Consider the following 228215-nt stretch of genomic DNA (forward strand, 5'->3'; position numbering starts at 1 on the left):
TTCCCGGCGCACGGCGCGCGCGCCACCTGTGCCCGTATTGTCGCGCGCCCAGGCTTTGAGTTCGTGGGCCTCAGCCATTGAAACCTCCAAATGCGGCAACGGGGCAAAAGGCGCCCCAAACCAGTTATGCGCGGCGCCGGTGTCGGGCCGCGGGCAAATTCGTTGGCGCTTATACCCTCCGCATGCGGCTATGACAATGAGGGAATGGCCTGAAATCGGCGCTTGGGACGTCGGTTTCCTGTGTTTCTCAAGGCTGATCGCAAGGCTTAGCGGAAGTTGATATCGACCGGGGAGAGTTTTGGCGAGCCCCGATCGGCCGCTTCGGCCTTGTGAATCAGGCCCAATATCTTGGCATTCAGCGGCGCCGGGACGCCGTATTGCTTGGCAAGATCGACGATCTTCCCCTGAATATGGTCGATTTCCGTGGGGCGCCTTTCCTCCAGATCGTCCCACATGGAGGAGCGGGCGCGCGGATCGATGGAGGGGATGCTGCGCGCCAGGAGCATGAAAAGCCGGTCGGGCAGGGGAAGCACCTTGGCCAAGATGCGGGGGTGCACGCCCTCGAAACGCGCCGGTCGAATCGACGCAGCTTTCATGACCGCGAGGCCCTCTTCCATCTGCTGAGCGAGGAGCCGGCGCCAGCCCCGGTCTTCGAACTCGGTCTTCAAAGGAATGCCGGAGAGGGCATTCAGCCCGTTATTGAGATTGATCAGCAGCTTGGACCATTGCACGCCCATCATATTGTCATGGGCGCTGACGGGCGCGCCGGGAACGTCGAGATGTGAACGCAGATCCTCGTAACCCGCTGCAATCACGATCGTTCCGCTTGTGGCGCGACGGAACGATGGCGTTTTACCGGACGTTAGCTGGTGAACGATGTTGAATGGCACCATGCCGGGGATCACGGTGCGGTCCGGCCCCAGCCTTTCGCGCAGCACAGCCACGTTGTCGACGCCGTTTTGCAGGCTGACGACAATGGCGTCTTGCGGCGCGTGGCGGGCGATGAGGTCGCCCATTGCCGCAGTGGCACCGCTTTTCACCGTCACCAGAATGATGTTTGCTGTGCCGAGGGCTTCAGCGGGATCGTCGGTGAGGTCGAGAGCTGCGCTGTCCACCTGAGTCTCGGCGTCGTCGAGATCGGCGAGATGCATGCCGTGCTCGGCAAGGGCTTGGCTTAAAGCCGGACGCAGTAAAAAGCGCACATTGCGGCCGGCGAGAGCTAGCCTGCCGCCGAAATAGCAACCGACGCTGCCGGCGCCGGCAATGACGATGCGGGAGTTAGAAATGGCCATGAGGCAGGTCTCTTGGGCGTGTTTTGTCTTGTCTCTTAGGAGTGTCTTGGGGGCTCGAGGCTAGAGCAGGATTATCGGAAGCAGGACTTGCGGCTTGTCCTAGATAACCGGCGGCGGTGAAATCTACTCCGCTGCCAATGTCGATGGGTGAACAGTCAAGTGAACTACCTTTCCCCTGAAAATGAGGTGACCACGCAGGCAACGCCGCTCTCCGACGAGGAGAGGCAAGCGGCCGAAGCGCTGGATCTCTCCGATGCCGGTCATGGCGGTCTGCTGCGGCGCCAAGCGAAAGCGCGTCTGCCGCAAGGCATCTTCGATTTCGTCGAGGGCGGCTCCTACGACGAGATCACGTTAAGGGCCAATATCGACGATCTTGCGACGCTGCGCTTGCGTCAGCGGGTCATGGTGGACGCTTCGGTGCGCCGCCAGCGGACGACCATGCTGGGCCAGGCCGCGACCATGCCGGTGGCGCTCGGCCCGGCCGGCTTCGCCGGGCTGGTGCATCCGATGGGGGAGGTGCTGGCGGCCCGCGCGGCGGAAAGCTTCGGGGTGCCGTTCTGCCTCAGCTCGTTTTCGATCTGCTCGATCGAGGATGTCGCCTCCGCCAGCCGCGCGCCGTTCCTGTTCCAGCTCTATCTGTTCGACGATCGCGGGGTGAACGCCTCGCTGCTGCGCCGGGCGCGGGAGGCGGGCTGCGAGACGCTGGTTCTGACCATGGACGCGCATCTTCAAGGGCGGCGGAACCGCGATCTCGATAACGGTTTGACGGTGCCGCTGAAGGTGCGGCCGAAGCTCGCCTATCACATGACGAAGCGCCCGCTCTGGCTGTGGCGCTGGCTGACGGCGAAGCGGCGCACCATGGGCACTCTGGCGCCTTATGCCGGCGGCAGCACGGAGCTTGCCGATGTCTCCGATTGGGTGTCGCGGCATTACAAGGGCGCGTTCGATGCGGCCGATCTCGAATGGGTGCGTGCCAACTGGCCAGGCAAGCTGATGATCAAGGGCGTGCTCGATCCGGAGGACGCCAAAACCGCGCTGTCTCTCGGTGCCGATGCGATTCTGGTCTCCAATCACGGCGGCCGGCAGCTGGATAGCGCCTCCTCCACGGCGCGGGCGTTTCCGGCCGTGGCCGAGGCGGTGGGCGACCGGGCGGAGCTTTATTTCGACGGCGGTATCCGCACCGGGCTCGACGTGCTGAAAGTGCTGGGGCTCGGGGCGAAAGGCTGTTTTATCGGCCGCGCCTATCTTTACGGCCTGGCGGCGGATGGCGAGCGCGGTGTGCGCACCGCCTTGCAGCTGCTTGCGGACGAGCTCGATGTCGGCATGGCGCTGAGCGGCGTGAGCGATGTTAACGCACTTCCCGCCGGGCTGGTCTCTCGACATTCTTGAGAAGATTCAACACAATGATCCGCTCGAAGGCTCATCGGCCCTAGGGCCGGTTCGCGGGGAAGAGTTGGGGCGGAATTCCGCACTTTGCCGCTGGTGACGGAACTCCTGCCGAAGCGGCCGCGCCGTCGCGCCGGTCCGCTTGAAACGGTGAAACCGCGAGTGGGCGGATCGCCGGTTGTCTTATTCGTATCTCGCGGCGTGGCGGCGGAACGAGATGAGTCAGACGCTTAGACGCATTCTCTATATCGACGGCGACGACGCGGTGCGCGCGCTCGTGCAGCGCGAGCTGGCGCGCCAGGGCTGCGAGGTTCATGCCGAAGCCGATGGCGATGCAGCTCTGCTGACGCTTGCGAGCCGGGATTTCGATGCCGTGGCGCTCGATCATCTCGATCGCGGCATGGACGGATTGCAGGTGCTGGAGCGCATCCGCCAGACGGATAAGGCGCTGCCGGTGATCTTCGTCACCGCGGCAGCGGAGAGCCGGCTTGCCGTGGCGGTGCTGAAGGCCGGCGCGACCGACTATGTGGTGAAGGACGGCGAGGGGCATTTCATCGTGCTGATCAAGGCGGCGGTGGAAAATGCGCTGGCCGAGCAGGCAAAGGATTGCACCGGTCCGGGCGACGACGATCTGCGCGCGGCGCGCGACCGGTTCGAGGCGCTTGCCGCGGAGCGGGCCTTGCTGCTGCGGGAGGTCAATCACCGGGTCTCCAACAGCTTGCAGCTGATCGCCTCGATGCTGCAGATCCAGGCCAATGCGTCGGGGAGCGAGGAGACGCGCAAGGCGCTGTCCAACGCCATGTCGCGGGTTCTGGCCGTGGCCGAGGTGCATAAGCGGCTCTATACCTCCGACACTGTGGAGGCCGTGGCGCTCGATCAGTATCTCGATGCGCTGATCGACGACCTGCGCCGCTCCTCCGACGATATGGGGCTGGAGCAGCTTCAGCTCGCGGCCGATGCGGTGTCGCTGGATCCGGACCGGGCGGTGGCGCTGGGCGTGATCGTCAACGAGCTGGTGATCAATGCCTGGAAATACGCCTATCCCGGCGGCTCGGGGCCGATCCGTATCGGTCTTCGCCGCGACGGGGCTGGGCGGGTGCGGCTGGCCGTGGAGGATGACGGTGTCGGGATGACGCGCGAGGAGATGCAACGCTCCTCCGGGCTCGGCCAGAAGATTGTCGGCGCGATGATCCAGAAGCTGGAAGCCGATCTGCAATACGAGCCGAAAGCGCAAGGCACGCGGGCCGTCGTCTCCTTTTTCGAGCACGAAGCGGAAGCCGAGCAGCCCGCGGCTTGAGGGGGTGCGCCCCGGTCAGGTGCGCCAGGGATGCTCGGGCAGCTCCTCGCTCATACCCAAGGCTTTCACCGCGGCGAGGCTGACCTCGTGGTCGTTCTCCACCGTGCTGCCACTGGAGCCGACGGCGCCGACCAGCACGCCTTCCTCGTCGACGATGGGAATGCCCCCGGGAAAGGTGATCAGCCCGTTATTGGAGACCTCGATCTGGTAGAGCGGCTTGCCGGGCTGGGAGAGCTTGCCGAGTTCGCCGGTCGCCATGCCGAAGAAGCAGGAGGTCTTCGCCTTCTTGATCGAGATATCGATGCTGCCGACCCAGGCATCGTCCATGCGAGCGAAGGCCTTCAGATTGCCGCCGGAATCGACCACGGCGATGCAGCTCTGGATACCGAGCTGCTTGGCTTTTTTCTGGGCCGCTTCGATGGCTTTTTCAGCATGTTCGAGGGTGACATGCATAGAATGCTCCTCCTCCTTGATGATTGAAACTTCATTGAAAAATGAAGACACGCGGAGATAACCACCGCGCCTGGCATGAACGCGGACGAAGGAGCTTTGGGTCCGTCGGCGGCGAAGATGCCGCGGAACGTTTGGATGAGTGGAGAGGGAGGCTCCCGCCTAGTAGAACAGGCTGGAGACGGATTTCTCGTCCGCGGTGCGGGCGATGGCCTCGCCGAGCAGCGGGGCGATGGGGAGAATGCGGATGTTATGGGCATTCTCCACCGCCTCGGTGGGGCGGATGGAGTCGGTCAGCACCAGCTCTTTCAGCTGCGAGCCCAGGACCCGCGAGACGGCGCCGCCGGAGAGCACGCCGTGGGTGATATAGGCGATCACCGAATTGGCGCCTTTTTCGAGCAGCGCGTCGGCGGCATTCACCAGGGTGCCGCCGGAATCGACGATATCGTCGACCAGGACACAGTTGCGGCCACGCACGTCGCCGATGACGTTCATCACCTCGGACTCGCCGGGGTTCTCGCGGCGCTTATCGACGATGGCAAGCGGCGCATCGATGCGCTTGGCGAGGCCGCGGGCGCGGACCACGCCGCCGACATCGGGCGAGACCACCATGATGTTGTTGACGTCGAACACCTCGCGAATGTCCTGCACCATCACCGGCGCGGCGAAGAGGTTGTCGGTCGGAATATCGAAATAGCCCTGGATCTGGCCGGCATGGAGATCGAGGGTCAGCACCCGGTCGGCACCGGCGCGGGTGATCATATTGGCCACCAGCTTGGCCGAGATCGGGGTGCGCGGGCCGGGTTTGCGGTCCTGGCGGGCATAGCCGAAATAGGGAACCACGGCGGTGATACGGCGGGCCGAGGCGCGGCGGAGCGCATCGATGATGATGAGCAGCTCCATCAGATGGTCGTTGGCCGGCGCCGAGGTCGACTGAATGACGAACACGTCCTCACCGCGGACGTTTTCCTGCACCTCGACGAAGATCTCCATATCGGCGAAGCGTCGCACGATACATTTGGTGAGCGGCGTATTGAGGTAGGTGGAAATCGCCTCAGCGAGAGGGCGGTTGCTATTGCCCGCAACCAGTTTCATTTGTAACCGCTCCCACGGCCGGAATTTGAGCCCGAATGGCGCGCTTGTAGCAGGGGGCCGCGCGGGCTGTAAACTGGGCTTTGTGACCCTTTGGTGAATCAGCCGTAGCTAAGCCGATTTATTTGGGGAGAAGTTTGACGATGCCGTCGGTGGCCGCGCCTGCCGCCGCATCGGCGATGGCACCCCAGGGACCGGAGAGCGAGCCTTTGGGGATGGTGTTCTCCTGCGAGACGGTGCCGAGGCGCCGCCCGTTCGGATCGATGACCTTCCAGTCGAGGCGCACGGTCTCCTTGCCGCTGCCCGCATCCTTGACCCCGACCTGGCCCTGGACCGTGTAGACATTGGTTCCGCGCGAACTGGTGAGCTTCACGCCTTTGGCGGCGAGACGCTTCTTCAGCGCGGCCGGCAGCGCGCGGTTGCCGTCCCCCGGTGCGCCGGTGACCGGTGCGACGAGGGTCATGGGCGGGGCCGAGACGGCGGCGGTCTGGGTCGTGCTGCCGGTGGTTTCGGGGGAGCCGTTGCTGTCGCCGCCGCCGAAGGCGCGATTGAAGAAGCCGGCGACGCCGCCTGCCGCAGCGCCGGTTCCCGCGGCCGCGCCGGCACCGCTGCCGTTGCTGGCGCTGCTTGCTGCGCCGCTACTGGTGGAGGAGGTGGTGGCGGCCGGGGCCGAGGTCTCCGGCACTTTCTTGCCGGCGAGGCCCGCGGCGGTCTTATCGGCGATGATGCGCAGATCGTTGCTGCTAACGCCGCTCCAGGGGTCGGAACGCGGGCGCGAGACCTGTTGCTCGCCGCTGACCCGCTTGACGCGCTTACCGCTCGTGTCGGTGACGTCCCAGATATAGGAGATGGAGGCGCCGCGCGATTGCGGCGTGGCGACGAGATAGCCGCGCACCGAGAGCGGCGCGCCTTGTCCGTTGGGGACCAGGGTGAGGCCTTGCGCCTTGCCGCTCTCCACCAGGAGGCGGGTCAGCTCGTCGGAAACCTTGCTGGGTGCGCCGACGATCGGCTGCAGAGACATGGTCTTAGGGCCGAAAATGCCCCCGGCGCCGCCGAAGATGCTGCTGGTGGGGATGCTGCTTCCGCCCGTGCAGCCCGCCAGGACGAGCGCGACAAGCGCTGCCAGCACGAAACGGGCACTCAGAATCGCTGCCCGGGCCACGGGAACGGATACCGCGTCCAACACCAAATACTCCTTCTTGGCCGCTTTGGCGGCCCGGCCTTGCTGCGCAAAGCGGCGCGGGCGCCTTAACCCTCTTTACTAACAATAGATTAACCGTCAGGGGTGGGGTGCGTCCAGATCAAGCGCCAGCTTGTTCCCCCCGATTCGTCCGACATGGTGAACGCCGCTCAGGTTAAAACGATGGCGGAGATTTGGCGTCCGTAGTCGTTTTCGCCCCAATGCTGCGACCGACGGTAGCTGAAAAACCGGGCCTCGTCGCAATAGGTGCAATGGCTCATATCGGCGATGGTCTCGACGCCGGCCCGGTCCAGACGCTCCACCACATATGAGGCAAGATCGAAATGCGGCTCGCCGGTGCTCTCGTCGGTGACAAAGAACTCCTCGGCCTCCGGATCCTCTTTCAGGAAATTGTCCCGGTAGTCGGCGCCCACCTCATAGATGGTGCGGGAGATGCACGGGCCGATGGCGGCAATGATCTTTTCCGGATTGGCGCCGAGCTCGGCCATCTTGCCGACGGTTGCCTCGACGATGCCGGTGAGCGCCCCGCGCCAGCCGGCATGGGCGGCGGCGGCGATTCTAGCGTCGGGCTCGCAGAACAGCACCGGCGTGCAGTCTGCGGTGAGGATGCCGACGGCGAGGCCGGGCGTTGCGGTGACGATGGCGTCGGCCTCGGGCGCCTTGCCGTCCTTCCAAGGCTCTTCGACGATCACCGCGGTGGCGCTGTGGATCTGATAGGGGGTGATCAGGCGTTCCGGCGCGACGCCCAGAGCCTCGGCGACGAGGGCGCGGTTCTGTTTGACGCTTGCGGCCTCGTCCTTGGAGCCGGAACCGCAATTCAGCGATTCATAGATCCCTGCGGAGATCCCGCCCTGGCGGGTGAAAAATCCGTGGCGGACCGCCGGCTGCTGATTCAGCTCGGAGGCACAAAGCTTGGCCTGATCGGGTGTCATGTCCGGTATTCCTAGATCACGGCGATCTTTCTTCTGGGAAGGGAGGGGGCGCGGGCAGGCCGGGACTGAGAAGGGCGAGCGCCTTGAACAGGATCCCCATCTGCTGGGGATCGATGAGGCGGTTGGCGCCTGAGGCAAGCATTGCTCTTTGGTCCGGTGTCGCGCTCTGCATCAGCTGCTCCTGGCGGGCAGCCAGGCCGAGCTTCAGGAGAAGCTCACCTTGCGGCATCGGACCATAGGCAGACAAGCCTTTCTGTGCGGCTTGCCGCTTTAAGGCGTCGAAATCGACATGGGCGGTGAGGTCGGCCTTGCCCGGCTCTGCCAAGGGATCGGCATAGGCGTGGCGGCGGACAGCTTGCAGCGTGTCGTTCAAGGCGGGCGTATCGGCGCCGTAATCGACGAACAGGGCGGCGAGCGGCGCGGCGGCGGCGCGGGCGGCAAGGGTTTCGATCAGCGGGGCGATGGCCGGGCGGGTCTCGGCGACGGTGCCCTTGCTGGCAAGCTGCGCAAAGCGGCGGAGAGCTTCGTCCGCTTCGGCATCGTCTTGCGCCTCGGCGAAGGCGAAGCGGTCCCCGTCCAGGCCGACCATGCGCTCGCGCCAGGCCTCGCCCCGCCGCACGAATTGGCGGATAGGCAAAGCATCGAGGAATTCGTTGCCGATGAGGATCAGCGGGCCGCCGGGGAGGGCGTCGACGCTTTCCGCCCAGGCGAGCGGAATTGCCGGCTCCTCATTGGCGTAATCGGAGACGAGGGCGCTCTGCATCTGCCGCAAGGTCGGGCTGGTTTCGACCAGAACCACCGAGACGGCTTCGCGAAATGGCGGAAACTGCCGCCAGATGCGCAAGCAATCGGCCATCAGAGCGCCGCGGCCGGGGCCGATCTCGGCGACGGTGATCTGTTTCGGGGCGCCGAAGGATTGCCAGATTGCGATGGCCCAGACACCGATCAGCTCGCCGAAGATTTGGCTGATTTCCGGCGCGGTGATGAAATCGCCGTCCTCGCCGATGGGCTGACCTGAGGTGTAGTAGCCTGCCGCCGCATCGGCCAGGCAGGCCTCCATATAGGCCTCGACGGTGAGCGGACCTTCGCGCGCGATGCGGGCCTTCAGCCTTGCGGCGAGGTCGTCTTCTGCCTGTTCAGGCGGCATCCGGGGTTTCTTTGGGCTCGGCGGGAAGGGCGGCGGCTTTGCGCTGGGCGCGCCAGATCAGCCAGGCGCCGAGCAGGATCATGGGGATGGAATAGAGCATGCCCGGGGTGACGAAGCCGATATGTAAGGGGTGGCCGACATCGGGCTCGCGCACGAATTCCAGCGAGCTGCGGAAGATCGCATAGAAGACGAGAAACAGGCCGAAGGTGGTGCCGGGCTTGGTCAGCGCGTGGAACTTGTGGGTGGCGATGCGCAGGATGATGAACAGCACCACGCCTTCCAGCAGGCCTTCGTAGAGCTGGCTCGGATGGCGCGGCAGCTGGTCCGGGTCGGTGGGAAACACCATGGCCCAGGGCACGTCGGTGACCCGGCCATAGACCTCGCCATTGATGAAATTGGCGAGCCGGCCGAACAGCAGGCCGAACGGCGTCGAGGTGGCGGCGAGGTCGCCGAGGGAGAGCGGGTTGATGCCCTTCAGATAGGAGAAGACGGCGACGGCGATGATGACGCCGACCAGCCCGCCATGGAACGACATGCCGCCGCCCCAGACGGCGGGGATCTCCATGGGATTGGCCAGGAAGTAGCTCGGCTCATAGAACAAGACATAGCCGATGCGGCCGCCCACCACGATGCCGAGGGTGATCCAGAGCAGGAAATCGTCGACCTGGCCGACGGTGATGGTGGGCTTGCCGTTCCAAAGATCGGGGCGCGAGACCAGGCGGCGGGCGTAGAGCCAGCCGAGCAGGATGCCCGCCATATAAGCCAGCCCGTACCAATGCACCTCGACGGGGCCGAGATTGAACGCGATCGGATCGATAACGGGGTAGGGAATGGCGAGAAGGGGCATCGAGGATATGCATCCGCAAAAGGTTGGCGAAGCTTTGGCCGGACCCTTGACCTCGCGGCGTTAACTGTCAAGAAGACCATTGGCGCGGGCGGTGTTTTACGCCGCCTTGAACGTCTGGTTCCGCAGTTCCATAGTCTTTCTCAGACGAAATATTGGCTGGTGCCTAGCGCGCCGAAACGAAGGTTATACGATGACGCAGACAAGTGGCCGTTTCTTCGACGAATTGGGCAAGCTGATGACCGGGGCTGCGGGTGCCGCGCAAGGCATGCGCCGCGAGGTCGAGACGGTGATGCGCAGCCAGACCGAGAAGATGCTCTCGCAGCTGGATCTGGTGCAGCGGGAAGAGTTCGATGCGGTCAAGGCGATGGCCCAGAAGGCGCGGGACGAGAATGCGCGGCTGAGAGCTCGGATCGAGGTGCTGGAAGCGGTGCTGAGCAATGCGAACGAGCCGGAAACGCCGCGCCCCGTTAAGCGCCGGGTGGTGAAGCGGAGCTACTAGCTTCCCACGCTTCGGCCCCGGAGATGGTTTCCGGGGCCCGCCGGATACACTACCGAATCGGTTATCCCCAACCGTCCACAGCTATTTCTGCACAATTTCCACAGGAAATTCAGCCGTCCACACCTTTTACGGCATTACGGCGTGCAGTGCAGTTGGAGCACCCACAAGCTCCATTATATAACTGATTCGTAAGCTGATTCGCGGCGGGGGTATTTGAGTGCGCGCAACTCTGCTTAGGCCACAGAGGACCACGCATGGGATTTCTTTTACAAAACGACATAGCGGGAATCGCCAATCCGGTGGATTTGATGGAGCAGATCGCCATCACCCACGATTGGCCATTCGAGAGAAGCGCGACGGACGAGCTGACTTTGTCCGTCGCTGGGACATGGTGCGACTATCATGTCTCGTTGAGCTGGCGGGAGGATGTCGAAGCGCTGCATCTTGCATGTGCATTCGATTTTCGCGCCTCAAAGCAACGTTTGGGTGACACCTATCGCCTGATGGCGATGATCAACGAGCAGCTCTGGATCGGGCATTTCGACTTCTGGAAAGATGACGGGATGATGCTGTATCGCCACGGGCTGCTGCTGACCGGGGCAGAGACACAGCCTGCCCAATGCGAGGCGCTGCTGGATGCCGCGCTTCGGGCATGCGAGCGCTACTACCAGGCGTTCCAGTTCGTGCTCTGGGCAGGGAAGTCGCCGGAAGATGCGCTGGCGGTCACCATGCTCGAAGCGCAAGGCTGCGCGTGAGCATCGATCTCGCCGGTCCGCTGCTGCTGGTCGGCGCCGGCAAGATGGGCGGCGCCATGTTGCGCGGCTGGCTGGACGGCGGCTTAGATCCCAAATCGGTCCATGTGCTGGATCCGGCGCCTTCGCCGGAGATGGCGGCGCTGTTCCAGGCGCATGGGATCGAGGCGGGCGATAAGCCGGAGCCGGGTCTGGAGCCGGCGATTGTTGTGCTGGCGGTGAAGCCGCAGATCTTGGGCGCGGTGATGCCGGAGATCGAGAGCTTGGTGGGCCCGGACACGGTGGTGCTGTCGATCGCGGCGGGAAAGACGCTTGGCTTCCTGGAGGAGCATCTGCCGAAAGGCGCGGCGGCGGTGCGGGCGATGCCCAACACGCCGGCGGCGATCGGGCAGGGGGTGACGGCAGTTTGCGCCAACGCCCATGTCACGCCCGCCATGCGGACAGCGTGTGAGGCGCTGCTGCAGGCGGCGGGCAGCGTGCATTGGATCGAGAACGAAGATCTGATGGATGCGGTGACGGCGGTTTCCGGTTCCGGCCCCGCTTACGTTTTTTTGCTCACCGAATGCATGGCGGAGGCGGGCGTCGAGCTCGGGCTCGACCGCGAGCTTGCCGCAGCGCTCGCCCGCGAGACGGTGTCGGGCGCAGGCGCGCTGATGGCCGGGTCGAAGGAAGAGGCCGGCCAGCTCCGCCAGAACGTCACCTCGCCGCAAGGGGTGACGGCGGCAGCGCTCGAGGTGCTGATGGAGAAGGACGCCATGCCGGGGCTGTTGAAACGGGCCCTGGCTAAGGCCGCGGCGCGTTCCGGCGAACTTTCCTCCTAAACCTCTCTTCTGTTTCGCGCGCGGCGTTGATCCGCCGTGTTTCCGCCGCCGTCTTACACCAGACTTGGATACTCCCTATGTTAGAAGCCAAGGGAGGTTGCCATGCTGAACGACTTCACGAACCGGTCCCGCGCGATCCGCGCCGCGTTTGAGCTGGCGGAGACCAAGCCCTGGCACGACATCGCTCTTGCCGAGATCGCCGCCAAGGCGGGGCTGAGCTTGTCCGATCTCCGGGCCGAGTTCGACCGCAAGGCCGATCTGCTGACCGGGTTCCAGAAAGAGGTGGACCGGGCGGTGCTCGACCGCGCCACGAGCGGCGAGGATGTGAGCCCGAAGGACCGGCTGCTGGATGCGATGATGATCCGCTTCGAGGTGATGGCGCCGTATCGCGGCGCGCTGAAGCGCATCGTGAAAGACATTTCCTGCCGGCCCAGCGAGGCCGGGCAACTGCTCCCCACCGCGCTCGCCTCGCAATATTGGATGCTGGCGGCGGCGAAGATCCCGGTCTCCGGCCCGCAAGGCGCGATGAAGGTTGCCGGTCTCGCCGGGGTGCAGGGGCAGAGCTTTCGCTATTGGCTGGAGGACGATTCCCCAGGCTTCGAGCGCACCATGGCGTTCATCGACCGGCGGCTGGATAAGGGCGAGCGGCTGCTGCACAAGGCGGAAGACGCCTGCTGCCGGCTGAAGAGCCTCGCCTGTTGTTTCGTGCCGAAGCGGAAAGCCAAAGGCGAGACGCCGGCGCCGGATGCGCCTGCGCCCGAGCCGGAAGGCGCCTAGACCGGCACCCGGATCTCGACCTTGAGCCCGCCGAGCTTGGAATCGTCGAGCTTGATGTCGCCGCCATGGAGGCGGGCGATATCGCGGGCGATGGCGAGGCCCAGCCCCGTGCCGGTGGAGCCGCTATCCTGATTGCGGGCATCGTCCACCCGGTAGAAGGGGCGGAACACCTGCTCGCGCTCTTCTTCCGGAATGCCCGGCCCATCATCCTCGACCAGGATATAGAGCGAGCCGTCGCGCTTGCGGGCGGTGATCTGGATGGTTTCCGCATAGCGGGCCGCGTTGTTGACCAGATTGCCGACGGCACGTTTGAAGGCATTGCGCTTCAGCGGCACGGTCAGCTTCTTGGACGGCAGTTTGAGGTTTACGGTCTTGCCGGCGTTTTGCGGCGCGGCGAGGGCATTTTGACGGACCTCGGCAAGGAGATCGCCGACATTGGTGGTGCTGGTTTCCTCGCCGGAATCGCCTTTGGCGAAGGCGAGATAGTCTTCCAGCATCGCCTGCATCTCATCGACATCCTCGCGCATGGCGTTGACCTCGGGCGATTCCTTCAAGAGCGCCAGCTCCAGGCGGAAGCGGGTGAGGATGGTGCGCAAGTCGTGGCTGACGCCGGCGAGCATGGTGGTGCGCTGCTCGACATGGCGCTCGATACGGTCGCGCATCTCCAGGAAGGCGACGGCGGCCTGGCGCACTTCGCGGGCGCCGCGGGGGCGGAAATCGGGCGGCACCGGCCGTCCCTTGCCGAAGCTTTCGGCGGCTTCCGACAGGCGCACCACCGGCTTGATCTGATTGCGCAGGAAGAGGATCGCCACGGTCAGAAGCACCAGCGAGGTGCCGAGCATCCAGAACAGGAAGATCTGCGAGTTTGAGGCATAGGTCTGGCTGCGCCTTGCGAGCACATGCATCACCGCGCCGTCCTCGAGCTTGATGCGGATATCGACGAAGTTCGACTGGCCGACCGTGTCGATCCAGAAGGGCAGGCCGATGCGACGCCTCATTTCATCGGACAGGGTGCGGTCGAGCAGGTCGAAGAACGGCTTGGAGCGGGCGGCGGGCAGATCGCTATCGGGGACGATCTGGACGCGCATGCCGAGCGCTTCGTCGGCGATGCGGGTCAAGGTGTCGTAATTGGCGTCCTGGGGATAGGAATCGTAGACGTCGACCAGCGCGCTGATGCTCTGCACCGTGGCGGTGGAGAGGCGCTTGGTCACCAGCTCCCAATGGCGCTCCAGAAAGACGAAGGTCAGCACCGATTGCAGCAGCACCATCGGAGTGATGATGATGATCAGGGCGCGGGCATAGAGCCCCTTCGGCATCTGATTGCGCAAAAATGCGCGCAGCCTTGCGAGCAGAACGATGCGTCCGCGTTTCGAGACGGTCTGCTCGGGGAGAAGGGCCATCATTCAGGGTAGAGGATGTAGCCCTTGCCACGGACCGTCTGGAGATAGACCGGGTTGGCTGGATCGGTCTCCAGCTTGCGTCGCAGGCGGTTGATCTGAACATCCACGGCGCGTTCGCCGCCGCCGCCGGCATCCTTGGCAAGCTCGTGGCGGGAGACGGGCATGCCCGGGCGCTGGGCGAAATAGCGAAGCAGCTCGCGCTCGCGCTCGGTGAGGCGCACGGTCTCCTCGCCGCGGCGGAGCTCGCCGCGATTGATATGGAAGGTGAGCTCGCCGAGCTGCAATGCACCGGAGGAGCTCGCCTGCTCGCCGCGGCGGAGGATATTGCCGACGCGGAGCAGGAGCTCGCGCGGCTCGAACGGCTTGGTGAGGTAATCGTCGACGCCGGCTTCCAGCCCCTCGATGCGCTGGTCGGTCTCGGCGCGGGCGGTGAGCATCAGGATCGGCACACGCGAGCTGGTGCGCAAGTCCCGGGCGAAATCCAGCCCGCTCTCCTTCGGCATCATCACATCGAGGATCAGAAGGTCGAAGGAGAGACCGCGCATGGTGGCGCGGGCGGTCTCCGCATCCACCGCGGTGGAGACGCGATAGCCATTCTCCACCAGATAGCGCGCGAGGAGATCCCGGATGCGGCTGTCGTCGTCGATAACGAGGATATGGGCCGCATTATCGTCGGGGGATGGCGCAACCTGCGATGTGGCCGGACTCGGCATGATCTACGACCCGTCGGTTAGTCGATTTCGCCCTTGTCGCCCGCAAGCTCTAGCGAGGTTTCGCCGGATAAGGAAGCGGGCTTTTCGGCAAGTGTCCCGCCTCTTTGGGGCGGTTGTTCGGCATTGGTCATGGCAACGAGAAAGCGTTTCACGACGGCTTCCGCATCGGGACCTGCCGCCTCAAGCGCCTCGGCCAGACGTACCAGCTGCGGCGCGGCGAGCTGTTTGGCGAGGTTTTGGCCGGTCTCGGTGAGATAGAGCAGCCGCTCGCGGCGGTCGGTGCTGCCCGGCTCCTGGCGGACATAGCCGGTATCGATGAGCTGGCGCAGCACCCGGCCGAGGCTCTGCTTGGTGATCTTCAGGATCTCCAAGAGATCGGCGACGCGTAAGCCAGGCTGGCGGCTGACGAAATGCAGCACCCGGTGATGGGCGCGGCCGAAGCCGAGCTCCTGCAGGATCGCATCGGGATCGCCGGTGAAATCGCGATAGGCCAAGAAGAGCAGCTCGGAGAACTGCAGCAGCTTCTCCTCCGAGGCGCGCGAAAGCGTCTCCGTCTCCCCGGTGGTTTCGGGGCGGCGTGTGGGGCTCTTTGTCACCTGGTCAGTTATGTCAGCCATGTTGACTTATTTTCGCGCCATTGATACTCCTCAAGGCCTGTTCATGCAATGGACGGTGATTGCCCTTTGGCGCCCCTGGCGTGAGGGCCGGCTTGCCACTCTGCTTAGAAGGATTTGGCTTCGGAAAGCGCCTGGCTGCAAAACGCGCTAGGGTGTGGAAGCATCTGGCTTGAGACAATCAACGGCCGGCTTTCGGGAGGATGAGTTATGGCGGCGATCCCCTTTGACCAGCGGGATGGTTACATCTGGTTCGACGGCAGCCTTAAGCCGTGGCGCGATGCGCAGCTTCATCTCTTGACCCACGCTCTGCATTACGGAAGCGCGGTGTTCGAGGGCGAGCGTCTTTACGACGGCGAGATCTTCAAGCTGCACGAGCATAGCGAGCGGCTGCTGGAATCGGCACGCATTCTGGATTTCGAAATTCCCTATACTGCCGACGAGATCGATGCGGCCTGCCGCGAGGTGGTCAAGGCCAACGGTCTGGTGAACGGCTATATCCGGCCGATCGCCTGGCGCGGCTCGGAGCAGATGGGCGTCTCGGCCCAGAACAACTCCATCCATCTGGGCATTGCGGCCTGGGAATGGGGCTCTTATTTCGATCCGGCGTTGCGGCTGAAAGGCCTCAAGCTCCGCTTTGCCCATTACCGGCGGCCGGATCCGGCGACAGCGCCGTGCAAGAGCAAGGCGGCCGGTCTTTATATGATCTGCACCATCGAGAAGCACCGCGCCGAGCGCGAAGGCTATGCCGATGCGCTGATGCTGGATTGGCGCGGCTATGTCGCCGAGGCGACCGGCGCCAATGTCTTCTTCGTCAAGGATGGGGTGATCCACACACCCGATCCGGACGGTTTCCTCGACGGCATCACGCGGCGGACGGTGATCGATCTGGCCAAGCGGCGCGGGATCGAGGTGATCGAGCGCCATATCAAGCCGGAAGAGCTGGCCGATTTCACCGAGTGCTTCATCACCGGCACGGCGGCGGAAGTGACGGCCGTCGCGCAGATCGGCGATTATCACTTCACCCCCGGTGCCATCACCAAGATGCTGATGGACGATTACACCGCCGAAGTGCATCCGGTGAAGCAGGTCGCCGCGGCGAGTTAAGCTCCGCGGTCCTTTCCCTCTAGAGTTGTCTCTGCCTGGGCCTGGCTCTACCTTCCCGCATGGGATCGGTTGAGAGCCAAGCCCAGTGACGGGGTGCGATATGCAGCGAGACGAAGCCGGCAGCGTGGCGCCTTGCGCATTCGGTGCGCCGTTCCGGGAGCGGCTGCGCCAGCTTTTCGTTTGGCGGCGCGATGTGCGGCGCTTTCGCCGCGATGCGCTTCCCGAGGGCACGCTGGAACGGCTGATCGATCTGGCGGCGCTGGCTCCCTCGGTGGGCCTGAGCCAGCCTTCGCGTTTCGTGGTGGTGAAGGATGCGGCGCGGCGGGCGGCGATCCGGACCTGTTATTCCGACTGCAACAAAGAGGCGCTTGCCGCGCAAAGGCCGGAGAAGGCGGACCTCTATGCGCGGCTGAAGCTCGCCGGCCTGAACGAGGCGCCGGGGCATTTGGCGGTGTTCGCCGATCCTGAGACCCGCCAGGGCGATGGGCTCGGCCGGCGCACCATGCCGGAAACCATCGACTACTCCGTGGTGCTTGCGATCCATACCATGTGGCTGGCGGCACGGGCCGAAGGTCTCGGGCTCGGCTGGGTGTCGATCCTCGATCCGGCGCGGGTTTGCGAAATTCTTGAGGTGCCAGCGGGCTGGCACTTCATCGGCTATCTGTGCATCGGCTACCCGCAAGCGGAGGACAATACGCCGGAGCTGGAGCGCGAGGGCTGGGAACGGCGGCGCAGCGCCTCCAAGCTTCTATTCTACCGCTGAGATCTTGGGTTTTGCTTTCGGCTGGGCAGTCGGCTTGTCCCAGCGCGCTTTGGCGGCATCGTCGCTGTCGCGCGACGCGACCCAGCGCGGGCCTTGCTTGCCCTTCTCCTGCTTCCAGAACGGCGCGGAGGATTTCAGATAATCCATCAAGAACGAGGCGGCCTCGAAGGCGGCATGGCGATGGCTTGAGGCCGTCACCACCAGGACGATATTGTCGCCGGGCTTTAGGGTGCCGTAGCGGTGAACGATCAGGCTCGCTTGCAGCGGCCAGCGCTCATGGGCCTCCGCCTCGATGCGCGCCAGCTCTTTCTCGGTCATGCCCGGATAATGCTCCAGAGTCATGCTTTCGAGCGCATCCGGCCCATCGCCCTCACGCACCGTGCCGGTGAAGCTGACGATAGCGCCGATATCGCTGCGGCCTTTGCGGAGCGCCTCGATCTCGGCGCCGATGTCGAAATCTTCGCTCTGCACGCGGATCATGCTCAGCCTCCGGTGACCGGCGGGAAGAAGGCGATCTCGCTGGCGCCGGCGATCTCGGTCTCCGGCTTGGCGTGGGCCTGGTCGACGGCGGCGCGGATCACCTCGGCGCGCTCGAAAGCGCTGGCGAACTCTTGCCCACGCGTCTTCTGCCACGCCATCAGCTCGGCGACGGTGGTGACGTCCGCCGGGAGCTCGACCTCTTCCGAAGAGAGGCCCGCCTTCTCCCGAACCCAGGCAAAATACAAAAGTCGCATGACTAGTCCGCTTTCCCGGACATGGCGTGGCGGAGACCGGCGCGCAAGTAGTCGTAGCCGGTATAGAGGGTGAGGATGGCGGCGATCCAGAGCAGGATCAGCCCGGTCAGCGTGGTGTAGGCGAAGATCTTATCGCCGGCAGGGCCCGCCAGCAGGAAGCCGATGGCGACCATCTGCACCGTGGTCTTCCACTTGGCCAAAGTGCTGACCGGCACGCTGACGGCCAGCGAGCCGAGAAATTCGCGTAGGCCCGAGACCAGGATCTCGCGGGAGAGGATGATGATGCCGGCCCAGAGCGACCAGCCGGCGATGGTCTGGTCGGCGGCGAGCATCATCAGGCTGGCGGCGACGATCAGCTTGTCGGCAATGGGGTCGAGCATGCGGCCGAGCGCGCTTTGCTGCTCCCAGGCGCGGGCCAGATAGCCGTCGAGAAAATCGGTGACGCCGGCGGCGATGAAGATCCACATCGCCAGCCAATTGCCGATATCGCCGGGTAGGAAGAAGCAGGCCACCAGGGCAGGGACCGCCACGATGCGGCCATAGGTGAGCAGATTGGGCAGGCTGGCCAAACGGGCACGTGCCTTCTTCGCTGCGTCCTGAGGCCCTTGGTTTGGTTCGGCCTCGCTCACTTTCTGGTCCACCTCTAACTGCTCCGCTCGTGAAAATGGTCGTAAATGGCTTGCGCCATGGATGCGCTGATGCCGCCGACCGCCAGAAGATCCGGAAGACCTGCCCGGCTGACCGCCTTGGCCGAGCCGAAATGCTGCAGCAGCGCGCGCTTTCGGGCCGGTCCGATGCCGGGCACCTCGTCGAGCGGCGAGGCGCCGATGGCCTTCTTGCGGCGGGTGCGATGGGCGCCGATGGCAAAACGGTGGGCCTCATCGCGCAACGTCTGTATGCAGTAAAGCACAGGATCGCGCGGTTCCAGAAGTATGGGCTCTTTGCCGCGGCGGTAGATACGCTCGCGGCCGGCATGTCGGTCGGGTCCTTTGGAGACCGAAGCGAGCTGAATTTCGCTCAATCCCAGCTCGTCCAGCACCTCATGGGCAACCGCGAGCTGGCCCGGCCCGCCGTCGATCAGCACCAGATCCGGCGCCGACCAGCCGGACAGCTGGTCCTGGCGCTGCTTGATCAGCCGGGCGAAGCGGCGTTTCAGCATCTCGCGCATCATGGCGTAGTCGTCACCGGGGGTTAGCTCCTCGGAGTCCATGTTGAACTTGCGATATTGGCTTTTGATGAAGCCTTCCGGCCCCGCCACCACCATGCCGCCGACGGCATTGGTGCCGGAAATGTGGCTGTTGTCGTAGATCTCGACGCGGTTCGGCGGCTCTTCCAGCTCCAGCATCTCGGCCAGCTTGGCGAACACGGCAGCTTGCGAGGCGGTCTCGGCCAGGCGGCGGGCCAGGGCCTCGCGGGCATTGAGCTCGGCCTGGGCGAGGATCTCGCGCTTCTCGCCGCGCTGGGGAACGGAGACCTCCACCTTGCGCCCGGCCTTGAGGGACAGGGCCTCGGCCAGCAGCGCCCGCTCGGGGATGTCGTGGGAGAGCAGGATCTGCTTGGGCGGCGGCTTGTTGTCGTAAAACTGGGCGATGAAGCTTTCCAGCACCTCGCCTTCGCCCGCCGTCTTGTCGGCGCGGGGGTAGTAGGCGCGGTTGCCCCAGCTATTGCCGTTGCGGAAGAAGAAGACCTGGATGCAGGTCTGCCCCGCCTCCTGATGGGCGGCGAAGACATCGGCATCCTTCACCGTGTGCGGGTTCACGCCCTGATGCGACTGGATATGGGAGAGGGCGGTGAGCCGGTCGCGGAAGCTTGCCGCGCGCTCATATTCCTGGGCCTCGCTCGCCTCTTCCATCAGCACGCGCAGGCGGCGCTTGACCTCGTCGCTCTTGCCGGTGAGGAAGCGGTCCGCCTCCTTCACCAGGGCGGCATAGTCCTGTTTGGAGATCTCGCCGGTGCACGGGGCGCTGCAGCGCTTGATCTGATAGAGCAGGCAGGGGCGGGTGCGGGCCTCGAAATAAGAGTCCGAGCAGGAGCGCAAGAGAAAGGCGCGCTGCAGCGTGTTGATAGTGCGGGTGACGGCGCCGGCCGAGGCGAAGGGGCCGAAATAATCGCCCTTGCGGCTGCGGCCGCCGCGATGCTTCAGGATCTGCGGGAAGTCGTGATCGCGGGCGATGAGGATGAAGGGGAACGACTTGTCGTCCCGCATGACGACATTGTAACGGGGCTTCAGCCGCTTGATCAGATTGGCTTCGAGCAGCAGCGCTTCGGTTTCCGTGGCCGTGGAGGTGAACTCCATGGTCGCGGTGTTGGCGATCATGCGCAGGATGCGGTTGGTGTGGCCGGTGCCGCGGGTATAGCTCTGCACGCGCTTCTTCAGATGGCGCGCCTTGCCGACATAGAGCACCTCGCCGCCGGCGCCGAACATGCGATAGACGCCGGGGCCGGAGGGCGCCATCTTGGCATAGCGCGCGATGATCTCCATGCCGGTCTCGTCGCGGGGTTTGCGCGCAGCGGCATCGGCGAGGGCGCTGATGGTATCGGATGGCGTGTTCGTCGGCATGGTTTTCGAACTTGTGCAGGTTGGCCCTCAAGTATAACGGGCGAACCGGCGCAACGGTTATATGGCCTCGGTCGGCGGCGTTTTCGATCAGACCAGGTGCTGTCCGCTATCGACGGCGATCATCTGTCCCGTCACAGAAGGGTTTTCGACCAGAAAGCGGATGGCGGCGCAAATCTCCTCAGGCCGCACGCCCTGGCCGAGCAGCGTCTGGTGACATTCGGCCTCGAATTCGGCTTGGGTTTGGCGGTGACTGCGGAACACCGGACCGGGGCCGACTGCATTGACCCGGATGCGGGGGCTCAAGGCCTGGGCCATGATCTGGGTGGCGGTCCAGAGCGCCGACTTGGACACCGTGTAAGAGAAGCAATCGGGGTTCAGACGCCAGATTTTCTGATCTAACAGATTTATGACACTGCCTTGCCGGTCGGCGGGCAGTGCGGCGGCGAAGGCCTGGGCGAGAAACACCGGCGCGCGCAAATTGAGATCCAACTGTGCGTCCCAGCCGGCCAAATCCACGCTCTCCACGCTGTCCCATTCGAAGCTGGCGGCATTGTTGACCAGACAGGTGACCGGCCCGATCGCCGCGCTGCAGGCTTGCACCAGCGGAGCCAGCGCTTCGGCGTCGGTCAGATCGGCCTCTAAGGCCATGGCCTCGCCGCCCGCATCCCGGATCTCGCCGACCAGCGCCTCGGCCTCAGCCGCAGAGGTGTTGTAATGCGCGGCGACTCGCCAGCCGCGGGAGGCGAAGTCGCGCGCGATGGCGCGGCCGAGACGGCGGCCCGCGCCGGTGACCAGCACCGTGCCGGCCTGATTCGATTCGGTTGTCACTCCGGTCTCTTTCGGATTTTGCAGGCCTTGGGGGCCGTTTCCCGGCGCCGAGAGCGCCGCTTTCGCCGTTGGATGCGAATCTAGGCAGCCTCCGTAGCGGCGGCAAGACATTGCAGGCAGGTGCAGACGAACGATGAAAAATGCCGGCTAAGCCGCTGCTGCCAGGACAGCTTTCGATCTCCGCCCAATTTGTGAGCAATTGGCGCGGCTCTGAGCAGAAAAATCCGGGCAAAAGCCTATGCAGAATGGGTCTCAGCCCAAACCGTGATCATCCCCCGGCAAATCATGGCAATATAGTCACACTGCCGGAGTTCTTTCTAAAAACCAATGGTTTTGCGTTGCCGGGGTTGTGCTTCCCGTTATTGTACCAGGGACACATGACGTGCGCTGACTTTCCAAGACGGTTGGGCGCATGGGTCAGAAAAACGCAGGGACTAAGAAAGAAGACAGGAGACTGATGATGGCTCGGCGCAGCTATGCAGGGATTATCAAGTCAAGTTTCATTGCAGCAGGGGTGTTGGGTTTCGCCGCTTCTGCACACGCAGACGAATACACCACGGGCATGCAGCAGTTCACCGGTGGCCCGGGCACCGAGCTCGAGCTTTCGGCTAACGTGGCGCTGACCACCGACTACGTGTTCCGCGGCATCTCCCAGACGCTCCAGGATCCGGCCGTTTCGGGTGGTTTCGATGCGAGCTACGGTATCTTCTACCTGGGTACGTGGGCGTCCAACGTCGACTTCGGCGGCACGGACGATGTCGAGATCGACTACTACGGTGGTGTTGCCCCGACCTGGGCCGGCATCGACTTCGATTTCAGCATCTTGGCCTACACCTATCCGGGCGGCGACACCGACACGATCTGGGAAGGTATGTTCGCCATGAGCAAGTCGTTCATGGACGACAAGCTGTCTCTCGGTTGGGCGAACTACTTCGAACTCGAGAATGGCGACTACTGGGTGCCTGAGCTGTCGGCTGGCTATACCTTCGACAAGGTGTCGATCTTCACGCCGACCCTTAGCGGCGTTATCGGCTGGGTCGACTACGACACCGATGCCTCCAGCTACACTTACTGGAACGTCGGTATGAGCCTCGGCTTCTACAAGGACGACATGTTCACCCTCGACCTGCGCTACTGGGATAGCGATCTCTCGGCTGCGGGTTGCGGTGGCGACATCGACCTTTGCGACGAGCGCGTCGTCGGCACGCTGTCCGCCTCCTTCTAAGCGGATTGCAGAGCCAAACGTCTTAAGGGGCGCCCTTCGGGGCGCCCTTTTCGTTTGCCCGGGAGTCGGATACCGGGCTTGCCGCTTTGGGGCCTTCCGTGGTCCGGAATTTGGCGTCGATGCCGTGGCATACTCGGCCCACAATTTCAGCGCATCGTCTCAGGCGACATTGGGGCGTTAAGACCGGCCGGCGCGACAGCCGGCCGCCATCTATTTAAGGATCTACAGTTCCATGAGCCAGACGGCTGGATCGGGAACCGGCTACGAGCCGGATGCGGAGGCGGTCGCGAAGGGGACTGCGATCTATACGCCGCGCACTTTGCGGCTCTACGATTTCGTGGTGCATGGGCTGTCCAACCGGTTTGCCTGGGGCTGTCCGACGAATGCGCTGATCGGTCAGTACCGGGACCACATCAGCGACAATCATCTGGAGGCCGGGGTCGGCACCGGCTTCTTCCTCGACCGGTTGGGGGAGCGTTCGTTCCGGCGGCTGACGCTGCTCGATATCAATCCGAGCTGCCTTGCCTTGTCGGCGGAGCGCTTGAGGCGGTACTCGCCGGAGCTGGTCGAGGCCAGCCTGTTCGCGCCGCTTCCGAGCGATACGCCTTATGACAGTATCGGGCTCACCTATGTGCTGCATTGCCTTCCCGGTGCGATGCCGGAGAAGCTGCAGGTGATCGACAATCTCCGCCCCGTCATGCATGCGGGGACGGTGCTGTTCGGTGCCACCATTCTTGGCAGCGGCATCGCGCCCAATCCCGCGGCGAAGGCGCTGATGGGCGCCTATAACCGGCGCGGCGTGTTCGATAATCTGCAAGACGATATGGCAGCGCTGGCGGAAGGCTTGCGGGCGCGATTCGGCCAGGTCTCGGTGAGCCGGCGCGGCTGCGTCGCGCTATTCCAGGCAAGCGGCCCGGTCTCGCCGGACGCCGCCTGAGCGCGCAAATCCTCTCTCGGAGGCCTCAAGCGCGCGGCATTGTTCCGCCGCGGGATGGCCTTCAACCCGCCCTTAACCCTACCTGGTTTTGCCCCCCTTCGTGCTTAACGTTCCGTAAGGGACCATGGTTACGCTGAGCTTGAGACAAGGCCGGCAAGACGGGTGGTATCGGCACCTAAGCCGAGGGCCGGCCTCCATAGAGGGGAGTTTTTTGTTATGTCTATGGGAAGAAACGCGGCTGCCGGCTTGGCGGCCATTTTTGCCGTGGCGATGTTCGCCGTCGGACCTGCGCAGGCTCAATATTATAGCGATCCGGCGCCGCTTTACGATCCGGGCCCGTCCTATGGCGGCGGTGGCGGCATGTTCGAAGGCTGGTATCTCGGCGGCACGCTGGGCGGGGCCACGCTGAACAACAATTTCAGCGGCCGCAGCGACGATATTTCCGGCGGCGGCGTGCTCGGCGGTATCCAAGGCGGCAATAACTGGCAGATGGGCCGCATCGTGGTCGGTGTGGAAGGTGACATCATCTTCCAGAGCACCGAAGGCAGCGGCAATTTCAACAATGGCCGGTTCAAAGCCAAGAGCAGCGTCGGCACGCAAGGCGATCTGCGCGCCCGTCTCGGCGTCAAGCTGATCCCGCAAGTTCTGGTGTTCGGCACCTTCGGCGGCGCGATCGCCGATTCCGACCTCAAGATCAAAGGGCCGGTCTCCGGGAGCAGCGACGGGACCTTGTTCGGCTGGAGTATCGGCGGTGGCGCCGAGGTGGCGCTCAACTCCGACTGGAGCGCCCGGTTCGATTACCAGTTCACCGATTTCGGATCGGAGACGGTGTCCTACGGTAACCGCAAGGACAAGTTCGACATCAACACCAACACGTTCCGCGGCTCGCTCAGCTATCACTTCTAGAGCTGCCGCGACCAACGCGATGTGACGGAGAGGCCGGGGCTTTACCCCGGCCTTTTCTTTTGCCGTCCGCTTGACTGCGCCGTCCGGCTAGTTGCTGGCGGGAATGCCGATCGCGGGGAGGGGGCAGAGCCGCTTTTGCTGCTCGTTCGGCCCGCACGCCCGCGGCTCCAGATCCTTGGTGAAGCAGAAACGCACATCCAGCAGATTGCGCTTCTCGCAGGAGATGGAGATCATCTCCGGGCCCAGCCAGTCATTGGCGGCGAGGAAGGCCTTCTCGATATCCCCGGGGGCGGCGGTGCGTCCCTGATCGGGCGAGACGAAGCCGGGCGGGATGGCGATCTTTTTGAACAGCGCGCGCGAGGTATCGAAATAGCCGGCGGGCGAAAGCCCCGAGCAGGTGCCGTGGGCGCGGTATTCGTGAATGATCAGCCCCTTGCTCGGCATGATGTCGAAAACGTCGTCGATCACCGATTGGGGCACCCAGGTCTTTTCTCCCTCGTTGCAGTCGACGGGATAGCCCTTCTCGTATTGCGGCCAGAGCCCATGCAGCACGAAGCCGTGATCGGCATCGCATTGGCCGTCATTGCGCTGGCGTCCTTCCAGCATGCAATAGGTGGGGGACCAACTGAGCACCAGCGCATAATAGTCGAACTTGCCGGGCGCCACGGGCAGGTCTCCGGCGGCGGATTTGGCGGGCTCCGGTTTTGCCGGTGCGGAGGAAGCGTCCGCGGGGGGTTCGGCCGCGGGCGGCGGCTCGGCAGGTCTCTCGGTGCGGCTCCTGTCGCGCGAGACGATGAACACGGCGACGACGATAACGATGAGAAGAATAATCGAATTCCAGCGCCGCATCAGGCCTCGCTTTTTCCCGGCTGCAGCTTGCTCAGCGCGGCCAGGATACGCGCCCAACTGCGCGCGCCTCTGACAAAGCTGGTCAGATTGTATTTCTCGTTGGGCGCGTGGATGCGGTCGTCGGGTAGGGCGAAGCCGATCAGAAGCGCATCCATGTCCAGCGCGCTGCGGAAGGATTCCACGATCGGGATGGAGGCGCCGCAGCCGAGGCTGATCGGCGTGGTGCCCCATTCCTCGGCCAGCGCGCCGGCAGCGGCCTGGAAGGATGCGCTCGTCGTATCGAAACCGACGGCGGGCGAGCCTTCGCCGCCCGCGAAGCTGACCTTGCAGTCGGCGGGAAGGCGCTTTTCCACGAAGCGATGGAAGCCTTCGATGACCTTCGCCGGATCCTGGCCCGGCACCAGGCGGAAGGAGATCTTGGCGCTGGCCTGGCTCGGAATCACGGTCTTGGTGCCGGGGCCGGTATAGCCGCCATAGATGCCGTTGATCTCGGCGGTGGGCCGGGCCCAGTTCTGCTCCAGAACGCTGTAGCCGGTCTCGCCGGCAGGCTCGTTCAAGCCGATACTCTCCAGGAACGCCTGACCGTCGAAATCGAGGCTTTCCCATTGCTCGCGCTGTTCGGCGCTCGGCTCGGCGACGCCGTCGTAGAAGCCGGGAATGGCGACCTCGCCGTCGAGGCCGTGCAGTTCGCCGAGGATCGCGGTCAGCACGTGGATGGGATTTCGCACCGGGCCGCCGTAAAGGCCGGAATGAAGGTCGCGGGACGGCCCGGTGACGGTGACCTCGCAGAAGGCGAGACCGCGCAGGAAGGCGGTGATGGCCGGGGTCTTTGCATCCCACTGATTGGTGTCGCAGACCAGTGCCACATCGGCCTTCAGCTCTTCGCCGTAAGCCTGCAGGAACGGGCCGAGCGAAGGGCTGCCGGATTCCTCCTCGCCTTCCAGCAGAACCGTGACCGGCACGGGCAGAGACCCAGTGGCCTCGATCCAGGCGCGGCAGGCCTCCAGAAAGGTCATCACCTGCCCCTTATCGTCGGAGGCGCCGCGGGCGACGATGACCTTGCCGTAATCGGCATCGTCGGCGATGCGCGGCTCGAAGGGGGGCACGTCCCACTCCTCCAGCGGATCGGGCGGCTGCACGTCGTAATGGCCGTAGAACAGAACGTGCGGGCCGGAAATCTCCCCGACGCCGTAATGGGCCAGCACCATGGGCTTGCCTTCAGTGGCGTGAACCGTGGCGGAGAATCCGAGCGCGCGAAGCTGGCCGGCGGACCATTCGGCCGCGTCCAGGCAAGCCTGATGATAGGCTGGATCGGTGGAGATGCTGGGAATTGCGAGAAAGTCGAACAGGCGGTCGAGAGCGTCCTGCTCGTGGGCGCTCAGCGCCTGAAGCACGGCGTCTGTTTCAGCGCCGGTGCTGGGAGATGTGGGCTCGGTCACAGGACCTCCAATAGGAGCGTGCCGCGCCGGCGGAGGCCGGGCGTTCGGTCGAGCCATTGCTATCCAAGCGGCCGAGAGACCGCAAGGCTAAGCCCTAAAGATCGGGAGGATTACTCGCCGAGCTGGACGTTGACGGCCTGTGGCCCCTTACCGCGCCGGTCCGGCTCGGTCTCGAAGGTCACACGTGCCCCTTCATCCAAGGCCGGCAGGCCGGAACGCTGCAGCGCAGAGATGTGAAGGAAGACGTCCTTACCCCCATCGTCCGGCGTGATGAAGCCGAAGCCGCGAGAGTGATTGAAGAATTTTACGGTCCCGTTTTGGCGCATCGGGAAGCTCCTTTCCCCTTCCATACCCGCCAGGCATACGCACCTCGCGGACGCATTAGGTCAGTCTAGGAACAGGAAAAGATCCAAATACGGCGGCTCTCAAAATGCATCCGAAGAGCCTCTCAAGAACCCGTGCCGCCAGTCTCTATCCGGGTCCGCAGTCTGCCCGCAAAGCGCGAACATTCTACGTGTTACCCCTTAAAGCGCAAGACCGATTCGGCCGATTTGGGAGGGCTCGGCGAGACTTTTGTGCCGGTAGAGCGTGTTGCCGAACAACCTATGGGCGATATTTCTCGACCGAAAAAAAAACGCCGGGCGAGGGGCCCGGCGTTTGCCGCCGCCTCTGAGAGGCGGCGCGTTTCTTGTAGAACTAGGCGTTCTCTGACGTCAGTCGCGCGCGATGCGCTGTTCCTTCGTCTTCTTGCCGAAGAACTTGCCCCCGGAAGAGAAGATGCCGCTATAGCGCTTCTTATCTCCGCTCTGAGCGGCGGCGGTGCGGCTGCGCGAATGCGTAGCGCGAACCGCCGTCTTGGTCTTCGAGGCGGACTTGGAGACGTTCGCCATCTTGCCGCGAACCGAGCTCTCGGAAGACTTGCTGGTCCGGGTGCCGGATCCAACCGTGCTGATACGGACCTGTGCGGTACCGGAAGAGATCATGCCGAGATTGGAGGCGGCGGCTTTGGAGACATCGATAATCCGACCGCCGACAAACGGGCCGCGGTCATTGATACGGACCACGACCTTGCGGCCGTTATTCAGATTTTCGACGAGAACTTTGGTGCCAAAAGGCAGGCTACGGTGAGCAGCCGTCATGGCGCTCGGGTTCATCATCTCGCCACTCGCCGTACGAGAATGGAGAGCGTACCAGGATGCGTGTCCGACCTGATCGGCGCTGGCAAGGCTAATCGGCAGAACGGCCATGACGCCTGCAAGCCCGAGCGAAAAAATCGCTGCGCGCATTTTTGACATGCGTTTAGCTCCTTAATGGATTTCGGGAGTCGCCGGCAGAATCCCCCGCCGGCATATTTCGCTTACATGCGATCCCGTAACCTACGGTCAAACAAGGCGGAAACCGGGCTTGGCCTAGGAGATTGGGAGGCCATTTATAGGCGCCGTCTTGTAACCCGGAATCCCAGCCCCTATGGGCGCCGAGACCGGTTTACGGCTGCCTCCAGAAGAGCCATAAAAATCATATGGTTAGCGGAATATGACCGGGGCGATGGAGGGGCGCAGACGATGCGGCGCCACGCCGCGGAAGCACAGCCGGACGGCTGCAAAAAAAGTCAAAATGAGGCCGATTCGCGCCCAAATCGACCCCGCTTGCCCAAATTCTTAATCAGAACCGGTAGTTGTCCGGGCTATATGCGCCGCATGCGCCTTTAAGGCGGTTGTCATTGCCGTAAAGCTGGCAAAGCCGCACTTTGGTCAGCGGATTATTGTGCACCTCGGCGTCGGTCACCTTCTCCCCATAGCTTCTGGCGACGCGGGCGATTTCTTGCTCGGCGCAGTAGGGGGTGGCGATGGGACCGTTCTTATTCTGCTGAAAGATCCCGTTGCACTTGATACGCGCCTCGGCCGGCCCGGCGGAGAGCGCCAATCCGAGCCCCAGCGCAGCCGGCACCAGAGCACCGAGAAGAATCGGTGTCACACGCTGTGTCACATTGCGAATCTGCATGAGCTGTCGCTTTCATTTTGCCGCAATGGAAATAGGCAGGGATAAAATAGATCAAATAATGTGCGGTTGCATTTTTTTGTTGGACAAAACCGCCCAATCCTTGCCCATATCTAAATATAGCTGTCTTATGACATGGACTGTCATCGAGATTGGTGAAGTGACAGAATGGCGAAAAAGAAGATGAAAACCGAGGAAACAAGCCCGGCACGGGCAACGCCGTCTCCGAGCCTTAAGGATCTTGGGGCGGATAATCGCGGCCCCTGTTCTGCGGGCAAGCAAGCGTATGAATACGACCGGTTGCGGGCGCGCAAGCGGAGCGAGCCCGGCGCATCGGAAGACCGGATCTGGTTCGACGATCTCCCGCCGCATACCGATTAGTCACGTCCCGCTGGAGCGGCGCTCGGCCATGCCGGACTTCCCGGCATGCGCGAGCGGTCATGCCAAAGCGGGGCGATGACTTTCCCGCCACAGCCCGCTACAATTTCTCACATCGTCGCTTGCCGCGAAGGATGCGCTCTTGACTGCGCACGGTGCCCTGGCACAGTTGCGCGCATGCGCGCTTTCACCATTACAGATTTCCGTTCGCCGGGACCCTCGACCGCTGGCGCCAAGCTGGCGCGGGCGATCGCCGTCCTTTCCGTCATCGCCTTCGGCTTGGCTGCCGGCCCCGTCTCGGCTGCAACCTGCCGGACGCCGAATCCGGCTGGATTTCCGGCCTGGCTGCAGAGCTTCAAGCAGAAAGCGGTGGCCGAAGGCGTCTCGCCGCAGACGGTGAATAGCGCGCTTGCCGGCGTGCGTTACGACCGCTCGGTGATCAACAAGGACCGGGCGCAGCATGTCTTCGCCCAGGACTTCCTGCAGTTTTCCGGCCGTATGGTCGCCAGCTACCGGCTGCAGCACGGGGCGGCGAATATCAAGAAATACGGCAACACCTTTTCGCGCATCCAACAGCAATTCGGCGTCCCGGCCCCGGTGATCACCGCGTTCTGGGGGCTGGAGACGGATTTCGGCGCCAATACCGGCAATGGGCCGACGCTGCAATCGCTGGCGACGCTGGCTTTCGATTGCCGCCGCTCCGAAGAATTCAACGAGCAGCTGATGGCGGCGCTGCGCATTATCGACCGGGGCGATCTCACGCCGGGGCAGATGCGCGGGCCTTGGGCCGGCGAGCTCGGCCAGACCCAGTTCCTGCCGACGGTGTATTATGAATACGGCGTCGATTACGACGGGGACGGGCATGTCAATCTGATCCGCTCGACGCCGGATGCGCTGGCCTCGACCGCGAATTACTTGAAACATCTGGGATGGCGGGCCGGCGAGCCTTGGCTGGAAGAGGTGCGGGTGCCGGCGAGCATGCCTTGGGAGCTGGCCGATCTCACCATCAAGAAGCCGCGGGCGCTGTGGTCGCGCTTCGGGGTGACCCGGGCCGACGGCAGCCCGCTGCCGGAGGATAATCTTCCCGCCGCGCTGATCCTGCCCATGGGGCGGAACGGGCCGGCCTTCCTCGCCTATCCGAATTTCGACGTCTATATCGAGTGGAATCAGTCGCTGGTCTACTCGCTCACGGCCGCCTATTTCGCCACCCGGCTTGCAGGCGCGCCGCCGCTCTCCAAGGGCCGGGCGCCGGTGGAGCCGTTCAGCATGGAAGAGACCAAGCAGCTGCAGACGCTGTTGCTGCAGCGCGGCTACGATGTCGGCAAGGTCGATGGGGTGATTGGCGAGAAAACGCGCGAAGCGGTGCGTGACGTACAGGTGAAGCTTGGCCTGCCGGCCGATTCCTATCCCGATCACCGCTTGCTGGCTGCGCTGCAGCGCGGATAGCGGATAAGGAAAAGGCGCCGCCTTCCGGCGACGCCCTTTCTCAGCTTGGTAAGCTCAGCCCTCTACCAGCTCGACGGGCCGATCATCGGGTTGCCTCCGAAGAAGGCGCTGTTCGGCGGCTCGAACTGCATGCCCGGATAGACCCGGTTGTTCAGGATGTAAGGCTCCTGGCGGATGTAGTACTTCGCTGCGCGGCGACCGCGCGGCACCACATAGACGACCTTCCCTTCCTGATCGCGCACGACCTTTTTCTTCTTCTTGAAGATGCCGGCCGAGGCGGGCGTGGCCGCGGCAAGCGCGAGCGAAACGCAAAGAGCGAGCGCGGTTCCGGTGACGATTTTGGTCATCGGACGTGTCATGGGAGAAGTCTCCTTAGGGTTGAGGGCCTGCGATTGTACTCTGGCCCGTGTCGTGATCTTGAGTTGTTCCAAGTGTAGCGACAATCGATGAAGGATGCGTTGTAAATTCCCGAAAAATGTCCGGGAATAATCGCCTGGCTGTGTTGCGACGGTTATTGGCATGGGCGCTCCTACCAGCCGACGGGGCCGAAGAACGGATCATAGGTGCCGTAGGGCGCCCAGATCGGACCGTAGCCCGGCCCCCAATAGGTGCCGACGCCGAAGCCGGGACCCCATCCAGGTCCCCAATAGGTGCTGTCGTCAAACGGGCCGATGCCCGGGCGCTCCCAGCGGTCGGGATCTTTGGCAGCTTGTTTGGCGAATTCCGCCTGGCGCTGCTGGCGGCGCTGGGCACGCAGTGTGCGCTTCTTGGCGCGTTGGGCTTTCTTGGCCTGGCGCAGCTCCTGCTTGCTGTAGACGGCCGTGCCGCTCTGAGCGGCGCTCGCGGGAAGGGCGGCGGCGAGGCCGCCGAGGGCGATTGCCGAAGACAGCAGAACGGCAGGAATCAAATTCAGTCTCATCAAGGCCTCCGGTCCGGACGCCAAGTCCTCACGGCAATCGGCGTCCGGCAGAATTATAGGCTCCCAATTGATATGAGGAGCGGAGCAAGACATTCCAAGTCGGCGGACCACGTCACCGTGCAGATGCTTCCGGCAATAGCCATTTCTCGACACGACCGGGCTGGCGGGAAGTCTACGGAACTTGGGTTAAGATTTTAGAATCTAACCGCTTTTCTTAGCGGCTCTTGCTAGCTGCTCTTCCTAGCTTCCCTTGCCTTTGAAGGCGCGGGTGCCGGGCTTGCCGGCGGAGGAGCGGCCGCGGCGCTTGGGCTTTGGCGCAAGCGGAATCTCGCGGTTGTGGGTGTGCTTGCTTCGAGGATTTCGCTTGGGTCGGCTTCGGAGCAGCGTTTTGCTTCGGGGCATTTTTGCTCGATACACACACCCTATTTCTCAGCAGGTGGTGGCTTTTGTTCCAAAAAAATTTCGGCGACTGTTTTGGTCTTGCTGGTGTTCACGTCTGAGTATTGGTCCCAGCGCAGGTATTGCCAGGCGACAAAGAGTTTCTCTGAGTCGCTCAGCCCTCTAAGAGATTTTTGTAGAATATTATTCTCGAGTATCGCTATGATCGGGCCTGTGTCGAATTTTTTCCAGTATACATCAAACAATGCCTTGAAATAATCGGAATTCTCTTCGTGTAAAGTTGTGGCAATTCTATACAAGCCATAAGCTAACACTAACGAAATAATAGATAAAATAATGTATATATAACATTCAATTGGTGAATATATAATTCCATTGAATAATAATTCATATAAGAAATATAATAATAATATTATTGATCCAATTATAAAAACAAACGATATGTATAATGCGCTGTCTGCGACGCTTCTTATTTCATCGCACCAGACTCGCGTGTCGTTGTCGAGTAAATACCAAATTCTATACCAAAAAAACACGCCATCCATACCATATTTTATGTCTGGGTATTGTTCAGCTTCTGCTAGAATGTTTCCAAGTTTAGTCGGTGCTTGAGCTTCTCGGGTTCGAAACTCCTCTGATAGAGGAAATCGTGCCAGCTTGATTTGCTTTTCGACGTCGGTTTTCGCCGTTTTGCGGAGTGCTATTAAGCGACGCTTTTGAAGTTTTATTCCACAGCGTTTGATAGACGGTGGCCAAAACTCCCTCCCTTCGTACAGCTTATAGATCGGGATATCGAGCAAGCTTATTAGCCAGCCAAGCAATGCCGGTGCCAGAATGAAATAGATCTCGGCTGAAACGGGTTGGGAAAGCGTCTTCTTGATAAGAAACGCTAGGGGGAACAGGAACAGAGAAAAGAAGAATCCAGGCAAAAAAATCCGAAAAACGAGTCTGATACCAAATACGAATGGTAGCTTCATTGTGATGACCTGATTTGGCTAAGCAGCCTCGCCACTGGAACCGGAGTCATCCGTCTCGGAGGTATCATTCTGGTCATTCTGTGTATCATCAGCAGGTCTGCTGGACGGCTGGAGGGGGTACTTTCTTGTCGGACCGCCGCCCCTTCCGCGCGGCCCTCCCGCCGCCCTCGGGTTGACGGATTCCTTTAAAGATTTTCCAGCGCGAAATTTAGGGACGCGTGAAGCAGGAATTTGTACTGTTTCGCCTGTCCGTGGGTTGCGTCCGGTGGAAGCCTTGCGGTCTGCTACTTGAAAATTGCCAAACCCGATAATGCGGACCGTATCACCGTTTTTTAGAGCGTTTTCGATCGCTTTGAACGTTGCGTCGACGACAATTTCGGCTTCGTCCAGGCTAAGCGCTGCTTCTTGCGCAACCTGCGCAACGAGGTCCGCCTTATTCATGATGAGATCCTGCCACTACCTAGGGTAGTAGGTTATAGTTAAATGCCGCCAAGTTCAATAAGTAGGAAGGCTCTTGCTAGCTGCTCTTGCCTTTGAAGGCGCGGGTGCCGGGCTTGCCGGCGGAGGAGCGGCCGCGGCGCTTGGGCTTTGGCGCAAGCGGAATCTCGCGGTTATGCGGACCCATCTCATCGAGGCTCGGCTTATGGGGCCGGCTGAGCGCCTGGGGCTCGCCGGCGGCGACGCTGCGCTCCAGCTGATCCTGGCGGGCCATCGGGTCGGCCGCGACGGTAAGCGACATCTGCTTCAGCCGTTTCAGCTCGTCGCGCAGCCGCGCGGCCTCCTCGAATTCCAGATCGGCGGCGGCGGCGTGCATGCGCTTTTCCATCTCGGCGACGGTCGCCTCCAGATTATGGCCGAGGGTCTCCTGCTCCGCCTCGCCCATGCCGAGGCCGGAATCGACCAGCACGTGGTCGCGCTCGTAGACGGAGGCGAGGATGTCGCCGATATGCTTCTTCACGCTTTCCGGGGTGATGCCGTTGGCCTCGTTATAGGCCATCTGCTTCTCGCGGCGGCGCGTGGTCTCGGCCATGGCGCGCTCCATGGATCCGGTGATGCCGTCGGCATAGAGGATCACCTTGCCCTCGACGTTACGGGCGGCGCGGCCGATGGTCTGTACCAGGGAGGTTTCCGAACGCAGGAAGCCTTCCTTATCGGCATCGAGAATGCCGACCAGGGCGCATTCTGGGATATCCAGTCCCTCGCGCAGCAGGTTGATGCCGATCAGCACGTCGAAGGCGCCGAGGCGCAGATCGCGGATGATCTCGATGCGCTCCAGAGTCTCCACGTCGGAATGCATGTAGCGGACCTTGATGCCCTGCTCGTGCATATACTCGGTGAGATCCTCGGCCATGCGCTTGGTCAGGGTGGTGACCAGCACGCGATGGCCGCCTGCGACGACCTTGCGGGTCTCGTCGACGAGGTCGTCCACCTGGGTGGTGGCGGGGCGGATCTCCACCGGCGGATCGATCAGGCCGGTCGGGCGGATCACCTGCTCGACGAAGACGCCGCCGGTCTTCTCCAGCTCCCATGAGCCGGGGGTGGCGGAGACATAGACGGTCTGCGGCCGCATGGCGTCCCACTCCTCGAAGCGCAAGGGACGGTTGTCCATGCAGGAGGGCAGGCGGAAGCCATATTCGGCGAGGGTGGATTTGCGCTTGTAGTCGCCGCGGAACATGGCGCCGATCTGGGGCACGGTGACGTGGCTCTCGTCGGCGAAGACCAGGGCGTTGTCGGGCAGATATTCGAACAGGGTCGGCGGCGGATCGCCCGGGCGGCGCCCGGTGAGATAGCGCGAATAATTCTCGATGCCGGCGCAGGCGCCCGTTGCCTCGATCATCTCCAGGTCGAAGGTGGTGCGCTGCTCCAGGCGCTGAGCCTCCAGCAGGCGGCCGGCCTTGTTCAGCTCGTCGAGCCGCGCCTTCAGCTCGGCCTTGATGCCTTTCACCGCCGACTTCAGGGTCGGCTTCGGCGTCACGTAGTGGGAGTTGGCGTAGATCTTGACCATCTGGAACTGGTCGGTCTTGGCGCCGGTCAGGGGATCGAACTCGGTGATGCTCTCGATCTCGTCGCCGAACAGCGAGATGCGCCAGGCGCTGTCGTCCAGATGCGCCGGCCAGAGCTCGATGGTGTCGCCGCGCACCCGGAAGGTGCCGCGCACGAAGTTGATATCCGAGCGGCGGTATTGCAGGGCGACCAGATCGGCCATCAGCTGGCGCTGCTCGACGCGGTCGCCGCGCTTCAGGCTCAAGGTCATGGCGGTGTAGGTCTCCACCGCGCCGATACCGTAGATGCAGGAGACCGAGGCGATCAGGATGACGTCGTCGCGCTCGAGCAGGGCGCGCGTTGCGGCATGGCGCATGCGGTCGATCTGCTCGTTGATCGAGGAATCCTTCTCGATATAGGTGTCGGTGCGCGGGACGTAGGCCTCCGGCTGGTAGTAGTCGTAAAAGGAGACGAAATACTCCACCGCGTTATCGGGGAAGAAGCTCTTGAACTCGCCATAGAGCTGGGCGGCCAGGGTCTTGTTAGGCGCCAGGATCAGGGCCGGGCGCTGGGTCTGCTCGATCACCTTGGCCATGGTAAAGGTCTTGCCCGAACCGGTGACGCCGAGCAGCACCTGGTCGCGCTCATGAGCCTCGATCGCGGCGGTCAGCTCGGCAATGGCGGTGGGTTGGTCGCCCTTGGGCTGCATCTCCGATTGCAGCACGAGCTCCACCCCGCCTTCGCTCTTCTCCGGGCGGGGCGGACGATGGGGGGTGAAATCCGGCGCGCCATAGCCGGCCACCAGCGGGTGGCCCTGCATCAAGGGCTGGGGCGCTTCGCCCATGCCGGGGGTGCGGCGTTCCTCGGAGGGCGGAAGGCCGGTCTCCTCGCCGGTGACGGCGCGCGGCTCGGCCCTGGAGCCGAAGGTTCTGGCGGTGCGGGGTGGCATGATCCCGAATATGACTACGAAACCCGCCCTTGCCTAGGGCTCTGCGACGTCTCGAGCCTCAAGGCCCGCCGCGCCGCGCCCGCTCCGCGCTTTCGCTCAGTTGGCGCCGTTGATCAGCGCCGCGGTTTCCCCAGCCTGCTTGGCTGCGGTATCCATATTGTCGGCGGCGATGCCGGCCTTGGCGCTCTCGGCGGCTTGCTTCAGCTGGATTTTCCGCTCCTGGTCGATGGCATCGGGAATGGCGCCATTGCCGAGATTGGTGCAAGGGTTCATCTCTGCGGCCGCGAAGCCCTCGCCCTTCGGCCCGACCAGGCAGTTCAGCACATGCTGCAAATGGGTTTGCACGTCATCGATATTGTCGGAGCCCGCGGCCAGGCCGGCATGGGTCCCGGCGGCGGCGATTTGGGCGTCGATATCGGCGGCGAACACGGCGCTGGGTAGGAGCGCGGCGGCGGCGGCGAGCGCGCCGAAGACGAGGCTGCGTTTCATTGGGGTTCCTCCGAAGCAGGTGGCGCGCGACCGAAGACCGGCGCGCGTTTGGAAATGTCATCGTGGTGGCATGGAGTGGCTAAACGCAGCCTTGGCGAATTGGTTCGGCCGAAATGCGGGCCGGCAAACCCCGTATGGCTTAAGCCGATCCGCCGTTGCAGATGACGATGATTGCCATGATGCCGATGGAGAGCGTCTGCAGGCCGAACAGGGAGCCGCGGATGCGGACGACGGGCTCGGTCTGGGGCAGGGCGAGATGGATGCTGCTCTGAGCGATGCGGCAGACGATGATCAGGATGGCGAGGCCGCTCAGCACCGGCCCTTCGATGCCCAGCACGGCGGCGGAAAGCGCCACGGCGGCATAAAGCGGCAGATTCTCCGCGCAGTTCAGATGCGCCCGCACAGCCCGCTGGTGAAAGGCCGGGCCCTCGGCGACGCCGCCGGGAAAATCGGAAAACGTCTCGCCCCGGCGCACCCGACGCAGTCGCGCCAGCCCAAGCCCGAAGACCATCACGGCGATAGTCCAAAGCACGTAGAGCAGGAGGACGAGGATCGGGATTGGCATGAGGTTAGCCTTCGGATGTGCGGACGGAGGCCATCCCTAAACCTCGTCCCTTACTTGCGCGTAGCTCAACACGGCGAAGAGGATGGTGCCGCCGGCCACGTTGCCGAGCAGGGTTGGGATGAAAAATCCGAACACCGCCTGGAGCATGCCGGTATGGCCGGTCATCACCATGTAGAAGGCCTCGACCGAGCCGGCGATGACATGGGTGAAGCCGCCGAGCGCGATGAGATAGGTGATCAGGGTGATGACGAAGATCTCGGTGCCTTCCGCTGAGGGCAGCATCCAGACCAGCGCCGCGATCAGCCAGCCGGAGACGATGCCTTTGACGAACATCTCCGTCGGCGTGTTGGCCATCAGGTGCTCGCCGATCCGCACCGTTGCGGCGGCGATCTCCGGCGTGAGCGCGTTGGAATAGGCCAGGAAGGCGGCCACCAGCAGACAGCCGACCAGATTGGCGGCGAGCACGATGCCCCACAGGCGGACAAGCACCCAGAACCAGCTCCAGCTGCGCCGCGAAATCACCGGCAACACGGCGGTGAGGGTGTTCTCGGTGAAGAGCTGCTGGCGGGACAGGATGACGATCAGGAAGCCGACCGAATAGCCGAGATCGGCGATGATGTTGGAGCCGGGCGAGTCTGAGAGAAAGGCCATCAGCATGGCCTGGGACAGAACCGAGAAGCCGATGGAGATGCCGGCGGCGACGCCGGACCACCACAGCGCGCTGAAGGCGCGGGCGAGCTCGCCTTCGCCCTCGGTGCGGATGATCTCGTAGACCACCGCGGCGCGAAGCCGGCGGCGGGTCTTGACCGATTTCACTTCCTCGCGGCTGAGGCCTTCCTGCTTTGTCGGTCCGTCTTCGTTCGTCTTCTTATTCATGCTTACCCGTCGGTCGCGTTGCGGTGTGACTAGCGGGGCCTAACCCGTCGGCGGCGAGATCGTTCACTTCGTATGCGCGATTGCATTCTGCGAAATCGAGATGAGCTTAACCGGATTCGGTACAGATGCGCGAAGGGCTGTTTTGGCGCGGGCATCAAACGCGGTAAACGCATGTTCACCGAAAGCATATCGGTGCAAAGATTTGTCGGGACATTGCCACTTTTACCTGTCACAACAAGCACGTCACAAGAACAAGACGTTTGATGTTTTGGGAGGATCAGCACGGACCATGATGCGTGTTCGAAGAAGCGCGTGAGCGCTGTCGCCGAGATGGCGATCAATCGATGGAGCACAAACCATGGCGACCAGAGCGAGTTCGAAACGTGGCGTAACGGCCAAGCGCAGCACGGCCAAATCGGCCAGCGCGGCGCGGCCAAAGACCAAGACGACAACACGCAAAGCCGCAACGACACGAGCGGCAAGCCGGACTACGGCCCGCAAGACGGCACCGGCCCGCAAAGCTGCGGCGCGGAGCACTACCGCACGGACCACTGCTGCACGGAAGACGGCAGCGGCCAAGAAGCCTGCTGCAAAAAAGACAGTGGCCAAAAAGCCTGCAGCGCGGGCGACGACGGCCCGCAAGCCCGCCGCCAAAACGGCAACGCGGCGCGTGGCTGCCAGCAAGACCAAGACGGCATCGCGGAGCGGCACGACGCGGCGGGCGGCAACGTCGCGCAGTAAGACCGCAACCCGCAGCGCAGCGCGGTCTCCGGCGAAGAAGACGGCAGCCCGCAAGACAACGGTGCGCAAGACTGCTGTGCGGAAGACGGCGGCGAAGACCACTACCGCAAAACGGACCGCCGCCAAGAAACCTGTCGTAAAGAAGACCGCCGCGAGAAAAACGGCCGCCAAGAAGCCGGCGGTGAAGCGGACGGCGGCTGCCAGCAAGACCACCGCCAGAAAGACGGCCGCGGCGAAGAAGCCCGCCGCCCGGAAAGCGGCAACGACGCGCAAGCCTGCGGCCCGCAAGACGGCAAGCCGTTCGGTGACCGCGCGCCGGACGACCGCGACGCGCAGCACCGCGAAGGCGGCAACGCGCAAGAGCCCGGCACGGGCGAGCACCGCGCGGACGGCCACCAAGGCCCGGACCGCAAAAGCCACCACCGCCAAAGCAAAGACGGTGAAACCGAAGACCGCGAAGGCGCGGAGCGCGGCTTCCAAGACGGCAAAGGCGTCAAAGCCGAAGAGCAGCAAGCCTAAGCCGGCGGGGAGCAAAGCTTCGAGCCGGAAGCCCGCTTCGCGCGCGGCGTCGAAACCGGCCCGTCCGGCGCAGCCGCCGGCCAATCCGCCGCTCGCCACGTTCGGCGCGGGGGGCGGTTATGGACGCTCGCCCTACGCGGCGACCACGCGGATGGTCTCTTCGCCCAATCCGGCACCGGGCTCGCTCTCGCCCTACCGGTCCGAGGGGGGAATAGAGAACGGTCAGGCCGGGGAGCCTATTCCGCCACGCGGGCTGTCCGTGCGGCGGGACGATTAGCAAGACGCGAAGTCTGAACACGGAGGGCCGGAGTTTCCGGCTCTCCGTTCATTTTGCCCCGTCAATCCTCGTCGAGACCGCCGAGCCCGAGCAGGCTCATGCCTTCCATCCAATAATCGGCGAGCTGGGGATGATCGAGGAGATAATTCTCGGTCGGCACCTCGCGCCGCTCCGCCGCCTCAGCGGTGAGCAGGTCCCAATCGTCGGGGCCGTAATCGTCGCGGCCAAGCCACATCAGCGCCACCAGCTCGGCCTGTTCCTCGGGGCTCAGCCCCTTCAACTCTTCCACCAGTTCTTCGCGGGTGAGGTTGCCTGCATCGTCCTGCAGCTCGTTCGGCGGCGTGGCGTCGTCGGTCGGGTTGGAGCCGACATCGGGCGTGTCGTTGGCCTCCACCGCCATGATGGCGCGTACTTTTAGAGCGAGGCTTCGGATGTAGTCTGGGCTGAGTGAGAGTTCGGCCATGATCTATTCCGTTTATCGTCGAATGGATGGTTGATATGGGCAGTTCAACGTGAGCGGCCGCGCGGCGTTCCGCATGGGCCGGTTTTCGGGGCGCCTTCGTCAGATGCCTTTGAACAGCACGCCGACGAGCAGCAGCAGATAGGCGATCAGCAAAGTCTCGAAGAGATGGGAATTGACGATCGGGATGCCGAAGCCGGCATAGCGCACCAGAAGCACGCAGACCGCCAGGACCAGCGAGACGATGAAGACGGCGGAAGATGGTGGCGTCAGCGACATGAGGGCCCCCTTATCTGACGTATCGAATCCGTGAGAGACTTTAACGGCGCGGCGGCGTGCGGGCGAGTGTGCTTTGTGTGGGGCAGGCCTTGGAAGTTAGAGGCAGTCGATCGCCGAATATTTGGATTGCTGCGGCCCCGGATGCGCAACGAGAGACGGGGCCGCGGCGAAATTTTCTAGACGCCCTTCATCACATTGCCGAGGAACAGAACCACATAGGCCGCGATGGCGACCCAGAAGGCGTTCGGCGTGATGAAGGGGATTGCGGTGAAGACGCCGAGCACGGCGAGAACCGCCAAAATCAGCGAAATAACGAAGACGACTGTCGTCGGTGCACTCAAACGCATGTCTAGCCCTCCCTTAGTTGACGGCGGGAGACTAATGGTTTTTTGTGAAGACTCGAAGGGATGATTTTCCCGTTTTAGTTGTTTTCCAGGCGTTGCTGCGTTTTACGGGAGGGGGCTGTGGGGCCGGTTTTACGCCTGATCTTGGGGCTTGTGGCGCTTGTCTGCATTCTGGCTGGCGTCGCCACCACGCTGCCCGACCACGTCATCGTGGTGCGATCCATCGTCATCAACGCACCGGAAGCGGCGGTTTTCCCCTATCTCAATCAGCCGAAACGGTATCCGAGCTGGCTGCCTTGGGCAGCGCGCGACCCCAATCTGCAGCTTACCTATTCCGGGCCGAAGGGCGGTCAGGGCGCTGCCGCGGCCTGGTCGAGCCAGGATCAGCGGGTCGGCGAAGGCCATCTGAAGATCGTCGAAAGCGAGCCGCCGAATAAGGTGGTGATGGCCGGCGACTATAATGGGGTGGAAGGCGATACGTCTTTTGAGATCGCGCCGTCCGGGGCGGGGGCTAAGGTGACCTGGAAGCTCCGCTACGATAGCGGCAGCAATATTTTCCGCCCCTGGTCCTATGTGTTCCGGCGCTGGAAAGGGTTGATGCTCGACCGTCTGGTCGGTGCGGAACACGACCGTGGGCTGGCACGGCTGAAAGCCGTGGTGGAAGCGGATGTGAAGCCGGAAGAATCGCTGACAGGCGAGGCGCTGCCGCCGGCGCGGACCGATATTCCGGAGAGTGCGGTTCCCGAGAATGCCACGCCGGGAAACGCCGTACCGATGCAGCCGCAGAATGCGGTGCCGGTGCAATAGGGCTTAGCCCAACGCCATCCGAAATCGGGTTAGAGCTTTTGCTCCGTGCGCGGGGCCTGATCGGCTTCGACCTTCACCGCCTCGATGACGAGACGCATGGCGCCGGCAACCAGGCTGTCGTAATTGCTGCAGCTCAAGGCGGCGGCGTTGCGGTCTTGCTTGGCGGCGAGAGCCGGCGTCTGGTCGGCGACTTCCCGGCCGGTGACCCGATAGCTGTGGGACAGGCCGTCGGCGGTGACCAAGGTCACGCGGTCGCCGATGGCGACATCGTCGGGAATGAGATGCGGATCCTGGCGCGGATCGTGAGTCAGAGCTGCCGTCTTATGTAGAGAAACAGCCTCCTTCGATGCACTGTCGTGCAACGCGGCGCCCGGAAGGCTTGCGAGCTTGCGCTCATCGGCCGGGGCCGGCCGAAGAACGGCGCTGAAGCCGAGCTTGCGCAACTTGGAGTTGTCGCCGGAAGCCGTCTCGAACGGCCAGGCGTCGTGGCTGGCCGGTTCGTCGAGCGCGCTGCGCCAGGCGCTTTCACCAAGACTCGAACCGAGATTGCCGAAGCCGACCAGGGCCGAGACCCCGACGAGACCGGCAGCAACGCCGGCAAGAGTCAGGAAAACAGGCAATTTGCGGCGGATTCGAAGTTGAGGCATGGGCATTCGCGTGCTGCTCCTCAAGTGAAATCGCAATCCTCGCCCTCGCCGGACGGATGCGCGCGGTGCTGGCTGCGCCATAGCAAGCGCGTCGCCACACCCAGGATGGTTAGCAGTAGCACGAGGATCGCGCACTGTCTCGTGTGTTTGAGGGGCGAATTGTCCTGTGCCGACATCGCCCGGCTATAGGATTTTTTTCGAATATTGATCGCGGCGCGGGTCTGCTTTGGGACGGGCTGCGAGCCGCGCAGTGGCAGCGGTAGGGTCGGCGGTACGCTTGAGGTGGCGGCTTCGGTAAGACCGCAGGCTATCGCCTCAGCAGGCGCCGCTACGATCGGCAGAAGCATGGCCGTGGCCACGGCCGCGCCGCTGAAAATGAAGGATTTGCGCAGAAGATTCCGCATCCCCGATGCTCTTTGCTCCCTGAAAACTGGACATTCGTTGTCTTGATTGTTCGCGTTCAGCGCGCAAAAGGGACCACGGCATTTGGGCGGCGCTTTAGCAAGAATAGGGCGCTCGTTGGGCCGGACATTACACCGGCAAACTGCGTTAAGGAGACCTTGCTTCAATACTAGAAAGTCGCCTTGCGGACCCGGCGCAAAGAGCAATCCTGCGACGGTGCGGCCATGGCTTTGCGAGGGAGGCTGGTCTATGTAAGTCTTTATCGGAAAGACCTTCGAACCTTCACATAAAGATAGGGGCCAGGGTTTCGTCGCTCTGACATCTGCACCTTGCAGATTGGGCGCGCGCAGCCCGAGGCTGGCTCCTTCAAGGATAGACTCATGGGACTGATTGCCCACTCTTTGGAACGCGTAAAACCCTCCCCGACCATGGCGATCACGGGGAAGGCGCGGGAGCTGAAAGCTGCCGGCGAGGATGTCATCGGACTTGGCGCGGGCGAGCCGGATTTCGACACGCCGGAGAACGTCAAGAAGGCGGCGATCGATGCGATCAACCGCGGCGAGACGAAATACACCGCCGTGGACGGCATCCCGGCGCTGAAGCAGGCAATCGCGGCGAAGTTCAAGCGCGACAACGAGCTGACCTACGAGCCGGCGGAGATCACTGTCGGCACGGGCGGCAAGCAGGTGCTCTATAATGCGCTTCTGGCGACGCTCAATCCGGGCGACGAGGTGATCGTGCCGGCGCCGTTCTGGGTGAGCTATCCCGATATGGTGCTGTTGGCCGGGGCCGAGCCGGTGATCGTGCCGGCGAGCCTGGAGACCGGGTTCAAGCTGACACCCGAGGCGCTGGAGAAGGCGATTACGCCGCGCACGCGCTGGGTGATCTTCAACTCGCCCTCGAACCCGACCGGCGCCGCTTATACGCGCGAGGAGATCAAGGCGCTCACGGACGTGCTGCTGAAATACGAGCAGGTCTGGGTTCTCTCCGACGATATCTACGAGCATCTGGTCTATGACGATTTCAAGTTCTTCACCCCGGCGCAGGTCGAGCCGAAGCTGAAGGACCGCACCTTGACGGTGAACGGCGTCTCCAAGGCCTATTCCATGACCGGCTGGCGCATCGGCTTTGCCGGCGGGCCGAAGCCGCTGATCAAGGCGATGGCGACGCTGCAGTCGCAATCGACCTCCAACCCGTCTTCGATCAGCCAGTGGGCGGCGGTGGAAGCGCTGAACGGTCCGCAGGATTTCCTGAAGGATTGGGTGAAGTCGTTCCAGGAACGGCGCGATCTCGTGGTCTCGATGTTGAACCAGGCCTCCGGGATCGAATGCCCGACGCCGGAAGGGGCGTTTTACGTCTATCCCTCCTGCGCCGGCTGCATCGGCAAGGCTACGCCTGCGGGCAAGACGATCGAGACCGACGAGGATTTCGCCACGTCTCTTCTGGAGACCGAAGGCGTCGCCGTTGTGCACGGGGCGGCGTTTGGACTGTCGCCGTTCTTCCGAATCTCCTACGCGACGGGTAAAGATGACCTGGAAGAGGCCTGCCGCCGGATCCAGCGGTTCTGCGCGAGCCTCAGCTAGGTGTTAGCTAGGTCAATTGCCGCCAGCCTGCGATGGCAGGCTTGGCGGTACCCTGTTTTTGCGTGCGGTCGATTGAGAGAGGCGAAACCATGAAGCTCACCACCCCCAATCAATTCGAAGGCAAGGTCATGGAGATCCGCAAAGGCGCGGTGACGGCCATTGTCTATGTGGAAATCGCCGGGGAGACCCTGGTGGAGACGAGCGTCACGGTGGCCTCGCTGGAAGCCTTGGGGCTCTACGAGGGCAAAGAGGTCAAGCTGATCATCAATCCGGGCGACATCATCATCGGCTGCGAGTAGCCGATCGCGGGGCAGGGCTGAGACGCGGGGCTGAACCGGCGATACGACGAAGTGGCGGCCCCGACCATGGACAGCAAAGCGCCTCCCGAGCCGAAGAGCCTCAATACCCTGACACTGCCCGATGGGCGCAAGATCGCCTATGCGGAATTCGGCGACCCCGGCGGAGCGCCGGTTTTCGCCTTTCACGGCACGCCGGGATCGCGGCTGACCTTCGAGATTACAGAGGGGTCGGCGCGGGCGCGGAACTTGCGCATCATCGCGCCGGATCGTCCCGGCTATGGCCGTTCCGACTTCAAAGCTTTCACGCAGCTCGGCGATTGGGTGGCCGATCTGGAGGCGCTGGCGGATGGGTTGGGGCTTAACCGTTTCGCGCTGATCGGCGTCTCGGGCGGCGGGCCTTATGCGGTGGCGGCGGCGTCAGCGCTTTCCCACCGTGTAGAATTCCTCGCGCTGGTGAGCCCAGTGGGGCCGGTCGCCGATCTTGGAGCGCGCATCACGCTGTCGCCGATGCACCGGCGCATCTTTCGCGAGCTGCCCAATCGGCCGCGCCTTGCCGCGGCGGTCTTCTGGGCGATGCGGCGCCTGCTATCCCTGGCGCCCGCGCTTGCCTATCGGGGGCTGGTGCAGCGCGCCGGGGCGGCGGACCGGGCGGTGCTGCTGAAACAGGCGGTGAAGCAGAGCCTGCTGGACGGGCATGAAGAGGGGCTTTCCGCCGGGGTGCACGGGGCGGTGCAGGATCTTCGCTTGTTCAGCGGCCCTTGGGGGATCGATTTCGATCAGGTGATCGTGCCGGCGGTTCTGTGGCAGGGGCTGGCCGACCGCAATGTGCCGCCGGCCGCTTCGAGGGCCCTAGCCGAGATGCTGCCCAATTGCCGGCTCGATCTCCTGCCGGAGGCCGGGCATTACTGGGTGTTCGATCATCTGGACGCGGTGCTCGACGCGGTGGAGGCCTCGCTGAAGGCCGGGCGCGGGCTTGCATGAGCGGGGCTTGCTAGCGACAGTTGGGGCATGAGCGTTTCCGGCTTCACCCATTGCGCGCTGCATGTGAGCGATCTGGAGGCTTCGATCGCCTTCTATCAAGACTATTGCGGCATGCGGCTCGCCAACGAACATGGCGCGGGACCGGAGCGCACGGTCTGGCTGGCGAGCCCGGGCTCGGAGCGGCGCTTCGTGCTGGTGTTGCTCGGCGGCGGGCCGGGACATACCCAAGATCAATCGGACATGACGCATTACGGCTTCGCCGTTTCGGCGCGGGAGGATATCGACGCGATCGCGGCGCGGGCGAAGCAGGAGGGGCGGCTGTTCTGGGAGCCGATGGCGTTTCCGCCGCCCACCGGCTATCTCTGCGCGGTGCGTGATCCGGACGGGTATGTGATCGAGTTCAGCTACGGGCAGCCGCTTTCGCCGGATGCGAGCTGATTGGGGTGATGAGCTCTGCTCACTTGCTCTGTCATTCCGGCTTAAGCCGGAATCCAGCGAAGATGTACGGGTGTGCCGCTGGATACCGGCTGTTGCCGGTATGACGCCGTGGTGGGCGAGGGGCAAAGGACTTCGGATAGGGGCATGTCCCCTCACCCCAACCCTCTCCCCACAGGGGAGAGGGAGCTCACCCGTCGATCCGTGCCGGCTACTCCGCCGCTTCGCTGACCTGCTCCAGCCCTTGGAGGTAGCGCTCCGCCTCCAGCGCCGCCATGCAGCCCATGCCGGCGGCCGTGATGGCCTGGCGATAGGTCTCGTCGGTGACGTCGCCGGCGGCATAGACGCCCGGCACATTGGTCGCCGTTGAATCGGGCGCGGTCTGGATATAGCCGGAGGGGCGCATATCCAGCTGGCCCTGGAATAGCTCGGTGGCCGGGGCATGGCCGATAGCGATGAAGACGCCGTCGACGGGGATCAGGATGGTCTCGCCGGTCAGAGTGCTTTTCAGCCGGGCGCCGGAGACGCCTTTCGGGTCGTCCTCGCCGAGCACCTCGTCGAGCTCGTGATTCCACATCACATCGACCTTCGGATGAGCGAAGAGCCGCTCCTGCAGGATCTTCTCGGCGCGGAGCTCGCCGCGGCGATGCACCAGGATCACCTGGCTGGCGAAGTTGGTGAGGAACAAAGCCTCCTCCACGGCGGTGTTGCCGCCGCCGACCACGATCACCGTCTTGTCGCGATAGAAGAAGCCGTCGCAGGTGGCGCAAGCCGAGACGCCGAAGCCTTTGAATTCGCTCTCGGTGGGCAGGCCGAGCCAGCGCGCCTGGGCGCCGGTGGCGATGATCAGGGAATCGGCGGTGTATTCCTGGCCGCCATCGCCAATCAGCTTGAACGGGCGCTGCTTGAGATCGACCGTTGAGATGTGGTCGTTGACGATCTCGGTGCCGACATGGCGGGCCTGGGCCTCCATCTGATCCATCAGCCAGGGGCCCTGGATGACGTCGGCGAAGCCCGGATAATTCTCCACATCGGTGGTGATGGTCATCTGGCCGCCGGGCTGGATGCCCTGGATCAGCAGGGGCTTCAGCATGGCGCGGGCGGCGTAGATCGCGGCGGTATAGCCGGCGGGGCCGGAGCCGATGATGATCACCTTGGCGTGGCGTGCAGTCATGATTGCCTCGTGAATTCAGCCGGGGGCGTGCGATGCGCCTCTAATCGGAGCCAACAGGTAAGCCCGGAGGGGCGTTTGCGCAACCCGCGCGAGGCGGGAGGGCGCATGGTCTAGAGCTTCAAAGCCTCCCGCACCGGCGCGGCGACCTTTTCGGTGTCGTTGACGGGCGGATACTCCCAAGTCTCGAAGCGACCCGTGAAGGGGCGGGTGATACCGGCCTCGCGCATCTTGGCGTGGAAGCGATTCAGCCGGGTAGATTTGCCGTGCAGGGGCTGGACGAAGACCGGCTTTCCGGTGCCGGCGGCCTCGGTGACCATGTTGACCGAATCGGCAGTGACGACGAGAGCGTCGGCCGCGGCGAGAAAGGCGAAATACGGATTCTCGCCGGCGCCGTCCCAGATCATGCCGGGGAGGTCTTTCAGCTTTTCCTTCAGCACGGCGAAGCTCTCCTTCGAGGTGCGGCGCGAGGGGGTGACCAGGAGCGAGCCGCCCGTCTCGCCGATCATCTGCCGGAGCCGATCGCCCATCAGAGCGGCGTCCTCGGGGGTGAAATCGAAAGCCCGGCTCTTGCCGCCCAGCAGCACGGAAATGCGCGGATGGGGCAGGGGATCGATGAGGGGCGCGAAATGCGCGGCGCCTTCGTCGAGGCGATCTTGCGTTACCGAATGGACCGCGCCGAAGGTCTGGACGACGTTTGGCCCCTCCAGTCCGTCATGTACCGGCGCGGCGACGAGATCGAACAGCTTGGCCGGGATTTTCGGATCCTGAATATGCAGGGCGAAGGTGGCGCCGCCCGATGCCCGCTTGATGGCCAGGGCGATGGGTGCACTGCGCCGGCCGATGGAAATGACGAGGCGGGGCCAGGGCGCTTTCAGCGGCGTCTCGGCGCGGGTCGAGGCAAGCAGCCAGCGGGGCGGCACGGCGACTTGCGCCGGGACGGGCAGCAGGTCGACCAGCCCGCCGACCTTCACCTTGCGCAAGGCGTAAGGCAGGCCGACAGCGCGGGCGACGGCGAGGCCTTGCTGCTCCATGCCGATGGCGCCGTCGGTGAGGATCCAGGTGCCGGCCTCTTCGGGGGCGCTACTCTCTCTCGCCATGGGGCCGCCTCCAGGCTCCGACCTGAAATTTATGGAATGCTGCATCGCCCGCGTCTTTTCGTTTATTATCGCTTTAAGAAAGGATATTACTCTTTGCTGGCTGCCGGGCGCGATGCGGTTTCATGCTGCGGTCTCTTGCCCGGCTTCTAGCCTTTTGCCCGGCCTATTTCCAGGGAGTTTGCGCCAGATATGCGATCTGCCCGCCTCGACGCGGTCGATTGGGAAATCCTGACGGCTTTGCAGAGCCATGGAAGGATGACCAATATCGATCTTGCCAAGCGCGTCGGCATCTCCGCGCCGCCTTGCCTGCGCCGGGTGCGGGCGCTGGAGGAGGCCGGCATCATCAAGCGCTATATGGCGGTGCTGGATGCGGGCAAGCTCGGCTTCGAGGTGACGGCCTTCGCCATGGTGAAGCTGCACAGCCAGGCGGAGCGGGATTTGGTGGCGTTCGAGACCATGGCCGGCGACTGGCCGGTGGTGCGGGAATGCTCGATGCTCTCCGGCGAGATCGATTTTCTGCTGCGCTGCGTGGCGCCGGATCTTTCCAGCTTCCAGCATTTCGTGATCCACGATCTGACCGCGGCGCCGAACGTGGCGAGCGTGAAGACCTCGCTGGTGATCCGCTCGGCGGAGGAGGCGACCGGTCTGCCGCTGGAGCTGATGGCCGAGGCGGCCGACTAGGCGCGCTTACCCAGCCGCGCTAAATCCCGGCCCTAAATCCCGACATTGGAATAGATCGCCAGATTGCGGAACGCCTCCGCGCCGGAGCTGGCAAGATCGGGGCCGATGGGCTTCGGCCCGTTCATGGCACGGATGGCGCCGTTCTTGGCGCCGGAGATCATATTGTCAGTGATCAGGGCATAGCCCGCTTCGCCATCGACGGAGACGGCGATGCCGATATGGGAGTCACGGACCAGGTTTCCGGTGGCGGTGATGTCGCGCAGATATTTGTACCAGCCGATGGAGATGCCGAAGCCGGCGACCTTCTCCACCACATTGCCGGTGACGGCGCAGTCGGCCTCCACGGCGATGCCGATGCCTTTGGAGTCGCCGTCCTTGCGGAAGAAGATGTTGCGCACCAGGTTGCCCTGAACCACGGCGAGGTGACCGCCATCGTTGAAGTTGGTTACCGAGATGCCGATGGCGGCGGTGTCGATGACGTTGTTGGCAACGACGGCGCCGTCGAAGGAGAACTCCACGAAGATCGCGGTCTCGCCGAGGCGGGAGCAGTTATTGCCGGTGATCTGGCAGTTGCGCCCGGTATTGTCGCGGATGGCGGAAAAGGCACAATCGGAGATGCGATTGTTGGCAACGATCACAGCGCCAGCGCGGAAGATATTGATACCGTTGCCGTTCTGACCGCTGCCACCGCTCTTGGCCTTTATGCGCTCGATACGGTTGCCGGTCACCAGCGTGCCGTCCTCGCCGGTTTGCGAGCGCCAGACCTGGATGCCGTTATCGCCGCAATCGCGCACGTGATTGGAGGCGATCTCCAGCCCCTTGGCGTCGTTGCTGAACAGGCCCGCCTTGGCGATCTCGCCGATCTCGCAATTGGCGATGCGGCCGGAGACGCCGCGGAGCACGACGCCATTCTCCGACGAATTCAGCACGCGGCAATCGGAGATATCGAGGCGGACGGCATTCATCGCTGAGAGCAGGGCGCCGTTCTCGCCGAGGGGCTTGGCGTCGCCGTCGAGAGTGAGGCCGGAAAGGGTGATGCTGTCGGTGCCTTCGGCGCGGAGTAACGCGTCTCCGGTCGCGAGGCGAAGGATGGTGCGGCCGGGCACGCCGCGCATGGTGAGGCCCGAGCGCAGCGTGAGCGGGCCGGTGCCGAAGATGCCGGGCGGGAGCGTCAGCGCTTCGCCGCTCTTGGCCGCGCGGTCGATGGCGTCCTGCAGGCTGGCGGTCTGGTCGACGGTGCCGCCGGCAGGGGTGAGCTCCAACACCGAGTTCGCCTCTTGCGCATCCGCCCGGCCGACGCCGGCGGCAAGGGCGAGCCCAGCACCAAGGCTTCCGAGCATGAGATCGCGGCGGCGCATGGTCATCGCTAGTCTCCAATCCTTCGGCGTTGGTCTTTCGGCCGGCCTTGCCAGCCTAGGCGGCAGCCTCGCAGGCCGTGGTCCGCTCCAGAACATGCGTCACGAGCGTCTCGGCGCCAGCGAGAATCCTGTCGTCGTCAAGATACCCGCCTTGGGAGCGGGCGGGCGGAATATGCACGAATAGGGATAACGCATTCGGTGTGCGGGCGGCCGCCCAATCGAGGGAGAGATAATAGAGATAGTTGCAGAGATAGCGCCCGGCGCTGAGGGAGGGGAGGGCGTGGACGCCGCTTGCCCTGAGGTGCCTGGCCAGTGCCGCGGCGGGGAGGCCGGTATCGAGCCGGTGCGCGGCGCCGGGACGGATATCGGGGGCGCTCGGTCCGCGGCCCGCGGCATCGGCTGATGATGCGGTGGCATTATAGGCGGAGCGCTCGATGCGGATGGCGCTGGCGCCGCGGCAGAGACCAAAATGGATGGCGATGTCCGGCCGGGTGCGCTCGAGCAAGGCAGGGGCCTCGCGGGCGACATGGTTCCACTCGGTGGCGAGGAGCGATTGGGTGAGATCGAGGCCCGGGCGGTGTTCGAGGCGCGCGGCAAGCTCGGCGACGAGGCGCGTGGTCGGGTTCTCCGGCACGCCGGGAAACGGGCCGAAGCCGGTGAGCAGAAGCTGCGTGTTTTGCGGAGCCGATTGCATGGCGGGAGTTTCGCGGAAGCTTCGCTGCGAGGGAAGTGAAATTCGGGAGAACGTTTTCGAGGGATAAACGTCGCGGGGCGTCTTTTGCTCCGTCATTCCGGCTCTAGCCGGAATCCAGCTTCGGTGCAGGGAGTTCGTGGTTGGATACCGGCTTTCGCCGGTATGACGCCGTGCCGTGTTGCGGATGCGTGCCGTCTAGTTTTGGGTGGCGGCAGTTTCGCCTAGCCTTCGCTTTGCCCAATCTTGGCGAGGCGGCCGAGCTCGGCGGCGGCAGAGACGGCGCTGATCTCGCCATCGCGCACCTTGTCCTCCATCTCGGCCCAGTGGCGGGCGGCTTTGCGGCCGCCTTTGAAAGCCGCAAGCAGGCGCTGCTCGAACAGCTCGCGCATCCAGACCACGGCCTGATCGCCACGGCGAGCGGCAAGCGCACCGGATTGCTTCAGCTTCTCCTGACGCTCCTTGATCTTCTCAAGCAGCGTATCGAGCCCTTTGTTCTGCATCGCCGAGACGGTGAGCACGGAGGGCTCCCAGCCGGGATTGCCGGCGGCCAGAATATGCAGTCCGGCGCGGTATTCGGAAGCGGCGCGCTCGGCCCGGTCGACATTGTCGCCATCGGCCTTGTTGACCGCGATGATGTCGGCGAGCTCCAGAAGCCCGCGCTTGATGCCCTGCAGCTCATCGCCCGCGCCGGGAATGGCGACGACGACGAAAACATCGACCATCTTGGAGACGGTGGTTTCCGACTGGCCGACGCCGACGGTTTCTACAAGCACGGCGTCGAAGCCGGCGGCCTCGACCAGGGCGATGGTCTCGCGGGTGGTCTTGGTGACGCCGCCGAGGCTGTCGCCGGCGGGGGAGGGGCGGATATAGGCGTCCGTTTCGGAGGCGAGGCGGCCCATACGGGTCTTGTCGCCGAGGATGGAGCCGCCGGAGCGCGAGGAGGTCGGGTCGACGGCGAGCACGGCGACCTTGTAGCCGGCTTCGATCAGGTTGAGGCCGAACTGGTCGATCAGGGTGGACTTGCCGGCGCCGGGGACGCCGGAGATGCCGATGCGGAGCGCCTTGCCGGTCTTGGGCAGGATCGCCTCGAGCAGATCCTGGGCGCGGAGCTGATCCTCCGGCTTCACGCTCTCGATCAAAGTGATGGCGCGGGCGAGCGCGATGCGGTCGCCGCTGATCAGCTTGGCGGCGAGATCCTCGACCGAGGGCGCTTTGGGTTTGGTCGTGGCAGTCAACGCGGCCCCGCTACTCGGCGGCCTGTTTCGGCTCGGCCTCGTCGCCGTTCAGCTTGCCGATCAGGTCGATGGCGGCATCGGCGATGGAGGTGCCGGGACCGAAGATCGCCTTGGCGCCGGCCTCGTAAAGCTCCGGATAATCCTGGGGCGGGATGACGCCGCCGACGACGATCATGATGTCGTCGCGACCGATCTCCTCCAGCGCCTGGCGCAAGGCCGGCACCAGGGTGAGATGGCCGGCGGTCATGGAGGAGACGCCGACGATATGGACGTCGTTCTCCGCCGCCTGGCGGGCGGCTTCTTCCGGGGTCTGGAATAGCGGGCCGATATCGACGTCGAAGCCGAGATCGGCAAAGGCGGATGCGATCACCTTCTGGCCGCGGTCGTGGCCGTCCTGCCCCATCTTGGCGACGAGGATACGCGGCCGGCGGCCATGCTCGGCCTCGAACTCTTCCATCATGTCCTGCAGCTTGCTGACACTGCCGCCCATGGCGCCAACCTCCGCCTTGTAGACGCCGGTGACCGCGGTGATCTCCGCACGGTGGCGTCCGTAAACCTTCTCCAGAGCGTAGGAAATCTCGCCGACCGTCGCCATGGCGCGGGCCGCCTCGACGGCGCCCTGAAGCAGATTGCCTTTGCCAGTTTCGGCGTATTCGGTCAGCGCGTCGAGAGCCTCAGTGACCTTCTCCTCGTCGCGCTCTTCGCGAAGTCGCCGCAGCTTCTCCAGCTGCTGCTCGCGCACCGAGCGATTGTCGATCTTGAGGAGGCGGATATCCTCCTCGCGGGCCGGCTTATATTTGTTCACGCCGACGATGGTCTGCTTGCGGGAATCGATGCGGCCCTGTGTTGCCGTGGCGGCCTGCTCGATATTGCGCTTCGGCACGCCGGCCTCGATGGCCTTGGCCATGCCGCCGAACTCCTCGATCTCCTGGATATGACCCCAGGCCTTCTTAGCGAGGTCGTAGGTGAGACGCTCGATATAGGCGCTGCCGCCCCAGGGGTCGATCTCCCGGGTGGTGCCGGATTCGGTCTGCAGCATCAGCTGCGTGTTGCGGGCGATGCGGGCGGAGAAATCCGTCGGCAGGGCCAGCGCCTCGTCGAGGCCGTTGGTGTGCAGCGACTGGGTATGGCCTTGGGTGGCGGCCATGGCCTCGATGCAGGTGCGGATGACGTTGTTATAGACGTCTTGCGCGGCAAGGCTCCAGCCGGAGGTCTGGCTGTGGGTGCGTAGCGCCAGGGATTTCGGGTTCTTCGGGTTGAACTGCTTCATCAGCTTGGCCCAGAGCAGGCGCGCGGCCCGCATCTTGGCGATCTCCATGAAGTAGTTCATGCCGATGGCCCAGAAGAAGGAAAGCCGCGGGGCGAAGGCGTCGACATCGAGGCCGGCCTCGATGCCGGTGCGGACATATTCGATGCCGTCGGCGAGGGTGTAGCCGAGCTCCAGATCCGCCGTCGCACCGGCCTCCTGCATGTGATAGCCGGAGATCGAGATGGAGTTGAACTTCGGCATGTGCTGGCTGGTGAAGGCGAAGATGTCAGCCACGATGCGCATGGAGGGGGTGGGCGGATAGATATAAGTGTTCCGCACCATGAACTCTTTCAGAATGTCGTTCTGAATGGTGCCGGAGAGCTTCTCATGCGGTACGCCCTGCTCTTCGCCGGCGACGATGAAGAGGGCAAGCACCGGCAGCACGGCGCCGTTCATGGTCATTGAGACGGAGACCTGATCGAGCGGGATGTGATCGAACAGCACGCGCATGTCGTAGATGGAATCGATGGCAACACCGGCCATGCCGACATCGCCGGGCACGCGCGGGTGATCGGAATCGTAGCCGCGATGGGTGGCGAGATCGAAGGCCACCGAGACGCCCTGCTGGCCGCCGGCCAGATTGCGCCGGTAGAAGGCGTTGGATTCTTCGGCCGTGGAGTAGCCGGCATATTGCCGGACGGTCCAGGGGCGCTGCACATACATGGTCGGGTAGGGACCGCGCAAATACGGCGCGATGCCGGGATAGGTGTGCAGGAAGTCGAGACCGTCGAGATCGGAATCGCCATAGACGGGCTTGACCGGAATGCCTTCCGGGGTCTGCCAGGGCTCGCCGGCGCCGGGCGCGGGGGCGGTCTTCGCCTCGGCGAATTCGATCTCGGTAAAGGACGGAATACGGCTCATCTCAATCAACTCTCGCCCATGATGTTAGCTTGCGCCTCTTGCAGCAATGCCAGGGTATCACAGCCCTGGAAAATAAACGCATCGACACCGGCTTGCTCCAGCGCCTCGCGGCCCTCTTTCGGCTTGCCCGCAAGGTAGATCTGCTTGGCGCCGGCGGCTTTCAGCGCCTTGGCGGCGGCTTCGGCCTCATCGGCGTAGACCTTGTCGGAGGAGCAGAGGCAGACCAGCGCCTCGCCGGACTTCTTATAGTCGGCGATCACCCGTTCCACATCGAAGGTGATCGGCTCGCCGGAGGCGGTGGTGGCCGGGGTCTCCGGCAGGATCGGCGCGATGCCGCCGGCAGAGAAGAAGGACCGGGCGAAGGTCACCCGCGCGGTGAAGTCCGCCGGGCGGCCGAGCGTGGCGAGGAAGATCGCCGGGCGCTTACCGGTCTTGGCGAAGGCAGCATCGGAGGCATCGCGCAAGGCTTCGAAGGGTTCGGCAAAGCGATAGGGGCGGAGCGGCATGACGTCGGTATTCGCCGGGGCTTCGAGCTTGCGCGGCGGATCGATCTCGATGGACTCCTCGTCGAGATCGGGGAAGTCGCTGGTGCCGATGATCGCCTCCTTGCGGCGGGCGATGTCCTTGTCGTGGGCGGCGCGGGTCTCGGCGACCTTGTCCTGGATCAGACCGGCGCTCAGGGCCTCGGCGACGCCGCCGGCCTTCTCGATCTCCTGGAAGATGCCCCAAGCGGAGCGGCAAAGGTCGTGGGTGATGGCTTCCAGCGCGCCGGAGCCGGTGGCCGGATCGGTGACCTGATGCAGGTTGGATTCCTCGATCAGGATCAGCTGGGTGTTGCGGGCGACGCGGCGGGCGTGATCGCGCGGGATGCCGAGAGCGGCGGTATAGGGCAGCACCGTGATCGCATTGGCGCCGCCAAGCGAAGCGGCAGCGCAGGCGATGGTGGTGCGCACCATGTTTCCGTAAGCATCGCGCTTGGTCATCATGCGCCAGGCGGTCTCGGCGGTGACGAAGGCGGGTTTCGGCGCAAGGCCGCAAGCCTCTTCGACCCGGGCCCAAAGCTCGCGGAGTGCGCGGAACTTGGCCAGGGTCAGAAACTGGTTCTGATCGGCGGCGAGGCGAAAATAGATGGCATCGCGCGCCGCTTCCAAAGACATGCCGGCCGCTTCCAGCGCGCGCATATAGGCGACGGCGGATGCGATGACGAAGCCGAGCTCTTGCGCCTCCGAGCCGCCGGCAGCATGGATCGGACGGCCATCGGCGGCAAGGAACGGCCCCTTGAAGCCGCGGGCAATGAGATCCTCGATATGGGCGGCAAGCTCGGATGAGAGCGGATCCCAGGGCTTCGGCAGCGTGCCGTTCTGGGCAAGATAGGAAAGCGGGTTGAAGCCAAAGCGCAAAGTAACGTCTGCCGGCTTGGCGTCGGAGGCCTCGATCAGCGCGGCGACGGTGTCGGCCGCCTCGCGGGTGGCGGGGCTGAAATCGAGGTCGATCTCGATGCCCTGGTCGAACAGCACGGTCTTCAGCGTCTCGGCGATGGCGGCCTTGTCGGAGGAGAGCGCGTAGCCGTAATCCCCGACGGCACCTTCGAAGACGAGCTGCAGGCCGGGCCCGCCATTCATCAGATCGTCGAGGGCCTGGGTGTTGGCGGTGGCCGGGTCGGCAATGTCGATGCGCTGCACAACCGTCCAGGGCGCGCGGGGCGCGCGGCCGGGAATCGCAGCTTGGCCGCGATCGGGCGCATAAAGCGGCTCGATGGTGTTGCCGTCATAGGTCTTGGTCTCGAGCACCGAGAAAGGCGCGCCTTTCAGGGCTTTTTCGACCAGAGCGAGCCATTCGGCTTCGGTAGCATCGGGGAAGTCACGCGCAAGCGTTAGTTCGGCCATTGTCATCAATCGGTTGTGGAACGTGTCGGCGTCCTCCTAGCATGAAGATTGCGCCACGAGAAAGCGCGACGAGGCCGCGCGGGCGCAAGAAAAGCACCATATCCTCGCGGCGATTGCTTGGCCTGGGTTCGCTGGCGCGGCTAATATCGCGCCGGAATTTGCAAGAGGGAGGCTTTCTTGGCCAAGAACAACGCGGCGGACGCGGCAGCCGATCAGACCCTGCCGGAGGGGACGGTCTATATCGGCCAGAGCGTGAAGCCGGAATTCATCTATCTGAAGCTTGCCAACCGGCATGGGCTGGTCACCGGCGCGACGGGTACCGGTAAGACGGTGACGCTGCAGGATCTGGCGGAAGGGTTTTCCTCCGCCGGGGTGCCGGTGTTCTGCGCCGATGTGAAGGGCGACCTTTCGGGCATCGCCGCGGCCGGAACGCCGAAAAAGGGGTTCGAGGCGCGGGCCAAGGAGATCGGCTTCGACCTCGACTACCAAGCCTTCCCGACCATCTTCTGGGATTTGTTCGGCGAGCAAGGCGTGCCGATCCGGGCCACGGTTTCGGAGCTTGGGCCGCTGCTGCTCTCCCGGCTGATGGATTTGAGTGAGGCGCAGGAGGGCGTGCTCAACATTGCCTTCCGCATCGCCGACGACGAGGGGCTTTTGCTTCTCGATTTGAAGGACTTGCGGGCGCTGCTGGAGAACCTTTCCAATCGCGGCAGCGAGATCAAGACCAGCTACGGCAATGTTTCGAAGGCCTCTATCGGCGCCATTCAGCGGTCCTTGCTGGTGCTGGAGAACCAAGGCGCGGAGCATCTGTTCGGCGAGCCGGCGCTGGATATCGAGGATCTGATGCACGTCGCTGACGACGGGCGGGGTTATGTCAGCGTGCTGGCCGCCGACAAGCTGATGCAAAGCCCGCGGCTCTACGCGACCTTTCTCTTGTTCCTGATGTCGGAACTATTCGAGGAGCTGCCCGAGGTGGGCGATCCGGAGAAGCCGAAGCTGGTGTTCTTCTTCGACGAGGCGCATCTGCTGTTTGACGATGCGCCGAAGGCGCTGCTGGACAAGGTGGAGCAGGTGGTGCGGCTGATCCGCTCCAAGGGTGTCGGCGTCTATTTCGTGACGCAGAACCCGCTCGATGTGCCCGATACGGTTTCCAGCCAGCTCGGCAACCGGGTGCAGCATGCGCTCCGCGCCTACACGCCGCGGGAGCAGAAGGCGGTGAAAGCGGCGGCCTCGACCTTCCGGCCCAATCCGGATTTCGACACCGAAGAAGCGATCACCCAGCTCGGCGTCGGCGAGGCGCTGGTCTCCACGCTGGATCAGAAGGGCCAGCCGAGCATCGTGCAGCGCACCTTGGTGCGGCCGCCGGAGTCCCGCGCCGGGCCCTTGACGCCGGCGGAGCGGAAAGCGGTGATCGCCGAGAGCCCGGTGACGGCGAAATACGAAAAATCGGTGGATCGCGAGTCGGCTTACGAGGTTCTGGCCGAGCGGGCGGAGAAGCGCGCGCCGTCGGTGGAGGCGGCGAAGACCAACACCAAAGGTAAAGGCGCGGCCGAGCCGGAGCAGCCGAAGAAGGAAGAGGATGACGGGCCGGGCATGCTGGATTGGATCTTCGGCACCAATCGCGGCAGTAAGCGGCTGACCAGCTGGCAGAAGGTGACGCGGGATTTTGCGCGCGACACGGTGGAGCAGGCCGGCGGCATTATCGGCAAGTCGATCGGCGGTGCGTCGGGCGGCAAGGTCGGGCGTTCGCTGGCGCGCGGCATGATGGGCAATCTGCTGCGGTAAGAGGCAGTTACTGGGAGCATCGGCGTGCTTCACCTCTCCCCGGCGGGGAGAGGTCGGATGCATAGCATTCGGGTGAGGGGGAAGAGGATCCAGCGCGCTTGGCACCCCCTCACCCCAACCCTCTCCCCACAGGGGAGAGGGAGCATGCCGTGCAAGGTCGACCGGACAAAACAAAAAGGGCGGCCCGTTGGGACCGCCCTTTTTTCGTGGCTTATGCGAAAAGGCTTAGGCCTTCTCGAGCATCTCCTCGACATGCTCCCAGTTGATCAGGCTGTCGAACCAGGCCTCCAGATATTTCGGCCGGGCGTTGCGGTAGTCGATGTAATAGGAGTGCTCCCACACATCGACGCCGAGCAGCGGCCAGCCGCCATGGACCAGCGGGTTCTCGCCATTGGGCGTCTTGGTCACTTCGAGCTTGCCGTCCTTGAGGGTCAGCCAGGCCCAGCCGGAGCCGAACTGGCCCGCGCCTGCGGCGAGGAAATCGGAGCGGAACTTATCGAAGCCGCCGAGATCGGAATCGATCATGGTCTGCAGCTTGCCCGGCACCTTGGTGCCGCCGCCATCCTTCTTCATCCACGGCCAGAAATGGGTGTGATTGAAGTGCTGGCCGGCATTGTTGAAGATCGCGGCATCCTTGCCGTAGCTCTCCTTGACGATGTCGATCAGGTCCTTGCCTTCGTAGGGCGAGCCGGGAAGCAGCTCGTTGAGCTTGGTGACGTAGGCCTGATGATGCTTGTCGTGATGGTATTCGAGGGTTTCAGCCGACATATAGGGCTGAAGGGCGTCGTAACCGTATGGAAGTGCAGGTAGTTCAAAAGACACGAGTGTTCTCCGTGTTGGCGGGGCGCGGCCCCGCGAAAAAATCAACCTTATAGGAGGGAAAAAGCGTCGTGAGGCTAAAGGTTCCAAGGCGCTTGCACAAGAGAGCGGGGCGGCACGATCGGCGTGTATCGGGCGCGTATAAATCTGCCGGAAACGGTGCATTCCCGGCCCGGGAAGCAAGGTGAGCGCCGTATGGGCCAAGCTGCGGAAACCGCACCACAAATACCCTTCAGCTACCGGGACGATTCGCGTGTGCCGGACTTCCCCGACGACCGGCCGATCCTGATCTTCGACGGGGAATGCGTGTTCTGTTCGGGCTTTGCGCGCTTCCTGCTGCGGCACGATCGCGACAAGCGCTTCCGGTTTCTCGCGGCGCAGACGCTGTTGGGCGAAGCGCTCTACGCCCATTACGGGATCAAGTCAGACGACTATGAGAGCAACATCCTGCTGGATGGGGGCCGGGCCTATTTCAAATCCGACGGGCTGATCCGCATGCTGGCCTATCTCGGCTCGCCTTGGAGCTTGGGAAAAGCGGGATGGATCGTGCCGCGGGGATTGCGGGATTTCTTCTACGACGTGATCGCGCGCAACCGCATCCGCTGGTTCGGGCGGCGGGAGAGCTGCTACCGGCCATCGCCCGAGGAGGCGGACCGTTTTCTTCAGTGAAGGAGAGGGGGGTGGGAACGGAGCCCCTGAGCTCCGCTCCCTGTGCCGAGGAAGGTTGCTAACTGCCAGTGCAGGGCTGACGGTCCAAGAGTGGCAAATCCAAGCTGAACCGCAGATGAACCGGCGATTTAGGACGCGTTCAGGAGGGAGGCCGTTCGTCTGTCGTCATTGCCGGGCTTGACCCGGCAATCCAGAACCGCGCGCTCTAAGTCCGAAGCTCTGGATGCCCGGGTCTTCGCCCGGGCATGACGTGGGAGTCTCCAAGGCGAAATGGCTATTTCACCAGGGCCTGGATCTCTTTGAACTCCGGCGTGCCGGCTTTGCCGAGCCACTCGAACAGCGCCATCTCGGTGTTCACCACGCCAACATTGTTTGCTGCAAGACGGTCGAGGGCGAGCTTGCGGCTCTCCTTGGCGCGGGAGCCGACAGCGTCTGCCGCGACGAAGGTCTCGAAGCCGTTCTCGGCGAGATCGATGGCGGTCTGCAGCACGCAGACATGGGATTCGATGCCGCCGAGGATGACTTGCGGCCGGCCCTTGCGGCGCAGCTCCTGGAAGCGGGCCTGTAAGGCGGCGTTGCGGTAGCAAGAGAACTCGACCTTCTCCATCACCTCGCCGCGATTGCCGAGGGTCTCGCGCAAGGTCTCGTTGGTCGGGCCGAGGCCTTTCGGGTACTGCTCCGAGACCGTGACGGGGATGTCCAGAATCTGCGCGGCGCGGATCAGCCGGTCGCAGGCGCTCAAGATATCGTCGCGGCCGGTCATGGCATCCAGGAGACGGTCCTGCATGTCGACGATGAGAAGCTGGGAGCGGGCGTGATCTAGAAGCATGAGGCTACCTCGGTACGGGCGGGGTGTCGGCTTTGCCGGCGATCATTAGCGCAAAGGCGTAAGACAGCGCCACCTCCTTCAGCCGGTCGAAGCGGCCCGACGCGCCGCCATGGCCGGCATCCATATTGGTGCGCAGGATGAGGAGGTGGTCGTCGGTCTTCACGTCGCGCAGCTTGGCGACCCATTTGGCCGGCTCCCAATAGGTGACGCGGGGGTCGGCGAGGCCGGCGAGCGCCAAGATGTGCGGATACTCCTTAGCGGTGACGTTGTCGTAAGGCGAATAGGCGGCGATGGCGCGATAGGCTTGCGGGTCCTCGATGGGATTTCCCCATTCCTGCCATTCCGGCGGGGTGAGCGGCAGGGTCGCATCGAGCATGGTGTTCAGCACATCGACGAAGGGCACCTCGGCGATGATGCCGAGGAACAGATCCGGCGCCATATTGGCGATTGCGCCCATGAGCATGCCGCCGGCCGAGCCGCCATGGGCGACGATGCGGCCGCGAGAGGTGACGTTCTGCTCGCAGAGATACTCACCGGCGGCGATGAAGTCGGTGAAACTGTTCACCTTTTTCTCGCGCTTGCCGTCCTTGTACCAGCGGTAGCCTTTCTCCTTGCCGCCGCGGATATGAGCGATGGCGTAGACGAAGCCGCGATCCACCAGGCTAAGGGCGGTGACAGAGAAGCCGGCCGGCATGGAGATGCCGTAAGCACCGTAGCCGTAGAGCAGCAGCGGGGCGGAGCCGTCGAGGGGCGTGTCCTTGTGATAGAGCAGCGAGATCGGAACCATCTCGCCGTCGGGCGCAGGGGCGAGCATGCGGCGGGTGACGTAGTTGGCCGGGTTATGCCCGCTCGGCACTTCCTGGGTTTTGCGCAAGGTGCGCTCGCGGGTCTCCATGTCGTAATCGAAGACCTGGCCCGGCGTGGTCATCGAGGAGTAGGTGAAGCGCAAGGTGCGGGTGTCGTATTCGTAGCCCGGCGCGATGCCCAGCGCGTAGACCTCCTCGGGGAATTGGATGGAGTGCTCCTCGCCGTCGGAGAAGCGGCGGATGACGATGCGGGGGAGGCCGTCCTCGCGCTCCAGCCGCACCAAGTGATCCTTGAAAGCGACGATATCGAGAATCAGCCGGCCGGGGCGGTGGGGCTCGATCTCTTTCCAATGCTCGGGCGTGGGGGCATCGATCGGCGCTTCGACGATGCGGTAATCCTCTGCGCCGTCCGAATTGGTGAGGATGATCAGCTTGTCGCCGTGATGCTCGACGGAATAATCGTGCTCGGGCGTGCGCGGGGCGATGAGGCGAAGCCCGGTATCGGGGTTCTCCAGATCGAGCAGATGGATTTCCGCCGTCTCGTGATCGTGGGTGCTGACGGTGATGAAGCGGCGGCTCTGGGTCTCGCCGACACCGAGGAAGAAGGCCGGATCGTTCTGCTCGAACAGCAAGCTATCCCCGGCCTCCTGGCCGACGATATGGCGGCGGATCTCGCGCGGGCGGTGCTCCTGATCGACCCAGACATAGAAGATCGATTGGCTGTCCGGCGCCCAGACCATAGTGCCGTTGGTATCGGTGATGTGGCGGTCGACGGTTTCGCCAGTCTCCGCATCGACGATCTCGACCTGGAAGAATTCGGAGCCTTTGAGGTCGGCGGCATAGGCGAGCAGCCGGTGGTCGGGGCTGTGGCTGACGGCGCCGATCTTGAAATAGGCGTGGGCCGCAGCCAGGGCATTGCCGTCGAGCAGGATGCGCTCATCGCCGCCTTGGGACGGGCGGCGGCAGAACAGCGGGTGCTGGCCGCCGGTGATGTAGCGGCTGTAATAGGCAAAGGGGCCGTCGGGGGCAGGGACGGAGGAATCGTCCTCCTTGATGCGGCCCTTCATCTCATCGAACAGGGTTTTCTGCAGCGCCTCTGTCTCGGCGAGGATCGCCTCGCCATAGGCGTTCTCGGCCTTGAGGTAGGCCTCGATCTCGGGATCCAGCACGCTCGGATCGCGCATCACCTGCTGCCAGTTGGGGGCACGCAGCCAAGCGTAATCGTCGTGCAATGTGAGGCCGTGATGTTCGGCGGTGGTGGGGCGTTGCGGAGCGTGCGGCGGCACGGGGCGCGCGGAATTGTCCATTGAAGTCACCTAAAGGTGCGCCTAGCCAGGCGGAGAGATTGATTGGGCGGCGGGATCAGGCGAATCAGGGGCGCGTTTGCCGCCGATTTCGCTCCGCCGTGAGGCGCGCGATGGTAGCGGGCTGTGCCGGTGTGGAAAAGGGGCAGAACGCGCGCTTCGTCGCAGCAAATGGCAAATGGCTCAATGAAAAGCTATAGGAATATTCGAACTCCGTTCTATATCCCCCTAAACGCAATGAAGTTCTCGGCAGAAGAGATTGTTGCACAGCGGTAAAGTTGTGTTACAGGAGAGGCGCACTCCGTGATACTGATGCCGGTCTGCAGGCTATAGTTGTGATTCTACATGATCTATCGCCACAAAAACGGCATAATCTAGAAGTTTAGAGTGGAAAATCGTAAAAAGAATTGAATTCTGTGCCCTATTGTACAGATACTGCCGCTGCGCGGTAGCAAGAGGAAGCTAGGAGCGTTTTAATGGAAGAGAATGTGGGGAATAACGAACTCGTTGAGTTGGCTGCGGAGATCGTTTCCGCCTATGTCAGCAACAATACGGTGGTTGCTTCCGATTTGCCCGCGGTCATCGGTAGTGTTTTCGATGCTTTGAATCGGGCCTCTTCCGCTTCGACTCAGCCGGCGCTCGAGGAGCTGAAGCCGGCGGTGCCGATCAAGAAGTCGATCACGCCCGACTACATCATCTGCCTCGAGGACGGGAAGAAGTTCAAGTCGCTGAAGCGGCATTTGCGGACCCATTACGACCTGTCGCCCGAGGAGTACCGGGAAAAATGGGGCCTGCCCCACGATTACCCGATGGTGGCGCCGAACTATGCGGCGGCCCGCTCCGACCTCGCCAAGCGCATGGGGCTCGGCCAGCGCCGGCGCTAAGCGCTAGAGGCGATTCTTCTCAAAAGGCGCGGACCGCAAGGCCCGCGCCTTTTGCATTTGCGGCAGGCCCGCTGCGGTGCTCCAAGATCGAGTGGCTTGGGTGCGCTTCTCCTACAAGCCCTTGTGACTCTTGAGAGAATCCGGAGCGCCCCCTTGCGCCCCGGCAGCGAGTTTCAGATAGTCGAAGAGATGCGGTGATTCGCGGGCGGAAGATGCCCGTTTAGGGGGCGGCCATGCTGCGGCAATGCAGCTTTCGGGCACAGCTGGTGCTGCCGGGACAGCGCCAGCTTTACGATTATTGGAAACGCGCGGCGGGCGAGCGGCAAATGCCGGCGAGAGCCGATTTCCAGCCCGGCCAGGTTCCCAAGCTGCTTCCCAATATCGCTTTGATCGATCTCGACCCTGGTTTGCGCGACGCCAAGTTCCGGCTTGCCGGGACCGCGCTGCGCGACGTCTATGGCGGTGAGGTCACGGGGCGGCGCCTGGATCAGGTGTTCGCCGGCGAGCCGGGCGAGTATTGGCATCGGGTGCATGGCTCGGTGCAGGAGCACGGCGCGGCGATGCACGGCGTGGTGCAGGGCCCGGCCGACGGGCGCGAGCATGTGGTGCTGTTCTGGCTGCGCCTGCCGCTTGCCGCCGACGAAGACCGTGCGCGGTTCATCCTTTGCTACGATTGTTTGGCGCCGATGCCCGACCTTTGGGGCGAGGCGTTTTCGCTGGCGTCGGGCCAGCAGGCTCCGTCGGTTCTGGCGAAGCTGGCTTAGGACGCACGGCTTCGGCGAGGCGGGCGAGATAGGCCTGCTCGGCTTTATAGGCGCTGAGCAGGGCGAGATGCCGATTGAGATCGTAACTCCAATGATTGGCGAGCGCCCGGCGCCGTTCGGTGCGCAACGCAGCGGCGAGCCGATTGGCGATCGTCTCGGTTCCCGCATAGCTGCGGTCCTCCAGCTCCTCCGGCCATAGCGGCAACAGCTTCGGCAGGTCGCGGGGGCGGCGATAGTCGTGCGCGCCGGCGCGTGTCACGACGCCGAAGATTCGCTTCGCCCGGCTCGTTTCCCGTTCTTGTTTCCTTGCTTGTTTCTTTGCCATGCGGCGCTGCTCCTTCCCGGTTTTTCAAGGACCGGGGGCGAGCATGCGCGGCTCTGGATGTGCGGGGATTTCATGGGCCGCGGTTCGGCAAAGCGTGGCGACGCAACGGCGATTTATCCCCGTAGGGCGTGTCCCCGATAAGTTGAGAAAAGGAATTTATACCTATTTCTGGCTGTGAATTGTCTGTCGGGCAATGGGGGAGACCTACAAATGTCGGTGCTGCGTATGATCGAAGGACATTCAGAGCGGGAGGCTCCGGAACCGGGGCCGAGCGCGCATGAGATCTTGGTCCGCCGGGCCGCGGAAGCGGCTGTGGCGCTGGTCTTCGAGGTGGATATGGATGCCTTGCGCGTTGCGACGCGCGGGCCGGCCGAGGCGGCGTTCGCCCGGCAGATCGCCATGTATCTGGCGCATGTGGTGTGCGGGCTAAGCCTCACTCAGGTCGGACGTGCCTTCGGCCGCGACCGCACCACGGTGGCGCATGCCTGCAGCCTGATCGAGGATCGCCGGGACGAGGCGGAGTTCGATTGCACGCTGACGCATTTGGAGAGCGCGGTGGCAGCGCTGCTGGATGCGACGACGCCGCGGCGGAGAGTGGCGTGAGCGGCGCGGGCAAGACGGACGAGGCGGGCGAAGCGGCAGCGCTACGCCTGCTGCATCGCCTGCGCGAGGCGGACGGGGTTCTGGTCCGGGAGGGCGATATGTTGCGCATCCAGCCGGGCGGCGCGGGCAAGCTTGCCGACAGGCGAGAGGTGACGCCGGGGCTGGCGCATTACTGTGTGGGCCGGGACTGGCTCGCCTTGCGGGGGCAGGTGCTGGTGCTGACCGAGGCGGGGCGGGCGCGACTCAGGCGGCAGCAGGCGGGCAATGACGATTTCCGCCAGCAGCATCAGATTCGCGGCTCGCGCGATGTGGAGATGGCGGGCACGCGGCGCCCGGTGGTGGTCAACGATGCGGAAAGTCCGCTCGGCTGGCTGCGCCGCCGCAAGGACCGCGACGGCAATCCGCTGATTAGCGCCGAACAATACGAGGCGGGGGAGCGCTTGCGCGACGATTATTGGTTCGCCCATCTCACCCCGCGGGTGACGGCGAGTTGGGGGGCGCTAGCGCCATCGGAAACGCGGCGCCGGGCTGCGCCGACCGATGCGGCGCAATTGCGGGACGACGTGCTGGCCGCCAAGCGGCGGGTGTTCAAGGCGCTGGAGGCGGCGGGGCCGGAGCTTGCCGGCGTGCTGGTGGATGTCTGCTGCGAGCTGCGGGGTTTGGAAGAGTCGGAGAAGGCGCAAGGCTGGCCGCAGCGCGCCGGCAAGGTGGTGCTGCAGATCGCGCTGACGCGGCTTGCCCGGCATTACGGGCTGCTCGCCGAGGACCGGCGCGGATATGGGCGGCTGAGCCATTGGGGCACGGAGGATTACCGCCCGACCATGGAGGCCTGGGCGGGGCCGAGCGATCCGTAGCAGATGCGGGCCGCCTAATGGACGGTGGGGGCGTCCTTCTGGACCCGGCCGGCATCCTCGCGGATGCGGCTCACCATGGCGAAGAGCCCGTTGGAGCGCTGCGGCGTGAGATGCTCGGTGAGCTTCAGCTCCGCCATCTTGGCTTGCGGATCGATCGTTAGGATCTCCTCGGGCGTCTTGCCGGAATAGAGCGCGAAAAGGATGGCGATTAGCCCGCGCACGATATGGGCGTCGCTATCGCCCTGGAAGAACAGGCGCGGCGCGCCGGAGCCGGCGTCGAGATGGGTGGCGAGCCAGACCTGGCTGACGCAGCCCTGCACCTTGTTGTCGGGATTGCGCTCGGCTTCGGGCAGCGGCGGCAGGGCGCGGCCGAGCTCGATCACGTAGCGGTAGCGGTCCTCCCAATCGTCGAGAAATTCGAAATCGGCGAGGATATCGTCGAACGAGGCGGTGTGCGCCTCGGTGGATGCTTCTGTGCTCATGGCCTCAATATAAGGGGATCGGCCGGTGCATGCGAGCCGGGACAAAAAGAAGGGGCGCACGCTGGGGACGAGGAGGGAAAGGGCTGACCTCCTCTGTTGCGTGCGCCCCGGGGCAGGCGGGGACTGCCGAAGTTTAAGCTTGCGGTCTTCGAAAGGCCGTCTTCGTGGACGGCCGGGGCGGGCGGTGCGTTCTGCGCCGCCCGGATGCGACGTCTCTTAGGTACCTTGTCTTAGGTTCCTTGTTTCAGGTCCCTTGCGGCTTGCGCCACTCCGGCAGCAGATCGGCCGGGGTCAGGGTGTTGTCCGAATTCGGATCGAACCCGGCCGGCTGACCTTTCGGTGCGACCAGAACGGTCGGCGCTTCGGCTTGCGCCGTCGGAGCGGTGGGATCGATCGTGGCGGTGCCCTGTCCAATGCTCTGGCCGTGCTCGTTGAAGAAGCTCATCACCATGTTGGCGCCGAACTCGGCCTTGGCCATGAAGATGTTGAAGGCATCCTTGCTTTTGATGCAGGCGTCCGGATTGCGCTGGCAGAAGCCGCTGACATCCTGGATGGCGGTCTGGGCCGTGCCCAGCACGTCGGTCTGCTGTTGCCGGTCGGTCGGCAGTAGCAGGATGATGATGACGATCCAGAAGGCGAATCGAATGAGAAACATGACTGTGCCCTTTATCCCTTACGGGGCCCTTCGGGTCCTTACGTATTCCCTCGGATAAGGTAGGTATACAGCCTCCGCGATAAGGCGGCGTCACTTTCGATCCTGCAATTTAAGCTGAGATTGAGCGGAATTTTCCTCAAATTTTATTTGTCTCGATTTTATGAGAACTTGAATAAAATTTTCGAGAGATTTGTCTAAAATTGAATCTATCTCGCCGAGCTAGCCGCGATAGACCTTGGCTTGCTGCCAAGGGGCAGATCCGGTGGATCGTGACGGCGATGTCATGCTTTCGAGGCGCCGAAACGGGTTTTGAGTCGTCGGCCGAAAATCCGCAACTGGGCCTTTGCCGCTTTATGCTTCTTTAAGTCAGCGGCTCCGATAATAGCCTAAATGAATCGGGGAGATAGCGGCGAACCGCTCCGGTATGCGTATAGTGAGTAATGAGAGTCTGCGTGGGTTTTCCGCCTATTTCGGTTCCCTCGTCAATGCATCGGTACGTGACGATCCGCTGTTAGCGGCACGCCATCAATCCTTCATCACCTCCCATATCCTGGGCGGCGTTCTGGCGCTGTGCGTGTTCCCCATCTATCTGGTGACGGTGGGCAAGCCCTCGCTGCTGGGCGCTTTCGTCTTTCTCTGGTTTTTGTCGCCGATCGCGATCGCCGTGTTCCTGTCGCGGACCGGTAAGTTCGCTGCCGCGCATCTGATCTCGGCGGGGAATTTCGTCGGGCTGATCGGGTTCTCGGCCTGGCTGACCGGCGGCATCACCTCGTTCCTGATTCCATGGATGGTGGTGGTGCCGGTGGAAGCGGCCATGGCGACGAACCGCAAGGTCGTGGCGTGGGCCGGCGCGTTCGCCTGCGCCGGACTTGCGGTGCTGGGGCTCGGCAGCGTTTTGGGTCTGGTGCCGGCGCCCTATGTGCTTCCCGTGCCCGCTTCGCTTCTGGCATTTGGCGGCGTGGTAACGGCGGTGCTCTACGCGGCCGGGATCGCGGTCTCGGTGCAGATGCTGCACAGCCGCTCGGAGGAAGTGGCTCGGCTCGGCGAGGAGCGTTACCGGCTGCTGGCCGAGAACGTGACCGACATGATCACCCGTCACGACGAGAAGGGGCGGGTGCTGTTCGCATCGCTCGCTTCCCAGCAATTGCTCGGTGTGTCTGGCGCCAATCTGATGGGCGGCGGTCTGTTCGACCGAGTACATGTGGCGGACCGGCCGGCCTTCCTGACCGCGCTGTCGCGGGCCTGTGCGCGCAACGAATCGATCGCCGTCGAATTCAGGCTGCGGCGCCAGCTCGCAGGCGCTGCGCCGGACTATATCTGGACCGAGATGCGCTGCCGTCCGATGCGGCTGGCGGATGGACGGCGCGACGCCAAAGGATCGATCATCGCGGTGACGCGCGATATCTCCGAGCGGAAACAGCAGGAGGCCGTGCTGCTGCAGGCGCGGGACCAGGCAGAGAGCGCCAGCCGGGCGAAGACCCAGTTCCTCGCCAATATGAGCCACGAGCTGCGCACGCCGCTGAACGCGGTGATCGGATTTTCGGAGATCCTCAATCGCGAGCTGTTCGGACGGCTGGGCGAGGATCGCTATCGCGACTATGCGCGGCTGATCCACGAGAGCGGCCAGCATCTGTTGCAGGTGCTGAACGACATTCTCGACATGTCGAAGATCGAGGCGGGCAAGTTCAACATCGTCAGAGAGCCGTTCGATGTGGCGTCGCTGCTGAAGTCTTGCGGCGAGCTGATGCGCACTCAGGCCGATCAGCGGGAAATCAATCTGGCGGTGGAGCTGCCGGAGGACATGCCGGAGCTTCTGGCCGATAAGCGCGCCTGCAAGCAGATGCTGCTCAACGTGATCTCCAATGCGATCAAGTTCACCGAAGCCGGCGGCACGGTGCAGGTGCGCGCCGAGGCGTGCCCCGATGCCATCGATCTCATCGTGAGCGACGACGGCATCGGCATTGCCGAGGAAGATGTCGTCAATCTGGGCAATCCGTTCGTCCAGGCCGACAATTCCTATAACCGCCGCCATGACGGGGCGGGGCTCGGACTTTCGGTGGTGAAGGGGCTGGTGCGGCTGCATGGCGGCCGGCTCGGGATCGAAAGCGCGCTGGGCCAGGGCACCACGGTGACGATCAGCCTGCCCAAGGACAAGGACGCCTCGCCCGAGGCGACCGAACGGCTGCCGAGACAGGCTTCCGCCGCGTAAAGCGCCAATTGGCGTTTTGTTTAACAACTCTTTAGCTTCGGCGATGACAATAGAGGCGGTAGCCGGATTGGCTGCTTCGTCTATGGGTCCTTACGTTCGCGTGTCTAAATGAGTTTTCTTTCGCGCCTGGTTTTCGTTGGCTTCATCGCCCTAACCGGCTTGATCACCTACAACGCGCTCTATCTGCAAGATGACCGTTCGGGTGCGAGCCGGATGGCGTCGCGGCTGCCGGAGGTGCAGCGGCAAGAGCTGCCGGTGCGCAAGCCAGCCCAGCCCGCGGCCGATACGACGACGACCGCCTCGACCCAGCCGCAAGTGCAGGAGGCCTCGACCGCTCTGGTGACCGCCATCGAGCGCGAGCTTTCGGTGCGCGGCTACGATACCGGCAATGGCGACGGCGTGGTGACCGATGCGCTGACCAATGCGATTCTCGCCTATCAGCGCGATAGTGGGCTGCCGGAGACGGGAACGCCGACCGACGGGCTCTTACGCAATATCGTGCTCGGGGTCAGCGTGGCCGACGCCGGCGGTTCCGGCACGGCGGGGGAGGCCAGCTCGTCGGAGGCGATCGTACGCGCCGTGCAAGAGACGCTTGGCGATCTCGGCTATGCGCCGGGCCCGATCGACGGCATGATGGGCGAGAATACGCGCAAAGCCATCATCGCGTTTCAGAAGGATCGCCGGATTGCGCAATCGGGTGAAATCACGCCGGCCCTGCTGGAAGAGATCGAGCTGGTCAGCGGGCGGCAATTCGCCGGCGGCGCGACCTATCGCTAGTTTCCGGATGCTTCGCTGATGCGGCTTCGCAGCGAAGTCTGGGTAAAGGCGTTTCTGCGCCGTCTGCAAGGCGAGGGCGTGCCGGCGGTGATCGTGCGCCGGGGCAATGCCGAAGCCGGGGCGATCTTCATCTGCATCAATTGCCTGGACGGAACGGCGCGGCTTTTCGGGCCGGCGCCGGCGGGACTTTCGGTGAGCGATACCGAGCGCCGCTTCACGCCGCTGCTCGGCGGGAGTCCGAAACCGGAACGGGATGTGAGCGAATATCTGATGCGCCAGGCGGAGTTCGATTCCGATATTTGGGTGGTCGAAGCGGAGGACCGGGCGGGGCGCAGCTTCCTGGAGGACTGGCTCGCGAGGGACGATTAGGGCGTGACACTGGTGCACCGGCTGCGGCAAAGACAAAGATTGGATTAAGGCGCCATTAACCATAGGCTCTGCGTAATGACCCTGGGACGCGCCGGTTTGCGCTTTGCAACCGGCATCAACGCAGGACCATGGAGAGCAGAAATGGGAAACATTCTGCAATTTCGCCTCCGCGAGGACGACAAGCCCGCAAGCGTGCGGGGCGCCGATGCGCCGCGCGGTGAAGTGGTGATTTTTCCCGGCGTCCGGATCGAACGGCACGAGACGTCCAAGCCGGCGGAGCAGCCCCGCCAGCGGGCACGCGAGAAATAATCCAGCTTAGCGCGGCGCTTGATAGGGATGGCAGGACGCCGCCTTGAGCGCCGTGTCGGCACGGGCGGCGTAGCTTGGGCCGGGAATAGGCGCGCGGATCAGAGCGATGCCTTCGGTTTCCGGCGAGCGCACAACGGCCACTTGCTCGGCGCCTTCCGGCGCATCGACGCCTTCTTCGATCACGTTCTGATCGGCCGTGGCGACGATCAGCTTGAGGTCGCGCCGCTTCAGATCGGCGCTGCCCACGGTGTAGAAATTCGCGCCGTCGGGCGAATAGAACGCGACCAGCCAGAGATCGCTGTCGGTCTTCGCGTTGAGCCGGACCGGCCCTTCGGCGAGGTCGAAGCGGCAGGCGGCATAGCGGATATCCGGTGCCATCATCGGCAGCACCGCTTCTTTCGGCGTGGCGGGGGGAAGCTGGATCAGCGTATTGGCGGGACCGAGCTTCTCGATCCGGTGCCACGCCGTCTTGGTGGCCAGAGCCGGCAGCGCCATCACCGCGAAGAGATGGATCAGCGCGGCGAGGAACAGGGCAAGCAGGCCAAAATAGAGAAGATGTCTCACCGGCATACCGTCCGTTCGATGGTGGGGAGACGCTCGGTGTCGATGGCGCCGATGCCGCGCTCGTCGGTCTCCGTCGGTTCGTAAATCCGCAGCAGCAAGGTGAGATCGCGGCCCGGGTCGGCGCCGGTGGGCAGCCAGTTCTCCGGCCGTGCGTTCTGCGCCAGGATCATCCGATAGCTGCCATCGGTGCGGCGCAGCACCTCCTCGCTATTGAAGCTATAGCGATCCGACGGGTTGGCGATCGGCCGCCCTTCGCCATCATAAAGCGCCAGCGACCACCAGCGCGCCTGGAGCGGCTGGCCGACGAGCAGATATTCGCAATCGGAGGTGAGGGGGCTGCCTTGATTGTCAGCGTCGGCGGAGAAGTAGCGCACCGTGGTGGAGGTGACCGGTAGGCGGCCGCTCTTGGCGAGATAGGCGCGGGTATAGAGATCGGCGTCCGGGTGGCCTTCCGACGGCCAGCTCATCCACGGGCCGGCATGCTCGGTGGCGTAGGGAACGCCGTGGCGGATGACGAGCAGAGCCGAGCCGATGCCGAGCGCGAGCGCCACCAGGAAGGCCGCAATTCCAAGAAGCAAGAAGCGCATTAAGGTCAGGCCGATTCGACGCTGGAAAGACAGGCGCAACCGGAAAGCGTGGCGCGCGGCTTGTCAAGCCTCGCGGGCGCTGCCGGGGATCGCGCCGGTTACGGGGAGGCCGTCCTGACTCGGTCGACCGCATCGTTCTCGGCGCGCTTATCGGGGGCGGGGCGTTGCGGCTCGTCGGGCGGCCAGGTTTCGGTGCGCTCGCTTTGCGGGCTGAGCGTCGGGGTTTCTTCCAGGAGCGTGCCGATGCGCTCCAGGATGGCGCGGGTGCCGGGCGGCATGTCTTTCAGATTGTCGTCGCTGGGGGCTGCGATGGGCTTGGTATCGATTGCGGAGGGCGCCATGGCGAGGCGTTGGCGCTCGGCCACCTGGCGCGGGTGCAGAGGCACGCCGGGGATCTGCGGGATGTTGTCCGTGTCGTGAGCCATGACCATGAAATTGTGCCAGGTCTCGGCCGGGAAGCTGCCACCGGTAACGCGGCCCATGGGGGTGAAGTCGTCATTGCCGAGCCAGACGCCGACAACGTATTGCCCGGTGAAGCCCATGAACCAGGCGTCGCGATAGTTGGAGCTCGTGCCGGTCTTGCCGACGCTGTTGGTGTAGTCGAGCTGGGCGCGGCGTCCGGTGCCGGCGACCACCACGGTCTGCAGCATGTTGTTGAGGGTGGCGACGGCCTGCGGATCGAAGATCTGCTTCAGCGGCGGCTCGTCCCGGTCGCGGGAATAGACCAGCTCGCCGGTCAGCGTCTTGATCTCCTCCACGCCATAGGGCTTCACGTCGAGGCCGCCGGAGGCGAACACCGCATAGCCGCCGGTATGCTGCAGCGGGGTCATGCCGGTATCGCCCAGCGCCATGGAGCAGGTCTTCTTCAGATGGGTGATGCCCATCTTCTTCATGTTGTCGAGAACGACGTCGCGGCCGACATCGAGGGACACCTTCACCGCGACGGTGTTGATGGAGCGGGCCAGGGCGGAGCGCAAGGTCATAGCGCCGCGATAGCCGCCGGAATAGTTCTTCGGCGACCAGCGCCCGCATTGCACATAGCCGTCGCGCACGATGGTGTCGGGCGTATAGCCGTGCTCCAGCCCGGCCAGATAGACATATGGCTTGAAGGAGGAGCCGGGCTGGCGATAGGCCTGGGTGGCGCGGTTGAACTGGCTTTCGCCGTAATCCTTGCCGCCCACCATGGCGCGGACCGCACCGTCGGATTCCATGGCGACCAGCGCGCCCTGGTCGAACCGCCGGGAGCGGCTGTAGCGCACCATGGTCTGGTGGATGGCCTGCTCGGCCATCTTCTGCAGCGGCACGTCGACGGTGGTGCGGGCGACGACGATATGCTGGGACTTGCCCTTGAGCAGCCGGCGCACCTCCTCGAAGGCGTAATCCAAGAACCAGTCGGGGGCGTAGAAATCGCTACGCTCGACGATCTTCGCCGGGTTCTGGCGGGCGCTATAGACTTGGCCCTCGGTCATATAGCCGGCCTCCACCATATTGCTCAGCACCTGATTGGTGCGGGCTCTCGAGGCGGCGAGATTGACATGGGGCGCATAGCGGGTCGGCGCCTTGAACATGCCGGCGAGCATGGCGCATTGGGCCAGGTTCAGATCGCGCACCGACTTGCCGAAATAATATTGCGCTGCCGCCTCGACACCATAGGAGCCGCCGCCGAGATAGGCGCGGTCGAAATAGAGCTTCATCAGCTCCTTCTTGGAGTAGTGGGCCTCCAGATAGAGCGCGATGAAGGCCTCCTTCACCTTGCGCGAGAGGGAGCGCTCCGGCGACAGGAACATATTCTTGGCGAGCTGCTGGGTGAGGGAGGAGCCGCCCTGCACCACGGAATCCTCGCGGGCATTGGCGACCATGGCGCGCAAAGTGCCGAAGATGTCGATGCCGAAATGCTCGAAGAAGCGCCGGTCCTCGGTGGCGAGCGTCGCCTTGATCAGGTTGTCGGGGATCTCCTCAAGCGGCACCGAATCGTCGCGCAAGAGGCCGCGATGGCCGATCTCATTGCCGTAGCGGTCGAGGAAGGTGACGCTGTACTCGTCGGAGAGGTTGATCTTGCCTTGGGCGATATCGAAGGCCGGGATGGCGAAGGCCGCCACGACCAGAAGGCCGGCAGTGCCCATGGTGAGGGATTCGCAGGCGAGCTCGTTCAGCACCTTCCAGGGGCCGCGCGCCTCGAAGCGTCCGAAAAACGTGGCGTAGGCGCTCATCCAATCGCGGATGCGCATCCAGGCGCCGTAAAGCCCCGAATCGATCCAGGCGTCGATGGCCAGCCAATCGATCAGCTTGCGCCGGCGCTTGCCGCCGAAAAAGTCCCGCATGTCTCAACCCAAGCCGAAGTTGTAAGCGAAAAAACCTATAGCGCGATTGCGGCGCTTTGTTGGGATTTTCTGAAAACTGCCAGAGGCTTCGAACCTGCTTCGAACCTGCCGGTGCGATACGCGGAGGCTCAGTTCTCGGCGTAGCCGGTCACCGTGCCGGCGGCGACATCGGCCGGATCGGCATCCGGGTTGAAGCCTTTATCTTGCATGCAGTTGCGGAAATCGCGCTCGGCGGAGCCGGGGCGCAGCCGCGAGAAGATCGACACCACGGATTTGATGCCGCGTTTGCGGGTTTCCGCCTCGCATTGGACCTTGGCGGCGGCGAGGGCTTCGGCCCGGGTCTTGGAGGTATCGCCGAGGATCTGGAACTCGTCGGTGGGGAGCTTGTCCTTGCTGCAGCCGGCGAGGCCGAGCCCGACGCCGGCCATGAGGGCGATACAGAGGCTCGCGCTCAGCGAAAAGCGGCGACGAGACGAGTGTTGAGGCTTCTGCGGCCCCATTTGTTTCAGACTGACTTTCGACAAGCGACTAGGTCCCCCAGCGCGCCCCTTTTTATAGAAGCATGCGCCTTTGCATGATGACAGCAGTTTCATGTTGGAGGCGGACTATTTCAGGGCAAATGCGCGGCGGGAAGAGGCATTGCGCCTCATTTAAGCGTTTTCGACGGGTTTTTGCCGGAGCGTTGCCGGTCTGCTGCAGACACCGAAACGTGAAGGGAGGAGGGCTGCGGCCGGATGTCGCGAAGGCCGCCGACAGGCTATGGTTGGCGGGGCGGGCAATGATGGAGGTGTCGCGATGAGAAATCGGGCGATGGCCGCGGCGACCCTCGCGGTGCTGCTGGCGGCGACGGGGTTCGGAGGCGCGGCGCGCGCGGCGGCGCTGTGCACCGATGGCGATGCGGAGACGAAGATCGCCTGCCTTTCGGACAAGGTGGCGGGCCTGGAGGCGAAGCTTGCCGAGGTGGAAAAGCAGCTGGCGGGCAAGGCCGAGGCGATGGACCCGGATATTCCGGGGCAGCGGCCGGATGACGATATCGTGCGCTTCAACTCGCCGGTCGCCTTGCGCAATCAGGATATGCGGATCTTTCCGCGCTGCCTGGACAATCCCGGGCCGGACAGCCCGAATCTCACCGCGGTGATGGCGACCTCATGCGCGCCGGCGGCGGGACAGACCTGGCATATTACGCGGCCTTCGCATTGAGGGGAGTTTGCGGTGGTAGTGGGCGGTTCCGCGGAAGTCAGGGAGGTGGTTAGTTGGGCATCCTCGTATCTTGATCAGGGCTAACGGTGGCATGATAGCTCCTTATGACGACGCCGATCACGACTCTGTTCGCTTTTACAATCGGATGGCACGGATAGTCGTAGCCTGGAGCCGGATTGAGCGCTCAGTCGATCTTATCCTTTATTCATCCCACCAGTTTTCGCCGAAGAATGGAAAGGCGATAGTCAGCTTTCGGGACAAGTGCCGTTGGCTAGTGAGGCTCTTTAGATCGTTGCCAGATCAAACTATCGGGGTAAATCGTGGTCGGCGATTAATTGCCGAACTGAAGCAATGTGCGGAGATACGCCACACACTAATTCACGGCTATTGTCACGGATTAGTACCCAATGAGCAGCCTCCTAGGATACATTTTCGCCGCGCGCGCTATAACCCAAGTGACGTTGAGCAGCACTCACTGCTCTGGACACACGACGAAATGTTCGAGTTCCTAGTGCGTGTCCAGAGATTGGACGGCGAAGCGTCACTAACACTGTTTGCGATAATTACGCACCAACGACGAAAAGCCGGATTGGCCCGTCCACCAGGTTACACTGATTAGGAAAAAAGTCCTAATTATGTCTTTGACTGCACAAATTGAGGCTGGCATATTAAGAGGGCGTGACAGGCCGGTTGGTAAGAGAGTGGTGGCGGGATAGTGGCGTCAAGTTGAACTTGACAAGGACATATGCGTTCGGTGCATGCTTTCTCACGCAAGTTTTGGTTGCGCTGGAGGTGGTCGGACTTGAACCGACGGGCCGGGACTGGGAAGAACCTACCCCGCAAACCTGCCACCCCCACACGACTTTGGAGCCCGGATCGGGACGCGAAACAAACCCGATCCTTCTCACCCGCTCCAGCTAGAGTTAGCGCACTGATTCCCTTTAGGCGGGCGAATCAGTGCGCTGCTCCCGCATCGACACAAGAACCTGTAATCGGTCCGACAACAAGCACTGCGGTTAGGTGGCCGCAGAAAACGTGGAAGACATCAACGAGATTCACAGGCCAGTGGAAAACTCTGTTAACGATTCCAAGAAAAGCTGTGAGGAAGAGAAGCCGAACGATGCCTTTTACAGGGTGATTCGGAACTTTCTAACTCGGGGAAAGGTTGCCGAATCCGCACCTAAGCCGGAGCGGTCCCAACCGCGTCGGTCGGAATAGAGGTAGTTATGGCCAAGCCACGTGAGAAAGCGCCGACGGTCAAGCTTCAGCCTAACGTGAGTAAGATCGTTGAAGCGATTTTGCACGTTGTGTCAGAGGCAGAAACGCGTCGAACATCGCTTACTCAATATGAGATCGTAAAAACGCTTTTTCTGGCCGATAAGGCTCACCTGAACAGGTACGGGCGGCCCATAACGTTTGACGATTACGTAGCGATGCGTGACGGGCCGGTCCCAAGCTTTGCGTATGATTTGCTGAAACGAAACCAATCAGCTGTGAAGCGAGCCGGGAACGATATTCCGTGGGAGCAATCAGAGCGCGTCGCTGGCGAGAGGGCACATCACTATCACTCGCCAGCACGGAAGCCAGACGAAAGCATCCTTTCACCAAGTGATTTGGTGGCACTCAGTGATGCCTTGGCTAGTGTAAAAGGTCTGTCATTCGGTCAAATCCGACGTCTCACCCACGAAGACCCGGCTTATTTGGATGCGTGGGAGGACGATGGAGAGCGTAAGCAATATCCTATGAGCTACGGCCTCCTCTTCGAAGTTCCAGACTTCGAGAAGGCAGAACGTATAGAGTTTTTATCCAAACATAATGTGCCGCATCGGTGACATCGTTAGGATTCACTGTCCTCAGACAGGATATCCCAAATACCATCTTTGCGTAAAAGAAGACTCTGCCGATTCAGCGGCGACCTTTCTCTTCATGAATTCGGAGGGTGGTTACGAGGATGACTATGAAGTCGCCTGCGAACGGGTTGACTGCCTCAAGCCATCCGGCTCCGGCACAACCGTGTTCGCGTGCAACTGTTTGGTTTATATAAGCAAGAGAAACCGTGAGACGTTCGGCGCGGAGGTGCTGGGCCAGATAGATTCCAAACTTGCCGAAGAGATTATTGTCCACGTTCACAAGGCTCTGTCTCTTACAAAGCCTGATCGTCAGTGCGTTATTTCCGGCCTGACCTCCTACTGCGAATCCTCTGGAGCTTCCGAGCCCTCTGCTTAGGCGTGCGCGGGTTGACGAGTCCCGCGATAGGTCAGGCGCTTGCCTTCGATACCCTTGACGGCGAGCAGGTGACGGGCCTTGTCGTCAATGCCTAGGCCTGAGCGGTTTGAATATCTGAAATCGAACTCAGCCAAATAGCGGAACAGATGGGCTTCTCCGCAATGCTGATAGACGCCACGCATACCGCGCTTGAAGACTGAGAAGACGTTCTCAATCGTGTTCGTATGGATCACGCCGCGCACATATTCCTTAGCCGAGTGGTTCACTGTGTCGTGGCCTTCGTACTCTTTGCCGGTCTCGGTGTAGAGACGGCTTTCGTCGGTGTAGATGACGCTCTTGCGGTCCACGTTGCGGACGAGGATTTCGCGAACGCTCTTTTTCGTGGCGTGCTGGACGTGGAAGCTGCGGACACGACCGCCACGCTCGACCAGAGCAACAACGGTGCGCTTCTGAGCGCCGCCAGACTTGCCCGACTTGGTGTAGGGCAGACCGCGACGGTGCGGAGAGACATAGGGCTTGTCGCGCTTACCGATATAGGTCTCGTCTGCTTCTACGGTTTTACCGTCGCCGCCCATCGGATCTGAACCGGAGTAATCGTCCCGCATACCTTCACGGATGCGGTGCGCCATGAACCAGGCGCTCTTGTACGTCACGCCCAGCATGCGGTGCAGCTGATGCGCCGAAATGCCCTTCTTGGAGGACGTGAGCAGGTGCGTGGCGAGCAGCCATTTATGTAGCGGGATATGCGAGCGCTCGTAGAGGGTGCCTGTGCGGACGGTGAACTTCTTGCGGCAGGCGTTGCAGTGATACCAACCCTTCTGCGGCTTGGGGTTGGGCGTCTTCTTGGTCGCCTTGGGCGTCATGCTTTCCGGCGGCACGACCTTGACCTTTTCGCCGCTTTTGCAGAACGGACAGGCAACGCCATCGGGCCAGCGCGTGGCCTCAAGCCACTGGCGGGCCTTGGTCTCGGAAGTGAAAATCGGGTTGGTCACGTCGCACATGGCTTATCTCCTTGATCTCAAATATAGGATCAGGGGAATGTGCAGTCAAGTATATAATTAGGAAAAAAGTCCTTGACAGCGTAACGGTGGTTGGGTAGGTTCTGGCTATGACCCGAGAGTTGCGCATGTGGCGCGGCGGCGGGGTGTCGGATGACTGAGTTCGGACGGCGGCGATCAGCGGGTGAGAATGCAGCGGCTTTCGGGCCGCTTTTTTGTTGCCCGGATTTCCGAGGCGATCTCGCGCGTTGAGCTTTGGTCCGGCTTTGGCCGGGCGTTCTACCAATCGTATTCGAGGACGATCTTCGGGGCTGTCGGCACGGCCTGGCAGGCGAGGATGAGGCCGCGCGCCTTATCGCGCCGCGACAGGGCGAGGGCGCCTTCCATGATCACGGTGCCTTCGACGAGCTGCACCATGCAAGTGCCGCAATGGCCTTCGCAGCAGGAGCAGGGCGCCGGCACGCCGGCATCGAGTGCCGCATCCAGCAGCGTGTCGCCGGCGGCGCAGGAGAAGCGATGCTCCTCGCCGTTCAGCCGCGCGGTGACTTCTGCTGCGACGGGCGCGGCGTCTTCTTTTGGCGTCTCGGTTTGTTCGGTCAAGTCGGCTAGTTGAGCACGGCGATGGAATCGCCTGGCTTCACGCTGCCTTCGACGAGGACAGCGGCGTAAAGCCCTGCCTTGCCGTTATGGCTTTGCGCGATATGGCGGAGGATTTTCGGGCGCGCTTCGCCGGTCTCTGGATCGAGGGTGATCATCTTGCAGCGCGGATCGATCTCCAGGATGGCGATGGTCGCCTTGTCGCCGATGCGAAGCGTCTTGCCGACCAGCTCGTTTTCGCTGAAGCCGGTGCCGGAGAGAAAATCGGCATAGAGATTGGCGCGGAACTGGCGGGCATCGACGGGGGCTTCGATCTCCTCGGCGAGCTGCTTCACGGTTTGCAGGGAGAACAGCGAAATGGGCCGGCAATCGGCGAAGGCGCTGTCGGAATAGAGCAGGGAGAGCTCTTCGTCGCCTTCGCCGAGGCGGGTTTTCAGATCTTCGATCAGGGCGGGATCGTCGATGGCGTAAGTGTCGCCGTCCGGCGTCGTCACCTCCACGGAGAAGGCGGTGCGGTCGGCGAAGACCGGCTTGATGCCGGGCGCGATGGCGTCCGCATCGTCGAGATTGACCGGCTTGGCGCTGGCGGCGCTGTGCACGAAGCGCGGCCGATAGAGGATCATCTCCTCCTGCTCGCGGCCGGTGTGATAGGGGAAGCCGGCCGGGGCGAGCGAGCTCTTCAGGGCGTAGATGCGGTCGCCGTAAAGCCCGGAGAAGGCGAGGAAGGCGCTCTCCAGCGTCTCGCCCTTCATGCTTTTGACGGGATAGCGCCAGAGGCTTTCGATTTTTCCGATCTCGCTCATGCGGTGCCCTTGTGCCGCCCTTGTTTGTGCTGCCCTTGCGCGGCGCCGGTGTCCGGGACGGCCGAAAGCCGGACAGCCGGCAGCGTGTTGCGACCTGAAGTGGAAACGCTAGCGCGTGGTGCGGCAAGCGCAACGCGACAAAACGTGTGTGCGCCGGTTGCACCCGCGCCAATTGAAGGGCTGGCCCGACATTCGCGACGAGACCGATCCCGACGCGCCCGACTGGGACGCGATCGAGCGCGCCTATGAAGGGAGCGCGGAGAAGCTGACCGATATCGCGGCGCGGTTCGGGATCAGCCGGCAGGCGATCCAGGGGCGGGCGCGCCGCAAAGCCTGGCGCCGGGCGCCGGGGATCGACCCGAAGAGCCTCGCCCGGGCGGAAGAGGCGAGCGGGGCGCAGCGGCGGCGGATCGTGGCGCGGCTGTTTCAAGCGCTGGATGAGAAGATGAGCGAAATAGAGACGCGGATCGCGCGGAGCAAAGCAGAGGCGGCGCCGCAAAGCGCGGCCGATAGCGAGCGCGATGCAAGGGCGCTTTCGGCGCTGGCTTCGCTCTATTCCAAGCTGGTGGAGCTGGACGAGGCGGCGAAGCCGAAAGGCAGGGGGGCAAGAGGCGGCGCGGCACAGGACGACGAGGCGGGACGCGATGCGGACGCACTCCGCGAAGATCTTGCGCGCCGGCTTCGGCGATTCCAGCAAGGCTGAGGAGACGGCGAAGTTCTTAGGTGGCTTAAGCGCCCGCGAGCTGCATTTTCTGCATTACGACTGGGAGCTCTGGGCGCGGGACGATCAGCTGCCGCCAGGGGCCGCAAGCGACGGGACGCCTTGGACCACGCCCTGGACGACCTGGCTGATGCTGGGCGGGCGCGGCGCGGGTAAGACAAGGGCCGGGGCCGAATGGGTGCGAAGCTTCGCCTGCGCCCCCCGGCCGCGCTGGCAGGCACCGCCGCGGATTGCGCTGGTCGGCGAGACATTCTCGGACGCCCGCGCGGTGATGGTGGAAGGAGTCTCTGGGCTGCTTTCGGTGCACCCGCCATCGGAGCGGCCGGTGTTCGAGGCCTCCAAAAGGCTGCTGACCTGGCCCAACGGGGCGAAGGCGCAGCTGTTCTCGGCAGAAGATCCGGAGGCGCTGCGCGGGCCGCAATTCGACGCGGCCTGGGCGGACGAGCTGGCCAAGTGGCGCAACCCGGAAGCCACCTGGGACATGCTGCAATTCGGATTGCGCCTTGGGGAGCGGCCGCGCCAGATCGTCACCACGACGCCGCGGCCGGTGCCGCTGATCAAGGCGCTGTTGGCCGACCCGAAATGTGCGGTGAGCCGGGTCGCCACGGCGGCGAATGCGGCCAATCTGGCGCCGCGCTTTCTGGATGCGATCGTCGGCAAGTATCGCGGCACGCGGCTGGGGCGCCAGGAGCTGGAGGCGGAGATCCTGGAAGATCGGGCGGACGCGCTGTGGCCCCGGGCCATGCTGGAAGGTTTGCGGGTGGCCGAGGCGCCGGATTTGCGGCGCGTGGTGGTGGCAGTCGATCCGCCGGTGACCAGCGGCGAGAGGGCCGATGCTTGTGGGATCGTGGCGGCGGGAACTTCCGCCTCGGGCGAGGGCTATGTGCTGGCCGACCGGTCGGCGCAAGGCTTGAGCCCTGCCGGCTGGGCGCGGGCGGCCATCGCCGCCTATCACGCGTTCGAGGCGGACTGCATCGTCGCCGAGGTGAACCAGGGCGGCGAGCTGGTGGCAAGCGTGTTGCGGCAGGTGGACGCCGACGTGCCCGTGCGGCCGGTGCGGGCGAGCCGGGGCAAGTGGCTGCGGGCCGAGCCTGTGGCGGCGCTCTACGAGCAGGGCCGCATCTTCCATGTCGGCAGCCTGCCGGCGCTGGAAGACGAGATGAGCGATTTCGGGCCGGAGGGGCTTTCCGGCGGGCGCAGCCCCGACCGGGTGGATGCGCTGGTCTGGGCGCTGACGGCGCTGATGCTGACCGGGCGGCCCGAGCCGCGGGTGCGGGGGCTTTAGGATTTTTGGGGTTGCGGTCCTGCACAGCATCGTCATGCCCGGGCGAAGACCCGGGCATCCAGGGGCGGCAATCGCCGAGCGAGCGGCTCTGGATTGCCGGGTCAAGCCCGGCAATGACGAAGGAGAGAGTGGCGGGTGACGGCTTCGTAAGCGGCCTTGACGGTTCTCACCTCTCCCCAATGGGGAGAGGTCGGCGCTGAAAGCGCCGGGTGAGGGGGGATGGATTCGGAGAGGTCGGCACCCCCTCACCCTTCCCGCCGGACGACTTGGCCTTCGGCCAAGATCGTGGCGGAAAGCCCTCTCCCCCGCGGGGAGAGGGAATGTCATCGCAACGCAAGAGGACTGGGAATGGCAGAGACGTTGGGGCAGAGGCTCATCGCGGCGTTCGGCTTTATGCGGGCCGCGCCGGAGGAGGCCAAGGCGAGCCGCACCGCAAAGCTGATCGCGCTGTCGTCCTTCGGCCAGCCGGTGTGGAGCCCGCGGGATCTGGCCAGCCTGGCGCGGGAGGGCTTCGCCAAGAACCCGGTGGTCTATCGCGCGGTGCGGATGATCGCGGAGGCGGCGGCCTCCGTGCCGCTCTATCTCTATGAAGGAAGCCGCGAGCTGGACACCCACCCGCTGCTCTCGCTGCTGCGCAAGCCCAACCCGGCGCAGGCCGCGCCCGATCTGTTCGAGGCGGTGTACGGCCATCTGCTGGTGGCGGGGAATGCCTATCTGGAAGCGGTGGCGGTGGGGGAGGCCCCGCGCGAGCTGCATGTGCTGCGCCCCGACCGGATGAAGATCGTGCCCGGCAGCGATGGCTGGCCGGCGGCTTACGATTACAGCGTCGGCGGGGAGACGGTGCGGTTCGACCAGGGGAGCGAGGGGGCTTTGCGCCCGATCCTGCACCTGTCGCTGTTCCACCCGCTGAACGACCATTACGGGCTCAGCCCGCTGGAGCCGGCGGCGGCCTCGGTCGATATCCATAATGGCGGCGCCGATTGGAGCAAGGCGCTGCTGGACAATGCGGCCTGTCCCTCCGGCGCGCTGGTTTATGGGCCGAGCGATACGCCGATGAGCGCGGAGCAATATGAGCGGCTGAAGACCGAGCTGGAGGAGAGTTTTTCCGGTGCGCGCAATGCCGGGCGGCCGCTGCTTCTGGAAGGTGGCCTCGACTGGAAAGGGATGGGGTTTTCGCCCAAGGACATGGACTTCATCGAGGCGAAGCATATGGCGGCGCGGGAGATCGCGCTTGCTTTTGGGGTGCCGCCGATGCTGCTCGGCATTCCCGGCGACAATACGTATGCGAACTATGCGGAGGCGAACCGCACCTTCTGGCGCCAGACGGTGCTGCCGCTGACCGCGCGGACGGCGAAGGCGATCTCCGGCTGGCTGGGGGCCTCCTTCGGCGAGGGGCTGGAGCTGCGGCCCGACTTGGACGCGGTGGAGGCGCTCTCCACCGAGCGCGAGGCGCTTTGGGAGCGGGTGCGGGCGGCGGATTTTCTGACCGTGAACGAGAAGCGCGCCGCTGTTGGCTACGGCCCGGTGGATGGCGGCGATGTGTTTTGAGGGAGGACTGTTGTGGCGGGGCTTTTACCTCTCCCCAGTGGGGAGAGGTCGGCGCATCGGCGCCGGGTGAGGGGGGATAGAATTCGGAGAGATCGGCACCCCCTCACCCTTCCCGCCATACGACTTGGCCTTGCGGCCAAGGTCGTGGCGGAAAGCCCTCTCCCCGCCGGGGAGAGGGCTTCGTGTGCGGCTGACGCGCGGTAACGGCATGGACCCCCGGCTCAAGTCCGGGGGTGACGAAGAAGAGAATGGCGAGCGATTGCTCTAAGCCACGGGCGTCGTCAAACTACGGGCGTCATGCCCGGCCTTGTGCCGGGCATCCATGACCACTGTGCCTGATCTCTTGCCGTGATGTTCATGGATCACCGGGACTCTATCGATGCGCTATCGCGCTTCGCGCTACTTGAGCGCGATCCCGGCAATGACGAAGGAGAGGGAGAAGGGCGTCGGCGCGTGGGCCGTCGCCCTTCGAGGCACGGCAGAGCCGTGCGCCTCAGGGTGACGGCTTGGGCTAGGCGCGAGCGCTGCAAAACGGGCGTCATCCTGAGGTGCGCGGAGCGCCTCGAAGGATGGGCGAGGGGATAGAGGCGGGTCGCCGGCGGCTGTGGAAAAAGGATAAGCGAGAACGGGAATCGGGTGCGCCATGCTAGCGTTTCGGCGGGCAATACCGCTGGAGGGCAAAATGGCTGTACGACTGACACCCCCGAAGAAGAACGTCTTCTGGTTTTCCGTCGCGCTGGGCGCGCTGGCGCTGATCCTCTATTTCGTCGGCATCTTCGGCTTCATCGACGGCGGCTTCACCGCGATCCATCATTACGTGTTCTGGATCATTGTGGTGGGCTGGGCGGCGCTGATCGCCGGTGTGGCGATGAAGGGAGTTTGAGGGACGCGCGTCAGTCACATGAGCAACGTCATGCCCGGCACTCGGGTCCAGCTTCGCTGGCCCGAGCACATGCCTTGTGCCGGGCATCCACGGATACGGTCTTCGACGTTGAGCGCAGTTTCGTGGATCACCGGGACAAGCCCGGTGATGACGACGAGATTTTAGGATCAGCCAAAATCCATGACCCAGGCTACCGCAGCGCGGTCGACGCGTGAGGGCGCGATTGCGTCCGCTCGTCTACGTGAGGTGCAGGCGGACGGTATCTTCTCCGGCTATGCCAGCCTGTTCGGGCGGGTGGATCTGGGGCGGGATGTGATCATGCCCGGCGCGTTTGCGAACTCGCTGAAGGCGAAGGGCGCGGGCGGGATCAAGCTGCTGTTCCAGCACAATCCGGATGAGCCGATCGGCGTCTGGCTCGGCATCGAAGAAGATGCACGCGGGTTGAAAGTGCATGGAAGGCTTTTGCCGGAGGTGCGGCGTTCGGCGGAGGTGCTGAGCCTGATGCGGGCCGGCGCGCTGGACGGGCTCTCCATCGGCTTTCGCACGGTGAAGGGCGCCACGGACCGGCGGACCGGTATCCGCCGCCTCGACCAGATCGATCTTTGGGAGATCTCCATCGTGACGTTTCCGATGCTGTCGGATGCGCGGGTCTCCTATGTGAAGCGGACCGGTTTGAGAGGGCCGGGGACGGGGCCGCCGGGAGACAGGGAGGCGGAATTTGGGAGTGAGAGCCAGCGGCTCGCGGCAGGAATGCGGCGGGCCGCTTCGTTTATCCGCGGGGGGAGAGGCCCCCGCACATCTTGCAGATGAGGCATATGACAATGCGAGAGAACGACACCTCCCAAACAACCGAACACGGCTTTGAACCCGGACTCGAAACCAAGGCCGGCTATGAGACCAAGGCCGGCGGCACCGGCAACGACGTGGCCTATGCGTTCGACGAGTTCATGCGCACCTTCGAGGCCTTCAAGGAGCAGAATGACGAGCGGCTGGACACACTCGAGAAGCGCATTCCGGTGGATGCGCTGACCGAGCAGAAGCTCGACCGCATCAACACCGCGCTGGACGAGCAGAAGCAGGTGGTCGATCAGCTGGCACTGAAGGCGAGCCGGCCGCAGCTCGGCGAGGGCGGCGAGGGCGCATCGAGCCCGGCGTTGCTGCAGCACAAGGCGGCGTTTCACAGCTATATGCGCAAGGGCGAGACGGGCAATCTGACCCGGCTGGAAGAGAAGGCGCTGAAGGTCAATCTCAGCGGCAGCGGCGCCGATGGCGGCTATCTGGTGCCGCCGGAGGTGGAGACGGCCGTGATCCGCGGGGTGAAGGAGATCTCGCCGATCCGCGCCATCTCCGGCAGCCGCACGGTGAGCGCCTCCGTCTACAAGAAGCCCTTCGCCATCACCGGGCCGGCGACGGGCTGGGTGGGGGAGACGGCCACGCGGCCGCAGACCAACTCGCCGACGCTGGACGAGCTGAGCTTCCCGACCATGGAGCTCTACGCCATGCCCTCGGCGACCCAGACTTTGCTGGACGACTCGGCGGTGAATATCGACGAGTGGCTGGCCGAGGAAATCCAGCTCGCCTTCGCCCAGCAGGAAGGGAAGGCGTTCGTCACCGGTGAGGGCGGCACGGAGCCGCGCGGCTTCCTCGACTATACGACGGTGGCCAACGGCTCCTGGGAATGGAACAAGATCGGCTATATCGCCACCGGCAATGACGGGACGTTCGATACGGACGATCCGAGCGACGATCTGATCGATCTGGTCTACAGCCTGAAGGCGGGCTATCGCGCCAACGCCAGCTGGGTGATGAACCGGGCGACGCAGGCGGCGATCCGCAAGTTCAAGGACGAGAACGGCAATTATATCTGGCAGCCCGGGGCGAGCGCGGGGCAGTGGCCGACGCTGATGAACTATCCCATCGCCGAGAGCGAAGACATGCCGGATATCGGCTCGGACGAATTCGCCATCGCCTTCGGCGATTTCAAGCGCGGCTATCTGGTGGTGGACCGGGCGGGCATCCGCGTGTTGCGCGATCCCTATTCGGTGAAGCCCTACGTGCTGTTCTACACTACCAAGCGCGTCGGCGGCGGGGTGCAGGATTTCGACGCTATCAAGCTTCTGAAGTTCGGCACGAGCTAGGCCGAGCGAACGGCATGGGGCCTGCACCCTTCGAGATGAGCCTTCGGCTCTCCTCAGGGTGAGGAGAAAGGTCGTTACATGCTTGCTCCTCATGGTGAGGGCATGCGCAACGCGCATGCGTCTCGAACCATGAGGCCCCGGCAACGACACCGCTTGCGAATAGAACACCGGAAAGGCCTGGCCAGGCCGGCGGTCGGATGCGCCCCCTCCCACGTATCCGGCCGCCAATTTTTACTTGCGCTACCGCGCTTCGCGCTACTTGAGCGCGGGTTTATCTCTTTCGTCATTGCCGGGCTTGACCCGGCAATCCAGGGCGGCTGACGCTTTCCCTTGTGGTCCTGGATCACCCGGTCAAGCCGGGTGATGACGCCGAGAGAGACAGCTTGCGCGGGCATGATCCGTGCCGGTGGCAATTCAGGGCGGCTGGCGCTTTCCCGTGCGGCTCTGGACCCCCGGGTCAAGCCCGGGGGTGACGACGAGGGAGTGATGAGCGCTCCAACATGGGGTCATACCGGCGAAAGCCGGTATCCAGCGGAAGGCGAGGGGGTGGGCTGGACCCCGGCTTATGCCGGGGTGACGCGGAGAGAAACGGCCAGCGCCGGAGTGATGCGGAGAGAGGTCGCTGCCCCTGGGCAACGACACGAAGGCTGTTGTTCGCAGCGGCGGTGACGGCGGACATTAACAACAGGATGGACCATGGCATCGGCTTTGACGGCGGCGCCGGGCACCGAGCCCATCAGCGTGGCCGAGGCGAAGGCGCATCTGCGTATCGACGCCGAGACGGAAGACACGCTGATCGGTTCGCTGATCACCTCCGCCCGGCTGTGGGTGGAGCGCTCTTACGGTCTGGCGCTGATCACCCAGGGCTGGTCGCTCTATCTCGACAAGGTGCCGGAGAGCCGTGCGGTGGCGCTGCCGCTCTGGCCGCTGCAGGCGGTGACGACCGTGACCCTGCACGGCCCGGATGACGGCACCATAGACGTCTCCGCCTATGCCGCGGATCTCTTGTCCCAGCCGGCGCGGCTGGTATTCCAAAGCGTGGCGGCGAGCAGTCTCTCTTTGCGGCCGCTGAACGGGCTGGAGATCGCCTATACCGCAGGCTTCGGCGATGCGGCGGACGATGTGCCGGCGCCGATCCGCCAGGCGCTGCTTCTGCTGGTCGCTCATTGGTATGAGCGGCGCGAGCCGGTGATGGCGGGCTACGAGCCGGCGGAGGTGCCGTCCATGGTGGCGGGGCTGCTGGCGCCTTACCGGCAGGTGCGGCTGTGAATGATCGGCGGACGGGTGCGCTGCGCCACCGCCTCAGCCTGCAGGCGCTGTCGCGGGTGAGCGATGGCGGTGGCGGCTTCACCGAGAGCTGGGAAGAGGTGACCCAGCTCTGGGCGGCGATCCGGCCGGTGAGCGGCGACGAGGCGCCGCGCGCCGGACGGCTGGAAGGCCGGCTCAGCCACGTGATCACCCTCCGCTATCGCGACGGGGTGAGCCCGGCGATGCGGTTTGCCCATGGGCTGCGTGTGTTCGAGATTTTGAGCGTGGTCGATGTGGAGGAACGCAAGACCTGGCTGCACTGCCTGTGCGAGGAGAAGGCGCTTTAGATGGCGGGCCGTTTCGGCGAGATCCGCGGGCTGGATGCGTTGCAGGCGCGGCTGACCCTTAGCGATGCGCCGGATGTGCTGCAAGAGACGGTGCGGGAGGAGGCGGAGGCCGTGGCGGAAGCGGGGCGTCAGCGCCTTCGCGCCGAGCATCCGCGCGGCACCGGTGCCCTGGCCGAGAGTGTCGCGGTGAGCGTCGAGGGAGAGGGGGATGCGGCGAAGGCCTATGTGGGAACCGCCAGCCCGGTCGGCCGTTACCTGGAATATGGCACGCGTCATTCGGCGGCGGCCCCGTGGCTGATCCCGAGCTTGCACGCGCGTTCATCAAATATTAAGCGATCCTTCGAGAGGATCGTGAAGCGGATTTCCGGCCGGTTTGGCCCGGTTTGATGCGGAAAAATCGATTTGCACGGGGCTTTTCCGGAATACGGCACGGCCCCATATGGTTAGCGTAGGGCAAAGCTCGTAGAGCAAACTTTGGAGGCGGCGATGACTGCCAGCCCGGCTTGGTCGTTACAGACGGCGATTTACGAGACGCTTTCCGGCTCGAGTGGGCTGACCGATATGCTCGGCGGCATCCGCATCTATGACGACCCGCCGCAAAGCGCTGCGTTTCCCTTCGTCACCATCGGCGAGAGCTCGGTGGTGGATTGGAGCACCGGCACCGAGGACGGCGCGGAGCATCTGGTGACCCTGCATGTCTGGTCGCGCGCCGGCGGCAAGAAGCAGGGGCATGAGATCGTCGAGGCGATCCGCGCGCTGCTGCACGACCGGGCGCTGATGCTGGACGGGCATGTGCTGGTGAATCTGCGCTATCAATTCTCCGAGACGCGGCAGGATCCGGACGGCGAGAGCTATCACGGCATCGTGCGCTATCGGGCGGTGACCGAGCCGGCGGCGGCGATCGCGGCTTAGATTTAGCTAAATTTTCGAACGTGACGAAGCGGCGGCCCTTTGGGCCGCTTTTTTTATGCGCTACCGGCCTCCGGCCTACTTGAGCGCTTGTTTGTTTGCGGCCGCGCCGTCCTTCGAGGCTCGATGCGTATCGCATCGAGCACCTCAGGATGACGCGGAGATGGGGCGGAGGTCGGCGCTCTGGACCTCTGGGCGCGGATCGCATCTGTGACCCGCTTAAGGGCGTGCGGGTGAAGCGAAAGGACGGGCTGAATGACAGCGCAGAAGGGCAAGGATCTGCTCCTCAAAGTCGATGCCGACGGGGCAGGGGATTTCACCACGGTGGCGGGACTGCGGGCGCGGAGCCTCGCCTTCAACGCCGCGACGGTGGACGTGACCGACCAGGACTCCTCGGCGCGCTGGCGCGAGCTGCTGGACGGCGCCGGGATCAAGACGGCGCGACTGACGGGGAGCGGCATCTTCAAGGATGCGGCCTCCGACGAGACGGTGCGGGCTTACTTTTTCGCCGGGACGATCCGCGACTGGCAGGTGATCGTTCCCGATTTCGGCACCGTGGAAGGGGCGTTTCAGATCACGGCGCTGGAATATAGCGGCCGCCATGACGGCGAGGTGAGCTTCGAGCTGGGGCTGGATTCGGCCGGCGCGCTGAGCTTCGCAGCAGCGTAAGGAGGGCGGCATGGCCAATCCCCATCGCGGCGAGATCGAGGCGATGCTTGACGGCAAGAGCCACCGGCTTTGCCTGACCCTGGGTGCGCTCGCCGAGCTGGAACAGGCTTTCGGCGAGGACGACATGCTGGCCATCGCCGAGCGGTTTCAGGCCGGGCGCATCCGGGCCAACGACGCGGTGCGGGTGATCGGGGCGGGGCTGCGCGGCGCCGGCTATGAGATCACTGACGCGGATGTCGCCGCGATGCAGGTGGAGAGCGGCGCGGCCGGCTTCGTCGATATCGTGGCGCGGCTTCTGGCGGCGACGTTCGCGCAGGCTATTTCCGAGCCGGAGGAACCGCGCCCTTTGGAGCGCGAGCCGAGAGTGGCGTGCCCCCCACCCCGACGCTCCTCCTTGCAGGGGGAGGGCGTGGCCAGCCCTTTCCATGGCGCCGGGCGATGGAGGCGGGGCTGGGGGTATTGCGGCTTGCGCCTTGCGATTTTTGGGCGATGACGCCGCGGGAGCTGGATGCGGCGTTGCGCGGCGCGTTCGGTGCGCCGGGGCCGGCGATGCGCTTGGGGCGCGATCAGTTGGAGGCGCTGATGGCGCGCTTTCCGGACAGGCAGAAGGAGTGAGCCATGGCGGAAGCCGATGACGGTCTCGTTGTCGTCATCAGCGGCGATATTGCGCCGCTGCGCAGCTCGCTCGCCGAGGCGAGCCGGCTGAGCCACAATTTTGCCGGCGACCTGACCCGCGCTTTCGACGATGCGGCAGTGAAGGGGCGGACGCTGAACGAGACGCTGCAGCGGCTGGTCGCTTCGCTGTCCTCGCACACGCTGGAAGCGGCGCTTTCGCCGCTGAGCAACGCATTCGGCGATGCGCTGACCGGGCTGCTCGGGACGGCCGGTGTCGGCTCTCTGCCGGTGCCGTTCGCCAAGGGCGGGGTGATTGCTTCGCCGATCGCCTTTCCCTTGAGCGGGTCGCAGGCCGGGATTGCCGGCGAGGCCGGGCCGGAAGCGATCATGCCGCTGTCGCGCGGGGCCGATGGGCGGCTCGGCGTGAAGGCGCAAGGCGGGGCCGCGCCGGTCAACATCACATTCAACGTGACGACGCCGGATGCGGAGAGTTTCAAGCGGAGCCAGGGCCAGATCGCGGCGATGCTGAGTCGGACCGTGGCGCGGGGTTCGCGGAATTTGTGAGGTATTGTCACTCTCGTCATGCCCGGCCTTGTGCCGGGCATCCACGAGCGCAGTGCACACGCGCCAACGGTGGTGTTCGTGGATCACCGGGACTCTTCGGGTGCGTTACCGCGCTTTGCGCTGCTTGAGCGCGAGGCCCGGTGATGACGCCTGAGATGGGCGCGGTGTTTGTGCCCTCGTCCACCAACAGCTCTTGAGAAAACTAAATGGCATTTCATGAGGTCCGGTTTCCGGCCGGGATTTCGCTCGGCTCGAGCGGCGGACGGAGATCGTCGTGCTGGGCTCCGGCGCCGAGGAGCGGAACAGCCGTTGGGCGGATTCCCGGCGCCGCTACGAGGCCGGGTTCGGGGTGAAGACGGTGGACGACCTGCATGGCGTCATCGCCTTCTTCGAGGAGCGGCGCGGGCGGCTGCACGGCTTCCGCTGGAAGGATTGGACCGACTACAAATCCTGCGTGCCGAAACAGGCGGTCTCGGCGGGCGATCAGTCGCTCGGCGCGGGCGACGGCGAGACCGACACGTTTCAGCTGGTGAAGGCTTACGGCTCTGCCTTCGCGCCGTGGACGCGGGAGATCGCCAAGCCTGTGGCTGGCACGGTGATGGTCGCAGTCGATGGGGTGGCGCAGACCGAGGATACGCATTTCACGCTCGATGCCGCGACGGGGCGGATCATCTTCACCGCGGGCAATATTCCCGAAGCGGGGCAGGCGGTGAGCGCGGGGTTCGAGTTCGACGTGCCGGTGCGCTTCGACACCGATCAGCTGGCCGTCAATCTCCGCCATATCGAGGCGGGCGATATTCCCAATATTCCGGTCGTGGAGATCCACCTGTGAGGGTGCTGCCGGCCGGGCTGCAGGCGCATCTGGACAGCGGGGCGACGACGCTTTGCACTTGCTGGCGACTGACCCGCAATGACGGGACGGTGCTCGGCTTCACCGATCACGATCACGATCTGAGCTTCGGCGGCGTGGCGTACGAGGCGGCGGCGGGGTTCAGCGCCAGCGAGGTGGAGAGCTCGGTGGGGCTTGGCGTCGACAATCTCGACGTGGAGAGCGTGCTGCAATCGGACCGGCTGAACGAGACGGATCTCGCCGCCGGGCTGTTCGACAATGCGCTGATCGATATCTACCGGGTGAACTGGCAGGACGTCGACCAGCGCGTGCTGCTGCGTTCGGGCAGCATCGGCGAGGTGAGCCGCGGGCAGCATGCCTTCTCGGCGGAGGTGCGCGGGCTGGCCCATGAGCTGCAGCAGGAAAAGGGGCGCCGCGGCCGGGTCTGTTTCATCTCTGGGATGAGGCGGCGGAGGACTGGGTGGAAGATGCGGCGGCGAAGCGCGATGCGCTGATCGCCGGCATCAAACGGGAAGCGGGGCGGCGCATCGAACAGGCGATGCCGCGCTGGATGATCGACCGCGAGGTCTCCGGCGGGGCGGCGATCCCGCAAGCGGCGAAGGACGAAGCCGCCGCGATCCGCGCGCGCTCGGATGCCATCGAGGCGATGGATCCGCTGCCGGAAGATTTCGCAGACGACGCCTGCTGGTCGTAGCCGGCCGCGCGCCGCGATGCGTCTTTCGCGGCGCCACCTCGAAAATCTCAAGCCAAATGAGGAGAGGATTGCAGCACCACCTGTTCGACATGGTCGACCGGGCCGCGGCGCATATCTCGACAGTGCAGGCGGCGATTTTGAGCGGCGCGGGCTCCGCAACCGCCATCGCCGCGGCGGTCAGCGTCGACCCGAATTGGGCAGAATGGTTAAAGGTCGCCACATTTGCCGTAGGTCTTTTGAGCGGTATCGGAGGTCTTCTACTCGTTGTGCTGAAAGCGATTCAGCAGCTTCGAGAAATGCGCGCCTGGGCCAAGAAGAACCCCTGGTAATGCCTAAAAACGCGTCACCCTGCCGCATTTTCATTCTGATTTTTGCCCAATCCGAAAGCTATCTCCCCGGTGCTCCCAACGAAATTCAAATCTTAACAACAGCATTAAGGAGTACGCATGCGAGTAGTTCTTCTCGCCATGAGCTTTATTCTGCTTGCCACGACGGCAAGCTTTGCCGATCAGCAGAAGCGCGGCGTTCACGGATTTATGCGCGGCGCTGGCACGCCGTGGCTGAAAGCTGCCATGAAAGATGTCGGCACGAACCCGACTGGCTGGTCGCATCAGTGGTGTGGCCGATACATGCGCGAAGTGATGCCGAACGCGATTTCGAGCAACCGCGCTATCGACTGGAAGCACTACGGCAAAGCCCTGAAGGGGCCGAAGGTCGGCGCGGTGGCGGTGATGCCGCATCACGTCGGTATCGTGACGTCTTATGACGGTTCCAGCGTTACGCTGGTGTCGGGCAATCACTCCGGCAGCAGCGGGAACCGTAAGGTCGGTGTTGGCCGCTATTCCCGCAGCCGCATCGTCGCGTATCGCTGGCCGTAAGCCGGCCGGCATCGGCTGCCCCGGCGCGGGCAGCCGCAAAACTCCAAATAACGCCGTCTCATTCGAGGCGGCGTTTTTTTGTGGCCGTTCCCTTGAGCCGTTTCGACCGGCGTCCGGGGAGCGGCCTTTTTCGTTTGAAGGAGCGAAGAGATGTCCGATCGGGCGCGCTGGTACGAACTGGCGATGGCGGAGCGGGGGGTGAAGGAGGCACCGGGGGCGGCGAACAATCCGGTGGTGCAGGCCTATTACCGCGACGCCGGTCATCCGGAGATCGCGCACGACTCCGTGCCGTGGTGTGCCGCTTTCGTCGGGGCCATGCTGAAGCGGGCCGGGGTGAAACCGTCCGGCTCGCTGGCAGCGCGCTCCTATCTCAAATGGGGCGGGCCATTCATACGCCGGTAGAGGGCTGCATCGCCGTGTTTTCGCGCGGCAGCTCCTCCTGGCAGGGCCATGTCGCCTTCTTCGTGAAGGATCTCGGCAATGGCCGCATCCAGATCCTCGGCGGCAATCAGTCCGACCGGGTGAGCCTCTCGACCTATCCGAAATCCCGGCTGCTCGGCTATCGCATGCCCGCTTGAGGGGTGCGCGAAATCGAGTCGGGGACGTCTTCCAAGCTTGTAGAATCAAAGGAGATTTTCATGATTGCTGTGTTTCGACTGCTGACCGCCGCGCCGCTCAAGGATTACCGCACGCAAGTGCTGGGTGCGGTGGTGTTCATCACCGCCTTGGCCAACTGGCTGGTCGGCGATATGAGCCTCACCGATTTCCTGCAGGCGCTGCCGGCGATGGCCGGCGGGCTCGGGCTGACGGCGCTTGGCGCCAAGGTCAACGGGGTGAAGGAGGTCAATGGAGTGGAGGAGAGCGCCGCGCCGAAGACCAGGGCCCGCAAGGCGAAGTAGTTTGGGGTCGCCACCCGTTCAGCCATGGTTCATGGTTGCTGGCTTATGCATGGCAAGAGGCAACACTCTAATTTAGAGCTCAACATGCGTCAGTTTCGGGCATTCATCATCGCTCCTCTTTTGGTTGGAGCGCTCACGGTTTTCTGGGCCGGTTCGGCGATCGCCGGATCGGACTGTCTGCCGTGGAATGCCGCGGGACCGGTGATCGCCAAGAACGGTCTGGTGCCGGCGAACAAGATCTATAACCAGGTTCAGGCGCGCAGCCGCGGCGAGATCATCAAGGCCAGGCTGTGCCGCCAGGGCAACCGCTTCATCTATAAATTCACCGTATTGGGGCCGCAGGGGGACGTGCAGACCATCACCGTCGATGCCCGCACCGGGCGCTAGTCGGCGGCAAGACGGAGGGACCAAGTTTTGCGGCTTCTTGTTGTGGAGGACGACCCCGATCTGAACCGGCAGCTGGTGAGTGCGCTTAGCGATGCGGGCTACGCGGTCGATACGGCGGCCGACGGCGAGGAAGGCCACTTCCTCGGCGATACCGAACCTTACGATGCGGTGGTGCTGGATCTCGGCCTGCCGAAGATGGACGGGATCAGCGTGCTGGAGCAGTGGCGGCGCGACTCGCGTAATATGCCGGTGCTGATCCTCACCGCGCGCGAGCGCTGGAGCGACAAGGTGGCGGGCATGGATGCCGGCGCCGACGATTACGTCGCCAAGCCGTTCCATATGGAGGAGGTGCTGGCGCGGCTGCGGGCCTTGCTGCGGCGCTCGGCCGGGCACGCATCCAACGAGCTGGAATGCGGACCCGTCGTGCTCGACACCAAGCAGGCGCGGGTGACGGCCGACGGTCAGGCGATCAAGCTCACCTCGCACGAATATCGCGTCTTCGTCTATCTGATGCTGCACCGGGACCGGGTGGTCTCGCGCACCGAGCTGGTGGAGCATCTTTACGATCAGGATTTCGACCGCGATTCCAATACGGTCGAGGTGTTTATCGGACGCTTGCGGAAGAAGCTTCCGGGAAATCTGATCAAGACTGTCCGGGGGCTCGGTTATCGCCTGTCGGACCGGCCCGATGAAGCCTAAATCTCTCGCCTTTCGGCTGTTCTTCTCGGCCGCGGCCTGGACGCTGGTGGTCGTGCTGGCCACCGCGATCCTGCTGATCTCGCTCTATCGCGGTGTGGTGGAGCGGAATTTCGACGCCCGCCTCAACGCCTATCTCACCAGCCTTGTCGCCTCGAGCACGGAGGATGGCGGCACCAAGCCGTCTCCGCCGGCCAAGCTCGGCGACCCGCTCTTCGGCATTCCCTTCTCCGGCTGGTATTGGCAAATCAAGATCTTCCAGAAGGGGACGCCGACTCTCTACGTCTCCGACTCGCTACTCGATCAGCGGCTGCGTCTGCCGAGCGTGCATGGCGCGAAGCCTGACGAGAACCTGATCATGCGCGCCTATCTCGATGGGCCGGAGGGGCAGCATCTGCGCATCGTGGAGCGGCAGATCCGTCTCGGCGGGCCGGATGCGCGGCCTTATTCCTATGCCGTGGCGGGGGATGCCGGGGAGATCGACAAGGACCTCGCCGATTTCACCACCATGCTGGTGGCGGCGCTGGCGCTGCTCGGCTTCGGACTGGTGGCGGCGACTTGGTTTCAGGTGCAATACGGGCTTCGTCCCTTGCGGGCGGTGCGCGATGGGCTGACGGCGATCCGCTCAGGCAAGGCGGAACGGCTGGAAGGCGAAGTTCCCGATGAAATCAGGCCGTTGCAGCGGGAGCTGAACGCGTTGATCGAATCCAATCGGGAGATCGTGGAACGGGCGCGCACCCATGTCGGCAATCTGGCACATGCGCTGAAGACCCCGCTCTCGGTGATCAGCAACGAAGCGCGGGGCAAGCGCGGGCCGCTGGCGAAGAAGGTGCTGGAGCAGGCCGACATGATGCGCACCCAGATCACCCACCATCTGGACCGGGCGCGCATGGTGGCGCGGATCGGTGCCATCGGCGACATCACCGACGTGGCGGAAGTCCTGGGCGGGCTGGAACGGGCGCTGATCCGGATCCACAGCCAGCGGGATTTGGATATCGAGATCGAGGTCGCCGAGGAGCTGAAATTTGCCGGCGAGCGGCAGGATTTCGAGGAGATGGCCGGCAACCTGATGGACAATGCCTGCAAATGGGCCAAGGGCCAGGTAAAGGTCCGCGCCGCGCCGGCGGGGCAGGGCCGGTTCAGCTTCACCGTCGAGGATGACGGGCCGGGGCTAAAGGCAGCGGAACGGGCGCGGGCGGTGAAGCGCGGTCAGCGGCTGGACGAATCCAAGCCCGGTTCCGGTCTCGGCCTCTCCATCGTGGCCGATCTCGCCTATCTCTATAAGGGGAGCTTCAAGCTCAATCCTTCGAAACTCGGCGGCTTGCGGGCGGAGCTGGAGCTTCCACAGGCATGAGGCCGGAACGCTCTGACGGCGCAATTCGGTCAAAGTTTTGGTGTCTAACAAACGCAATCGTTAACGACCGTTAAGTAAGACGGGCTCGCCCTTGTGAGCGATGGGGCGGAAGGGGGAAATTATGCGAGTCTCAGCGCTCCTTCTCATTGTTATTGCCGCAATTTCGCTTGCCGCTTGCGGACCGGGCAACAAGGCCGGGACAGGCACTGTGGCCGGCGCTTTGGCCGGCGGTCTGATCGGCAATCAGTTCGGCAAGGGTAGCGGCCGTGTCGCGGCGACGGCAGTCGGCGCGGTGGCCGGCGGCATGATCGGCAACGGGATCGGCGCCCAGATGGATGCGGAAGACCGGCGCCGGGCCGCCGAGGCGCAATATCAGGCACTGGAATATGGACGGCCCGTCTCCTGGAACAATCCGCAGAGCCAGTATAGCGGCCAGGTCGCGGTCGGAAATCCGTATCAGCAGAACGGCAATAACTGCCGTTCCTATACCAACACGATCTATATCGACGGCCGGCCCGAGGTCTCGCGCGGTGTTGCCTGCCGCCAGCCCGACGGCACTTGGCGGACGGTGAGCTAGGGCGTTTCGCCCCGGCTCCTCCGCCATCCCTCCTTGCCACGATCCCTCCAAATTCCGGGAAAGCATCGCGTGCGCGAATGCTTGCCCTCCCGGCCGGGTTTCCCTATGGCTAGCCCAGCAATTAAGAGCTGAGGTCTAAGCCTCTCATGTTGTGGATCATTTTTGCCTGTCTGACGGCGGCGGTGCTGCTGGCGATGCTGCGTCCCATGTTCGGGGCGGCGGCGCCTGAAGACGTGCAAGACGCCAAGGACGTGCAGGTCTACCGCGATCAACTGGATGAGATCGAGGCGGACGAGGCGCGTGGGCTGATCGGCAAGGACGAGGCGAAGGCGGCCCGGCTGGAGGTGCAGCGCCGGCTGCTTGCGGTGAGCGAGGCCGATGCGAAAGGCGCCGTGGCCGCGCAGACGCCGCGCTGGGCGATCTTCGCCATCGGGCTTTGCCTGCCGGCGATCGCGATCGGGCTCTATGCCTATTACGGCTCGCCCAAGCTTCCCGACCAGCCCTTGCAGGCGCGGCTGAACGAGCCGCTGGATCAGAACAATATTCCGGAGCTGATCGCGCGGGTCGAGGCGCTGCTGCGCCAGAAACCGAATGACGGGCGCGGCTGGGAAGTGATCGCACCGGTCTATATGGGCGTCGGCAATTTCGACGATGCGGCGGAGGCCTATCGCAAGTCGATCGAGCTTCTGGGCGGCACGGCTGCGCGCTATGCGGGGTTGGGCGAAGCCTTGATGCTCGGCAATGACGGCGTGGCGACCGGGCCGGCCCGTGCGGCGCTGAATAAGGCGATCGAGCTCGACCCGGCGCCTTTGAGACCCCATATCCTGCTGGCGCTCGCGGCGGAAGAGGATGGCGACTATTCGGATGCGGTGGCGCGCTGGAAGGCGATCAAGACGCGGGCCGATGCGAGCTCGCGCTGGGCTAAGCTGGCCGACCAGAAGATCGCCGAGGACGAAGCGCGGCTTGCGGGCAAGCCGGTGCCGCAGGCCCCGGCGATGGGTGGCGTTGCCGGACCGGGCCCAGATCAGGCCGATGTCGCCGCGGCGCAGACTATGGGCCCGGAAGCCCGGCAGTCGATGATCGAAGGCATGGTGGCGCGGCTTGCCTCCAAGCTCGAGGCGCAGGGCGACGATTTGGACGGCTGGCTGAAGCTGGTGCGCGCTTATGCTGTGCTGAATAAGCCGGCGGATGCGGAAAACGCGCTTGCCAAGGCAAGGTCGCAATTCGGCGATAATCCGGCAGCGCTGAGCCGGCTGGATGCTTTGGAGAATGAACTTGGGCTAAACTCCAAAGGTTGAGTTCGCGCACACGGTTGAGATTGGGAAGTTGAAAAGGCGTTTGCGATGACCCGGAAGCAGCGGAGGACAGTTCTGATCGGCACGGCCATGGCTGTGCTGTCGGTCGCGGTCGGGCTCGTCCTGTTCGCACTCAGCGATTCCATCGTGTTTTTCTACAGTCCGAGCGAGGTGATGGCGAAGGAGATGGCGCCGGGTCAGCGCTTCCGCCTCGGCGGGCTGGTGGAGGATGGCAGCGTTGAGCGCAGCCAGGGAACCACGGTGCATTTTGTGGTCACCGACATGTCGAAGGAGCTGCCCGTCAGTTATACCGGCGTGCTGCCGGACCTGTTCCGCGAAGGGCAGGGCGTAGTGGCGGAAGGCGCGCTCGGGCCGGACGGCGTGTTCCATGCCGATAATGTGCTGGCCAAGCATGACGAGAAATACATGCCGCCGGAAGTCGCGGCCAAGCTGAAGCAGCAGGGCGTTTGGGAAGGCGCGTCGGGCGAAACGGGCGCCGGCGCCGAGAGCAAGGTCAACTAGCCCGATGATTGCCGAGACTGGCCATTTTGCGCTTATCCTCGCCCTTGCCGTGGCGGTGCTGCAGACGGTGGTTCCGATCTTCGGCGCGCGGCGGGGCGATGCAAGGCTGATGGGCTTTGCGGTGCCGGCGGCGCAGGCGCAGTTCCTGCTGCTGGCGCTGGCCTTCATGGCGCTGATGACGGCTTACGTCACCTCCGACTTCTCGGTGCAGAACGTCTACCAGAATTCGAGCGTGGCGAAGCCGCTGCTCTATAAGATCTCCGCGGTCTGGGGCAATCACGAAGGCTCCATGGTGCTGTGGGTGCTGATCCTCGCCCTGTTCGGTGCGGCGGTCGCCACCTATGGCCGCAATCTGCCGCCGACGCTGCAGGCCAATGTGCTCGGCGTGCAGGGCGCCATCGGCGTCGCCTTCCTCCTATTCATCGTCACCACCTCGAACCCTTTCCTGCGCATCGATCCGGCCCCGTTCGAGGGGCTGGGCTTCAATCCGGTGCTGCAGGACCCGGCGCTCGCCTTCCATCCGCCCTTCCTCTATGCCGGCTATGTCGGCTTCTCCATGGCCTTCTCTTTCGCCATCGCCGCGCTGATCGACGGCAAGATCGATGCGGCCTGGGCGCGCTGGGTGCGGCCCTGGACGCTGGCGGCCTGGATGTGCCTGACGCTCGGCATCGCCATGGGCTCCTGGTGGGCCTATTACGAGCTCGGCTGGGGCGGGTTCTGGTTCTGGGATCCGGTGGAGAATGCCTCCTTCATGCCCTGGCTCTCCGGCACGGCGCTGTTGCATTCGGCGCTGGTGATGGAGAAGCGCGACGCGCTGAAGGTCTGGACCATCCTGCTCGCCATCGTCACCTTCTCGCTCAGTCTGGTCGGCACCTTCCTGGTACGCTCCGGCGTGCTGACTTCGGTGCATGCCTTTGCCGTCGATCCGGCGCGCGGCGTGTTCATCCTCGGCATCATGGCGGTGTTCATCGGCGGGGCGCTGGCGCTGTTCGCCTGGCGGGCGCCGCTTCTCAGGCAAGGCGGGCTGTTCGCGCCGATCAGCCGCGAAGGTGCGCTGGTGTTCAACAATCTGATCCTGACCACGGCCTGCGCGGCGGTGTTCGTCGGAACGCTCTATCCGCTGGCGCTGCAGTCGCTGACGCCGGAGAAGATCTCGGTCGGGCCGCCTTTCTTCAACTACACCTTCGTGCCGCTGATCGTGCCGCTGCTTGTGGCGGTGCCGTTCGGACCGTTCCTCGCCTGGAAGCGGGGCGATCTGGCGGCGGCGAGCCAGAGGCTTTTCGCGGCGGCCTGTGTCGCGGTGCTGGCGATGATCGTGGTCGCGGCGCTGCAGCAGCGCGGGCCGTGGCTGGCGCCGATCGGCATCGGGATCGGCATCTGGCTGATTGGCGGGGCGCTGTCGGAGGTCGCCTTCCGCATCAAGCTATTCGATGCCGGCCGCGCCGAAGTGATCCGCCGCGCCGTCAATCTTCCCCGCTCCGCTTATGGCACCATGCTGGCCCATGCAGGGCTCGGGCTGGTGGTGATCGGCGTCGTCGCCACCACCGCATGGCGGGTGGAGGACATCACCGCGCTGAAGCCGGGCGAGTCGACGGAAATCGCCGGCTATACGCTCCGCTTCGAAGGGGTGCGGGAATCGGAAGGTGCGAACTATGCCGAGCGGGTCGGCTTCTTCGACGTTTCACGCGGCGGCGAGGCGATCACCCGGCTGACGCCGTCGAAACGCCACTTCAACGTTGAGGGGAGCGCGACGACGGAATCGGCGATCCACGTTTCCTGGCGCGGTGACCTCTACGCGGTGCTCGGCGATCCGCTCGAGGGCGGCGCCTATACGGTGCGGGTCTATTTCAATCCGCTGGTGCGGCTGATCTGGCTCGGCGCGCTGGTGATGTTCTTCGGCGGCGGCGTCTCGCTGTTCGACCGGCGCTTGCGCGTCGGCGCGCCGGTCCGCGCCAAGGCCAAGGTGCCGCCGATGCGGCTGGCGGATGCCAAGTGATGGATCGGCTCGCGATCATCGCCCGCGTGCTGAGGAAGGCCGTCGCCATGGCCGGCCTTGCCGTCATGATCGCTGTTGCGCTCGGCGGTCCGGCGGCCCATGCGGTGGAACCGGACGAGGTGCTGCAGGATCCGGCGCTGGAAGCCCGGGCCCGGGCCATCTCGGCCAATTTGCGCTGCCTGGTCTGTCAGAACCAGTCGATCGACGATTCCCACGCGCCGCTTGCCCGGGACTTGCGCATCCTGGTGCGCGAGGAGCTGAAGCAGGGCAAGACCGACGACGAGATTCTGGATTACGTGGTGGCGCGCTATGGCGAGTTCGTGCTGCTCAAGCCGCGCTTCGTGCCGCATAATTACATCTTGTGGTTCGCGACGCCCATATTACTGGCGCTCGGCATCGTGCTGATCGTGGTCAGCTATCGCCGCAGCCGTGCCGTTGCGGAGCCAGAAGCGCCGCTGACGGCTGCGGAAAAGCGGCGTCTTTCCCGCCTGCTCGATCAGAGCTAAATCCCCCTTACTTCACGCCCCACCGAACGGCCTCGTTTTGCGCCAGAAACCCTCGCGTCCCAAGGCGTTGCGGGCGGTGCAACCTTACCGAAATTTAATCCCGCAGAAACGGCGCCGTAAGCCTCTGCTTCCTATATTTCGACGCGAGCAGCCTAATGCTTTCGCTTGGAGGCCAGGCTCCCAAAACCGAAAAATCCACGAGGTTTCTATGACGCCCCAAGATTCCAGCTCCAACCCGGCTCCGGCAAAGGGACGGTCGCGGTCGCGCCGATCGGTCTTTTTTGCTGCGGCTCTGATCGGCGCCGGCGCAGTTGGTTTTGCGCTCTCCGAGAGCGTCCCGTTCGCTTTCGCCGAAGTCGTTCCGTCCTCGCCCTCGCAGGTTCAGACTTTGCCCAGCTTCTCGGAGCTGGTGAAGAAGGTCAGCCCGGCGGTGGTCAGCATCAACGTCAAGGGCGAGACCGACGTTGCCGATAACGAGTTCGGCATTCCGGGCATGCCCGATATTCCCGAGGACAGCCCGTTCTACGAGTTCTTCAAGCGTTTCGGCCAGGGGCCGGGCAACAAGCCTCAGCATCATCCGATGCGGGCGCAGGGCTCCGGCTTCTTCATCTCGCCCGACGGTTATCTGGTGACCAACAACCATGTGGTGGAGAGCGCCGACGAAATCTCCGTCAGCATGGAAGACGGCGAAGAGTATGAGGCCGATCTGGTCGGCTCCGACCCGCGCACCGATGTGGCGCTGCTGAAGGTCAAGACCGATCACAAGCTGCCTTATGTGGAGTTCTCCGAGGAGGATCCGGAGGTTGGCGATTGGGTGCTGGCCGTCGGTAACCCGTTCGGTCTCGGCGGCACGGTGACCGCCGGTATCATCTCGGCCCATAACCGCGACATCGGCTCCGGGCCTTACGACTATCTGCAGATCGACGCTGCGGTGAACCGCGGTAACTCCGGCGGTCCGTCCTTCACCCTGGACGGCAAGGTGGTCGGCATGAACACTGCGATCTTCTCGCCGTCGGGCGGCAATGTCGGCATCGCCTTCGCCGTTCCGGCCGCGCTGATCAAAGAGGTCGTCGGCGAGCTGAAGCAGAACGGCACGGTCGACCGCGGCTGGCTCGGCGTGGTGATCCAGAACGTCAACGACGACATCGCCGACGGTATCGGTCTGGCCGACGCCAAGGGCGCTCTGGTGAGCAAGGTCTCCGAGGACGGTCCCGCCGCCGATGACGGTGTCGAGGCTGGCGACGTGATCACCGCCGTCGATGGCGAAGAGGTCAAGGACTCCCGCGATCTCGCCCGCAAGATTGCCGAGCTGCACCCGGACACCAAGGTGAAGCTGTCGGTCAATCGCTACGGCGACGAGAAGGAGATCACCGTCAAGCTCGGCAAGTTCCCGAGCGGCAAGAAGCTCGCCGAGCTTCAGGGCGCTCCGGAGAAGTCCGATGACGGCGCCGGCAAGAAGGTGAAGGATCTGGGGCTGTCCCTGGCGCCTGCCGCCGAAGTGCCCGGTGCCGGCGAGGAAGGTGTCGTGATCACGGATCTCGATCCGGATAGCGACGCCGCCCAGAAAGGTCTCAAGGTCGGCGATATCATCCTGCAGGTCGGCGGCAAGAACGTCACCAATGCCAAGGATGTCTCGAAAGGTATCGAGAAGGCCCTTGCCAAGCCCTCCAACCAGGGCAAGGAGAAGGTCAATATCGTCTTCCGGATCAAATCCGGCGATCGCGTAGCCTTTGTTGCGCTTGCTTTGAAGAAGGAAGCGTAGACTTCCGACGCCGGTGGCGGCGCGGTTTCCCCCCCAGCCGCGCCGCCCCCCTTTTCTTTTCCCCCCGCGCCGGTCCCGCCCTTCCGTGCGCGGGCTGATTATGTCAGGAGCTTTGCCTTATGCGTGTTCTGGTGATCGAGGATGATCAGGAGACGGCGAGCTTCCTCATGCGGGCGCTGAAGGAATCCGGCCATATCGCCGAGCATGCCGCCGACGGAGAGGCCGGTCTGGCGCTCGCCAGGCTCAATGCCTATGACGTCTTGATCGTCGACCGCATGCTGCCGAAGCTCGACGGGCTTAGCGTGATCGGCTTGCTGCGCGAGGAAGAGGTGCGCACCCCGGCGCTGATCCTCTCCGCGCTGGACGGGGTCGACGAGCGGGTGAAAGGCCTGCGCGCCGGCGGCGACGACTATCTCACCAAGCCCTATGCCTTCTCCGAGCTTCTGGCCCGGGTCGAGGCGCTGGCCCGGCGCACCTCGCCGGAAGAGGCGGCCACCCGGCTTTCGGTCGGCGATCTCACCCTCGACCGCCTGTCCCATAAGGTCAGCCGGGCGGGCGAGCAGATCCTGCTGCAGCCGCGGGAATTCCGCCTGCTGGAATATCTGATGAAGCATGCCGGTCAGGTGGTGACCCGCACCATGCTTTTAGAGAATGTCTGGGACTATCACTTCGATCCGCAGACCAATGTGATCGACGTGCATATCTCCCGGCTCCGGTCCAAGATCGACAAGAACTTCGACACGCCGCTTCTGCACACCGTGCGCGGCGCCGGCTATACGATCCGTGACAGCGCCCAGTAAACTTAAACTCTTCCGGACCACGGCGTTCCGCCTGTCGCTGATCTATTTGGCGCTGTTCGGAGCCGCGGCGCTGCTCGCCATCGGTTATATCTACTGGAACACCACGATCTTGCTGTCGCGGCAGCTCGACCAGACCATCCAGGCCGAGCTCGGCGGGCTGGCCGAGCAATACCGGGCCGGCGGCATGCGCCAGCTGGTGCGCACCGTGGCCGAGCGCAGCGAGACACCGGGCAACAGCCTCTATTATGTCGCCGATTCAGACGGTCGGCGCATTGCCGGCAATCTGGGGCAGATCTCGCCGCAGCTTCTGCAGGAGACCGGTTCGGTGGAATTCGCCTATGAGCGCCCGTCGACCAACGGCACGGAGCGGCGGCTCGCCTTCGCCAAGGTGTTCCAGCTTCCCGGCGATAACCGCCTCTTGGTCGGACGCGATATCGAGGACCGGCAGGTGCTGACACGGGTGACCCGCTCGGCGATCCTTTGGGGGCTCGGCTTTATGGCGCTTGTCGGCATTGGCGGGGCGCTCTGGGTCAGCCGCAAGCTGCTCGCCCGGATCGACGCGATCAGCGCTACCGCGGAGCGGATCATGCAGGGCGATCTCACAGAACGCTTGCCGCGGGACGGCTCGGGCGACGAGCTGGATCGTCTGGCCAAGAGCCTGAACCGCATGCTCGGCCGTATCGAGCAGCTGATGACCGGCTTACGCGAAGTCTCCGACAATATCGCCCACGATCTGAAGACGCCGCTCACCCGCTTACGCAATCGGGTGGAGGAGGCGCTGCATGGCAGCCGCGACGAGGCCGGCTATCGCGAGACGCTGCAAGCCACGATCGAGGAGGCGGACGGGCTGATCCAGACCTTCAACGCGCTGCTTTCCATTGCCCGGCTGGAGGCCGGCCAAGGGCGCGCGCGCTGGGAGAGTCTCGATGCTGCGGCACTTGTCGCCGACGTCGCCGAGCTTTACGAACCTGTGGCCGAGGAGCGCGGCCTCGTGCTAAGGGCGGAGGCGGACGCGCCGGTGACCTTGCGGGGCGACCGCCAACTTCTCGGCCAGGCCATTGCCAATCTGGTCGATAATGCCATCAAATATGGCGTTCCGAACGGAAAGGACGCCGGCGGTAACCATCCGCCCGATGTTTGCATCTCGGTGCGCCGTTCAAAGGGTATGACAGACAGAGCCGCGACGAACGGCGCGATAAATCGGGGAGGCGACAAAGCGAAGTCCGATATGGGCAAGACGGAAAGCGCCATACCCGACCTCGCCGCAAGCGACTTGGCAAAGACCGATATGGCCGAGATCATCGTCACAGACCGGGGAGAAGGCATTCCCGAAGCCGACCGGACGCGGGTGCTCGACCGCTTCGTGCGGCTGGAGGCAAGCCGCTCTGCCCCAGGCAGCGGGCTCGGCCTCAGCCTGGTTGCCGCGGTGGCGCGGCTGCATGGCGGCAGCCTCGTCTTGGAAGATCACGCGCCGGGGCTGAAAGCCATCCTCGCCGTGCCATTGGGGGATGGCGCCGGAAAAGCCGGCGCTGCGACTGACGCCTCGTGACGCCTTTTTCCCAGCGTATTGCCACATATCCGATCACGCTCGATGCGGAGCGCGCCGACGATGTTCTGACGTCGGTATGTGCCAGCCTGGCTAAGGACGAGGCGCTGCAGCCGGCGGCCGATCTGATCGAGCGCGACGAGAAGGTGCGCACGCTGTTGCGCGGCGCGCTGACCGGCTCGCATTATCTCGCTTCGCTGGCCCGGCGCGATCCGGCGGCGCTGGCCGATTGTCTGCTGCTCGACCCGGATTCGCTCTTCGCCCGGAACTCCACACGCTTCATCGCCGAGATGGAGGCGGCGGCCACGCAAAAGGATGCGATGCGGGCGCTTCGCCGGCACAAGCTGCGCACGGCGCTGCTGATCGCGCTGGCCGATCTCGGCGGGGTGTGGCCGACGCGGGAGGTCTTGCGCAAGCTCAGTGTCCTCGCCGACGAGACCGTGCAGCAGGCGGTGCGCTTCTTGTTCCGCAAGGCGGCGGAGAAGGGCGAAGTGAATGCGCCGTCTCTCGGCGCCGGTTATTTCGTCATCGGCATGGGCAAGCTCGGCTCGTTCGAGCTGAACTATTCCAGCGATATCGATCTCATCGTCTTCTACGAGGCGGAACGGGCGGGGCTCGGCGTCGATGTCGAGCCGCAGAAATTCTTCGTGCGCATCACCCGCGATCTGGTCAAGCTGCTGCAGGAGCCGACCGAGGACGGCTATGTGTTCCGCACCGATCTCCGGCTTCGCCCCGATCCCGGCGCCACCCATATCGCGCTCTCGGTGGAGGGCGGGCTCAACTATTATGAGAGCCTGGGCCAGAACTGGGAGCGGGCGGCGCTGATCAAGGCGCGCATCGTTGCCGGCGATATCGAGGCGGGTGCGCATTTCCTGCGCCAGCTCTCCCCCTTTATCTGGCGGCGCTATCTCGACTATGCTGCGATCGCCGATATCCGCGCCATGAAGCGGCGGGTGCACGAGTTCAAGGGCCATGGCTCGGTGGCGGTGCTTGGCCACAACGTCAAGCTCGGGCGCGGCGGCATCCGCGATATCGAATTCTTCGTGCAGACTCATCAGCTCATCGCCGGCGGGCGCAATCCGGATCTTCGCAGCCGCGGCACGGTCGACACGCTGAACCATCTTGCCGAGGGCGAATGGATCAAGCCGGAGGTCGCCGCCGATCTGATGGAGGCCTATTACTTCCTCCGCCGGGTGGAGAATGCGCTGCAGATCATCGGCGATCAGCAGACCCATGTGCTGCCGAGCGACGAGGAGGGGTTCCGCAAAGTGGCGGCGTTCTGCTCCTACGCCGATCCGGAGGATTTCGCCGGGGCGCTGATCGAGCGTTTCAAGCGCGTCGAATATCACTTCGAAACCCTGTTCGAGACCTTGCCCGATTCCGGCCGGCAGGGACCGACCTTCGTCTTCCGCGGTGATGAGGACGACCCGGAAACCCTTGGAATCTTGAGCGAATATGGGTTCAAGAATCCGCGCGAGGCGCTCGCCATCGTGCGCGCCTGGCAGTCGGGCCGCTATGTCTCGACCAGGAGCAAGCAGGCGCAGGAGCGGCTCGGCGAATTCCTGCCGCTGCTGCTGCGCACCCTGGGGCGGACGTCGGAGCCGGACCGGGCGCTGGCCACGTTCGACCAGGTGCTCTCCGATCTGCCGGCGGGCTTGCAGCTTTTCTCGGCAATCGCCAGCAACCCGTCCTTGCTGCGGCTGATGGCGGATATCATGGGCACGGCGCCGCGGCTCGCCTCGATCATCGCCAAGCGTCCGGCGCTGCTGGATGCGGTGCTCGATCCCGGCTTCTTCGGCGCCATGCCGACGCCCGCCATCTTCCGCGAGTTGGTGCAGAACGCGCTGGGACAGGCGAGCGACTATGCCGATCTGTTGGACCGGGCGCGCATCGTCGGGCGGGAGCAGGCCTTCCTGATCGGGGTGCGGGTTCTCTCCGGCACCATCACCGCCGAGCAGGCCGGCGAGATCTATGCCTCGCTCGCCGAGACCTTGGTGGCGGCGCTGATCGAGAAGGCCGATGCGGAGCTGCGCCGTCCCCATGGCGACGTGCCGGGCGGGCGTGCGGCGGTGATCGCCATGGGCAAGCTCGGCGGGCACGAGATGACCGCGTCCTCCGATCTCGACCTGATCGTGATCTACGATTTCGAAGGCGAGCTGGGTAACACCAGCGGCGAGAAGAGCCTTTCGGGCAGCCATTATTACACCCGTCTGACCCAGCGGCTGATCGCGGCGCTCTCGGCGCCGACGGCGGAAGGGGCGCTCTACGAGGTGGATATGCGGCTTCGCCCCTCCGGCAATCAGGGGCCGGTGGCGACGCGGATTTCCGGTTTCGTCGATTATCAGCAGAAATCCGCCTGGACCTGGGAACGGCTGGCGCTGACCCGGGCGCGGGTGATCGCCGGACCTCAGTCGTTACGCGATGAGATCGAGGCGGCGATCCGCGACGTGCTGGTGCGTCCCATAGAGCGGACTAGGGCCGCGCAAGACGTCCGCGACATGCGCGAAAAGATCGAAGCGCAGAAGGGCACCGACGATATCTGGGATCTGAAGCAGGTGCGCGGCGGGCTGGTCGATCTGGAGTTCATCGCCCAGTTCCTGCAGGTGGTGCATGCCGCCGAGCATCCGGAGGTGCTGGACCAGAACACCGAAGCGGCGCTGTCCAAGCTTGCCGCGGCGGGGGTGCTGTCGGCCTCGGATGCGGAGCTCTTGATCCCGGCGGCGCGGCTTTATCACAACCTCACCCAGGTGCTGCGGCTCTGTGTGACCGGACCGTTCCGCCCGCGCGAGGCGCCGCAAGCTTTGAAGGATCTTCTGGCGCGCGCGGTGGAGATGCCCGATTTTTACGAGCTGGAATCGGAGCTGGCGCAGGTGCTCGCCGCGGTGCACGAGGCCTTCGACCGTTTGATTGTCTGAAGCCGGGCGAGCTTAGACCTCTAACCGGACGCCTTCTTCATCTCGCCGGCCTCTTCGGGGGAGATGATCTGATTGGCTCTCAGCGGCAGGACGCAGGTCACGGTGGTGCCTTCCTCCTCGCGGCTGTCGATCTCCAGCTCGCCGCCGTGGAACTCCACCAGCGCCTTGGAGATGGCAAGGCCAAGTCCGCTGCCCTGATGGCTCTTGGAGAACTGGTTCTCCACCTGCTCGAAGGGCCGGCCGAGCTTGGCGATATCGGCTTGCGGAATGCCGATGCCGGTATCCTGGATGGCGATGCGGGCTTCGCCCCGGCCGCGGTTCAGCTGCACGTTCACTTCGCCGCCCTCGCGGCTGAACTTCACCGCATTGGACAGCAGGTTGATGAAGACCTGCTTCAGGGCGCGGCGGTCCGCTTCGATGAAGAAGCGGCTAGGACCCTGGCGGTTGAGATCGATCTTGCGCTCCTCTGCGGCGGGCGCGATCACCTTCATGCTCTCCTCGATCAGATCGGCGATATCGACCTTCTCGATCTCCAGCACCACGCGGCCGGCCTCGATCTTCGACATGTCGAGAATGTCGTTGATCACCTCGAGCAGGAAGTTGCCGCTATCGAAGATGTCGTTGGCGTATTCGACATATTTGTCGTGGCCGAGCGGGCCGAACAGCCCTTTCTGCATCACCTCGGAGAAGCCGATCACGGCGTTCAGCGGGGTGCGCAGCTCGTGGCTGATATTGGCGAGGAATTCAGACTTGGCGCGGTTGGCCGCCTCGGCGCGGTTCTTCTCCAGAGCGTATTTCTCGGCCAGATCGACCAGCTGCTGCTTCTGCTGCTCCAACTCGCGGCGGGAGGAATGCAGCTCGTTCACCGAGGCGCGGAGCTGCGCCTCGCTATCGGCCAGCAGCTTCTGGCTGCGCTTGATCTGGGTGATGTCGGTGCCGACGCTGACGAAGCCGCCGTCGCGGGTGCGGCCTTCGTTGATATGCAGCCAGCGGCCGTCTTCGAGCTGCGCTTCATAGGTGCGGCTGCCGTCCTGATGCTGGTCGACGGTGATGCGTTTGCGGATCACCGGCTCGTGGGCGGAGGAGATCACCTGCTGGTACGGCGCGCCCTGCATCAGCGCTTCGTCGGAGAGGCCGTGGAACTGCTGGTATTTGCTGTTGCACATCACCAGCCGGTTGCGGTCGTCCCATAGGACGAAGGCCTCCGAGATGCTCTCCACGGCATCGCGCAGGCGGGCATTGGCCTCCGCGGCGTGCTCGGCGGTGCTCTCCTCGGTGCGGGTGGCGATGGCGGTCAGATGCGGCTCGCGGGTCTCGGCATCGCGGAAGATATGGCCGCGCAGGCGCAAGCCGACCCAATGGCCGTCCTTGTGGCGGAGCCGGATTTCCTCATCGACCAAATCCTTCCCCTCGCGCAAATGCCGGTCGATCATGGCGATGAGATCCTCGCCCGGATGCAGCGCCTGACGGATCATGCGGAAGGGCATGGCCTGATCGATCGGCTCGATGCCGAGCATGCGATGCATGCCGCCGGACCAGGTGACATGGCCGCGGGCGAGATTCCAGCGCCATAGGCCGCAGCCGGGAAAGGCCTCGCTGAGATCGCGGGTGAGGCGCATGGCGTCGAGCGTCTGCGGCTCTTGTACCGGGTTCCACAGCGCCGCGCCGAGCAGCAGAAGCAGCAGGCCGCCGGTGGCCAGGATGGTGATCTCGATGGTGCTGTTACGCCACCAGGGCGACAGCACCGTGGCGGTCGGCTGCAAGAGCAGGAGCTGGCGCTGCGGTCCGGTGAGGTTGCGCACCGTGGCCAGCACGTCCTCGCCGCTGGTGAGGGTGAGGCGCAGCACGCCGGCGGAGGCGCCGAAGGTGGTGAGCGGCTGTTCGGGGCCGAGCAGCGCCAGCAAGGTGCCTTCGCTCTCGCCGCCAAGCGGCGCGCGGGCGCGGATCTTGCCCGACGTCTCGGCAAGCAGCATGCGGCGGCTCTTTAACGTGGCGCCTTTGGGCAGGGCCGCGGCAAGCGCCGCCTGCCAATTGCCGTCCGCTGCGCTTTGGTCAGCCGCCAGCCTTTCGGCGATCAGATCGGCCGAAAGCGTAAGCTGTTGCTCCGCCGAATCGAGCAGGCTCTGCTTGTTGGTGCTGATCTGGGTGATGGCGCCGATGGCGGCAACGACCAGAAATCCGAGGATCAGATAGGGGAGGGCGCGGCGTAGAGAATCGGGGGTGAGGAGATGCCGATGCAGAAGGTCCTGCGCGGCCTTTAGAATGGCCTCCGCAAGCGCATAAGTATCCTCACGCGCGGATCTTGCCCGCGACATCCGGTCCCCCCATCTTCTCTGATCACGTAAAAATCGGAGAAGTGCCGCATCTCCGAATCACCTGTTCATTGAAAGAACAGAAGCTGTCGCTGTCCAGAGAAAACTGTGGATAGACGCAGGAAATATCGTTGACAGGTTGTGTATTACTCGCCTTCGAGCGTTTTTGAGACGATCTCATACGAGTCGGTGGAAAGATCGGAGTCCTTCAGCCGCTTCAGCGCTGCCTTGGCGAGAGCCTGGCGTCCCGGCTCCAGCATGCGCCAGCTCTCGAACGCGCCGAGCAGCCGCGCCGCCATATGCGGGTTGAAGGCGTCGATCTTCAGGGCGCAATCGGCCAGGAAATCGTAGCCGGCGCCGTCCTTGCGGTTGAAAGCGGACGGATTGCCGTTGGCGAAGCTGCCGATCAGGGCGCGCACCCGGTTCGGGTTCTTCAGCGAGAATTTGGGGTGATCGAGCAACGCCTTCACCGCCTCGACGGTATCGGGCCTCGGTGCGCGGGCCTGCACAGCGAACCATTTGTCGAGCACCAGCGCATCGTCCTGCCACTTCTCGTAGAAATCGGCGAGGGCGGCCTCGCGGGCCGGGTTATCGAGGCGCGACAGCACGAGAAGCGCATAGATCGCATCGGTCATATTGCCGGCATCGCGATAATGCTTGGCGGCGCGGTGGATCTCCTCCTCCTCGCCGGTGCCGACCAGTAGGTCGAGGGCGGCGATGCGTAACGAGCGCTTGCCGGCGCTTTCGGCGTCGGGCGAATAGGTGCTTCCCGGATAGATCTCCTCATACATCTCGGCGAGGTTGCCGCGGATCTCGGTACCGATGGTCCGGATCAAGGTCTCGCGCGCCTGGCGGATGGCGTCGGTGTCGATATTGCGGGCGATCTCCCGGGCGATATCGGATTCGCTCGGCAGCTTCAGCATCTCGGCGCGATAGGCGACGGCGAGCTCTTCCTCCGCCATGGTGAGGCTCAGGGCTTGCGCCAGGCGCTTTGCCTCCTTGCCGGTCACCGGGCCGGGATTGAAGCCGTTCTCGGAGGCCGCGGTCAGCAAGGTGACGGCGTAGCTCTGGGCCGCCTGCCAACGGTTGAACGGATCGGAATCGTGCATCATCAGGAACTCGATCTGGGGCAGATCGAGGCTGAGGGTGAGGCGGACCGGCGCGGAGAATTCGCGCAGCAGCGAGGGCACCGGCGGGGCCGGGATATCGCGGAAGGTGAAGCGCTGCTCGCGCGCATCGACCTCCAAAAGGCCGTCCTTCAGCTCGGTGCCGTCCTCCAGGATCAGCGGGAGGTCGTCGCCATTGGGGCCGAGCAGACCGAGGCGTAGCGGGATCGGCACCGGCTCCTTGCAGGGCTGGCCCGGCGTTGCGGGCAGCACCTGATTGACCGACAGCGTCGCGGTCTTGGCGCCGGCGTCGTAATCCAGCGAGCAGGCGAGCTCCGGCGTGCCGGCCTGATTGTACCAGCGCATGAACTTGGTGAGGTCCTTGCCCGAGGCATCGGACAGCGCGCCGATGAAATCCTCCACCGTCACCGCCTGGCCGTCGAAGCGGTCGAAATAGAGATCGAGGCCTTTGCGGAAGGTGTCGCGGCCGAGATAGGTCTGCAGCATGCGGCAGATCTCGGCGCCCTTCTCGTAGACGGTCGCGGTGTAGAAGTTGTTGATCTCGATATAGGAGCCGGGGCGCACCGGATGGGCCAGGGGGCCGCTATCCTCCGGGAATTGATGGCTCTTCAGAACCCGCACATCGACGATGCGCTTGACCGGACCGGAGCGCAGATCGGCGGAGAACTCCTGATCGCGGAACACGGTCAGCCCTTCCTTCAGGCAGAGCTGGAACCAGTCGCGGCAGGTGATGCGGTTGCCGGACCAGTTATGGAAATACTCATGGGCGATGACGCCTTCGATGGCCGCGTAGTCGGCATCGGATGCCGTGTCGGGCCGGGCCAGCACCAGCTTGTCGTTGAAGATGTTGAGGCCCTTATTCTCCATCGCGCCCATATTGAAATCGCTGACGGCGACGATGTTGAAGATGTCGAGATCGTATTCGCGGCCGAAGCGCTGCTCGTCCCAGCGCATGGATTGCTTGAGCGACTCCATGGCCCAGTCGCAGCGGTCTTCCTTGCCGTGCTCGACATAGATGTTGAGCGCCACCTTGCGGCCCGACTTGGTGACGAATTCGTCCGACAGGCAGGCGAGGTCGCCGGCGACGGAGGCGAACAGGTAAGACGGCTTGGGGTGCGGGTCGTGCCAGACCGCATAGTGCCGGCCGGTGACCTCGTTCTCGCCTTGCTCGATGGGATTGCCGTTGGCGAGCAGCACGGGATAGGCCGCCTTGTCGGCTTCCAGCCGCACGGTATAGACGGCGAGCACGTCGGGCCGGTCCAGGAAGTAGGTGATGCGGCGGAAGCCTTCCGGCTCGCACTGGGTGCAGAAATTGCCGCTGGAGCGGTAGAGGCCGAGCAGGGCGGTGTTGGCTTCCGGATTGCAGAGGGTCTCGATCTGGAGCTCGAACGGCGCGTCCGGCACCTTGTCGATGGTCAGGCTTTTCTCGGTAAGGGAGTAATCGCCGGGCTCGAGCGTCTTGCCGTCGAGGCTGACGCTCTGCAGCTCGATGCTCTCGCCGTCCAGAACCAGCGGGGCGCCCTTGGCGGTGGCATCGGGGTTCGGCCGCAGCCTGAGCTTGGAGCGTACGGTGGTCCGCTCCGGCTCCAGATTGAAATCGAGGAAGACCTCGTCGATCCGGTAATCGGGCTCTTTATAGTCGCTTAGCCGTTTTGCCGTGCGCTCTGCATTCTTCATGGCGGTAGGCACCTCCCTAGACCCTCGCTCTTAGTCGCCCGGGGCGCGAATGCCAAGAGGGAAGCGAGAGGGAAGCAGGGAGCCCGGTGGGAAGTCGCGGCTTTCTAGCGAGGCGCGGGGCGCGCCGGCCTAGCTGGCGGCGCGGGTCTCGGTGCGCATGTGCTGGTCGCCGATATCCTCAAGCAGCGCGCGGGCCGTTGCGGCGAGATCGGCCATATCGGCGCTGAGATTTTCCGGCTGCTGCTCGGCTTGTTTGACGAAGAGCGTCAGCAGCTGCAGCAGCGCCGGGGTGCGGACGATCAGCTCGGCCTGCTTCTCGATACGGTAGGGATCGAGATCGTATTCGGCGCCGGGCACCCGCCAGCCGCCCCATTCGGCGTCGCCCGTGACGACCATCGGATGGGTGCCGGGGAAGGGATGATGGCTGCATTGCTCGGCGCTCTTCCAGCGGTTCTGGGCGCGGACGATGCGCCAGTTGCCGAGCTCGGCCGAGCCCCGCACCTGGGGACCGGCCGTCTCCGGCGCAAGTTCGTTGTCGGAGAACTCGCGTCCCAAGCCGCAATCGTACGTGACCTTGATCGGCTCGTCGCAGCCGCGGATCCATTTCGGGATCACCTTTTCGATCAGCGCCCAGGTGCCGACCGGATTCACAAACACCCGCTGTGCCTTGTGGAACTTCGCCTTCGCCATCTTGCCGCCTTACTGAGACCTATTTCCACGATAAGCTTAGAGGCGAGGGGTTAACATCGCCCTTGGATGGCGTTGCGCGTCGAAGCAGCACATTGACGCGTGGGGCGGAGGCTTCGCAAGCTTCGGTAGGTGTTCATTCAGGGTTCAGAGTCGATGTCGCAAAACAACGACGATCGGACGGTCGGATCTTTTTCACCGCGCTGATATCGAATGTTCGGGCCGGGTTCGCGGTCATGGGGCACATCCAAAAATCGTTTCGCCCGTTAATTAAGGCGCGGGCGGAGTGGGATAAGACTATTCGGCGTGGAGATCGGCAGGAACCGTCCTGGACGATCTCAGCGCTTCTTCGCTCGGGAGTGTGTGTATGAACCGCCGGGAATTTTCGGTGGCACTTGGTGCAGCCGCGCTGGGCGCGGCCGGCGCGGGGCAGAAAGGCCTGATCTCGACCGCCGCAGCGCAAGAGGCGCCTGCGAAGAATAACAATTCTCATTTCTCCCGCCGGACCGTCGTCGACCTGGCGAAGGATATGGCGAAGAAGCCGTTCCAGGCGCCGGCGCAGATCCCGGCGAGCTTCTCCAGCCTGTCTTACGACGACTACCGGAAGATCCGTTTCCGCAAGGACAAAGCCTTGTGGGCGGACAAGGATCTCGGCTTCACCGTGGAGCTGCTGCATACCGGCTTCGTGGTGCGCACGCCGGTACAGATTTACACGGTCGAGAACGGCATCGCCCAGCCGGTGATCTATTCCTCGGAGCTGTTCGATTTCGGCGATCTGGACGTGCGCGCGCCGGACGGGACGGCGCTGTTCTCCGGCATCCGCATCAACGCGCCGATCAACGTGCTGCACCAGTACGACGAGGTGATGGTGTTCCAGGGCGCGAGCTATTTCCGCGGCCTCGGCGCCAATCAGAATTACGGCATCTCGGCGCGGGGGCTGGCGATCGATACCGGCGAGCCGACCGGTGAGGAGTTTCCCTTCTTCCGCAGCTTCTGGATCGAGACGCCGCGCGCCGATTCCAAGACCATCACGGTGCATGCGCTGCTCGACAGCCCGAGCGTGACCGGCGCTTTCACCTTCGTAATCCGCCCCGGCGCCACCACGGTGTCCGACGTTACCGCCTCGCTGTTCGCCCGCACCGACATCACCCATTTGGGTCTCGCCCCGCTGACCAGCATGTATTTCTTCGATGCGCGCGAGCGGGGACGGTTCGACGATTTCCGCCCGGCGGTGCACGACTCAGATACGCTGGCGATTGCCCGGGGCAATGACGAGTGGATCATGCGACCGCTGGCCAACCCGAAGACTCTGCAGATCAGCGCCTTCGCCGAGGACGCGCCGATCGGTTTCGGCCTGCAGCAGCGGGAGACCGACTACGAGACCTACAAGGATCTGGAGTCGCGTTTCGAATTGCGGCCGAGCGCCTGGGTGCAGCCGAAATCGCCTTGGCGCAACGGACATGTTGAGCTTGTCGAAATTCCGACGAATTCGGAGACCAACGATAACATCGTCGCTTTCTGGCGCCCGCGGGCGACCCTGAAGGCGGGGGGAAATCTGACGTATTCCTATTGGCTCAGCTTCGGGCCGCCGGTCACCAATATCCGGCTGGCGCGGGTTCTGGAGACGCGGATCGGAATGGCATCGACGCGCAAGCGGCGCAAATTCGTGGTCGAGTTCGACGCGCCCCTGGAAGACGGGGTGCCGGTCTATCTCGGCTCCGATGTGGAGCCGCGGGTCAGCGCCTCGGCGGGACGTATCGATAATGTAGTCGGTCGTCATAATCCCATGACCGGCGGGTATCAGGTTAGCTTTGAAATGGATCCCGCCGATGTGGAACTTTCCGAACTGCGCCTTGTTCTAGCGCACAAGGGTCAGCCGATCAGCGAGACGTGGCTATATCGATGGACAGCATGAGCGAACCTCTGGAAACGCTGGGCGGCGGTGCCGCCGGGGCCTTTTACCATGGCCTGACGCCTCCGGAGAATCCGTTGGAAATGCCGGAGCAGAGCCTGAAGAGCTGGTATGGCGAGCCGCCCAAGACGGCGTCCGGCCCGGCGCTGAAGGAGCATACGCTGGCCTCGCGCCTATTCGTCTTCGGTATCGCCGCCGTGCTCACGGTCTATGGCGTCTGGGGCATGTGGAAGGTGGTGGGGCAGAACGACGCAACCGGCCTGCAATATATGCTGGTGGTGCTGTTCGCCTTCAGCTTCACCTGGATCGCGCTGGCCGCGGCCAATGCGATGCTCGGTTTCTTTGCCCTGATTGCCCGGCTGGACTGGCGGCGCGGCATCGCTTTGCGCGGCAAGCTGTCGACGCGGACCGCGGTGCTGATGCCGGTCTATAACGAAGACACCAGCAAGGTTTTCGAAAATCTCACCGAGATGGCCGAGGAGCTCGCCGCCTCGGGCAAGGCCTGGCATTTCGATTTCTTCGTCCTTAGCGACACCACCAATCTCGCCATTGCGCGGCAGGAGCGCGAGGCGGCGCTTCGTCTGCGCCAGACCATGCTCGGCCGGCTCAATGTCTATTTCCGCCGCCGTCCGGAGAATGTCGGGCGCAAGGCCGGAAACATCGCCGACTTCGTGCGCAGCTGGGGCGGCAATTACGACTTCATGCTGGTGCTCGACGCTGACAGCTACATGACCGCCGAGTCGATGATCGCGCTGGCCGAGGCGATGGAGGCGGACAGCAATGCCGGCCTGATCCAGACCGTGCCGCGGCTGGTCAACAAGAAGACGCTGTTCGCCCGCATGCAGCAATTCGCCACCGGCACATACGGTCCGGTGGTCTCCGCCGGGCTCGCCATGGTGCAGGGGCGAGAGGGCAATTACTGGGGCCATAACGCGATCATCCGAACCCGGGCCTTCGCCAGCTCTTGCGGCTTACCCGTGCTGGCGGGGCGCAAGCCCTTCGGCGGCCATATCCTGAGCCACGATTTCGTCGAGGCGGCGCTGCTGCGGCGCGCCGGCTGGGACGTCTATATGCGTCCCGACATCGTCGGCAGCTACGAGGAGACGCCGCCGACCCTGACCGATCACGCGGTGCGCGACCGGCGCTGGGCGCAAGGCAATCTGCAGCACTCCAAGGTGATCGGGGCGAGCGGCCTGCATTGGATGAGCCGGCATCACCTGCTGACCGGCATCATGAGCTATGTGGCTTCGCCGCTCTGGCTGATGTTCCTGGTGGTCGGGATCGCGCTGGCCTGGCAGGCCTCGGCCTATCAGCCCGACTATTTCCCCGACGCCCACGCGCTGTTCCCGACCTGGCCGCAATTCGATTCCCAGCGCGCCTGGACGCTGCTCGGCTTTTCCGCCGCGGTGCTATTGGCGCCGAAAGTGTTCGCCGTGCTCTACGCCATGACCAACAAGCGCATGCGCAAAGGGGCGGGCGGTCCGCTCGGCCTGGTGTTCAGCTTCCTGCTGGAGACTTTGCTCTCGGCGCTGCTGGCGCCGGTGTTGATGCTGCTGCAGACCGGTTTCATCGGCCAGATCCTGATTGCCCGGGATTCGGGCTGGAACCCGCAATGCCGCGACGACGGCACCGCCTCGCTGCTCGCCACGATCAAGGGCTACGGTTTCCATTCCGTCTTCGGCTTGGTGCTGGCGGGGATCACCGCCTACATCTCCTGGCAGCTCTTCTTCTGGCTGCTGCCGGTTTGGCTCGGCTTGGTGCTGGCGATTCCGCTGGTCTATCTCAGCTCGCTTCGCGCGGCCGGGCAGGGCGCGCGCGTCTTGCGCATCTTCCTCATTCCGGAAGAGCGCGAGGCAAGGCGGCGCCTGCGGCAGCCGGTCGCCGAGCCGGTGGCTGCCGCAAGCTGATCCGCTTTTCCCTCGATTGCCTTACCCGCGCGAACGCGCCTGCCTAGCGGAGCTTGAGGTTCCGCAGGCGCAGCGCGTTGCCGATCACCGAGACCGATGAGAAGCTCATCGCGGCGGCGGCGATGATCGGCGAGAGCAGGATGCCGAAGGCGGGATAGAGAATGCCCGCAGCGATGGGCACGCCGAGGCTGTTGTAGCCGAAGGCGAAGAGCAGATTCTGCTTGATGTTGCGCAAGGTCGCCCGGGCCAGCTTCACGCCGGCGACCACGCCTTGCAGATCGCCGCTCAGCAGGGTGAGACCTGCACTCTCCATCGCGATATCCGCGCCGGTGCCCATGGCGATGCCGACATCGGCCTCGGCCAAAGCCGGGGCGTCGTTGATGCCGTCGCCGGCCATGGCGACCTTGGCGCCTCCCTTGCGCAGGTCGAGGATCATCTGGCGCTTATCGCCGGGCGCAAGCCCTGCGCGCACCTCGTCGATACCGAGCTCGGCGGCGACGGCCTTGGCGGTGGTTTCCGTGTCGCCGGTGGCCATCACCAGACGAAGCCCGAGCTTATGCAGCGCGGCAATCGCATCGGCCGAAGACGGCTTGATCGGATCGGCGACCGCCAGGAAGCCGGCGAGCTCCTTGCCGGAGGCGAGGAACACCACGGTCTCGCCCTTGGCGCGGCGCGCCTCAGCCTTCTCGACCAGTGCCTTCGCCTTGTCGAGATCGATGCCGGTGGCTTGCAGCAGGGCGGTGTTGCCGAGGGCGAAGCTCTTGCGGCCGATCTTGCCGGTGACGCCTTGGCCGGTCACCGAATCGAAGCCCGTGACCTTGTCGAGCTTGAGCCCGCGCTCCTCGGCGGCGGTCAGGATTGCCGCGCCGAGCGGGTGCTCGCTGCCGGCCTCCAGCGAGGCGGCGGACTTCAGCAGCGTCTCCTCGGTGAAGCCCTCGGCCGGCTCCAGCCCGGTCAGGGCGGGCTTGCCTTCGGTCAGCGTGCCGGTCTTGTCGATCACCAGCACGTCGACATCGGCAAGACGCTCCAGGCTATTGGCGTCGCGCACCAGCACGCCGGATTGAGCGCCGCGCCCCGTCGCCACCATGATGGAGATCGGCGTGGCTAGCCCTAAGGCGCAGGGGCAGGCGATGATCAGCACGCTCACCGCCGCGACCAGGGCATAGGCCAGGGCCGGGCTCGGACCAAAGGTGAGCCAGGCGATGAAGGCGATCACCGCAACGGCGATCACCGCGGGCACGAAATAAGACGCGGCCTTGTCGGCCAGGCGCTGGATATCGGCGCGGGAGCGCTGCGCGGCGGCGACCATGGCGACCACCTGGGCCAAGGTCGTTGCCTCGCCGGTGCGCTCCACCTTCATGTCGAAGCTGCCGGATCCGTTCAGCGTGCCGCCGGTGACCTCGTCGCCTTGCGATTTCTCGACCGGCACCGGCTCGCCGGTCAGCATGGATTCGTCGACGCTGCTATGGCCTTCGATCAGCGCGCCGTCGATCGGCACCTTGTCGCCGGGGCGGACACGCAGGATATCGCCGGCCTTCACCTCGGCGAGCTGCACGGTGCGGGTCTTGCTGCCATCCTCCACGAGCAGGGCCGTCTTTGGGGCGAGATCGAGTAGGGCGCGGATGGCGCTGCCGGTGCGCTCGCGGGCGCGCAGCTCCAGCACCTGGCCGAGCAGCACTAGGGCGATGATCACCGCCGCGGCCTCGTAATAGACCGGCACGAAGCCGGTTTCGGCGCGCATGGCCGGCGGGAACAGGCCGGGCAGCAGGGTGGCGACCAGGCTGTAAAGGAAGGCCGCGCCGGTGCCGAGCGCAATCAGCGTGAACATGTTGAGATTGCCGGTGCGCAAGGAAGCGATGCCGCGGGCGAAGAAGGGCGCGCCGCACCACAGCACCACCGGCGTAGCCAAAGCCAGATGCAGCCATTGCTCGCCGCGCACCGAAACCATCGGCAGCAGATCGATGCCGAAAAGATGCTGGCTCATATCCAGAACCAGAAGGGCAAGGGCGAGCGGCGTTGCGACGATCAGCCGGCGGGTGAAATCCTTCAGCTCCGGATTTTCGGCATCCTCGTCGGGAATGCCCATGGGCTCCAGCGCCATGCCGCAGATAGGGCAGGTGCCGGGACCTTCTTGCACGATCTCGGGGTGCATGGGGCAGGTATAGAGCGTGCCTTTCGGCATTGGGCCGGCGGGCGCCTTGCTGGTGTGATGGTGGTGGCCGTGATGCTCATGACCGTGGTGATCGTGGCCGCAGCAGGCGTGCTCATCCTTTTTGGTCTCAGGCGCAGCGGCGGCATCGGAGCCGTGGCAGCAGGCGTGCTCCTCTTTTTCGGCGGTGTCGGTTGAATCCGGCTTATCCATCAGGGCCTCGTCTCGAAAAATGCGTCAAACGGCCAGCGCACAACACCCGCGCTGGTGCTCTCTCTTCGCCCCATGCTTCTCCTATATAGAGAGAGAAGCGGCCAGAGCCAAAAGACCGCGCCCCCGAGACGGCAAATTCCACTCTTGGAGTGGCGGCAGGTTTGGCTAGAATGGCCGGCAGCGATTCAACTGGCCCGTGCCCGATAGAAAATGTGGCGAGCGGGGACCAAAAGCAAAGGAAGAGTACGCATCATGGCGCAGAAGGACGGAGCGGCGGAGACGCTTTCGGGGTCGGCGAAGACGGGCATCTGGATCGGAGCCGGCATCGTCGCCAGCTTTCTGTTCAGCTGGGCCCTGGCCTGCATCACGCCGTTCGCAGCGCTTGCCGCCATCGCCGCGCTGACCTTGTCGCGGCGCAATGCCTTTTTGATGGTCGGCGTCGCTTTCCTGATCAATCAGGCGGTGGGCTTCCTGCTGCTCGGCTATCCCCATACGCTCGATACCTATGGCTGGGGCGTTGCCATCGGCGTCGCGGCGCTTGCCGCCACCTATGTGGCGAGCCTTGCACCGGAGAAAAGCGACAGCAAAGTCGCGGTGATCGTCATGGGCTTCCTCGGCGCCTTCGTGGCGTATGAGCTGGTGCTGATGGCCGCGACCGCGGTGCTGCCGTCCGAGGGCGGGTTCAGTTTCGCGGTGATCGGCAAGGTCTTCTGGATCAACGCGCTCGCCTATGCCGCGTTCCTGGCGCTGCGCTGGGGCGGCGAGGCGATCGGCTTCTTCGCCGGCACCGGGCGCGGGCTGATCGCGGCGCGTTAGAGGCCCCCTGTCGGACAGGCTAAGCATCTAAGACCATTGCGCTTTCCACCGAGTGGCTGCAGCGAATGTCGCGGTCTCTTGTGCGAGATTAAATCGCGCACGATATATCCTGGCAATGAAGGGCGGTATCCCGCCCCAAACTTGCAGGAGCATCGATATGCTGACACTTCGACGGGCCGAAGAGCGCGGCCGCGCTCAGTTCGGTTGGCTGGATAGCCGCCACAGCTTCTCTTTCGGACAGTATTACGATCCGGCGCATATGGGCTTCGGCCCGTTGCGGGTGATCAACGAGGACCGAGTGGCGCCTGGGGGTGGGTTTCCGACCCATCCCCATAGCGACATGGAGATCGTGACCTATGTGCTGTCCGGCGCGCTGGAGCATAAGGATAGTCTGGGCACGGGCTCGGTGATCCGCCCCGGCGACGTGCAGCGCATGTCGGCGGGGACCGGCATCCGCCATAGCGAGTTCAACGCCTCGGACGAGGAGCCGGTGCATTTCCTGCAGATCTGGATCCTGCCGGAGGCCCGCGGTCTTGAGCCCTCCTACGAGCAGAAGAGCTTCTCGGCGGAGGAGAGGCATGGCGGGTTCCGGCTGGTCGGATCGGCCGACGGGCGCGACGGCTCGGTGACCATCCACCGAGATGTGTCGCTCTATGCCGCCGTGCTCGATGACGGCGAGACCGCCGAGCTCAAGCTCGGAGAGAACCGTGCCGGCTGGCTGCAGCTTGCCCGCGGCAGCGCCGAGGTGAATGGGCAGCAGCTCTATCCGGGCGACGGGCTGTCCTTCGACGCGGCGGTCACCATCTCGGTGAAGGGAACTTCCGAAGCGGCGGAGGTGCTGTTCTTCGACATGGTGCCTTAGGCGCTGTCATGAGCATCTAAGACGAAGATCCCCCAATGCCGGCGGTCCCGGGATTGGGGGATTTCTTTTTGCCACGTAGCGGATTCACCTTTGGTCGCTGCGTGGTTGTGCAGCTTAAGCTTTATGCAATCTCAGGTTCCGATGATGCGAGCTCCCGCTGGGAGAGGAGTGAGGCATCATGTGCAAGTATTGTTCTGGAACGGCCGCGCCGGATCTCGACCGCCGCGGCGTGCTTTCGCTGGGGCTCGGTGCGGCGGCGGCGCTGCTCGCCGGCAACGCAAAGGCCAAGGCTGAAGATCAGCCGCCACGGCCGCAAAATGTGCTCGATCCCGATCAGGCGCTGGAGCGGCTGATGGTGGGCAATGAGCGCTATGTCAAAGGCACCGGCAAGACGCACGACTTCATCGCCGAACGACCGGCTCTGGTGCGCGGGCAGAATCCGTTTGCCGGCATTCTCTCCTGCGCCGACTCCCGCGTCGCGCCGGAGCTTGCCTTCGATACCGGACGCGGCGATCTCTTCGTGCTTCGGGTCGCCGGCAATTTCGTCAATCTCGATAATCTGGCGAGCTTCGAATATGCGGTGGCGGTGCTGAATGCGCCGCTTCTGATGGTGCTCGGCCACGAGGCTTGCGGCGCGGTCTCCTCCACCATCTCTTCCATTGAGGACGATACCACCTTGCCGGGACATCTGCCGGCGCTGGTGAAGGCGCTCACCCCGGCGGTGAAGCAAGCCTCGGCGCAATCCCATGACGATCTTCTGGCGCGCGCCACCGAGGACAATGTGCGGTTGAATGTGGAGAAGCTGAAAACCGCCAGCCCAATCCTCGATAAGGCGGTGAAGGCCGGCAAGCTCAAGGTGGTGGGCGGCATTTACCGGCTTGAGACCGGCAAGGTGGAGCTGCTCTGACGCCCCGGACGGAGCGTCTGGTCTTTATTGGCATCGTCAAAAGGGCGCGCTAGGGCGTGCCCTTTTCGTATTTTCACAGGCTAAAAATCCATTCCAATCAGTGAGTTAGTCTATCGTCCCGGAATTCGCCTTGTGATTGTTATGATATAACGTTAATGACGTTAATATATAACATATCAGTTCAAGCTGGGTTTTGGGGGACTTGATGGGGATGCTGCCGCTTGGCCGCGCGCTGGTTTTTGGCGCGGCCGCAATCGCGTTTTTCGGAATTTCATCGCGCCTCGCGGCGCAGGAGGTGACCGACGTCACCGACGATGCCGCCGTGGATAGCGAGGTGGTAGTGCTGCCGCCCATCGTGGTGACGATTCCGAGCCCGGTTACGCCTGCTCCTGCCCGCCGGCACAGCTCCGGGAGCGGCAGTGTCGCAGCGGCGGCATCGAGCAGCGGAGAAGGCACGCAGCGCACCGAGAGCGCGCCACCGTCCGTGTTGCCGAGCTTCGCGCCGGAGAGCTTCTCCTCGGTCACGGTGATCGGCGAGGGCGAGATCGAGCGCAGCGAGGCGACCAACTTCGGCGACGTGATGTTCACTAAGCCGGGCATCACCTCCACCACCTTCGCGCCCGGCGCGAGCCGGCCGATCATCCGGGGTCTCGATAATTTCCGGGTCCGCATCCAGGAAAACGGCATCGGCATTCACGACGTGTCGGCGCTCGGCAACGATCACGCCGTGCCGATCGATCCGATGTCGGCGGACCGGATCGAGGTGATCCGCGGGCCGGCCACTTTGCGCTGGGGCTCCCAGGCCATCGGCGGCGTGGTCGAGGCCAGCAATAACCGCATCCCGACCGACATTGCCGATGGCGAGCGGCATCTCAGCGTGCAAGGCGCCTACACCACGGTGGATGAGGGCTGGAACGGCGTAATGAAATACGACAATCGCTCCGGCAATGTTGCGGTGCATGTCGATGCGCTGGGCCGTAATGCGGAGGATTACGAGACGCCGCTCGGTACCGAAGAGAACAGCTTCGTGAAGACCGACAGCCAGGCTGCGGGCGCCACGCTGTTCTTCGACCGCGGCTTCTTCGGCACTTCGGTCAGCCGCTTTGCCAGCGATTACGGCATTCCCGGCGGCGAGGAGGCCGAGCTCGGCATCCATATCGACATGGAGCAATATCGCTGGAGCAATCACGGCGTCTATCGTCCGCTGACGGGACCGGTGGAGGAGGTGCGCTTCTGGCTCGGCTATTCCGACTATCATCATGACGAGATCGGTGCCGAACACGAGCACGAGCATGAGGATGAAGATCACGACGAGGAAGCCCATGAGGACGAGGATCACGAAGATCACGACCATGAGCACGAGCTGGCCGAGGGGCATGAGGAGGTCATCCACGGCACCTTCAAGCGGAAGGCCTGGGAAGCCCGCACCGAGTTCCAGCACGTTCCCGTCGCAACCCAATTTGGCGAGCTGACCGGCGCGCTCGGCCTGCAATGGTCGCATGACGATCTCGCCACCGAAGGCGAGGCGGAGGAGCTGCTGGCGCCGAACACCACCGTGCAGGTCGCCAGCTATCTGTTCGAAGAGCTGGCGCTCTCCGACCGGCTGCGCTTCCAGGCGGCAGGCCGCATCGAGAATGACGATGTGGACGGCTTCGCTCCGGACGTTCCTGCGAACCTTCTGCCGCCGCCGGACGAGATTCCGGTGACTGCGGCGAACCGCAACTTCACCCCGGTCAGCGGCAGCATCGGGCTGCTGCGCGATCTGCCCAATAACGTGGTGATGCGCGCCACTGCGCAATATGTGGAGCGCGCGCCGACGGCCTCGGAGCTGTTCTCGAAAGGCTCGCATCACGCCTCCGGCACCTTCGAGATCGGCGATCCCGATCTCGATATCGAGGCGGCGCAGAGCTTCGAGGTCGGCCTCGGCCGGTCGACTGGGCGCTTCCGCTTCGACGCCAGCGGCTATTACACAGAGTTCGACGGCTTCATCTATCAGGCTCTGACCGGCATCACCTGCGACGAGGAGTTCTCCACCTGCGGCATTGCCAATGGCGAGTTCGACCAGGTGCAGACGTCGCAGCGCGATGCGACCTTCTACGGCGCGGAGCTGGAAGGCCAGTACGATGTGACGCCCATCGCGGGCGGTACGTTCGGCATCGACGGGCAGTACGATTTCGTGCATGCGACCTTCGCCGACGGCTCCTATGTGCCGCGTATTCCGCCCCATCGCCTGGGCGGTGGGCTCTATTGGCAGGACGAGCATTGGCAGGGCCGGGTCAGCCTGCTGCACGCCTTTAGCCAAGACGAGGTTGCCGCGCATGAAAGCGATACGCCCGGCTATAACCTGTTGAATGCCTCGCTGAGCTGGAGCGACAATTTCTGGACCGGTGCCTATCAGAACCAGGTCACCATCGGGCTCGCAGCGGACAATCTGCTGGATGACGAGATCCGCAACGCGGCCTCGTTCAAGGCGGACGAGGTGCTGCTGCCGGGACGGAGCTTCAGGCTGTTTGCCAAGGCGACGTTCTAGGAACGTGTCGGGCGGCGGCTTCGGCCGCCGCGGCGCTTTGGCCTCGGCTCAGCCGGTACGCGCCGGCGAGGTCAGATGGTGGAGCTGCACCGGCTCTTTTTGATGCAAGGCGGTGCGGTTGCGGCCGTTCTGCTTGGCGGTGTAGAGCGCCGCATCGGCCATGGCGATGAGACGGTCGAGATCGGTTCCGTCTCTTGGCGCTGCGGCGAGACCGGCGCTCGCCGTCACCGAAATGGCGTGATCGCCATACTGGATCGGGGTGGCGGACAGCACTGCCCGGATACGGTCGGCGATAAGGGCGGCCTCCTCGCGGTTCATACGCGGAAGCAGCAGCGCGAATTCCTCGCCGCCGAGCCGGCCGAAGATGTCGCCGGGGCGCAGCTGGTCTCGGGCGCGGGCTGCGAACTCGGCGATCACCCGGTCGCCGGCGGGGTGGCCATACGCGTCGTTGATGCGCTTGAAGTGGTCGATATCGAAGACCACGACAGCGGCGCGGCTGGCCTTCTCGTGAGGGCCCAAGGCAGCAGTGCCTTTCTCGAAGAAGCCACGCCGGTTGAGCGCGTCGGAGAGGGGGTCGGTGGTGGCGAGCCGGTGCAGCCGCCGATGCGAGACCTCGCTGATCATCAAGATGCCGAACAGCACGATGGCGATCATGGCGATGCCAGTCTGGAACGGGGCGAAGGTCATCCAGCCGGTCAGCGGCCCGTCGCCGATCTCGTTCCGTAGCGTGAACAGGGCAACGGCCTGGGAATAACTGATCAGGGTCTCGATCAGGCAGACGATGCCGATACAGCTCCTGGCGCTGAACGGCCGTTTGGCGGTGCGCATGATGTCAGCGCCGATCAGCAAGGTTCCCGTGCCGATGGCGAGGTTGAAGACGAACGGCTTCAGCGCGTAGGTCGGCTCGACGAGGGTGAGGCCGATAAGCCAGATTGCCGGCGGCAACACGGCGAGAAACGGGAAGGGGCGTTGCTCGAAGGCACGTAGCCCGGCCCAAAGCGCGCCGACGCCGAACAGCGCGATCAGAGCGGGAAGGGGGACGGCCAGCGGACCGAGATAGGGTTTCAGTCGCCCCAGAACCACGCCCAATCCGAACAGGGTGAAGCCGGCAACCCACCAAGAGTAGGCGGGATTACGGTCGCGAAGGCGCAAGACGAGCATGATCAGCCCGCCGAGAAGGCAGGCCGCTGCAACGACAAGCCCGGTTGTAAAACGGTCGAACACGATATTTCCCCCGATCGGCAGCCCATATATGGGGCCGCGGGTGATAATTTGCAGAGAACGGATTCAATAAAATTTTCCTCGCCTTGAAGCCTGCCCCGCGTGGCGCGATGGCTCTGGCAAGAAGACGCTATCTAACCTTCGGCTGCTCGCGCCTTGTCGTCGAGGAGATCTGCCGGCTCCGCCCGGGCAGCGAGGGCAACGGCTTCGGCGAGGACCTTAGTGCCGGCCAGGATGTGCTGCGGTTCGACCCACTCGGCCGGATGATGGCTGATACCGCCGCAACAGGGGACGAAGATCATTCCCGTCGGGCAGACGTAGTGGAGCTGGCGGGCATCATGTCCGGCGGCGGAGAAGAGCCGCATGGAGGCAAGTCCGGCGCGCTCCGTGGCCTTCTCCAACAGCTGTTGCATCGGGGCCGGGAAGGAGAGCGAAGGCGCATGGGTAATCTGGTGCAGCGACACTTGGCAGCGATCGCGATCTCCTGATGCGGCGGCGCGGATCTTGGCGTCGAGGCGGTCCACCGCAGCATTGTCGGGGCAGCGAATATCGAGAGAAAAATAGACGCTTTCGGGTATCACCGAGGGGGCATTCGGCGTCACGTCGAACTGGCCCACGGTGAATTTCATGTCCTCAAGGCTGACCGCCTCGCGGTGTAGTTCCCCGATAAGGCCGGTGGCGGCGATCAGCGCGTCGCGACGATCGGCCATGGCGACGGTGCCGGCATGGCCGGCTTTGCCGTCGACGCGGATGCGATAGCGCCGCGTGCCCTGAATGCCGGTGACGATGCCGATTGGGATGTTGGCCCGCTCTAGCACGTCGTTCTGTTCGATATGCGGCTCGATATAGCAGTGGACCGGCCGGCCCAGCGGGTGCTCGGGGATGGACTCGTCGCCAGCGTGGATCTCGGCGATCGCCTCGGCCATGGAGATGCCGGCACGATCGCGTATGGCGAGGATGTCCGGCAAGGACTGAGGGTTGGTGAAGCCTGTCGATCCGCTCATCCCCGGGGCAAAACGCGAGCCTTCCTCATTGGTCCAGGCCACCAGCTCTACCGGCCGTTCCGGCCTCTCGCCGCGTTCGATAAATACGCGAAGCACCTCCAGCGCTGCGATCACGCCAAAAGTGCCATCGAAGCATCCGCCTGTCGGCTGTGAATCGATATGCGAGCCGATGAGAACGGGCGGAAGTTCGGGGCGTTGTCCCTCCAGGCGGAGAAACAGGTTTGCCGCCGCATCGGTATAGGCGGAAAGCCCGATCTCTCGTCCCCAGGCGACGATTTCGGCGCGGGCGCGTGCTTCCGCCTTGGAGAGGGCCGGGCGGTTGACCGCCCCGCCGGGACTGGCGCCGTGCTTGGCGAGGGCCTCGATATTCTGCCACAGGCGGTAACCGTCGACCGCGGTGCTGAGGCCTTGTCGTTGCTCGGCCACCGTCATTTGGTTCGCATGACCTGGTCGGGATCGGCGCGTGGATCGCGCTTGTCCCAGCGCCCGGCGATGGTGCTGAACAGGAAGTCCTCCAGCAGCCGGTTAAACAAGGCCGGCTCTTCCAGGTTCAGCGTGTGGCCGGATTTCGGCAGCACCGCCAGACCGCAGCGGGGCAAGGTCTGCTTGAGAAACAGGGCCGGCTGCAGACAGTGGTCGTCCTCGTCACCGGTCATCACCAGGACCGGCAGGTCCAGTGCCGCGAGACGCTCGCGCAAGTCATAGAGGGAGGGGCGCATCATCTGTATGCCGCGCATGGTATTTGCCGCGCCGGTGTCATCGTGCTGCGCCAGCCGCTCGGCAAAGACGCGCCAGCCATAGGGATCCTTCTCTTGGAATTGGACGCGGGAGGCACCCTCCGCATAGGTGGGGGCGAAGTCCTTTGTCCCCCGCTGCTCGAAATTGCGTGCGACGGCAGCGGAGACCTCGCGGAAATAGTCCTCAAAGCGTTTCTCGGCGCCATAGCCGGTGCCGGCTGCGGTTATGGAGAGAACCCGTTCGGTATGGCGCAAGCCGGCATGGAGGCAGGCGAAACCGCCCATGGAAAGGCCGGCAAGATGGGCCTGCTTGATGCCAAGACCGTCCATCACCGCGATGATGTCGTCGGCGGCGCGGTTCTGGGAATACTGTTCGGTCTGCTTCGGGATGTCTGAGGGAGGATAGCCTCGCGCCGCGAAGGTGACGCATTGGAAGCGGCGTGAGAAATGGCTGATCTGCGGTTCCCAGCTCCAATAACTGCCGCCGAATTCATGGACGAATATCAGCGGCGCGCCGTGGCCGTAGCTTTCGGTGTGAAGCGCGATGCCGTCTTCGGTGGTGATACTTGCCGTCGGCACGTCAGATCACCGAGCGGCGGGCGGAGATGCCGCCATCGATGGTGATGACGGTTCCGGTGATATAGGCGGCACGCTCGGAGGCGAGGAACAAGAACATGTCGACCACCTCGCGAAGATGGGCTGGCCGTTTCAGCGGATAGCGTTCTATGAGCTCGACATAGCGGGCTTCGTCGTCGAACAGCGTTACCGCGCGCTGGCGAAGCATGTTGTAGATGCGGCCGGTATCGACCGGTCCCGGATTGACGCCGACGACGCGGATATTGTCGTCCAGGCTACGGCCCCCAAGCGCCCGGGTGAATGCCATCAGCCCGGCATTGCCGGTCGCGCCGGCGATGTAATCGGGATCGCAGATTTCGCCGCCATTGCCGATATTGTTGAGGATCACGCCGCCGCCGCGCGCCTTCATCAGAGGATAGAAAGCGCGGGACATGTCGACATAGCCGAAGCCTTTCAGCTGCCAGCCTTCGCGCCAGGCCTTGGCGTCCACCTGCCAGAGATCGCCGCTGGGGATGGTGCCGGCGTTGTTGACCACAATATCGACCGCGCCGGCCTCGCTGACGACTTGCTCGACGGCCCCCTCCGCGGTGAGGTCGACGGCACTGTAGGTCACTGCAAGTCCGTTTATCTTCTGCGTTCTTTCTGCCAGCTGCTGAAGCCGGTCCTCAGACCGCGCCACCAGATGCAGCGGACAGTTTTCCTCCGCAAAAGCGATTGCCAGTGCTTCGCCTATGCCTTGCGATGCACCCGAAATCAGAACACGCTTCCCTCGAAGCCCCAGCTCCATCGTTTCGATCGTCCTTCTATTTGGTCCGTTCCGGCTTGGCCGGTTCCAGGTTGGGTTGGTTGTGGCCTGCGCTCAGAACAGCGCGAGCTCCTCGTTCTTTCCGCGCGCGGTTTCCAGCATCTCCGGCAGCAGCGCGACGAATGCTTCGACCCATTCGCGCGGCACGGTGAGGCTGACCTTGATGAAGCGACGGCCGAAGGCCTCGGTGTGATAGGCGCCTTGGCGGATCATGATGTCGTGGGGCTGATAGGCGGATGCCAAAGCTGCCGAGTCGATTCCGGTCTCATCGCATTCAACGACGAGGAAGTTGCCGTTGGAGGGGTAGACCGGCAGCGACAGCCCCGGAATCGCCTCGACAGCTTCGCGCACCAGCTCCTGGTTCAGCCGGAGGTCCTTCAGCACCTGCGGAAACCACTGCTCTTTGGACGCCAGACCGGCGATCGCCGCGCGTTGGGCGAGAATGCTGGAGCCGAGATTGTTGGGCGGAGCCACGGCGAGTCGCTCGATGAGGTCGGGCGAGCCGACCACGGCACCGATACGCAAGCCAGCCAAGCCCAGCCACTTGGAGAAGCTGTACGTGGTGAGCGTTCCCTCCGGATAGAATCTCGAGGCCAGGTGATGCTCGTAGGCAAAATGCCGATAGGTGGAATCGTGGATCAGATAGGCGCCGGCGTCTCTTGCGATCTCAGCGATCTGGGCGATCTCATCGCGCGTCGCGACGGTGCCGAGAGGATTGTTCGGATCGACGAAGTAGATCACCCGGGTCTTGTCGGTGATCGCTGCTGCGAGCCGCTCCGGAGCGAGGCGGTAGCCGTATTCGGCCCCGTAAATCGGGATTTTGGAGACCGTTGCCCCCGCCTGCTGGGCGAAGGACATGGGCCAGTTCCAGGTCGGGTCGGTCGTCAGCAGCTCGTCGCCCGGCGAGAGCAGCGTGTTGCAGATGTGACTGAGGGCCGAGACTGCGCCATCGGAAATCAGCACTGACTGCCCTTGCAGACCGAGATCGCCGATGATCCCGGCGCGTAGCTCCTCCAGGCCGGCGGGAGGGGCGTAGATGTGGAACTCCTCGTCGCGGATGGATTTCTGCATTGCCGCGATGACGCTCGGATGCGGCGTTGCGTGATTGGTGTTCTGGCCGAGCCATTTCATCCCCGGCGTATTCACCAGGTGGTCGAAATGGGCGTTGCGGATCTCGAAATTCTTCATGGCAAGGACTCCAGCGAAAGCTCGGAGACCATAGAGAGGAATTTCTAATTATGCAATATCAAAGAAATCTTATACAATGAGATATCGCCTTGTAGCCGGAGTTGCGGTCTATTGTGCGCGGCTTCTAGACCGTCCGGCGCCGGTGGTTGCCGGCCTGATAGAAGCGGGCGAGGGTCTGCTGATGCCGGCGGAGCACGGGCTGCAAGGCGCGCATACGCTCCCCTTGCGCCTTGCTCGCGGCGAAGATCTCGTCCTCGACGGCCTCGAAATCGACATTGACCAGGCGTCCTTCGGCGACGACCTGTTTGCCGGCGACAAAGAGATCGCGGACATAGCGGTTGCAGGCGCGGGTCAGAACCACATCGCTCGGGTCGATCATTCCTTCGATGACGTCGCGGCCCATTTTCGCGTAATCGAGCACCACCAAATCGGCGGGGCTGCCTGGCTCGATCCGGCCATAGCCGTCGCGGTTCATCACGATGCGGAAGCCGGTGTTGAGCGCTTCGTCGTAGAACCGGTCGAGGGTGAGGCGGGGATGGCGATGGGCGGGGCTGTGCAGCCAGTAGCTGAGCTTCAGCTCGCGGAACATGTCGTCATCGTCGTCCAGGGAAAAGGAATCCATGCCGAAGGCGAAGCCCACACCGTGGGCGAGATAGCGGTCGACGGGGGAGAGCCCTGAAAAGACGCGTAAATTCGAGCTGGTATTGATGGCGACGGTGGTGCCGGCCTCGGCCATCAGAGCGAGGTCGGTTTCGTCGAGCCAGATCCCGTGAGCGGTGGTCAGGCGCTCCGACAGCCAGCCGACCTCCTTCAGGTGCCGCACCAAGCCGTTGGGGTAATGGGCCTTGGCCCATTGATGCTGCGGTTCGCTTTCCAGAAAATGGGTGTGGATACGGCGCCCGTCCTTCGCGGAGCGCTCGCCGATGGCGCGGGTCAGCGCCGGATCGCAGGCGTGCGGGCTGTTGGGCCCGTACTGCACCGCGATCATGTCGTTCTCGATATGGGCGGCGACTTCGCCTACCAGCGAGACGTAATCCTCCACCGCCGGCCAATCGTTGAGCCAAGTGGAGCGGATGGTGTCCTGATCGCCTCTATCATGCATGGAGAGCGTGAGTTGGTCATCGCCCAGTGCCATAGTGCATTGATTGCGCAAAGGAACCACGAAGCCGACGCGAATCCCGACATCGCGCGCGGCGCGGGCGATGGCGACAGCATCTTCGATCAGCCGGTCGGTCTTGATGGAGGAGTAGACGCAAAGCGTCGTGCCGATCCCGGCAAGCGCCATGCGGCTGAAAGCGTAAAGCGCGTTGAGATAGGGATCGATGCGGGGTTGAGCGTAGAGAGCGCCGCGCCAAGTCTCGAACGGCTCGTCGCGCGCACCGAAGGCGAGATGATGTAGCCCGCGGGCGTGGTCATGGGCGTTTACCAGCGCCGGCATCGCGAACAGCCCCTTACCGCCTGATATCGCCTGGTCGGTCTCAACCTTGGAGATCGTGCCGTCGGCAAAGGTGATGCCGACAGCTTGGCTGCTGGCCTCGTGTCCGGGGCGGAGCCAGGCGAATTCGGCATTCAAAACAGGGGGGTTGGGCTGATCGGCCATTGGATACCTCGATTTCGTTTTGCCGCGTCCGTATCAGAGAAGAGGCTTGATGCATACATAATTTACGGTATTGTGTAAAAACTTACCTCGTCAAATATCATGGAACGGAGACTTCGGATGAGCTTCAGCCGGCGGAGCGCGCGGTTGCCGGATGATCGGATTCGTCTGCGCGGCCGCGTTATGGACCCGCAGCCTGGGGGCTGCCCCGTGCCCTGCGGCAGAGCCGTTCCGATTTCATGAGCCTGCTCCTTCGCAATATCGACGAGCTGCACCTGGCCGATGGGGAGGGGCGGGTCATCGCCGGCGCGCATGTCGCGATCGAGGATGGCAGGATCGCGGATATCTCCGCAGTGCCGATCCCGGAGGAGCGGTTCGACGAGGTCATCGACCTTACCGGGCATATCGTGACGCCGGGGCTGGTGAACACCCACCATCATTTCTTCCAGTCGCTGACCCGGGCGATCCCGGCGGTGCAGCGCGGTCATTTGCTAGATTGGCTGCTGAAGCTTTATCCGCTTTGGGCGGGGATGACGCCGGAGCATCTGGCGGCGGCTACCGAGGCGGCCTGCGCCGAGCTGCTGCTGTCAGGAACCACGGCTACCTCCGACCATCTGTATCTCGTCCCGCGGGCCGATCCGGCGTATGCGGAGGCGGAGATTGCGGCGGCTTCGGCGCTCGGCATTCGCCTCAACCTGGTGCGCGGCAGCATGACCGGGATGGAGGCCGATCTTGGCGCGCAGTTGGATGCGCTGCTGGGGGAGAGGGCCGGCGGGGTGCTGGACGATGAGGATGCGGTTCTTGCCGACATGGAAAGGCTGGCCCGCCGGCACCATGACGCGAGCCCCGATTCCAAGCTGACCGTCGCGTTCGGGCCAACGACGGTGACTTATCACAATCTCGATTTCATGCGCCGGGTGGCCGCGCTCGCCGGCGATTACGCTTGCGGGCTGCATACGCATTTTCATCCCAGGCCGGATGAACGGGAGACCTGCCGCGGGCTGGACGCAAGCCCGGTCGACGTGCTGGCGGAAATCGGCTGGCTGCGTCCGGGCACTTGGATCGCCCATGGCACGCGGCTCGACGCGTACGATATTGGGCGGCTCGTCGAGAACGGCGTAGCACTCGCCCATTGTCCGCGCATGATCTTGCGTCTCGGGGCCCGGGTGCCGCCGCTGCACGATTATATCGCGGCGGGGATGCGCGTTGGGATCGGCGTCGACGGCGCGGCGAGTAATGATTGCGGCTCGATGGTCAACGAGATCCGCATTGCCGCGCTGCTGCATCGGGTCGCCTCAGGTGGCGGCGAGGTGCCACCGGAGGGTTGGCTGCTACCGGCAGAGGTGCTTCGGCTCGCAACGGCGGACGGTGCGCAGGTGATCGGCCGGCCGGATCTCGGCCAGATCCGCGTGGGCGGACCCGCCGATATCGCCGCCTTCGATCTTCGCGGGGTTGGCTATGCAGGTGCACGCACTGATCTATTATCTGGCTTTATACTCGCTGGCAGCGAGACCCGCGCGGCTTATACAGTCGTTGGCGGACAGATTCGCGTTCGCGGTGGCGAGCTTGTGGATTATGACGAGCAGGCCATCAGGGAGCGGCTCGACCGCGCGACCGCGCAGCTGATCGGGCAACTGTCCGACAAGCTCGGATGGGATTATAGGAATTTCGAAGGTGGGAGATCCGATGTCGTCCTTGGCTAAGAGCACTGAAAGTTCGAAGGGACCCGATGCGCCGAGCCGTCGGAAGACGGCGCCCGAGCGCAAACAGAATGTGCTGGAGGCGGGCGCCGAGCGGGCGATGACCTCGGCGCAGCGTGTGCGGGCCGGGCTGGAAGAAGATATCCTGTTTGGCCGCATCAAGCCTGGCGAACGGATCGACGAAGTTTCGGTGAGCCATCAATACAATGTTTCGCGCACGCCTGTGCGTGAGGCCTTGAACAGCCTGGCCTCGGGCGGGCTGGTCGATGTCCGGCCGCGCCAAGGGGTGTTTGTCGCCGAGTTCACCATCGAAAAGCTCATCGAGATGTTCGAGGTTATGGCCGGGCTGGAGGGATTCTGCGTGCGGCTTGCGGCGCGGCGTGCGACGCCGGAGGAAATCGAGGCGATCATAAAGTGCAATGAAGAAGTCAACGCGCTGGCCCGCGAAGGCAATTCCATGGGCTTCTTCGAGAAGAACAACGAACTGCACGGCTTGTTCTACCGCGCATCCGGCAACGAAACTCTGATCGAGATGACGCTGGCGACCCAGCGCAAGGTGGCGCCGTACCGGCGCTATGCGACCTATCACAAAGAGCGGATGCAGAATTCCATCGGCGAGCATCAAGCGGTGATCGATGCGATCATGGCCCATGACGAAGATGCCGCCGACCGGCTGATGCGGGAGCATCTTTCGCTTCTCGCCGTCGGGTTTAGCGATCTCGTCGCGGCGCTCGCCAAGGATAAGGGCTGAGCCCTCCTGACGGCGAGGCGCTACCGCTTTGGCCACGAAGAAAGGGCGCCGGAAAGCCGCCGCCCCGCAATTTCTCCTCGCAGCGAAATTCGGTCTTTAGAGCTTGGCGGCGACCGCCTTCACCTCGGTGTAGTGCTCGATCGCTTCCTTACCCGAAGCGCGTCCCCAGCCCGACTGCTTGTAGCCGCCCATGGGCAGGGCGGGATCGAAGAAGTTGTGGGCGTTGATGCAGACATTGCCGGCCTTGATGCCGCGCGCCACCATATGGGCGGTGCGGAGGTTCTGGGTCCAAATGCTGGCATGGAGGCCGTAGATCGTGTCATTGGCGGCGCGCACCACCTGATCCACATCGTCGTCGCCGAAGCGCATGGCGCATAGCACGGGGCCGAAGATCTCTTCCTGATAGACCGACATATGCGGTTTGACGTCGGTCAGCACCGTCGGTTCGATGAAATAGCCTTGGCTGCCCGGTGCGCCCCCGCCGGAGATCACCGCCGCGCCGTCGCGGCGTCCTTCCTCCAGATAACGCGAGACCCGGTCGTGCTGCTCCTGGGAGACCAGCGGGCCGAGCTGGGTTTCGGGGTGAAGCCCGTGGCCGAGCTTGAGGCTCCTGCCGAATTCGCTCACCCCTTCGATCACCTTGTCGAAGATGCGTTCATGCACGAAGACGCGGGAGCCGGCCGTGCAGACCTGGCCGGCGGAGAAGAAAATGGCGCGGGCGACGCCGGGGATGGTGACGTCCAGATCGGCATCGTCGAACACCAGCATTGGCGATTTTCCGCCAAGCTCGAGGAACACCCGCTTCAGGTTGGAGGTGGCTGCTCGGACGATATTCTTGCCGGTCTCGGTCGATCCGGTGAAGGAGATGCCTTCGACGTCGGGATGTTCGGCCAACGCCGCCCCGACCGTCTCGCCATAGCCGGTGACGACATTGACGACGCCGGGAGGAAAGCCGATCTCCTCGAACAGCTCACCGAGGCGCAGGGTTGAGAGGGAGGTCTGCTCCGCAGGCTTCAGAATGACGGTGCAGCCGGCGGCGAGGGCCGGCGCCATGCGCCAGACGGCGAGCTCGAGCGGATAGTTCCAGGGAAGGATGATGGCGACGACGCCGAGGGGCTCGCGCATGGTATAGGCGTGATAGTCGGCCGGTCCGGGCAGCGACACCTCCATGGTTTCGCCGTTAATTTTGGTGGCGTAGCCGGCCATATAGCGCAGCATTGCACTGGATCCGGGTACATCCACCAATTTGCATTCATAGAGTGCACGGCCTGTATCCAAAGACTCCAATTCCGCGAAGTGATCGGTCAGTTCGTCCAGGCGTTCTGCTAGGGCCCAGATCAGGTTTGCCCGCTCCGGCCCGGTCATCCGGGACCACTCTCCTTCCTCGGAAGCCCGCTTCGCCGCAGCGACGGCGCGATCCACATCGGCCACATCGGCAGACGGGATATGGCTGACAGTATCCCCCGTCGCGGGATCGACGACCGCTATGGTCTGTCCGGAAACGGCGTCCTCCCAGGCTCCGCCGATCAATAGTTTATGATTTTTTTTCAGGAAGTTAGCGGATTCAGGCGAAAGCAGATTTGTGAGGTTGGTCGCTAGCATGAGCAAAATGTCCCTTTCTTCGCTTTACGGGGATGCCGCTGCAGGCGGATCCCAGCTTGCAGATCAGTCAGACGAATGGTGGGGCGCAATTTTTGCCCAATGTTTAGGCGTGATCGCGCGTTGACTAATTTGCAAACTATCCATAATCTCAATCGCATGCAATATCGTAAAAACTGTACAATGAACTTGCGGTAGAGATTGGTTTGCGAAGGGACGTCACGCTGATGCCAGAGGTTAAGACACTCAAGAGTAGGGCCGTTAAATTCAAGGGACCCAACCAACCTTTCGTGCTCGAAACCGTCGATGTGCGGGAGCCCGGGCCTGATGAAGTCCTCGTGCGGGTCAAGGCTTGCGGGATGTGTCATACGGAGCTGCATCTGCGCGACGGCGTGGTGGATTTCGGCGCACGGGACATCGCTGTCGGCCACGAGATTGCCGGGACCATCGAGCAGGTGGGGAAGAATGTGGACCCCTCCCGGCTGAACGAACGGGTGCTCGTCTATTATTATGAAGGGTGCGGGGCCTGCGAATATTGCGCCCGCGGGGATGAACATCTGTGTGCGACGCCCAAGGGGCAGCCTGGTTTTCGCAGCGATGGAGGCTATGCGGATTACGTCGTCACACGCGCCCGCAACTGCGTGCGGGTTCCCGACCACGTGCCGCTGTCTCACATCGCGCCGATGGGCTGTGCCGGCACCACGGCTGTGCATGCAAGCTCTCTTGCAGAGATCAAGCTGCGCGAATGGGTGGTGGTCTATGGTGCCGGCGGTGTCGGGCTGGCGCTGGTGCAGATCGCCCATGCCGCCGGAGCTCGGGTCATTGCCATCGACATGGAGCCGAAGGCCTTGGATCTGGCCGAGAAGTCCGGCGCCGATGCCATCATCAATGCCGGGGAGACGGAAGATTGCGTTGCCGCGGTGATGGAGCTGACCGGCGGGAAGGGGGCGGACGTCGCGTTCGATCTCGTCGGCACCGATGCGACCATGACCGCCGCCAGCCAGATGCTCGGGCGCCGCGGCCGCCTGGTCTTCATCGGCTATTCGGGCGACTCTTTCCGCATTCATCCAGTCGAGGCCATCGTGCGGGAGCTGAAGATCATGGGATCGGTCGGCTCCACGCTTTACGATCTGCAGCGCACCGTGGACCTGGTCGCTTCCGGCATTCTCAAGCCGGTGATCGATCGGGAGTTGCCGCTTGAAGATTTCGAGAAGGGGCTTGAGGCGATCGAACGCCACGAGCTGCTCGGACGGGCTGTGCTCATTCCGTAATCCTGCACCCAAGCCCGCATCGCCCATCCTCCAATCCAGACGCTCACGTGAAGGGGAATATCGTGTTTCTGATCAGAATAGTTTTTGCCGCCATGCTGTTGGTGGCCAGTACTGGCGCTGCCATGGCGGCCGACAAGGTGACCGTGCTTTTGGATTGGTTCGTCAATCCGAACCAGGCGCCGCTTTTCGTCGCCAAATATATCGGCGCCTACGAAAAATACGGGCTCGATGTGGAGCTGATACCGCCGGCCGACCCGAATTTGCCGCCGCGCTTGCTCGCCGCGGGGAAAGCGGATCTCGCCATCAGCTATCAGATCCAGCTCAGTATTCTGCGCGATCAGGGACTGCCGCTGAAGCGGGTGGCGACCTTGATCGACACACCGCTCAACTCGCTGACCACCATCTCTTCCACGGGCATCGAGTCACTGGCCGATTTCAAGGGCAAGAAGATCGGCGTCTCGATCAGCGGCGTGGAGAATGCGCTGGTCTCGGCGATGATCGGCACGGCGGGTCTTAGCCTCGACGATGTCGAACTGATCAATGTGAACTTCCAGAACGTGCCGGCGCTGATGGCCAAGCGGGTCGATGGGGCAATCGGCTCCTACCGCAATTTCGAAGTGACGGAGCTGAAATCCCGCGGTCTCACTCCGGTTGTGTTCTATCCGGAAGAGAATGGGGTGCCGATCTATGACGAGCTGATCGTGCTCGCCAATGACGACAATATCGACAATCCGAAGATCGTCCGCTTCGTCAAAGCCATGCAGGAGGCGACGATCTATCTGCTGAACCATCCCGACGAGATGTGGGAGGCATTTATCGCCGAATTTCCGGAGCTCGATAACGACCTGAACAAGACGGCCTGGCAGTTGACCCAGCCGCGCTATGCCAAGAATCCCTTTCTGCTCGATACGCAGCGCTATGACGAGATGCAGAAGTTCCTGGTCGAGAAGGGCGTCATCGATAAGCCGCAGAAGGTCGAAGAAATCGCGGTCGAGCTGCCGCACTGAGTGGCCCTGCAGAATGCGGTCCGCGTCGCTGCCAGAGCAGGGCGCGGGCCGCATCGGCCGATGCGACGTCAAGAGGGAGCCTGAAGTACCATGCTCAATACCATCTTCGCCTCGCGGCCTGAGGAGAGCAGCGTGAGGGAAAACCGCTGCGACGGTCCTATGTCCGATTGTCCCGCCATCTATATCCGAGACCTCAAGCTGGCCTATGGCGGGCACGTTATTTTCGAGGGGCTCGATCTCGATATCGAAGCGGGACGGTTCACCACGCTTCTGGGAACCAGCGGCGTCGGCAAGAGCAGCTTGCTGAAAATCGTCGCCGGGCTGCAGGCGCCGACCGGCGGCACGATCGCGGCATCCGACGGCAAGCCGATCTCGCATCGCATCGCCTATATGGGGCAGCAGGATTTGCTGTTCCCGTGGCTGAGCGTGGTCGAGAACGTGATGCTCGGCTCACGCCTGCGCGGCGATCGGCGCGACCCCGATCGCGCGATGCACATGCTGGAACAGGTGGGGTTGGCCGATCGGCGCGATGCATTGCCGAGCCAGCTCTCCGGCGGTATGCGGCAGCGAACGGCGATCGCCCGGACGCTCTATGAGAGCCGGCCGATCGTGCTGATGGACGAGCCGTTTTCCGCGCTCGACACCTTCACGCGTTCGAAGGTGCAGGAGCTTGCCGCCGAGACCCTGGCGGAGCGCACCGTGCTTTTGATCACCCACGATCCTCTGGAGGCCTGCCGACTGGGGCACAGGCTTTTCGTGCTCTCCGGCTCGCCGGCCAAGCTGAGCCCGCCGATCAGCGTGCCCGGCTGTCCGCCGCGCTCGCCGGAGGATCTTGGTTTGTTGGAAACCCAGGCAGAGCTGATGGGCACTTTGCTCGATGCACATACGGCGGCGGATTGATCGCGTATCGCCGTCGCAGCCGGAGGATAATTTCGCCATGCGCAATGCCACCCGACCCTTTGTAACCGCCGCGGTGATGATCGCGCTCTGGTGGGCGATCGCCCATCTCTCCGGCCTGCCGGACTACATGCTTCCGAAGCCCGAGGAGGTCGCTGCGATCCTGCAGAAGAAATACGCCTTCCTATTCGAGCATACGCTGGTGACGGTCTCGGAGATTCTGCTCGGCCTGTTATGTGGCACTGCGCTGGGCAGTCTCTGCGCCATATTGATGATGCTCTCGCCGGTGGTGCAAAGATGGCTGTCGCCGATCCTGGTGTTCAGCCAGGCCATGCCGGTCTTCGCCATCGCCCCGCTGCTCGTTCTGTGGTTCGGCTTCGGCATGTCGTCGAAGATCGTGATGGCGGTGCTGATTATCTTCTTTCCCGTAGCGGCTGCCTTCTATGACGGTTTGCGGCGCACCGAGCCGGGCTGGCTGGAGCTCGCCCAGACGATGAACACCTCGAAGCTCGGCATTCTGCTGCGCGTCCGGCTGCCCGCAGCCTTGCCGGCCTTCGGCTCGGGCTTGCGGGTTGCTGCGGCAGTCGCGCCGATCGGCGCTATCGTCGGTGAATGGGTCGGCTCCTCGGCCGGGCTCGGCTATGTGATGATGAATGCCAATGCCCAGGTGCGGACCGATGAGATGTTCGCCGCGCTCCTGATCCTATCCGCCGTCGCGCTGACCTTATGGGCGCTGGTGAATTTGATGCTGCGGCGCCTGTTGTTCTGGGCACCGGATTCTCATTAAGCCTGACGCGTGTCTTCAGCGTATGCGGCTTCACGCGTGCGGGCCCCGGCCAATTCGGCTAGAGATACCCCTGGACAAGGCGCCCGGTTGCGGCGTACCCCGCGAAGGCGCGGCCCGTGAAGGCTTTGCCCCGAGTGCACGATCCGATCTCTTCAGCAGATGGCCTTGAGCTTTGGAGCAGCAGAGTAAAACATTTTCCGTGGCGCCGATGATGGAGTGGACGGACCGGCATTGCCGGTACTTCCTACGCCTGATCTCTTCGCGCGCGCTGCTCTATACCGAGATGGTCACCGCCGATGCGGTGCTGCATGGCGACAAGCTGCGGCTGCTGGGGTTCGATCCGGATGAGCACCCGGTGGCGCTGCAGCTTGGCGGCAGCGAGCCGGAGAGATTAGCCCGTGCCGCTGCGATCGGCGAAGCCTTTGGCTATGACGAGATCAATCTGAATGTCGGCTGCCCGTCGGATCGGGTGCAGTCGGGCCGGTTCGGCGCCTGCCTGATGGCGGAGCCCGATCTCGTGGCCGATTGTGTCTTCGCCATGGCGGCGAAGGTCTCCGTGCCGGTCACGGTGAAGTGCCGCATCGGCATCGACGAGCAGGATGCCGAAGAAGATCTCAACCGCTTCATCGACCGGGTGGCCGAGACCGGCTGCAAGAGCTTCACGGTCCATGCCCGCAAGGCCTGGCTGCAGGGCCTCAGCCCGAAGGAGAACCGGGACGTGCCGCCGCTCGATTACGCCCGCGTCTACCGGCTGAAGGCGCGGCGGCCGGAGCTTGAGATCGCCATCAATGGCGGTATCGACACTATTGCCGCGGCGGAAGCCCATCTGACCCATGTCGATGGAGTGATGCTCGGCCGCGCCGCCTATCACAATCCCTATCTCCTCGCCGAGGTGGATCGCGTCTTCTATGGCGAGACCGCGCCGGCGCGCTCGCGCGTCGAGGTGCTGGAGGCTTTCATGGGGTACGCGGAAGCCGAGCTTGCTCGCGGTATCCGGCTGCAGCAGCTCACCCGGCATATCCTTGGGCTGTTTCACGGCCAGCCGAAAGCGCGGGCCTTCCGCCGGCTGATCGCCGAGCGCGCGCATCTGGACGGCGCCGGGCTCGAAGTGCTGGACGAGGCGATCTCGATGATGCGTGGCGTGGAGCAAACGCCGGCTGAGGTCATCGCGGCGGAGTAGTTCCGGTTTCTGTCGGGCAGGGTGTACCCCTTCTCACCGTCGTCATGCCCGGACTTGATCCGGGCATCCACGCCGTTCCCTCTCGGCGCAGTGTGGCGTTTGCTCTTCTGACTCCAGCGCAAACTGCTAGGTCACGGCATGGACCCCCGGGTCAAGCCCGGGGGTGACGAAGGAGGATGAGGCTTGTCCGGGCATGACAGGAGAGGATGAGGAGGGCCGTCTTCTCTCACGTTCGGCATGACGACGGAGAACGTCGTGCCGCCGGCTGCCTACCCCGCATCCCCCGCAGGCGCTTTCGGTTTCAGCCCGAGCAGCGCCTGGATGTCGAGAAAGCGGGAGGTCTTGGCGCAATAGGCGTCATAGGTCGCGCCGTAGAGCTTGCGCAGCCAAAGCTCCTCGGTCAGCGCCATCTGCACATAGGCGGCGCTCATCACCACGCAGAGCACGATGGTGAGATAGGAGTTGGCGAAGATCGCCAGGCCGATCAGCCCCAGGATCGAGAAGGTATATTGCGGGTTGCGGCTGATATTGTAGAGCCCGCCGGTCACCAGCCCGTCGGAGCCGCAATAGGTGTTGCCGAGGCCGAGATTGAAATAGCCGGCGATGCAGATGCCGAAGCCGGCGACGAAAAGCGGCACGCCGATGAAGAAACGGGTTTCGTTCAGCAGCGGCACCGCGTTCCAATCGAGAAGACCGGTGGCGAAGGTCAGCACCATGCCGCCGCGGAACAGCGTCCAGAAGGTACGGCTCTGCCAGGAGCCGGGCTCCGGCGCGGGCCAGAGCCGGAACTCCGGCACGAGCTGCGTGGCGAGCAGCAGCGCGTTGAGCGTTAGCCCGAAGATCAAGCCGATGGCAAAAATCAGTTCCGTCATCTTACCGGCGAACCAAGCAGACTCGGTTTACAGATTTGCGACGGCGCCGCGCCGCCCTCAGATCTTCTGATTATACGCACCAACCTCCGGTTGTTGCGAGAGCACATCGTCGATCTCCTTGAAGATCGCGCGCATATTCTCTTCCGAGGTCGGGCTCTCCACCACCACGACAAGCTCCGGCTTGTTGGAGGAGGCGCGCACCAATCCCCAGGTGCCGTCCTCCAGCACGATGCGGATGCCGTTGACGGTGATCAGCTCGGCGATCTTCTGCCCGGCGAGGGTGCCGCCCTCGGCCGCCAGATCCTGGAAGTGCTTCACGATACGATCGACGACGTCATACTTCTTCTCGTCGTCGCAATGGGGCGACATGGTCGGCGATTGCCAGGTCTGGGGCAGGTCTTGGCGGATCTCGGCGAGGGTCTTGTCGGCATTGCGATCCATCATGTCGAGGATGGCGATGGCCGAGACCAGCCCGTCGTCGAAGCCGCGCCCGATGGGCGGGTTGAAGAAGAAATGGCCGGATTTCTCGAAGCCGACCAGGGCGCCGGTCTCGTGGCTGTAGCGCTTGATGTAGGAGTGGCCGGTCTTCCAATAGGCGGTCTTGGCGCCGTGCTCCTTCAGCACCGGGTCGGTGAGGAACAGGCCGGTCGATTTCACGTCGACGACGAAATGAGCATCCTTGTGCAGGGCGGAGATATCGCGGGCGAGGATCACGCCGACCTTGTCGGCGAAGATCTCCTGGCCTTCATTGTCGACCACGCCGCAGCGATCGCCGTCGCCGTCGAAGGCAAGCCCCAGATCGGCGTTGTGCTCCAGCACGCAGTCGCGGGTCGCATGCAGCATGCCGAGATCTTCCGGGTTCGGGTTATGGGCCGGGAAGCTGTGGTCGAGATCGCAATTCAGCGGGATCACCTCGCAGCCGAGCTTCTCCAGCACTTGCGGGGCGAAGGCGCCGGCGGTGCCGTTGCCGCAGGAGACCACGACCTTCATCTTGCGGGTGAACGGCGCGCGGTCGGTGAGGTCCGCCATATAGCGCTCCGGGATGTCGGGCACGTAGGTGTAGGCGCCGCCGCCCGGGGTGGGCAGCTCGCCTTCCAGCACCAGCTGCTTCAGCTCGGCCATGTCGTCGGGGGCGAAGGTGAGGGGGCGCTCCAGCCCCATCTTGATGCCGGTCCAGCCATTGTCGTTATGGCTGGCGGTGACCATGGCGACGCCTTCCACCTCCAGCTCGAACTGGGCGAAATAGGCCATGGGCGAAAGCGCCAGGCCGATATCGTAGACATGGGCGCCGCCGGCCATCAGCCCGTCCATCAGCGCGGCCTTGATGGCCGAGGAATAGGAGCGGTAGTCGTGCCCCACCACGATGCGGGCCGGCACGCCGCGGCGCTTCATCAGCGCGGCAAGCCCCAAACCCACCGCCTGGATCCCCATCAGGTTGATCTCTTTTTCGAATAGCCAGCGGGCGTCATATTCGCGGAAGCCGGTGCGCTTCACGAAAGGAAGCCGTTCGAAGTCGAGCGTGTTGGCGACGAGGTCTTGGCGTGGCTTTGGAAACATTCTGCCCCCTTTGACGTGGCGGATGAGCGGTGCGCCGGGTCTCCGGCGCCCCACGAGGAATGATGCGGGCCCGGCTCGGGTTCCGGGCATGGCCTAGATGCGCAACTGTCATAGACCGCAGCTGGTATATAACAGAGCACATGGCGAGAGCGTGTCAGCAAATGACAGCTGCGCTGGCGATTTTAGGATTTTAAGGAGCCCGTTGCATGTTCAGCTACATGATGATCGGCAGCAACGACCTTGCGCGCTCGATTGCGTTCTATGATCCCGTGATGGAAGTGCTCGGACATCCGCGCATCTATCTGGAGGAAACCGACGGGGCGATGTGGGGGAAGCCCGATCCCGGACCGCATATCATGCTGGCAACGCCGTTCGACGAAAAGCCTGCGACGGTCGGCAACGGCATGATGATCTCCTTCCTGGCGGAGAGCCGGGCGATGGTGGACCGGTTCTACGAGGCGGCGCTGGCGAATGGCGGTTCGGACGAGGGGCCGCCGGGCCTGCGGCTCTATTACGGGCCGAGCTTCTACGCCGCCTATGTCCGGGACCCGGACGGCAACAAGCTCAATGCGGTTTGCTACGAGGCGGAAGAGGAGGAGTGAACAGATAAGGCGCGCGGCAGGTCAGCGGGTCAGCACCAGCTCGCCATTCTCGATCTGAAAGCGCTTGAGCTTGCCCAGGAAGCTCATACCGAGCAGGTTGGCGTGCAGCCGGCCGCGCTCGGCGACGGCGGCGGGCACGTCATAGAGGACGATGCCGCCCAGGGCGATCTTCTTCAGCTTCACCGGTGCCACGGCGGCGACGCCGTTGGCGGTCTGGGCCCGCCCGGAGAAGTCGAGGCTTTGCGGCGAGAGGCCGGCGCGGCGGGCATCCTCGTAAGTGAGCACCACCAGCGAGGCGCCGGTATCCACCATCACATCGATGAAGCGTCCGTTGATGGCGGCCTTGGTGGCGTAATGGCCGCTGCGGTCGCGCGGGATGCGGACCATATTGGAGAAGCCGCTAGAGGCCGGTTCGGGTGCTTTTGCCTCCTGCTGCCACAGATCGGTCAGCGTGGCGGAAGGCGAGACCAGGCGTCCCAGATCTTCGGCGAAGTAGATCGCTACGCCGACAGCGACAGCCGCGCCGGTCCAGGTGAGGCTCTGCAGGATCAGATGGCGGGTGCCGGTGCTCAATCGCGGTCTCCGGGCCTCGTCGGCCAAGGCATCTGCGGCGCAAAACTGCAGCTCAAGTTCAGCCGCGCAAGCTTAGCCGCGCAAGGTCAGGTAATCGCCGGAAAACTCATAAGAGCGAAGCCGGCTTAAGAAACTCATACCGAGTAGGCTCTCCGACAGCCCGCCGCCCTTGCGGGTGACGAGGGCTGAAACGTCGCTGCGGGTGAGCGGGCCGATCTTGATCTCGCCGATACGCACCCGTGCCGCCATGGTAGTGCCGTTGGCGGTCATCACCGGGATATTGTAGCGGAGCGATTTGGTATCGATGCCGATCGCCTTGGCGTCGCCCTGGGTCAGCACCACGGTGGTGGCGCCGGTATCGACGATCATGGTGATCGACTTGCCGTCGACATCGGCTTCGGCGGTGAAATGGCCGCCGAGACGCCGGGTGAGCTTCACCTCGGCCTCGCCGGAGGCGCTCTGCTCCACCACCATGCCGCGGCCCGGGATCAGCTCGCTGGCCACCCGGTCGGCGATCGGCATCAGCTCGCCGCGATAGGCGTAGAGCGTGACGAGGCCGAGGCCTATGGCCGCCCAGGTGACGATGTCGCGGAGCATCTGTCCGGCCCGGCCGCCATAGCTTCCGAGCAGACCGCCGCCGAGATAGACCAACAAGGCCGCGCCGAACACGACGAAGCCGAAGGTCTCGGCATCCAGGCTGGCGATGGTGCCGGAATCGTTGGCCACGAGGAGAATGCCGCCAAGCGCCAGGATGAAAAGTGCAAGCCAGGTGGACACGGGGGAGGGCTGCCTTTCTCAGATCTTCGGGGTCACGGCTTTTCCGCCGCTTTCATCGTCTTCAGCCGTTCCGGCAGGCGCGCCATGATCGCGCGGCGCTCGTCGTCGGTCAGCCGGATCCAGCTTGCGATCTCCGCAATGCTTCTGCCGCAGCCGCGGCACATCTCGGTCTCCTCGTCGATCTCGCAGACGCTGATACAGGGTGTTTCCACGAAGATCGCATCCAACCGTTGAGAGGAAAACCGGCCTCGCCCGCAGCCGAACGGTTTGCCGGCGGCGCGCGGAGGCTCGCCATTATTTAGGGGGTCGAAGCCGCAAGAACAATTGTGGGGCGTTCGGGGTGCCTCAGGCAGAGCGCTTGGTGGCCTGCTGCCACAGCCAGGGGCGGTTCTTCTGCTGGCTGGTTTGGGGCGTCTCTTCGGCCTCGCCGGTTTCGCCCGGCTCGGCAATGCGGGGCAGGGCTTCGGCGATGCGCTTGGGCGGGAAGGTGACGATCACCTCGGTGCCGTAGCGCAGCTTGCTCTTCAGGTCGAACTTGCCGTCATGCAGCTCGGCGAGGCCGCGCGTGATGGGCAGGCCGAGGCCGGTGCCGCCCTCGGCGGTCTCATGGGCCAGGGAGCCCTGGCCGAAGCTTTGCAGCACGCGGGGGATCTCGTGCTCGGGAATCCCCGGGCCGGTATCCTTCACCTTCAGCACTTGTCCGCCGTCTTCTGTCCTGTGCACGGCAAGGGTGACGGTGCCGCCGGAGGGGGTGAACTTGATGGCGTTGGAGATCAGGTTGAGGCAGATCTGGCGCATGGCGCGCTCGTCGGCCCACAGATTTTGCAGATCGGGTTCGAAATCCTCGACGATCTTCAGCCCCTTATTTTCCGCGCGCACATGCATCAGCCGGCGGCAATCGGCGGCGATATCGGCCAGCGCCACGGAGGATTCGTGCAGCTGGTAGCGGCCGGATTCGATGCGGCTGATATCCAGCACCTCGTTGATCAGGTTGAGCAGATGCTGGCCGCTGTGATGGATGTCGTTGGCGTATTCCTTGTAGGTCGGGTTGGAATGCGGACCCAAGATCTCGGCGCGCATGATCTCCGAGAAGCCGAGAATGGCGTTCAGCGGCGTGCGCAGCTCGTGGCTCATGGTGGCGAGGAAGCGCGACTTGGCGATATTCGCCTCCTCGGCGCGCGAGCGCGCATCGTCCGAGATGGATTTCGATTGCTCCAGCTCGGCGATCAGCGCGTCCTTCTCGGCGCGGAACTCCAGCATGGCGAGGACGGTGCCGTTCACGCCGTTCATCAGCCAGATGAAATAGATATGCACGCCGACGGCCATGGCGGCCATGGCCCAGTAGAACGGGTTGTCCAGCAGCGCGAAGCGGATCACCAGCGCCGCCGTCATCGGCAAGGTGCCGGCGTAGACGATGGACATATTGGTCGATGCGAACAGCATGCGCATCGAGATGACGACGAGCACCGAGGCGAAGATGAAGGTATGCGCCGATTCACTTTGGGTGTCGGCGTTGATGAAGACGACGCTGGCCCAGCAGACGCCGTAGAGGAATTCGGCGGCGGTGATCTTGGCGCGCCAGACATTGGGCTTGGCCTTCTCCTTGGGGATCTTGGAGAACTGCCGGCACAGGCTGAGCAGGATGCCCTTGGAGATGAACACCATCACCAGCCAGTAGATCAGCGGCTGGACCGGCGCCCAGAACATCATGCCCATGGCGACGATGATGGCGAGAAGCGGGGTGGTGAGCGCCGCCGCCAGCTCGTTCTTCACGAACATGAGCAGCAGGTCGTAATCGAATTCGGGCTTGAAGCCGTTCTTATAGGCGAGCTTCTCGCGCGCTTCCTGGACGCTGCGTGAGGAGCGGCGTCTGGCGCTCATGGCCGCGGGCCTCCTCGCCCTGGCCTCCGCTGACAGTTCGACCGTCATCGCTTTACGCTCGCCCCAGACTCAAAGACAGTGTTCCGCAAAACTGCACCCCAAAAGCCCGGTGCGGAGGCCTCGCCCGGGTTTTGCCGCTAACGTTCCGTGAACTATGTGGTGAAAATCCCTAATGCGGCGTTTACTTTCGCGCCGGTGTGAGACGGGCCTGAATGGCCGGAAAGACGGGGACTGGGAGACAAGCGATGCGTTTGACGATTGTCGGCTGTGGCGATGCGTTCGGGGCAGGAGGACGGCTCAATACCTGCTTTCATGTCGAGAGCGGGGAGCGGCGTTTCCTGATCGATTGCGGTGCGACCAGCCTGGTCGGGCTGAAGGCGCTCGGGATTCCCACCAACGAGATCGACACCATCTTCGTCACCCATCTGCATGGCGATCATTTCGGCGGGCTGCCCTGGATAATCATCGATGCCAAGCATCGCAGCATGCGCAAAGAGAAGCTGACCATCGTCGGGCCGGAAGGGATCGAGGAGCGCTTGCGCATTGCCGGCGAGGCGCTGTATCCGCATATCCTGTCGGGCGAATTGGATTTCGAGCTTTGCTTCGAGGAGCTGGAGGCGGAGACACCGCATCAGAGCGGCGATGTCCTGCTCACCGCTTTCGAAGTCGTGCACCCGTCCGGCGCGCCGCCCTATGCCTTCCGCTTCCTGATCGAGGGCAAGGTGCTCGCCTTCAGCGGCGATACCACTTGGACGGATTCGCTCATCGGTGCTGCGAAGGGCGCCGACCTCTTCATCTGCGAGTCCTATCAATACGATACGCCCAACCCGGTGCATCTCGACTTCAAGACCATCGACGACAATTTCGAGCGGCTCGGTGCAAAGCGCATCCTGCTCACCCATATGGGGGAGGAGATGCTGGCCCGTGCCGGCAATGTCGATCCGGACCGTTACGGCGCCGCCGAGGACGGGATGGTGATCGAGCTTTAGAGGCTGTGCCCGGAGGCGCGACGTGACGCCGAATTCCGCGAACCTGGAAAAGCTTCTCGCCGAGGTCAGAGCCTGCCGCTATTGCGTCAGCGAGGCGGTGGCGAACCCGCTGCCGCATGAACCGCGCCCCGTTCTGCAAGCGAGCCTCGGCGCCCGGCTCGCCGTATGCAGCCAGGCGCCCGGCACCAAGGTGCATGCGTCGGGCCGTCCCTTCACCGATCGTTCCGGCGACCGCTTGCGGGAATGGATGGGGGTGACGCCGGACGTGTTCTATGACGAGCGGCGCGTCACCATCATCCCGATGGGATTTTGTTTTCCGGGGCAGGATGCCAAGGGCGGCGACCTGCCGCCGCGGCGCGAATGCGCCTCGCTCTGGCATGCGAAGCTGTTCGACAGCCTGCCCAAGCTGGAGCTGATCTTGGCGATCGGTTCTTACGCCCAGCGCTGGCATCTGGGGCCGGCGGCGGGCAAGACCTTGCAGGAGACCATGCTCGCCTGGCGGACGCATCTGTCCCGTGAGGACGGGCCGCCCGTCCTGCCTCTGCCGCATCCCTCCTGGCGCAACAATGCCTGGCTGAAGAAAAATCCCTGGTTCGAAGCGGAGCTTTTGCCGGTTTTGCGGGCGAAGGTGCGCGCGCTGGTTTCGGACGGCCGAGCTTCGGCTTAGAAAGAAAAACTACATTTGACCGATTTTTGCCTTTCAATTTGCGCAATAGGGGTATAGTCGGCGGTCGAATAGAAATTTTCTTTCGGCTGGATGATATGATCGACAGGATGGACCGCAAGATCCTCGAAATCTTGCAGCGCGATGCGACCGTGCCGGTGGCGGAGATCGGCAAGCAGATCGGGCTTTCCACCACACCGTGCTGGCGGCGGATCCAGAAGCTGGAGGAGAGCGGCGTGATCCAGCGGCGGGTGGCGCTGCTGGAGCCGAAGAAGGTCAATGTCGGGGTGACGGTGTTCGTCTCCATCACCACCAGCCATCACGAGCAGGATTGGCTGGAGCGCTTCCACGAGGTGGTGAGCGAATTCCCCGAGATCGTCGAGTTCTACCGCATGAGCGGCGAGGTGGATTATCTGCTTCGCGTGGTGGTGCCGGATATCGAGCGCTACGACACGTTCTACAAGAAGCTGATCTCGCGCATCGATCTGACCGATGTCAGCTCGGCCTTCGCCATGGAGCAGATCAAGTTCACCACCGCCCTGCCGCTTAACTATGCGCTGCCGGAAGAGGCGGCTTAGGCGGAACCTCTCACAGTCCGAGCGCGCTCTTGCACGGTGTCATCGCTTTTGCACGGCGTCATCCTGAGGCGGCTGCCAAAGGCAGCCCTCGAAGGATGGGCTTGGTGAATGGCCTCGGTCATCCTTCGAGGCTTCCCCGGATAAATCCGGGAAAGCGCCTCAGGATGACGGCCCGTGGCGTTGTGCATGCGCTCGGTTGTCATGGCAAGGCGTCATACCGGCGAAAGCCGGTATCCGACGGGAAGTATCGGCCTGCGCAGGGTGCTCGCTGGATTCCGGCTTACGCCGGAATGACGGCCCGTCGTGTTGCTGCCGACGGGAATAATGGCCCGTCGCGTTTCTAGTCCTTGTCGCCGGTCAGGCGGGCGATCAGGCTGGAGGTGTCCCAGCGCTTGCCACCCATCTCCTGCACCTCGGCGTAGAACTGATCGACCAGGGCGGTGACGGGAAGCTGGGCGCCGTTGGCGCGGGCCTCTTCCAGACAGATGGCGAAATCCTTGCGCATCCAATCGACGGCGAAGCCGAAATCGAATTCGCCCTTGGCCATGGTCTCCCAGCGATTCTCCATCTGCCAGGACTGCGCCGCGCCTTTAGAGATGGTGGCGATCACCTTCTCGATATCCAGCTCGGCACGCTCGGCGAAGGCAATCGCCTCGGCCAGGCCCTGGACCAGGCCGCCGATGCAGATCTGATTGACCATCTTGGTGAGCTGGCCGGAGCCAGAGGGGCCGATCAGATTGACCGCCTTGGCATACGCCTCGATCACCGGCTTGGCGGCGTCGAAATCCGATTGGTCGCCGCCCACCATCACGGTCAGCGCGCCATTTTCTGCCCCCGACTGGCCGCCGGAGACCGGCGCATCGAGAGAACCGGCCTGCCGCTCCTTGGCCGCCGCATAAAGCTCGCGGGCGATTTTGGCCGAGGCGGTGGTGTTGTCGACGAAGACCGCGCCGGGCTTCAACGCGGCGAAGGCGCCGTCCGGCCCCAGCGTCACCTCGCGCAAATCGTCGTCATTGCCGACGCAAGCGAAGACGAAATCGGCGCCCTCGGCGGCCTGTTTCGGGGTGGGGGCGGACGCACCGCCATGCTGCGCCAACCAGCTTTGCGCTTTTTCCGGTGAGCGGTTGAACACGGTCACGTCGTGACCTTGGGATTTGATGTGGCCGGCCATGGGGAAGCCCATGACGCCGAGGCCGATCCAGGCAATCTTACTCATGGCGGCTACTTAGCCCGGCGCGGCCCCGCTTTCCAAGAGCACGTCTCGAAAAGCGGGGGCAGGCGGTAAAAAGAGATGGAGTGGCTTGATGCGCGCTTACGCGATCGGCGCTTCGGGGAAGGCCAGCTGCTCGCGGGCGCGCCACTCATTGGTGACGTAGTTGATGATCACCGACTGGCGCACGCCCTTGATCGGGCGCGATTCGAAGCCGTGATAGGTGTTGTCGCCGGGGATGAACACCAGCGCCAGGTTGGGCGCGAAAGGCGAGCGGCCGACATGCTGCTTGTCGGCGTCGTAAATGTCGGTGCCGAGCTCGTCATGGCCTTCCTCGTCGGAGAGGTAGAGCAGCATGGTGAAGGCCTTCACGCCGAGATCGGTATGGGGCTCGAGCCAGAAGCCATTGGTGTCCTGCGCATATTCCAGACGCAGATAGGTGCCGGCGAGATCGGTGCCGAACGCCTCTTCGATCTTCTTGGTCACGCGCGGATCCTGGAAGGCCTGGGCGAACGCCTCGCAGGCCTGATATTTGCCGCGGTTTTCCACATCGATATATTTGCGGGTCTTGTTGTGCAGCTCGCGCTTGCCGGAAACGCCTTCTAGCGAGGGCGCGGGGAAGGGCAGGCCGGCAAGCTCGGTCAGAATGTCGTCCGGCACGCACGCCTCGAGAATCCAGTGGCGATAGGGCTCGCCGTTCTGTTTTGCGGTGTCGATGCTGTGCAGTAGCGACTGAACGATATCCTCGGCAGAGGATACGGGCTCAGCATGCGAAAGAGCGGCGCTCTCGGACATCTGAATCACTCCCACGGATGTTATTGCTTGGCGGCACGTCGCCGCCAATCCCCTTCGGTTAATATGACTCTTATCATCGCAGGAAGACCCGCGCGAGGCTCTTTGTTGCGGTATTTCGACAATGCGCGCGACGCGCGTGGCGATAGCCAGGCTCTATCGCATCATGGCTTTGTTTTTGTGAGCTTTTTGCCACAGGCTGTGCCTCTTGCGCATCGCAAAAAAAGCTTCATTCTATATGTTGCGGTGCAACACCGTCTTTGTTCGGGGTTTAATGAAAACCACTTCTTGCAGGGAAGAGAGGTTCGAATGAAAGACCGCACAAGATGGATTGCCGGGGCCATATTCGGTCTGGCTCTCGCGATTGGGACGAGCGGGGCGGCTTCGGCGGCTGATGAGAGCGGTGCGAGGATGACGGCGAGCCAGGAGAAGGCGTTCGATATGATCGCCATGTCCGGCTTCGGCGGCGGTATCTGGGCGAATTACATTCCCGACGGCGTGACCGGCGAGTTCGACAGCTACGATCCGGTCGGGCTGATGGCGGGCGATCTGATCAAGGCCGATTGCTCGCTGAGCTGGCGCGGGCCGGAAGGCAAGACCTATTGCTTCTCGACGGCGCCGTCGCTGGTCTATTTCCAGGATTTTCCGGAGCGGAATATCCGCAAGGCCAAGAAGGCCTATGAGAGCCTGACCAGCGGCAAGCCTGGATCCTGAGGGATCGGCGGGGATTACGGTAAAAGCGTTCAACGACTGAAGGCTGCGGCGGTTCGCCGGCAGCGTTCAGGCACGTCTTCATCGTGCAAGGCGCGCGGTTAGTGAACCCGTCCCCAGCGCCCGTTCGGGACTGCCGCAAGCTCCAGGCCTTCGCCGAGCTCCTCGCCATCCTCGTCTTCGAAGACGACGGTGACGGTCTGCTCCGAACGCAAGCACTCGGCGAGCATCTCCAGCAGCGAGGCGTGCAGCTCCCTCTCCGATTCCAAATGCGGCGGATTGGCAGCGAGAAACGCCAGTATTTCTCCGTAGTCGGGCATATGGGACCCCCGTCCTAATTCCCCAGCTACGGAGAAGCCTGATGCAGAGCTGTGTCAGAACTGTGTTCACGCGCCGAGGCTGTGACGTCCCACCACACGCAACGGCGCTGCGCTTTTCGGGGCGGCCATCAGGGAGAGGGCGTCGATCTCGATCCCCTCGCGGCAGATCACATCGAGCACCGGGGCCAGAGCCTCGGCCACCTGCTCCAGCTTTGCCGGTTCGAGCCGCCCGGTGAGGCGGATCGAGAAGCGGAATTCGCTCATCGCATGGGGGTCGCCGAAGCTCTCCAGCAGCAGGCGCTGATAGGGGCTCAGATGCGGGAAGTGCTGCTCGCGCTCCTCGGCGCTGAGCGCGTCGGAGAACTCGTCGAAGGCATTGATGCATTGCGCTTCGAGCCAGGCGACGCTCAGCGCGGGGTCCTGCGGCGCCAGGGCAAGGGCATTGCCTTGCCGGACCAGCGCCAGCGGTCCGGTGCTGACCGGCTCGTGCTTGGCGGCGAAGCGCTGCAGCTCGGCGTTCAGCCCGTCGGGCGATTTCTCCTCCCGCAGTGCGAAGGGCGCTTTGAACGCGACATGCAGCCCGTGATAGCGGTTGGGGTGCGAGGGGGCGGACTTGGTCTCCGGCGGCGCTTGATCGGCGAAGCTATCGAGCGCGTCGGATTCGCCTATGCGTCCGAACCAAGAGCGGCTGAACGCCGCAAGCGTTGTGTCGGGCCGGGGCGTAAAAAAGATAGCGTAACGCGCGGAGCTCGATTGCAGGGGGGCATTTGGCGCCGCAACATCGTTTTTTTTGCATGGCAGCATCGATTTGTCTCCGCATTATCGCCGGGACGGAAGCGTGCCCGGTCCTTAGCTCTGTCATAGCGCGACGCTATGGCAAGGCAGCGACTGGTTGTTGGCGAGAAAGCGGCCAAGGGGTGAAAGCTTGATGAAGGCGATCTCGCCGAGATCGTCGGGCGCAGGTTAGGGGCTTAAAGAAAACGAAGGGTTTCGAATGATCGAGTTTTATACGTGGGGCACGCCGAACGGCCAGAAAGTGTCCATCATGCTGGAAGAGATCGGCTTGCCCTACCGGGTGCACCCGATCGACATCCTGAAGGACGAGCAGTTCGCGCCGGACTTTCTGGAGATCTCGCCCAACAACAAGATCCCCGCCATCGTCGACACCGAGACCGGGCAGGCGCTGATGGAATCGGGGGCGATCCTGCTCTATCTCGCCGAGAAGACCGGCCAGCTCTGGCCGCAGGAGCCGCACCGCAAATGGGACGTGATGCAATGGCTGATGTGGCAGATGGGCGGGTTCGGCCCGATGCTCGGCCAGGCGCATCACTTCCTGCATTACAATGCCGGCAAGAGCGACTATGCCGAGGACCGCTACGGCAATGAGGCGAAGCGGCTGTGGGGCGTGCTGGACAAGCGCCTCTCGGCGGTCGATTTCGTGGCCGGCACCTATTCCATCGCCGATATCGCGATCTGGCCCTGGGCGAGCCGCTATCCGATCCAGGGGATCGAGATCTCCGACTATCCCAACGTGGTGCGCTGGTACCGGGAGGTTGCGGCACGGCCTGCGGTGCAGCGGGGCTGGAACGTGCCGGAGCGCGACGATTCCATTCCCATGCCATAGCGCGATTTTCGCGAGGTTTTCCTCCGGTCTCCCGCGACGCGTTCATATCTCTGGAAAACTCCGATATGAGTCCTTATCTGGACCCATTGCCGAGGTATGGAAGCATTTCGACTGAAGAATCCCGCAAGGGCTTGCGCGGGGAATCGCAAAGGGAGATCTGCGTCGTGAGATATTCTGCTTCGACTATTGGGCGTGCCGCTTCGCTGCGTTGGGCTCTAGGCCTTGCCGTTGCGGTTCTGGTCATGGGCATCGCAAGTGCCGGGCCGGCTTCGGCCCAAATCCTCAAACGCGGTGTGCAAGGCGGCGTTGCCGGCGCCGTGATCGGCGGCATCGTCGATGGCGGGTCGGGCGCCGGGAAGGGCGCCGCGATCGGCGCGGGCGTCGGGCTGGCTGCCGGCGCCATCGAGAAGGATTACAACAAGCATCGCGCCGCACCGCCGCCTGGCTATGCCACGCCGCCGCGCTACGCCAATGCCATGGTGGCCGACACCCAGGCCTCGCTGCTTCGCCTCGGCTATAATCCGGGGCCGGTCGATGGCGTGATGGGGCCGGGCACAAGGCAAGCGATCAGCAACTACCAATATGCCTGGGGGCTTCCGGTTACCGGTTCGCCTTCGCCGCAATTGCTCGACCATATGCGGCGCCACGGCGGTTAGGCGGTCGCGATTTTTTCCCGCCTGACCATGGGGGTTTGGCGGTCCGGCCTTGCGGCTGGGCTGCTCGGCCTTGTCCTCTTTGCGAATGCCGGCGCGGTGCAGGCCGCTGCGCTTTACGGTCTTGCCGCCGGAATCGACAATTATTCGTCCGGTCCGCTTTCCGGCGCCGAGGCTGACGCCGCCGATATCGCCGCGGCGCTTGAGGCCGCGGGCGCCAATGAGGTGGTGCTGCTCAAAGGGGAGGATGCGACCCGCGCCGCCGTGCTGGACGCCTGGACGGACTTGCTCAGCAAGGCCGAGCGCGGCGACACGGTGATCTTCAGCTTCGCCGGTAAAGGCTCTGCCGGGACCGATGGCCCCGCCTATCTTCTCGCCGGTGACACCGCGCTCTCCCGTCAGGACATTCTTACCCGCGCCAAGCAAGCCGACGCGCGCGGCGTGCACACTCTGTTTCTCGGCGATGCCAGCTTCGGCGGCGATCTCAACCGGCCGGTCTCGGCTCTCGACGTTCAGCTGCGTCAGGCGGCGTCCGAGAGTGTGGCGGATGGCACTGGCGAGGCTCCGATCGACGAGAGAGGCTTCAGCTATGGCAGCTTCGTCTATGGCGCGGCGCCTGGCGGCGCAGTGCCGGAGGTGGCAATCGGCTCGAGCCGTCGCGGCGCGTTGAGCTGGGCCTTCGCCCGGGCGCTGCAAGGCGCGGCCGATGCCAATCGCGACGGCGCCATCGACGATCACGAGCTTCGCCGTTATCTCGGCCTCGCTGTCGGGGCTCTCACCGAAGGGCAGCAGACCCCGCATATCGTGCCCAACCGGCTGACGCCGGTGACGCTGGCGCCTGTCTCCCGCGACGGTAACGTGGCAGCCGACGATGACGGGCCGTTGCGGCTTGCGGTGATCGGCGAGGTGCCGCCGGCGCTTGAATCGGAGAGCGGCATCGAGGTCGTCAGCGATCCGGGCGAGGCGGAGCTGATCTGGAACCGCGCCGAGAAACGGCTCGACCATTATCTCGGCGGGCAGGTGGCCGAGGGTGTCGATCGGCGGAGACTGGCGCCGGCGCTTGCCAAGTGGAAGGCGCTGAAGCGTCTGCGCCTGCGCGCGGCGCTCATGCCTGCGCCGATCGATCTGGTCAGCGGCGACCGGCTCTATGGCGATGGCGATTTCGTGCAGATCGAAGTGCTGCCGGGCCGCTATCCGTATCTCACCATTTTCGACCTGTCGCCGGAGGGCTGGGTGGTGCCGATCCTGCCGGCGGATGCGAGCGGTGCGGATAAGCAGTGGAAGGAGCATATCCATCAGATGTTCCGCCAGAGCTCGCCGCCGAACGGAGCGCTGCACCGGGTGGTGATCTTCTCCAAGAGTCCGATGACCGGACTGCAGGTGGCGCTCAAGCGCATGGAGGGGAAAGGCGCTACCGGGCTTTCCGAAGCGCTGGCCAAAGCCTTCGCCGATGAGAGCGCCGTGCAGGTCGGAATCTTCCCCATCTATAGCGGCCAAGCTTCCGGCCAAGCGTCCGGTACCGAGCCGTCCGCGCTGGCGCCATAGCCGGCTTGGACTCACCGGCCGATCTCCGTCATAGTAAACGACGTGTTAACGGCGTTTCCTCTGGGGAGGGTTCGATGTTCGGTTACGCGTCGCTGCGGGCCTTCGGTCTTATCGCGGGCCTCATTCTCTGCCTGACCGGCGTTGCGCTGGCAGACGAGGCCAAGCAGCCGGCTCTTTCCGACAACACGGCTTCGACCGAGAAGACCGAGAGCGAGTTCGAACGGCTGACAAGGCTTGCCCGGGCGAGCGATCCGGCATGCGAAACTCCGTGGAGCTATAGCCGGGGGCTCGGCCGCTGCATCTGCATCCGCGAAGGGTTCGGCATGCAGTGGGGGCAGTGCCTGCCGATGCCGCGTGCGGCGGCGGCCGATATAGAGGCGACCGCCTCGATCCCGCTGCCGGAGCGCGCCCCCGACGTGCCGGAGGATCCGGCGACCCGTATGGAGCGGACGGCCGCGGCGCAGGACTGCCTGGCCAAACTCGGCTTCTATAAGGGTGCGGTCGACGGCGAGGCGGGGCGTTCGACGGTGCGGGCCTTCCGCCGCTTTGCCAAGCGCCAGGGCCTGGCGGAGGGCACTGATCTTCTCAGCCGCGGCGCACAGGAAAAGCTGGGTGCGGCGTGCGACGAGAAGACGGCCGCGCTGCCCGAGCGCCGGCCCAAGACGGCAGAGTAGGGGATCGGCGGCATCGGCTCTTGCCCTAATCCGGTCACCGCAGCCGATTAGGTCTCGGCGGAGTGATGCAGCGCTGAAGTGCGGCTGCCGATTCGACTTTTTCCGGTGAAGTTAAGACATGAAATCCTACGCCAACGCGGCGGCGTTCCTTCGTGAGGAGGCCCCTGAGCGTCCGGTCCTTGCCTTGCGTCCTCATGCAGCGGTGCGGGCGGCGCAATGGATGCTGCAGCATTTTCCGGGCGAGGTGCTCTACGCGGTGAAAGCGAATGACGCGCCCATGATCCGCGATGCTTTTCATGGCGCAGGCATTCGCGCGTTCGACGTGGCCTCGCTTCCCGAGATCGAAGCCTTCGCGCCGCTTCCGGGCGTGCGGCTCTATCTGATGCACCCGGTCAAATCGCGGGAGCTGATCGCCCGCGCCTATCACGATTTCGGGGTGCGCGATTTCGTTCTCGATAGCGAGGCTGAGCTTGCCAAGATTATCGAGGAGACGGGGCGTCCCGCCGATCTCAATCTGCATGTGCGGCTTGCCGTGCCGAACGAGCAGAGCCTGATGCCGCTGGATCGGAAATTCGGCGCAACCCCCGCCGATGCGGCGCAGCTTTTGCGCCTCGCCCGCGGCGTGGCAACCGAACTCGGCATCAGCTTTCATGTCGGCTCGCAAGCGCTGACCCCTGCGAGTTATCCGCGCGCGCTCGCCATCGCCGCCAGCGTTATCGCCGAGGTGGAGATTCCGGTGGAAAGTATCGATGTCGGCGGTGGTTTTCCTGCGCGCTACCTCAATGCCGATCCGCCGAACCTCTCCGCCTTCATGGCGTCGATCGCGGAGGCGCGCGATCAACTCGGTCTCGGCGGTTACCGCTTCTTGTCCGAACCCGGGCGTGCCCTGGTGGCGGAAGCCGAATCCCTGGTGGTGAAAGTGCTCGGGCGCCGCGGCGACAGTCTCTATATCAATGACGGCATCTATGGCTGTCTGTTCGAGGGCTCGGCGGGCGACGGCGCGCTGAGCTATCCGGTGCGTGCCTTCCGAGGCGGTGAGCCTTTGGCGGGATCTGATCAGCCTTTCACCTTCTGGGGCATCACCTGCGACAGCATCGATTTTCTGCCGGGACCGTTCGCGCTGCCGGCCGATATCGCCGAGGGCGACTATATCGAGATCGGCCAGGTCGGCGCTTATGGCCGGGTCGCGGCGGGGCACTTCAACGGCTATGGCTATTACGACGAGGTCGTGCTTCAGGACGCGCCGATGATGGGCATGTATGGGGCACCGCAGGCCCCCGCCAGGGCTGCCGCCAGCTCCTGAAGCGTTGTCCTGAACTGCGTTCGATGTGCGGTTTACGCCTCGAATCCGGCACTTACGCGCAATCGTGGTTAAGGCGATTTGGGCCGCGATTTCTGCGCTCTACTGAAATTGGCGGAATTGCAACTCGTCCGTGCGGCGCAGACTGAAATCCTTGGTTAAAACGGCCCGCAAATCTCTGACATTGCACGTTTTGGTTTAGTGAATTCGCAATGCTCCAGCTCGTAGCTTGCCAGAACATCCTGGAAGCGTTCTGGAGCATTCGCCGTGCCTGCTCGGATTTTGCTGATCGATGACGATGCGTTGACGATGGATATCGTCAGCGCCGCGCTCACGTCGAAAGGGCACGCCGTCGATACGGCGGAAAGCTGCCTGGCCGCCCTCGATCTGATCAAACATAACGATTACGACCTGGCGCTGATCGACTATCAGATGCCGGATATCGACGGGCTTGCCGCCGCCCGGCTGCTGCAGACGCTGACGGCGCAAACCCATGTGCCGCGCCTTGTCGCGCTCACCGGCAATATCGACAAGCTGAAGGGGCAGGCCGGTGCGGACGATGTCTTCTACGACGTTCTGGAGAAGCCGATCGCGCCGGCGGAGCTGGCTCGTTATGTCGACCGCACGATCGGCGAGACCGATTACGGACGGCTGGCAAATCTCGCCCGGGCGCTGTGGCGCGAGCGTGGCTTCGAGCAGGCGCCGCGGGCGATCACCGTGCCCCAGCCAAGCCGCGAGCAGGCGATGATGCTCAGCCTGTTCTTCGAGCCGGCCGAGGGAGGCGCCGCCGACTGCATCGTGCTGACCAAGGAAACCGGCGTCGACGAGCTGGAGCGGCTGCGGGGGCTCGACGGCCATTACACCTTGCCCATCGTCGATCTGTCGGGAAAGGCCGGCAAGCTTGCGGATGTTTCCCTGAACGCGGCCTCGCCCGCCGATTGGCGCAATGTGGCCGACACGGTCGCGCGCTTTTCCGGCAACCGGAACCGGCTGGAGCATCGCTTCCTGCGCAGCGAGAATTTGCGCGACCAGCTGTTGGCCTATCTTTACGTGGCCGGCCGGACCTTCAGCCCGATCCTCGATGCCTCGAAGCCGAGCTGCGTGACCTATCCGGGCTGCTTGCCGGCCGATGCGGTGCAGGCGGCGGAAGCGTTGGCGAGCCAAGGCTTTCTCACCAAGCGTTTCGCCGACCGGTTTTATACCTGCGGCAGCTGCCAGTCGAAGCGGCTTTCGGTGCGGGAGGAATGTCCGTCCTGCCGCTCGGCCGACGTGGAAATGAGCGAGGTAATCCATCACTTCCGCTGCGCCCATCAGGCGCCCGAGCGCGAGTTCCGCTCCGGCTCGCATCTGATCTGCCCGAAATGCCGGACCGCCTTGCGCCATTACGGCCACGATTACGACCGGCCGGGTCAGGTGCTGATCTGCCATGCCTGCGGGGCTTGGAACTCCGAGCCTGCGGTGGGGTTCGTTTGTCTCGATTGCGGCACCCACACCGATGGCGAGGCGATCGCAAGCCAAGACGTCCATAGCTTCGAGCTGACCGCCAAGGCACGCCGGGTTCTCACCGGCGATGCCATGCCGGCGACGCCTGACGCGCCACAGCAGGCGCGGCCCGCAGCGGCGCATGAAGGGCGCACCGCCGATGGTCCGGCGGCTCTGCCGGAGCAGTTGCTGAGTGAGCTGCACGCGCTTGGCCTCGACACGGCGGTGCACGACTCCGGCCAGATTATCGAGATTACCTATGGCGGCGAGATCGGGCTGATCGAGCGCTACGGCTTTCCCGCCTTCGCCAAGCTGCGGCGGCTGTTCCGGGAGAACCTTGCCAATCTGCTGTCCGATTACGGACGGGTGGTGAGCGGCGAGGAGAGCGACTTTCTCATCCTGCTGGAGGAGGAGGGCGACCTTCCGCTGTTCCTGTCGAAGGCCTTCGCCCGCGCCCAGGAGAGCCTCGCCGAGGGTCTCCGCCCGGAATTCCGTGTGATGGAGCAAGAGGAGGTCGCTGTCGCGCCATGAGCGATCTCAATCTCGGCATCGGCTTCCTGCTCAGCCAGAGCAGCGACAGTCTTCTGGCGGCGTTCTGGTATTTTCTGATCTTCGAGCTGCCGCGCTATGGGCTGGCCTTTATTGCAGTCAGTGTCGCGCCGCTCGCCGCAAAGCTGATGCCCGGTCCCAAGGGCCGGCATTGGAGCCTCGATCACCGGCGTCCGACTGATATCAGCGTCATCATCGCCGGCCATAACGAGGCCGATGCCATCGAGCGCTGTGTCCGGTCCCTCTACGAGCAGTCGCTGCCTCCTTCTGAGATCATCGTGGTCAGCGATGGCTCGAGCGACGGGATGGATGAGATCTGCACCCGGCTCGTCCGCGAAGGGCTGATCGCTCGCGCCTTGTCGACGACGATGCGGGGCGGCAAGTCGGCGGCTTTGAACCTCGCCATCGGTGCCAGCTCCGGCGATATCGTCATCAATGCCGACGCGGACAGCTCCTATGACCGGTTTGCGCTGGCCAATATCATCGAGCCGTTTTCCGATCCGCAGGTCGGTGGCGTTGCCGGCGATATCGTGCCGCGCAACGGCAAGGCGAGCCTGATCGCGCAGCTCCAGGAGCTGGAATATCTGCTCTCCATCTCGGTCGGAAAGCTGGTCGGCAATGCCACCGAGCAGGTGGTGTGCATGTCCGGCGCCTTCGCCGCCTTCCGGCGCGATGCTCTGGACGAAATCGGCGGCTTCGATGTCGGAGGCGGGGAGGATCTGGACATCACCTTGCGGCTGCGCCAGGCGGAATGGCGGGTGGTCTTCGCCAGCCAGGCGATCTGCTACACCGACGTTCCGGTGAAGAGCTGGGCCTTGATCCGGCAGCGGCTCCGCTGGGAGCGCGATGCGTTCTGGATCCGCTTCCGCAAGCATCGCCGGCTGTTGATCCCGACCTGGTCGCGCTTCCGTTTGGCGGAGGCGTTCCACCAATGGGAGTTCCTTGTTTTCAGCGTTCTCGCCGCCATCGCTTTTCCGATCTATCTGATTTGGCTGGTCTCCGCGTATGGCAGCTTCGCGCTGCCCATCTTGGTTGCCATGCAGGTCGGCATGCTGGCGGGCGACGTGCTGCTGCTGGCGCTTGCCGATCTGGCGACAGGGCGTCCGGTGTTCCTCAAGAACGTTGCGTATCTGCCGGCCTATTCCTTCTACACCGGCTACTTCATGCGTTTCGTCCGGCTCTACGCCTATCTGGACGAAGCCTTCCTGTTCGGTTCGCGCTCCGACAATTACACGCCCGCCAAAGTGCGCATCCCGAGGCCTTGGTAGCTCATGCTCAAGATCCATAAGCGTCCGCGTATCGACAAGCTGGTCAGCGAGCAGCGGGTGGAATCCGCCTCCTGGGGACGGCGCATCTACCTGGCGCTGCTCGCCGTCTTGGCGATCTTCGTGCTGAACTATCTGTTCGGCGACATGCTGTTCCTGCGGGCGGAGGGCATCCTTCTCACCGACAGAGCGATCGTCGCGGCCGACTATCCGGGGCGCGTGGTCAGCGTCGAGGTGAAGGAGGGGCAAGCCGTTGAGAAGGGCGATGTGCTGCTGCGCATGGAATCGGCGCAGATGGTGCGCGACATTGCCGAGCTCACCTTGCGCAGCGCCGAGGTCGGCGAGCGCAACACGGAGCTGAAAACCAAGCTGGCGGTGGTGGAAGCGCTGCTGCCGATCGCCGAGCGGCATGTGAAGGAGAGCGAGACGACGCTTTCCGATTTCGACCGTCTGGACAATAAGGGGCTGATCTCGAGCTACCGGCTGACCGATGCCGTCAATTCGAAATATCAGGCCGCCGAGCGGCAGGCCGAGCTGAAAAGCCAGGCCGAGCTGCTGCGCAGCCAGGTGCCGACCGTCTCGGCATCCTTCGAGCGAGCGAACAGCGCCTTGAGCAGTCTGGAGCGTCTGTATGACGGCGGCGTGGTGCGGGCATTCCAAGCGGGGATCGTCGGCCCCCGGGTGCCCTCGCCTGGGCGGGTGGTGCAGTTCGGCGACGATCTGTTGGAGATCCATGGCACCAACACCTACGTGCTCGCCTATTTGCCGAACAGCTATCTGTTCTCCATCGAGCCTGGCGAGCCGGTGACGGTCAAAGCCGGCAGCACGACCGTGCAGGGGCATATCGAGGCGGTGCTCCCCGTCGCCGATGCCTTGCCGCCGGAGTTCCAGAACATGTTCCGTCCGCGCGACCGCAGCCGCCTGATGCGGATCAGTCTGGATGCGCGCGATCTCGCCGTCTCGCAAAAAGTCAGCGTGCGCGGCTGTTGGTGGCTGTGTGAAAGACCTGCGGATAGCGCGCGCCAAGCGGTGCAAGCAAGAGGAGAAGGCGACGATGCCGACGGAAGCGACCGGCGAGGGGACTGATTTCGATCGGGAGACGTTCGAGGCGCTCAACGCGCTGTTGGGCGAAGAGCGCATTGAGCAGCATCTTTCGACGTTCGAGGCGATGCTGACCGATCTCTACGGCAATGGCGCCGATCGCGAGGCCCTGGCCAAGGCGGCGCATAAGCTTCGTTCGGTGGCGGGGATGCTGGGCTTCATCCGGGTTTCGGAGCGTGCCGGCGAGCTTGAGGAGGCTTGCGGCGATGCCGGGGATTTCGATGGGGCTTTGGAGCGCATCAAGGAGGCGGGCGATGCGGCCTCCAGCCATGTCCGGCGCATCAAAGCGGGCTGAAACCGCCGCGCCGCCGCCTGCCGGGCGCTAAGAGGTTTCGGCAGATCGCCGGCGGCCAATGTCTGACTTCGGCGCAAAATAAAAGAGGGTCGAACGGTTTCGTTCGACCCTCTCAGTCTCGTTCAGACCGACACGCTGACGGTACGTCCGACGCGCCGTCAGCGCTTACGTCACTTGCTGTGGTCGTCGCCGGCATCGCGGATCGCCTCGTCGTGATACCACGCACCGCCGGAAGCAACCTTGGCCACGCGGGTGGTGGCAAAGTCCTCGGTCTGGTTCGTCGCAGTGTGTCTGCCAAGAGCCGCCCTACCGCCGGTAGGGAACTGGATGATCTTGGCGGACTCTCTGGGAGAATTCGCCGTCATTTGGGTCTCCTTTTGTTGTGCGTCTAAGCCCTAGTGCTTCGACGCAGGTTAGAGTTCCCCTATATCGTGACTCGCACCCTAACTTGCATAATAAATTTGCGGAATGGCTACAATTTCAGCAATCTTATGTCTGCATCCTCGCTGAGCAACCTCGCCGAGACCGTCCGATAGGGCATCCCTGCAGATTTTGCGCCAGTTTCACGCACGTCGGAAAAATCCGCTAACCCCCACGAATTGTTACCGAAAAATGAATAGGCTTCGGGCCGCTCGCTACCAGAAGGCGCAGAAGCGGCCGACACGCACGGGGTGCGGCCCGGCCTTGGCACAATTACTGCTTGCCGAAGGCTTATAGGCCGTCGGTCTCCGATGGCTTGGATGGCGTTTGCGAGAGGCGCTTGCGCCTCACCACCACATGAAGGATTCGCAATGACAAAGTACAAACTCGAGTATATCTGGCTCGACGGGTATACCCCGGTGCCGAATCTGCGTGGCAAGACACAGATCAAAGAGTACGAGAACTTCCCCGGCTTGGATGAGCTTCCGCTGTGGGGCTTCGACGGCAGCTCCACCGAGCAGGCTGAAGGCAGCAGCTCGGACTGCGTGCTGAAGCCGATCCGTGTCTTCCCCGACGGCGCGCGCAAGGACGGTGTCCTGGTGCTCTGCGAGGTCATGATGCCCGACGGCACCCCGCACCCGTCCAACAAGCGGGCCACCATTCTGGACGATGACGGCGCCTGGTTCGGCTTTGAGCAGGAATACTTCTTCTATAAGGACGGCCGTCCGCTCGGCTTCCCGGCCGAGGGCTATCCGGCCCCGCAGGGCAAGTACTACACCGGCGTCGGCTATTCCCAGGTCGGTTCCATCGCCCGCGAGATCGTCGAGGAGCATCTCGATCTGTGCCTCTATGCCGGCATCAACCACGAAGGCATCAACGCCGAGGTGGCGAAGGGCCAGTGGGAGTTCCAGATCTTCGGCAAGGGCTCCAAGAAGGCGGCCGACGAGATGTGGATGGCGCGCTATCTGCTTGAGCGCCTGACCGAGAAATACGGCGTCGACATCGAGTATCACTGCAAGCCGCTGGGCGAGACCGACTGGAACGGCTCCGGCATGCACGCCAACTTCTCCACCACGTATTTGCGTGAGGTCGGCGGCAAGGAGTATTTCGAAGCTCTGATGGCGCAGTTCGAGAAGAACCTCGAGGACCACATCGCGGTGTACGGCCCGGACAACCACATGCGTCTGACCGGCCAGCACGAGACCGCGCCGTGGAACAAGTTCTCCTACGGTGTTGCCGACCGCGGTGCTTCGATCCGCGTGCCGCACTCCTTCCCGAAGAACGACTACAAGGGCTATCTGGAAGATCGCCGGCCGAACAGCCAGGGCGACCCCTACGCGATCGCTTCGCAGATCCTGAAGACGGTCTCGGAGGTTCCGACCAGCGGCTCGGCGACCGCCGCCGCGTAACGCGACGGAACGCAAACGGCCTCAAGGCTTTCGATGGGGGACCCGCTCGGGTCCCCCATTTTTTTGCGTGGGATTGCGGGTAAGCGGTGCGGTGCCGGCGCGGCTAAAGCACGAAGTCGTCCTCGGAGAGCTTGCCGGTGCCGACGAAGATCTCGAAATCGGGACGGCCGTCGCCATCGGTGTCGGCCTGGACGATGACGGTGTCGCCCTTATCCTTGTAGCGTAATTCGCCCTTCACATCGTGGAAGGGGTTCCGGCCGATCCAATCGAATTTCTGGTTGCCGCCTCCGGTCTTGGCGTCGATGCGGGAGAGGTCGATGAGGTCGTCGGTGCTGTCGAAATCGTGCACCCTGTCGCGGTGGCGGCCGACGCCGCTATCGCGCAGGCGGACGAAGACGAAGCTGTCCTCGCCGGGCCCGCCGAACATGCGGTCGAGCTGCCCGCGGCCGAGCAGGGTGTCGTTGCCAGCCTCGCCGAACAGCCGGTCGTTGTGCCCGCCGCCATTCAGCTTGTCGTTGCCGTCCCGGCCGAGCAGCACATCCCGTCCGCCGCGGCCGGACAGGATATTCACCTCGCCATTGCCGGTAATCTTGTCGCCGCCGCGGCCGCCGATGGCATTCTCGATGACCGTATCGGTGTGGATGATGACGTTATTGACGTCGCCATAGACGCTCGACATCGCGCCCGGCGTCAGGTCGATATCCTGATGCTGTGCCGTGCGCGAATAATTCAGCGTGTCGTTGCCGCCGTCGTCGTAGATGGTGAGGCTGGGGAAGCGAAAGCTGTCGAAATTGCCGCCGAACACGGCGCGGCCGGTCGTGTTGCCGACGCCATAGACCGTATCGCCGGGGCGGGTGGCGGCCGGCGCGCCGTAGATATCCTGGATGGCGAGAATGTCCGCTTCCTGCGGGGTGAGCACATAGGCGAAGCTGCCGGTGACGGATGTGTTCTCGGTCTGGGTGAAATAAGACATCACCGAGAGTTGCCAGCTATCGTTGTCGAAGACGGCGTCTGCGGGATAGCTGGCGGTGCCGTTATAGGGGCCCTGATGGCCGAGACCGATGGCGTGGCCGATCTCGTGCACGAAGGTCTGGAAGCGGTAGCTGTAAAGATCTGTCGTCGGGCCGCCGTCCCAGCCCGGAGAGACATTGACCAGGGACGAGGTCAGATCGGTGCCGGAGACGTCGGATGAGGAAAACGCGCCGCCATAATCGTTGACGAAGGTGATATCGGCCGGGCCGGGGGTTCTGACGAAGTTCAGATTGCCGACATCGGACCAGAGCGCCACGGCGAGATCCACCATATCGCGATCGGCGGTCGGGATGTCCCGGACGTTGTAGGTGATGTTGAGCGGGTCGGGCCAGCTTCGCGGCTGCTCGCTATAGGCGGTCCAGAAACCGTTGACCAGGTAGTCGGCAAGCTGGCTATAGCTGCCGTCGGCCGCCGTCGCGCCGGCCGGCTGCGTGGCAGCGGTCTCGGTGGTTTCAGCGGAAAGCGCGAATGTGGCGCCGACCCTTGTCATGGCATGACCCCAGTCCTCTTTTCATCGGAGCCCCGCAGGCGTCAGAGCACGGACTTTTGCCAAGGTCCGGATCTGGAGAGTGTCGCTTGCGGGTAAGATGAAAAAATATCGCGCGGGGCGCTGGCCCGACTAGGCGATCCGCATTTTGCGCTTAAGGGACTATGGCCAACTCCCCACCGCTTCTCGGGATCGGGGTAAGCTTCGGTTAACCGTGTTTTTTGGGGGGCTGATTGCGGACCGGATTTGAATGGTGGGCGGTACTGGACTTGAACCAGTGACCCCTGCGATGTGAACACAGTGCTCTCAACTTTGGCGAGTGAGTTGGCTCTGGTATGCTACGCGTTGCTAGACATACGGGTAGCTTGGCTTGGGCAAGCGTGGAGGTCCAGGTGAGATCTTCATTGAGTAAATGGGAATCATAGTGCAGGCGTCTTCCGCAACTCCCAGTTGGTGGTATGTCGAGAACGGACAGACCAAGGGCCCCTTCGATAGTCAGGCAATACAGGGACTGCTGCTCGATGGGCTGCTCGGGCCCGACTCGCTCATCTGGCGAGAAGGAATGTCAGGCTGGCAATCAGTTCGGGAGGTGGAGGAGCTTGCTCGTGTGCTTGAGCAGTCCTCAAAACAAGAACCTCCCGAGGACGGCATCCTGAACCGTCTTCTAGATGACGCGCGAAGGCGGCTGGTGGAGACGGGCACAAGAAACCGTCTGATCCACATAAATCGAGAAAATTCGAGAGCCAATGCGCTCAATATCATCAACGAGCGCTCAGACGATATTTTCCAAATACTCAGAAGCGGTGGAAAGCGGATGTCGTTCATGGCGACCCGTAGGGACGAAACGCCTGTCGATAATGACGTTCCACTGCTCGAGACCGTCGTAGATAATCGTAAGCCATTCGACGAGGCCCGGTACACCGATAGCAAGCTTGAGACACCGCTCGGACCAGATGCATTGCAGAAGCGGCTGCTGAGGTTGGCGCGGGACGCGCGGACCGCCGAAGAGGAGCAGGGCATCAACATCCTCTTCCTGGCACTGGGCTTTCTCGGATGGTTTGAGGACGAGACTTCGAACCTTAAGCGAGAGGCTCCCCTAATCTTGATTCCGGTTGAACTTGTGCGCAATTCGCGCACATCGACCTACGACTTGCGTTGCCGAGATGATGACATTGTTGCGAACTTGCCATTGCAGGAGCGGTTGAGCGGAGATTTCGGGATCGACTTACCGGAAATCGAGGTGGATGAGCAAGACTGGTCGCCGTCCAGTTACTTTGACCGAGTTGAGGAGGTCATTGCTCATCAGACGAGATGGACCATTGATCGCGACGGGATGCAGCTTGGCTTCTTTTCATTTGCCAAACTGCTGATGTTTCGGGACCTGCATCCCGCCGCATGGGGTGAGGGTGGCTTGGCGGCATCCGAGATCGTGAAAGGATTGCTGCGGACCGGGTTTGAGGCCGAAACGCCTCTCTTCCCTAAAGAGACTCGTCTCGACGAGATTTTGGAGCCAGCAGATATTATCCAGGTCGTCGACGCTGACGCATCACAGACAAAGGTTATTGAGGAAGTTCGCGCAGGTAGAAATCTTGTGGTTCAGGGACCGCCTGGAACTGGGAAATCGCAGACAATCACAAACATCATCGCTGCTGCGGTGCATGACGGGAAGACGGTCCTATTTGTTGCAGAAAAAATGGCAGCTCTATCGGTTGTTCATGACCGACTAAAGAAGGCGAACCTCAGCTCGACCTGTCTTGAGCTTCATTCACGTAGCGCCAATAAGAAAAAGTTCCTTGGTGAAATTGAACGTACTCTCAACGACGGCAGGACCGTTCCAGGTATGCCGCGAGATCCCGAGGCGCTCAGACAGTTCCGCGATCAATTGAACGCAATAGAGCGACGGCTGCACCAGACCATACCGGGAACCGATACGACTCCATTTGGGTCGATGGCAATTATGAGCCGCCTTGCTGGACTTGGCGCGCCACCTCCCAAACTACATCAAAGCGAGCTTGCTCATCTGACCAGGAGGGACCTTGATGGAGTCGTCAGCCGCGTAGCTGCATTTGGCCAACTGAAAACCGAGGTCGGAGTCCCAGAGCAGCATCCCTTTTTCGGTGTCGGGAATCTCCAGCTTCAACCGCTCGATATGCAAAGAGTCGGAGTGAAAATTGGCGATGCGATTTCTCACATTGAGGCTATCACCGATGGGTCTCGTCAGATTGCGGGCTGGTTGAGGCTTCGGCACGGGTCATTCGACGAGTGTCAGGTCCTCTTAAATGTTCTCGAGCTTATTGCAGCAGCGCCAGAGACTGCTGAGTCGTCATTGCATGTTGTAGCTGCCGTAGCTGAAAAGGCGCGGTTTGATAGAGCGCTCCAGTTAGGGGCTGACTGGGCATCCTCAAAGGCGATGGCAAGCCAATTTCTTGAGGCGGCTTGGCAGGCTCCTGTTGCCCACCTGCGGAGTTCTGTGGCGAAAGGTGCGGGCTCTTTCTTTGCCAGACTGGGGCCTTCATACCGCTCTGCCTGTCGTGAACTGGCGACACTCGTCAAGGCCCCCCTTCCGAAAGATGCTCGCAAGAGACTTGCTCTAATCGATCAGCTCATCTCGCTTCAGGAGAAACGGCAGCGTTTCCAGAGCGAGTATATCTTCTTGCAACAATCGCTGGGAGGCTTGTGGTTGCAGGAAGACTCCGCCTTTACAGAGCTAAGAGAGGTCTCAGTTTGGTACGAGAAGGTCGTCAACGCGTGCGGAGATATCAATCCAAACCGTCTTGAAGAATGGGCCGCCTCGTCTGCTTCCTGTACGAATTGGGCAAATTGGCTCCGTCCTTCTCTTCTCGGGGCAAAGGCGGAACTGTCAGAAATTGAGCAAACTCTGGCAATCTCGTCTAGACAGGTATTTGGGGCGCAGTCGTCGAGCGGAGCGCGCTTCCAAGATATTCTTAATCGTCTTGTGGCCATCAAAAATGAGCAGCCGCGATACTCGCAGTGGTGCCAATATCGACGGGGGGCTTCGGAACTTTCGAAGAGTGGCCTAGGTGAGCTTGTAAAGCGAATTGACAAGGGGGAGCTGACTCCGGCTGCTGCGAAGAATGAACTCAAGCTCGCTTACGCTGAGGCCGTTTGGAGGAGGGCGCTGCAAGAGTTTCCAGACCTAGATTCAATCGCACAAACGGATCGACACAAAATCGTGCAGGCGTTTGGCCGCAGCGAGGTGACGAGACTGCAAGATGTCCAGCAATTGATCCAAGCAAAGCATCTAAGCCAATTGCCGACTGGCGCGGCCGGTCAGATGGCAGTCATCCGAGGCGAGATCGCAAAAAGGAAGCGTCATAAGCCGATTAGAAAGCTATTCTCGTCTGCCGGTTCGGCTTTGCAGAAGATCAAGCCAGTATTGCTGATGAGCCCGATCTCGGTTGCGCAATTTCTTCCTCCGAAGTCGGTTGAGTTTGACCTCTTGGTTATTGACGAGGCGAGCCAGGTTCGGCCCGAGGATGCCCTTGGCGCATGCGCTCGTGCGAAGCAGATCGTAGTTGTCGGTGACCAAAAACAACTTCCACCAACCTCGTTTTTCGACCGGCTCACCGGTAATGACCTCGACGGTGATGACGATGAAGAAGAAGAGGTATTGCGAGGGGCAGCACGAGCCGCTGAGATGGAGTCAATTCTGACGCTTTGCGAAGCGCGAAGCGTTTCTGGGAGGATGCTCGAATGGCACTATCGGTCTCGAGATCCATCTCTGATCGCAGTTTCGAATAGCGAATTCTACCGCGGGGGTCTGGTCTTGCCGCCATCCCCTTTACAAGACGACCGTGACTACGGACTGCGTCTCGTCCAGGTGCCGGGGGTTTACACTAGCCGTTCACGGGGATCGGGTCGTCCCGGAACTAACAGGATCGAAGCTGAAGAGATTGTCAGTGCGATTGCTCGGCACGCGTCGGAGCATCAAGATCTCTCGCTTGGCATTGCGACGTTCTCAGCAAACCAACGAAACATGGTGACGGAGCTGCTCGAGCTCGAGCGACGGAAGAATGTGCGTCTCGATGATTTCTTACGGGAAGGAAAAACCGAGGACGTCTTTGTGAAGAACATCGAGAATGTTCAAGGAGATGAGCGTGACGTCATTCTGATTAGTGTGGGTTACGGGCCATTCCAGCCGGGAGGTAGATTGCCTTCGATGAACTTTGGTCCGGTGAATCTGGATGGGGGGGAGCGGAGGCTCAATGTGCTTTTTAGTCGAGCTCGTGTTCGCTGCGACGTCTTTGTTTCGTTTGACCCTGGGGATATCGACCTGAGCCGCACCACCAAAAATGGTCCTCGTATACTTAAGCGGTACCTCCAATACGCAAAGACAGGGCGGTTGGACGAGCAAATACCAACTGGTCGAGGGCCAGACTCTCCATTTGAAGAAGACGTTGCAGCTGTTATTCGCCGGTTAGGTTACGACGTTGACCACCAAGTTGGCAGTGCAGGATTCTTAATTGATCTCGGAGTGAAGCACCCCAGACGCTCGGGGCAATACATGGTAGCTGTTGAGTGCGATGGAGCGACATACCACAGTGCTCTCTGGGCCCGCGAACGTGACCGGATGCGTCAGGAGGTACTCGAGCATCTTGGTTGGCACTTCCATCGGATATGGAGCACCGACTGGTTTCATCGTCGTGAAAGCGAAATCGAACGCCTGAAACAGGCATTGGACCAAGTTACAAGGTCTACTCACGGCGGAATCGATATTGAAGGTGCAAACCAAGGATGGGCTAGTGTAGCCGAACTACCAGATGAGGATGACGACGGCGCCGGCGAGGTGGCTATTGTCACGCCACGAGCACCGTCAGACGTCGAACTATCCCGCTATTGACCTGCGTCCCCTGGAGCCTCCTTGAGCTAGGCTTCTTGGGAGGACCAAGCCTCTGCAGCTACAGCGCAGTCTTCAAAGTGTGGGAATGGTGGGCGGTACTGGACTTGAACCAGTGACCCCTGCGATGTGAACACAGTGCTCTACCAGCTGAGCTAACCGCCCTTCGCGTCCGCAAACGGGAGTGCGGATTTAGCGAGTGGCCCTAGGTGAAGTCAAGCGGCGCTTTGCCTGTAAGGGGCATTCGTGCCGATTGGGGCTATTTGGCGAGGCTCAGCGCCTGGTTCAAGCTCGCCTCGGCGGCCGTCATGTCGCCATCGGTGCATTCGGAGTCGGCGCGGTCCAGAAGCTCGTTGATCTTGTCGATGGTGTCGTCTCCCAGCGCGCCGCTTTGCATCTTATCGCTCATCTTGTTTTCCGCCTCGGTGATCTTGGCCTCGCAGGGGTCGTTGTCCGACTGCATTTCCTCCTCGCTGATGCCGGGAGGGGCCATGACGCCGGCGGCAGGCACCTGTTCCTCTTGGGCGAGGGCGGCATGTCCGCCGATGAACGAAAAGGCGATGGCAAGGGCAAGCAGATGGCGCATGGGTCGTCCCTTCAGGTCTTGGCGCAGGAGAGGTGCGGCTTTCCGCGCATTTTACGAAAAGCGACTTTGGTTCGAACTGCGGCAGATTTACGGCTCTAGCCGTCGCGGTGTCGCTCAGCTTTGCGCCGCCGCCTTCGCGCCGCGCCGCTGCAGAAGGGTGTGCGCCTCAGGGATCAGACGGTCGAAATGATCGATCAGCGCTTCGGGCGAAAGCGCCGTCAGCTCCTCGGTGGGCCCGTAGCCGAAGGAGACGGCGATCACCGGGATCTCCGCCGCCTTGGCGGTGCGGATATCGACGGCGCTGTCGCCGATCATCAGGCTCTTCGCCGCCTCGCCGCCGGCCCGGCCGATGGTCTCGGTGAGATGGCGCGGATCGGGTTTGGAGACGGGGAGGGTGTCGCGGCCCAAAATCGCGGCGAAGCGATGGTCCAGCCCCAGCGACTGCAGGAGCTTGCGGGCCAAAGCCTCCCGCTTATTGGTGCAGACGGCGAGAATGGCGCCTTGGTCTTCGAGCGCATCCAGCACCGCGCCGGCGCCGGCAAAGGGTATGCTGTCGTCGGCGATATTGGCTTCGTAATGGGCGATGAAGCGCGCCAGCATGGCGTCGAGCCGGGCCTCGTCCGCGGCGGCGGCCTCCGCGCCGCGCTGGCGCAAGCCTTCCGCGATCATCGCCCGCGCCCCGAAGGCGACCGTGTCGCGGATGGTTTCGCGGGGCACAGGCCCGAACCCCTCGGCGGTGAGCACAGCATTCAGCGCATTGGTCAGATCGGGGGCGGTGTCCACCAAGGTCCCGTCCAGATCGAAGACGATGGTGGCGCGATGAAATGGGTGTTCGGTCACGAAAATCCTCGGCTCGGCAAGCGTTTTGCGCCGTTAACTGCTTAAATCTTCACCACGATGTGGCGCAGGGCTACCCTTGCAGCGGCGTAAGGCGGAGTCTAGAGATTGCGGTCAATGCACGTTCATCGACAGTTGTATCCGTAAGGGACGTATTCCCGTCTTCGCCGTGTCAGACTGGCGCGCGAGGATATGAGTGAGGACGGAATAATTTATGGCCAGCGTAGCGCAAGTACCTTCCGAGGTTGAGACCGAGCAGTCGCTCATTTCGCAATGGAGCGAGCGCATGCGCCGCTACCGCGAGCGGGTGCCGTTCGAGCCGCAATTCAACCCGGTCAAGCAGCTGGCCTTCGATATGTCGCGCGAGCTGGAGGTCGAGGAGCTCTCGCTGGAGGAGCTGGAATCGGCCGCCAAGGAGCTGAGCGACCGGGCGCTGGTGCGCCGCGCCCGCAACACCGTCCGGTATCTCGGCGGCAAGGACGGCGACCGCGCGGCCGAGCAGGTACGCGCCCTGGTCCGCGACAGCGCCTTCAAGGACGGGTTGCAGATCGGCTTCGAGGAATTCCGCGCCCGCTGGGAGAAGCCCGATGACGGCATCGTCTTCACCGGCCATCCGACCTTCGCCATTCCGCGGGGCTTGCGCCAGATCCTGGTGGAGATGATCGAGACGGAGAGGTTCGACGATCCGGCGCTCCGCCAGGCGATGAAGAAATATCACCACGCGCCGGAGCCCGACATCAGCCTCGGCTCGGAGCACGATCAGGTGCAGGAGGTGCTGGCCCACGCCCAGCACGCCATGGCGCGGCTGATCGACATCATCCTGTCGGTCGCCCGCGAGCTCTACCCCAACGACTGGCAGAGGCTGAACCCGAAGCCCATCCAGCTCAATAGCTGGGTCGGCTACGATCTCGACGGCCGCACCGACATCCAGTGGTACGACTGCCTGCGCATCCGGCTGAAGGAGAAGCAGATCCAGATCGGCCGGGATATCGAATGGATCGAGCAGGCGGCTGAGGCGCTGCCCAAGGGCTCCGAGCCGCGCAAGAAGCTCGGCAAGCTGAAGCGCCTGTTCCAGAAGGAGGCCAAGGCGGTCTCCCGCCAGGTGGAGCTGTTCAGCGCCGATCTGGAGGATCCGGAGGCGCTCAGCCGGGCTGCCAACGATCTGACCGAGCGCTCGGCGCGCTCGCGCAAAGACATCATGGAGCGGACCGATCGCTGGCTCGGCAAGGCGATTGCCGCTGCCGAGGACACCGAGACCAAGCAGCAGCTGGTCAAGCTGCGGGCCATGATCCTCGGCTGCGGCCTCGGCACGGCGCGCATCCATCTGCGGCTCAACGCGCAGCAGCTGCACAACGCCATCCGCAAGCCGATGGGGCTTGAGGGCAATGTCGACGTCACCAGCCGCGTGCTGCTGGGCCGGCTCGACCGTATGATCATGGAATCCGATCCGGAAAGCGTGAATTTCGGCTCGCTATTCGTGGAGCGCACCACCGCGATCCGCCAGTTCATCGTCGCCGCCCAGATCCTGAAACATATCGATCCGCATGCGCCGATCCGGCTGCTGATCGCCGAATGCGAATCCCCCATCACCGTGCTGGCGGCGCTGTATTTCGCCAAGCTGTTCGGGGTCGACGACAAGATCGACGTCTCGCCGCTGTTCGAGACGGTGGATGCGTTCGAGCATGGCGCCCGGGTGATCGAATCCTTGCTCAAGACGCAAAGCTACCGGGCCCAGGTGCAGCAGCGCGGCCGGCTCTGCGTGCAGAACGGGTTCTCCGATTCGGGGCGTTTCATGGGGCAGATTCCGGCGGGGCTTGCCATCGAGCGCCTGCACGGCCAGCTCTCCGACGTGATCGCGAAGGCCGGGCTCGGCCAGGTCGAGTTTCTGATCTTCGACACCCATGGCGAATCCATGGGCCGCGGCGGCCATCCCACCAGCCTGACCGACCGCTTCGTCTATACGCTCTCGCCCTGGGCGCGGGCGCGCATCGTCCGTCACGGGCTCGGCCTGCATCACGAGACGAGCTTCCAGGGCGGCGACGGCTTCGTGTATTTCGGCTCCGACGCCTTGGCCTTCACCGTGCTGTCGCGGGCGCTTCTGGCCAGCTCCGAGGCCGGGCCGGTGGAAGAAGACAGCTTCTATACCGACAGCGACTTCACCCGGGATTTCTACGAGGGGGTGCGGCAGTATCAGATCCGCATCTACGAGGACGACAATTACCGCGCCTCGCTCGGCGCGTTCGGCACCAATTTTCTGGTGCGCCCGGGATCGCGCAAGACCAAGCGGCAATACGATGCCGCCAAGGGGCCGCGCAATCCGGCCGCCGAGGTGCGGGCGATCCCGCATAACGCGCTGCTGCAGCAATTCGGCATGGCGCTGAATGTGGTCAACGGCGTCGGCGTCACCGTGCGCCGCGAGCCGGACCGGTTCGAGCAGATCTATTCCACCTCGGAGCGCATGCGCCGGCTGATCGCCATGGTGCAGCACGCCAAGATGATCTCCAGCATCAAGACGCTGGTGGCCTATTCGTCGGTGTTCGACGATGCCTTCTGGGTGACGCGGCCCTACGGCAATCAGGAGCTGCAGATCAAGGAGGCCTGCCTCTATCTCGCCGACCTGTTGCGCGACGACCCGCGCCACGACGCGATGATGCATCTGGCGAGCTTCCTGCGGAAGGACGCGCTCTATCTCGACGATGCGTTCGAGGATATCGGCCTGCCGACGCGGCCCAATTGGGAAGACGGCCGGCTGGAGCTCGACGTACTGCAGGCCATCCGCCTGACGCTGGTGCAGCATATCTTCCTGCTGGCGGCGCGCATCCCGCGCTTCTCCACGCGGAACGATATCGCCCGCGACGACATTATCGGACTGGTCTTGTCGCTGCGTATCGAGGAAGCTGTGCAGCTCTTGCGCGATGCGTTCCCGAAAGGCGTCCCCGAGGCCACCGAATATCAGCTCGCCGAGGGCGCGACCTATACCGGTTACGAAGGCTCGGACTATGCGGAGATCAATCGTGTGCTGATCGACCCCATTGTGGAGTCCTACCGGGTCGTGCTGGAGATCGGCGTCGGTATTTCCCATCACTTCGGCGCGTACGGCTAGAGCGCGCCCACAAGCGGCGAAGGCCATGAAGCTTCAAAATCCGTCTCTGCTGAAAGAGCAGTGCTATATCGGCGGCCGCTGGACCGGCGAGCCCTCGCTTGCCGTCACCGACCCCGCCACGGGCAAGCAAATCGCGCAAGTGCCGAACCTCGGCGCGGCGGAGACCAAAGCGGCGATCGACGCGGCGGCGGATGCGTTTCCCGCCTGGAGCGGGCTTCTGGCCAAGGAACGGGCGGCGATCCTGCGCCGCTGGTTCGAGCTGCAGATGGCCAATGCCGAAGACCTGGCTCAGCTGATGACGGCGGAGCAGGGCAAGCCCCTGGCCGAGGCGCGGGGCGAGGTGGCCTATGGCGCCTCGTTCACCGAGTTCTTCGCCGAGGAGGCGAAGCGGGTCTATGGCGAGATCATTCCCAGCCACAAGAAAAGCGGCCGCATCCTGGTGGAGAAGCAGCCGATCGGCGTGGTGGCGGCGATCACGCCGTGGAATTTTCCGCTCGCCATGATCACCCGCAAGGTTTCGCCGGCGCTTGCCGCTGGCTGCACCGTGGTGTGCAAGCCGGCGGAGGATACGCCGCTTTCGGCTCTGGCGCTGATGGCGCTGGCCGAGGAGGCGGGAGTGCCGCCCGGCGTGCTCAACATCGTCACCGGCGAGCCGAAGGCCATCGGCGGCGAACTGACATCCAATCCGAAAGTGCGGCTGATCACCTTCACCGGCTCCACCGAGGTGGGCAAGCTGTTGATGGAGCAGTCGGCCAAGACGGTGAAGAAGGTCTCGTTGGAGCTTGGCGGCAATGCCCCGCTGATCGTGTTCGACGATGCCGATCTGGATGCGGCGATCGAGGGCACTATCGCCTCGAAATACCGCAATATGGGCCAGACCTGCGTCTGTGCGAACCGGGTTCTGGTGCAGGACGGCATCTACGACCGCTTCGCCGCGCGGCTGGCTGAGACGGTCTCCGATTTCAAGCTGGGCGCAGGCACCGAGGACGGCGTGGTGCAGGGGCCGCTGATCAACGAGGACGGCCTCGCCAAGGTCGAGGCCCATGTCGAAGATGCGCTCGCCCATGGCGCCAAGGTTTTGACCGGCGGCAAGCGCGCCCCGGAAGGCGGCACCTTCTTCGAGCCGACGGTCTTGACCGGCGCGACCACGGAGATGCGGCTTGCCGATGAGGAAACCTTCGGGCCGGTTGCGGCACTGTTCCGCTTTTCTTCGGAACAAGAGGCAGTAGAGATTGCCAACGACACCCCTTACGGGCTTGCCGCTTATTTCTTTACCAAGGATCTGGCCCGGGCCTTCCGTGTCGCCGAGGCGCTGGAATACGGCATTGTCGGCGTCAATGAAGGGGTGATCTCCACCGAGGTCGCGCCGTTCGGCGGGGTGAAGGAGTCCGGGCTCGGCCGCGAAGGGTCGCATCATGGGATCGACGAATTCGTGGAGATTAAATACATCCTCATGGGCGGGATCTCGGCGTGAGCGCCGGCCATGTTTCATTTTCATAACGAGCGGGCGGCTGGAAAGAGGGAGCGCGGGTGTTGAACGCGGACGAGTTGAAGGAGAAGGCCGCGCTGCGGGCTCTCGATCTGGTTCGGGACGGGATGCGTCTTGGGCTCGGCACCGGTTCCACGGCAGCCTTCTTCGTCAAGGCGCTGGCCGGCCGCGTCGCCGACGGGCTGAATGTGCTCTGCGTGCCGACCTCCGAGGAGACCCGCGCGCTTGCCGCGTCTCTCGACATTCCGCTTTCCACTCTGGACGAAATTCCCCAGCTCGATCTCACCGTCGACGGCGCCGATGAGATCGACGATCAGCTTCGGCTGGTCAAAGGCGGGGGCGGGGCGCTGCTGCACGAGAAGATCGTGGCGACGGCCTCGGCGCGCATGGTGGTGATCGCCGACGAGGGCAAGCTGGTGAAGACCCTCGGCAAGTTCCCGCTTCCCGTCGAGGTGGTGCCGTTCGGGCTTCGCGCCACGCAAGGTCTGATCGCGGCGATGGCGCTGGAGACGGGATGCGAAGGCGATGTCGTGCTCCGGAAAAAGGGGGAAGAGCCTTTCGTAACGGATGAAGGCAACTTCATTCTCGATTGCCATTTCGGCCAAATCCCGGAGCCGGAGGTGCTGCACTTCGCGATCAAGCGGCTCCCCGGTGTGGTCGAGATCGGACTTTTTCTCGGTATCGCCGATGCGGCGATCCTTGCCGGGCAAGACGGACTACAACTGCTCCGCATGGCGGATTGGGAGGAAACATGATTCAATTCAAAACGATAAAGCGTACCGCTTCGGTTCTGGTTTTGCTTCTGGGTACCGGGCTTGCCGGCCAAAGCTTTGCGGCGGACGATGCGTCCGATGCCAAGAAGGATCTGGCGCGGGAGTATCTGGCGCTGACCAACCAGCTTGCGAGCGCTGAGGATATCGCTCAGGCGGTCGGCCGCCAGATCATCCGGCAGCGGCCGGATATCCGGATCACGGTGGAGAATTCGGCCGAAGCCGTGGCCAAGGATTTCGACGATGAGGTGAACTCGATGAACGAAGAGGTGGTCCGGGTCTATACCGATCACTTCAGCGAAGAGGAGCTGCAGTCGCTGGTCGATTCCTACAAGGCGCTTTATGCGACGCCGGCGGGCAAGAAGCTGAAAGCCGATAGCGATGCGATTGCCGAGAAGATGGGTGAGATCAGCCGGGTGCGCGGCGTTGCCATCGGCGGCGAGATCTACAAGGCGCTGATCGAAGAGGTCAGCAAGCGCGAGCAGCCGGTCGGCAGCAAGCCCAAACCGGCGGAGGATGGGGCGACGGAATGAGTGCTGCGCGGCGGGGATTGTTTGGCTTATTTGGCGGACGCAAGTCCAAGCGCATGCCGCGGGAAGGCGAGGGCGCAGAGCCCGGCCTTTTCGCCGGCGGGCGCAATATGGCGCTGAAGCTTCCGCCGCATCAATATGAGGAAACCTTGCGGTTCTACCGCGACACGCTGGGCCTGCCGGTGACGGTGATGGCCGATGGCGTGCCGGTCGTGGAGTTCGGGCCGATGCGTCTTTGGCTCGACCGCTCGGAAAGTGTTTCGCGTTCTGAGCTTTGGCTTGAGGTCGTGGCGGAGAATGCCGCGGATGCGGAAGAGGCTCTAGCTGCGGCCGATGTGGTGCGCTGCGATACCATCGAGCCGCTGCCGTCCGGTTTCCGCGGCTTCTGGGTGATGAGCCCCGCCAATGTCGTGCATCTGGTGGCTGAGCCGGGACAGGATTCAAGTGAGGAGGATTAGGCTTGGCTGACTACGATTACGATCTCTTTGTCATCGGTGCGGGATCGGGCGGGGTGCGTGCGGCGCGGCTTGCCGCCGAATGCGGTGCGAAGGTGGCCATTGCGGAAGAATACCGCGTCGGCGGCACCTGCGTGATCCGCGGCTGTGTGCCGAAGAAGCTGCTGGTCTACGGCGCGCGCATTTCCGGCGTGTTCGCCGATGCGCCGGCCTTCGGCTGGGAGATCGACGGGTATCGGTTCGACTGGCCGACCCTGATCGGCAATGTCCAGGCCGAGGTGGATCGGCTGAACGGCATCTACACCCGCCTGTTGGAGAATTCCGGCGTCACCAGCATGCTGGCCCGGGCGACGGTCGAGGGTCCCCACACGATCCGGCTTTCCGACCGCGACGAGACGGTGACCGCGAAGCGCATTCTCGTTGCCACGGGTGGGCATCCGATGATCCCGGATATTCCGGGGCGCGAGCATTTCATCACCTCCGACGATTGCTTCAAGCTGGAAGCCTTGCCTTCGAGCCTGGCGGTTCTCGGCGCCGGCTATATCGGGCTGGAATTCGCTTCCATCTTCGCCGCGCTCGGCGTCAATGTGACGGTGATCTATCGCGGGGATCAGATTCTGCGCGGCTTCGACGACGAGGTGCGCGATCAGCTCGCCGATGCGCTGCGTGCCCGCGGCATCGATATCCGGGTGGAGACCAATATCGAGCGGATCGAGGAAGAGGGCGGCAAGCTTCGCCTGCATCTGACCCGCGGCGACAGCCTGCTGGTGGAGAAGGCGATGGCCGCGACCGGCCGCATTCCCAACACGGTCGGGCTCGGACTGGAGCATGCCGGCGTCGAGCTCGGCTGGAACGGCCATGTTGTGGTGAACGAGTATTCCCAGAGCGCGGTGGAGAGCATCTACGCGGTGGGCGATGCCACGGACCGGATCAATCTTACGCCGGTGGCGATCCGCGAGGCGCATGCTTTCTCCGAGACGGTGTTCCACGACAACCCGACGGCGCTCGACTACGAGAATGTCCCGACCGCGGCCTTCACCACGCCGGAAGCCGCCATGGTGGGCCTCACCGAGGCGGAGGCGCGGGAGCGCTGCGAGGTGGACATCTATAAGACGAGCTTCACGCCGATGACCGCCACCTTGCCGAAGCGGACGCAAAAGATGCTGCTGAAGCTGATCGTCGATGCGGAGAGCGACCGGGTGCTGGGCTGCCATGTGCTCGGCCCCGACGCGGCGGAGATCATTCAGGTGGCGGCGATCGCGGTCACCAACGGTCTGACCAAGGCGCAGTTCGACCGGACTGTTGCGCTGCATCCCACCGCCTCCGAAGAGCTGGTGACCATGCGGCATAAATGGGAGCCGCCGGTGGTGGTTGCGGGCTCAGATGCGGCGGCTTGAGGATAAGGTTGCGCTGATCACCGGCGGTGCCGCCGGGATCGGCCATGCCATCGCCGAAACCTTCGCGCGGGAAGGCGCCAATATCGTCATTGCCGACCGCAATGACGAGGAAGGCGCGAAGGTCGCTGCGGCGATCGTGAAGAATAACGGCGCGGCGATGTCGCACGCGACCGATGTTTCCGATCTGGAACAGGTCAAAGGGCTGATGGCCGTGATCGGCGAGACTTATGGGCGGCTCGACGTTCTGGTCAACAATGCCGGGATCGGCGAGCGCGCCGATTTCCGCCATATGGACGACGAGGCCTGGGACCGGCTTTGGCAGGTGAATGTCGAGGGCACGGTGCGCTGCGCGCGCGAGGCCTTCGATCTGCTGCGCAGCTCCGGCCGGGCCTCGGTGATCAACGTCTCGTCGCTCATGGCGACCAAGCACGCTCGGCAGATGTCGGCCTATTCGGCGAGCAAAGGCGCCGTCACGGCGCTGACGCGAAGCCTTGCGGTGGAATATGCGCCTTACGGCATCCGGGTGAATTCTCTAGCGCCGGGCTATATCGACACCGATATGATCAGCCGCTTCACCGGCAATCCGATGATCTCCAAGGCGCTTTTGGGCCAGACGCCGCTGCGCCGTTTCGGCACGCCGCAGGATGTCGCCAATGCGGCGCTGTTCCTGGCTTCCGACGAGTCGGCTTACGTCACCGGGGCGGGGCTTGCCGTCGATGGCGGCATGGCGGTGACGCTTTAGTTTCTCATTCGGGATGATGACCCCCCTCCATCTCCCCCCTTTTAGGGGGGAGGGCTTGGCCGTGCGTTGGCGCTCCCTCCCCCTGAAAGGGGGAGGGCCGGGGTGGGGGTCACAATTCGGTGCGTGCTGCCGGTATGACGGCGGAGATGTTGCGGCCGGTGGCGGGCCGTATCAGCTTGCAGGGACGGCGAGGGTTTCGTCGCGGATCAGGTCGACGACGCCGCGCAATGCCTCGTCCTCCTCGGCACCGGCTTCTTTCAGCGCGATATAGCGCTCGATCTGGCGGTCGGCGCCGGTGCCGCTCTTGGCGATCTCCCGGGCATGGCCGACCTCTTTCAGGCAGCCGAGCGCTTCGGCATCCTCGGCGACCAGCTCCAGCAATTCCTCGATCAGATCGAGGAAGGGAACCAGCGTCCCCTTGCCGAAATCGACCAGGGTGCCTTCAGCCCCATAGCGCTGGGCGCGCCAGCGGTTCTCGCGGATCAGCACCGGCGGATATTCGCGCCAGCGCTGGTTCTGGCGGCGCAGCCGGTAGAGCATGCGGCAGATGCAGACGAAGAGCGCGGCGATGGAAACGGCGTCTTCGACGCGCGGGCAGATATCGGTCACCCGCATCTCCAGGGTGGGGAAGCGGGCGCTGGGGCGGAGGTCCCACCAGATCTTGGTGCCGTCCTCGATCAGCCCCGCCTTGACCAGCACTGCGACCGTGCGCTCGAACTCGCCGTAGCTTGAGAATTGCTGCGGCAGGCCGGTGCGCGGGAGCTCGTCCATGATGGAAAGGCGATAGGATTTCAGCCCGGTCGAGCGGCCCTCCCAGAAGGGCGAGGAGGTGGACAGCGCCAGAAGATGCGGCAGGAAATAGGCCGCCTGGTTCATGATGTCGATGCGCAGTTCCTCGTCGTCGATGCCGACATGCACATGCATGCCGCACACCACGAGCCGGTGGGCGATTTGCTGCAGATCGTCGGCCAGCGAGATGTAGCGCTCCTTCTCCGTGGTCTGCTGGCTTTGCCACAGGGCGAAGGGATGGGTGGAGGCGGCGATCGGCGAAAGCCCGAACTCGTCGGCGATCTCGGCGATGGTGGCGCGCAGACGCAGCACCTCGTCGCGCATATCGGCAATCGAGGTGCAGACTTTGGTGGCGACCTCGATCTGGGTGCGCAGCAGCTCCGGGCTCACCTGGCTGCCCAGCGCCGTCTCGCATTTGTCTAGCAGCTCCTTCGGCGGGGTCGCCTCCAGATCGCGGGTCTCCTGATTGACGAGGAGATATTCCTCCTCAAGTCCGATGGTGAGGCTTGGCTTTTCGAGGGAGCTTGGCTTTTCGAAAGACATGGGCGGCTAGACCAATCCTTGCAGAAGATACCCGACGATATAGGCGACGCTGGCCGCCGCCAGGCCGATGGTCAAGGTTTCCAGCCCGGTGCGCCACCAGGGATGCGGCGACCAGCGGCTGCGCAGCGACCCGATGACGAAGAACACTGCGGCGGTGCACAGCGTGGCGATCAGCGTCGGGTCGCTATCGAGCAGGGCGTAAGGGAGGATCGGCACGCTGCCGCAGACGATGAAGGCGGCGAAGGTCGCGGCGGCAGAGCGCCAGGGGGAGCGGATGATGGCGGGCAGGCCGTGCTCCTCGCTCATCATCAGGTCGATCCAGCGTTCGCGCTTCTTGGCGATGGTCTCGACCGCGTCTTCGAGCGCTTTTCCCGAAAGTCCCATGCCGTGCAGGATTTGGCGCAGCTCCTCGCGCTCACCCTCCGGGGCGAGCTTGACGTGGCGTTCCTCCATATTGCGCAAGAAGTGGTATTCGTCGATTTCGGTCTGGGTGCTGGAGAAATTGCCCGCCGCCATGGAGAAACCGTCGGCGAGGAGATTGGCCAGCCCCAGGATCAGCACGATGGCGGTGGAAAGATCGGCTCCGACCACGCCGGCCATCACCGCGAAGGTGGTCACCGCCCCGTCGATGCCGCCATAGACCACATCGCGCAAATAGCTGGCCTCAGGCCCGTGCTTGAGCCGTCTGGCGATGGCGGCGGGATCGTGGCTGTGCTCGAGCTTTAACGCAGCGGGCTTCTTGACCATGGCAATGGGAAAGTCCTTAACAAAGCCGTGTTTCCCTTTGGCATGGGCGCAGCGTAAGGGCAAATGCTGCTTCGCCTAGCCAGACCCGGTCCGATCGCCTATATAGCGGGGACTTAAGAAGGAGTTGTCACATGCAGTCGCGTTGGAGCCCCGAAAGCTGGCGCGTTAAGGATATCGAGCAGGCCCCGGTTTACCCGGATGCGGCCGCTCTGCACGAGGTCGAAGAGCAGCTTGCGAGCTTTCCGCCGCTGGTTTTTGCAGGCGAGGCGCGGGAGCTGAAGGCCGAACTCGCGCGCGTGGCTGCCGGTGAGGCCTTCCTGATGCAAGGCGGCGATTGCGCCGAAAGCTTCGCCGAGCACGGGGCCGATACGATCCGCGACTTCTTCCGCGTCTTCCTGCAGATGGCGGTGGTGCTGACCTATGCCGGCGGCTCGCCGGTGGTGAAGCTCGGCCGTATCGCCGGCCAGTTCGCCAAGCCGCGCTCGGCCCCGACCGAGACGCAAGGCGATGAGACGCTGCCGGTCTATCGCGGCGATATCATCAACGCGACCGAGTTCTCCGAGGCGGCGCGCGTGCCCGATCCGATGCGCATGCTGATGGCCTATCGTCAGTCGGCGGCGACGCTGAACCTGCTGCGCGCTTTCGCGCAAGGCGGCTACGCCAATCTGGAGCATGTGCATCGCTGGAATCTGGGCTTCGTGCAGGATAGCCCCGTCGGGCACCGCTATCAGGAGCTGGCCGATCACATCACCGGCTCGCTTCGCTTCATGCGGGCGACCGGAATCACGCCGGAGAACACGCCGCAGCTCCGCCGCACCAATGTCTACACCAGCCACGAGGCGCTGCTGCTCGGCTATGAGCAGGCGCTGACCCGGATCGATTCCACCACCGGCGAGTGGTACGCCACCTCGGGCCATTTCCTGTGGGTGGGCGACCGCACGCGCCAGCCGGACAATGCGCATATCGAATATATGCGCGGCATCAAGAATCCGATCGGGCTGAAATGCGGCCCGAGCCTGGAGCCGGACGAGCTGCTGCGGTTGATCGATCTTCTGAACCCGCAGGACGAGGCGGGGCGTCTGACCTTGATCTGCCGCTTCGGCCACGAGAATGTGGAGAAGCATCTGCCCGGTCTGATCCGCGCCGTGGAGCGCGAGGGCAGGACCGTGGGCTGGGTCTGCGATCCGATGCATGGCAACACCATCAAGGCGGCGGGCGGTTTCAAGACCCGGCCCTTCGACCGTATCCTGCACGAGGTGGAGAGCTTCTTCGACGTGCACCGGGCGGAAGGCACCTATGCCGGCGGCATCCATGTGGAGATGACCGGGCGCAACGTCACCGAGTGCGTTGGCGGGCGCAAGGCCATCACCGAGACGGATCTGTCGGACCGCTATCACACCCATTGCGATCCGCGCCTCAATGCCGATCAGTCGCTGGAGCTTGCCTTCATCGTGGCCGAGCGGCTGAAGCGGGAGCAGGAAGACCGGCTCGCCGCGCGCGAAAATGCCGACATCTCGGTCGCAGCCGGCGAATAAGGCTTCGATGCGTCTGTAGGGTTCGGCTAAGTTCTCCGCATGGTTCAGCCGGTCACCGACACATTCAATCTCGCCCTGGTGCAGGCCAACCCTGTGCTCGGCGACATTGCCGGCAATCTCGCCAAGGCGCGGGAGGCGCGGGCGAAGGCGGCCCAAGAGGGGGCCGACCTTCTGCTATTCACCGAGCTTTTCATCACCGGCTATCCGCTTGAAGACCTGGTGCTGAAGCCGGCGCTGCAACGCGCAGCCAAGGCCGCCGTCGAAGAACTCGCCAAGGACACAGCCGATGGCGGGCCGGGCGTGCTGATGGGCCTTCCCTGGGAGGAAAAGGGCCTGCTTTACAACGCCATGGCGCTGTTGGATGCGGGTGAGATTCAAACCGTCCGGCTAAAATGCAACCTGCCGAATTACGGCGTGTTCGACGAGAAGCGGGTGTTCGCCGAAGGTCCGCTGCCGGGGCCGGTGAACTTCCGCGGCCTGCGCATCGGGGTGCCGATCTGCGAGGATATCTGGTCGGAGGATGTCTGCGAGACCCTGGCCGAGACCGGCGCGGAGCTTCTGGTCAGCCCCAATGGCTCGCCCTATTGGATGGAGAAGCACGAGCAGCGCATCCAGGTCGCCGTCGCCCGGGTCACCGAGACCGGGCTGCCGCTCGCCTATCTCAACCAGGTGGGCGGGCAGGACGAGCTGGTGTTCGACGGCGCCTCCTTCGTGCTCAATGCCGACCGTAGCCTGGCGGTGCAGATGCCGGCTTGGGAGGAGGCGCTCACCGTCACGAGGTGGAGCAAGACCGGCGGCGACTGGTCTTGCGAAAAGGGCGAGCTTGCGGTGCTGGAGGAGGGCGACGAGGCCAATTACCTCGCCTGCATCACCGGCCTCAGAGATTATGTGCGCAAGAATGGATTCCCCGGCGTGGTGCTGGGGCTCTCCGGCGGCATCGACTCGGCGCTGTCGGCGACCATGGCGGTGGATGCGCTTGGCGCCGACAAGGTTCAGTGCGTGATGCTGCCTTACGAATACACCAGCTCCGAGAGCCTGGAGGACGCCAAGCTTTGCGCCGATGCGCTGGGGCTGCGTTACGACGTGATGCCGATCCATGCGGCGGTGGAGGGCCTGGTGGAGACGCTGGCGCCGATGTTCGAAGGCACCAAGCCGGACATCACCGAAGAGAATTTGCAGAGCCGGGCGCGGGGCACGCTGCTGATGGCGCTGTCCAACAAGTTCGGCCCCATGGTGGTTACCACCGGCAACAAGTCGGAGGTTTCGGTCGGCTATGCCACGCTCTATGGCGACATGAATGGCGGCTTCAACCCGATCAAGGACCTCTATAAGACGCAGGTCTTCTCGCTGGCCCGCTATCGCAACCGGGAGCGTCCGAAAGGCTGCCTCGGCCCGGACGGGGAGGTGATCCCGGAGCGGATCATCACCAAGCCGCCGACGGCGGAGCTGAGAGCCGATCAGCGCGATCAGGATACGCTGCCCGAATACGACGTGCTGGACGATATCCTGAACTGCCTGGTGGAAGAGGAGATGCCGGTGCCGGAGATCATCGCCCGCGGCCATGATCGGGAGCTGGTCAAGAAAATCGAGCGCATGCTCTATATCGCCGAATATAAGCGGCGGCAGGCGGCACCGGGCGTGAAGATCACGGCGAAGAATTTCGGCCGCGACCGGCGCTACCCCATCACCAATAAATTCCGCGAAGAGGCGTGAGAGCGCGCCAAGGCGGCAATGCACCGTTGCGTCGGCGCGGGGCTTTCGCTAAGGCGGAACTCACTTAAAGCGACTGCACCGCCAGGACCGGCAATCTCATCATGACAGTTATCGTCCGCTTCGCGCCGAGCCCCACGGGGCGTCTCCATGTCGGCAATATCCGCACGGCGCTGCTCAACTGGCTGTTCGCCCGCAAGCAGGGCGGCCGCTTCATCCTGCGCCTCGATGACACCGATCAGCAGCGCTCCACCCTGGAATTCGCCGAAGGGATCGAGACCGACCTCGCCTGGCTCGGGCTGGACTGGGACGTCTTCATGCGCCAGTCGGACCGGCTGGAGGAGTACGACCGGGTGGTGGAGGAGCTGAAAGCTTCGGGCCGGCTCTATCCGGCTTACGAGACGCCGGAGGAGCTTGAGCTGAAGCGCAAGCGCCAGCGGGCGCGGGGGCTGCCGCCTGTTTATGACCGTGCGGCGCTGTCCTTGAGCGACGAGGACAAGGCCAAGCTGGAGCGGGAAGGACGCAAAGCCCATTGGCGCTTCAAGCTGGAGCCGCGCGATGTGGTCTGGAACGATCTGGTGCGCGGCGAGCAGCATATCGATGCCGCTTCGCTCTCCGATCCGGTGCTGGTGCGCGCCGATGGCAGCTATCTCTACACGCTGCCCAGCGTTACCGACGATATCGATAGCGGCGTCACCCATATCATCCGCGGTGAGGATCACGTCGCCAACACCGCGGCGCAGATTCAGCTGTTCGAGGCGCTGGGCGAGCGTGCGCCGGTTTTCGGCCATCACAGCCTGCTGGTCGGCGGCGAAGGCGAGGCGCTGTCCAAGCGGCTCGGTGCGCTTTCCATCGATAGCTTGCGGGCGGAGGGGATCGAGCCGGCGGCGATCACCAGCTATGCAGCGATGGTCGGCAGCTCCGATGCCATCACCGTGCATGCCCGGCCCGATGCGCTGGTGCCGGGTTTCGATCTTGCCAAGCTCAGCCGGGCGCCGGCCCGCTTCGAGGATAGCGAGCTACATCATCTCAATGCCAAGCTGCTGCACGCGCTGCCCTATGGCGCGGTGGCCGACCGGCTGGTTGAGATGGGCGTTCCCGGCGGTGCCGAATTCTGGGAAACGGTGCGCGGCAATCTCACCGTGCTGAAAGACGCTGCCGATTGGTGGCAGGTGGTCTCCGGACCGCTCGCTCCGACAATCGAGGATGCGGCGCTGTGCGAGGCGGCGGCGGATCTGTTGCCGCCGGAGCCGTGGGATGCGGAGACCTATGGCGGCTGGATCGCTCAGGTGAAGGAGAAGACCGGGGCCAAGGGCAAGGGCCTGTTCGGCCCGCTTCGCCTGGCGCTGACCGGGCGCGATCACGGGCCGGAGCTGAAGCAGCTCTTGCCGCTGATCGGGCGCGACCGGGCGCATCGCCGCCTCAAGGGCGAGACCGCCTAAGCGGCGATTGCTGCCGCCCTGCTAGAAGCCTTCTCCCTAGAAACCTTGCGATTTCTGGATGGTGGATTGCTGCGGGGGAAGCTCCTGCTGCATCGGGATTTCCTGCTGCATGGGAACTTCCTGCTGGGGCGCCTGCTGCTGCATGGCGCTCGGGTCCATACTGTTCTCCTCTAGCGGCGCCCAGCCATCGTCGCCGCCATTGAGAATCTGGCCGGCCTCTTCCGCGCCGGGGGAGAGCGGAACCTCGCCGCTCGGCACGCCCGCCTGGTTGCCGGCACCGGGGCCTGTATCGGGTGTCATACCGTAGGTGTCGGCATCGTTTACATTGGTGTCGAAATCGAGCTGCAGATCGGAAGCATTGCCGCTGTCGGGATCGAACGGCATCGCCTGGCTCGCCGGCGGCTGATTGGGCTGAGCCGCCGCCGTCGCCCCGCTTTTGGCCGCTTCGGCCTGCGCCTTCTCGGTGTTATGGGCCTCGATCTCGGTGGGATTGTATTCGACCTGCTTGCAGGAGCAGCCCTTGACGTATTCCTTGCGGTATTTGAACGCCACGGGGAGATCGACATAGGGCATGCCGTTCAGCGAGATCGCCGATTCGATCTCCTGGCCGGGATTTCGGTAGACATAAAGCTCCGCCGGGGCGGCGCAACTCGCCTGACACTGATTGGCGTCGCGCGAGAAGCGGTTGGAATAGACCGAATAGTTGATCGGATAGAAGAAGCCGTCGCATAGCCGCACGCAGACGGTGCGGTAGGGCACACCGCTGAGGATTTGGCGGGAGACCGGGGCGCCGTAGTCGTCGCGTCCGCCGCCGCCGAACCAATCGAACAGCCCGCCGCGCCGCGCCGATTGCCCGCCGCGGCAGCCATTGCGGGCCAGCGCATCCTGCAGATCGGCTATCTCACGCCGTGCGCCGCGGCCCGAGGCGATGGCGTCGCGGCGATCCTGCAATTGCTTCAACTGGCGGCGCGAGTCCTCCAGCTGCGCATTCATTCGCTGGCAGCGGGGGGTGCGCACCACGCCGCGGCCGAAGATGAAGAAGCTCTCGAAGCAGTCGGCGCGCTCCATCGCCGATTCCGTGCCGCGATAGGCGCGCCGCAGGCTGGCGATCTCCTGATCCAGCATCGGCAGCTGCTCGCGTCCGCCGCCGCCTTGCAGGCTGGCCAGCTCTTGCTCAAGCTGCATGCAGCGGAGCTGCTGATCGTTCATCGGCTGGGCAATGGCCACGCCGGCGCCGGCGAGCCCCAAAACCGCAAGGCTGGCGAACGCAAGCTTGCGCTTGCCGCCGAGGCTACGAATCACGCTGCGTCCCGCCATAGGCAGAAGGCTCTGAATGTGGCGTAACACGCTCACTTATAAGTCTTTTCCATGCTGTTTAAGAGGGGTCGACCTTGCTTCGGGACGCCCCGCCTCAGGCCCCGGCAACATTAATCGGCGGTAGCCTTATGGGTCAATGCGGCACGATTATGGATTGTGCAACCCGTGGCAGGAATGCCAGAGGGAAAACCGTCATGACCAAGAGCACCAAAGAGCCGCCGGTCCTGCGGGACGGGGCGCTGATCCTCCGGCCGGCGCGGGAGAGCGACGCCGAAGCGCGGCTGGCGCTCGGCCGGACGCCCGAAATCGCCCGTATGTTTCCCCTGGATGCGGATCGCGCCAGGGAACCGCTGACGCTTGAAGAGGCGCGCCGCTGGGCGGAGCGGCTGATGGCCCATCCCCATGGCTGGGCGGTCGAATATGAGGGGCGGCTCTTAGGCGAGGCCCATCTCAGCCAGCTGGATCGCGCCCACGGCTCGGCCCGGTTTGCCTGCGCCATCTACGATCCGGCGATGCTGGGAAAGGGGCTCGGCCGCCGCCTGATACGGCTGGTTCTGGCTTATGGCTTTGGCGAGCTGGGCCTGCATCGTATCGGCCTCAGGGTGCTCGCCTATAATGAGCGGGCGATCCGCTGCTACAAGGCTTGCGGTTTCGTCGAAGAGGGGCTGGTGCGCGAGGCCGTGCTGGTCGACGGGGAGCGCCATGACGACATCCTCATGGGCGTGCTCCGGGGCGAGTTCGAGGCCGCGTGTGGCAAGCTTTAGGCGTTGTTCTTGACGCTTGGCCTCCGAATGCCCATAAGAACGGGCATGACGACACGTGAGCAACCGAACCTTATCATTTGTTGCTGCATTATCGCGGGTTAATCCACGAGCCTGCGCGCGGTCGTTCATCTTTCGCACAACATCTTTAGACCAGCGAAGTTAGACCAGCGAACGCCCGCCGGGCTCACAAACGGCAGGAAGGGCATTGAGTCGCGTGACTCTGAAGCTGACCAATACGCTGACGCGGAAGAAAGAGACATTCACCCCGTTGGATCCGTCCAATGTGCGCATGTATGTCTGCGGACCGACGGTCTACGACTACGCGCATATCGGCAATGCGCGCCCCGTCGTGGTATTCGATGTGCTGTTCCGCCTGTTGCGCCATACTTACGGCGAGACCTGTGTGACTTACGTCCGCAACATCACCGATGTGGACGATAAGATCATGGCCCGCGCCGCGGCGGAAGGGATCGCCATCGACGATCTCACCAAGAAGACCGCCGATCAGTATCACGCCGATATGGCCGCGCTTGGCGCGCTGCCGCCGAGCATCGAGCCGCGGGCGACCGAGCATATCCCGCAGATGATCGCCATGATCGCGCGGCTGATCGAAAGAGGCTTCGCCTATGAGGCGGAGGGCCATGTCCTGTTCAATGTACCGAAGGATAAGACCTACGGCGTCTTGTCCGGCCGCTCCACCGACGAGATGCTGGCCGGCGCGCGGGTCGAGGTCGCGCCGTACAAGCAGGATCCGATGGATTTCGTGCTGTGGAAGCCGAGCGCCGACGACGAGCCGGGCTGGATGAGCCCGTGGGGCCGTGGCCGGCCGGGCTGGCATATCGAATGCTCCGCCATGGCCGAGGCGCATCTCGGCGACACCTTTGATATCCATGGCGGCGGCATCGATCTTTGCTTCCCGCATCACGAGAACGAGATCGCCCAATCCACCTGCGCCCACGGCAACGACACCATGGCGCGCTATTGGGTGCATAACGGCTTCCTCCAGGTGGAAGGCGAGAAGATGTCGAAGAGCCTCGGCAACTTCATCACCGTCCACGATCTCTTGGAGGGCTGGAAGGGCTATGCCTGGCCGGGCGAGGCGCTGCGCTTCAACATGCTGCGCACCCATTACCGGCAGCCGCTGGACTGGACCTATAAGGGGCTGGATGAGTCCCATAAGGTGCTGTGGGATTGGTATGGCGCCGTCGAGGGCGTGACCCCCGCAAGCGAAGTCCCAGCACCGGTGCTGGAGGCGCTGGCCGACGATCTCAATACGCCCAAAGCCATTGCCGAGATGCACAAGCTGGCCAATAGCGGCGACATGGCGGGTCTGCTGGCGGCGCTGAACTTCCTCGGCTTCTCCGGAGACCGCGCCGCTCTGCAGCGCCAGGCGAGCGAAGCGGCCGCCGCGGCGGTGGATGAAGACGAGATCGCCGTGCAAATCGATGCCCGTAATGCCGCCCGCAAGGCCAAGGATTTTGCCGAAGCCGACCGTATCCGCGATGAGCTGGCGGCGATGGGGGTGGTTTTGAAGGACGGGCCGGAGGGCACGACCTGGGAGCTCGCTCGATGAGTGCGCAAGCCGTGCCCGACCTGGCCGTCCGGCCGATGCTGCCCGGAGAGACGCCCGCTCTGGCGGAGATCTTCCGCGAGAGCGTGATGCAGCTCACCAGCGAGGAGTATAGCGAGGACCAGCAGGAGGCCTGGGTGGAAGCGGCGGACGATCCGTCCGGTTTCGCCGAGATGCTGGAGCGGCAGGTGACCATCGTCGTCACGCTGAACGGCTCGCCGGTCGGCTTTGCCTCGCTGGAGAGCGACGAAAAGATCGGCCTATTCTACGTGCACCCGGTGACGGCCGGTCATGGCGTCGGCACGCTGCTGGCCGATGCGCTGGAGCGGCTTGCCGCCTCGCGCGATGCGGAGACGCTCAGCGTCGATGCCAGCGATACGGCATTCGGCTTCTTCGCCCGGCGCGGCTACGTTCCGCAGCAGCGCAATCAGGTGCAGCGCGGCGATGCGTGGCTGGCCAATACCACGATGATGAAGGATCTCGATGACGGCGAGAGCCTGCATTGAGTCATTTCAGGCGCTTATCGGCGCCGCTTGAGGATTGAGACGATGAAACCGTTTCTGAAAGACGTGCCTTTCGTCGGCAGCCGCCGGGTCTATTTCGTGATCAAGCTCTTGGTGCTGGCGCTGATCGTGCTGGTGGCGCTCAACGTCTTCTTCGGTTTCGTCTAGGAGCGGGCCAATGCAAAAAGAACGGCTCTATCTCTACGACACGACGCTGCGCGACGGCGCCCAGACCCAAGGGGTCGATTTCTCCTTCGAGGATAAGGCGCTGATTGCGGCCGAGCTGGATGCGCTCGGCGTCGATTATGTCGAGGCCGGCTATCCCGGCGCCAATCCGACCGACACCAAGATGTTCGCCGAAGGGCCCGAGCTTGGCCATGCGACGCTGACCGCTTTCGGCATGACCAAGCGGGCCGGGCGCTCGCTCTCCAACGATCCGGGCTTTCAGGCGGTGCTGACATCGGCCAAGAGCGGCGCGGTGTGCCTGGTGGGCAAGTCGTGGGATTTCCATGTCGAGGTGGCGCTCGGCCTGAGCCTGGAAGAGAACCGCCAGGCGATCGCCGATTCCGTCGCCGCTGTCGTGGCAAGCGGCAAGGAAGCCTTGTTCGACGCGGAGCATTTCTTCGACGGCTATAAGGCCAACCCGGATTATGCGCTGTCCTGCGCCAAGGTGGCGTTTGAGGCCGGCGCGCGCTGGGTGGTGTTGTGCGACACCAATGGCGGCACGCTGCCGGAGGAGGTGGAGGAGATCGTCGCGGCGGTGGCCAAAGAGATCCCCGGCGCCCATCTCGGCATCCATGCCCATAACGACACCGATAACGGCGTCGCCAATTCGCTCGCCGCGGTGCGAGCCGGGGCGCGCCAGATCCAGGGCACGCTGAACGGGCTCGGCGAGCGCTGCGGCAATGCCAATCTCACTTCGATCATCCCGACTTTGATGTTGAAGCCGGGCTTCGCCGACCGGTTCGAGACCGGCATCACGGCTGAGAAGCTGCGCAGCCTGACCCATGTCTCCCGCGTGCTGGACGAGGTGCTGAACCAGGCGCCGGACCGCCACGCGCCCTATGTCGGCGAGGCGGCCTTCGCCCATAAGGGCGGCATCCATGTCTCCGCCGTGCAGAAGGACCCGAAGACCTACGAGCATGTGCCGCCGGCAGCGGTGGGCAATCAGCGCCGTCTCTTGGTCTCCGATCAGGGCGGGCGTTCCAACATCCTGGCCGAGCTGGAGCGCATCGGTCTTGCCGCGCCGAAGGACGATCCGCGGGTCACCGAGCTGCTCGACGAGGTGAAGCGGCGCGAGGCGGCGGGTTATGCCTATGAGGCGGCGGATGCCTCCTTCGAGCTGCTGGCCCGGCGCTTCCTCGGCAACGTGCCGCACTACTTCGACGTGGAGAGTTTCCGGGTGATGGTGGAGCGGCGCCACAACGCGCTGGGCAATCTGGTCACCGTCTCGGAGGCGACGGTCAAGGTGCGGGTCGATGGCGCGCTGATCGCTTCGGTCGGCGAGGGGACCGGCCCGGTGCATGCGCTGGACAATGCCTTGCGCAAGGATCTCGGCCCGTATCAGAGCCTGATCTCCGATCTGACCCTGGCCGACTATAAGGTGCGGGTTCTGACTGGCGGCACCGATGCCACCACGCGGGTGCTGATCGAGAGCCGCGACGACCGGGGCAACCGCTGGTTCACGGTCGGGGTCTCGCCGAACATCGTCGATGCCTCGTTCGAGGCGCTGCTCGATTCCATCAATTACAAGCTGCTGCGGGACGGCGCGAGCGTTCACTAATCGCGTTCGCCCGCAGTGCTAAGCGCCTCGGCCGAGACTCAAAATTTGATGTCGATGGCTTCCGCTTCGGCCTCTTCGGCGCGGGGACGCATGTGCTTTTCGATGGCGGGAAGGATATCCTGAACCTGATCGATCACCGCCAGCTTCAGCGCCGCGTCGCGGCGGATGAAGCTGTTCTCCTGCATATGGGCGAAGAGGCGGAGCAGCGGGTCCCAGAAGCCTTCGATATTGGCCAGCACGACAGGCTTCTCGTGGCGGCCGAGCTGGGCCCAGGTGAGCTGCTCGACCAGCTCCTCCAGCGTGCCGATGCCGCCAGGCAGGGCCACGAAAGCGTCCGACTTGTCGAACATCAGGTGCTTTCTCTCGTGCATGCCCTCGACCACGATGAGATCCTGCACGTCCTTCAGCATGATCTCGCGTTCGGTGAGAAAGCCCGGGATGATGCCGGTGACATGGCCGCCGGCTTCCAGCACCGCGCGGGCGACTTCGCCCATCAGGCCGATACAGCCGCCGCCATAGACCAGGCCGATGCCGTTATCGGCGAGAATGGTGCCGAGCTGGCGCGCGGCGACGGCATAGGCCGGATTTTCGCCCGCCCCGGATCCGCAATAGACGCAGACGCGCTGAATCGGTGATACCTCAACCATGGCCGCCATCTGGCATTCGCCCGCCGATTCCGTCAACTGGGCTTTCGGTCCCAATCGGTTTGATGGCGTTTGGTAAGTCGTTCCGGTAAAGTTAATTAATACGCCTGAAGCCGGATTGCCGAAGCTCCGGTTTTATAAGAAAACTCAGGGAGTTACGTCAGAGGTTCAAGAAATGGGCAACAAGATCGTCGGCATCGTCGTAACGGTGGCGTTTTTTCTCTTCATCGCCGTCGTCGGCTATCGCCTCTACGAAGAGGGACAAGACAGGCAGCAGGCGTCTGCGCCGCCGGCCGCGGAATCCAGCCAGGAGACCGCAGAAGCGCCGCAGCCGGAGGAGCGCGCGTCCGAGCCTGAGGCGGGTGCCGAAAGCGGCGAAGAGCCCGTCGAGGAGACTGCCAAGAGCGAGCAGGCTGCGCCGTCCGGCGAAGAAGAGGCTGAATCCGCCCCGCAGCAAGTGCCGAGCTTCGATGTCGTGCGTGTGGAGCGGACGGGCGATGCGGTGATGGCCGGTCGTGCCTCGCCCGGCTGGAAGATCGAGGTGCAGAGCGACGGCGAGAAGATCGGCGAGACCACCGCCGACGATGCCGGGCAATGGACCATCGTGCTGGATGAGCCGCTGCCGCGCGGCGATCATAGCCTTGGCCTGCTTGCCACCTCGCCCGACGGCACCTCCGGCATGAGTTCGCAGCAATCGGTGCTCGTCGCCATGGGCGAGGGAGAGAATGATGAGGCTGTGGTTGCCCTGTCGGAGCCGGGCAAGGCGACCAAGATCCTGCAAGAGGACCAGCCGGAGGGAAGCGCGTCCGGCGAGCCTGAATCGCAGGCGATGTCCACGGCGCAACGGGTGGATTCGAGCGCGACGGCGGGTGAGGAGACGGTTTCCTCCGAAGGCGAAGCAGCGCCGGGCGAGACGGAGATGGCGGCTGCCGAACCGTCCCAGTCCGCTACCTCCAAGCAGCCGGAGCCGGTGATGTGGCCGGACGGCAAGCCGAGTGAGGAGGAAGAGAGCGCTTCGGATGCGGCCTCCCAGGCGATGGAAGAGAACCAGGTGGCGGCAACCACGCCGGACGAAGCGCCACAGAAGCTTCCCGAACGGCCGATCCAGATCAAGACCGTCGATTACGAAGATGCCGGCCCCAGCAACGGCAAGCTCTTCGTCAGCGGCGAGGCCAAGCCCTCCATCAAAATTCTGCTCTATCTCGACGAGCAGCTGGTGGGCGAGACGCAGAGCGATGCGCAAGGCAAGTGGACCGTCGAGGCGGACCGCTATCTGCCCGCCGGAAATCACTTCATCCGCGCCGATCTGGTCGATCTCGACAACGACATCATCCTCGGCCGCACCGCGGTGCAGATGCGCCGCATGGATACCGAGCAGCTGGCGGCGGAAGCCGAGGCGCAGCGCAAGGCGCAAGAGACCGCTCAGGCCGGGGCTGCGGTCGGCACCGGCGAGAGCGCACCGTCAGGCGGCGAAGCGTCGGGCAGGATGGCGGCCGCCGAGATGCCGGAAGCCGGCCAAGCAAGCCCGGCGGGGCAGGGCGATGCCGGCCATCACGGGCCGAGCGTCTACACCGTCCGCCGCGGCGATACCCTGTGGGCGATTGCCGAGCAGTATTTCGGAGGCGGCTGGCGTTACACCATGATTTTCAAGGATAATCGTGGGCAGATCCGCAATCCCAATCTGATCTACCCGGATCAGGAATTTCAGATCCGGGAGCAGTAGGGCGCCGAAAACGCGATTTGACGCGGTGGAAAACGGCCTGGTTGTCCGCCGGGATCTTGGCGGTCCGGGCCTCTCCGCCCTATATGAAGGGACAGACCACACGGCTTAGAAAAAGGGGCAGCGGCGGCGCTGCCCCTTTTCGCCTGTGCCGGCTTTTGCCCCGATCTGCCAAATTGTTATGTGGAGTTGATGCGAGACCGTCTCCCGCAAACCAAAAGCGATAGGCTGCTTTCCGCCCGCGCCGGCCAATGGGCCGTGCTGCATGCGCTGATGCCCTATGTCTGGCCCAAGGACCGGCCGGATCTGAAGATCCGCGTGGTGCTGGCCTTCATCGCTCTGGTTCTGGCCAAGCTAATCACCCTGGCCGCGCCGCTCGCCTATAAGACGGTGGTTGATTTCCTCTCCGGCGAGCAGAGCGCTCAGGAGACGGCGTTCTTCTCGGGTTTCGACGTTGCCATCGTGCCGATCATGCTGGTGGTCGCCTATGGCATGTCCCGCATCTTCATGGTGGTGTTCTCGCAGGTGCGGGACGTGCTGTTCACCAATGTCTCGCAAAATGCGGTGCGCCAGCTCGCCTACCGCACCTTCTGCCATCTGCACCAGCTCTCCTTGCGCTTCCATCTGGAGCGGCGCACCGGCGGCTTGAGCCGGGTGATCGAGCGCGGCGTGAAGGGCATCGAGACCATCGTCCGCATGGCGATGCTGAACTCGATCCCGACCGCGGTGGAGCTGCTGCTGATCGGCGCCATGGTCGGATATTATTTCGGCTGGCTCTATGTGGTGGTCGTGTTCGCCACGGTCGCTCTCTATGTCTGGTACACCTTCTGGGCCAGCGAGCGGCGGATGCTGATCCGCCGCGACATGAATGAGTTCGACACCGAGGCGAACTCCAAGGCGGTCGACAGCCTGCTCAACTACGAGACGGTGAAGTATTTCGGCAATGAGGAGCTGGAGGCCAAGCGCTTCGACGCCTCCATGGCCCGCTACGAGCGGGCGGCGATCCGCACCTTCACCTCGCTCGGGGTGTTGAATAGCGGCCAGGCGATCATCTTCACCCTCGGCATGGTGATCTGCATGGGGATGGCGGCGCGGGATATCGCGGCCGGCAACCTCACGGTCGGCGATTTCGTGATGATCAACGCCATCCTGCTGCAGCTCTATATGCCGCTGAACTTCATGGGCATGGTCTATCGCGAGATCAAACAGGGGCTGATCGATATCGAGACCATGTTTGCGCTGCTGGGCCAGCCGGCCGAGGTGGTGGACAAGCCCGACGCCAAGCCGCTGGTGGTGAGCCATGGCGACATCAAATTCGAGCATGTGTTCTTCGCCTATGAGGCGAACCGGCCGATCCTGAAGGATCTCAGCTTCGAAGTGCCGGCCGGCAAGATGGTTGCCATCGTCGGGCCGACGGGGGCGGGCAAGTCGACCCTGTCGCGGCTTTTGTTTCGCTTCTACGACGTCAGCGCTGGCGCCATCCTGATCGATGGGCAGAATATCGCCGATGTGACGCAAGCGAGCCTGCGCCAGGCGATCGGCATGGTTCCGCAGGACACGGTGCTGTTCAACGACACCATCGAATACAACATCCGCTACGGACGGCCCGATGCCAGCTTCGCGGAGGTGCGCAAAGCCGCCGAGCTCGCCCAGATCGACGGCTTCATCAGCGCGCTGCCGGACGGTTACGATTCGCTGGTCGGCGAGCGGGGCTTGAAGCTTTCCGGCGGCGAGAAGCAGCGCGTGGCCATCGCGCGGACGATTTTGAAGGCGCCGCCGATCCTGATGCTGGACGAGGCGACCTCGGCGCTGGACAGCCATACGGAGAAGGAGATCCAGGATGCGCTGGAGCGGGTGGCCCGCGACCGGACCACGCTGGTGATCGCGCACCGGCTCTCCACCGTCGTCCATGCCGACGAAATTCTGGTTATGGATCATGGCGTTATCGCCGAGCGCGGAACCCATCTGGAGCTGATGCAGAAGGGCGGGCTCTATGCCGGTCTGTGGCAGCGCCAGCGCGAGGCGGACGAAGAGCGCGAGCGGGCGGCGGCGGAAGGCGACGAGGCGCGCGAGGAGGCGCGTCCCGAAGGCTCCGAGGAGAGCGCCGAATATGACGACGATATCCGCGACGAAGACGAAATCCTTGCGTCTTCGTGAGGCTTAGGAAACAACACGCATCATGAATGACCGGCACAGCCTTTTAGAGACCGTGGCGGGGATCTTCGTCCCCATCCATCGCGACGGGCATAAATTCGTTTTCGCCTTCGCGCTGGCCACGCTGATCTTGTTCTTCATCTCCAGCGTGCTCGGCTGGCTGGGGGTGATCGCCACCATGTGGTGCGCTTACTTCTTCCGCGATCCCGACCGGGTGACGCCGATCCGCAAAGGTCTGGTGGTGAGCTCGGCAGACGGCAAGGTCGTCGGGGTGGAGGATGTGGTGCCGCCGCCGGAGCTGGCGCTGGGCGACAAGCCGGTGACCCGCATCTCGGTGTTCCTGTCGATCTTCGACGTGCATATCGCGCGCGCGCCCGTCGGCGGGCGCATCACCCGCAGCGTCTATGTGCCGGGGCGCTTTCTCAATGCGGAGCTGGACAAGGCGAGCGAGGAGAACGAGCGCCGGGCGCTGGTGATCGAGACCGCAGACGGGGCGCATTACGGCGTGGTGATGATCGCCGGGCTGGTGGCGCGCCGTATCGTGACTTTCGTGGAGGAGGGGAATAGCGTGGAGGCGGGCGACCGCCTCGGCCTGATCCGCTTCGGCAGCCGTATCGACGTCTATTTGCCGGAGGAGGGCCGGGCGCTTGTGGCGCCGGGCATGCGGGCCATCGCCGGCGAGACGGTGCTGGCCGATCTTCTGAGCAACGAAGGCACCCGTCCGGTGCGTACCAGCTAGCTTCCGGCAGCAAAACGCGAGGAAACCACCATTTCGATGTTTCCCCCATTCGACCCGGACCGCGGAGACCGCAAGTCGCTGCAGCGGGTCTTCCCGCGCGGTCAGGTTCCGATCCGCGTGCTGGTGCCCAATCTGTTCACCCTGCTCGGGCTTTGCGCCGGGATGACCGCTATCCGCATGGCCATCGAGGCGCGCTGGGAGATGGCCGTTGCGGCCCTGGTTTTCGCTGCCTTTCTCGATGGCATCGACGGGCGCCTGGCGCGGCTGCTGAAAGCCTCCTCGCGCTTTGGAGCAGAGCTGGACAGCCTGGCCGATTTCGTCAATTTCGGTGTTGCGCCGGCGATCATCGTCTATAGCTGGTCGCTGGGCGATCTGGGCGGCACCGGCTGGATCGCGGTGCTGGTCTTCGCGGTCTGCGTTGCTTTGCGCCTGGCCCGGTTCAACGCCGCTCTGGACAATACCGATCAGCCGGCCTGGAAGAGCAGCTATTTCGTCGGGGTGCCGGCGCCGGCGGGGGCGATCATCCTGCTCCTGCCGCTCTATGCCCAGAATCTCGGCCTGCATCTGCCGGAGCTGACGCCGCTGGTGTTGGTCTACACCATCGTGGTCGCGCTTTTGATGGTGAGCCGGGTGCCGACCTTCTCCGGCAAGGCCATCGGCTGGCGTATCCAGCGCGAATACGTGCCGCCGCTCTTCGTGTTTTCGGCGCTGTTCGTGGCTTCGCTCTTGACCTATCCGGCGATCACGCTTGCCGTCGGCTCGGTGCTCTATCTGGCCTTGATCCCGGTCAGCGTCTACCGCTATCAGAAGCGTCTTGCGGTTGAAGCCAATGCGGCCGGGGTATCTCCGGCTGAGACGGACGCTGCACCGGAAAGATCCAAAGGAAACGGTGCCAATCGGCAAGGAAATGGGGTAAGACGCGGCAGTTTTGTTGGGAAAGATGCCGCGCGCAGCACGGGCGATAACGAGAAATCCGAAGAAACGCGTCGCTGAACTGTCTGGTTTTGGCCCCATTTTCTGCCCATAAGCGGAGCAGTTGGGCTATACACGACGTTTCCGCGCGTATGAGTTGAGATTTGTAAGGGGGCAGTATGAAGCAAACGCTTTCGACCTATCTTCGACAGCTCGAAGCCGAAAGCATCCACATCATGCGGGAGGTCGCCGCAGAGTTCGACAACCCCGTGATGCTTTACTCGATCGGCAAGGATTCTGCCGTGATGCTTCATCTGGCGATGAAGGCATTTTATCCGAGTAAGCCGCCCTTTCCGCTTCTCCACATCGATACCACCTGGAAATTCAAGGAGATGATCGCTTTCCGCGATGCGGAAGTTGAACGTCTCAACCTGAATCTCAAGGTCTATACCAACGAGCAGGGCGTGCGCGACGCGATCTCGCCGATCACCCATGGCAGCGCGCTCTATACCGACATCATGAAGACCCAGGCGCTGAAGCAGGCCTTGAGCGCCGGCGGCTACGACGCCGCGTTCGGCGGGGCGCGCCGCGACGAGGAGAAGTCGCGCGCCAAGGAGCGCATCTACTCGTTCCGCAACGCCTCGCATAACTGGGATCCGAAGCGCCAGCGTCCGGAGCTGTGGCGGCTGGCCAACAACCATCTGGCGCCGGGGGAGAGCATGCGCGTCTTCCCGCTCTCCAACTGGACCGAGCTCGACGTCTGGACCTACATCTACCTGGAAGACATCCCCGTGGTGCCGCTCTATTTCGCCAAGGAGCGGCCCGTGGTGGAGCGCGACGGCATGCTGATCATGGTCGATGACGACCGGCTGCCGCTGGAGCCGGGCGAGACGCCGCAAATGCGCAAGATCCGCTTCCGTACGCTTGGCTGCTATCCGCTCACCGGGGCGGTGGAATCCGATGCCACGACGCTGCCCGAGGTGATCGAGGAGCTGGTCGGGGCGCGCTCCTCGGAGCGCCAGGGCCGCATCATCGATCACGACCAGTCCGGCTCGATGGAGAAGAAGAAGCAAGAGGGTTATTTCTAATGGCGCATCTTCAAGTTGTCGGTTCCGATAAAGACGACGCCGAAGCCCGTCTCAATGCGCGCCTCGCCGCCGAGGAAGAGCGCGGCCTCTTGCGGTTTCTCACCTGCGGCAGCGTCGATGACGGCAAGAGCACGCTGATCGGGCGCCTGCTGTTCGATGCCGCGCAGGTCTACGAGGACCAGCTCAAGGGCGCCGAACGCGACAGCACCCATGGCCGCGCCGGAAGCGGCGGGGAGATCGATCTCTCCTTGCTGGTGGACGGTCTGCAGGCGGAGCGCGAGCAGGGCATCACCATCGATGTCGCCTATCGCTATTTCTCCACGCCGCGGCGGAAGTTCATCGTCGCCGATACGCCGGGCCATGTGCAGTACACCCGCAATATGGCCACCGGTGCTTCCAACTGCGATTTCGCGGTGCTGTTGGTGGATGCGCGGAACGGCGTTCTGAACCAGACGCGGCGCCATGCCTGCATCTGCTCGCTGCTCGGCATCCGCAAGGTGGCGGTCGCCGTCAACAAGATGGATCTGATCGATTACGACGAGGCCAAGTTCCAGGCCATCGTCGAGGATTTCACCAATTTCGCCGGCTCGCTCGGCTTCGAGGACATCACCTTCATCCCGGTTTCGGCGCTGAAGGGCGACAATGTCATGGAGCCGAGCAACCATATGCGCTGGTATCACGGCCCGACGCTGCTCGGCCATCTGGAGACGGTGCGTGTCGACCGCGCCGCCCGGACCGAGCCGTTCCGTTTCACAGTGCAATGGGTGAACCGGCCGCATCTGGATTTCCGCGGCTATTCGGGGTCCATTGCCGGCGGCACCATCCGTCCGGGCGAGGAGGTGGTGATCAACCCCTCGGGCAAGCGGGTGCATGTGGCGCGCATCGTCACCGCCGACGGCGATCTGGAAGAGGCCGAGGCCGGCGACGCCGTGACCCTGGTCTTCGCCGAAGAGGTGGATGCAAGCCGCGGCGACATCATCTCCAAGGTGGACGAGGCGCCGGCCGTCGCCGATCAGATCGCCGCGCGGGTGATCTGGTTCGAGGAAGAGCCGATGCTGCCGGGCCGCTCCTACGCCATCAAATGCGGCACTCAGGAGACCACCGCCACCATCAGCAGCCTGAAATACAAGCTGAATGTCGACAATCTCGATCACGTCGCCGGCAAGACGCTGGATATGAACGAGGTCGGCAGCTGCAACATCGCCACCGGCCGGCCGCTGGTGTTCGACCCTTATGCCGATATTCCGGAGACCGGCAGCTTCCTGCTGATCGACCGTCTCAACAACACGACGGTCGCGGCCGGCATGATCGAGTTCGGTCTGCGCCGCGCCACCAATGTGCAGTGGCAGGAGCTCTCCATCGACAAGGTGGCGCGTTCCGGCCTGAAGGGGCAGAAGCCCTGCGTGCTTTGGTTCACCGGTCTGTCCGGCTCGGGCAAGTCGACCATCGCCAATATGATGGAGAAGCGGCTGCACGCCATGGGCCGGCATACTTACGTGCTGGACGGCGACAATGTCCGCCACGGGCTGAATAAGGATCTCGGCTTCTCCGACGCCGATCGGGTGGAGAATATCCGCCGCGTGGCGGAGACCGCCAAGCTGTTCGTGGAAGCCGGCGTGATCGTCATGGTCTCCTTCATCTCGCCGTTCCGCTCCGAGCGCCGCATGGCGCGTGAGCTGTTCGACGATGGGGAGTTCCTGGAAGTGTTCGTCGATACGCCTTTGGCCGTGTGCGAGGAGCGCGATCCGAAGGGCCTCTACAAGAAGGCGCGGGCCGGGCTGATCTCCAACTTCACCGGCGTGGATTCCGAATACGAGCAGCCGGAAAATCCGGAATATGCCATGCGGACCGCCGAGGCTTCGGCGGACGAAGCGGCCGAGAAGCTGCTCACGGAGCTCCGCCGCCGCGGCATCATCTAGCGGATTTTAGAAAGACAGCGCGTTTTAAGCTTTTAGCCGGGGCAGTGCCCCCGGCTAGCTCAGGCTGGCGAGGACGATGAAGGCCGTCACGGTCAGCATCGCCATGCCGGCAATGCCTGCGATGAACAGGATCGTCGCCTCTTTCTGACGCCGCTCGAAATCCCCCAGCAGCGCTTTCAGCGACATCTCGCTCGGCTTGGGCAGGGAGGGCAGCTCCAACGGGTCGGCCTCTTCCTCGGGCGCGGCGGCTACCGGCGCGTGCGCCGGCCTCACGCTGTCATTCGCCGCTTCCGGAAAGGTCTCGCGAAAACCGCGGTCCATCTCGGCCAGCATTTGCTCAAGCTGGGCGGAGAAGGCGTTCTCCGGCGAAGAGTCCGGGAAAACTTCGGTGCGCTCTCCGGTCTCGTTGGCGGCCTGTATCACGCTGCCGCCGGCGCGCTGGAATGGCACCACATTGTGCCGGACCGCCTGTCCGGAACCGGTGCGCGGGGACGAAATATTTGCGCCAGAAGTAAAGGATCCGCTCATTGCCGCCTCCCTTAAGCCCCTGAGGGCTTCGACAAAATACTACCCTTGCGGTCGAGGGGCGGAGACTAGCGGGGGAGTGGGGCGCGATCTGGTCCTGAATGCGGCAAGGGTGGGACGCATATGCACGCAAAGCGCGAAAACGCCCGATCCAGGATTGCGTTAGATACTGGGCACCGTAAGCAGCTCCCGATTCAGCCGATCCATCATGGCGCTATAGCGGCGATAGGCGAGGCGGTTGAGGCCAAGCTTCGCGGCGATGGCGCTGGGAAGGATATCCAGCCAGTAGAGCTTGAGCAGCCGAGCATCGTGTCTCTCGCCTTCGAGGGCGTGGAGAATTTGCGGCGCCAGCCGGTAATAGCGGGCGATGGCTTCCGGGCCGCCGGGTGCCTTGGCCAGGTAAGTATCGCGGTAGCGGCGAAGGGTGCGCAGCTCGAAGCAATCGTCGGGAAGGCCGAGCAGGGAACAGCAGGCCGTGGTCATGAAGCAGCCCACCGCCGGCTCTTCGCATTTGCCGGCCTCGGCATCGGCGAGAAGCCGTTCGCGTTCGCCTTGCGCCCAGCTCAACGCCTGGCGCATCGGCTCCAGATCGAGATTGAAGCCGCAGGTCTGCTTATCTCCGATCTTCAAGGTGAGCTGTAAGCTCTTCTCCGAGCGCAGGAAAACGCCGAAGGCCGTGGGCATGATCACATTGGCGGTGTCGGCTTCGATCTGGTTGCAGACGCCGCAAAGCTTCTTCTCCATCAGCACGTCGCCCTTGGCGTTCCGCACGGTGATCGTGTTGCTGTCCTTGATCAGCATGTCCTTCGGCAAGGGCACCATGTCGGGATCGCCGAACAGGGAAAGCCGCGAATCGTAATTGTCGTTGACCTCGCAGCCGATCCAGAGCAGGTCGCATTTGGTGGTGTATTTGACTTCCGGAATGCGGGCGGCCGCCACCGTGCTGGTGGCAAGCCCGGTCCACTCGCCGAAATCCTTGGTGGTGTAGCAATCGGGCGGGCCGGACGGCGCGTCGGCACTCTCGTCGCCGAAATCGCTATCGTCGAAATCGTCCGGATTGGGCGCTTGGTTTTGATCTTGGCTTTGATTTTGGGTCTGGCCCGAATCCTGGGCAAAGCCTGGGACGGGGCGCAAGAGCTGGGTGCCTGCAGCGGCAGCCATCAGCCCTAAGATCCGGCGACGCGTGGTCAGAAGCATGGCACCGCCTCACAATCGCTCATTGGCTTTTCGTCCTTAGAGCTCGGCCGGCTAGTTGATAGCGAGGAATGGCTGGGGGACTAGGATTCGAACCTAGACTGGCGGAGTCAGAGTCCGCTGTCCTACCATTAGACGATCCCCCATCGAGATCCATTAGATGGGATTGCTTTGGCCCCGAAAACAAGGGGCCGCGCCCCTCGGTTCCGATGGTGCAGGCCCTTCTACCCGCTGCCGCGCAGGTTTTGCAAGCCTCTCCAGCGGCTAAGCGGCAATTCCTTTACGTAATTTTCGGATTGTGCGGGTAATTTTGCGGCCCGAAGGCGCAAAATAAGCGCCGGATCGTGACCACAGGAGCGTCTTCTGACCGCCGCAAGCGAACAAGCCGTCCGCGACAGGCTGCCCAACGATATGACGCGTTTGGAGGCGGCGCTGCAGGCTTTGCGCGACACCAAGGGGCCGGATGAGTCCGCGACGGTGCTGGGCGCAAAATGCCTTTCGGTGGTGATCGAGCATCTGCTTGCCAGCGGGCTGTCGAAGGAAGACCTGCGCCCGCTGGAAGAGCTGCGCGACGTGGCCAGGGATAACAAGGTCACGGCGCCGGAAAAGAATCGCCGCAAAGGCGCGCCGCCCTCCGATGCGTTGCTGGGGCGGGTCGCTGCGATTATCGATCTTCTGGTGAAGGCCGGCTACGAGGAACAGGAGGCTGCGCAGGCGATCATGCGGCGTCTGGTTGCCGCCGGCGTCTCCCCGCCGGTTTCCGGGGGCGATGCGCGGGGCTGGAAGCGCCTGCTCGTTTGGCGATCGCATCTGCTGCATGGCGTTGCCTCGGAAGAAGCGGTCGAATCGCATAAAGAGTTCACCGCGCAGCTGGAAGAGATTCCGGCCTCGGAGCGGGTTCGGGCGGTGCTGGAGCACCAAATCTGGGACCGCAGGCGCAAGCCAAAAGCCTAGCTTTGGCGCCAAATATCGTTCGATCGTAAGAAAAATCCCTCAGCGGACGCGGTTTTCCACGCCGGAAAAGCGGCTTTCGCCGGGTCAATTCGCTTGGTACATTAAATAATTGGACCCTCGTGCAGCCCATCCGAGGATGGAGATTTGGGCGGCTTTTTGGGCATTGAGGTTAAAGACCGTGACAGGGCCGAGCGGTGATGCCCGCACGGCTGCTATGGCGCCGCGCGACTTCGTAGGCGCGCGGGACGGAAGCAATGACGGCGTAACAGGCGAAGCTTCGGCATTACCGCCACAGCCGCCTGCGCCCGCAATTGCGGACGGCTTGGTGCAGGCAGCCAATGGGGCGACGAAAAAGGGCGTACGCCCTCGCCAGTCTGCGCCCGCCATTTATGGCGCGCTCGATCTTGGCACCAATAATTGCCGGCTTCTGGTGGCGCGCCCCTCGCGGCGCGGCTTTTTCGTTATCGATGCGTTTTCGCGGATCATCCGCCTCGGCGAAGGCTTGCTGGGGGCGGGGCGTCTGTCGGAGTCGGCCATCGAGCGCACCGTCGATGCGCTGAAGATCTGTGCCGAGAAGATGAGCCGGCGCGGGGTGTCCCGCTCGCGGCTGATCGCCACCGAGGCTTGCCGCATCGCCGCCAATCGCGAGGAGTTCCTGGAGCGGATCTACCGGGAGACCGGGCTTTCCATCGAGATCGTGAACCAGGAGACGGAAGCCAAGCTGGCCGTCTCGGGCTGTGCCTCGCTGATCGATCCGAGCAGCGATTGGGCGCTGATCTTCGATATCGGCGGGGGCAGCTCGGAGCTGATCTGGCTCGATCTGTCCCGTTTCCGCCGGCCTTGGCGCGGCACGCTGTCCGACCGCATCGTGGTGCAAGACTGCATGTCGGCCTGGACCTCGCTGCCCATCGGGGTGGTGAATCTGGCCGAGCGCCATGGCGGGCGGGACGTCTCGCCGGAGAGCTATGAGGCGATGATCGCCGATGTGACGGCGGCTTTGCAGCCCTTCGAGGAGACCCACCGCTTCGCCGAGCGCACGAAAGGCGCCCATACCCATTTCCTCGGCACCTCCGGCACGGTGACCACCATCGCCGGGGTGCATTTGAAGCTTCCCTATTACGAGCGGCGGCGGGTCGACGGCTGCTGGCTGACGGCGGACGATGCGCTACAGGTCTCCAACGACCTCAGCGCCATGAGTTATGCGGAGCGCGTGGCGCAGCCTTGCATCGGCCAGGAGCGGGCCGATCTGGTGCTGGCCGGCTGCGCAATTCTGGAAGCGATGTTCCGTATGTGGCCGTGCGAGCGGGTGCGGGTGGCCGACCGGGGCTTGCGCGAAGGTATTCTCACCACCTTGATGGCCGAGGATGGGCATGAGGGGTATTCCCGCCGCCGGCGCCGCAGCCGGCGCAAGGGCTCCTCGGGCAAGCAGCGGCGCTCCAGCTCTTAAAACACGCATCGTCCAAGCGCGAGATTGCCGGACGCCTAGCGAACCGGCGTGGTGCTCTCTTCCGGCGTGGCGCCGAGCTCGATGCCGCGGCGCGACAGGCTGCTGCCGGCCTCGTCGGGCAGTTTGCGGAACACCAGAAGCGAGCTGACCGAAATCGCCGCTACCACCAGGAAGGGCAGGGCGAAATCCTCCGCCGTCACGGCGTGGCTGCCGCGTCCCCAGCGCTCGGCCTCCAGCACCAACGCGGCCACCGCGACGCCGGCGGAGATGGAGAGCTGCTGCAGCACCGAGGCAAAGCTCGTCGCCCGGCTCATCGCCTTGGTGTCGAGATCGGCATAGGCCAGGGAGTTGATGGAGGTGAATTGCAGCGAGCGGAAGAAGCCGCCGGCGAGCAGCACCAAAATGATGACGATATGCGGTGTCAGCTCGGTGAAGAAGGCGGCGGCCGCGATAAAGCAGCTTGAGAGCACCGCGTTCACCACCAGGATGCGCCGGAAGCCGAAGCGATGCAGGATCGGCTTTGCTGCGGTCTTCATGGTGATGGCGCCGATGGCCCCGGCGAAGGTCAGCATGCCGGATTGAAATGCGCTCATGCCGAAGCCGACCTGGAACAGCAGCGGCAGCAGGAAGGGGCCGGCGCCGATACCGATGCGGTAGATGAAGCCGCCGACCACGCTCGCATAGAAGGTTTTCACCTTCAGCAGATCCAGATCGAGAATCGGATTCGGCACGCGGCGGGCATGGCGGACATAGAGCCAGCAGACGAAGCCGCCGCCGATCAGCATGCCGGCGGCAAGGCTGGTCGGCAGCAGATCCTGGCCGATGGTGGTGAAGCCGAAGGCAAGTCCCGAAAGGCCGATGCCCGAAAGCACAAAACCCTTCAAATCCAAGGGCGGAACCGTCTCTTCCTTAATGTTGTGGATGAAGTTGGTCGCCAGGATGAATCCCAAAATGCCGATGGGGATGTTGATCCAGAAGATCCAGCGCCAGTCGAGGAAGGTGGTGATGAAGCCGCCGAGCGGGGGGCCGAGCACCGGCCCCATCAGCGCCGGGATGGTCAGCCAGGCGAGGGCCGAGATCAGATCCTTCTTCGGCACCGAACGCAGAATCACCAGCCGCCCGACCGGCACCATCATCGCCCCGCCGATCCCCTGCAGCACGCGGAAGGCAACGAATTGGCCGAGATTGTCGGCAAAGCCGCACAGCGCCGAGCCGACGGTGAACACCACGATGGCCCAGCGGAACACGGTGCGGGCGCCATAGCGGTCCGCCATCCAGCCGCTCAGCGGAATGAACACCGCCAGCGACAGCAGATAAGAGGTCAGCGCCAGCTTCAGGGCGATCGGGTCCTCATGCAGATCGGCGGCGATGGCCGGCAGCGAGGTGGCGATCACCGTGGAGTCCATGGTTTCCATGAACAGGGCGACGGCGACGATGAGGGTGACGAAATAGCGGGGCATATGGCAGGGTTATGAGATCAGATATGGGCGCCGTTGGGGCCTTTCATGCGGGCCGGCCACGTCGCCGGCTTCATAATTCAGAGCAATCACAATGGCAAAACCAGGCAAATCCGGGCGCGCGGCAAGCGGCGGCAGCCGGCGGCTTTCGGTCAAGGTGAAGACCGCCAAGGGCCGCAAAACCGCCTCCACACGCTGGCTGCAGCGCCAGCTGAACGATCCTTATGTCGCCGAGGCGAAGCGCCTGGGCTATCGCTCGCGCGCCGCTTTCAAGCTCCTCGAGATCGACGACAAGTACCATCTGCTCAAGCCGGGCATGGCGGTCGTCGATCTTGGCGCCGCGCCCGGCGGCTGGAGCCAGATCGCGGCGGAGCGGGTGCATGCGCTCGATGGCGCGGGCAAGGTGATCGCCGCCGATATCAACGAATTCGAGCCGCTGGCCGGTGTCGTCAGTCTGCAGCTCGATATCGAAAGTCCGGAAGCCGACGCCATGCTGATCGAGGCGATGGAGGGCGCGAAAGCCGGTCTCGTCCTCTCAGATATGGCGGCGCCGTCCATCGGACACAAGCAGACCGACCATTTGCGCATTATCGGCCTGGTCGAGGCGGCCTACGATATCGCCCGGCGCATCCTGGAGCCGGGCGGGGCGTTTCTGGCCAAAGTGCTGCAAGGCGGGGCGGGGCAGGAGCTGGTGGCGCTGCTTTCCAAGGATTTCGACAAGGTGCGCCATGTGAAGCCGAAGGCGAGCCGGCAGGATTCCTCAGAGATGTATGTGCTGGCGACGGGCTTCCGCGGCGGTGCGGACGCCGAGTGAGTCGCGGTCACCTCTCCCCGGTGGGGAGAGGTCGGTCTTAAGGACCGGGTGAGGGGGGGGGACTTCGATAGGTCGGCGCCCGCCCCCCCCCCCCCCCCCCCCCCCCCCCCCCCGGAGGGGGGGGGGGGGGGGCCCCGGGGGGGGGGGGGGGGGGGGGGGGGGGGAGGGGGGGGGGGGGGGGGGGGGGACTTCGATAGGTCGGCGCCCCCTCACCCCAACCCTCTCCCCCGAGGGGAGAGGGAGTCTGGCCGTGCCGTTTCATTCGTCCGTCATGGCCGGGCATGACGATGGAGAGGGGAGCGGCGTGTTGCACGGCGTCATCCTGAGGCGGCTGCCGCCAGGCTGCCCTCGAAGGATGGGCCGTCTGCTTCGCCTGCTTTCTCATCCTCACGCAGATGTGTGCAGGTTCGCGATGGCGCCGCTGCTATGGTTCGGGGATCAATTCTTCCGTCGTTCCGGCAACAGCCGGAATCCAGCCTCAGGCGAAAACCTAGTTGGATACCGGCTTTCGCCGGTATGACGGTGGCAAGGCGTGGCGATGCCGCCTCGCCGAACTATAGGGAGCCAAGCCATGAAGCATGAGGCGGTGCAGGATTATTACGGCAAGACCCTGCAATCCTCCGGCGATCTGAAGACCTCGGCCTGCTGCGACGGGGCAGGGGTGCCGGCCGTCTTGCGGCCGCTGCTCTCGAACATCCATCCGGAGGTGACGGAGAAATATTACGGCTGCGGCGTCACCGTGCCGGCGGCGCTGGATGGGGCGCGGGTGCTGGATCTCGGCTCGGGGTCGGGGCGCGACTGCTATCTCATCGCCCAGCTTGTCGGCCCGTCGGGCGCGGTGGTTGGTATCGATATGACCGACGAGCAGCTGGCCGTCGCCAATGCCCATATCGATTGGCACACCGCGAAATTCGGCTTCGATGCGCCGAATATCGGCTTCCGCAAAGGCTATATCGAAGAGCTCGGCGCGCTGGGGCTTCCGCCTCAAAGCTTCGACGTCATCGTCTCCAATTGCGTGATCAATCTCTCCACCGACAAGCCGGCGGTGCTCAAGGGGGCCTTCGATCTCCTGAAGCCCGGCGGGGAGCTCTATTTCGCCGATGTCTATTGCGATCGGCGGCTTCCGAAAACGGTGCGGAACGATCCGCTGCTTTACGGCGAGTGCCTCGGCGGGGCGCTCTATTGGGGCGATTTTCTGGGAATCGCCAAGGGCGCCGGCTTCGCTGATCCGCGGCTGGTCGACAGCCGTCCGCTGGAGATCGAGGATCCCGCGATTGCCGCCAAGCTCGGCAATGCGCGATTCTTTTCAGCCACTTACCGGCTTTTCAAGATCCAGGATCTTGAGGCCTCTTGCGAGGATTACGGCCAGGCGGTGATCTATCGGGGCGGGGTGGCCGAGCAGCCGGACCGCTTCGTGCTCGATGCCCATCATGCGATCGAGCGGGGCAAGGTGTTTCCGGTCTGCGGCAACACCTGGCACATGCTGAAACAGAGCCGGTTCGCGCCATTCTTCGAATTTATCGGCGATTTCGCCACCCATTATGGGATTTTCGAGGGCTGCGGCACGCAGATGCCGTTTGCCGAGGGGGTGGCGGTCGCGGGGTCCGACTCCAGTTGCTGCTAGTTTTGGGCCTGCATGGTTCGAGACACGCGCTTCGCGCGCCCTCACCATGAGGAGAAACACGGAGCCTGGGGCGTATAGGCGGCAGGCTCAGAAACGCGCCTCACCCTGAGGAGGCCCGAAGGGCCGTCTCGAAGGGGGCAGGCCCCAAACCTGCCAAGCCGCGGCAATTCTGCCGGGTGCAATGCCGCGGGCTCACTTCCCAAGCCGCATACAAGCTGCTAAAGGAGGCTGCCAACTGGTGGGAGCGCGGGCTCTTCCGCATCCCCCGCTCCTTCGTCTTACAAGAGGTTGGCCGATGCCCCCGCGGCACTTTCCCGACACTGAAATCGCCCTCACTTTCGACGACGTCCTGATCCGCCCTGCGGCATCCAATGTGATGCCCGGCGAGGTGAACGTCGCAAGCCGGGTGACCAAATCGATCTCCGTCCATATCCCGGTGCTGTCTTCCGCTATGGATACGGTCACCGAGGCGCGCCTCGCCATCGCCATGGCTCAGGCCGGCGGCATCGGCGTGATCCACCGCAACTTCACCCCCGAGGAGCAGGCCGATCAGGTCGCTCAGGTGAAGAAGTTCGAATCCGGCATCGTGGTCAATCCGGTGACCATCGGGCCCAACGCCACCCTGGCCGAAGCGCTGGATCTGATGGCCAAGCATCATATCTCCGGCATCCCGGTGGTGGAGCCGGCTCCGGATGGCGGGCGCGAGGGCAAGCTGGTCGGCATTCTCACCAATCGCGATGTGCGTTTCGCCGACAGCCCTGAGCAGCCGGTCCGCGAGCTGATGACCAAGGAAAACCTGATCACGGTCAAAGAATCGGTGGATCGGGAGGAGGCCAAGCGGCTGCTGCATAAGCACCGGATCGAGAAGCTGCTGGTGGTCAACGACGATTACCAGTGCATCGGCCTGATCACGGTGAAGGATATCGAGAAGGCGCGGCTGCACCCCCATGCCTGCAAGGACGAGCAGGGGCGCTTGCGGGCGGCGGCGGCGACGACGGTGGGTGAATCCGGGTTCGAGCGCAGCGAACGGCTGATCGATGCGGGCTGCGACCTGATCGTGGTCGATACCGCCCATGGCCATTCTTCGCGGGTGCTGGATTCCATCGACCGGATCAAGCGCCAGTCCAACGCAGTGCAGGTGGTGGCGGGCAATGTCGCCACGGCCGAGGGCACCAAGGCGCTGATCGATGCCGGTGCCGATGCGGTGAAGGTCGGCATCGGGCCTGGCTCGATCTGCACCACGCGGATCGTTGCCGGTGTCGGCGTGCCGCAGCTTTCGGCGCTGATCGAATGCGCCCATGCGGCCAAGGCGCAAGACATCCCCGTCATCGCCGATGGCGGCATCAAATATTCCGGCGATCTGGCCAAGGCGATTGCCGCCGGGGCCGATTGCGCCATGATCGGCTCGCTGCTGGCCGGCACGGATGAGAGCCCGGGCGAGGTGTTCCTGTATCAGGGTCGCTCCTACAAGGCCTATCGCGGCATGGGCTCGCTCGGCGCCATGGCGCGGGGCTCGGCCGACCGCTACTTCCAGCAGGACATCAAGGATACGCTGAAGCTGGTTCCGGAAGGAATCGAGGGCCAGGTGCCCTATAAGGGGCCGGTGGCCTCGGTGCTGCATCAGCTGATCGGCGGGCTGCGCGCCTCTATGGGCTATGTCGGGGCGCCGGATATCTCCAGCTTCCACGACCGGGTGGAGTTCTTGCGCATCACCAATGCCTCGCTCCGCGAGAGCCACGCCCACGACGTGACCATCACCCGGGAATCGCCGAACTACCCGCGGGATATATAGGTGCTGAGCGGGGGCAAATGACCCGCATCCGAGTTGGCTGAAGCCAACTCGACCTCCCCCTCTTAGGGGGAGGGTTGGGGTGGGGGTCTGTTCAGCCTAGGTTGTTCTGATGCAGTCCCGCTTCACCAATCTGGATGTGATGCGAAATCTTCCAGGTGTCTGGGAGGTAATTTCGGCGGAAGTGATCCGGCGGGGCAGATGACCCCCACCCGAGTTGGCCGAAGCCAACTCGACCTCCCCCTTTTAGGGGGAGGTGTGTGCGTGCCATGCGCGATGCCGCTATTCGACGCCGAGCTTCTTGATCTCTTCGATGACGTTGGGCTCGAGCTTGATGGCCAGGTGCAGGTCGGCGCTGCCGTCGGTGGGCTTGCCCTTGCGGCTCTTGACCACGCCGCGTCCGGCCAGGGCGAAAGCGTTGTTCTCCTGCAGCTCCAGCGCGGTGTCGAAATCGTCCTCGGCGCCGTCGAGATTGTCCTGCAGCACGTAGACCCAGCCGCGGTCGATATAGGCTTGCGCCTCCTCGGGCTTCAGCTCGATGACCTTGGAGAAATCCTCCGCCGCGTGATCGTAATCCTTCATCGTGCGGTAGAGCGTGCCGCGATTGACATAGCCCGGCGTGTATTCGGGGTTCTTCTCGACGCCGGCGCTGTACTCGGCAATGGCCTCGTCGTTCTTATCCTCCGCCTCGAAGATCACGCCACGCAGGATGTGCGGCGCGGCTGAGGTCGGCTGCAGTTCGATGGTGGTGTTGAGATCGGCCAGAGCCTTATCGAACTCCTTCTTCTGCCCATAGGCGCGGGCGCGGGCGAGAAAGACCGCCGCCCGGGTATCGTCGAGCTCGGCGGCAGCATCGAGATCGGCAATGGCGGCGTCGAGATTGCCGATCGCCGAATAGGCGATGGCGCGGTTGCCATGGGCGATGATCTTATGCTCGGTATCTGCATCGGTCGCCTTGAGATACTCGCCGCAGGCGCCGAGTACCTCTTCGATGGATCCCTTGCCGTTGAAGCAAAGATGATCCTCCTCCAGCGTCATGCCGGGCGGGGCCTTGCTTTCGGTGGCGAGGCTGGGGGTGAAGGGAAAGATGGCGGCGGTCAGAACGGCGGCGACGGCAAAACGCGGCACCAGGCGCGGCCGCGAAACTCGGCTATCGGCGAAACGCATCAAAACAGGCTCCTTGGGTCCTCAGATCTATTTTTTCTTGAGCATTAGAGGCAGTTGGCCGGGTGCGTCAACTTAACCTCCGGTAAGGCGGTAAATGGGGAGAGCGGTTCGGCAAGCCTTGCGGGCGGCGCGCCGCTGGCTCACAAACGGACCCATAAGCCGGCGATAAGCATTCATCTACCGGTGTCCGGATTTCCGGCGCTTTTCCTTTGCCACGCGGGGGCGCAATGACCGTTCAAGCCATCTTGCTACCGATGTTCGTCCAGGTGCTGCTCACCTTCATCCTGCTGTTCTGGATGACGGTGCTGCGATTGCAGGCGCTCAGGCGCGGCCAGGTGCGGGCCGATGCGGTCGCGCTGCGCCAGAGCAACTGGCCGCCGCGGGTCACCCAGATTTCCAACGCCTTCCACAATCAGCTCGAGCTGCCGGTGCTGTTCTACGTGGCCATGCTACTGGCGCTGGATACCAAGACGCTGGATCTGTTCATCCTGGTGCTGGCCTGGATGTTCGTGATCTCGCGCATCCTGCACGCCTATATCCACGTCACCAGCAATCAGCTGGAGCACCGCACGCCGGTGTTCATGATCGGCGCCATCGCGCTGCTGCTGATCTGGATCATCGTGATCGCCCGCGTTCTGTTGCTGGCGGTGGTCTGATGCAGGCTGGGGGACGGGTGAGCGCCGCGATCGAGGTGCTCGGCGAAATCGAGACGCGCAAGCGTCCGGCGAGCGAGGCGCTGAAGGATTGGGGCATCTCGCACCGCTTCGCCGGCTCCGGCGACCGGGCGGCGATCGGCAATTTGGTGTTCGATGCGCTGCGGGTGAAAGCCTCTTCCGAATATCTGATGCAGAGCGATAGCCCTCGCGCGCTTGCCTTGCGGGCGCTGGTCAGCCGCTGGGGCGAGACGCCGGAGGCGGTGGCGGCGCTGTGCGACGGCAGCCGGTTCGCGCCGGAGCCGCTGACCGACGCGGAGAAGACCGGGCTGGCGGCTGCGCTGCCGGAGGATGCACCGGCCCATATCAAAGGCGAATTCCCGGACTGGCTCTCGGACGAGCTGGCGCGGGCCTTCGGCGAAGATGCGGCGGCGGAAGGGGTGTTGCTTTCGCTGCGCGCGCCGCTGGACCTCCGCGTCAACACGCTGAAAGCCGACCGCGAAAAGGTGCTCAAAGCGCTGCAGCGCTTCGGTGCCCAGCCGACGCCCCATTCGCCGGTGGGCATCCGCATTACCGCCGGGGTGGGCGCAAAGCGCAGCCCCCATGTCGAGGCGGAAGCGGCCCACGGCAAGGGCTGGTTCGAGGTGCAGGACGAGGGCTCGCAGCTCGCCGCGCTGCTCTCGGGCGTCGCGCCGAAGCAGCAGGTCATCGATCTTTGCGCCGGGGCCGGCGGCAAGACCCTGGCGTTGGCCGCGGCGATGCGGAACACCGGTCAGCTCTATGCCTACGATTCAGACCGTATGCGGCTTCGCCCGGTCTTCGAGCGGCTGAAGCGGGCGGGCGCGCGCAATGTGCAGGTGCTGGAGGCGGGCAATGCAGCCTCGCTGTTGCCGCTGGAGGAGAAGCTGGATCTGGTGATGATCGATGCGCCGTGCTCCGGCTCTGGCGTGTGGCGGCGGCGGCCGGACGCCAAATGGCGGCTTTCGCCGGCCATGCTGGAGACGCGCCAACAGGAGCAGCAGGCGGTGCTGGAGGAGGGGGCGAAGCTGGTGAAGCCCGGCGGCCGGCTCTGCTACATCACCTGCTCGCTGCTGCCGTGCGAGAACCAGGATCAGGCGGTCGGCTTCCTCGCCCGGCATCCCGATTTCGCCGCGCTCGATCTGGCGCCGGGCTTCGAAGCGGTGACCGGCGCGGCACTGCCCGAGCCGCGAAACGCCGGCCCCGGCCTGGTGCTGACGCCGCGCCGCTTCGGCACGGACGGGTTTTTCGTCTTCCTCGCGGAGCGGCAAAGTTAGGCCGGTTTCATCATTTTGATGTGGGAATGGGAGATTTGTCGCGGAACGATGCAAACGTGACTTGTTAGGATGTCGCCCGTAGGATTTGCGCCACGCGGGTCTTCCTCCACGGCAAGGATGGATGTCTGAGATGCATACGGTTCGCCGCAAGACGCCGCTTTGGTGGCGCCGCAACGTGACCGCAGACGATGTGGGGCGCGTGCGGGGGCTGCTGGAGGCGAGCAAGCTGTTCAGCACTGCCGAGATCGGACTTGCGGCGGAGATGATCGCCGACCGGCTGGAGAAGGGCGTCCGCTCGCAATATCACTTCATCCTCACCGAGCGGGGCGGGGCGCTTTCCGGCTTCGCCTGTTTCGGCCCGATCGACGACACCGAGGACGACGATTACGATCTCTATTGGATCGCGGTGGCGCCGGAAGAGCAGGGGGAGGGGCTCGGCCGCGAGCTCTATGAGCGGGCCGAGGCGGCGATGATCAAATCGGGCGCCAAGCATATCTATGCCGAGGCACCGAATTCCGTCGACTTCCTGAAATGCCGACGCTTCCTGCAGGGGCTGGGCTTTATGGAGGCGGCGCGCCTGCGCCATTTCCGCGGCCCCGGCGAGGGCAAGGTGATCTACGAGAAGCAGGTCGGTTAGGCCAAAGTCCACGAGGCTTGCCGCAACGTGCTCCCTCTCCCTGAAAGGGGGAGGGTTGGGGTGGGGGTCTCCTTCCACCCTCGTATCTCTATTTTCCGCTGCATGACCCCCACCCGGCCTGATCAAGTCAGGCCGACCTCCCCCTTTTAGGGGGAGGTTAGGCGCGCGCCTCGTGCGAAGTTGGCCTGCCGCAGCCCGCTCCCTCTCCCCTGGGGGAGAGGGTTGGGGTGCGGGGGGACCGAACTTTCCGCACCCCACTCCCCTCAACCCGACGCTTTGCAGTCGACCTCCCCCTTTTTGGGGGAGGTGGTGTTTATTCTCCCGCGTCCCTCCTGCCCATTGCCGACTCGGGCGCTTTCCGATAACCACCATCTTCCATGACAAAACGGGTTCTGATCGTCGATTTCGGGAGCCAGGTGACCCAGCTCATCGCGCGCCGGGTGCGCGAGGCGGGCGTCTATTCCGAGATCGTTCCCTTCGATAAGGCGGAAGCGGAGCTGACCCGCGATCCGCCCCTTGCCATCATCCTGTCCGGCGGGCCGGCCAGCGTGCATGAGAACGACACGCCGCGCGCGCCCATGGCCGTGTTCGAGGCGGGGCTGCCGGTGCTCGGCATCTGCTATGGCGAGCAGGCCATGGTGGCCCAGCTCGGCGGGGTGGTCGAGGCGCACAACGCCAAGGAATTCGGCCGCGCCGATATCGAGGTGATTGCCGAGACGCCGCTGTTCGAAGGGGTCTGGGGGCCGGGCGAGAAAGCGCCGGTCTGGATGAGCCATGGCGACCGGGTGACCCAGCTGCCGGACGGCTTCCGCACCATCGCCACTTCCGAAGGCGCGCCCTTCGCGGCCATCGCCAATGAGAGCCGCAAGATGTACGGCGTGCAGTTCCACCCCGAAGTGGTGCATACGCCGCGCGGCGCCGAGCTGATCGCCAATTTCGTGCAGAAAATCGCCGGCGTCGAAGGCGACTGGTCGATGGCACACTTCAAAGACGTGGAGATCGCCAAGATCCGCGACCAGGTCGGCGAGGGCAAGGTGATCTGCGGCCTTTCCGGGGGCGTCGATTCCTCCGTCGCGGCGATCCTGATCCACGAGGCGATCGGCGACCAGCTCACCTGCATCTTCGTCGATCACGGGCTCCTCCGGAAAGACGAGGCGAGCCAGGTCGAGACCCTGTTCCGCGATCACTACAACATTCCGCTGGTGGTGGTGGATGCGCGCGAGCGCTTCCTGGAGGCGCTCTCCGGCGTCTCCGATCCGGAGCAAAAGCGCAAGATCATCGGCAAGCTGTTCATCGACGTGTTCGACGAGGAGGCGGGCAAGCTGGGGCAGGTGGATTTCCTCGCCCAAGGCACGCTCTATCCGGATGTGATCGAGAGCGTCTCTTTCTCCGGCGGGCCTTCGGTCACCATCAAATCCCACCACAATGTCGGCGGGTTGCCCGAGCGGATGCGCATGAAGCTGATCGAGCCGTTGCGCGAGCTTTTCAAGGACGAGGTGAGGAAGCTCGGTCGCGAGCTCGGCCTGCCGGAGGCCTTCGTGCATAGGCATCCCTTCCCGGGGCCGGGGCTCGCCATCCGCATTCCCGGCGCGGTGGATGCGGAGAAGCTGGCGATCCTGCGCGAGGCCGACGCCATCTATCTGGACGAGATCCGCAAAGCCGGGCTCTACGATACGATCTGGCAGGCCTTTGCCGTGCTGCTGCCGGTGCGCACCGTCGGTGTGATGGGCGATGCCCGCACCTACGACTATGTCTGCGCGCTAAGGGCCGTCACCTCCACCGACGGCATGACGGCGGATTATTACGACTTCTCCCACGACTTCTTAGGGAGAGCCGCCCGGCGCATCATCAACGAGGTCCGCGGCATCAATCGCGTCGTCTACGACATCACCTCCAAGCCGCCCGGAACCATCGAGTGGGAATGACGGCGGATAGGAAGGGCCGGGGCTGAAGACGGACCTCTCAAGCGCCGAAGCTCGCCGGATTGCGCTCACGGCGCAGGGCTTCAACGGACTGCAGCGCAACGGGGCGGCCGGCGCCGCAGGCTTGCGCAAGGCGATCCGCCGGCTGGGCCTGCTGCAGATCGATAGCGTGAACGTGCTGGTCCGCGCCCATTACCTGCCGCTTTACTCGCGCCTCGGGGCTTACGACCGCAATCTGCTCGACGCGGCGGCCGCGGCCAAGCCGAAGCGCTTCTTCGAATATTGGGGGCATGAAGCCTCGCTTCTGCCTATCGACTGCCAGCCGCTGTTGCGCTGGCGCATGGAGCGCGCGCTTGCGGGCCAGGGCGTGTGGCGCGCCTTCGAGCCCTTCGCCGGCGAGCGGCGGGGAGAGGCCGATGCGCTGCTTGCCCGCATCGCGCAGGAAGGCCCGCTCGGGGCGTCCGATCTGGCGGAGGGCCGCGCCTCGCAAGGCATGTGGCGCTGGAGTTCCGCGAAACAGGCGCTGGAATGGTTGTTCTGGGCCGGGCTGGTCGCCGCCACCCATCGCCGCTCCAGCTTCGAGCGGGTCTACGACCTCCCCGAGCGGGTGCTGCCGCGGGCGATCCTGGAGACCCGCACGCCTTCTCCCAATGATGCGCAGCGGGCGCTGCTGTCGCGCGCGGGCGCCGCGCTCGGCATCGCTACGGTGCAGGATTTGCGCGACTATTACCGCATCCCCGCCGCCGACGCCGCGCTTCCCATCGATCAGCTGGTGGAGGAGGGGACGCTTACGCCTGTGCGCGTCAGGGGCTGGCGCCAGCCGGCCTATCTGCACGAGACGGCGAAGGCCGGGCGCAAGCTGGAGGGGGCGGCGCTGCTTTCGCCGTTCGATCCGCTGATCTGGCACCGGCCGCGGACCGAGCGGCTGTTCGACTTTCGCTACCGGCTGGAGATCTATACGCCCGCCCATAAGCGCGAGCACGGCTATTACGTGCTGCCCTTCCTGATGGACGGGGCGCTGGTCGCCCGGGTCGATCTGAAAGCCGACCGCAAGGCCGGTGCGCTTGCGGTGCTGCGGTCCCATCTTGAAGATGACGCCCCGGCGGAGACGGGCGAGAGGCTAACGCAAGAGCTTCGCCGGATGGCCGATTGGCTGGGATTGACAGATGTGGCCGTCGCGCCGGAGGCCGCCATCGAAGGGCTTTAGACGAAGGACTTTAGATGAGGCCTGACGAGGCATTGCGATCCGGCTTTCGTTCCGCCCAGACGCGAATCTGCGCTTCAGGCGGGGCGCATCAGGCCTCCGGCTGCGCTGCCGGGTGACCGGCCCGCTTGAGGCGGACGATTGCTTGATCGAGCGATTGAAGGAAGGCCGAGCGGTCGGCCTTCGAGAACGGGCGCGGGCCGCCGGTGGTCTCGCCCGCCGAGCGGAGATCGGTCATCAGGTCCCGCATCGCCAGCGCCATGCCGATCGAAGCGGAATCGAACGGCTTGCCGTTCGGGGCCAGCGCCTCGGCCCCGGCCGTAACGGCGCGATGGGCCAGGGGAACGTCGTTGGTGATCACGATGACGCCCGGGCGCGCGCGCTCCGCAATCCAATCGTCGGCCACGTCGAGCCCAGCTTCGACAATCACGCGCTCGATATCAGGGTGCTTCGGCAGCATCATGAAGGCGTTGGAAACGACGATGGTCTTGATGCCGTAGCGCAGGGCGACGCGAAATACCTCGTCCTTCACGGGGCAGGCATCGGCATCGACGAGGATCAGGATGGGGTCGGGCATGGAGAGGGGATTAGCAGCTTGGGAGTGCGGGGGCTAATGGGGTTTGGGTTGGGCGTTCGGTGGTTGTGTGGGGCGTCGGCTGCGTGGTGTATGGTATGACCTCGAAGTTGCCCGGGACTATGAGTCGGAGTAGGGACGCAAAGGCCTAAGACGACTACCGACAATCGAACTGTGGTTGATAGCGGACAATACGCCTTAGAGGCTACATCTCGGGGAGGAATCATCAGAACGATGTTTGATGTTTCACCCGACGAAATCGCACAATTAAATGACTCTGACTTGCGGGAACTTATTGGGCGCTTGTGTGAGGCCGAGCTTGTAAGTCGAGGGCTCTCTCCCGCAGCCGTCACTTGGGGTGGGGATCAGAGAGCCGCGGATGGCGGCCTGGATGTTCGCGTTGCCCTACCTCCAGAAACAGCCATTGAAGGCTTCATCCCACGCCCCTCGACTGGCTTCCAGGCCAAGATACCGGATATGCCTAGGGCAGCTATCCTTGCTGAGATGAGACCAGCAGGCACAGTTCGTCCCGCTATCCAGGAACTCGCCGACGAGTCTGGTGCTTACATAATCGTCAGTTCGCACGGTTCGACGTCCGATGCTGCGCTCGGCAATCGGCGCGATGCACTACGTGAGGGATTGGCAGGTGTCGCCAACGCCAGCGATCTTCATACGGATTTTTATGATCGCACGCGTTTGGCCAGTTGGGTTAGGCGCCATCCAGGACTTATTACCTGGGTTAAAGAGAAGGTTGGAGGTGGCCTTTCTGGCTGGCGTCCCTACGGTCCCTGGAGCGGACCAGCGGAGGGCGTTGAAGCAGAATATTTGCTCGACGACAAGCTCCGCCTGCACTTTGGAAGGCACAGTTGTGCGTCCGCGCACTCGGTCGCTGAAGCTATTGACGAGTTGCGCGACGTTTTGGCTGAGCCTGGTAAGATCGTACGCTTGGTTGGCCTTTCGGGCGTAGGGAAGACTCGCCTCGTACAGGCCCTTTTTGATGCGCGTGTGGGCGCCCGCCCTCTGCCGCCATCGCAAGCGGTTTACACAAACCTTTCGGACAACCCGGACCCCCAGCCTATCGGTCTGGCTTCGAGCCTGATCGCAAACCGCGTGCGTGCCATGCTAATTGTCGACAATTGCCCGCCGGACCTTCACCAGCGGCTCTCGGATTTGTGTGCCGCGACCGACAGTACCGTTAGCGTTCTCACGGTCGAATATGACGTCCGGGATGATCAGCCTGAGGGAACCCAAGTCGTGACCCTCGACACGTCCTCGCCTGAGCTGATTGAGAATCTCGTGGTACGCCGCTTTCCGCACCTTTCCCAGGTCGATGCGCGCACCATCTCCGAGGTTTCCGGCGGCAATGCGCGGATCGCTATAGCTCTCGCCGAAACGGTCAGGCACTCAGAGACCGTCGCAGGCCTCTCGAACGACGAGCTCTTTCAACGTCTCTTCCGTCAAGGGCATGATGCCAACGATGCGCTGCTTCTAGCGGCTCAAGCCTGCTCGCTCGTATACTCTTTCCAAGGAGAGGCCCTGATTGGGGACGAAGCGGAGCTACCACGTTTGGCCTCGCTCGTTGGGCAACAACCTCAGGAGCTCTACCGGCATGTTGCTGAATTGATTCGCCGGGATCTTGTCCAAACGCGCAGCGTTTGGCGGGCAGTATTGCCGCACGCAATTGCGAATAGACTGGCTGCCGAGGCACTCGACAATATTCCCTATGATCTCATTGATCGCTATTTAGTGGCGGATGGGACAGACCGCCTTGCTAGGTCATTCTCGCGGCGTCTTTCGTTTCTACACAAGCACCCACGAGCCCGAGCCATTGTCGAGCAATGGCTTGCGCCAGAGGGCTTGTTAGGTGATGTCGCGGCTCTCGGCGATGTCGGCCGAGCAATGTTCGAGAACGTTGCTCCAGTGTTGCCGGAGGCAATTCTTGCGGCCCTAGAGCGGTCAGGCGAAGCTGATATGGTTTCGGCTGCAGCTATCTGGCGGCGACACCAATTGTTGCTGCGTTCCTTGGCATATGAGCCGCGCCTGTTCAACCGGAGCGCCTACCTACTCGCGCAGGCGGCAACACAGAGAGGTGAAGAAGGGCGGGAATCTGAGCAAGTACGAGACACTTTTGTTTCGCTTTTTACAATCTATCTCTCCGGAACACACGCCAGCATTGAACAGCGGTTGGCAGTCATCGAACAATTGCTTTGCTCGGGTGAGCCTGAGCAGGTTTCGCTCGGTTTGGCGGCCCTAGATGCGATCTTAGAGACTACGTCTTTCAGCTCGGGCTACCGTTTCGAATTTGGAGTTTGGTCGCGAGACTTCGGCTATCGGCCAAGAAGTAATGCGGAGTTGCGGGAGTGGTATTCATCTGCGCTCAGGCTAATTGAACGTTTTGCGTTAACTGAGGGCGTGCTTCAGTCCGAACTAAGTGGCTTGGTAGCCTGTAGCTTTCGCGGGTTATGGACTTCTGTCCATATGTTCGAAGAACTGGAAATCCTGTCGCTCGGCTTTGCCGCAGATGGATTCTGGCGAGAGGGCTGGACGGCGTGCCGGCAAACGATGCGATATGACCGATCCCGGCTCGATCCAGAAAGTTCTTTGCGGCTGGCTGACCTGGAAGCCAAGCTGAGGCCGTCCAACCTTCAAGAACGCGTGCGGGCTGTCGTGTTGAGCGACAGGTCAGGTGGGCTCGACTTGGAGGATATGGAGCTTGATGGCGACACTGTGGGGGAACACAAGCGGCTCGATGCGATCGCCCGAGAGCTCGGTGCGACGGTGGCAATCGACGCCTCCGCGTTCGGGGAACTTTTGCCTGATCTGTTACGTGGAGGGAATCGGGCTTGGCAGTTTGGCTGCGGACTTGCCGCGGCGTCTGAAGATCATCGCGCCACCTGGGCAAAGCTCGTCCATGGTCTTGGGCAACTCCCTCCGGGTCAGCGCAATGTCCAGGTGATCAGAGGCTTTCTTGCAGAGCTGTGGGAACAGGATCGGGACATCGCTCAGGAGTTCCTCGACGAGGCGGTCGATGAGGCGGTCTTGGCGGAATTCGTTCCAGTGCTGCACTCGGCAGTCTACCTGGATGCACGCGGTGTCGAGCGTCTAGAACGAGCGCTTCAAATGAAGCGGGCGCCCGTCTGGAAGTACGGTGCTTTGGCGGGCGGGCGAACGGCGGATCAACTGGCAGGATCTGATCTAAAACGTCTTCTCCTGCTCATTGCCGACCAAGTCGACGGGTTTGATGTCGCGTTAGAAATTTTACATATGCGTTTTTTCTCCGACCGCTCAGAACAGCGGGAACACGCTCCTGAACTTCTTGAGGTTGGCCGAGAACTTTTGCAGCGTTTTAGGTTCGAGAAGAACGATCAGCGAGACCAACACAAGCTAGCAGAGCTGGTGCGAACATGTCTTGCGGGTCCTGTTGGCGTTGCAATTGCGGGTGAATTAGCAGGTCGGTTGAAGGCGGCGGTGGCGGCGTTTGAGACTTACGCCTTTAACAATAGCGGCTTACTAGCAGCCCTGCTCAGTACACATCCGCATGCCGTTCTTGATGTTCTGTTCGATGGCGGCGAGGGAGATCGGAAGGCGCGTATCGGCGTGTTCGATCATATAGACGGCTATCGCTCCAATCCGGCTAATGAGATCTCGCGCGAGACGCTTATCGATTGGTGCGACCGGGATCCCAATGTGCGCTATCCACTTGTGGCGGGGTTTGTGACGTTTGCGCGCCACGCGGAGGAGAGAGGGCCACTAGTCTGGTCGGAGCAGGCGAAAGCCCTTCTTGCCAATGCGCCGGACTTCAAGCGTGTGCTTGAGGTGTTCATTGAGCGGTTCCAGCCAATGAGCTGGAGCGGCTCAAGAGCTGCACTGATGGAAACGAACGCGCGCCTTCTTGATGACTTGGATGCGGAGGTTCCAGCGGAACACGTGCGCTTTATAAAGGAAGCTAAGAGGCAACTTGCACAAGAGATTGCCAGCGAGAGACAGCATGAAACCGAGCGGGATTATGCCCGGGACGAACGATTCGAATAGCGTGTCTAGCCCGCAATAGCGTTTGTTGTGGGTCTGGGCGTTTGTTCCAACCTGAGCACGCCAACACGCAAATCCCCCCCCAAACCCCAAAAAAGGATCCCCCAACCTATGAAGCAGAGTTTTCGTTTGGGCTTGGCGGCCATTGTCTTGGCCGCGGCGCCCGTGATTTCCGCTCCCGTCTTTTCCATGTCCGCCGCGGCGGCGGAGACTGCCGCGTTGCCGCCGGGTGCGAGCCTTGCGCCGGATGTGAAGCCGCTGCGCACATACGCGCCGAAGGAGAATCCGGGGCATGGGGATTTCGACGCGGCCGACCGCGCCGCGATCGAGAATCTGCTCTATGCCTATTCCTTCGCCTACGACAATTACGAGGCGGAAGCCTGGCTCGACCTGTTCACGGATGATGCCGTGTTCGTCGCCGGTACGCCGGGCCAGCCGGCGGTCTCCTTCACCGGTGAGGGTTTTCGCAAATTCTGGACCGCGCGGATGAAGGCCTTCGCCAAATCCGGCAATCAGCGCCGGCATCTGATGTCGAATATTCTGTTCCTCGACCAGACCAAGGACACGGCCCATGTCAGCGTGGCCGGGCTTTTGACCAACGCTCATGACGGCAAGAACTTCAGCCCGGTGACTAGCCTCAATTACGAAGGCTGGCTGGTGAAGGGGCCTGAGGGGTGGAAAATCAAGCGCTGGCACGACATGCCGGATGCCCCGGTGCCCGACTAAGGACGCGACTGAGGGCCTGACGAGGGTCGGCGGGGGCGCAAGACACTGCAAGACACCATTGGTCTAGCCCCCAGCGCCCGAGCTGCGTTAGCGTAAACGAAAGCCTTACCCTGACCTGCCAGACTGGGCGCAAGGGGGTGAGATTCGATGCATCTGAAAGCGTTTCTTCCAGCTTTGCCGGGCGCGTGCCTGGCCGTGCTGCTTCTGCTTGGCTTCTCTGCGCCGGCGTGCGCGCAAGCCGAGATGCCGCCGCTGCCCGGCTGGCTGCAGGCTCAAATCGGCACCGGCGAGGGGCAGATCGCGCCCGTTGTGCTGCAGCGGGCGCGGGCGCTGTATTATCAGAAGCTCGGCAGCGGCGAGATCCGCAATGGCTGCTATTTCGCCATGGATGCGACGCGGCCTTCCGGCGTCGGCAAGCATGGCCGCTTCTACATCATCTGCGAGGGGGACCGGGTCTACCGGGTGATGTCCTCCGGCCACGGCAATGGGCGCAACCTGCCGGGCGTCGCCAATTTCGCCAATGGGCGGGACTGCGCCAAGCATTTCTCCAATGCGGAGGATTCGCTGCTCACCGCGGGCGGGTCTTACGTCACCGCCGAGCTGAAGCCTTCCTTCAAGGGGTATTTCCGCGAGAACGGGCAATACCGCGCCTTGATCCGCACCTTCATCCAGTTCGATGGGATGGGGGAGACGGCCAATGCGCGGCCGCGCCAGATCGGCGGACATCCTTCGGTGATCATCCGGGCGCAATGCCGGATGAAGGCGCCGGGCAACGAGTATGCGGACAAGAATGGCTATGTGCCCTATGGCACCTTCATCAATTACACCGGCGGGCGCAGCAATGGCTGCACCAGCTGGTCGTGGTCGGATGCGAAGCAGATCAACGCCATGGTGAAGGACAACCCGACCTCGCTCTATATCTATCCGGAATCGCGCGACATTGTCGCCGTCGGGCGGGGTGTTCCGGGGGCGTATTGGAACGCCGCCTGCAAGCGGGCGATCGGGACGCCGAAATTCTGGCCGCGGGAGACGCTGGCCCCGGCGATCGCCCAGTATAAGAAGGCGCATCCTTCGCCGCCGGCCAAGCCGCTGCCGATCTGCAAATAACGCCGAAGCTTCCAAGCTCATGTCCAAAGCCACACGCGCGACCAAGGCGCTCGCCGATGCCGGTATCGGCTTCACCGTCCATAGCTACGATTACGATGCCTCCGCCGAACGGGTGGGGCTGCAGGCGGCCGACGCCTTGGGGGAGGAGCCTTCGCGGGTGTTGAAAACCCTGATGGCCTTGGTGGACGGCAAGCCGGCCATCGCCATCGTACCGTCGGATGCGCAAGTCGCGATGAAAAAGCTGGCCAGCGCGCTCGGCGGCAAATCGGCGAAGATGATGCCGCCCACGGACGCGGAGCGGCTCACCGGCTATAAGGTCGGCGGCATTTCGCCCTTCGGCCAGATGCGCAAAGTGCCGGTCGCCTTCGAGGAGACGGCGCTTGCTCAGCCTTACGTGTTCATCAATGGCGGACAGCGGGGCTTGCAGGTGAAGCTCGCCCCGCGCGAGGCGGCCGACCTGCTGCAGGCAACGATCGTATCCCTGGTGGCGTGAGCCAGGTTGGGGGGCAATGCGGACCTTTCGTAAGATAGGACGCATACGGATTGCTTCCGGCGTCGTTCGGCGCGCGATCGAGGGGAGGGCATCTTGAGCATAGGTTTTATCGGGCTCGGCGTGATGGGCCAGCCCATGGCTCTGAACCTGGCCTCTCATCTTGCGGCGGCCGGGGAGATGCTGATCGTCTGGAACCAGACGGCGGAAAAATGCGCGCCGCTTCGTGCGGCAGGGGCTGAGGTTGCCGCTCGCGCCGAAGAGGTGTTCGAGAAGTCGTCCATCGTCTTCTTGATGATGGTGGACGATGCGGCGACCGACGCGGTCTTGGGCCGGGGCACGCCGGGCTTTGCGCAAAACGTTTCCGGCCGCGTCGTCGTCAATATGGGGACAAGCTCCACCGGCTATTCCGCGGCGCTGGCGGCGGAGATTGCAGAGGCTGGCGGGCGGTATGTCGAGGCGCCGGTCTCCGGCTCGCGCAAGCCGGCGGAGGAGGGCACGCTGGTCGCCATGGTGGCGGGGGAGGCTGATGCGGTCGCGAAGGTTCGGCCGCTGCTTTCCTCCATGAGCGCCAAGGTGGTGGAATGCGGCGCGGTGCCGTCGGCACTGGCGATGAAGCTCTCGGTCAATCTCTATCTGATCGCCACGGTGACGGCACTGGCGGAATCCTTTCACCTCGCGACGCATCTCGGCGTGGACCTGGCGCAATTCACCGAGGTGCTGAATGCCGGGCCGATGGGAAGCGCGATTTCCAAGGGCAAGCTGCAGAAGCTGCTGGATGAGGATTTCACGGTTCAGGCGGCGATCGCCGATGTGCTGAAGAATTCCGGCTTGGTGTTCGATGCGGCGCGTTCCGCAGGCGTCGCCTCGCCGCTGCTCGATGCCAGCCATTCTCTCTATCAGGAAACCGCCGCGCTGGGGCTGAGCGATCAGGATATGGCGGCGGTGGTGAAGGCAATCGCGGCCAGGACGGCGCGGCAGAGCTCTTCGCCTTTAGAAGATTAGGCGCCGCTCGCGATTTGCTGCTACCGGCTATTTCTTCTCCTGCTGCGCCTTCTCCGCCGGCTCCGGCTCGGCTTCTTCTTTCACGCCGCTGCCCGGGATCCAGCCGGTGGGCAGGGTCTGCGGCTCGACCAGCTGGCCGCGTGTCTTGATCAGCGAGACGATAATGGAGCCGCCGATCAGTAGCACGGTGGCCAGCAGCGCCATCTCCGTGGGGAT

216 protein-coding genes, 2 tRNA genes and 2 pseudogenes (2 of these 220 only partly in view) are annotated in these 228215 nt (G+C 63.7%); 130 read left to right on the forward strand and 90 right to left on the reverse strand.

What is annotated here, in order from left to right; all coding sequences use genetic code 11:
- Both HT051_RS05925 and HT051_RS05930 read right to left on the reverse strand, forming a co-directional pair.
- Positions 1 to 78, reverse strand: the beginning of a protein-coding gene (locus HT051_RS05925) for a 50S ribosomal protein L25/general stress protein Ctc (protein WP_174541180.1). Its footprint begins 567 nt before the window's first position; 78 of the gene's 645 nt are visible here — the first part of the coding sequence; it begins with the start codon at positions 76 to 78; its stop codon lies beyond the left edge, outside the window.
- A gap of 188 nt (positions 79 to 266) precedes the next feature.
- Complete coding sequence (locus tag HT051_RS05930; RefSeq protein WP_174541181.1) at positions 267 to 1292, reverse strand: 2-dehydropantoate 2-reductase; 1026 nt, start codon at positions 1290 to 1292, stop codon at positions 267 to 269.
- A gap of 186 nt (positions 1293 to 1478) precedes the next feature.
- Between HT051_RS05930 and HT051_RS05935 the strand changes: the two genes are divergently transcribed.
- On the forward strand, positions 1479 to 2681 hold the full coding sequence (locus HT051_RS05935) for an alpha-hydroxy acid oxidase (protein WP_246810193.1): 1203 nt from the start codon (positions 1479 to 1481) through the stop codon (positions 2679 to 2681).
- A gap of 214 nt (positions 2682 to 2895) precedes the next feature.
- Complete coding sequence (locus tag HT051_RS05940; protein WP_174541182.1) at positions 2896 to 3975, forward strand: sensor histidine kinase; 1080 nt, start codon at positions 2896 to 2898, stop codon at positions 3973 to 3975.
- A 15-nt stretch (positions 3976 to 3990) separates the two neighbouring features.
- On the opposite strand, the gene HT051_RS05945 is transcribed toward HT051_RS05940, so the two are convergent.
- The 6 genes from HT051_RS05945 to lgt form a co-directional block, all read right to left on the reverse strand.
- The gene (locus tag HT051_RS05945) at positions 3991 to 4428 is read right to left on the reverse strand and encodes a heme-binding protein (protein WP_174541183.1); all 438 of its coding nucleotides are present in this window, start codon (positions 4426 to 4428) and stop codon (positions 3991 to 3993) included.
- A gap of 159 nt (positions 4429 to 4587) precedes the next feature.
- Complete coding sequence (locus HT051_RS05950; RefSeq protein ID WP_174541184.1) at positions 4588 to 5520, reverse strand: ribose-phosphate pyrophosphokinase; 933 nt, start codon at positions 5518 to 5520, stop codon at positions 4588 to 4590.
- Between the two features lie 118 nt (positions 5521 to 5638).
- Complete coding sequence (locus HT051_RS05955; RefSeq protein WP_174541185.1) at positions 5639 to 6700, reverse strand: hypothetical protein; 1062 nt, start codon at positions 6698 to 6700, stop codon at positions 5639 to 5641.
- Between the two features lie 167 nt (positions 6701 to 6867).
- Entirely contained in the window at positions 6868 to 7650 is a 783-nt protein-coding gene (pgeF, locus tag HT051_RS05960; protein WP_174541186.1) for a peptidoglycan editing factor PgeF, read from the reverse strand.
- 16 nt (positions 7651 to 7666) lie between these two features.
- Positions 7667 to 8797: a class I SAM-dependent methyltransferase gene (locus HT051_RS05965; RefSeq protein WP_174541187.1), complete on the reverse strand. Its 1131-nt coding sequence runs from the start codon at positions 8795 to 8797 to the stop codon at positions 7667 to 7669.
- Positions 8787 to 9644 (reverse strand): prolipoprotein diacylglyceryl transferase, encoded by an 858-nt coding sequence (gene lgt / locus HT051_RS05970; RefSeq protein WP_174541188.1) that lies wholly within the window; start codon positions 9642 to 9644, stop codon positions 8787 to 8789. The genes HT051_RS05965 and lgt overlap by 11 nt, the downstream gene beginning before the upstream one ends.
- A gap of 190 nt (positions 9645 to 9834) precedes the next feature.
- Between lgt and HT051_RS05975 the strand changes: the two genes are divergently transcribed.
- The 4 genes from HT051_RS05975 (at position 9835) to HT051_RS05990 (ending at position 12493) form a co-directional block, all read left to right on the forward strand.
- Positions 9835 to 10143, forward strand: a complete 309-nt coding sequence (locus HT051_RS05975; protein ID WP_174541189.1) for an accessory factor UbiK family protein — start codon at positions 9835 to 9837, stop codon at positions 10141 to 10143.
- A gap of 254 nt (positions 10144 to 10397) precedes the next feature.
- Positions 10398 to 10898, forward strand: a complete 501-nt coding sequence (locus HT051_RS05980) for a YbjN domain-containing protein (protein WP_174541190.1) — start codon at positions 10398 to 10400, stop codon at positions 10896 to 10898.
- Positions 10895 to 11716, forward strand: coding sequence for a pyrroline-5-carboxylate reductase (gene proC, locus HT051_RS05985; protein WP_174541191.1), 822 nt, complete (start codon positions 10895 to 10897; stop codon positions 11714 to 11716). The genes HT051_RS05980 and proC overlap by 4 nt, the downstream gene beginning before the upstream one ends.
- Positions 11717 to 11818: 102 nt before the next feature.
- A complete protein-coding gene (locus HT051_RS05990) occupies positions 11819 to 12493 on the forward strand; it encodes a hypothetical protein (protein ID WP_174541192.1) in 675 nt (224 codons plus the stop codon).
- Here the strand turns inward: HT051_RS05990 and HT051_RS05995 are convergent.
- Genes HT051_RS05995 through HT051_RS06005 form a run of 3 tightly spaced genes read right to left on the reverse strand, consistent with a single transcriptional unit; the run spans position 12490 to position 15223 of the window.
- Positions 12490 to 13893 carry an ATP-binding protein gene (locus tag HT051_RS05995; protein ID WP_174542891.1) on the reverse strand — a complete coding sequence of 468 codons (1404 nt, stop codon included), beginning with the start codon at positions 13891 to 13893 and terminating at the stop codon, positions 12490 to 12492. The two genes, HT051_RS05990 and HT051_RS05995, sit on opposite strands and share 4 nt — an antisense overlap.
- Complete coding sequence (locus HT051_RS06000; protein WP_174541193.1) at positions 13893 to 14606, reverse strand: response regulator transcription factor; 714 nt, start codon at positions 14604 to 14606, stop codon at positions 13893 to 13895. The genes HT051_RS05995 and HT051_RS06000 overlap by 1 nt, the downstream gene beginning before the upstream one ends.
- A gap of 17 nt (positions 14607 to 14623) precedes the next feature.
- Positions 14624 to 15223: a MarR family winged helix-turn-helix transcriptional regulator gene (locus tag HT051_RS06005; RefSeq protein WP_174541194.1), complete on the reverse strand. Its 600-nt coding sequence runs from the start codon at positions 15221 to 15223 to the stop codon at positions 14624 to 14626.
- A gap of 207 nt (positions 15224 to 15430) precedes the next feature.
- Here HT051_RS06005 and HT051_RS06010 point away from each other — a divergent pair, with 207 nt between their 5' ends.
- Together HT051_RS06010 and bluB are read left to right on the forward strand one after the other, a co-directional pair.
- A complete protein-coding gene (locus HT051_RS06010; protein WP_174541195.1) occupies positions 15431 to 16327 on the forward strand; it encodes a branched-chain amino acid aminotransferase in 897 nt (298 codons plus the stop codon).
- Between the two features lie 100 nt (positions 16328 to 16427).
- A complete protein-coding gene (gene bluB / locus HT051_RS06015) occupies positions 16428 to 17090 on the forward strand; it encodes a 5,6-dimethylbenzimidazole synthase (protein WP_174541196.1) in 663 nt (220 codons plus the stop codon).
- Here bluB and HT051_RS06020 read toward each other — a convergent pair.
- From HT051_RS06020 to HT051_RS06040, 5 genes are all read right to left on the reverse strand, one after another.
- Complete coding sequence (locus tag HT051_RS06020; RefSeq protein WP_174541197.1) at positions 17076 to 17570, reverse strand: molybdenum cofactor biosynthesis protein MoaE; 495 nt, start codon at positions 17568 to 17570, stop codon at positions 17076 to 17078. The two genes, bluB and HT051_RS06020, sit on opposite strands and share 15 nt — an antisense overlap.
- Before the next feature lie 2 nt (positions 17571 to 17572).
- Positions 17573 to 17824: a molybdopterin converting factor subunit 1 gene (gene moaD, locus HT051_RS06025; RefSeq protein WP_174541198.1), complete on the reverse strand. Its 252-nt coding sequence runs from the start codon at positions 17822 to 17824 to the stop codon at positions 17573 to 17575.
- Positions 17825 to 17826: 2 nt separating this feature from the next.
- Entirely contained in the window at positions 17827 to 18393 is a 567-nt protein-coding gene (gene pgsA, locus HT051_RS06030; protein WP_246810234.1) for a CDP-diacylglycerol--glycerol-3-phosphate 3-phosphatidyltransferase, read from the reverse strand.
- A gap of 74 nt (positions 18394 to 18467) precedes the next feature.
- Positions 18468 to 20384 carry an excinuclease ABC subunit UvrC gene (gene uvrC / locus HT051_RS06035; protein WP_174541199.1) on the reverse strand — a complete coding sequence of 639 codons (1917 nt, stop codon included), beginning with the start codon at positions 20382 to 20384 and terminating at the stop codon, positions 18468 to 18470.
- A gap of 87 nt (positions 20385 to 20471) precedes the next feature.
- On the reverse strand, positions 20472 to 21212 hold the full coding sequence (locus HT051_RS06040; protein WP_246810194.1) for an SDR family oxidoreductase: 741 nt from the start codon (positions 21210 to 21212) through the stop codon (positions 20472 to 20474).
- A gap of 457 nt (positions 21213 to 21669) precedes the next feature.
- On the opposite strand from HT051_RS06040, the gene HT051_RS06045 reads away from it, so the two are divergent.
- From HT051_RS06045 to HT051_RS06055, 3 genes are all read left to right on the forward strand, one after another.
- Entirely contained in the window at positions 21670 to 22437 is a 768-nt protein-coding gene (locus HT051_RS06045; protein WP_208454395.1) for a TorF family putative porin, read from the forward strand.
- 232 nt (positions 22438 to 22669) lie between these two features.
- Positions 22670 to 23374: a class I SAM-dependent methyltransferase gene (locus HT051_RS06050; protein ID WP_174541202.1), complete on the forward strand. Its 705-nt coding sequence runs from the start codon at positions 22670 to 22672 to the stop codon at positions 23372 to 23374.
- Positions 23375 to 23590: 216 nt separating this feature from the next.
- Positions 23591 to 24280, forward strand: coding sequence for an outer membrane protein (locus HT051_RS06055; protein WP_174541203.1), 690 nt, complete (start codon positions 23591 to 23593; stop codon positions 24278 to 24280).
- 87 nt (positions 24281 to 24367) lie between these two features.
- Here HT051_RS06055 and HT051_RS06060 read toward each other — a convergent pair whose 3' ends face one another.
- From HT051_RS06060 to HT051_RS06080, 5 genes are all read right to left on the reverse strand, one after another.
- On the reverse strand, positions 24368 to 25129 hold the full coding sequence (locus HT051_RS06060; RefSeq protein ID WP_174541204.1) for a ribonuclease T: 762 nt from the start codon (positions 25127 to 25129) through the stop codon (positions 24368 to 24370).
- Positions 25129 to 26568, reverse strand: a complete 1440-nt coding sequence (locus tag HT051_RS06065; RefSeq protein WP_246810195.1) for a M20/M25/M40 family metallo-hydrolase — start codon at positions 26566 to 26568, stop codon at positions 25129 to 25131. The genes HT051_RS06060 and HT051_RS06065 overlap by 1 nt, the downstream gene beginning before the upstream one ends.
- Positions 26569 to 26678: 110 nt before the next feature.
- Positions 26679 to 26894, reverse strand: a complete 216-nt coding sequence (locus HT051_RS06070) for a cold-shock protein (RefSeq protein WP_174541206.1) — start codon at positions 26892 to 26894, stop codon at positions 26679 to 26681.
- Between the two features lie 387 nt (positions 26895 to 27281).
- Positions 27282 to 27815 carry a septal ring lytic transglycosylase RlpA family protein gene (locus tag HT051_RS06075; RefSeq protein ID WP_371740604.1) on the reverse strand — a complete coding sequence of 178 codons (534 nt, stop codon included), beginning with the start codon at positions 27813 to 27815 and terminating at the stop codon, positions 27282 to 27284.
- A gap of 415 nt (positions 27816 to 28230) precedes the next feature.
- The gene (locus tag HT051_RS06080; RefSeq protein WP_174541208.1) at positions 28231 to 28569 is read right to left on the reverse strand and encodes a hypothetical protein; all 339 of its coding nucleotides are present in this window, start codon (positions 28567 to 28569) and stop codon (positions 28231 to 28233) included.
- A gap of 552 nt (positions 28570 to 29121) precedes the next feature.
- Between HT051_RS06080 and HT051_RS06085 the strand changes: the two genes are divergently transcribed.
- On the forward strand, positions 29122 to 30390 hold the full coding sequence (locus HT051_RS06085) for a lytic murein transglycosylase (protein WP_174541209.1): 1269 nt from the start codon (positions 29122 to 29124) through the stop codon (positions 30388 to 30390).
- A gap of 62 nt (positions 30391 to 30452) precedes the next feature.
- Here HT051_RS06085 and HT051_RS06090 read toward each other — a convergent pair whose 3' ends face one another.
- The 8 genes and pseudogenes from HT051_RS06090 to HT051_RS06125 form a co-directional block, all read right to left on the reverse strand.
- Positions 30453 to 30749, reverse strand: coding sequence for a hypothetical protein (locus tag HT051_RS06090; RefSeq protein WP_174541210.1), 297 nt, complete (start codon positions 30747 to 30749; stop codon positions 30453 to 30455).
- 170 nt (positions 30750 to 30919) lie between these two features.
- A complete protein-coding gene (locus HT051_RS06095) occupies positions 30920 to 31309 on the reverse strand; it encodes a hypothetical protein (protein ID WP_174541211.1) in 390 nt (129 codons plus the stop codon).
- Between the two features lie 422 nt (positions 31310 to 31731).
- Positions 31732 to 32685 carry a hypothetical protein gene (locus tag HT051_RS06100; protein WP_174541212.1) on the reverse strand — a complete coding sequence of 318 codons (954 nt, stop codon included), beginning with the start codon at positions 32683 to 32685 and terminating at the stop codon, positions 31732 to 31734.
- Between the two features lie 171 nt (positions 32686 to 32856).
- A pseudogene (locus HT051_RS15120) lies at positions 32857 to 33126 on the reverse strand (HU family DNA-binding protein); the annotation flags it as partial.
- A 76-nt stretch (positions 33127 to 33202) separates the two neighbouring features.
- On the reverse strand, positions 33203 to 35617 hold the full coding sequence (gene uvrB / locus HT051_RS06110) for an excinuclease ABC subunit UvrB (protein ID WP_246810196.1): 2415 nt from the start codon (positions 35615 to 35617) through the stop codon (positions 33203 to 33205).
- Positions 35618 to 35713: 96 nt separating this feature from the next.
- Positions 35714 to 36106, reverse strand: coding sequence for a hypothetical protein (locus HT051_RS06115; protein ID WP_174541214.1), 393 nt, complete (start codon positions 36104 to 36106; stop codon positions 35714 to 35716).
- A gap of 139 nt (positions 36107 to 36245) precedes the next feature.
- Positions 36246 to 36671, reverse strand: coding sequence for an MAPEG family protein (locus HT051_RS06120; protein ID WP_174541215.1), 426 nt, complete (start codon positions 36669 to 36671; stop codon positions 36246 to 36248).
- A gap of 36 nt (positions 36672 to 36707) precedes the next feature.
- Complete coding sequence (locus HT051_RS06125; RefSeq protein WP_174541216.1) at positions 36708 to 37547, reverse strand: formate/nitrite transporter family protein; 840 nt, start codon at positions 37545 to 37547, stop codon at positions 36708 to 36710.
- 358 nt (positions 37548 to 37905) lie between these two features.
- On the opposite strand from HT051_RS06125, the gene HT051_RS15280 reads away from it, so the two are divergent.
- On the forward strand, positions 37906 to 39084 hold the full coding sequence (locus HT051_RS15280; RefSeq protein WP_371740600.1) for a histone H1-like repetitive region-containing protein: 1179 nt from the start codon (positions 37906 to 37908) through the stop codon (positions 39082 to 39084).
- Positions 39085 to 39145: 61 nt separating this feature from the next.
- Here the strand turns inward: HT051_RS15280 and HT051_RS06135 are convergent, their stop codons facing one another.
- From HT051_RS06135 to HT051_RS06145, 3 genes are all read right to left on the reverse strand, one after another.
- Complete coding sequence (locus tag HT051_RS06135; RefSeq protein WP_174541218.1) at positions 39146 to 39547, reverse strand: DUF3775 domain-containing protein; 402 nt, start codon at positions 39545 to 39547, stop codon at positions 39146 to 39148.
- A 99-nt stretch (positions 39548 to 39646) separates the two neighbouring features.
- Positions 39647 to 39823, reverse strand: a complete 177-nt coding sequence (locus HT051_RS06140; RefSeq protein WP_174541219.1) for a hypothetical protein — start codon at positions 39821 to 39823, stop codon at positions 39647 to 39649.
- 176 nt (positions 39824 to 39999) lie between these two features.
- On the reverse strand, positions 40000 to 40170 hold the full coding sequence (locus HT051_RS06145) for a hypothetical protein (RefSeq protein ID WP_174541220.1): 171 nt from the start codon (positions 40168 to 40170) through the stop codon (positions 40000 to 40002).
- Between the two features lie 117 nt (positions 40171 to 40287).
- Between HT051_RS06145 and HT051_RS06150 the strand changes: the two genes are divergently transcribed.
- Complete coding sequence (locus tag HT051_RS06150; RefSeq protein WP_174541221.1) at positions 40288 to 40974, forward strand: SRPBCC family protein; 687 nt, start codon at positions 40288 to 40290, stop codon at positions 40972 to 40974.
- A 29-nt stretch (positions 40975 to 41003) separates the two neighbouring features.
- Here HT051_RS06150 and HT051_RS06155 read toward each other — a convergent pair whose 3' ends face one another.
- Positions 41004 to 41621, reverse strand: a complete 618-nt coding sequence (locus HT051_RS06155; RefSeq protein WP_174541222.1) for a hypothetical protein — start codon at positions 41619 to 41621, stop codon at positions 41004 to 41006.
- A gap of 20 nt (positions 41622 to 41641) precedes the next feature.
- On the reverse strand, positions 41642 to 42025 hold the full coding sequence (locus HT051_RS06160; RefSeq protein WP_174541223.1) for a hypothetical protein: 384 nt from the start codon (positions 42023 to 42025) through the stop codon (positions 41642 to 41644).
- Between the two features lie 378 nt (positions 42026 to 42403).
- Here HT051_RS06160 and HT051_RS06165 point away from each other — a divergent pair, with 378 nt between their 5' ends.
- The 4 genes from HT051_RS06165 to HT051_RS06180 all read left to right on the forward strand — a co-directional run bounded on the left by HT051_RS06165 (position 42404) and on the right by HT051_RS06180 (position 45324).
- Entirely contained in the window at positions 42404 to 43606 is a 1203-nt protein-coding gene (locus HT051_RS06165) for a pyridoxal phosphate-dependent aminotransferase (protein ID WP_174541224.1), read from the forward strand.
- An 89-nt stretch (positions 43607 to 43695) separates the two neighbouring features.
- On the forward strand, positions 43696 to 43905 hold the full coding sequence (locus tag HT051_RS06170) for a molybdopterin-binding protein (protein WP_174541225.1): 210 nt from the start codon (positions 43696 to 43698) through the stop codon (positions 43903 to 43905).
- 66 nt (positions 43906 to 43971) lie between these two features.
- Positions 43972 to 44886: an alpha/beta fold hydrolase gene (locus HT051_RS06175; RefSeq protein WP_174541226.1), complete on the forward strand. Its 915-nt coding sequence runs from the start codon at positions 43972 to 43974 to the stop codon at positions 44884 to 44886.
- A 27-nt stretch (positions 44887 to 44913) separates the two neighbouring features.
- A complete protein-coding gene (locus tag HT051_RS06180) occupies positions 44914 to 45324 on the forward strand; it encodes a VOC family protein (protein WP_174541227.1) in 411 nt (136 codons plus the stop codon).
- Positions 45325 to 45532: 208 nt separating this feature from the next.
- Here HT051_RS06180 and trxB read toward each other — a convergent pair whose 3' ends face one another.
- The gene (trxB, locus tag HT051_RS06185) at positions 45533 to 46495 is read right to left on the reverse strand and encodes a thioredoxin-disulfide reductase (RefSeq protein WP_174541228.1); all 963 of its coding nucleotides are present in this window, start codon (positions 46493 to 46495) and stop codon (positions 45533 to 45535) included.
- A gap of 110 nt (positions 46496 to 46605) precedes the next feature.
- On the reverse strand, positions 46606 to 47592 hold the full coding sequence (locus HT051_RS06190; protein ID WP_174541229.1) for a mitochondrial fission ELM1 family protein: 987 nt from the start codon (positions 47590 to 47592) through the stop codon (positions 46606 to 46608).
- 189 nt (positions 47593 to 47781) lie between these two features.
- Between HT051_RS06190 and HT051_RS06195 the strand changes: the two genes are divergently transcribed.
- On the forward strand, positions 47782 to 48273 hold the full coding sequence (locus HT051_RS06195; RefSeq protein WP_174541230.1) for an Lrp/AsnC family transcriptional regulator: 492 nt from the start codon (positions 47782 to 47784) through the stop codon (positions 48271 to 48273).
- 32 nt (positions 48274 to 48305) lie between these two features.
- On the opposite strand, the gene HT051_RS06200 is transcribed toward HT051_RS06195, so the two are convergent.
- From HT051_RS06200 to HT051_RS06220, 5 genes are all read right to left on the reverse strand, one after another.
- Positions 48306 to 49637, reverse strand: coding sequence for a TIGR03808 family TAT-translocated repetitive protein (locus HT051_RS06200; protein ID WP_174541231.1), 1332 nt, complete (start codon positions 49635 to 49637; stop codon positions 48306 to 48308).
- A gap of 49 nt (positions 49638 to 49686) precedes the next feature.
- Complete coding sequence (locus HT051_RS06205; RefSeq protein ID WP_174541232.1) at positions 49687 to 50325, reverse strand: pyroglutamyl-peptidase I; 639 nt, start codon at positions 50323 to 50325, stop codon at positions 49687 to 49689.
- Between the two features lie 221 nt (positions 50326 to 50546).
- Positions 50547 to 51560 carry a methylmalonyl Co-A mutase-associated GTPase MeaB gene (gene meaB / locus HT051_RS06210; protein WP_174541233.1) on the reverse strand — a complete coding sequence of 338 codons (1014 nt, stop codon included), beginning with the start codon at positions 51558 to 51560 and terminating at the stop codon, positions 50547 to 50549.
- Between the two features lie 10 nt (positions 51561 to 51570).
- On the reverse strand, positions 51571 to 53730 hold the full coding sequence (gene scpA / locus HT051_RS06215) for a methylmalonyl-CoA mutase (RefSeq protein WP_174541234.1): 2160 nt from the start codon (positions 53728 to 53730) through the stop codon (positions 51571 to 51573).
- A 5-nt stretch (positions 53731 to 53735) separates the two neighbouring features.
- A complete protein-coding gene (locus HT051_RS06220; protein WP_174541235.1) occupies positions 53736 to 55622 on the reverse strand; it encodes a methylmalonyl-CoA mutase subunit beta in 1887 nt (628 codons plus the stop codon).
- Between the two features lie 171 nt (positions 55623 to 55793).
- On the opposite strand from HT051_RS06220, the gene HT051_RS06225 reads away from it, so the two are divergent.
- Positions 55794 to 57401: a helicase HerA-like domain-containing protein gene (locus tag HT051_RS06225; RefSeq protein ID WP_246810197.1), complete on the forward strand. Its 1608-nt coding sequence runs from the start codon at positions 55794 to 55796 to the stop codon at positions 57399 to 57401.
- 225 nt (positions 57402 to 57626) lie between these two features.
- On the opposite strand, the gene HT051_RS06230 is transcribed toward HT051_RS06225, so the two are convergent.
- The gene (locus HT051_RS06230; RefSeq protein ID WP_174541236.1) at positions 57627 to 58223 is read right to left on the reverse strand and encodes a superoxide dismutase; all 597 of its coding nucleotides are present in this window, start codon (positions 58221 to 58223) and stop codon (positions 57627 to 57629) included.
- 192 nt (positions 58224 to 58415) lie between these two features.
- Between HT051_RS06230 and HT051_RS06235 the strand changes: the two genes are divergently transcribed.
- Positions 58416 to 58889, forward strand: a complete 474-nt coding sequence (locus HT051_RS06235; RefSeq protein ID WP_174541237.1) for a thiol-disulfide oxidoreductase DCC family protein — start codon at positions 58416 to 58418, stop codon at positions 58887 to 58889.
- A 274-nt stretch (positions 58890 to 59163) separates the two neighbouring features.
- Here HT051_RS06235 and HT051_RS06240 read toward each other — a convergent pair whose 3' ends face one another.
- Together HT051_RS06240 and HT051_RS06245 are read right to left on the reverse strand one after the other, a co-directional pair.
- Complete coding sequence (locus tag HT051_RS06240; RefSeq protein ID WP_174541238.1) at positions 59164 to 59718, reverse strand: isochorismatase family protein; 555 nt, start codon at positions 59716 to 59718, stop codon at positions 59164 to 59166.
- 4 nt (positions 59719 to 59722) lie between these two features.
- Complete coding sequence (locus HT051_RS06245; protein WP_174541239.1) at positions 59723 to 61831, reverse strand: S9 family peptidase; 2109 nt, start codon at positions 61829 to 61831, stop codon at positions 59723 to 59725.
- Positions 61832 to 62304: 473 nt separating this feature from the next.
- On the opposite strand from HT051_RS06245, the gene HT051_RS06250 reads away from it, so the two are divergent.
- The 4 genes from HT051_RS06250 (at position 62305) to HT051_RS06265 (ending at position 65258) form a co-directional block, all read left to right on the forward strand.
- Positions 62305 to 62712, forward strand: coding sequence for a MucR family transcriptional regulator (locus HT051_RS06250; RefSeq protein ID WP_174541240.1), 408 nt, complete (start codon positions 62305 to 62307; stop codon positions 62710 to 62712).
- A 233-nt stretch (positions 62713 to 62945) separates the two neighbouring features.
- A complete protein-coding gene (locus HT051_RS06255) occupies positions 62946 to 63476 on the forward strand; it encodes a PAS domain-containing protein (protein ID WP_174541241.1) in 531 nt (176 codons plus the stop codon).
- 535 nt (positions 63477 to 64011) lie between these two features.
- Positions 64012 to 64404 (forward strand): helix-turn-helix domain-containing protein, encoded by a 393-nt coding sequence (locus tag HT051_RS06260; RefSeq protein WP_246810199.1) that lies wholly within the window; start codon positions 64012 to 64014, stop codon positions 64402 to 64404.
- Entirely contained in the window at positions 64401 to 65258 is an 858-nt protein-coding gene (locus HT051_RS06265) for a DUF6456 domain-containing protein (RefSeq protein WP_174541242.1), read from the forward strand. The genes HT051_RS06260 and HT051_RS06265 overlap by 4 nt, the downstream gene beginning before the upstream one ends.
- Positions 65259 to 65272: 14 nt before the next feature.
- Here the strand turns inward: HT051_RS06265 and HT051_RS06270 are convergent, their stop codons facing one another.
- The gene (locus HT051_RS06270) at positions 65273 to 65740 is read right to left on the reverse strand and encodes a SufE family protein (protein WP_174541243.1); all 468 of its coding nucleotides are present in this window, start codon (positions 65738 to 65740) and stop codon (positions 65273 to 65275) included.
- A gap of 244 nt (positions 65741 to 65984) precedes the next feature.
- Positions 65985 to 66395 (reverse strand): DUF5330 domain-containing protein, encoded by a 411-nt coding sequence (locus tag HT051_RS06275; RefSeq protein ID WP_174541244.1) that lies wholly within the window; start codon positions 66393 to 66395, stop codon positions 65985 to 65987.
- Between the two features lie 424 nt (positions 66396 to 66819).
- Here HT051_RS06275 and HT051_RS06280 point away from each other — a divergent pair, with 424 nt between their 5' ends.
- The 4 genes from HT051_RS06280 (at position 66820) to HT051_RS06295 (ending at position 70059) form a co-directional block, all read left to right on the forward strand.
- Positions 66820 to 68604 carry a PAS domain-containing sensor histidine kinase gene (locus HT051_RS06280; protein ID WP_174541245.1) on the forward strand — a complete coding sequence of 595 codons (1785 nt, stop codon included), beginning with the start codon at positions 66820 to 66822 and terminating at the stop codon, positions 68602 to 68604.
- Positions 68605 to 68712: 108 nt separating this feature from the next.
- Positions 68713 to 69381: a peptidoglycan-binding protein gene (locus tag HT051_RS06285; protein WP_174541246.1), complete on the forward strand. Its 669-nt coding sequence runs from the start codon at positions 68713 to 68715 to the stop codon at positions 69379 to 69381.
- Positions 69382 to 69399: 18 nt separating this feature from the next.
- Complete coding sequence (locus HT051_RS06290) at positions 69400 to 69750, forward strand: DUF1491 family protein (protein WP_174541247.1); 351 nt, start codon at positions 69400 to 69402, stop codon at positions 69748 to 69750.
- Between the two features lie 141 nt (positions 69751 to 69891).
- Positions 69892 to 70059 (forward strand): hypothetical protein, encoded by a 168-nt coding sequence (locus HT051_RS06295; protein WP_174541248.1) that lies wholly within the window; start codon positions 69892 to 69894, stop codon positions 70057 to 70059.
- A 6-nt stretch (positions 70060 to 70065) separates the two neighbouring features.
- On the opposite strand, the gene HT051_RS06300 is transcribed toward HT051_RS06295, so the two are convergent.
- The 4 genes from HT051_RS06300 to HT051_RS06315 form a co-directional block, all read right to left on the reverse strand.
- Complete coding sequence (locus HT051_RS06300) at positions 70066 to 70623, reverse strand: DUF1254 domain-containing protein (protein ID WP_174541249.1); 558 nt, start codon at positions 70621 to 70623, stop codon at positions 70066 to 70068.
- Positions 70620 to 71201 (reverse strand): DUF1214 domain-containing protein, encoded by a 582-nt coding sequence (locus HT051_RS06305; protein ID WP_174541250.1) that lies wholly within the window; start codon positions 71199 to 71201, stop codon positions 70620 to 70622. The genes HT051_RS06300 and HT051_RS06305 overlap by 4 nt, the downstream gene beginning before the upstream one ends.
- A 107-nt stretch (positions 71202 to 71308) precedes the next feature.
- Positions 71309 to 73531, reverse strand: a complete 2223-nt coding sequence (locus HT051_RS06310) for a transglycosylase domain-containing protein (RefSeq protein ID WP_174541251.1) — start codon at positions 73529 to 73531, stop codon at positions 71309 to 71311.
- A gap of 128 nt (positions 73532 to 73659) precedes the next feature.
- Positions 73660 to 73959, reverse strand: coding sequence for a hypothetical protein (locus HT051_RS06315; protein ID WP_174541252.1), 300 nt, complete (start codon positions 73957 to 73959; stop codon positions 73660 to 73662).
- Between the two features lie 367 nt (positions 73960 to 74326).
- Between HT051_RS06315 and HT051_RS06320 the strand changes: the two genes are divergently transcribed.
- Both HT051_RS06320 and HT051_RS06325 read left to right on the forward strand, forming a co-directional pair.
- Positions 74327 to 74731, forward strand: a complete 405-nt coding sequence (locus tag HT051_RS06320; RefSeq protein WP_174541253.1) for a hypothetical protein — start codon at positions 74327 to 74329, stop codon at positions 74729 to 74731.
- 1226 nt (positions 74732 to 75957) lie between these two features.
- A complete protein-coding gene (locus HT051_RS06325; protein ID WP_174541254.1) occupies positions 75958 to 76563 on the forward strand; it encodes a Panacea domain-containing protein in 606 nt (201 codons plus the stop codon).
- A gap of 390 nt (positions 76564 to 76953) precedes the next feature.
- On the opposite strand, the gene HT051_RS06330 is transcribed toward HT051_RS06325, so the two are convergent.
- From HT051_RS06330 to HT051_RS06340, 3 genes are all read right to left on the reverse strand, one after another.
- A complete protein-coding gene (locus HT051_RS06330) occupies positions 76954 to 77958 on the reverse strand; it encodes an IS1595 family transposase (protein WP_174541255.1) in 1005 nt (334 codons plus the stop codon).
- Positions 77959 to 78234: 276 nt separating this feature from the next.
- On the reverse strand, positions 78235 to 78555 hold the full coding sequence (locus tag HT051_RS06335) for a 2Fe-2S iron-sulfur cluster binding domain-containing protein (protein WP_174541256.1): 321 nt from the start codon (positions 78553 to 78555) through the stop codon (positions 78235 to 78237).
- 5 nt (positions 78556 to 78560) lie between these two features.
- A complete protein-coding gene (locus HT051_RS06340) occupies positions 78561 to 79355 on the reverse strand; it encodes an MOSC domain-containing protein (protein ID WP_174541257.1) in 795 nt (264 codons plus the stop codon).
- Positions 79356 to 79503: 148 nt separating this feature from the next.
- Here HT051_RS06340 and HT051_RS06345 point away from each other — a divergent pair, with 148 nt between their 5' ends.
- The 34 genes and pseudogenes from HT051_RS06345 (at position 79504) to HT051_RS06510 (ending at position 107959) form a co-directional block, all read left to right on the forward strand.
- A complete protein-coding gene (locus tag HT051_RS06345) occupies positions 79504 to 80058 on the forward strand; it encodes a hypothetical protein (RefSeq protein WP_174541258.1) in 555 nt (184 codons plus the stop codon).
- Entirely contained in the window at positions 80000 to 81361 is a 1362-nt protein-coding gene (locus HT051_RS06350; protein ID WP_174541259.1) for a DNA-packaging protein, read from the forward strand. Before HT051_RS06345 ends, HT051_RS06350 begins: the two co-directional genes overlap by 59 nt.
- 348 nt (positions 81362 to 81709) lie before the next feature.
- Positions 81710 to 82909: a phage portal protein gene (locus tag HT051_RS06355; RefSeq protein ID WP_246810200.1), complete on the forward strand. Its 1200-nt coding sequence runs from the start codon at positions 81710 to 81712 to the stop codon at positions 82907 to 82909.
- Positions 82910 to 83591: 682 nt separating this feature from the next.
- Positions 83592 to 83792, forward strand: coding sequence for a hypothetical protein (locus HT051_RS06360; protein WP_174541260.1), 201 nt, complete (start codon positions 83592 to 83594; stop codon positions 83790 to 83792).
- A 246-nt stretch (positions 83793 to 84038) separates the two neighbouring features.
- Entirely contained in the window at positions 84039 to 84602 is a 564-nt protein-coding gene (locus tag HT051_RS06365; RefSeq protein WP_333502692.1) for an HK97 family phage prohead protease, read from the forward strand.
- Positions 84603 to 84613: 11 nt separating this feature from the next.
- Positions 84614 to 85930, forward strand: a complete 1317-nt coding sequence (locus HT051_RS06370) for a phage major capsid protein (protein ID WP_174542897.1) — start codon at positions 84614 to 84616, stop codon at positions 85928 to 85930.
- A 696-nt stretch (positions 85931 to 86626) separates the two neighbouring features.
- On the forward strand, positions 86627 to 87199 hold the full coding sequence (locus HT051_RS06375) for a head-tail connector protein (RefSeq protein WP_174541262.1): 573 nt from the start codon (positions 86627 to 86629) through the stop codon (positions 87197 to 87199).
- Complete coding sequence (locus tag HT051_RS06380; protein WP_174541263.1) at positions 87196 to 87525, forward strand: phage head closure protein; 330 nt, start codon at positions 87196 to 87198, stop codon at positions 87523 to 87525. Before HT051_RS06375 ends, HT051_RS06380 begins: the two co-directional genes overlap by 4 nt.
- Entirely contained in the window at positions 87526 to 87912 is a 387-nt protein-coding gene (locus HT051_RS06385; RefSeq protein WP_174541264.1) for an HK97 gp10 family phage protein, read from the forward strand.
- A 99-nt stretch (positions 87913 to 88011) separates the two neighbouring features.
- Positions 88012 to 88437: a DUF3168 domain-containing protein gene (locus tag HT051_RS06390; protein ID WP_174541265.1), complete on the forward strand. Its 426-nt coding sequence runs from the start codon at positions 88012 to 88014 to the stop codon at positions 88435 to 88437.
- A 252-nt stretch (positions 88438 to 88689) separates the two neighbouring features.
- Positions 88690 to 89103, forward strand: a complete 414-nt coding sequence (locus HT051_RS06395) for a phage major tail protein, TP901-1 family (protein WP_174541266.1) — start codon at positions 88690 to 88692, stop codon at positions 89101 to 89103.
- Positions 89104 to 89113: 10 nt separating this feature from the next.
- Positions 89114 to 89440: pseudogene (locus tag HT051_RS15130) on the forward strand (gene transfer agent family protein); the annotation flags it as partial.
- Positions 89441 to 89541: 101 nt separating this feature from the next.
- The gene (locus HT051_RS06405) at positions 89542 to 89718 is read left to right on the forward strand and encodes a phage tail assembly chaperone (RefSeq protein ID WP_174541268.1); all 177 of its coding nucleotides are present in this window, start codon (positions 89542 to 89544) and stop codon (positions 89716 to 89718) included.
- Positions 89719 to 89721: 3 nt separating this feature from the next.
- On the forward strand, positions 89722 to 90282 hold the full coding sequence (locus tag HT051_RS06410; RefSeq protein WP_174541269.1) for a phage tail tape measure protein: 561 nt from the start codon (positions 89722 to 89724) through the stop codon (positions 90280 to 90282).
- Between the two features lie 274 nt (positions 90283 to 90556).
- Positions 90557 to 91114: a DUF2460 domain-containing protein gene (locus HT051_RS06415; protein WP_333502690.1), complete on the forward strand. Its 558-nt coding sequence runs from the start codon at positions 90557 to 90559 to the stop codon at positions 91112 to 91114.
- On the forward strand, positions 91111 to 91626 hold the full coding sequence (locus HT051_RS06420) for a DUF2163 domain-containing protein (RefSeq protein WP_174541270.1): 516 nt from the start codon (positions 91111 to 91113) through the stop codon (positions 91624 to 91626). The genes HT051_RS06415 and HT051_RS06420 overlap by 4 nt, the downstream gene beginning before the upstream one ends.
- Positions 91593 to 91826, forward strand: a complete 234-nt coding sequence (locus tag HT051_RS06425) for a hypothetical protein (protein WP_174541271.1) — start codon at positions 91593 to 91595, stop codon at positions 91824 to 91826. Before HT051_RS06420 ends, HT051_RS06425 begins: the two co-directional genes overlap by 34 nt.
- Before the next feature lie 56 nt (positions 91827 to 91882).
- The gene (locus HT051_RS06430; RefSeq protein ID WP_208454396.1) at positions 91883 to 92155 is read left to right on the forward strand and encodes a hypothetical protein; all 273 of its coding nucleotides are present in this window, start codon (positions 91883 to 91885) and stop codon (positions 92153 to 92155) included.
- Positions 92156 to 92272: 117 nt separating this feature from the next.
- Entirely contained in the window at positions 92273 to 92704 is a 432-nt protein-coding gene (locus tag HT051_RS06435; protein WP_174541273.1) for a hypothetical protein, read from the forward strand.
- A 150-nt stretch (positions 92705 to 92854) separates the two neighbouring features.
- Positions 92855 to 93106 (forward strand): hypothetical protein, encoded by a 252-nt coding sequence (locus HT051_RS06440; RefSeq protein WP_174541274.1) that lies wholly within the window; start codon positions 92855 to 92857, stop codon positions 93104 to 93106.
- A 14-nt stretch (positions 93107 to 93120) separates the two neighbouring features.
- Positions 93121 to 93282 (forward strand): hypothetical protein, encoded by a 162-nt coding sequence (locus HT051_RS06445; protein WP_174541275.1) that lies wholly within the window; start codon positions 93121 to 93123, stop codon positions 93280 to 93282.
- A 60-nt stretch (positions 93283 to 93342) separates the two neighbouring features.
- On the forward strand, positions 93343 to 93603 hold the full coding sequence (locus HT051_RS06450; protein WP_174541276.1) for a hypothetical protein: 261 nt from the start codon (positions 93343 to 93345) through the stop codon (positions 93601 to 93603).
- Positions 93604 to 93687: 84 nt separating this feature from the next.
- A complete protein-coding gene (locus tag HT051_RS06455; RefSeq protein WP_174541277.1) occupies positions 93688 to 93990 on the forward strand; it encodes a PepSY domain-containing protein in 303 nt (100 codons plus the stop codon).
- Positions 93991 to 94017: 27 nt separating this feature from the next.
- Complete coding sequence (locus tag HT051_RS06460) at positions 94018 to 94689, forward strand: response regulator transcription factor (protein ID WP_174541278.1); 672 nt, start codon at positions 94018 to 94020, stop codon at positions 94687 to 94689.
- Complete coding sequence (locus HT051_RS06465; protein WP_174541279.1) at positions 94679 to 96040, forward strand: ATP-binding protein; 1362 nt, start codon at positions 94679 to 94681, stop codon at positions 96038 to 96040. The genes HT051_RS06460 and HT051_RS06465 overlap by 11 nt, the downstream gene beginning before the upstream one ends.
- 208 nt (positions 96041 to 96248) lie before the next feature.
- The gene (locus HT051_RS06470; protein WP_246810201.1) at positions 96249 to 96617 is read left to right on the forward strand and encodes an RT0821/Lpp0805 family surface protein; all 369 of its coding nucleotides are present in this window, start codon (positions 96249 to 96251) and stop codon (positions 96615 to 96617) included.
- 146 nt (positions 96618 to 96763) lie between these two features.
- Positions 96764 to 97915: a c-type cytochrome biogenesis protein CcmI gene (ccmI, locus tag HT051_RS06475; RefSeq protein ID WP_174541281.1), complete on the forward strand. Its 1152-nt coding sequence runs from the start codon at positions 96764 to 96766 to the stop codon at positions 97913 to 97915.
- Positions 97916 to 97960: 45 nt separating this feature from the next.
- Positions 97961 to 98434, forward strand: a complete 474-nt coding sequence (ccmE, locus tag HT051_RS06480; RefSeq protein ID WP_174541282.1) for a cytochrome c maturation protein CcmE — start codon at positions 97961 to 97963, stop codon at positions 98432 to 98434.
- 4 nt (positions 98435 to 98438) lie between these two features.
- Positions 98439 to 100430 carry a heme lyase CcmF/NrfE family subunit gene (locus HT051_RS06485; protein WP_174541283.1) on the forward strand — a complete coding sequence of 664 codons (1992 nt, stop codon included), beginning with the start codon at positions 98439 to 98441 and terminating at the stop codon, positions 100428 to 100430.
- Positions 100431 to 100459: 29 nt separating this feature from the next.
- Positions 100460 to 100936, forward strand: a complete 477-nt coding sequence (locus HT051_RS06490; protein WP_371740605.1) for a cytochrome c-type biogenesis protein — start codon at positions 100460 to 100462, stop codon at positions 100934 to 100936.
- Between the two features lie 388 nt (positions 100937 to 101324).
- Entirely contained in the window at positions 101325 to 102698 is a 1374-nt protein-coding gene (locus HT051_RS06495) for a Do family serine endopeptidase (protein WP_246810202.1), read from the forward strand.
- Between the two features lie 119 nt (positions 102699 to 102817).
- Positions 102818 to 103498 carry a response regulator transcription factor gene (locus tag HT051_RS06500; protein WP_174541284.1) on the forward strand — a complete coding sequence of 227 codons (681 nt, stop codon included), beginning with the start codon at positions 102818 to 102820 and terminating at the stop codon, positions 103496 to 103498.
- Positions 103482 to 105047 carry an ATP-binding protein gene (locus tag HT051_RS06505; RefSeq protein WP_174541285.1) on the forward strand — a complete coding sequence of 522 codons (1566 nt, stop codon included), beginning with the start codon at positions 103482 to 103484 and terminating at the stop codon, positions 105045 to 105047. Before HT051_RS06500 ends, HT051_RS06505 begins: the two co-directional genes overlap by 17 nt.
- Positions 105044 to 107959 (forward strand): bifunctional [glutamine synthetase] adenylyltransferase/[glutamine synthetase]-adenylyl-L-tyrosine phosphorylase, encoded by a 2916-nt coding sequence (locus HT051_RS06510; protein ID WP_174541286.1) that lies wholly within the window; start codon positions 105044 to 105046, stop codon positions 107957 to 107959. The genes HT051_RS06505 and HT051_RS06510 overlap by 4 nt, the downstream gene beginning before the upstream one ends.
- 20 nt (positions 107960 to 107979) lie before the next feature.
- Here HT051_RS06510 and HT051_RS06515 read toward each other — a convergent pair whose 3' ends face one another.
- The 3 genes from HT051_RS06515 to HT051_RS06525 all read right to left on the reverse strand — a co-directional run bounded on the left by HT051_RS06515 (position 107980) and on the right by HT051_RS06525 (position 113765).
- Positions 107980 to 110274 (reverse strand): PAS domain-containing sensor histidine kinase, encoded by a 2295-nt coding sequence (locus HT051_RS06515; protein ID WP_174541287.1) that lies wholly within the window; start codon positions 110272 to 110274, stop codon positions 107980 to 107982.
- 143 nt (positions 110275 to 110417) lie between these two features.
- Positions 110418 to 113075 carry an aminopeptidase N gene (gene pepN / locus HT051_RS06520; protein WP_174541288.1) on the reverse strand — a complete coding sequence of 886 codons (2658 nt, stop codon included), beginning with the start codon at positions 113073 to 113075 and terminating at the stop codon, positions 110418 to 110420.
- Between the two features lie 129 nt (positions 113076 to 113204).
- Positions 113205 to 113765, reverse strand: a complete 561-nt coding sequence (locus tag HT051_RS06525; protein ID WP_174541289.1) for a hypothetical protein — start codon at positions 113763 to 113765, stop codon at positions 113205 to 113207.
- 385 nt (positions 113766 to 114150) lie between these two features.
- On the opposite strand from HT051_RS06525, the gene HT051_RS06530 reads away from it, so the two are divergent.
- Both HT051_RS06530 and mdoH read left to right on the forward strand, forming a co-directional pair.
- A complete protein-coding gene (locus HT051_RS06530) occupies positions 114151 to 115677 on the forward strand; it encodes a glucan biosynthesis protein (RefSeq protein WP_174541290.1) in 1527 nt (508 codons plus the stop codon).
- The gene (gene mdoH / locus HT051_RS06535) at positions 115674 to 117581 is read left to right on the forward strand and encodes a glucans biosynthesis glucosyltransferase MdoH (protein ID WP_174541291.1); all 1908 of its coding nucleotides are present in this window, start codon (positions 115674 to 115676) and stop codon (positions 117579 to 117581) included. Before HT051_RS06530 ends, mdoH begins: the two co-directional genes overlap by 4 nt.
- Before the next feature lie 43 nt (positions 117582 to 117624).
- Here mdoH and HT051_RS06540 read toward each other — a convergent pair whose 3' ends face one another.
- On the reverse strand, positions 117625 to 119943 hold the full coding sequence (locus tag HT051_RS06540; RefSeq protein ID WP_174541292.1) for a copper-translocating P-type ATPase: 2319 nt from the start codon (positions 119941 to 119943) through the stop codon (positions 117625 to 117627).
- 252 nt (positions 119944 to 120195) lie between these two features.
- Between HT051_RS06540 and HT051_RS06545 the strand changes: the two genes are divergently transcribed.
- The 4 genes from HT051_RS06545 to HT051_RS06560 all read left to right on the forward strand — a co-directional run bounded on the left by HT051_RS06545 (position 120196) and on the right by HT051_RS06560 (position 125058).
- Positions 120196 to 120759, forward strand: a complete 564-nt coding sequence (locus HT051_RS06545; protein ID WP_174541293.1) for a hypothetical protein — start codon at positions 120196 to 120198, stop codon at positions 120757 to 120759.
- Positions 120760 to 120916: 157 nt separating this feature from the next.
- Positions 120917 to 121621, forward strand: coding sequence for a pirin family protein (locus HT051_RS06550; RefSeq protein WP_174541294.1), 705 nt, complete (start codon positions 120917 to 120919; stop codon positions 121619 to 121621).
- A gap of 178 nt (positions 121622 to 121799) precedes the next feature.
- Positions 121800 to 122528, forward strand: a complete 729-nt coding sequence (locus HT051_RS06555) for a carbonic anhydrase (protein WP_174541295.1) — start codon at positions 121800 to 121802, stop codon at positions 122526 to 122528.
- 205 nt (positions 122529 to 122733) lie between these two features.
- Positions 122734 to 125058: a TonB-dependent receptor gene (locus HT051_RS06560; protein WP_208454397.1), complete on the forward strand. Its 2325-nt coding sequence runs from the start codon at positions 122734 to 122736 to the stop codon at positions 125056 to 125058.
- 48 nt (positions 125059 to 125106) lie between these two features.
- Here HT051_RS06560 and HT051_RS06565 read toward each other — a convergent pair whose 3' ends face one another.
- From HT051_RS06565 to HT051_RS06590, 6 genes are all read right to left on the reverse strand, one after another.
- On the reverse strand, positions 125107 to 126282 hold the full coding sequence (locus HT051_RS06565) for a GGDEF domain-containing protein (RefSeq protein WP_174541297.1): 1176 nt from the start codon (positions 126280 to 126282) through the stop codon (positions 125107 to 125109).
- Positions 126283 to 126413: 131 nt separating this feature from the next.
- Positions 126414 to 127715 carry a M20 family metallo-hydrolase gene (locus HT051_RS06570; protein WP_174541298.1) on the reverse strand — a complete coding sequence of 434 codons (1302 nt, stop codon included), beginning with the start codon at positions 127713 to 127715 and terminating at the stop codon, positions 126414 to 126416.
- Complete coding sequence (locus HT051_RS06575) at positions 127712 to 128599, reverse strand: alpha/beta fold hydrolase (protein ID WP_208454398.1); 888 nt, start codon at positions 128597 to 128599, stop codon at positions 127712 to 127714. Before HT051_RS06575 ends, HT051_RS06570 begins: the two co-directional genes overlap by 4 nt.
- A gap of 1 nt (position 128600) precedes the next feature.
- Positions 128601 to 129383 carry an SDR family oxidoreductase gene (locus HT051_RS06580; RefSeq protein WP_174541299.1) on the reverse strand — a complete coding sequence of 261 codons (783 nt, stop codon included), beginning with the start codon at positions 129381 to 129383 and terminating at the stop codon, positions 128601 to 128603.
- Between the two features lie 72 nt (positions 129384 to 129455).
- Positions 129456 to 130589, reverse strand: a complete 1134-nt coding sequence (locus HT051_RS06585; RefSeq protein ID WP_174541300.1) for a pyridoxal phosphate-dependent aminotransferase — start codon at positions 130587 to 130589, stop codon at positions 129456 to 129458.
- 124 nt (positions 130590 to 130713) lie between these two features.
- Positions 130714 to 132189: an amidohydrolase family protein gene (locus HT051_RS06590; RefSeq protein ID WP_174541301.1), complete on the reverse strand. Its 1476-nt coding sequence runs from the start codon at positions 132187 to 132189 to the stop codon at positions 130714 to 130716.
- 236 nt (positions 132190 to 132425) lie between these two features.
- Here HT051_RS06590 and HT051_RS06595 point away from each other — a divergent pair, with 236 nt between their 5' ends.
- Positions 132426 to 133889, forward strand: coding sequence for an amidohydrolase family protein (locus tag HT051_RS06595; protein ID WP_174541302.1), 1464 nt, complete (start codon positions 132426 to 132428; stop codon positions 133887 to 133889).
- Complete coding sequence (locus HT051_RS06600; RefSeq protein WP_174541303.1) at positions 133882 to 134637, forward strand: GntR family transcriptional regulator; 756 nt, start codon at positions 133882 to 133884, stop codon at positions 134635 to 134637. Before HT051_RS06595 ends, HT051_RS06600 begins: the two co-directional genes overlap by 8 nt.
- Positions 134638 to 134733: 96 nt before the next feature.
- Here HT051_RS06600 and HT051_RS06605 read toward each other — a convergent pair whose 3' ends face one another.
- The gene (locus HT051_RS06605) at positions 134734 to 136239 is read right to left on the reverse strand and encodes an aldehyde dehydrogenase (protein ID WP_174541304.1); all 1506 of its coding nucleotides are present in this window, start codon (positions 136237 to 136239) and stop codon (positions 134734 to 134736) included.
- Positions 136240 to 136463: 224 nt separating this feature from the next.
- Between HT051_RS06605 and HT051_RS06610 the strand changes: the two genes are divergently transcribed.
- The 5 genes from HT051_RS06610 to dusA all read left to right on the forward strand — a co-directional run bounded on the left by HT051_RS06610 (position 136464) and on the right by dusA (position 141378).
- Positions 136464 to 137507 carry an alcohol dehydrogenase catalytic domain-containing protein gene (locus HT051_RS06610; RefSeq protein ID WP_174541305.1) on the forward strand — a complete coding sequence of 348 codons (1044 nt, stop codon included), beginning with the start codon at positions 136464 to 136466 and terminating at the stop codon, positions 137505 to 137507.
- Positions 137508 to 137569: 62 nt separating this feature from the next.
- Positions 137570 to 138514 (forward strand): ABC transporter substrate-binding protein, encoded by a 945-nt coding sequence (locus tag HT051_RS06615; RefSeq protein WP_174541306.1) that lies wholly within the window; start codon positions 137570 to 137572, stop codon positions 138512 to 138514.
- Positions 138515 to 138604: 90 nt separating this feature from the next.
- Positions 138605 to 139414, forward strand: coding sequence for an ABC transporter ATP-binding protein (locus HT051_RS06620; protein ID WP_246810203.1), 810 nt, complete (start codon positions 138605 to 138607; stop codon positions 139412 to 139414).
- 37 nt (positions 139415 to 139451) lie between these two features.
- Positions 139452 to 140198, forward strand: coding sequence for an ABC transporter permease (locus HT051_RS06625; protein ID WP_174541307.1), 747 nt, complete (start codon positions 139452 to 139454; stop codon positions 140196 to 140198).
- A 208-nt stretch (positions 140199 to 140406) separates the two neighbouring features.
- Positions 140407 to 141378, forward strand: a complete 972-nt coding sequence (gene dusA / locus HT051_RS06630) for a tRNA dihydrouridine(20/20a) synthase DusA (RefSeq protein ID WP_246810236.1) — start codon at positions 140407 to 140409, stop codon at positions 141376 to 141378.
- A gap of 269 nt (positions 141379 to 141647) precedes the next feature.
- Here dusA and HT051_RS06635 read toward each other — a convergent pair whose 3' ends face one another.
- Both HT051_RS06635 and HT051_RS06640 read right to left on the reverse strand, forming a co-directional pair.
- The gene (locus HT051_RS06635; RefSeq protein WP_174541309.1) at positions 141648 to 142250 is read right to left on the reverse strand and encodes an isoprenylcysteine carboxylmethyltransferase family protein; all 603 of its coding nucleotides are present in this window, start codon (positions 142248 to 142250) and stop codon (positions 141648 to 141650) included.
- A gap of 57 nt (positions 142251 to 142307) precedes the next feature.
- Positions 142308 to 143807, reverse strand: a complete 1500-nt coding sequence (locus HT051_RS06640) for a phosphomannomutase/phosphoglucomutase (RefSeq protein WP_174541310.1) — start codon at positions 143805 to 143807, stop codon at positions 142308 to 142310.
- 206 nt (positions 143808 to 144013) lie between these two features.
- Here HT051_RS06640 and HT051_RS06645 point away from each other — a divergent pair, with 206 nt between their 5' ends.
- Positions 144014 to 144409 (forward strand): VOC family protein, encoded by a 396-nt coding sequence (locus HT051_RS06645; protein WP_174541311.1) that lies wholly within the window; start codon positions 144014 to 144016, stop codon positions 144407 to 144409.
- Between the two features lie 21 nt (positions 144410 to 144430).
- Here the strand turns inward: HT051_RS06645 and HT051_RS06650 are convergent, their stop codons facing one another.
- The 4 genes from HT051_RS06650 to HT051_RS06665 all read right to left on the reverse strand — a co-directional run bounded on the left by HT051_RS06650 (position 144431) and on the right by HT051_RS06665 (position 147640).
- Complete coding sequence (locus HT051_RS06650; protein ID WP_174541312.1) at positions 144431 to 144982, reverse strand: TIGR02281 family clan AA aspartic protease; 552 nt, start codon at positions 144980 to 144982, stop codon at positions 144431 to 144433.
- 72 nt (positions 144983 to 145054) lie between these two features.
- Positions 145055 to 145759, reverse strand: coding sequence for a TIGR02281 family clan AA aspartic protease (locus HT051_RS06655; RefSeq protein WP_174541313.1), 705 nt, complete (start codon positions 145757 to 145759; stop codon positions 145055 to 145057).
- 32 nt (positions 145760 to 145791) lie between these two features.
- Positions 145792 to 145971 (reverse strand): DUF1289 domain-containing protein, encoded by a 180-nt coding sequence (locus tag HT051_RS06660; protein WP_174541314.1) that lies wholly within the window; start codon positions 145969 to 145971, stop codon positions 145792 to 145794.
- A 133-nt stretch (positions 145972 to 146104) separates the two neighbouring features.
- The gene (locus tag HT051_RS06665; RefSeq protein ID WP_246810204.1) at positions 146105 to 147640 is read right to left on the reverse strand and encodes a HAMP domain-containing sensor histidine kinase; all 1536 of its coding nucleotides are present in this window, start codon (positions 147638 to 147640) and stop codon (positions 146105 to 146107) included.
- Positions 147641 to 147885: 245 nt separating this feature from the next.
- Between HT051_RS06665 and HT051_RS06670 the strand changes: the two genes are divergently transcribed.
- From HT051_RS06670 to HT051_RS06680, 3 genes are all read left to right on the forward strand, one after another.
- Entirely contained in the window at positions 147886 to 148629 is a 744-nt protein-coding gene (locus HT051_RS06670) for an MBL fold metallo-hydrolase (RefSeq protein WP_174541316.1), read from the forward strand.
- Positions 148630 to 148651: 22 nt separating this feature from the next.
- Positions 148652 to 149296, forward strand: coding sequence for a uracil-DNA glycosylase family protein (locus HT051_RS06675; RefSeq protein WP_174541317.1), 645 nt, complete (start codon positions 148652 to 148654; stop codon positions 149294 to 149296).
- A gap of 95 nt (positions 149297 to 149391) precedes the next feature.
- Positions 149392 to 149871 (forward strand): Lrp/AsnC family transcriptional regulator, encoded by a 480-nt coding sequence (locus tag HT051_RS06680; protein WP_174541318.1) that lies wholly within the window; start codon positions 149392 to 149394, stop codon positions 149869 to 149871.
- Between the two features lie 340 nt (positions 149872 to 150211).
- Here the strand turns inward: HT051_RS06680 and HT051_RS06685 are convergent, their stop codons facing one another.
- The gene (locus HT051_RS06685; protein ID WP_174541319.1) at positions 150212 to 151087 is read right to left on the reverse strand and encodes an NAD(P)-dependent oxidoreductase; all 876 of its coding nucleotides are present in this window, start codon (positions 151085 to 151087) and stop codon (positions 150212 to 150214) included.
- A 96-nt stretch (positions 151088 to 151183) separates the two neighbouring features.
- Positions 151184 to 151876, reverse strand: a complete 693-nt coding sequence (locus HT051_RS06690; protein ID WP_246810205.1) for a 2OG-Fe(II) oxygenase — start codon at positions 151874 to 151876, stop codon at positions 151184 to 151186.
- Positions 151877 to 152284: 408 nt separating this feature from the next.
- Here HT051_RS06690 and HT051_RS06695 point away from each other — a divergent pair, with 408 nt between their 5' ends.
- Positions 152285 to 152587, forward strand: coding sequence for a hypothetical protein (locus HT051_RS06695; RefSeq protein ID WP_174541320.1), 303 nt, complete (start codon positions 152285 to 152287; stop codon positions 152585 to 152587).
- Between the two features lie 98 nt (positions 152588 to 152685).
- On the opposite strand, the gene HT051_RS06700 is transcribed toward HT051_RS06695, so the two are convergent.
- The gene (locus tag HT051_RS06700) at positions 152686 to 152904 is read right to left on the reverse strand and encodes a hypothetical protein (RefSeq protein WP_174541321.1); all 219 of its coding nucleotides are present in this window, start codon (positions 152902 to 152904) and stop codon (positions 152686 to 152688) included.
- 66 nt (positions 152905 to 152970) lie between these two features.
- Entirely contained in the window at positions 152971 to 153708 is a 738-nt protein-coding gene (locus tag HT051_RS06705) for a DUF1045 domain-containing protein (protein ID WP_174541322.1), read from the reverse strand.
- A 190-nt stretch (positions 153709 to 153898) separates the two neighbouring features.
- Here HT051_RS06705 and HT051_RS06710 point away from each other — a divergent pair, with 190 nt between their 5' ends.
- From HT051_RS06710 to HT051_RS06750, 9 genes are all read left to right on the forward strand, one after another.
- Positions 153899 to 154528, forward strand: coding sequence for a glutathione S-transferase family protein (locus HT051_RS06710; RefSeq protein ID WP_174541323.1), 630 nt, complete (start codon positions 153899 to 153901; stop codon positions 154526 to 154528).
- A gap of 164 nt (positions 154529 to 154692) precedes the next feature.
- The gene (locus tag HT051_RS15040; RefSeq protein WP_208454399.1) at positions 154693 to 155184 is read left to right on the forward strand and encodes a peptidoglycan-binding protein; all 492 of its coding nucleotides are present in this window, start codon (positions 154693 to 154695) and stop codon (positions 155182 to 155184) included.
- Positions 155185 to 155211: 27 nt separating this feature from the next.
- Positions 155212 to 156726 carry a caspase family protein gene (locus HT051_RS06720; RefSeq protein ID WP_208454400.1) on the forward strand — a complete coding sequence of 505 codons (1515 nt, stop codon included), beginning with the start codon at positions 155212 to 155214 and terminating at the stop codon, positions 156724 to 156726.
- 74 nt (positions 156727 to 156800) lie between these two features.
- Entirely contained in the window at positions 156801 to 157400 is a 600-nt protein-coding gene (locus HT051_RS06725) for a peptidoglycan-binding domain-containing protein (protein ID WP_174541325.1), read from the forward strand.
- A gap of 118 nt (positions 157401 to 157518) precedes the next feature.
- A complete protein-coding gene (locus tag HT051_RS06730) occupies positions 157519 to 158703 on the forward strand; it encodes a type III PLP-dependent enzyme (RefSeq protein ID WP_174541326.1) in 1185 nt (394 codons plus the stop codon).
- A 264-nt stretch (positions 158704 to 158967) separates the two neighbouring features.
- Entirely contained in the window at positions 158968 to 160713 is a 1746-nt protein-coding gene (locus tag HT051_RS06735; RefSeq protein WP_174541327.1) for a response regulator, read from the forward strand.
- The gene (locus HT051_RS06740) at positions 160710 to 161999 is read left to right on the forward strand and encodes a glycosyltransferase family 2 protein (protein ID WP_174541328.1); all 1290 of its coding nucleotides are present in this window, start codon (positions 160710 to 160712) and stop codon (positions 161997 to 161999) included. The genes HT051_RS06735 and HT051_RS06740 overlap by 4 nt, the downstream gene beginning before the upstream one ends.
- Positions 162000 to 162002: 3 nt before the next feature.
- The gene (locus tag HT051_RS06745) at positions 162003 to 163082 is read left to right on the forward strand and encodes an HlyD family secretion protein (protein WP_174541329.1); all 1080 of its coding nucleotides are present in this window, start codon (positions 162003 to 162005) and stop codon (positions 163080 to 163082) included.
- Positions 163051 to 163392: an Hpt domain-containing protein gene (locus tag HT051_RS06750; RefSeq protein ID WP_174541330.1), complete on the forward strand. Its 342-nt coding sequence runs from the start codon at positions 163051 to 163053 to the stop codon at positions 163390 to 163392. The genes HT051_RS06745 and HT051_RS06750 overlap by 32 nt, the downstream gene beginning before the upstream one ends.
- A gap of 170 nt (positions 163393 to 163562) precedes the next feature.
- Here the strand turns inward: HT051_RS06750 and HT051_RS06755 are convergent, their stop codons facing one another.
- Positions 163563 to 163757, reverse strand: a complete 195-nt coding sequence (locus HT051_RS06755) for a DUF2735 domain-containing protein (RefSeq protein WP_174541331.1) — start codon at positions 163755 to 163757, stop codon at positions 163563 to 163565.
- Positions 163758 to 164183: 426 nt separating this feature from the next.
- Between HT051_RS06755 and HT051_RS06760 the strand changes: the two genes are divergently transcribed.
- Positions 164184 to 165221, forward strand: coding sequence for a glutamine synthetase beta-grasp domain-containing protein (locus HT051_RS06760; RefSeq protein WP_174541332.1), 1038 nt, complete (start codon positions 164184 to 164186; stop codon positions 165219 to 165221).
- A 103-nt stretch (positions 165222 to 165324) separates the two neighbouring features.
- Here the strand turns inward: HT051_RS06760 and HT051_RS06765 are convergent, their stop codons facing one another.
- Positions 165325 to 166743, reverse strand: coding sequence for a M10 family metallopeptidase (locus tag HT051_RS06765; RefSeq protein WP_174541333.1), 1419 nt, complete (start codon positions 166741 to 166743; stop codon positions 165325 to 165327).
- A 421-nt stretch (positions 166744 to 167164) separates the two neighbouring features.
- Here HT051_RS06765 and HT051_RS06770 point away from each other — a divergent pair, with 421 nt between their 5' ends.
- Positions 167165 to 171601 (forward strand): DUF4011 domain-containing protein, encoded by a 4437-nt coding sequence (locus HT051_RS06770; protein WP_208454401.1) that lies wholly within the window; start codon positions 167165 to 167167, stop codon positions 171599 to 171601.
- 86 nt (positions 171602 to 171687) lie between these two features.
- Here HT051_RS06770 and HT051_RS06775 read toward each other — a convergent pair.
- The 3 genes from HT051_RS06775 to HT051_RS06785 form a co-directional block, all read right to left on the reverse strand.
- Positions 171688 to 171763: transfer RNA gene (locus tag HT051_RS06775), tRNA-Val, on the reverse strand.
- Between the two features lie 94 nt (positions 171764 to 171857).
- On the reverse strand, positions 171858 to 172184 hold the full coding sequence (locus HT051_RS06780) for a hypothetical protein (protein ID WP_174541335.1): 327 nt from the start codon (positions 172182 to 172184) through the stop codon (positions 171858 to 171860).
- A 114-nt stretch (positions 172185 to 172298) separates the two neighbouring features.
- Positions 172299 to 173024, reverse strand: a complete 726-nt coding sequence (locus HT051_RS06785) for an HAD family hydrolase (protein ID WP_174541336.1) — start codon at positions 173022 to 173024, stop codon at positions 172299 to 172301.
- Positions 173025 to 173235: 211 nt separating this feature from the next.
- On the opposite strand from HT051_RS06785, the gene HT051_RS06790 reads away from it, so the two are divergent.
- The 7 genes from HT051_RS06790 to HT051_RS06820 are packed head-to-tail and all read left to right on the forward strand — an operon-like array spanning position 173236 to position 181507.
- Positions 173236 to 176124: a phosphoenolpyruvate carboxylase gene (locus HT051_RS06790; RefSeq protein ID WP_174541337.1), complete on the forward strand. Its 2889-nt coding sequence runs from the start codon at positions 173236 to 173238 to the stop codon at positions 176122 to 176124.
- Positions 176125 to 176149: 25 nt separating this feature from the next.
- Entirely contained in the window at positions 176150 to 177598 is a 1449-nt protein-coding gene (locus HT051_RS06795) for an NAD-dependent succinate-semialdehyde dehydrogenase (RefSeq protein ID WP_174541338.1), read from the forward strand.
- A 59-nt stretch (positions 177599 to 177657) separates the two neighbouring features.
- Positions 177658 to 178368, forward strand: a complete 711-nt coding sequence (gene rpiA / locus HT051_RS06800) for a ribose-5-phosphate isomerase RpiA (protein WP_174542904.1) — start codon at positions 177658 to 177660, stop codon at positions 178366 to 178368.
- Positions 178365 to 178916, forward strand: coding sequence for a DUF2059 domain-containing protein (locus tag HT051_RS06805; RefSeq protein ID WP_174541339.1), 552 nt, complete (start codon positions 178365 to 178367; stop codon positions 178914 to 178916). The genes rpiA and HT051_RS06805 overlap by 4 nt, the downstream gene beginning before the upstream one ends.
- A gap of 17 nt (positions 178917 to 178933) precedes the next feature.
- A complete protein-coding gene (locus tag HT051_RS06810) occupies positions 178934 to 179371 on the forward strand; it encodes a hypothetical protein (protein ID WP_246810206.1) in 438 nt (145 codons plus the stop codon).
- Between the two features lie 2 nt (positions 179372 to 179373).
- Positions 179374 to 180765 carry a glutathione-disulfide reductase gene (gorA, locus tag HT051_RS06815; protein ID WP_174541340.1) on the forward strand — a complete coding sequence of 464 codons (1392 nt, stop codon included), beginning with the start codon at positions 179374 to 179376 and terminating at the stop codon, positions 180763 to 180765.
- Positions 180752 to 181507 (forward strand): SDR family NAD(P)-dependent oxidoreductase, encoded by a 756-nt coding sequence (locus HT051_RS06820; RefSeq protein WP_174541341.1) that lies wholly within the window; start codon positions 180752 to 180754, stop codon positions 181505 to 181507. The genes gorA and HT051_RS06820 overlap by 14 nt, the downstream gene beginning before the upstream one ends.
- A 171-nt stretch (positions 181508 to 181678) precedes the next feature.
- Here HT051_RS06820 and HT051_RS06825 read toward each other — a convergent pair whose 3' ends face one another.
- Both HT051_RS06825 and HT051_RS06830 read right to left on the reverse strand, forming a co-directional pair.
- Entirely contained in the window at positions 181679 to 182839 is a 1161-nt protein-coding gene (locus HT051_RS06825) for a carboxylate-amine ligase (protein ID WP_174541342.1), read from the reverse strand.
- Between the two features lie 6 nt (positions 182840 to 182845).
- A complete protein-coding gene (locus tag HT051_RS06830; RefSeq protein WP_174541343.1) occupies positions 182846 to 183586 on the reverse strand; it encodes a VIT1/CCC1 transporter family protein in 741 nt (246 codons plus the stop codon).
- Positions 183587 to 183717: 131 nt separating this feature from the next.
- Here HT051_RS06830 and HT051_RS06835 point away from each other — a divergent pair, with 131 nt between their 5' ends.
- The 3 genes from HT051_RS06835 to gltX all read left to right on the forward strand — a co-directional run bounded on the left by HT051_RS06835 (position 183718) and on the right by gltX (position 188273).
- Complete coding sequence (locus HT051_RS06835) at positions 183718 to 185121, forward strand: class II 3-deoxy-7-phosphoheptulonate synthase (protein WP_174541344.1); 1404 nt, start codon at positions 183718 to 183720, stop codon at positions 185119 to 185121.
- 39 nt (positions 185122 to 185160) lie between these two features.
- On the forward strand, positions 185161 to 186834 hold the full coding sequence (locus tag HT051_RS06840) for an NAD+ synthase (RefSeq protein ID WP_174541345.1): 1674 nt from the start codon (positions 185161 to 185163) through the stop codon (positions 186832 to 186834).
- A gap of 101 nt (positions 186835 to 186935) precedes the next feature.
- Positions 186936 to 188273 carry a glutamate--tRNA ligase gene (gltX, locus tag HT051_RS06845; RefSeq protein ID WP_174541346.1) on the forward strand — a complete coding sequence of 446 codons (1338 nt, stop codon included), beginning with the start codon at positions 186936 to 186938 and terminating at the stop codon, positions 188271 to 188273.
- Positions 188274 to 188309: 36 nt separating this feature from the next.
- Here gltX and HT051_RS06850 read toward each other — a convergent pair whose 3' ends face one another.
- Positions 188310 to 189575, reverse strand: coding sequence for a DUF2865 domain-containing protein (locus HT051_RS06850; RefSeq protein ID WP_174541347.1), 1266 nt, complete (start codon positions 189573 to 189575; stop codon positions 188310 to 188312).
- 209 nt (positions 189576 to 189784) lie between these two features.
- On the opposite strand from HT051_RS06850, the gene HT051_RS06855 reads away from it, so the two are divergent.
- The 5 genes from HT051_RS06855 (at position 189785) to cimA (ending at position 194210) form a co-directional block, all read left to right on the forward strand.
- Complete coding sequence (locus HT051_RS06855; protein WP_174541348.1) at positions 189785 to 190354, forward strand: GNAT family N-acetyltransferase; 570 nt, start codon at positions 189785 to 189787, stop codon at positions 190352 to 190354.
- A gap of 214 nt (positions 190355 to 190568) precedes the next feature.
- Positions 190569 to 191927, forward strand: a complete 1359-nt coding sequence (gene cysS, locus HT051_RS06860; protein ID WP_174542906.1) for a cysteine--tRNA ligase — start codon at positions 190569 to 190571, stop codon at positions 191925 to 191927.
- Complete coding sequence (locus HT051_RS06865; protein WP_174541349.1) at positions 191924 to 192430, forward strand: GNAT family N-acetyltransferase; 507 nt, start codon at positions 191924 to 191926, stop codon at positions 192428 to 192430. The genes cysS and HT051_RS06865 overlap by 4 nt, the downstream gene beginning before the upstream one ends.
- 42 nt (positions 192431 to 192472) lie before the next feature.
- Positions 192473 to 192595 (forward strand): hypothetical protein, encoded by a 123-nt coding sequence (locus HT051_RS15215; RefSeq protein WP_256396424.1) that lies wholly within the window; start codon positions 192473 to 192475, stop codon positions 192593 to 192595.
- 10 nt (positions 192596 to 192605) lie between these two features.
- A complete protein-coding gene (gene cimA, locus HT051_RS06870; protein WP_174541350.1) occupies positions 192606 to 194210 on the forward strand; it encodes a citramalate synthase in 1605 nt (534 codons plus the stop codon).
- A gap of 38 nt (positions 194211 to 194248) precedes the next feature.
- Here the strand turns inward: cimA and HT051_RS06875 are convergent, their stop codons facing one another.
- Positions 194249 to 194857, reverse strand: a complete 609-nt coding sequence (locus HT051_RS06875; RefSeq protein ID WP_246810207.1) for a TIGR00730 family Rossman fold protein — start codon at positions 194855 to 194857, stop codon at positions 194249 to 194251.
- A 172-nt stretch (positions 194858 to 195029) separates the two neighbouring features.
- Between HT051_RS06875 and HT051_RS06880 the strand changes: the two genes are divergently transcribed.
- From HT051_RS06880 to cysN, 6 genes are all read left to right on the forward strand, one after another.
- Complete coding sequence (locus HT051_RS06880; RefSeq protein WP_174541352.1) at positions 195030 to 196577, forward strand: LysM peptidoglycan-binding domain-containing protein; 1548 nt, start codon at positions 195030 to 195032, stop codon at positions 196575 to 196577.
- 189 nt (positions 196578 to 196766) lie between these two features.
- Entirely contained in the window at positions 196767 to 198731 is a 1965-nt protein-coding gene (locus HT051_RS06885; RefSeq protein ID WP_174541353.1) for an ABC transporter ATP-binding protein/permease, read from the forward strand.
- A gap of 22 nt (positions 198732 to 198753) precedes the next feature.
- Positions 198754 to 199467, forward strand: coding sequence for a phosphatidylserine decarboxylase (locus HT051_RS06890; RefSeq protein WP_174541354.1), 714 nt, complete (start codon positions 198754 to 198756; stop codon positions 199465 to 199467).
- Between the two features lie 36 nt (positions 199468 to 199503).
- The gene (gene pssA, locus HT051_RS06895; protein ID WP_174541355.1) at positions 199504 to 200460 is read left to right on the forward strand and encodes a CDP-diacylglycerol--serine O-phosphatidyltransferase; all 957 of its coding nucleotides are present in this window, start codon (positions 199504 to 199506) and stop codon (positions 200458 to 200460) included.
- A 98-nt stretch (positions 200461 to 200558) separates the two neighbouring features.
- Positions 200559 to 201467 carry a sulfate adenylyltransferase subunit CysD gene (gene cysD, locus HT051_RS06900; RefSeq protein WP_174541356.1) on the forward strand — a complete coding sequence of 303 codons (909 nt, stop codon included), beginning with the start codon at positions 200559 to 200561 and terminating at the stop codon, positions 201465 to 201467.
- Positions 201467 to 203386, forward strand: coding sequence for a sulfate adenylyltransferase subunit CysN (gene cysN, locus HT051_RS06905; RefSeq protein ID WP_174541357.1), 1920 nt, complete (start codon positions 201467 to 201469; stop codon positions 203384 to 203386). The genes cysD and cysN overlap by 1 nt, the downstream gene beginning before the upstream one ends.
- A 54-nt stretch (positions 203387 to 203440) precedes the next feature.
- On the opposite strand, the gene HT051_RS06910 is transcribed toward cysN, so the two are convergent.
- The 3 genes from HT051_RS06910 to HT051_RS06920 all read right to left on the reverse strand — a co-directional run bounded on the left by HT051_RS06910 (position 203441) and on the right by HT051_RS06920 (position 205251).
- Positions 203441 to 203914, reverse strand: coding sequence for a hypothetical protein (locus HT051_RS06910; RefSeq protein ID WP_174541358.1), 474 nt, complete (start codon positions 203912 to 203914; stop codon positions 203441 to 203443).
- Positions 203915 to 204073: 159 nt separating this feature from the next.
- A complete protein-coding gene (locus tag HT051_RS06915; protein WP_174541359.1) occupies positions 204074 to 205108 on the reverse strand; it encodes a CFI-box-CTERM domain-containing protein in 1035 nt (344 codons plus the stop codon).
- 69 nt (positions 205109 to 205177) lie between these two features.
- Positions 205178 to 205251 (reverse strand) — tRNA-Gln (locus HT051_RS06920).
- A gap of 265 nt (positions 205252 to 205516) precedes the next feature.
- On the opposite strand from HT051_RS06920, the gene HT051_RS06925 reads away from it, so the two are divergent.
- Together HT051_RS06925 and HT051_RS06930 are read left to right on the forward strand one after the other, a co-directional pair.
- Entirely contained in the window at positions 205517 to 206059 is a 543-nt protein-coding gene (locus HT051_RS06925) for a hypothetical protein (RefSeq protein ID WP_174541360.1), read from the forward strand.
- A gap of 325 nt (positions 206060 to 206384) precedes the next feature.
- On the forward strand, positions 206385 to 207506 hold the full coding sequence (locus tag HT051_RS06930; protein WP_246810208.1) for a Ppx/GppA phosphatase family protein: 1122 nt from the start codon (positions 206385 to 206387) through the stop codon (positions 207504 to 207506).
- Between the two features lie 35 nt (positions 207507 to 207541).
- Here HT051_RS06930 and HT051_RS06935 read toward each other — a convergent pair whose 3' ends face one another.
- Complete coding sequence (locus HT051_RS06935; RefSeq protein ID WP_174541361.1) at positions 207542 to 208966, reverse strand: DHA2 family efflux MFS transporter permease subunit; 1425 nt, start codon at positions 208964 to 208966, stop codon at positions 207542 to 207544.
- A gap of 91 nt (positions 208967 to 209057) precedes the next feature.
- Here HT051_RS06935 and HT051_RS06940 point away from each other — a divergent pair, with 91 nt between their 5' ends.
- The 3 genes from HT051_RS06940 to guaB all read left to right on the forward strand — a co-directional run bounded on the left by HT051_RS06940 (position 209058) and on the right by guaB (position 213193).
- The gene (locus tag HT051_RS06940; protein WP_174541362.1) at positions 209058 to 209777 is read left to right on the forward strand and encodes an RlmE family RNA methyltransferase; all 720 of its coding nucleotides are present in this window, start codon (positions 209058 to 209060) and stop codon (positions 209775 to 209777) included.
- A 571-nt stretch (positions 209778 to 210348) separates the two neighbouring features.
- Positions 210349 to 211401: a methyltransferase domain-containing protein gene (locus HT051_RS06950; protein WP_174541363.1), complete on the forward strand. Its 1053-nt coding sequence runs from the start codon at positions 210349 to 210351 to the stop codon at positions 211399 to 211401.
- 295 nt (positions 211402 to 211696) lie between these two features.
- A complete protein-coding gene (guaB, locus tag HT051_RS06955; RefSeq protein WP_174541364.1) occupies positions 211697 to 213193 on the forward strand; it encodes an IMP dehydrogenase in 1497 nt (498 codons plus the stop codon).
- Positions 213194 to 213472: 279 nt separating this feature from the next.
- On the opposite strand, the gene HT051_RS06960 is transcribed toward guaB, so the two are convergent.
- Complete coding sequence (locus HT051_RS06960) at positions 213473 to 214357, reverse strand: tetratricopeptide repeat protein (protein WP_174541365.1); 885 nt, start codon at positions 214355 to 214357, stop codon at positions 213473 to 213475.
- Positions 214358 to 214584: 227 nt separating this feature from the next.
- Between HT051_RS06960 and HT051_RS06965 the strand changes: the two genes are divergently transcribed.
- The 5 genes from HT051_RS06965 (at position 214585) to HT051_RS06985 (ending at position 220071) form a co-directional block, all read left to right on the forward strand.
- Positions 214585 to 215013: an MAPEG family protein gene (locus tag HT051_RS06965; RefSeq protein WP_174541366.1), complete on the forward strand. Its 429-nt coding sequence runs from the start codon at positions 214585 to 214587 to the stop codon at positions 215011 to 215013.
- Positions 215013 to 216305: an RsmB/NOP family class I SAM-dependent RNA methyltransferase gene (locus tag HT051_RS06970; RefSeq protein WP_174541367.1), complete on the forward strand. Its 1293-nt coding sequence runs from the start codon at positions 215013 to 215015 to the stop codon at positions 216303 to 216305. The genes HT051_RS06965 and HT051_RS06970 overlap by 1 nt, the downstream gene beginning before the upstream one ends.
- A gap of 130 nt (positions 216306 to 216435) precedes the next feature.
- Positions 216436 to 216942, forward strand: coding sequence for a GNAT family N-acetyltransferase (locus HT051_RS06975; RefSeq protein ID WP_174541368.1), 507 nt, complete (start codon positions 216436 to 216438; stop codon positions 216940 to 216942).
- 377 nt (positions 216943 to 217319) lie between these two features.
- On the forward strand, positions 217320 to 218867 hold the full coding sequence (gene guaA / locus HT051_RS06980) for a glutamine-hydrolyzing GMP synthase (protein ID WP_174541369.1): 1548 nt from the start codon (positions 217320 to 217322) through the stop codon (positions 218865 to 218867).
- 22 nt (positions 218868 to 218889) lie between these two features.
- Positions 218890 to 220071 carry a winged helix-turn-helix domain-containing protein gene (locus HT051_RS06985; protein WP_174542908.1) on the forward strand — a complete coding sequence of 394 codons (1182 nt, stop codon included), beginning with the start codon at positions 218890 to 218892 and terminating at the stop codon, positions 220069 to 220071.
- 88 nt (positions 220072 to 220159) lie between these two features.
- Here HT051_RS06985 and HT051_RS06990 read toward each other — a convergent pair whose 3' ends face one another.
- Positions 220160 to 220645 (reverse strand): YaiI/YqxD family protein, encoded by a 486-nt coding sequence (locus HT051_RS06990; protein WP_174541370.1) that lies wholly within the window; start codon positions 220643 to 220645, stop codon positions 220160 to 220162.
- A 231-nt stretch (positions 220646 to 220876) separates the two neighbouring features.
- On the opposite strand from HT051_RS06990, the gene HT051_RS06995 reads away from it, so the two are divergent.
- The 5 genes from HT051_RS06995 to HT051_RS07015 all read left to right on the forward strand — a co-directional run bounded on the left by HT051_RS06995 (position 220877) and on the right by HT051_RS07015 (position 227999).
- Entirely contained in the window at positions 220877 to 224674 is a 3798-nt protein-coding gene (locus tag HT051_RS06995) for a hypothetical protein (RefSeq protein WP_174541371.1), read from the forward strand.
- 108 nt (positions 224675 to 224782) lie between these two features.
- A complete protein-coding gene (locus tag HT051_RS07000) occupies positions 224783 to 225397 on the forward strand; it encodes a nuclear transport factor 2 family protein (RefSeq protein ID WP_174541372.1) in 615 nt (204 codons plus the stop codon).
- A 147-nt stretch (positions 225398 to 225544) separates the two neighbouring features.
- A complete protein-coding gene (locus tag HT051_RS07005; protein WP_174541373.1) occupies positions 225545 to 226504 on the forward strand; it encodes a hypothetical protein in 960 nt (319 codons plus the stop codon).
- Positions 226505 to 226523: 19 nt separating this feature from the next.
- Entirely contained in the window at positions 226524 to 226997 is a 474-nt protein-coding gene (ybaK, locus tag HT051_RS07010) for a Cys-tRNA(Pro) deacylase (protein ID WP_174541374.1), read from the forward strand.
- A 93-nt stretch (positions 226998 to 227090) separates the two neighbouring features.
- Complete coding sequence (locus tag HT051_RS07015; RefSeq protein ID WP_174541375.1) at positions 227091 to 227999, forward strand: NAD(P)-dependent oxidoreductase; 909 nt, start codon at positions 227091 to 227093, stop codon at positions 227997 to 227999.
- A 27-nt stretch (positions 228000 to 228026) separates the two neighbouring features.
- On the opposite strand, the gene HT051_RS07020 is transcribed toward HT051_RS07015, so the two are convergent.
- Positions 228027 to 228215: the final stretch of a TerC family protein gene (locus HT051_RS07020; protein WP_174541376.1), read on the reverse strand. It continues 837 nt past the right edge of the window; only the last 189 of its 1026 coding nucleotides appear in the window; the start codon falls outside the window, past its right edge — the gene reads right to left on this strand; it ends in the stop codon at positions 228027 to 228029.

It is taken from the genome of Methyloligella sp. GL2, assembly GCF_013341275.1.
Classification (GTDB): domain Bacteria; phylum Pseudomonadota; class Alphaproteobacteria; order Rhizobiales; family Methyloligellaceae; genus Methyloligella.

Bases quoted from the DNA above. Each gene is read 5' to 3' on its own strand.
- HT051_RS06910 (WP_174541358.1), bottom strand. From the start codon at position 203,914: ATGAGCGGATCCTTTACTTCTGGCGCAAATATTTCGTCCCCGCGCACC.
- HT051_RS06405 (WP_174541268.1), top strand. From the start codon at position 89,542: ATGGAGGCGGGGCTGGGGGTATTGCGGCTTGCGCCTTGCGATTTTTGG.
- HT051_RS15280 (WP_371740600.1), top strand. From the start codon at position 37,906: ATGGCGACCAGAGCGAGTTCGAAACGTGGCGTAACGGCCAAGCGCAGC.
- HT051_RS06580 (WP_174541299.1), bottom strand. From the start codon at position 129,383: ATGGAGCTGGGGCTTCGAGGGAAGCGTGTTCTGATTTCGGGTGCATCG.
- HT051_RS05980 (WP_174541190.1), top strand. From the start codon at position 10,398: ATGGGATTTCTTTTACAAAACGACATAGCGGGAATCGCCAATCCGGTG.
- guaB (WP_174541364.1), top strand. From the start codon at position 211,697: ATGCCCCCGCGGCACTTTCCCGACACTGAAATCGCCCTCACTTTCGAC.
- HT051_RS06525 (WP_174541289.1), bottom strand. From the start codon at position 113,765: ATGGCGAAGGCGAAGTTCCACAAGGCACAGCGGGTGTTTGTGAATCCG.
- HT051_RS06310 (WP_174541251.1), bottom strand. From the start codon at position 73,531: ATGCGGGACTTTTTCGGCGGCAAGCGCCGGCGCAAGCTGATCGATTGG.
- ccmE (WP_174541282.1), top strand. From the start codon at position 97,961: ATGACCCGGAAGCAGCGGAGGACAGTTCTGATCGGCACGGCCATGGCT.
- HT051_RS05995 (WP_174542891.1), bottom strand. From the start codon at position 13,893: ATGGCCCTTCTCCCCGAGCAGACCGTCTCGAAACGCGGACGCATCGTT.
- uvrC (WP_174541199.1), bottom strand. From the start codon at position 20,384: ATGCCGACGAACACGCCATCCGATACCATCAGCGCCCTCGCCGATGCC.
- HT051_RS06060 (WP_174541204.1), bottom strand. From the start codon at position 25,129: ATGCGGCGCTGGAATTCGATTATTCTTCTCATCGTTATCGTCGTCGCC.
- HT051_RS06940 (WP_174541362.1), top strand. From the start codon at position 209,058: ATGGCAAAACCAGGCAAATCCGGGCGCGCGGCAAGCGGCGGCAGCCGG.
- HT051_RS06555 (WP_174541295.1), top strand. From the start codon at position 121,800: ATGTGCAAGTATTGTTCTGGAACGGCCGCGCCGGATCTCGACCGCCGC.
- HT051_RS06020 (WP_174541197.1), bottom strand. From the start codon at position 17,570: ATGATCCGCGTGCAGAGCGAAGATTTCGACATCGGCGCCGAGATCGAG.
- HT051_RS06270 (WP_174541243.1), bottom strand. From the start codon at position 65,740: ATGAGCACAGAAGCATCCACCGAGGCGCACACCGCCTCGTTCGACGAT.
- lgt (WP_174541188.1), bottom strand. From the start codon at position 9,644: ATGCCCCTTCTCGCCATTCCCTACCCCGTTATCGATCCGATCGCGTTC.
- HT051_RS06450 (WP_174541276.1), top strand. From the start codon at position 93,343: ATGATTGCTGTGTTTCGACTGCTGACCGCCGCGCCGCTCAAGGATTAC.
- HT051_RS15215 (WP_256396424.1), top strand. From the start codon at position 192,473: ATGAAACCGTTTCTGAAAGACGTGCCTTTCGTCGGCAGCCGCCGGGTC.
- HT051_RS06135 (WP_174541218.1), bottom strand. From the start codon at position 39,547: ATGGCCGAACTCTCACTCAGCCCAGACTACATCCGAAGCCTCGCTCTA.
- guaA (WP_174541369.1), top strand. From the start codon at position 217,320: ATGACAAAACGGGTTCTGATCGTCGATTTCGGGAGCCAGGTGACCCAG.
- HT051_RS06830 (WP_174541343.1), bottom strand. From the start codon at position 183,586: ATGGTCAAGAAGCCCGCTGCGTTAAAGCTCGAGCACAGCCACGATCCC.
- HT051_RS06925 (WP_174541360.1), top strand. From the start codon at position 205,517: ATGACGCGTTTGGAGGCGGCGCTGCAGGCTTTGCGCGACACCAAGGGG.
- HT051_RS06245 (WP_174541239.1), bottom strand. From the start codon at position 61,831: ATGGACAATTCCGCGCGCCCCGTGCCGCCGCACGCTCCGCAACGCCCC.
- HT051_RS06250 (WP_174541240.1), top strand. From the start codon at position 62,305: ATGGAAGAGAATGTGGGGAATAACGAACTCGTTGAGTTGGCTGCGGAG.
- HT051_RS06390 (WP_174541265.1), top strand. From the start codon at position 88,012: ATGACTGCCAGCCCGGCTTGGTCGTTACAGACGGCGATTTACGAGACG.
- HT051_RS06435 (WP_174541273.1), top strand. From the start codon at position 92,273: ATGCGAGTAGTTCTTCTCGCCATGAGCTTTATTCTGCTTGCCACGACG.
- HT051_RS06620 (WP_246810203.1), top strand. From the start codon at position 138,605: ATGCTCAATACCATCTTCGCCTCGCGGCCTGAGGAGAGCAGCGTGAGG.
- HT051_RS07000 (WP_174541372.1), top strand. From the start codon at position 224,783: ATGAAGCAGAGTTTTCGTTTGGGCTTGGCGGCCATTGTCTTGGCCGCG.
- HT051_RS06825 (WP_174541342.1), bottom strand. From the start codon at position 182,839: ATGTCTTTCGAAAAGCCAAGCTCCCTCGAAAAGCCAAGCCTCACCATC.
- HT051_RS06645 (WP_174541311.1), top strand. From the start codon at position 144,014: ATGTTCAGCTACATGATGATCGGCAGCAACGACCTTGCGCGCTCGATT.
- HT051_RS06045 (WP_208454395.1), top strand. From the start codon at position 21,670: ATGATGGCTCGGCGCAGCTATGCAGGGATTATCAAGTCAAGTTTCATT.
- HT051_RS06080 (WP_174541208.1), bottom strand. From the start codon at position 28,569: ATGCAGATTCGCAATGTGACACAGCGTGTGACACCGATTCTTCTCGGT.
- HT051_RS06640 (WP_174541310.1), bottom strand. From the start codon at position 143,807: ATGTTTCCAAAGCCACGCCAAGACCTCGTCGCCAACACGCTCGACTTC.
- HT051_RS06175 (WP_174541226.1), top strand. From the start codon at position 43,972: ATGGACAGCAAAGCGCCTCCCGAGCCGAAGAGCCTCAATACCCTGACA.
- HT051_RS06155 (WP_174541222.1), bottom strand. From the start codon at position 41,621: ATGCCTCAACTTCGAATCCGCCGCAAATTGCCTGTTTTCCTGACTCTT.
- pssA (WP_174541355.1), top strand. From the start codon at position 199,504: ATGTTTCCCCCATTCGACCCGGACCGCGGAGACCGCAAGTCGCTGCAG.
- dusA (WP_246810236.1), top strand. From the start codon at position 140,407: ATGATGGAGTGGACGGACCGGCATTGCCGGTACTTCCTACGCCTGATC.
- HT051_RS06260 (WP_246810199.1), top strand. From the start codon at position 64,012: ATGTCGGTGCTGCGTATGATCGAAGGACATTCAGAGCGGGAGGCTCCG.
- HT051_RS06540 (WP_174541292.1), bottom strand. From the start codon at position 119,943: ATGGATAAGCCGGATTCAACCGACACCGCCGAAAAAGAGGAGCACGCC.
- HT051_RS06255 (WP_174541241.1), top strand. From the start codon at position 62,946: ATGCTGCGGCAATGCAGCTTTCGGGCACAGCTGGTGCTGCCGGGACAG.
- HT051_RS06145 (WP_174541220.1), bottom strand. From the start codon at position 40,170: ATGCGTTTGAGTGCACCGACGACAGTCGTCTTCGTTATTTCGCTGATT.
- HT051_RS06880 (WP_174541352.1), top strand. From the start codon at position 195,030: ATGGGCAACAAGATCGTCGGCATCGTCGTAACGGTGGCGTTTTTTCTC.
- HT051_RS06590 (WP_174541301.1), bottom strand. From the start codon at position 132,189: ATGGCCGATCAGCCCAACCCCCCTGTTTTGAATGCCGAATTCGCCTGG.
- HT051_RS06195 (WP_174541230.1), top strand. From the start codon at position 47,782: ATGCGATCTGCCCGCCTCGACGCGGTCGATTGGGAAATCCTGACGGCT.
- HT051_RS06545 (WP_174541293.1), top strand. From the start codon at position 120,196: ATGGCGCAGAAGGACGGAGCGGCGGAGACGCTTTCGGGGTCGGCGAAG.
- HT051_RS06835 (WP_174541344.1), top strand. From the start codon at position 183,718: ATGCAGTCGCGTTGGAGCCCCGAAAGCTGGCGCGTTAAGGATATCGAG.
- HT051_RS06360 (WP_174541260.1), top strand. From the start codon at position 83,592: ATGGCTGTACGACTGACACCCCCGAAGAAGAACGTCTTCTGGTTTTCC.
- HT051_RS06200 (WP_174541231.1), bottom strand. From the start codon at position 49,637: ATGACCATGCGCCGCCGCGATCTCATGCTCGGAAGCCTTGGTGCTGGG.
- HT051_RS06160 (WP_174541223.1), bottom strand. From the start codon at position 42,025: ATGCGGAATCTTCTGCGCAAATCCTTCATTTTCAGCGGCGCGGCCGTG.
- HT051_RS06995 (WP_174541371.1), top strand. From the start codon at position 220,877: ATGTTTGATGTTTCACCCGACGAAATCGCACAATTAAATGACTCTGAC.
- HT051_RS06970 (WP_174541367.1), top strand. From the start codon at position 215,013: ATGCAGGCTGGGGGACGGGTGAGCGCCGCGATCGAGGTGCTCGGCGAA.
- HT051_RS06090 (WP_174541210.1), bottom strand. From the start codon at position 30,749: ATGACACGTCCGATGACCAAAATCGTCACCGGAACCGCGCTCGCTCTT.
- uvrB (WP_246810196.1), bottom strand. From the start codon at position 35,617: ATGCCACCCCGCACCGCCAGAACCTTCGGCTCCAGGGCCGAGCCGCGC.
- ccmI (WP_174541281.1), top strand. From the start codon at position 96,764: ATGTTGTGGATCATTTTTGCCTGTCTGACGGCGGCGGTGCTGCTGGCG.
- HT051_RS06820 (WP_174541341.1), top strand. From the start codon at position 180,752: ATGCGGCGGCTTGAGGATAAGGTTGCGCTGATCACCGGCGGTGCCGCC.
- HT051_RS06965 (WP_174541366.1), top strand. From the start codon at position 214,585: ATGACCGTTCAAGCCATCTTGCTACCGATGTTCGTCCAGGTGCTGCTC.
- HT051_RS06755 (WP_174541331.1), bottom strand. From the start codon at position 163,757: ATGACGGCGAATTCTCCCAGAGAGTCCGCCAAGATCATCCAGTTCCCT.
- HT051_RS06500 (WP_174541284.1), top strand. From the start codon at position 102,818: ATGCGTGTTCTGGTGATCGAGGATGATCAGGAGACGGCGAGCTTCCTC.
- HT051_RS06950 (WP_174541363.1), top strand. From the start codon at position 210,349: ATGAAGCATGAGGCGGTGCAGGATTATTACGGCAAGACCCTGCAATCC.
- HT051_RS06320 (WP_174541253.1), top strand. From the start codon at position 74,327: ATGAGAAATCGGGCGATGGCCGCGGCGACCCTCGCGGTGCTGCTGGCG.
- HT051_RS06790 (WP_174541337.1), top strand. From the start codon at position 173,236: ATGGCCAGCGTAGCGCAAGTACCTTCCGAGGTTGAGACCGAGCAGTCG.
- HT051_RS06875 (WP_246810207.1), bottom strand. From the start codon at position 194,857: ATGGTTGAGGTATCACCGATTCAGCGCGTCTGCGTCTATTGCGGATCC.
- HT051_RS06725 (WP_174541325.1), top strand. From the start codon at position 156,801: ATGTTCGGTTACGCGTCGCTGCGGGCCTTCGGTCTTATCGCGGGCCTC.
- mdoH (WP_174541291.1), top strand. From the start codon at position 115,674: ATGAGCGAACCTCTGGAAACGCTGGGCGGCGGTGCCGCCGGGGCCTTT.
- HT051_RS06570 (WP_174541298.1), bottom strand. From the start codon at position 127,715: ATGACGGTGGCCGAGCAACGACAAGGCCTCAGCACCGCGGTCGACGGT.
- HT051_RS06440 (WP_174541274.1), top strand. From the start codon at position 92,855: ATGTCCGATCGGGCGCGCTGGTACGAACTGGCGATGGCGGAGCGGGGG.
- HT051_RS06170 (WP_174541225.1), top strand. From the start codon at position 43,696: ATGAAGCTCACCACCCCCAATCAATTCGAAGGCAAGGTCATGGAGATC.
- HT051_RS06410 (WP_174541269.1), top strand. From the start codon at position 89,722: ATGGCGGAAGCCGATGACGGTCTCGTTGTCGTCATCAGCGGCGATATT.
- HT051_RS06605 (WP_174541304.1), bottom strand. From the start codon at position 136,239: ATGCTAGCGACCAACCTCACAAATCTGCTTTCGCCTGAATCCGCTAAC.
- HT051_RS06240 (WP_174541238.1), bottom strand. From the start codon at position 59,718: ATGCTTCTAGATCACGCCCGCTCCCAGCTTCTCATCGTCGACATGCAG.
- bluB (WP_174541196.1), top strand. From the start codon at position 16,428: ATGCAGCGAGACGAAGCCGGCAGCGTGGCGCCTTGCGCATTCGGTGCG.
- HT051_RS06140 (WP_174541219.1), bottom strand. From the start codon at position 39,823: ATGTCGCTGACGCCACCATCTTCCGCCGTCTTCATCGTCTCGCTGGTC.
- HT051_RS06355 (WP_246810200.1), top strand. From the start codon at position 81,710: ATGGCAGAGACGTTGGGGCAGAGGCTCATCGCGGCGTTCGGCTTTATG.
- HT051_RS06585 (WP_174541300.1), bottom strand. From the start codon at position 130,589: ATGAAGAATTTCGAGATCCGCAACGCCCATTTCGACCACCTGGTGAAT.
- HT051_RS06325 (WP_174541254.1), top strand. From the start codon at position 75,958: ATGGCCAAGCCACGTGAGAAAGCGCCGACGGTCAAGCTTCAGCCTAAC.
- HT051_RS06315 (WP_174541252.1), bottom strand. From the start codon at position 73,959: ATGGCCGGCGTCGGGCTCGGCCTCGCCGGCTGCAGCAAGGACAAGCTC.
- HT051_RS06765 (WP_174541333.1), bottom strand. From the start codon at position 166,743: ATGACAAGGGTCGGCGCCACATTCGCGCTTTCCGCTGAAACCACCGAG.
- HT051_RS05990 (WP_174541192.1), top strand. From the start codon at position 11,819: ATGCTGAACGACTTCACGAACCGGTCCCGCGCGATCCGCGCCGCGTTT.
- HT051_RS06610 (WP_174541305.1), top strand. From the start codon at position 136,464: ATGCCAGAGGTTAAGACACTCAAGAGTAGGGCCGTTAAATTCAAGGGA.
- HT051_RS06760 (WP_174541332.1), top strand. From the start codon at position 164,184: ATGACAAAGTACAAACTCGAGTATATCTGGCTCGACGGGTATACCCCG.
- HT051_RS06885 (WP_174541353.1), top strand. From the start codon at position 196,767: ATGCGAGACCGTCTCCCGCAAACCAAAAGCGATAGGCTGCTTTCCGCC.
- HT051_RS06710 (WP_174541323.1), top strand. From the start codon at position 153,899: ATGATCGAGTTTTATACGTGGGGCACGCCGAACGGCCAGAAAGTGTCC.
- HT051_RS05940 (WP_174541182.1), top strand. From the start codon at position 2,896: ATGAGTCAGACGCTTAGACGCATTCTCTATATCGACGGCGACGACGCG.
- HT051_RS06550 (WP_174541294.1), top strand. From the start codon at position 120,917: ATGCTGACACTTCGACGGGCCGAAGAGCGCGGCCGCGCTCAGTTCGGT.
- HT051_RS06705 (WP_174541322.1), bottom strand. From the start codon at position 153,708: ATGCTGCCATGCAAAAAAAACGATGTTGCGGCGCCAAATGCCCCCCTG.
- HT051_RS06720 (WP_208454400.1), top strand. From the start codon at position 155,212: ATGGGGGTTTGGCGGTCCGGCCTTGCGGCTGGGCTGCTCGGCCTTGTC.
- HT051_RS06290 (WP_174541247.1), top strand. From the start codon at position 69,400: ATGCGGCTTCGCAGCGAAGTCTGGGTAAAGGCGTTTCTGCGCCGTCTG.
- HT051_RS06750 (WP_174541330.1), top strand. From the start codon at position 163,051: ATGCCGACGGAAGCGACCGGCGAGGGGACTGATTTCGATCGGGAGACG.
- HT051_RS06560 (WP_208454397.1), top strand. From the start codon at position 122,734: ATGGGGATGCTGCCGCTTGGCCGCGCGCTGGTTTTTGGCGCGGCCGCA.
- cysN (WP_174541357.1), top strand. From the start codon at position 201,467: ATGGCGCATCTTCAAGTTGTCGGTTCCGATAAAGACGACGCCGAAGCC.
- HT051_RS06180 (WP_174541227.1), top strand. From the start codon at position 44,914: ATGAGCGTTTCCGGCTTCACCCATTGCGCGCTGCATGTGAGCGATCTG.
- HT051_RS06805 (WP_174541339.1), top strand. From the start codon at position 178,365: ATGATTCAATTCAAAACGATAAAGCGTACCGCTTCGGTTCTGGTTTTG.
- cimA (WP_174541350.1), top strand. From the start codon at position 192,606: ATGCAAAAAGAACGGCTCTATCTCTACGACACGACGCTGCGCGACGGC.
- HT051_RS06745 (WP_174541329.1), top strand. From the start codon at position 162,003: ATGCTCAAGATCCATAAGCGTCCGCGTATCGACAAGCTGGTCAGCGAG.
- scpA (WP_174541234.1), bottom strand. From the start codon at position 53,730: ATGAGCCGTATTCCGTCCTTTACCGAGATCGAATTCGCCGAGGCGAAG.
- HT051_RS06385 (WP_174541264.1), top strand. From the start codon at position 87,526: ATGGCGGGCCGTTTCGGCGAGATCCGCGGGCTGGATGCGTTGCAGGCG.
- HT051_RS06690 (WP_246810205.1), bottom strand. From the start codon at position 151,876: ATGTCCGAGAGCGCCGCTCTTTCGCATGCTGAGCCCGTATCCTCTGCC.
- HT051_RS06695 (WP_174541320.1), top strand. From the start codon at position 152,285: ATGACGGCGAGCCAGGAGAAGGCGTTCGATATGATCGCCATGTCCGGC.
- HT051_RS06395 (WP_174541266.1), top strand. From the start codon at position 88,690: ATGACAGCGCAGAAGGGCAAGGATCTGCTCCTCAAAGTCGATGCCGAC.
- HT051_RS06840 (WP_174541345.1), top strand. From the start codon at position 185,161: ATGGTTCAGCCGGTCACCGACACATTCAATCTCGCCCTGGTGCAGGCC.
- HT051_RS05930 (WP_174541181.1), bottom strand. From the start codon at position 1,292: ATGGCCATTTCTAACTCCCGCATCGTCATTGCCGGCGCCGGCAGCGTC.
- trxB (WP_174541228.1), bottom strand. From the start codon at position 46,495: ATGACTGCACGCCACGCCAAGGTGATCATCATCGGCTCCGGCCCCGCC.
- HT051_RS06370 (WP_174542897.1), top strand. From the start codon at position 84,614: ATGCGAGAGAACGACACCTCCCAAACAACCGAACACGGCTTTGAACCC.
- HT051_RS06740 (WP_174541328.1), top strand. From the start codon at position 160,710: ATGAGCGATCTCAATCTCGGCATCGGCTTCCTGCTCAGCCAGAGCAGC.
- HT051_RS06700 (WP_174541321.1), bottom strand. From the start codon at position 152,904: ATGCCCGACTACGGAGAAATACTGGCGTTTCTCGCTGCCAATCCGCCG.
- HT051_RS06485 (WP_174541283.1), top strand. From the start codon at position 98,439: ATGATTGCCGAGACTGGCCATTTTGCGCTTATCCTCGCCCTTGCCGTG.
- HT051_RS06280 (WP_174541245.1), top strand. From the start codon at position 66,820: ATGCGTATAGTGAGTAATGAGAGTCTGCGTGGGTTTTCCGCCTATTTC.
- HT051_RS06055 (WP_174541203.1), top strand. From the start codon at position 23,591: ATGTCTATGGGAAGAAACGCGGCTGCCGGCTTGGCGGCCATTTTTGCC.
- pepN (WP_174541288.1), bottom strand. From the start codon at position 113,075: ATGAAGAATGCAGAGCGCACGGCAAAACGGCTAAGCGACTATAAAGAG.
- HT051_RS06430 (WP_208454396.1), top strand. From the start codon at position 91,883: ATGAGGAGAGGATTGCAGCACCACCTGTTCGACATGGTCGACCGGGCC.
- HT051_RS06165 (WP_174541224.1), top strand. From the start codon at position 42,404: ATGGGACTGATTGCCCACTCTTTGGAACGCGTAAAACCCTCCCCGACC.
- HT051_RS06865 (WP_174541349.1), top strand. From the start codon at position 191,924: ATGAGTGCGCAAGCCGTGCCCGACCTGGCCGTCCGGCCGATGCTGCCC.
- HT051_RS06340 (WP_174541257.1), bottom strand. From the start codon at position 79,355: ATGAGCGAGATCGGAAAAATCGAAAGCCTCTGGCGCTATCCCGTCAAA.
- HT051_RS06685 (WP_174541319.1), bottom strand. From the start codon at position 151,087: ATGAGTAAGATTGCCTGGATCGGCCTCGGCGTCATGGGCTTCCCCATG.
- HT051_RS06275 (WP_174541244.1), bottom strand. From the start codon at position 66,395: ATGTTTCTCATTCGATTCGCCTTCTGGATCGTCATCATCATCCTGCTA.
- HT051_RS06285 (WP_174541246.1), top strand. From the start codon at position 68,713: ATGAGTTTTCTTTCGCGCCTGGTTTTCGTTGGCTTCATCGCCCTAACC.
- HT051_RS06960 (WP_174541365.1), bottom strand. From the start codon at position 214,357: ATGCGTTTCGCCGATAGCCGAGTTTCGCGGCCGCGCCTGGTGCCGCGT.
- HT051_RS06515 (WP_174541287.1), bottom strand. From the start codon at position 110,274: ATGTCGCGGGCAAGATCCGCGCGTGAGGATACTTATGCGCTTGCGGAG.
- HT051_RS06670 (WP_174541316.1), top strand. From the start codon at position 147,886: ATGCGTTTGACGATTGTCGGCTGTGGCGATGCGTTCGGGGCAGGAGGA.
- HT051_RS06205 (WP_174541232.1), bottom strand. From the start codon at position 50,325: ATGCAATCGGCTCCGCAAAACACGCAGCTTCTGCTCACCGGCTTCGGC.
- HT051_RS06595 (WP_174541302.1), top strand. From the start codon at position 132,426: ATGAGCCTGCTCCTTCGCAATATCGACGAGCTGCACCTGGCCGATGGG.
- HT051_RS06665 (WP_246810204.1), bottom strand. From the start codon at position 147,640: ATGAGCGCCAGACGCCGCTCCTCACGCAGCGTCCAGGAAGCGCGCGAG.
- HT051_RS06855 (WP_174541348.1), top strand. From the start codon at position 189,785: ATGACCAAGAGCACCAAAGAGCCGCCGGTCCTGCGGGACGGGGCGCTG.
- HT051_RS06120 (WP_174541215.1), bottom strand. From the start codon at position 36,671: ATGCCAATCCCGATCCTCGTCCTCCTGCTCTACGTGCTTTGGACTATC.
- HT051_RS06235 (WP_174541237.1), top strand. From the start codon at position 58,416: ATGGGCCAAGCTGCGGAAACCGCACCACAAATACCCTTCAGCTACCGG.
- HT051_RS06680 (WP_174541318.1), top strand. From the start codon at position 149,392: ATGATCGACAGGATGGACCGCAAGATCCTCGAAATCTTGCAGCGCGAT.
- HT051_RS06455 (WP_174541277.1), top strand. From the start codon at position 93,688: ATGCGTCAGTTTCGGGCATTCATCATCGCTCCTCTTTTGGTTGGAGCG.
- HT051_RS06375 (WP_174541262.1), top strand. From the start codon at position 86,627: ATGGCATCGGCTTTGACGGCGGCGCCGGGCACCGAGCCCATCAGCGTG.
- HT051_RS06125 (WP_174541216.1), bottom strand. From the start codon at position 37,547: ATGAATAAGAAGACGAACGAAGACGGACCGACAAAGCAGGAAGGCCTC.
- HT051_RS06350 (WP_174541259.1), top strand. From the start codon at position 80,000: ATGCGGACGCACTCCGCGAAGATCTTGCGCGCCGGCTTCGGCGATTCC.
- HT051_RS06000 (WP_174541193.1), bottom strand. From the start codon at position 14,606: ATGCCGAGTCCGGCCACATCGCAGGTTGCGCCATCCCCCGACGATAAT.
- HT051_RS06100 (WP_174541212.1), bottom strand. From the start codon at position 32,685: ATGAAGCTACCATTCGTATTTGGTATCAGACTCGTTTTTCGGATTTTT.
- HT051_RS05950 (WP_174541184.1), bottom strand. From the start codon at position 5,520: ATGAAACTGGTTGCGGGCAATAGCAACCGCCCTCTCGCTGAGGCGATT.
- HT051_RS06295 (WP_174541248.1), top strand. From the start codon at position 69,892: ATGGGAAACATTCTGCAATTTCGCCTCCGCGAGGACGACAAGCCCGCA.
- HT051_RS06795 (WP_174541338.1), top strand. From the start codon at position 176,150: ATGAAGCTTCAAAATCCGTCTCTGCTGAAAGAGCAGTGCTATATCGGC.
- HT051_RS06085 (WP_174541209.1), top strand. From the start codon at position 29,122: ATGCGCGCTTTCACCATTACAGATTTCCGTTCGCCGGGACCCTCGACC.
- moaD (WP_174541198.1), bottom strand. From the start codon at position 17,824: ATGCGACTTTTGTATTTTGCCTGGGTTCGGGAGAAGGCGGGCCTCTCT.
- HT051_RS06780 (WP_174541335.1), bottom strand. From the start codon at position 172,184: ATGCGCCATCTGCTTGCCCTTGCCATCGCCTTTTCGTTCATCGGCGGA.
- HT051_RS05965 (WP_174541187.1), bottom strand. From the start codon at position 8,797: ATGCCGCCTGAACAGGCAGAAGACGACCTCGCCGCAAGGCTGAAGGCC.
- gltX (WP_174541346.1), top strand. From the start codon at position 186,936: ATGACAGTTATCGTCCGCTTCGCGCCGAGCCCCACGGGGCGTCTCCAT.
- HT051_RS06095 (WP_174541211.1), bottom strand. From the start codon at position 31,309: ATGAGACTGAATTTGATTCCTGCCGTTCTGCTGTCTTCGGCAATCGCC.
- HT051_RS06050 (WP_174541202.1), top strand. From the start codon at position 22,670: ATGAGCCAGACGGCTGGATCGGGAACCGGCTACGAGCCGGATGCGGAG.
- HT051_RS06635 (WP_174541309.1), bottom strand. From the start codon at position 142,250: ATGACGGAACTGATTTTTGCCATCGGCTTGATCTTCGGGCTAACGCTC.
- ybaK (WP_174541374.1), top strand. From the start codon at position 226,524: ATGTCCAAAGCCACACGCGCGACCAAGGCGCTCGCCGATGCCGGTATC.
- HT051_RS06220 (WP_174541235.1), bottom strand. From the start codon at position 55,622: ATGACAATGGCCGAACTAACGCTTGCGCGTGACTTCCCCGATGCTACC.
- HT051_RS06990 (WP_174541370.1), bottom strand. From the start codon at position 220,645: ATGCCCGACCCCATCCTGATCCTCGTCGATGCCGATGCCTGCCCCGTG.
- HT051_RS06730 (WP_174541326.1), top strand. From the start codon at position 157,519: ATGAAATCCTACGCCAACGCGGCGGCGTTCCTTCGTGAGGAGGCCCCT.
- HT051_RS06465 (WP_174541279.1), top strand. From the start codon at position 94,679: ATGAAGCCTAAATCTCTCGCCTTTCGGCTGTTCTTCTCGGCCGCGGCC.
- HT051_RS05975 (WP_174541189.1), top strand. From the start codon at position 9,835: ATGACGCAGACAAGTGGCCGTTTCTTCGACGAATTGGGCAAGCTGATG.
- HT051_RS07005 (WP_174541373.1), top strand. From the start codon at position 225,545: ATGCATCTGAAAGCGTTTCTTCCAGCTTTGCCGGGCGCGTGCCTGGCC.
- HT051_RS06975 (WP_174541368.1), top strand. From the start codon at position 216,436: ATGCATACGGTTCGCCGCAAGACGCCGCTTTGGTGGCGCCGCAACGTG.
- HT051_RS06915 (WP_174541359.1), bottom strand. From the start codon at position 205,108: ATGCTTCTGACCACGCGTCGCCGGATCTTAGGGCTGATGGCTGCCGCT.
- HT051_RS06005 (WP_174541194.1), bottom strand. From the start codon at position 15,223: ATGGCTGACATAACTGACCAGGTGACAAAGAGCCCCACACGCCGCCCC.
- HT051_RS06070 (WP_174541206.1), bottom strand. From the start codon at position 26,894: ATGCGCCAAAACGGGACCGTAAAATTCTTCAATCACTCTCGCGGCTTC.
- pgeF (WP_174541186.1), bottom strand. From the start codon at position 7,650: ATGACACCCGATCAGGCCAAGCTTTGTGCCTCCGAGCTGAATCAGCAG.
- HT051_RS06330 (WP_174541255.1), bottom strand. From the start codon at position 77,958: ATGTGCGACGTGACCAACCCGATTTTCACTTCCGAGACCAAGGCCCGC.
- HT051_RS06190 (WP_174541229.1), bottom strand. From the start codon at position 47,592: ATGGCGAGAGAGAGTAGCGCCCCCGAAGAGGCCGGCACCTGGATCCTC.
- HT051_RS05945 (WP_174541183.1), bottom strand. From the start codon at position 4,428: ATGCATGTCACCCTCGAACATGCTGAAAAAGCCATCGAAGCGGCCCAG.
- HT051_RS06935 (WP_174541361.1), bottom strand. From the start codon at position 208,966: ATGCCCCGCTATTTCGTCACCCTCATCGTCGCCGTCGCCCTGTTCATG.
- HT051_RS06890 (WP_174541354.1), top strand. From the start codon at position 198,754: ATGAATGACCGGCACAGCCTTTTAGAGACCGTGGCGGGGATCTTCGTC.
- HT051_RS06010 (WP_174541195.1), top strand. From the start codon at position 15,431: ATGGCGGCGATCCCCTTTGACCAGCGGGATGGTTACATCTGGTTCGAC.
- cysD (WP_174541356.1), top strand. From the start codon at position 200,559: ATGAAGCAAACGCTTTCGACCTATCTTCGACAGCTCGAAGCCGAAAGC.
- HT051_RS06625 (WP_174541307.1), top strand. From the start codon at position 139,452: ATGCGCAATGCCACCCGACCCTTTGTAACCGCCGCGGTGATGATCGCG.
- HT051_RS06075 (WP_371740604.1), bottom strand. From the start codon at position 27,815: ATGGCCGTTCTGCCGATTAGCCTTGCCAGCGCCGATCAGGTCGGACAC.
- HT051_RS06115 (WP_174541214.1), bottom strand. From the start codon at position 36,106: ATGAAACGCAGCCTCGTCTTCGGCGCGCTCGCCGCCGCCGCCGCGCTC.